We start from the raw sequence: 182,344 nt of genomic DNA, 5'->3' as shown, positions 1-182,344 counted from the left end.
GGGCTCAGGCCGGTCGGAAACCGGCTGTCGAGTGCAATGGCATAAGCCCGCCTGACTGCGAGAGTGACAGCTCGAGCAGAGACGAAAGTCGGCCATAGTGATCCGGTGGTCCCACGTGGACGGGCCATCGCTCAACGGATAAAAGGTACTCTAGGGATAACAGGCTGATCTCCCCCAAGAGTCCACATCGACGGGGAGGTTTGGCACCTCGATGTCGGCTCATCACATCCTGGGGCTGGAGCAGGTCCCAAGGGTTCGGCTGTTCGCCGATTAAAGTGGTACGTGAGCTGGGTTTAGAACGTCGTGAGACAGTTCGGTCCCTATCTGCCGTGGGTGTAAGAGACTTGAGAGGATTTGTCCCTAGTACGAGAGGACCGGGATGAACATACCTCTGGTGCACCGGTTGTCACGCCAGTGGCACAGCCGGGTAGCTAAGTATGGAATGGATAACCGCTGAAAGCATCTAAGCGGGAAACCAGCCTCAAAACTAGGTCTCACAGGGCCGTCCAAGACCAGGACGTCGATAGGTCAGGTGTAAAAGCGCGGTAACGCGTTCAGCTAACTGATCCTAATCGCCCATATCTCTCACACATAAAACACATGCACAGTAGTCAGTCACATTACTCTACACACCAACCGCACCCCTCTCACCCATACACATACGGGTAAGCGGGAAGACCTGGTGGCTATGGCGGAGGCTCTAAACCCGATCCCATCCCGAACTCGGCCGTCAATACCTCCAGCGCCTATGATACTGCCCCTCGACGGGTGGAAAAGTCGGTCGCCGCCAGGTCCCCTCGCTTACCCCTATCTAAAATGCTTCAACCCTCCATAGATCAATAATCTACGGAGGGTTTTCCTTTTGCAAAAAATTTAATTACCCTCAAAAACTTATACCTCTTAATACCCTTAATCATATCCACAGGATGCGTATGATGACTTTGTTGTTGAGTGACATTTTCTAAAAAGATGTTGTTACAAAAAAACTCTTTGTTTTAGCTGTCCTTAACTTATGTTTTTCTTAGGGGATATTGAGGATAGGGTTGCATGAGTTTCTTGATTACATCGCGGATGCGACAGTTTTGTATAGAAATTACGGTCATCATGGGGTTGATGTCGGTTTTTTTGGGATGGCTTTTGCCCACATTGATGCCGAATCTTTGTATGGTGACGATAGCTCACGCAGAAAACAGGATATCGGCCTCCTCTAAAGCGCATCTCCAACAGCTTGAAGAGAAAGCTCAGAAGGGTGATGCACGTGCGCAGGTAGATTTAGCGGGTTTTTATTTTCTTGGTGAAAAAGTTCCTCAAGATAAAGGAAAAGCTTTTGCCTTGTATGAGAAAGCGGCTCAACAAGGAAATGTTGGCGCTGAGGTTGCTGTAGGCTCCCTCTATGAGGAAGGGGTGGCAGTTCATCAAGACTATGAGCAAGCGCGTTTCTGGTATGAAAAAGCGGCGCAGCATGGGAATGCCGAAGCACAGCATGATCTAGCTAATGTATATGAAGAGGGATTGGGGGTTTCAAAGGATATAGAGAAAGCGCGTTCTCTCTATGAGGCTGCTGCCAAGCAAGGCTATGCGCCTTCCCAATATAATCTTGCTGTTATGTACATGAATACGGTGGTAGATGCACCAGATTATAAAAAGGCGTTTTTTTGGTATGAGCGGGCGGCTCGGCAAGGTTTTCCTGATGCTCAGTATATGTTGGGTGTGATGTATATTTCCGGTCATGGTGTGGCACCGGATAAGCGCGTTGCATCAGGGTGGTTCCATAAGGCCTGCGATAATGGACGGCAAAAAGCCTGTGCAGCTTATGCCGTTATCAATTTAGGTCATTAGTGGGAATGGAATGGTCCTTAATCTTGTAGAATGCAGGATCAAGGACCAATTTTATGATTAAAGCCCTGAAAAAAGAGGGGTTGATAGGTAACGTTCCGCGAAGGAGGGAGCGATCGCGACAATAGTTTTGTCACGATATGTTTCTTGTTTCGCAAGCGTCATCGCAGCATAAAGAGATGCCCCTGAAGAAATGCCGATGGGAAGCCCTTCTGCTCGGGCACAGAGGCGGGCTGTTGTGAGGGCATCATGTTCTGATACAGGGATAACGCCGTCAATTGCGTTCATATCCAGTGTATCAGGCTTAAAGCCTGGGCCGATGCCTTGAATACCGTGTGGGCCAGGCTCATCACCATTGAGGATGGCACTCTCGAGGGGTTCTAATCCAAATACTTTGAGAGATTTTTTGCGCTTTTTGAGAGCATGGGCAATGCCTGACGCTGTTCCGCCTGTTCCAAGTCCAGCAATGACAACGTCAACGGCACCCTGCGTATCGTCCCAAATTTCTTTAGCTGTCGTTTCTTCATGTATTTTTGGATTTGCTTGGTTGCTGAATTGGCTGGGCATCCAGGCATGTTTGGTAGATTTGCAAATGGCTTTAGCTTCCTCAATAGCCCCCCTCATTCCTTGGGCGGCAGGGGTAAGCTTCAAGGTTGCTCCCATTAGTGTGAGCATTTTTCGCCGTTCAAGGGAGGCACTTTCAGGCATGGTGACGATTAAATGATACCCCATAGAAGCGGCAGCGAAGGCTAAGGCAATACCTGTATTCCCTGAAGTTGGCTCTACGAGGGTAGAATGTTGAGGATGGATCAGGCCTTGTGCTTCTGCATCGCGCAGCATTGCGACACCAATGCGGTCTTTTACGGAACCAAGTGGGTTAAAAAATTCAAGTTTCAAAAGAACATGAGCAAGAAGTTTCTCCTGCTCAGTTAAATGAGGAAGGCCCACAAGAGGCGTGCCTCCTACTGTTTCCAGAAAAGAACGGTAAACATGCCCACGTGGTTGAGCAAACGCCGTTTTAGAAAGAGGAAAGGGAGCAGAAGAGAGTGAGTGATTTTCCATGATCATTCTACCTATCGAAAGAATTACCAGATTATACAGTGAAATAATTCTATTTTCACTTTTTTACGACAAAAGATCGTATAAAATGGCCAGAGGCTTTTTTGAATGAATGAGTGGTGTAATGTATCTAAAGAGTGACCGTGTGTTAACGGCCCTTTCTATCATGTTGGATGTTGCCTTTTATGCTGGGCGCTCGGGTGTTGTGAGTGGTGCTGATATCGCCAAACGGAGTGGATTACTTCGTCGGGGGATTGAGCCTGTTTTGCAAGCGTTATCGCGTGCTCAGCTTCTTGATAGTGTGCGTGGTCCTAAAGGTGGGTATCGTCTTGCCCGCTCACCGCGTGTGATCATTCTGCGTGATATTGCACTTGCCGTTGGGGGAGGGGATACGCTGCACGGGGGTGAGGTTGAAAATCCTTTATTTGGTCATGTGATCGCTCCTTTCTGGGAAGCCCTTAATGCGAAGGTAGAGTCGCATTTAAGTGAAGTGACATTGAGTGATCTTCTGGTTCAGGCCGAGAAGGCAGGGCTTCGGCGACCACATCAGGCACCATTATCGTTTGTGATTTAGGGATGATATAATACGATATTTTTTTGTTTTTTATAAAATCAACGTTATTATATGTTGATTTTTGTGCCTAATGGGCCATTTTCATAAGTGTGATGATGACGCCATTTTCTTACTTCCCTATTGTTTTGCGGTTGGATAATCGCTCTGTCCTGTTAGTTGGCGGAGGGCAGATTGCCGTAAACAAGATGCGTCTTCTTCTTGGGCGATGTCACCAAATTTATATTTGGGCGACTGACGTTCATGAGGAGATTCGGCGTTATGCTCAGGATGGGAAGGTCGTGGTGTATCAAAAGCCCATTGATATGACGGCGCTGCAAGAGATGCTGCCACAAATGGCGCTCGTTTTTGCGGCAACAGATGATGGAATTTTGAACCGTCAAATCTCTCAACTGGCTCAAGAGCATAATGTGCCGGTTTGTGCTGTGGATGATCAGGAAGTCTCTAGTTTTATCACGCCTGCTTTGGTGGATCGTTCTCCGGTTCAGGTTGCTATTTCTACAGGTGGTGCGTCCCCAGTATTGGCGCGACGTTTGCGAGAGCGGTTAGAGCGTGATTTGCCCGCGGGGTTGGGGCAAGCTGCACTCTTTATGCAAAAGCAGCGTGCGTGGCTAAAGGCGCAATTGCCCGTCGTGGATGATCGTCGTCGTGTGTGGGAAGATTTCGTGGATGGCTCTGGCTATGAAGCGGCTCTTGCGGGGGAGCATGACATGGCACAAGAGATCCTTCACCATTTAGTAACAGGCCATGAGCGGCAGGGGGAAGTGTGGCTTGTCGGAGCTGGGCCAGGCCATCCTGATTTGCTTACTCTAGCAGCACTACGTCTCATGCAAAATGCAGACAGCGTTCTCTATGATAATCTCGTTTCAGATGAAATTTTGGAGCGTGTCAGGCGAGATGCAGAGCGGGTTTATGTTGGGAAAAAGAAAAGCCATCATAGTTTGCCCCAGCGTGACATTGAGGCCGAAATGCTCCGACGTGCCCGTCGAGGGGAGCGCGTGTTGCGTCTGAAGGGAGGGGATCCCTTCATTTTTGGGCGTGGGGGGGAAGAAATGGAGGCTTTATTGCAGGCTGGCATTCCCGTGCGCGTGGTTCCCGGTGTGACAGCTGCGAGCGGATGTGGCGCCGCTGCTGGAATTCCACTGACTCATCGAGATTGTGCACAGAGTTGCGTGTTTGTTACAGGTCATGCACGAGCAGACGGGACATTGAATTTACATTGGCCTAGTTTAGCCCGAAAAGGGCAAACGGTTGTGGTCTATATGGGGTTGACTCTATTGAGTGAGCTTTGTGCACAATTGAAGATACATGGGCTGCCAGGTGATTGGCCCATGGCTGTTATTCAACGAGGGACCTATCCTGACCAACAGATTGTAGCAGGAACATTAGATGACGTGTCTGATCGTGTGCACGAAGTGCAGCTACAAAGCCCTGTGACGATTATTATCGGAGAGGTTGTTCGCCATCGGGGTGAAGGGCGTTTCCCGAATTTCAATGTTTTTTCAGCCAAGGAGGTGGCGTGATGAAGCGTCTGTCTCGTCCCGGACCGGGCGAAACATTACTACTAACGGCAACGCGCTTGTTAGATGGGCGGATTGTGTGGCGTGATGCGGCCGGGATATGGCAGGAGCATGTGGGAAAAGCAGCGCAAATGACACTGGAGGAGGCGGAGCCTGCTTTGGAAAAAGCCCAAGAGACGGCGGTATCTCAGGGAGTGATGGGTGTTTATGTCGTCTTGGCGCATGAAGGTCACCCTCCTCAACCTGTAACGATGAAAGAACATATTCGCGCTTTTGGTCCCAGTGTTCATCCTGAGTTTGCGTATTCATCTACTTCTTTGTCTCAGTCGGAGGCTTCCTCATGACGAAATCTGTTGGACATTATAATTACGAGCCAAAAGATAAAGCTTTTCTACAGGAGCGGATTGCTGAGTTTGAAGAGCAAGTAGAACGTCGTTTGAAGGGCACGTTGAGCGAGGAAGAGTTTAAACCTTTGCGCTTGATGAATGGTCTGTATTTGCAGGTACATGCCTACATGTTGCGTGTTGCTATTCCTTATGGGGTCTTGGACAGTCGCCAGTTAAGGAAGTTGGCGCATATTGCACGTCGCTATGACCGTGGTTATGGGCATTTTACGACGCGTCAGAATATCCAATTTAATTGGATTTCATTAGAAGATGCTCCGGCTATTCTGCGTGATTTGGCAGAAGCAGATATGCATGCGATCCAAACAAGTGGAAATTGTATCCGGAATGTTACGTCGGATGAATATGCTGGGGCTGCAAAAGATGAATTGATGGACCCGCGTGTGCATGCAGAGATTTTGCGGCAGTGGTCTACATTGCATCCGGAATTTACATTTCTCCCACGGAAATTCAAAATCGCTATTTCAGGAAGCCCTGAAGATCGTGTGGCTGCGCGTTTCCATGATATCGGTATTTTGGCACGACCAGGGGAAAATGGACCGCTTTTTCGTATCTTTGTAGGGGGTGGTTTGGGCCGAACGCCTGTTGTTGGGCAGGAACTCTTTGATGGTGTGCCAGAAGAAGAATTGCTCGCCACGCTTGAGGCTACTTTACGTGTCTATAATGCTTTTGGACGGCGTGATAATTTATACCGGTCCCGCATTAAAATTTTGGTACAAACCATTGGTGTTGATGCCTTTCGTGAGGCTGTAAAAGCTGAGCTTGAGAAAATGGATATTTCTCATTATCGGCTTACAAAGGAAAAAGTGGCGGCTATTCGGGCGCGCTTTGCAGCCCCAACGCTTGATGCCCCTGATGGTGGGACTGCGACATTAGCCGAACAGATGCAGCGTGATAGTGTTTTTGCTCGTTGGGTTAAGAGTAACATTCACGCTCATTTTGATGAGCGGTATTGTATCGCGACAGTTTCATTGAAATCGCCTGGCGAGATTCCTGGAGATGTGACGGATCGTCAGATGGATGGTTTGGCTGACTTAGCGGATCGCTATGCGTTTGGTGAAATTCGCATCACACATTTGCAAAATGTGGTGTTCGGACATGTCCGAAAAGATCAGCTTTATGACGTCTGGCAAGGATTAATGGCGCTTGGGTTAGGGGCAGCCAATATTGGTCTGGCAGGTGATATTGTAAGCTGTCCGGGGCTGGATTATTGCAGCTTGGCGAATGCGCGTTCTCTGCCGTTGGCCCAGAAGTTGGGATCACGCTTTGGAGATATGGAGCTGCAAGCTGAAATTGGTGCGATGAGCATTAATATTTCAGGGTGTATTAATGCGTGTGGGCATCATCATGCAGGACATATTGGCATCTTAGGTGTCGATAAACGTGGAAAAGAATTTTACCAAATATTGATTGGTGGGCAGGCTGGGGAAGAGGCGGCAATTGGCGCCATTTTAGGACCGGCTTTGACGGAAGATGAAACTGTAGAAGCCATTTCCCGGATGATTGATCACTATTTGTCCCATCGTGATATCGGTGAGAGCTTTCTACAGACGCTCCATCGTTTAGGGAAAGCACCGTTTAAGGAGGTGGCTTATGGCTCTGTTTAAGCTAAGGAAGTGTCATCCGCGAGAGGATGATCATTCTGTGATGTTACCGGAGTTAGAGACGCATCCTGAGGCGCAGGTGGTTCGTTTGCATCCAGATGATTCAATAGAGGCTTTGAAACCTTTTCTAGGAAATCTGTCCCTTATTATCTTAAATTTCCCTGTTTTCCGTGATGGGCGCGCTTTTACTCAGGCGCGTGCTTTGCGGGAATATGAACACTATCGGGGAGAAATTCGTGTTGAAGGGCATATTTTGCCTGATCAAGCGGAGTTTTTGAAACAATGCGGCGTTGATACGGTGGTGCTTCCAGAAGGAAGTGATGTTACGTTGTGGGAGGAACAGCTTAAGCGTTTCTCATTTTCCTATCAGGAGACGTTTTTTTCAAAAACTCCTTCTGTGGGAGCATAGCAATCTTCTTATTATTTATTCCTGCACATGAAAGAAGGGAGAGCCATAAGGCCCTCCCTTCTTTATTCTGACTGGAGATTGATGAAGAAAAATTCTTACAACCCCGGTGGAGGTGTTGGAACTTCTGGACCAGAAGCCTGACGAATGATTGCTGCTGCTTGACGGTGTAGGTCTTCCAGCTTGGTGCTATTATCGAGACCTTGTTGAAGCTGTTGTGGTGTAAGAATACCACGAATGGCGAGCGTGACATCAATCATTTTGCGCAGATGTTCCGCATCTTCTTGACTGATTTTCTTCTCTAATTTGGTGATCTTTCCACGATCAACAGGGCCAGGGGCTTGTAAGAGAGCCTTTAGTTGATGATGAGGATCATTTTGTGGATCCATTTGAGATGGATCGGGACGGTTGGCTTCTAGGATTGCATGAATTTTCGCTTTCTGTTCGTCAGAAAGAGAAACTCCTGGAAGGTCAATCATCAAGGGGTGATGAAAATACATATGGTGCGGTGCTGCAGGTGCTGGCACTGGTTGGGCGTGAGCCAAGCTAACCGTGGCAGCAAGTGATGCAGTGCCAAGCACGATAGCATGCATAAAATGTTTCATTCAGAATCTCCCATAGTGGAATATTTCTTATTTAACAGATCAATTCTATCCCGTGGATGACGGGAACATGATAAAAAAGTTATGTGGAATTAGATAAATTTATTTGCGATCATATTGTTTCTCTCAGAGATGCTCTTCATTGGAAAAGTGTTTTTTAATCTAATCGTGAAGAGGCGTATCCCTGAGAACAGAGACACTATTTAGTGCCTGACATAGTGCGTGTATTTTTAAGCGCTCATCATAAGTTGTGGTGTTTGTTCATGGTGAGCGGAGCTTTCATTTTTAATAAGATATGGCCCAGCTTTCGATACGTGTATGCTCAGCACTCGAGGAGAACAAGCGTTTCCCAGAGGCAGGAGTGCCGCTCCATTCGTCCAACGGCAATGAGACGTTTCTGTAACATCCCATCCTTGTAATGTTGTTTCTTGAAACGGGGTTTCAATCATTTGACATTCGTCATTCTGAAATAAGGCAAGAGCATCAATCAGTACGCCAAGATGTCGCCGGTCATCGACAAAGGGGCCGATGACGTCAGAGGGACGGGATGTTCGAGAGATAAGACGAACATTTTTTATGTTTTTGGGAATGTGAAAGAGAAAATGGTTATTTCGCACACGATATGGCTTAATGGGTGCGCCCGTGTTGGTGAGAAGGTGTAAATTAGGTTCGTCTGTTGTCGGAAGAGGAGAGATTCTCCCTTTTGAGCGTTGTGCAAGTTTATGCCAGATGGGCTCAACCACATTTCTTTGTGTTGCAAGAGGTGCGGCGGCGTCTTTGACCCATGTTTTAGAACCTATTTCCAGAATATTGCCGTGTTTGTTTATGCGATGTGTCGTATCGAGATACGTTTCGGTATAGGCGCCATTCGCGCAAATAATGGTGTGTTGTGCACATTCAATATGGTACGTTTTATAGTGAGATATGAGGCTATCTCTTACGATAGAATGGTGATTAACCAGCATACGGGCAGGAATGAAAACACCATTTAAAAAGAGGCAGTGTTCTCCAGTGACAGAAAGATCTTTGTAAGGAATATTTTCTGCCAGGGCATGTGCTTTAAAACGGACAGGCGTATCGTCTGGGTCGTATGCAGTTACATCTTTCTGACAAATAGATGTCACCTTCTGAGGCCGTCTCTGTCCGTGCGAGTAGGTCATAATGATATCGCCAGGAACGATATCTTCAATTCTCTTCAAACCTTCAGGGGTTCTGATTTCAGCGCCTGCCAGGAAGCAAACTGTATTTGATGGTATATCAGTATTCAGATTAGAGGTTGTGGGGGTGCCAGACATTTCAAACGTCGGAAGGAGAGCAATTGTTCCATTTGATGGGGTTGTACTGGGCAGAAGGCTCGTGGAATAATTGGTGGCTCCGTCTTGGAGATTCCTTATGAAAGTAGCTTCTTGATCAGGGTCGAGGCTAATGAGTGCATTGCCGTTTTGTAGCATCACAGAGCCTGGCACAATGTGATCGAAGGAAAATTCTAGAGCGGTCCTGTTACTAGAGGGGCCACTGGAAGCTTCATATGTTTGGTATCCTTGGTAGTCCAAAACGATTTGGAGACTCGCCACGGGAAACCCTGAAAAGGTAGTGACATGTGGGCTGGTATTGAAGGTAAGGGTAGCAATAATACTGGGATTATCGCTTGATAATATCGTTCCTTTTGCAATGGTATAGGAAATAACACCGGTTGTATCGTTGATGGCTTTGAATGCACTGAAATCTTCATATGTTGCAAGGACACTGCCGGTTGGTTGTGTCTCATCCGTATATTGGTTGACGACCGTATAGGTGGTGTCTTTGGACCAAGTGATTTCAGACATTTCATACCCTCTCTACATTATACCCCATTCAAACGCGGAAATATTTTTAACCGAACTTATTGTCATCAATTTCAAGATTGAAGGCAGGTAAAAGCTATGGAGATCATGCTTCTTATTGATGAAAAATGAAAGGTATAACCTATCATAGATATAGGAATAAAACATAAATAAATCTACATTAATTATAGATTAACCTTTGCTGTAGGGAGCGCTTTTGTAGACGTTCAGAATGTCACCCTGCCTTATTTTTCTCATTGAACATAATTTATTGAGTGAACGTTATGAAACCACGTGATCTTGGGTTGCTTGCTGCTTTAGATGTCTTGCTAACCGAGGGTAGCGTTAGCAGGGCTGCGGTTCGAATGAACCTGAGCGCGCCAGCTATGAGCCGGATACTTGGTCGTATACGTGTGTTAACTGGAGATCCGATTCTTGTTAGAGCGGGACGAGGGTTGGTGCCGACGCCACGTGCCCAAGTGATACGCGAGCAGCTTAGCGTTTTAATGGCTGAAGCGCAGGGTCTTCTGGCGTCAGCGACAGATTTTGATCCATTCTCTTTAGAACGTTCTTTCTCCATTCGAGCGACCGATGGATTTGTAACAAATTTTGGGGGATCGTTGCTTGAGCATCTGCGTAAGGCAGCACCTAGTGTTGTGCTTAAATTTATGCAGCAGGGGGATGAAGATGTCGCAGCTTTGCGACATGGGACGATTGACCTGGATATTTCAGCCATTGGAGAAAGTGGACCAGAAATCATGGTTCAAACACTTTTTGAAGATCATTTTGTGGGGGTGGTGAGAGCCGGGCATGCGATACTCAAAGATAAGATAACAATCGAACGTTTTTGTAATTACTCACATATTTCGGCATCACGTCGTGGACGGCTTTATGGCCCTCTTGATCATGCATTACACGATAGAGGTTATAAACGTCATGTAGCTGTGACGGTCACCGGGTTTACGGAGGCTGTTACGTTAGCGTCACAGACAGATTTGATCGCTATTGTGCCTGATAGGCTGACGGCAAAATCAAAGGGCAGCATGACAATATTTGCTCTTCCTGTGCAAACAACTCCTGTCGTTATTTCGCAGGCTTGGCATCCGCGTTTTCAGGCCGACCCGGGGCATCGTTGGCTACGTGGTCTGATACGAACGCATTGTATGTCGACGTAGTCATTGTGTTTTTTGCAATAATATACTTCCATTATTACACTTAAGGATATTCGCTGATTGATGCCATGATTGTGGGCATGACGTCGTGTAGCGGAGATCTTATTTTTTATGACGACTACTGTCTCGGTAATACCTGCTCAAGAAGCAACGCGGCGTTTGCTGCCATTTTCACTCATGTTGTTTCTTGGCTACCTGTCTATCGGTCTTCCTCTTGCTGTTTTGCCGTTACATGTTGGGAAAGACCTTTCTTTTTCGTCGACCATTGTTGGGTTGGTCATGGCGACGCAATTTATTGCGACACTGCTAACACGTCATGTTGCAGGACATATGGTGGATACGCGAGGAGCTAAGCCTGTTTTGATAATGGGAACGCTCATTAGTTCGGCTGCGGCGATGATCTATGGTTTATCTGTTTGGATACCATGCGGCCCCATTGGTGGACTTATTTTTCTCTTGTTAGGGCGTGCTGTTCTCGGATTAGGTGAAAGTTTACTGATCACGGGGATTTTAGCATGGTCTATCGGCGCAGTCGGTCCTCCACATGCTGGAAGAGCAATGGTTTGGGTTGGTATCGCCATGTTTAGTGCGATGGGTATTGGCGGACCAATTGGTACTGATATCATGCATGTAGGTGGGTTTGGGATTGTTGCCTTGGTCGCGGCAATCTTACCGTTGGCCGCATGTATGATGGCCTATGCCATGTCACCTATTCCGTTACATCCTGGTCGGCGTTTGAGCTTTTTTACTGTTGTAAAAGAGATCTGGCCATTTGGAGGGGCACTTGCACTGACGACTGTCGGTTTTGGAGCCATGTTTTCATTTCTTGGCCTTGATTATGCTGAACGAGGTTGGGAAGGTGCGTCTTATGGTTTAACGGCATTTGGTATTGCCTATGTTACCGCACGCATGGTCTTTGGGAGCTTGCCCGATCGTTTAGGTGGTCGACGCGTAGCGCGTGTGACGATTCCTCTTCAGGCTATTGGTTTGGTATTGTTATGGTTAGCGCAGAACTCTTGGGTTGCTTTATTAGGATGCTTCGCAATGGGGGGAGGTTATTCCCTAACGTTCCCAGCTTTAGGTGTTGAAGCCATCCGGCGGGTGCCTCCTCAAAATCGTGGTGGGGCCATGGGAGCTTACGTGGCGTTTTCGGACATTGGCCTTGGGATGACGGGCCCTCTTGCAGGAATTATTGCAGGGTATGTTGGATATCCCAGTGTCTTTTTACTCGGTGCCGTAGCGTCTATCGTGGCTTTTTTCTGCGTAACCAGTTTGAAGGGAGATGGATGATCCCCGATGATAATGAGAGTTGGGGCTTTGCCGGGTTTATCAACACTAGACGAGGAAAAAGACTTCCCCCACAGGGTAGCGCTTACTCAAAAATCTCAATTCTAAGGAAAGTGATGCCTCAATATAAAATTGTGGCGTCCCGTACGGGAGTCGAACCCGTGTTGCCGCCGTGAAAGGGCGATGTCCTAGGCCTCTAGACGAACGGGACGTGGAGGCGTCTGCTTTGTTGAGGGGGTTAATAGGGTAATGATGAAAATAGGTCAACAAGAAAACGCATCAAATATGAAAAAAGTTAAATTTTCTCGTTCTTGCCATGTCTCTACCCGTAAGTGACCTGCGACGTGGAGTAAGGGACGAGCACGGTCTTCTAGGAGCTGTGCAAAAGCCTTATCCCCAGCTCGGAAGACGAGCCCTTTAAGACGTGTGTACCCATCCTCTCCTTGAAGGATAACACGTAGCGTATTGCCATCACGCCCAATGCGGTCAGATTTAACACAACGGACGTGGCGGAGGGCGAGGAGAGGCTCATCATTGCCCGGGCCAAAAGGGGCCAGCATTGCGAGTTGTTGTGCAAGCTCTGGGGTTGCGCTGTTAATGGTTAGAACGCCATCCAAACGTAGATCATCTTGGGGGGGAAGCGTGAGGGCTTCGGAAAGCTGCTTGTCTAAGAAGGAATGAAAAGCATTAAGTTTCTCTTCGGCTACTGAAAATCCAGCGGCCATCGCGTGTCCACCGCCTGTGATGAGCAAATCAGCTTGACGTGCTGCGATGATGGCCGCCCCTAAATCCAGTCCTGTGACGGAGCGGGCTGAGCCTTTTACGACACCGTCTTGGAGCGCTCCAACGAGAGCGGGACGGTTAAATCGTTCTTTGAGCCGCCCGGCAACAATACCCACAACGCCGGGGTGCCAATCGTCACCATGGAGGAAAATAACAGCGTGGCCGTTTTGGATTTGAGCTTCAGCTTGTTGAATGGCTGCGTCTAAAATATGGCTTTCAACAGTCTGTCGTTGACGATTAACGCTATCAAGCTCTTCAGCAAGAGCACGAGCTTCCCCCTCTTGGGTGCTGAGGAGAAGTTGCAGCCCATGATCGGCTTTCCCAATGCGGCCACCAGCATTAATGCGTGGCCCTAAGGCAAAGCCGCAGCTCATGGCACTGCTGTTGTTTTTCACCCCTGCAACATGAGCTAAATGGGCTAGGCCAAGGCGTCGATGTTGGTTCATGACCTTGAGGCCCTGGGTCACGAAAGCACGGTTGACGTCACGAAGGGGCATGACATCGCAAATCGTCGCGAGGGCCGTGAGGTCAAGATAAGACTGGGGATCAAGGGGGGGATGATGTTCAAACCAGCCTTGCTGATTTAATTCTCGGCGTAACGCCACAACAGTTAGGAAGGTGATTGCCGTTGCACAGAGATGACCAAGGCCAGAGGGGCAGTCAAGACGGTTAGGGTTAACGACAAGCCCTTTGGGGAGGAGAGCTCCATCGGGTTTGTGATGATCGAGAACAATGCGATCAACACGCCCTTCAAAATGATCGAGAATATCGATCGCGGCGGTGCCACAATCGACGCAGATGAGAAGCGTAGCCCCCTGTGTTACAAGGTTTTCAAGGGCAGGGATATTAGGGCCATATCCTTCTTCAATGCGGTCTGGGATATGTGTGTAAACAGTGCATCCTAAATGGCGTAAGGCATCCGTGAGAAGGGCCGTCCCACATGCGCCATCGACATCATAGTCTCCTAAGATACCAATTGTTTCATGATGTGTTACAGCTTCAGCAAGACGTTGTGCTGTGCGGTCCATATCCATTAAGCAAGATGGATTAGGAAGAGCTGTTTTTAAGCGTGGTTTAAGAAAATTTTCGACGTGTTCGACTGTAATATCACGGCCTGCAAGGATGCGGGCAAGGAGCTCCGTAAGTTCAAATTTTTGTGAAAGAGCGAGTGCAAGACGATTATCATTGTCCGCTAAAGAAGGGTGACGCCACACCCAGCGTCGTTCTCCCGCACTGCGATGCACGTTGAGTACGGGCGGCAGGGAGGCAGAGCCATGTGGGTCATTAAGAAGCATCAAAGGACCTGATGAATTAAGGAGCAGTATCAAAGAGATGATAGGCGTCCATATAACGGACGGTACCGCTTTCTGAGCGCATCATCACAGAATGGGTACGAATATAGCCATTATCAAGGAATTCAACCCCTTTGAGCATGTCGCCAGAGGTTACACCGGTAGCACAAAAAAAGACCGGGCCATCCGCCATATCAGTTAGAGAAAGCTTACGCGTAGGGTCTTTTCCTTCACCCATCTGAGTGGTGCGTGTAATTTGACTTTCATTTTCAAAGAGAAGGCGTCCCTGCATTTGGCCTTGCAGGCAACGCACGGCAGCGGCGGCGAGAACGCCTTCTGGGGCGCCTCCACTGCCAGCGTAAAGGTCAACGCCGCTTTCTGGCAGACAGGCAGCGACAACAGCGGCCACATCGCCATCACTGAGGAGACGGACGCGTGCGCCTACCTCTAAGGCTTTGGCCACCATCTCGGCATGACGGTCACGGTCTAAAGCGCATAAGGTGAGGTCCGTAATATCACGTTTTTTTGCACGTGCGAGATTACGGAGATTATTCTGAATAGAGTCATCAATATCGACCACACCTTCTGGGAGGCCCGGTCCAACGGCAATTTTCTCCATATAAATATCGGGTGCATGGAGAAAATGGCCGCGTTCGGCCAGAGCGACAACGGTGATGGCGTTGGGGAGGCTTCGTGCACAGAGATTTGTGCCTTCTAGGGGGTCAACGGCGATATCCATCGGGTGGCCGCCTGTTCCCACGCGCTCCCCAATATACAGCATGGGAGCTTCATCCATTTCTCCTTCGCCAATCGTTACGATACCATCAATATTGACGGTATCGAAGGCCGCACGCATCGCTTGTACAGCTGCGCCATCGGCCTCATTTTTTTTGCCGCGGCCTGTCCAACGAGAAGAGGCGATGGCAGCAGCTTCTGTGACGCGAGCAAGTTCAAGCCCGAGATTGCGGCCTGTAACACGATAAGGCGAAGAAGAAGGGGGTTTGATCATGGCATATTCTCGATTTTTAACGCGAGAGGCGCTTCTTGCACGGCATCATGCTGCTTCAGCTGAGGGAGAACGCTGCGCAATGTGCTCGTGAGCGTGGGATGAGTAACGATTGTGATATAGCTTGTTCCTGTGGAATTGTGATGAGCGCTATGCTGTGTCTTGATTCCATGCTTGCCTATGAGTTCACTGATTTCTTTTGCAAGCCCTGCATGCTCTTTTACCGTGAGGCGGAGATAGAAAGGACTTTCGTCCTGGCCGATGGGCTGGCAGATGGCAGGCTTTTCTGGTGGTGGAGCTCCCCAAAGTGGGACATGATGCCCGCGGCCAAGGTCGATAAGGTCTGCGACAACAGCGGTGGCTGTTGGGCCTTCTCCAGCACCTTGACCAGAGATAGTGAGTGGGCCGCTAAAAGGGCCTTCTGTTGTGAGGGCGTTAAAGGCATTTCCCACTTGGGCGAGGCCTGATTTTAGAGGGACAAGGCAAGGCTGCACGGAGGCAGAGACTTCGTTATTTTGCCCACGGTGAGCAACGCCGAGTAATTTGATGCGGTAGCCAAGTTCTTTAGCAAAATGAAGATCTACGGTGGTAATGGCGCGAATGCCCTGAACGTCAAGGCTGTCAAATGCGATAGGCTGGAAAGCAAGACCCGTTAAAATAGCGAGTTTATGTGCGGTATCCCATCCATCAACATCTGTTGAAGGATCAGCCTCAGCATAGCCCATGTCCTGGGCTTCTTTCAGAACATCGGCGAAATCACGGCCGGTTTCTTCCATTTGGGTGAGGATGTAGTTGCATGTCCCATTCAGAATCCCACCCAATTGTGTCAGCGCGTCACCAGCAACTCCCTCGCGCACCATTTTTACAGCCGGGACACCTCCTGCAACAGCAGCCTCAAAATAGAGAGGCACCTTCTTCCGAGCACTAAGGCGGGCTAGATCGTTCCCGTGTAGGGCGATGAGTGCCTTATTGGCGGTAACGACAGCTTTACCATTTTCTAATGCTCGGGTGACAAGAGCATATGCAGGGTCGCCCGCTCCGCCCATGAGCTCAACAACGACGTCAACGTCAGGAGCATGGGCCAGAGCCAATGGGTCATCATACCAATGGAAGGCGGAGAGATCCTCTCCGCGGTCACGCTGGCGATTACGGGCACTGACGGCAACAACTTCTAAAGGTCGTCCTGTGCGGGTTGCGGTTAAGGCAGGGTGGGCGCGTAGCAAACGAATGACCCCGATCCCGACAGTGCCAAGTCCAGCGATACCTAAACGAAGAGGGCCTGTAGAAGAGCGCTTGAGAGGGGTGCTGTCAGTATTGGTCATGGTGGGGTGGGTCCTTACTGGTCAAAAGGTGAAGCAGATGGAACGACACCTGCGTTATGATGATTCAAGAATGCCTTGATGGAGCGAATGGCTTGGCGGAGGCGGTGCGTATTTTCTACTAACCCAATTCGAACAAAATTGTCGCCTTGCTCACCAAACCCGATCCCAGGAGCAACAGCAACTTTTGCCTCTTTGAGAAGCATCTTAGAGAATTCGACACTGCCTAGATGCGCAAATTTCTCTGGAATAGGGGCCCAAGCGAACATAGAACTTTCTGGGCTTGGGACATTCCATCCAGCGGCGTGGAGACCATTAATAAGCACATCTCTGCGGCCTTTATAGAGGGCACGCATCTCCTCAATATAGTCTTGAGGGCCATTAAGAGCTGCAACTGCGGCAACCTGAACCGGTGTAAAGGCGCCGTAATCAAGATATGATTTAATGCGTGTTAGTGCTTGGATAAGACGTTTATTTCCTGCAGCAAAACCGATTCTCCATCCAGCCATAGAGTAGGTTTTGGACATAGAGGTAAATTCAACCGCAATGTCTTTAGCTCCTGGTACTGCCAGGATGGATGGAGGAGGGGTCTCTCCGAAATAAATTTCGGCATAAGCGAGATCAGAAAGAATCCAGATATTTTCCCGTCGTGCGAAAGCGACGATATCTCGATAAAACGCTTCTGTAGCTTGCATAGCTGTTGGGTTGGAAGGGAAATTAATAATAAGTGCCGTGGGTTTAGGGACAGAGTGTTTGACGGCACGGTAGAGCGCTTCCAGCATGGCTTCACCGGGCTCTGCAGGGATAGACCGTACAGAGGCTCCGGCGATGATGAAGCCAAATTGGTGGATAGGGTAAGAAGGGTTCGGCACCAAGATAGTGTCACCTGGGCTGGTAATTGCAGAAGCGAGATTGGCGAGCCCTTCCTTTGAGCCCAGTGTCGCGATGATTTCCGTTTCTGGGTCAAGCTCCACACCAAAACGGCGCGCATAATAAGCGGCTTGAGCTTTTCTTAAGCCTGGGATCCCTCGGCTGACTGAATAACCATGAGCACGTGGGTTGCCCACAGTTTCGCGCAATTTATCAATAACATGTTGTGGGGGGGCGCTATCGGGGTTTCCCATCCCAAGGTCGACAATATCCTCACCGGCGGCGCGGGCGGCTGCCTTGGCCTTGTTGACTTCTGCGAAGACATAGGGCGGGAGGCGGCGGATCCGGTGGAATTCTTCGGTCATGGGATACTCGTTATGTAGCCAGGGGCTGAGTGAAAGATGAAAAAGTGATGCCATTCCAAAGAATGGTCGCCGTCCATGTTTCATCACCACAGCACTACAGACAAGGGACAGGACGTCAGAAAGAGAGGATTTTTTTCTTCAGCGTGATGAACTATTGGAAAAGCTTGTGCTGGGCCCCTGTGCACCAGGGGGGCAAACGCAGGCCCGCTTATTGTCGAGCGAGCCTGTGTTGTTCCTATGGAATGCGGTAGACCACTCGAACGCCATCGCCGATGGCATCGCCACGCAGTTGAATAACCTCTGCAGGAACACCTCTTTTTATAAGATTATTTGCTACAGCGCGTGCGCGCAATAATCCAAGGGTGATCTCGTTGCGTTGATCATCGGGTGTCAGCCCAGCAGAAGCGGATAGTGCCGTGCCAAAGCCCCGAATAATAACGATGTTGTTATGTCTGTTGTCAGCAAGACTTTGTAAGCGGTTGTCTTGATTTTCTGAGATTTGGTCGGTCTCAGGCAGAAAACGAATTAAAGTACCGCCTGGGTTGCTTATATCAAAATTCGGTGTGGCAGCGGTTGTTGTAGCAGGGACAGCAAAACCAGGAAATGCAATAGGAGTAGGTGGTTGGGCGCTAACGGATGGAAGGGTACTAGAGTTCGGGAGTGCGTGGCTAATAGGCTGGTAGGTGAGACTGGATGTTTTCCCCTGCTGAGGAGAGCTGTTTGACGGTGCAGCGTTATTAGGAGTGGTCAAGCTTGGTGCGGGGCGTCCGTGCCCGCCGCTCTGACTAATGAGCGTCGTGCTGTTTCCATTGCCAGGAGGTGGCGGTGGAGCAAAGGCTTTTGTTTTAAGAAGGGGGCCATTGGCGGCACTGGCGCGCTGCGCGTAGTTTCGTTCTGCTTCTAATTGACGCGTGAGATCAGCACGAGCTTCAGGTGTTGGAAACTCCGGTGTGGTGGTTGGAGTACGTCCCACATGTGGGAAGGGCTGATCAAAACCAGGAGTAGGTGGACGGAGACGATAGATTTCACCACCCTCAATCCCGTGGACCCAATCGGCCGTGGTATCCGTTGCTGAGCGATGCTGACATCCCGTGAGTAAAAGGAGACTTGCTACAAGGCCCAGCCCTGTGCGCACGCGGGAGAAAGAAGTGGTCGAGCGGCTCAGGACGGGGCGAAGGCGGTGGGATGTCATAGTCTCTTCATCTGACAAGCAAAGGTGTGAAAGATCAGCTTTCGGATTCTCTAAGTCCCTCATAATGAGAGAAAGAATGTAATTCCAGGGCATATTTTACCAGGAGGATAGCGGTTTTTCCTTTTCTTGGGCAATCACACAGGAAGTATTTCCTGATATTAAGGCGGTAATAGAGCGGTAGAAAGAGGTATCGTATCGTCCTGCGTGAGCGTTTTTGCTAATAAACGAAAATGTTTTATGACTTGGCATGAAAACAAAGCAGGAGCAGGATGGGAGGCATGATGACATATGACAAACGGAACCAACAGCTTTCCTCTCATGGAGCCTGCCAGGGAGGCGGTATGAACCAGAGAATCACGCCTATTGTGAGCGTTGCTCGTCCAGTGTTTGAAGAAGAGGAGCCGGCTTCGAAAGAGGATGGGAAGACTTCTCCAACACCGAATGAGCTGGAAACACGTCTCTTTGAGCAGCGTAAGGTGCTGATTTTTGGCGGAGTGGATGATCGGCTGGCCCGTGAGGTGACGGCACGTCTTCTTGCTCTTGCTGGGGCATCGGACAAGCCAATTGACATCTACGTCAATTCTCCTGGTGGTCATGTGGAGAGTGGCGATACGATTCATGATATGATTCGTTTTGTGGATGCTGTGGCTCCCGTGAATGTTATCGGTACAGGGTGGGTAGCCTCTGCTGGCGCGTTGATTTTTGCTGCTGGACGCCCTGAGCGCCGTCTATGTCTTCCTAATACCCGTTTCTTGTTGCACCAACCAATGGGAGGGGTGCGCGGTCCGGCAACGGATATTGATATTGAGGCTCGTGAGATTATCAAAATGCGCGAACGTCTGAATCGGCTTTTCGCGCGTGAAACAGGACAACCATACGAGAAAGTGGCCCGCGATACGGACCGCAATTATTGGATGTCAGCACAAGAAGCGATTGATTATGGCCTAGTGAGCCGTGTCATCACGTCGGCCGCTGATATTGGGTAGTTCTGGCTCCCACAAAACAAACGTGAAATAGGAGCACGCCGTGAGTGACGTGAATACGACAACCGCACCAGGTAAGAATAGGACGCTGGCAGATATTTATTCCCATCTGCCAGATAAGCCTTCGGAGCGTACTCTTGAGCAAGTGGATTATGAGTCCCGTCATTGGAGTAGCCCAGTTAAAGGCCCTCTAAAGCCTGGAAGTGAGGAGCATAAAAAGGCAACAGCCGATATGTTCCGTGAGACGTTTAATCCCTATAAGCCATCGGTTATTCCCTGGCCTGACCTTGATCCAGAGACGTTGCATCGTATCGTATCCTTACCCATTTGGGATATTGCCGTGCAAACCGAAGGTAAGGCACGATTGCGCATGGCTGCATATGCGGAAATGATTGACGATCCAGACGTGCGTGATGCTATCTCGCGCAACGCGTGGGAAGAAAATCGGCATAAAGAAGTGCTTTCTCGCATGGTAGAGCATTATGGCGTGCCGTTGGCCCCGGAGCCCGCCTATAAAGAGCCGCGCGATACGGAGTGGGCGTATCTGGTAACGGGTTTTTCAGAATGTTGGGATAGCTTTTTTGCTTTTGGTTTGTTCGCCTTGGCTGAAAAAGCAGGCCTTTTCCCTGCTGAATTAATTGAGACTTTCGAACCAGTGATGCAGGAGGAGTGTCGCCATATTCTTCTCTTCGCTAATTGGTTAGCGTGGCATCGTGCAACAATGCCGTTCTGGAAACGTCCATGGTTTGAGCTGCGTGTTGTTGGTGTTCTGTTCTTCCTTGTGTACGAGCGTATGAGTTTGGTCAGCAGCTTTGATGATAAAGGCGTTGAGCATACACAGGATAACAACTTTACTGTTACGGGTGCGCAGAGCATGACGGACAGGCAGGTAGACTTTGTGGAGCTGGTGGAGCTGTGCTTACGTGAAAATGAGCGTCGCTTCTCAGGGTATGATCCACGTTTGCAGCGCCCACAAATGGCACCTTTTGCGGCACGTTTGGCTCTTCGTGGAGTGAAGCTATGGCGTCGTCTCAGAGGGACAGCATATCACCATGATCATGATGGTGTTGCTCAGGCAGCAGAGTAACCTTTTTGGTTAGATTTTGGGTTGGCTTCTTTTGAGGGGAGGCCAACCCGCTTTATGATTTCACTGACATTCGGTCGCCGTGCTCAATCCAACGTCAAAAGACGTGTGGGATGATTCCTCTATTTAAATTATTATAGGACGGAAAAATTTTCTGGCCGTGGTCTCATGACAGAGTCTGTGAGACGGGTACTGAAAATTGCGTTCTCCGAGGTCGGGCTGCATCGTGTTGAAGCTAATATTCAACCCAATAACGTAAAATCAATCAAACTGATTAAACGGTTACATTTCCGTTATGAAGGGTTTTCGCCGCGTTATCTCTATGTGGATGGGCAGTGGCGCGATCATGAACGCTGGGCATTATTATGTGATGACGGATGTTCATAAAGGATAAGTCGACTTCTGATGTCATCATTAATTTATAAAAAACCCCACAGATTTACAGAAATGTGGGGTTTTGTGAGGCCGCGTTATTCTTCTTCCTCGAGCAGAGGCGTATTTTGTTCATCCGTTATCATACGGTCGGCAATAAGACCGGCTTCTGCGCGAATGCGTTTTTCGATTTCTTCTGCCATTTCGGGATGATCACGCAGATATTGTTTGGAATTCTCACGTCCTTGGCCAATACGCGTACTGTCGTAAGAAAACCATGCACCGGATTTTTCAACGATATTGGCTTTAACACCTAAATCAAGCAATTCGCCCGTTTTGCTGATGCCTTCGCCATACATGATGTCAAACTCAACTTGGCGGAAGGGAGGGGCCATTTTGTTTTTGACAACTTTAACACGTGTTTGGTTGCCTTTAACTTCATCTTTTTCTTTGATGGAGCCGATACGACGAATATCCATCCGAATAGAAGAGTAAAACTTTAGCGCATTACCACCTGTTGTGGTTTCTGGACTTCCAAACATCACGCCGATTTTCATACGGATTTGGTTGAGAAAGATAACCAGCGTTTTGGAGCGTGCGACAGAGCTTGTGAGTTTGCGGAGGGCCTGGCTCATGAGGCGTGCATGAAGACCAACATGACTGTCGCCCATGTCTCCTTCGAGCTCAGCGCGCGGTACGAGAGCGGCTACAGAGTCGATAACGAGGACGTCGATAGCACCAGAACGCACGAGCGTATCAGCAATTTCGAGTGCTTGTTCCCCGGCATCTGGTTGGCTGAGGAGAAGTTGATCAACATTCACACCGAGTTTTCGAGCGTAAATGGGGTCGAGCGCATGTTCGGCATCAATAAAAGCGACAGTTCCGCCCTTTTTTTGTGCTTCAGCGAGAGCATGTAAGGCTAATGTCGTTTTCCCAGAGCTTTCAGGGCCATAGATCTCGACAATGCGGCCGCGTGGTAACCCACCAATTCCGAGGCCGATATCGAGTCCGAGAGACCCTGTTGAGATCACTTCGGGTTGCTCTTGCGGGCGGTCTCCCATCCGCATAACAGCCCCTTTTCCGAACGAGCGTTCGATCTGGCTAAGAGCCCCTTCTAAGGCTTTACTTTTATCTGTGGCCTTGTCTGTGGCCATATCCATTATCCTTGTGAAAGAAGAGATCATGAAGGCTGCCTGTGCCAATGACGTACGGCAGCAGCCTTTTATTGTTTGGTAGGATAGACGGGGCTGTTTCCCTTGGCAAAGGGATTATAGCCCGTCGCATGTTAAGTCACTTTTACCGGGGGCTAATGTAGGCACTCATACCATTTCCGCGCGGGTCTGTATTGCCCTTGCAAGAGGAGGGGTCACCATCACACGTGATGCTGTTGAGGCGGCCACTTCCATGGTTGGGGACAGGGGTATTTCCATTTGTGATGTGTCGGAGAGCTTGAGCCACAGTTTCAGCGGCATCATTTTGACCGGAAGCAGCAAGAACAGCGCGCAGGCGACCACGTTGATCTTGCACAAGTGCACTTGTGAGAAGTGGACGCGGGTAGTGACGCGATGCGGCCCCGAGGACAACCCCCGTAGCTCCGGCAATGCGACCTGTGCCGAAGAGGTTATTTTCGCTTAAGACACACCCTACAGCCATACCATGTTGGTCACTCACAACGAAAGAGGTCGATGCGGGAAGAGGAGGAAGGCCAGACGGATCTGTTTTCCCGCTCATGATAAAGGATTGAGCCTGAGGAACTGTGCTCATCATTGAACGACGCCAGGCGCTTACAGCATTTTGGGCTGAAACACCACGACTATACGCTGCGGCGCTCCCAATTCCCCCATCGGCAGGAGGGGGAAGAAAGCTTAATTGATAGGGGCCTGAACTAAGGGTGAGTGTCTTACTTGTATAAGGTATGGACCTACGAAGATCGTTCTTGTTAAGGCCTCCACCCGCCTGATTGGCTTGATCGGTAAAGACTTGAGCAAGCGCACCATTATAGAGGTCTCCCACGCCGACGAGTTTCAGGCGTGACAGAAAAGAGGAGAGGCGGCTTTGGACAAGTTGGTCGCCAACATTCAGAGGGGTGTCGTCACTTTTTCCAAAGACCGTGCGTGCTGCGGGGTCGCTTAAGAGGCTGGAGCCAACAACATGTAAATCACTTGCTAGAGCTTGGCTGACCGTAGTCCCTTGTTGAGATAAGGCGATGGCAGGGTCAAGCGTATCGCCAAACTGTACGCTTCCATAGAGGGATTGTAGGAGGAAGAATCCCCGTGGCATCATCGGAACAGAAGCGGGGCGATTACCTGTTCCCGAGCCATCCACAGGGAGGAAAACAATTGCTTGGGCAGGAGCGTGAGGGCGTACAGCCAGACAGGCGCCACCTCCTCCGAGGGAGGCACGTGAGGGAAGGGTCACGCTTAGAGCAAAAGCTGTTGCTGTGGCCGCATCTGCCGCGTTTCCGCCACGAGCGAGGATATCGCGCCCTACAAGAGCCGCTTGGGGCTCATCAGCAACGACAGTGCCTCCGATAGGAGAGTTAACTGGTTGGGTGTGACCAAAGAGGTGATGATCAGCACTTTTGACCGAGCTGCATCCGGTTAAGGTGCTGCCGGTGGCAAGAAGCGTTCCTAAGAGCGACACTGCCCGGAACGTGGAGAGGTGTTTGCAAGGGGCAGGGCAAGGCAATGAAAGCCGGCTCTTATACTGTGCCACGGCGGCGTTTCTCCCGTTCCAAGTTAAAGGCAGTAATCGAGGTTATTTCTAACAGAAACATGATGTTTTGTCGTGAAAAGATCATAGCGTCAAATATTGTATCATGGGAGAGGGAAGGAAGATTTGACGTTCAGCTATGAAGCGGCTTTGTTGGGTATCTAAAGACCTGGTTTGTTGTAACGGAGTAAAGATGTGACGTTCCGAGTAAAGTCCTCCATTTTGATGGCTGTGGCGAGTTTTTCGTGCATGATGGGTGAGGTACAGGCCCAAGAGATATCGTTACATGTATTTAATGCTGAGCAACGCAAAGCCATCGTGGAGGTGGTACGTCAAGCTTTGAAGGATGATCCCACGATTTTGATTGATGCAATGCAGTCGTTGCGTCAAAAAAGTGCGGAGCATCAGCAAGCACAGAATCTGGCGAATGTGCGGGCAAATTGGTCGACGATTTCGACAGCGCCTCGTTATGCGGTGCGTGGCAATCCTCAAGGTGCGGTGACGATTGTAGAATTTCTTGATCCACGATGTGGGTATTGTCGTCGTATGGCACCGATCGTGGATGATTTTCTGAAACGCCATTCTGATGTGAGACTTGTTGAAAAAGTGGTGCCTGTATTGGGGGCGGCGAGTGTCGTGGATACACGCGCGATTTATGCGGCCGCTTTCCAGGGACATTACGATTCAATGCGTAGGGCATTGATGCAAGATGCAGCAAAGCCAGATGATGGACATTTGAAAGAGATAGCGCGTCAGCAGGGGATGGATGTTGGGCGTTTTATGAAGGATATGAGCAGCCCTGCTGTGGTTGAGATGATAAAGTCTAACCTTGTCCAAGCTCAGACGATTGGACTGGATGGGACGCCAACTTTTGTTTTCGGGCAAGCTGCGGTTGTGCCTGGCGCCATGGATGCAGACCAGATGGATCGCTTGTTAAAAGCGACGCAAGGGAAACATTAATGGAGCTTTTGTCAGCCATCCAAGCGGCCGACCGAGGTGATCGCGATCCTCTCATCATGGGGATTGTGAATGTGACTCCTGACTCGTTTTCAGATGGTGGGAAGTTTTTCACATCGGAGAACGCCATTAAGCAGGCTTCTCATTTGTATGATGGAGGGGCTGATTTGCTTGATTTAGGCGCGGAGTCAACGCGTCCTGGTTTTACGCCTGTTTCAGCAGAAGAAGAGTGGCGTCGTCTTGCCCCTGTTATTATGGCATTACGGAATAAAAATATTCCTTTATCGGTCGATACCATGAAGGCATCTGTTGCTCGGTCTGCATTGGCTGAGGGCGTGGCGGTTATCAACGATGTCTGGGGGTTGCAAGCTGATAAAGAGATGGCTGCGACCGTGGCGGATTCGGAATCATTGGTCGTGGTTATGCATAATCGCGATGATATTAATCCAACATTAGATCTTTGGGCAGATTGGCGCCGTTTCTTTGATCATTCTTTATCTTTGGCAGAGAAAGCGGGGATCCATCGTGAACGTATTGTGTTCGATCCAGGTGTTGGTTTTGGGAAAACACCTCAGCAGAGTCTTTGGGCTGTTCAAAACTTAGGTCGTTTGCGGAATTATTATCATCTCCCTGTGTTGTTGGGGCTTTCACGTAAATCTCTCTTCGGGTATTTTCTGGGGCGTGAGACGGGAGAGCGTCTCCCAGCTACATTAGCGGCCAATTTATATGGAGCGCGACAAGGAGCGGCCCTGTGGCGCGTGCATGATGTGCAAGCGCACCGAGATGTGCTGCGCGTTGAAGCGTTGATGAGAGAGACAAGGTGATTTCTGCCTCTTTGACACGGGTTCGAGTGCGTGACTTATGCTTGTTCGGTTACCATGGCGTTTTGCCAGAGGAAAATCGTCTTGGGCAGCGTTTTATTGTGTCTCTTGAGGTTGCTGCTGATTTAACGGCAGCTATGGAGGGCGATAATTATGAGCACGCTGTGTGCTACGGTCAATTGAGCGATGTTGCTCATGAGATTGTGACGGGCCCTGCTATTGCTCTGATTGAAACGGTTGCTGATCGTATCGCCAGGACAATTTTGGAGCGTTTTCCAAAGGTTGAGGAAGTGCGCGTTGAGGTTAGGAAGCCCTCTGTGCCGTTGCCTTATGCGGTGAGTGAGACAAGCGCTGAGGTAGTTGTAAAGCGTCAGCACCGAATTGGCTTTTCAGTGGGGTCTAATAGTGGAGAGCGTGAAGCCTGCCTGCATGCGGCGGTAAACGCCCTCGCGCGACATGAGGGGGTGGGGATCGAGCAGGTATCATCCCTCTATGATACGGCGCCATGGGGCGTAGAAGACCAGGCTTCTTTTATAAACTTATGCGCTGTTGGGAAAACTGTTTTAGCGCCTCAAGAGCTTTTGAATGTGTGCAAACATATTGAGTATGAGCTTGGACGGATACCGGGGCGTCGTTGGGGGGAACGGGCTGTTGATATAGACCTCCTTTTTTATGACGATTGTGAGATTGATAATTCAGTTTTAAAGCTGCCGCATCGTCATTTGTTTGAGCGTGCTTTTGTTTTGGAACCTCTTGCTGAGCTTGCCCCAGAGATGAAGATTTCTGGACGTCGCGTGGATGACGCGCTAGCACGTCTGCAACGAGCGCCGGGAGATGTTACGCGGCGTATGTCGTGAGAAGGAAAAAGGGGAGTTATGTCAGCCAACGAGCGTCGTGACATGCCGCGGCATCAGGAAGAAAAAGCGACCCCAGAGGGGCACGCTGGAGCGATTACACATCCACAGGATGCAGGTGAACGTATCGCGCGTAGTGTCAGGGACATTTTAGTAGCCGTTGGCGAAGACCCCAATCGGGAGGGGCTGCAGGACACACCCGAACGTGTTGCGAAGATGTATTTAGAGGTCTTCGCTGGTTTGTATGAAGACCCACGTGAACATCTACATAAACAATTTAGTGCAGACCATCACAATGGTGTGGTGTTGGTAAAAGATATTCGTTTTCAGTCTATGTGCGAACATCATTTATTACCGGTGATTGGGCGCGCTCATGTGGCGTATTTGCCGGATGGTGGCCGTTTGACAGGGTTGAGTAAGCTGGCGCGTCTGGTAGAGGGCTATGCACGGCGCCCACAGCTGCAAGAGCGCCTGACAGATCAAATTGTGCAGGGGATGGTGGATGCTTTAGCGCCTCGCGCTGTGCTTGTGGTTTTAGAGGCTGAGCATATGTGCATGACATTGCGCGGTGTGCGCACGCCCGGCTCCACGACAATCACGACAGGTGTTCACGGTTTGTGGGCAGAAGATTTTCAAGCGAGGCAAGAAATTCTTGGTCTGATGCGTGGAGCCTAGCCTTATGGGAAGGCTGGTCTTTTACTCATGGGAAAAGACGCGTTGTTGTCCAGTTCCCATGTGGCGTCTCGCGTTGGAAAAGAAGGCGATCATGCAGGCGAAAAGGTTTGTCCATCCAAAACTCTATTGAGCAAGGGTCAACACGATAACCGTTCCAATATGGAGGGCGTGGAACTGAGCCTGTACCGAACTGAGCAGCCTTCATAGTGACAATCTTCCACAGGGCTTTACGGCTTTCAACGGGGCGGGATTGTTGACTGGCCCAGGCCCCTATGCGGCTCTGGCGTGGGCGAGAAGCAAAATAGGCATCGGCATCCTCTGCAGGAAGCTTCGAAACAGTGCCGCGAATGCGAATTTGGCGTCGTAAAGATTTCCAGTGAAAGAGCAAGGCTGCTTTCATGTTTTCTTCTAGTTCGCGTCCCTTTGCGGACTCACTATTTGTGTAAAAAACAAAACCTTTTTCGCTGAAATCTTTCAGTAAGACCATGCGTATATCAGGCATATCATCATGGCCTGTCGTTGCTAACGCCATAGCATTGGGATCGTTAGGTTCTTTTTTGCTGGCAAGCTCCATCCATTCCTTGAAGAGGTGGAAAGGGTTATCGCCCGTGATGGCAGGTTGATCTTCATGGAAAGAGGGGTCGAGATCGGAAGTCATAAGCTTACCTTTGTTTATTTGGCCCTATGATCGCCTTGATATTGATGTAAGAAAGCACCTTAATCTCTTTTATAGAAGAGTTCGAATAAGAACGCTGTGTGTAATGAGCTGTGTATAGGCATAGAGAGGGGACGTTAAATGGTTGGGGCATGAAGTGTCAGGCTGTAATGAGCCATAGGAATAGTTGATTATGTGCTAAGTGGAGCGATCGTAGCCTAATCATGATGCGTATAAAAGATAAAAAGGCCATTGCCTTAGGCCGGAGACTGTGAGGTTTTATTGATATGACGCAAAATTATGCAACAGACCAAGTTTCGAAACTCACAGGTCATTTGGCATGGTTGCCTGCGCCTGTTTCTTCTACCATCATTATGGTTCTTGCAGCATGGATCGCTCAGCTTTTTAGTAAATTTATTATAAATACATTACCAAAATTACCGGTATTAAATCGTTTGAGGTGGATTAATGCTATTGTAAAACGTTTGCGATTTAATATACGTTCTTTTTTGATGATTATAGCAGCGCTTGCTGTTCTCCCTGGTACGAGTTTTTCTTACGATACAAAGCAATTTTTATTTCATTTATTTATTTGTTTGTTTATTATCAACACAGGATTCTCCATTATACTTATCTTTCAGGTTGTAACAGATAAGTATTTGTCACGGATTGATTCAAAAGAAAATGTTGATGATATCACGGCGCGTTCACATAAAACACAAATACGGATCTTGCGGCGTTTGTTAGAGATTTCTTTTGGTGTTTTGACGGTTGCCAGTGCGTTAATGACATTTGATGCGGTGCAAAAATTCGGGGTGTCGCTGTTTGCTTCAGCGGGAGCTGCCTCGTTGATTGTGGGTCTGTCTGCTCGTCCAGCGTTAACGAATTTAATATCAGGTATTCAGATTGCGATAACGCAGCCAATCCGTATGGAAGATATGATTATTCTCTATGGTGATTGGGCGTATGTGGAAGAAATCAACGCAACATATGTTGTGTTAAGAACATGGGATCGTCGTCGCTACATTGTTCCGATTTCATATTTTCTAGAAACACCCTTCCAGAACTGGACTCATAGCTCGCCTTCTCTTTTAGGGACGGTCTTTTTGAAGCTTGATTACCGTGCTCCTGTGAAAAAAATACGGGCCATGTTTATGGAAGAGATTGCTAAATGCCCAGATTGGGATCAGCAAAAGTCCTCCCTGAGCTTTCAGGTAACCGATAGTGGGGCTGATGGCATTGCTGTGCGTATCGTTGCTGGTGCTGCAAATTCTGATCGGATGTGGGATATGTGCTGCGATGTTCGGGAGCGTATGTTGGGGCGTATTCAAGAAGAAATACCCGAAGCTCTCCCAAGAGGACGCACAGCCTTGGTGGAAGATGCTCCGTCTAAAGGGATCCTTCCCAAAGATCTTTTCGGCCCGCAGGGAAAATCTCCTGACGGGGTGTAGGGTGATCTGCCTGTCAGGATATCGGGGAGATGAGTTTAAGGGGTGGACAAGTCGTTGATGGTATTGTCAGCGCGGTTCCACCAATGAGATGTAAGCGGGGCCTCTGAAGTGGGTAAATAGTGCTGGGGGTTTCCGCGTAATCTCACAGTATTTGTAGGGGTTTCCTTAATTTCGATCATAAGAGGTGAAAGGACGTCTCCTTGAACGTGTAAAAAGGCACTAAGCTTTGCAAGTAGGAGTGCTGCGAGCATTTCGGTTGTTGGGTCACCAGGAGTAACGATAATTCTTTTGAGTCGTTGAGGTTCATTATCGGCGAACCAGCGAAGTAAAGGGTCATGCTCGGAAAGTTGTAGGCAATGATCGACATGATCATCAATAAAGCGATGCCACCGTCCTTTTGCTTCGGCAAAGGGGAGGAGCATGTTGGCGTATCCGTCTAAACGTTGGTGCGGATTATTGGGGCCTGCTCCGAGCGTAACGGTTACATATTCATTGTGGCCATGAGGAATTGCACAACGCTCGCTCGCACCGGAAATAAGACGATGTCCCATGCTGTAACGACGCGTGAAAACTAATTCCGTTTGAGCCATATCTGTCATGATAAATGTTCCTGATAACGCTTCCAGCCTTCTGCGCGGAGCTGGCAGGCTGGACAAGAACCGCAGCCCGCACCCCATGCGTGAATGTGCTGGCGATCTCCATTGTAGCAAGAGTGGCTTTCGCGTTTTATAGTCTCAACGAGCTCTGTTCCGCCAATGTCATGGCAGAGCTGCCAGGTTTGTGCTTTATCAATCCACATAAGGGGCGTGTGCAGTACAAAGCGTTGCTCCATGCCCAAATTAAGAGCGACTTGCAGTGCTTTGATGGTGTCATCGCGGCAATCTGGATAACCTGAATAGTCGGTTTCGCATACGCCTGTAACGATATGTTTTATTCCGCGGCGGAAACTCAATGCCGCCGCAAAAGTCAAAAAAATGAGATTTCGCCCTGGTACAAACGTGTTGGGAAGACCGTTTTCATTAATGGTAATTTCGCCTTCTCGGGTGAGAGCTGTATCGGAAAGCGCCCCTAAGCTCGAAAGATCAATTGTATGATCATCACCTAAGCGTTTTTCCCAGAGGGGATTAAGGTTGGTGAGTTGTTGGCGTAGCGCGTCGCGGCACTCCAATTCTACGACGTGACGTTGGCCATAGTTAAAACCAACCGTTTCGACGTGATCGAAGCGTGCAAGCGCCCATGCGAGACATGATGCCGAATCCTGCCCACCGGAAAACAGGACCAAAGCACGGTTTTGAGTGGAGGCAGTGGACGCAAGAGACGCGTTCATGGGATTCCGATCAATTTATGAGTTTGGAGGCTTAGGCGCCATTGTGGATGAGATTGGCAATAATGAACGGCTTGCTGGGTATGTTTCAACTGTTCAGCATCGTCGAGTGGCTGCAACCAGAAATGAGTAAAGTCCATTGATGTGAAGAGAGAGGGGGGGAGCTTTTGTTGAGGATAAACAAGCTTAAGTTCATCTCCATGTGTTTGTACAATTTTCATACCTGGTTTGGGGCTCACGCAAATCCAGTCAATTCCAGGAGGCGCGGGAAGAGTGCCATTGGTTTCTACGGCAATTGTAAAACCAAGTGCTTTAACGGCTTTTATAAGGGACGAATCGAGTTGTAGGAGAGGCTCTCCTCCCGTGAACACAACATAACGGTGTTGATCGTGTTTTGTGGCTTGTTGCCAATGAGACTGCAATGCTGAAGCCAGATCTTCGGGGGTTGCAAATCGCCCTCCACCAGGGCCATTGGTCCCGATAAAGTCAGTATCACAAAATGTACAATGCGCTTGGGCACGGTCTTGTTCGCGCCCCGACCATAGATTGCATCCTGTGAAACGGCAGAAAATTGCTGCACGTCCACTTTGCGCGCCTTCCCCTTGGAGGGTGGCAAACATTTCCTTCACGGCATAAGACATAGCCAGACATGTCAACGAGAGCAGACAAGGATGCAAGGCTTTTTTGCAATTTATCAGCCAATGGCAGATAAAATACGTCTCCATGCTTCGATACAACGGAATATATGACCGTTGTATCAAAAGAGATTAGATCAATTTTTCAAGGGAGATCTTTTTAGCGTCACTTACCTTTGAGACAAAGGAAGTGGCGCGAGTGACGGGGCTCGAACCCGCGACCTCCGGCGTGACAGGCCGGCGCTCTAACCAACTGAGCTACACCCGCAGCTAATATTTCTTTCTGTTCCGATTGGAACCAAAAGACATCCCGTGTCTGGGATGAGCGGTTTTCTATCAGCGGATGATTATTCTGGCAAGAGAGATTATCAAAAAAAAACATTTTTCTTGTTGGAGAGGTGGAATGCTCGTGCTGTGACAGAAGAGTGTCCTGTCGAGGTTATTTGATTGAAATCAAAAAGGTGATTTTTGAGTATATAATTCTTTTTGTTATGTGATGACTGGAATTTTTCGAACAGAACACTATACTTGTTTTTGGAAGCGTCGGTATGTCAGATCGGTGATAGAAACCACGGTCTACCGTAAAAGCAGAGAGATACCCTAAATTGAGTAGGGATATTTCCTTGGTGAAGTATAGGATTCACTTTGGCTTGATATAGGAAAATTTGGTTTCTTATATATCGGATGATTTTGTATATCGGCGGCATACCATATTATGTGTGGATTTGACTGGAGATAATGACCATGAAGAAGGGCCTTTTGGGACTTTTCTCGTTGCCGCTGATGATGTCCTCAGCTTTGGCTGCTCCCATGATGGGGCACCCACCGTTGATGACGCAAGATTCTGGCGCACCGACTGTTGATAACCAAAATTCTAAGACCGTTGGTAAAGATGGTCCAGTCGTTCTAGAAGACTTTGCTCTTATCGAGAAATTGGCTCATTTTGACCGTGAGCGTATCCCCGAGCGCGTTGTGCATGCGCGTGGTGTTGGCGCTATGGGTTATTTCACAGCGACCAAGGATTTCAGCGATATCACAAAGGCGTCGCTGTTTAGCCAGGTTGGCAAGAAGACCCCGGTTACTGTTCGTTTCTCAACAGTTATGAAGTTCCGTGGCTCTCCGGAAGCTGCGCGTGACCCACGTGGTTTCGCAACGAAGTTCTACACAGATCAAGGTAACTGGGATCTTGTAGGGATTAACTTCCCGGTCTTCTTTATTCGTGATGCCATTAAGTTCCCAGACTTCGTGCATGCGAATAAGCCAGATCCTATGACCAATATTCAGGATCCAAACAACCAGTTCGACTTCTTCTCGAACTCTCCTGAGTCTGCTCATGTTCTAACTTATCTCTATTCTGATAAGTTTGGTATGCCAGTTGACTACCGTCATATGGATGGTCAGGGCGTGCATGCATTCCGTTTGGTGAACGCAAAGGGTGAAACTCACTTCGTGAAGTTCCATTGGCGTTCTCAGCAGGGCGTAAAGGGCATGACGCTGGAAGAGCAGCATGCAGCAGATCCAGATTACGCAACGCGTGACCTGTATAAGAACCTAGCGGAAGGTAACTTCCCTAAGTGGGATCTTTATGTTCAGGTGCTGACGCCTAAAGAGGCTGCAGACCTGCCATATGACGCTTTTGATGATACGAAGGAATGGATTGGTGTTCCTGAGCAGAAAATCGGAACAATGGTTCTGAACAAAGCTCCGGACAACTTCTTCCAGCAGGTTGAGCAGGCTGCATTTGCTCCAGGCGTGATGGTTCCAGGTATTGAACCTTCTCCAGACCGTATGTTGCAGGGTCGTCTCTTCTCCTACGCAGATACGCAGCGCTATCGTATTGGCGTGAACTATCAGGATCTGCCGATCAACCGTCCATTGGTTGATATCCATAATGATCATCAGGATGGTGTCATGAGCATCCGTCCACGTATGGGTCATGTTAACTGGCAGCCTACAAGCCGCTATAATGATCCAGGTGCAACAACGGATGAGACCAATCTTGGTCACGGTCAGATTCATGATGAGGCGCCAGCTGACAGCAAATATGCTCTGAGCCGTTATGAGGCTTCTGGGTTAGTGAGCAAGAAAGCTGTGAGCCCAACAGATAACTTTGCTCAGGTAGGTCAGCTCTATCGCAGCTATACGCCTTATGAGCGTAGCGAGTTGATTAAGAACCTGGCTTCTGACCTGGGTATGGTGAAGAGTCATGAAACACGCGTTCGCGAAGTATCTTACTTCTATAAAGCGGATGCAGATTACGGTTCTCGCTTGGCGAAGGCTGTGAATGTAAGTCTTGATGAAGTCAAGGCAGCTGCTGCTAAAGTGACAGTCAACTAACATTGAGTAAACTTCTTCTCCCCTGTGCATTGTAAATGCATTGGGGAGAGGACCCCTGGCATCTGATTGTTAGATGCCAGGACTCTCTGAGCTATATGAATTTTTTTGTCATTGATGAGTTCATGTGGCTTAGTGAGTTCTTATCGGGGGATACCGTTATGAAGCGTAGAGATGCCCTGTTTGGGGCTTTTGTTTTATTTGCTACCGGAATGATGTCGACAACGCCACTATGGGCGGCCGATCAATCTGATGAAGCTTCAAAAGCTTCTGCGCCGCATGAAATGCGTTTGTCACATGATAAGGTTGTTGAAATTTCATTTGCTGCTGCGCGGGCAGGACGTTCCGATGTGTTGGAAGGCCTGATTGCCCACGGTGTGGATCCCAACTTGCGTGACAGCAAGGGCGATACGCCGCTCATTCTGGCAACATATTACAATCATCTTGATACGGTAAATATGTTGATCAGCCATGGGGCAGAGCCTTGCGGGAAAGATAAAAAAGGGAATACGGCCCTGATGGGGGCGGCGTTTAAGGGAGAGAGTGAGATTGTAAGGCGTCTTTCCCAAGCAGGTTGCCCTGTCAACACACAGAACGATGTTCACCAAACAGCGTTGATGATGGCGTCTCTTTTTGGGCGTACAGATACCGTGAAAACATTGTTGGAGTTGGGAGCTGATCCAACATTGGAGGATTCCAGTGGGGCCACAGCCATTTCTTTAGCAGAGGCCCAAGGGAATTCAGCGATGGTTGATCTCCTGGAAGATGCGACAAAAAAATATAAGGCTTCTCATCATTGAAGGTAGTTATCGTTTAAGGGGTTGTTACGGCCCCTTGTACGAATACATGGCCGGTTGCGGCAGAAAGCCATATATGATGTGTCTGAAACCATTCTGCGCCGAGGAGCATGTCGGCTTGTTCGTGTAGAGTTGCTACTGTGAGCGTTGGAGCGGGCCAGCTTTCCGTCCCAATTTCGAGATGGTGGAAGCGATGCCAGCGATATTGGTGTTCGTTCCCTATGAGGCCTGTGATTTCTCCACCAGGGTCATGGGTGAGTTGCTCATCTGTAATCCCAAGCATATGGACAAATGTTCTACTGATAACATGAGAGCGTGATCCACTATCGATTAGAGCTTTCCCAGCATGTCCATCAAGGGAGAAGGGGACGATAAAGCGTCCATGGTGGCGTTGCGCAGGGAGATTAAGCCACAGGTGGCGCCATGCTGGGGGTTGTTGGCACATAAGGGAATGTATCTGCACGTCCCATAAGGTGAGGGTGTGTCGGGGAAGGTCAATATCAAGATCATACCCGCCAAGGAGATTCATCCCGATAATACCGAGCAATGGTGGGTTAATATTTGGGAATTTTGGTAATGTTCCCAGGGGGAAAGGAACATTGCTAAAATGGATTGGTCCAAGCTTTAACGTTTGAACAAGAGCAATAGGAACGAGGTGTGGATGCCCATCAGGGCCTGCAATGAGCGTGTTATGCCCCGGAATTGTGGCGAGTTTAAATTTCACAAGAGCTTCGGGCGTAAGGAGACTTCCCTCTGATCCTGTGTCGATCATAAGAGAAAGAGGGGCTCCCTCTAGGCGTGTTGGGATACTTAACGTATAGCCCGTTTCACGGAGTGGCAGTACAGCGGCCTTTTCCATATGGCAGGATGATGAGGCCCAGCTCAACGGGGTGATGAGCAACGGTATGATGCAAAAAAGCGTTGTGGCTAAAAGAGGGTTCATGATGAGGAGTGATTCTCTGTAGTGTCGGTGTGGCCAGAACGAGGGTGTGCTTTTCGCCAGACATTCATAAGATGTTGTTCATCGGCAAGTGTATAGACCTGGGTGGTTGAAAGGCTTGCATGACCTAAGAGCTCCTGAATAACACGAAGGTCAGCACCATTTTGCATGAGATGCGTTGCAAAAGAGTGACGTAGAGCATGAGGTGTTATTGATTCAGGGAGGCCTTGCAGACGTCGCCATTGCCGCATGGCCCGTTGGGCAACGCCCGGATTGAGGGGGCCGCCACGCACACCACAAAAAAGTGGGGCCTCTAAATGGGGCGCGGGATGGGTTTGAAGCCATTGTGTGAGAGATTTTTTAACAATGGATAGCAGGGGGACAATACGTTCCTTATTCCCTTTACCTCGGATGATGATGACGTCATCTTGCGCCTGTATGATGTCACGAACGGTGAGGCTGAGTGCTTCGCTGATGCGAAGGCCCGCACCGTAAAGCAATATAAAGAGTGCCTCATCACGATAAGCAAAGGTAAGCGATTGGTTTTGTTCGGCAATAGAATGGGGCGCTTGCTTTGCGTCGGGTTGCGCAAGAGGGCGGGGTAGGCGCGGCTTCAGGCGTGGGTTCCGCAAAAGAGACAGTGCTGTATTATCAATTTTATAATTACGGCGTAGGAACGTAAAAAAGGAACGAAGTGCTGAGATGCGGCGTGCTTGGGTGCGGGCTTGTCCTTCTCTGTTTGTAAGTTGGCGCTGATGTTGAGCACGGGCTTCCGCTTTCGCTGTTTCATGAGCTAACCATGCTCGGAAGTCAGCTAGAGTAAGTTTCTCAAGCCCGGACAAAGCAAGGTCGCCGCCTATATGGTGGGTAAAGAATCCAAGGGCTTGTGCAACGTCATGTTGATAGGCTGTCACGGTACGAGACGATGCACGCTTTTCATAGCGGAGCCAATCCAGCCATGTTTCAAGAGCGTCTTGCGCTGTTCTTACCGCTGTGGGTGTAGGGTTCATAGTATTTTCTGACCGAAAGAGTTACACAACCATATGGTCAAAGCGTCTGATACAGTGCCGCAGAAAGAAGAAAAAGACCAGGGCTTACGCGTGTCTGTTCTGGTTCCACGTCCTTTTGCGGGTCCTTTAGATTATCGGTCTGAAATACCTCTTCATCCCGGTACGCTTGTCCATGTGACGCTGGGGAAAAGAGAAATTGTAGGATGTGTTTGGGGGGAGGTGTCTCCGTCTCTTCCTTCGGGACTGCGTATTCCTCAGAAGAGGAGCGGATTACCGCTGCATCGATTACGTTATATTGATGGGATTGTACCGCATATTCCTCCTTTGCCGGAGAGTTTACGTCATTTTGTTGATTGGGTTGCTGCTTATAGTTTGAGTGCTCCTGGAATGGTGTTGGCGATTGCGTTGCGTGTGCCAGCTTCGGGAGGGATTAAGCCGATCATAGGTTGGGTTAAGCATCCAGATACAGTTGTCCCAGGGACCTTTCGTTTAACGCCGTCTCGGCAGGCTGTTTTAGAGAGTGCCTCTACAGAGGTGGCCTATACGACAGCAGAATTGAGCGAGCGTAGTGGTGTTAGTGCAGGGGTTGTTCGTGGATTAGTGCAAGCGGGGCTTTTGGAAGAATGTTCTGTTGCGAAGTCCGCTTTTTTACAATCGCCTCAGCCTGATTATGCGCCTCCACTTTTGTCAGACATACAAGCTAATGTTGCTGCTGCGTTAGTGCATTCGGTGGAGACGAAGTGTTTTGAGGTAACGCTTCTTGAAGGGGTAACGGGATCTGGGAAAACGGAGGTTTATTTTGAGGCGATTGCTGCATGTTTGAGGCAAGGGCAGCAGGTACTCGTTTTACTTCCAGAAATTGTTCTTACAGCGCAATGGACAACACGCTTTGCGGCGCGTTTTGGAGCAGAGCCCGCTGTTTGGCATTCTGATTTAGGTCAGAAAACGCGGCGTGAAACATGGTGTGCTGTTGAATCAGGCGAAGCACGTGTTGTGGTCGGTGCACGCTCAGCGCTTTTTTTGCCTTTTACGAATCTCGGTTTGGTCGTGGTCGATGAAGAGCATGAGAGCACGTATAAGCAGGAAGAAGGGGTGATGTATCATGGCCGAGATATGGCCATTGTGCGAGCTCGCCTTGTTGATGCTGCGGTTATTCTTGTTTCCGCGACGCCATCAATGGAAACGATGGCGAATGTTGAACAGGGGCGTTATCGGCATGAGCGTTTGGAATCACGACATGGTGGTGCGCAACTTCCTGCAACATCATTGATTGATATGCGTCATAATGGCCCTGAGCGTGGGCTGTTTTTGTCCCCTCTTCTATGTGAAGCTGTGGATAAAACCCTCGCAGAGGGTGAGCAGGCGATGTTGTTTTTAAATCGCCGAGGATATGCACCACTGACATTATGTCGCGCTTGTGGTCATCGGGTTCGCTGCCCCAATTGTTCTGCATGGATGGTAGAGCATCGTAAGCGCCATGTCTTTGCGTGCCATCATTGTGAACGTGTGGAGCCTTTGAAGTCCGCGTGTCCTGAATGTGGGGCAGAGCATAGTCTCGTCCCGATAGGTCCGGGAGTAGAGCGTATTGAAGAAGAGGCGCGGGCACGTTTTCCAGAAGCGCGTTTGTTAAGTATGGCTTCTGATACCTTGACCTCGCCTATAGCGATGGCGGAGGCAGTTCGGCAGATTTCTCAAGGAGATGTCAATTTAATCATTGGTACGCAAGTGGTTGCTAAGGGGTGGCATTTTCCTCAATTGACGCTTGTTGGTGTTGTTGATGCCGATCTTGGTTTGGGTGGAGGAGACCTGCGTGCGGCTGAGCGTACAATGCAATTATTGCATCAAGTGGCCGGGCGCGCAGGGCGTGGTGAGCGACCAGGACGTGTGATGTTGCAAACATATGTCAGTGAACATCCCGTCATGCAGGCATTATTAGACAATGATTTTCAAACATTCATGGAGCAAGAGGCGGAACAGCGTCGCCCCGGCTTCTGGCCACCTTACGGTCGTTTAGCAGCTGTGATTGTAAGTGCTCAACATGAGAGCCAGGCGGAACAATTTGCGCGTCACATCGCGCTGAAAGCCCCTCAACAAGAGGGAGTACAGGTTCTAGGCCCTGCTCCAGCGCCATTAGCGCTTTTGCGGGGGCGTTATCGTTTTCGCTTGCTTTTGCGGACGCGGCGCGGGATCGCGGTTCAACCTTTGCTGCGTCATTGGTTAGCGCAGGCCAAACCCACAAATGGCATTAAGGTGGACGTCGATATAGACCCTGTGTCTTTTATGTAAAGCTTAATCGCTTTTGCCGTGAGCGAGTTGCCGATAATGCGTTAATTGCTCGTCTTTATGCGGGAAACGAGGAGCGCATTTGATCGCTTCTTCAAAGGCATGAAGGGATAGATCGTTATGATGAAGTGCTTCTTGTGCCTTAGCAAGGAGCAGCCATGATGTTGGATCATCAGGGTCTGTTTGCAAACTTTCCCCAATGTCCTGGACGGCGCCGGTAGGATCATCACCTAAAAGACGAACTGCAGCACGTTGCCGCAAAAGCAGAGCGTTTCCAGATTCGAGACTCAAGGCTGATGAGAGCGTGTGATCAGCCTCTTGCAGGTTTCCCTTTTCTACCTGATCAAGCGCATCATTCAACATGAGGCGTGTACCGCTCTTAAGCGTATATTGGCGTAGGGTTTCAGCGTAATCCCAGCGACGTTGCGCTTCTTGATCATCCGGAGCAGTCTGAAGAGCCTGCTCCGCCTTTATAAGGCGTTCACGTGGAGAAAGTTTTGGTTGTGCCGCATTATGCTGTTGAGCAGGTGATGGTGCGGCACAAGCTCCTGGCACAGAAATAGAAATGGCCAGAAGAAACACTCTATTTAGAGAGAAAAAAGAACGTCTAGAGGCCTCTGCCGAGAGAGCAGAGGCCGAACGATCAATAATAGATCGTTGCAATGCGCGTGCATGCTGTCGCCGTTCATTCAGAAAGGAAAGGCACCGGCGCATTGGCTGACTTAGCCCTGACGCGCTTTCATGCGTGGGTTTTGTTTATTGATAACATAAACACGTCCACGACGACGTACAACGCGACAGTTCTTGTCACGAATTTTAGCAGACTTCAGGCTGTTACGGATCTTCATGACTCTTCGGGCTCCCGACAAAAACGGTGGGCCCGACGCTTTAAACACCGGACCCAGAACTGGTTGCTGGGCTGGTACGCCCGCTAAATTGGTGCCCGGATAACGTGTTTTCTTCCTATGAGTCAAGAAAACAACGTCAACTACCTCTTTTCTCTGATGTATTTCTCAGCGTATTCTGCCGTTCATGATGCGTTTTAAGCTTATTCTTCTTCGTTCTTGGGGCATATCACTGCTGGCTGTGGCTTTTTTTGTGGGTCATGCTTCGGCCGAAGAGGCAAGGACAGATGATGACGATCCGATGGTCAATGTCCAGGGAGTCGGTGTGAATCGAGTCTTAGCTGTGTTGCGCCACGTTCCAGATGCTGCGAGTGATTCTTGCTTGAACGCGGTGGGGGCTATGCATAAAGCTCAAAAACAGCTTGAAGGCATCGAAAATAATGAGGACGATCCTGATATCGCCCTCGTGCGCGACGTACTATCCTCCGATATGGAGGATGTCGTTACGATGTGCGGCGCTGATGCTCAAACCCTTTGCAGGGAGAAGGCCGGACAAGATGCCGGGTTGGCAAAACTATGTGCGGCTCTTCCCCATGATTCGTCAGATGACGCTCAGTGAGCAGATGTACTGAGATTTTCAACCCGCTCTATGCACCAAAGTGCAAAGGCTTGTACGAGAGCGACTTCCTTTAAACGTGCAAAGCGCCCAGAAGACCCACCATGGCCCGCTTCCATGTTAATACGGCATAGGAAAGGGCCACCCTTTGCTTCTTCGCGCAAACGGGCGATCCATTTGGCAGGCTCCCAGTATGTGACGCGTGGGTCTGAGAGGCCCCCCATGGCGAGAATTGGGGGGTATGTTACGGCGCGAATATTGTCATAGGGTGAGTAGCTTGCAATGAGGTCATAGGCCTCTGGGTCTGTGAGGGGATTACCCCATTCTGGCCATTCAGGTGGTGTGAGGGGGAGTGTTGTGTCCGACATCGTGTTGAGCATATCAACGAAAGGCACTTGCGCTGCGATCCCTGCAAAAAGCTCAGGTGCCATATTGGCAACAGCGCCCATCAGCAAGCCACCGGCAGAGCCGCCATGGGCCACGATGCGCCGTGGTGCGCTATATCCCTCTGCAATAAGGTGACGTGCTGAGGCAATATAGTCGGTAAAACTGTTGGTTTTGTTTTTACCACGTCCATCAAGGAACCAACTCCAGCCTTTTTCAGAGCCGCCTCGGATATGGGCGATGGCGTAGATCCAGCCGCGATCGACTAAGCTTAGCGCTGTTGTGGAAAAACTTGCTTCCATTGAAATCCCGTAAGACCCATAGCCATACAGAAGCATAGGGTTTGATCCATTAAGGGATGTTCCTTTACGCATGAGCACAGTAATGGGAATTTCCTGTCCATCAGGTGCTGTTGCAAAGAGGCGGCGTGTTTCATAGGCGCTGGGATTATGCCCAGAAGGGACGTCACGTACCTTGCGGAGTTTTTTCTCTCCCGTCTCCATATTGTAGTCATACCAGTGGGCTGGCGTCGTGGGGGATTGATAGACATAGCGCAGCACGGGGCGATCATATTCCAAAATGCCGAGCAGGCTTAGGTCATACGCGTCTTCATCCATGCTGATATGGTGTGCTTCTGCTCGGATGGAGGCTGCAGAGGCGGCGTGGCGTGGCAGAACGTAGAGATGCTCATTTCCGTTCTGGCGTTCACTCCATACAAGATAATCACGCCCAGCGCTGATATTAAGGATAAAATGGCCTTCTTGGTGGGGGAGGAAGCTACGCCAATGGTCACGTCCTGTTGCGGTATCGGGCGTTATCATGAGTTTGAAATCTGTAGCGCCATCGTGATTGGTGAGGATGATGAAGTGATCATTCCAGTGCGTCAGGCTGTAGCGTTCTCCGCGAACGAGAGGAGCGGCCACGACGGGCTGTGTTGTGGGTGCATGGGCTGGAATGAGAAGAGTCTCATTCGTATCATGGTCTCCGCGCTCAATGATAATCCACTGACGTGAGGCACTGACGCCGATGCTGATAAAGAAGCCGGGGTCGGTTTCATCAAAGACGAGCGTATCTTCTCCCCCGCGTAAAGGACGGCGGTAAATACGTGATGGACGCCCAAATTCATCGCGATAAACCCAGAAAAGCCATTGGCTATCCGGTGATAGGGTAAAGCTTCCTGTTGTGCTTTCTACGGGGGGAGCACAAAGCTTGCCTGTCTCAAGGTCTTTGACCTGAATGCGGTAGACCTCTGATCCTTGTACGTCTTCAGCATAGACATAAAATTTATGGTCATCGCTGTGAGCTGCTTGGGCTAGGCTGAAGTAGCTATGTTGTTTGGCAAGTTCGTTGACGTCTAAAATGATTTCTTCATCGCCACCGTCGCGTGGGCGACGCGTGTGTAGGGGATATTGCGCGTCTTTCTCGAATCGGAGGGCGTAAAGCCACGGCCCATCAGGAAGCGGAACGGATTCTTCAGCGGGGGGAATACGCCCAACCATCTCATCGAATAATGTTTTTTGTAGGGTTTCTGTATTTTTTAAGATGGCCTCAGCGTAGTGATTCTCGGCCTCTAAGTGGGTGCGGATATCCCCACGCAGCACAGAAGGGTCACGTAGAACACTCTGCCAATTATCGTCTTTCATCCAAGCATAATTATCTTGGCGAACACGACCAAGCTGCTCAAGAACGATAGGGTTACGGCGAGCCACGGGGGCTTTAGGGCGAGGGGAAATATGTTTTGTTGTCATTCCACCAATGTGGGGGTTTGTGGCTGGGCGTCAATGGAGAAGAGAAATGAGAGTAACGTGGTTTCTTCTCAGGGTGCCCCATAGAGAATGTCGCGTAATGTTTCCGTCATATCGGTCCTAAGGGGGATGGGGTACGTATCGATGGAAGCTATTGGAGTAACGCTTAAGGCTGTGATGAGCCATGCTCCTTCGACATTTTGTATCATGTCTGGCGCAAGCGTGTGTTCATAGCATAGGCCTTTCTCAAGGAGGCGAGCGCGTGAAACACCGGGCAAGGCGCCATCTTCAAGAGGGGGGGTAAGATAGGAACCTTTCCAATATGTGAGGAAAGTAGCCGAACTTGCTTCAGCAATTGTTCCTTTGTAGTTCAGCATGAGCGCATCGTCTGCCCCGCGTTCTTGCGCGTCCATGCGTGCGAGAATAGCCGGAAGAGCGTTGAGGGATTTAACGCGGCATAAAATGGAGCGTTCATCACGGCGATGCTGATGGCTCAGCGCAAGACGGATCGGTGTGGGATGAGATTGTGGGATAGGTGCGGTCGTGAGGAGTAAAGAGGGAGAGGGATGCGGCGGTAAGGAGAGCCCACGTGGGCCAGGGCCTCGGCTGAAACTCAGCCTCAGAGAGCCCTCTTGTAAATGGTTGGCTTCTAGAATGGCCTTAATGGCATCGTGCAATATATCAAAATCAGGAAGAGGCGACCGCAGAACCTGGCATCCGTGAGTGAAACGTTGATAATGACGCTCAAGGAGTGGGACGGTTCCTTGAGACACACGCATGGTTTCAAAAAGGCCATCGCCAAATAGAAAGCCGCGGTCTGTTGTGGGAAGACAGGGTTGGTTTTCCGGGTAAAGTGTTCCGTTAAACGAAATGAAGGCCGCTTGGTTCATGAAGGATTCAGCACTTCCAAGAGAGGAGCGGCCTTGAGGCACATTTCTTGATATTCACGTGCAGCGTCTGAAGGCCATGTGATGCCGCCTCCTGCACCAATGGAAAGAGTTGATGAGGTCGCACTGATACTGCGAATAATGACGGAACTATCAAGGCTTCCATCCCACCCTAATCGGAACAGCGTACCACAATAGGCACCACGGGCAGATATTTCGATTTCATCAATGATCTCTAAAGCGCGATGCTTTGGCGCTCCCGTTACTGAGCCTGGGGGAAGGGTCGCAGCTAAAAGGTCCAATGCGTCAAGGCCTGGCTTTAGTTGGCCTTGCACGCTTGAGACGAGATGATGAACATGTGCAAAGCGTTCCACGGTGCAAAGTTGAGGAACATGAACGGAGCCGAGTTGAGAGACACGCCCAATGTCATGACGCATTAAATCTGTGATCATGATGTTTTCGGCACGCTCTTTTTCATCGTGTGCAAGAGTTTTTTGTAAGGCGATATTGCGTTCTGCGTCCGTGGATACGCCGATCGTGCCTTTGATAGGGCGTGTTTCAATAAGGCCTTGTGATGAAAGGCTGAGAAAACGCTCAACGGAGGCACTGAGAAGACTAAAAGACGGTGTGTGAAACCATGCCCCAAAGGGCGCAGGGCATTGATGTCGGAGGCGTGTGTAGAGGGCATGCACATCAAGGTTTTCGGAGCGAGGTGCGTGCCAACGCATGGTTAAATTAGCCTGAAAAATATCGCCTTGCTGGATGTAATGTCGCACATCGCGAATAGCGGTATTCCATGCATGTTCATCAAAGTCTGGATGGCATGAGAGGGATGGAATGTTTGTTGATTGGGCTGCGCTGTCCGGAAGTTTGGGGGGTGGAGTGCCATCAGGGCTGATCCACCATAGGCGTTTGTCACGCCGGTCTATCATAAAAAAATTACGACATGCCAAAGCCGTGATGGGGGAAATTGGTGGGATATGACGGGAGCGGATGCCCTCGCAAGCAAGTCCGGCTTCATAACTTGCGACAGCGATGATTCCCCCCATAAAGGGGAGCTTTGCGTGTGAGGGAAGTGCAGGGGCGTTTTTTTGCCAGAAGTGACGGAGTTGAGACCAGTAAAGGGAGGGGTTATCCCCTCGGATGGTAAGTGCGTCCGTCGGGTGTGGGCAGAGCATGCTCCAGCGGTGACGATCCTGTTGAGGGTCCCCGCCGCTATCGAGGAACACACTATGGGGCTGTCCATGACACAGGGTGAATAAATATTCTGGTGGATGCCAGGAAAGTTCTACGCAGAAGGAATCAGAAGAAGCGTGCATGGGCGATGAATGAGAACGATCTTAATAATGACAGTATGGCACAGGATACTGCACTATCTGGCAGTCCCTGGAGTAAGATTAGCAGGTTTAGAGAAGGGAGGTAACGCTGTATTTTGGCAGGAAGCCTTCACTGGCACTTAAGAGTGGAATGAGCTACACTCATCTCTCTTTGTGACCCTTTAAGAAACTGGTGGACCTATTTTGAGCGAGCCGCACGACCTTCTGCCTTCTGACCGCCTTCCAGTGACGATTGAGGAGGAGATGCGCTCCTCCTATCTGGCTTATGCCATGTCCGTAATTGTGGCGCGTGCGCTGCCGGACGTACGTGATGGGCTAAAGCCAGTGCATCGGCGCATTCTTTACGCGATGCGTGAGAGCGGATTTACTGCTGATAAGCCGTATCGTAAGTCAGCCCGCGCGGTGGGTGACGTGATGGGTAAATATCACCCTCACGGTGACAGTTCGATTTATGATGCCATGGTGCGTATGGCGCAGCATTGGTCGATGCGTGTTAAGTTGATCGACGGCCAGGGGAACTTTGGGTCAGTTGACGGTGATAGCCCTGCAGCTATGCGTTATACTGAGGCGCGCTTAGCAAAATCGGCTTCTTTTCTTCTGGATGATATTGAGCGCGATACGGTCAATTTTCAGCCGAATTACGATGAAAGCGAGAGTGAGCCACAGGTTCTCCCAGCGGCGTTCCCGAATTTGCTGGTGAATGGAGCTTCGGGGATTGCGGTAGGGATGGCCACAAACATCCCGCCCCATAATCCTACCGAGATTATCGATGCTGTTTTGGCATTGATCGCTAATCCTACCATGACGTTGGAAGAGCTCATGGTTTGGGTGCCTGGGCCTGATTTCCCAACAGGCGGGATCATTATGGGCCGTAAGGGTATTCGCCAGGCTTATGAGACGGGGCGTGGGTCTATCCCTGTGAGGGCACGGGCGGAAATTGAAGAGGTCCGTAAAGATCGCTTTGCGATTGTGGTGACGGAAATTCCGTATCAGGTTAACAAAGCGACCTTACAAGAGAAGATTGCTGACCTCGTTCGGAATAAGGAGGTTGAAGGAATCTCTGATATCCGCGATGAGAGTGACCGCTCCGGCATGCGTGTGGTGATTGAGTTGAAACGCGATGCCACACCAGAAGTGGTGCTCAATCAGCTTTATCGTTTCACCCAGCTCCAGACGAGTTTTAGCGTCAACATGCTAGCATTGGATGAGGGGCGCCCTCGTACAATGGGACTGCGGGACGTTTTGGATGCGTTTATCCGCTTCCGTGAAGACGTTATCCTGCGTCGTGCACGTTTTGACCTCAACAAAGCGCGTGACCGTGGGCATCTTCTGGTTGGGCTTGTTTTGGCTGTTGCCAATATTGATGAGGTCATCGCGCTTATTCGCTCGGCACCTGATGCGGCGACGGCTCGAGAAGGGCTGATGGCGCGTGATTGGCCTGCAGCGGATGTCGAACCGCTTCTAGAGCTTATCCATGATGATGGAAATGAGATTGTTGATGGGCGCGTGCATCTTACAGAAGCCCAGGCACGTGGTATTTTGGAGCTACGTTTGCAGCGTTTGACAGGGTTGGAACGTGGCAAAATCCAGGCTGAACTGAATGATGTGAGCGTAAAAATTGCCGAACTGCTCGAAATCGTCGGGAGTCACGTTCGTCGCATGGAAGTGATGCGTGATGAATTGCAGGCAGCACGTGCTGTCATGCAAGATCCACGTGCAACCGAAATTTCTAATGCGCTGGGCGATCAGTCAGATGAAAGTTTGGTCGAGCCCGGGCAGATGGTGGTGACGATTACGCGCGATGGTTTCATTAAGCGTACATCATTAGAGCTGTTTCGGTCACAAAATCGTGGCGGACGTGGCCGTAAGGCCGCTGGGCGACGTGGTGATGACATCGTAATACGTAGCTTTAATGCGCATACCCATCAATGGGTATTGTTCTTCTCGTCAGGTGGCAAAGCGTACCGAATGAAGGTCTGGCATCTGCCAGAAGCGGCACCAACGGCTAAAGGGCGTGCATTGGTTAATCTTCTGCCAGAGTTGGGCGAAGATACCATTACGGCGGTGCTTCCATTACCGCAGGATGAGACGCTGTGGGAAGATCTTCACCTTGTTTTTGCGACAGCATCGGGGAATGTGCGGCGTAATCGTTTAAGTGATTTTCGCAATATTCGTTCTTCTGGGCTTATTGCAATGAAGCTGGATGATGGCGATTCACTGATAGGTGTTGCCACATGTCGTGAAGGACAAGATGTCTTCCTCGCTACACGACAGGCACGTGCTATTCGTTTCCAAATCACAGATGAGACGCTGCGTGTGTTTGCGGGACGGGGAAGCACGGGTGTGCGTGGTATTAAGCTGGCGACGGGCGATAAGGTGGTTTCGTTGAGCGTGCTGAACCACGTTGAAGCAAGTGTTGAAGAGCGTGCCTCTTATCTTAAAATGGCGAATGCGCGTCGTCGTGCTGCTGCGGCTCAAGATCAAGGTGATGAGCTTCAGGAAGAGAGTGCCGATATCGACGTCGATGATGAAGATGTTTCAGTCTATGATACGGCTTTGACAGAAGAGCGTTTTGTTGAACTGTCTGAGCAAGAAGAGATTCTCCTGACTGTAACGGATACAGGGTTCGGACGTCGTTCTTCAGCCTATGATTATCGTGTTTCCGGTCGTGGCGGGCAGGGGCTGAATAATATGACCTTCTCGAATGCACGGCGTGGACGCGAGGTCGTTGGTAGCATGGTCACATTGGAAGGAACTGATGTGATGATGGTGACGGATACTGGGCGTTTAATTCGTTTACCCGTTGAGCAAGTAAGGGTTATGTCCCGTCAAGCCGGGGGTGTTACACTTTTCCGCATGGAAGGTGATGAGCGTGTGATTAGTGTCTTTCCTGTGATGGAGGATGACAGTTCTGAGGAAGACGAAGGTACTGTCGATGATTTGGAAGGCGGTGAGGATGTCCAGCCAGCTGCCGATGAGTAAGTCGCGGATTGGGTTTTATCCTGGGACGTTTGATCCGATCACCTTCGGGCACCTTGATGTTATTGAGCGAGCCGCTGCGTTGTTTGATCATGTTATCATCGGGGTGGCTGTTAATGATGGCAAGCATCCTCTCCTTTCATTAGAGGAGAGGTTGGACAGTGTGCAGCATGAAGTGACGCGACTGCCACATAGGGGCCGTATCTCAGTGCGAGGTTTTGATAATCTTCTTGTGGATGCGGTTCATGCGGCTGGCGCTGGGACGGTTATTCGCGGTTTACGCTCTGCTGGTGATTTTGATTTTGAAACACAGTTGGCGGGTGCACTAAGGCGATTAGCCCCAGAGATAGAAACGGTTTTTTTATTGTCGTCTGAGGAGCATCGCACGACAGCAAGCCGGATTGTTAAAGAGATTGCCCGACTTGGTGGGGATATTTCTCCATTTGTTAGCCTAGATGTGGCTGCTCGTGTCCGGGCGAAATTGGCTCATCCATGATTGTGTGATGATGCCTTCAAATTTAAGGAAAGATAACATCATGGTAGAAAAAACAGGCCCAAAACTCGTTTTAGAACTGACGCACGGGAAGGTGGTTATTGCCCTTCGTCCCGATTTGGCCCCTAAGGCTGTGGAGCGTTTGAAGACGCTGGCAAAAGAAGGGTTTTACGATGGTGTGAAGTTCCACCGTGTGATTGAGGGCTTTATGGCCCAGGGTGGGGACCCAACCGGAACGGGAACGGGTGGAAGCAGCTATCCTGATTTGCCTGCAGAATTTACGCGTGAAGCTTCTTTTGAGCGTGGCACGCTTGGTATGGCTCGTACAATGCAGCCCCACACGGCGAACAGCCAGTTTTTCATTATGTTTGAAAAAGTTCCATCCTTGGATGGGCAATATACGATTGCCGGGCAAGTCATTGAAGGCATGGAGTATGTTGATAAGATCAAACGCGGTTCCGGTGCTTCAGGAATGGTGAAAGAGCCTGACCATATCGTAAAAGCCTATATTGAAGAATAATAGAGTAAATTTTCTGCCCTTTCTTTCGTAAGGAGGGCAGAAAATGGATGAAAGAGGAGTTTTTTCTGAGCGTTGGGTTGACGCCTCTTTATAGCTTATGTATCAACACTCCCGAAGTGAACCGGTAGCTCAGTTGGTAGAGCATTCGACTTTTAATCGAATGGTCCTGGGTTCGAGTCCCAGCCGGTTCACCACCATCCAGATACAAGAAAATATGTTCCCTTTATGTGCTGGCGTTCCAGTGTATTTTGGGGACGTTTCGGTCATGTAATAGTCTGGGAAGACTATTATTTTTTCATGTGACGTATAACCAGCCCCATAAATGAAAGCATGACTTTCCAGTCAAGTTTACTGCTGCCGTGGAGGCGAGGTCGAAAGACCATGGGTACTTCTGTAATCTTCAATGCGGCGCGATCGGAAAGAATAAGATCAAGTAAGATTTTGAACCCTTTGCGGGACAGTTTTTCTGCACGGTTATCAAAGTGTTGGCGTTGAATAACAAAGAAGCCACTCATAGGGTCGCTTAATGATATTCGTAGAATAATGCGAGCGAGCCATCGCCCTGCATTGGAGAGGAAACGCCGCCAGCTATTGGTGAGGCCCCCATTGCTGCCACCTTCAAGGTAGCGACTGGCTACAACAAGGTCATATCCATCTTGTGTGATGCTGGATATCATAGGGACAAGACAATGCTCATCATGCTGCAGATCCCCGTCCATGACAGCAATGAGCGGCGCAGAGGAACTCATAGCGCCTTCTATCACAGCACTAGAGAGGCCACGCCGTCCTATGCGTCTGATTCCACGGACACGAGGGTCAAAACGGGAAAGCTCTCTGACGGCCTCAATGGTGCCATCAGGAGAATTATCATCGACAAAAATAATTTCCCAATTTGAGAAGGACAAAGCCTTCTCTATTTTATAGAAAAAGAGAGGTACATTCTCTCTCTCATTATAGCATGGCACGACGATGCTGATGTCGGTCGTCATATGTTAAGAACACTTTTTCGCATAATCTGATATTATGTAATTCCCGATTTTATAAGTGTTAAACAGGGGGTGGTGTATGATCCTCTCTACGTGGCATGACGTTACCTTTTCATTAATCATTTTCCAAGTGGGAGAATCCCTGTAATTTTCTTTAAAGGAAGATAGGGTATCAGATAGAAAAAGAGAACTATCAGGAAAGCCACGTATCAGCATGATGCAGGGCAAGAAGAAAGGAGATTGAGTATAGTATGAAAAGAATGACAGTAGCTTTATGTTGTCTTCCAATATGTGATACTTACGAAATATCTTTTCACTAACAGTAGATATTTTTTCGTCGCCTAATGTGCCGAATAATGTGTTATCATTTCTTCCATTACTTAGTACAGAGTAGTCATTATTCATCTGATCGGCTATCATAATTCTGTAATCATTTTGAGCTTTTAAGCCATTACCATTGATGAAAGAAAGAGCGATTTGAGAAAATAATATATAAGCCGCAAAATAGGATAGGGAGGCATTGATCACAGGTTTTTTTAAGTTTTCGTTTACAAAGAAGCTAACACACATAGAGAGAATAGCGCCGAAGCTGATGAAAGTTCTTGAATTTAGAACAGGATGTAAAAGAATTATCTGAAGGCTTGGAATGGTTGCAATATTAAGAACGAAGATTAATAATCCAAAAAATAGGAATATAAATTTATTTTTTACATCACTATTTAAAGATAATTTTACGAATAGAATTATGCTAGTTAATATGACAAAAACCATGAAATAACCGAATATATCTTTCAAGAAATATGTATGAAAGATAGTTAGATATGAATGAAAATTGTTTTCTATGTTTTTTATAGAATGAATGATTTCGGAATGTTGAGATACATAAGCTGATTTTTTAACAAACAAAAGTGATTCTACTTGAAACAATAAAAGAGAAAATCCTAAAGAAGAAAGACGAAAAATAAAATTCTTGGATGAAGTTGTAACTTTTTTAGTCTTAAGAAGATTTCTCATAGATTCAAAAAGAGATATTGATAAATAAACACTTATCGTTGGTTGATACATATTAAGAACAAGAAAAATTATTATGGTAGAGTAAGTAAATAATTTTCTTTTATTTTCTTTTGATGGATCGCTGTAAAATGGAATGAGTGAGCTAGCTAATGCAAAACACATAAACATGCTATCAAAGTGGTATGATAAATTTTGTAGAAAAAAGGGCTGACAAAAAATAAACGAAAAGCAGATTACTGCGGGGAAGGTTTTATAATTCCATTGTAAGCTTAGAATGCTGACAGAAAGGGCAACAGATATTGCGCCTATAATTTGAGAAAGTGGGGCTATATCCCTCATGCCGAATGCGCTAGTGATAAAGACTGTCAAATATCCTAGAGGACGATGATCAGTCAGCCATGCATTACTTGTGCTAATCCATAGTGCGCGATACCAATCGTCGCCATAATATGTGTTTGCATGAATGATGGGAAAGACAAATATAAGAAAAATGGGTAGGAAAATAAGGAATCTGCTTAAAATATCTTTTTGATAATCGGATAAATTTTCTATAAATTTAGTATAGATCATTATGGTATCCTACCATTGGATTAGAAAGAAAATGGTGCGGTGCAGAGCAATTCAACTGTTAGGCCTAGAACCATATTGTGTAAAAAATTACTTTAGGAATGGAAAGGTGGTTTTTACTGGGAATGAAAAGAGCTTGGTTTTTAAGGGGGATTTTTATAGAATTTGATGTGTTTCTATCCTGTATATTGCCGATATCGCAGCGTCGTGGATATATGATTATATGGTGAAGTCTTATTGTAATGAAGCTTAATAAAGAGAAATGTGGTGATTTTTTAAGTTTGATCGTTCCTTTTTATAATGAAGGGGAAGGTGTTGATTATTTTTATGAGGTCATTGTTCCGATTATTGAGTCAATTCAGGCATCTCAATGGGAAATTATATGCGTCGATGATGGGAGTATCGACGATACGCTGTCACGGTTGGTGAAACTTTCGAAACAAGATCATCGTTTTAGAATATTAGAGTTTTCAAGAAATTTTGGGAAAGAAGCGGCTATAACAGCAGGATTAGACCATGCCCGAGGGGATGCTGTTGTCATTACAGATGCTGATTTCCAAGACCCTCCTGAAGTTATTATACAAATGGTAAAAAAATGGCGGTTGGGCACAGAGGTTGTTTTGGGTAGACGAGTTAATCGTTCGACAGATGCGGTGTTGAAACGGTTAACGGCGAATTTATTTTACAAGTTTTTTAATCGGATATCAGAGATTTCCTTGCCAGAAGGCGTGGGTGATTTTCGATTGATGGACCGGCGTGTTGTCGCCGCTATAAAAAAGCTTCCGGAAAAGCAGAGATTCATGAAAGGAATTTTTGCTTGGGTTGGTTTTCGAACAGAAACAATTGATTACTCGCGTGCCTCTCGTCTCAATGGAGCAAGTAAATTTTCGTTCTTCTCTTTATGGGATTTGGCCCTGGAAGGAATTACGAGCTTTTCTTTATTACCATTGCGATTATGGATCTATGTTGGAGGTATGGGTATTCTATTATCCTTACTGTTTATGATCTTTTTTACGGGATTGTACTTTTTGGATATTATAAAATATTATTCGAATTGTATATTAATAATATCAATATTCTTTGTAGGCAGTGTTCAGCTAGTAGGTATTGGAATTGTCGGTGAGTATGTGGGGAAAATTTATATGGAATCCAAAAGAAGACCTATCTATCTCATAAAAAATGAATATGAAGGCTAATAACGTGAGTGATATAACAGTAAAAAAATCATATTGGATAAGTTTTTTAAAATTCAGTGCTATTTTTCTTGTCTTCGCCTTTCCTATAATTTGGGGTCATGCCTTTTACGCAGACGATTTTGCGCACACGCTGCATGAGCCGAAAAGTTGGCTGCACGATCATAGACCATTTGCCTACTTGCTGGAGCTTGTGCTCGGCCCGTTGTCGGTTATTGATATCTCGCCTCTATTCCAAGTGTTGGGAATATTTGTTTTATGTGGATCTATTACATTTTTATATGAGACATGGAAAAATCAGATACATATCCCGCTGATTTCCCTATCATTTATAGTATGCCAGCCGTTTTTTATAGAAAATTTGTCCTATAGATATGACAGTTTTTTTATGTGCGTATCTATGTCTTTGGCATTGTGCCCATTTTTTATGGAGAGGATATATGGAAGAGGATCATTAAAGCTCTATCTAGCAGAGTATTTCTTTGTTTTCCTTTTTTTAAATACGTATCAACCAGCGATAAATTTCTATTTTTCAATATGTCTTTTTGAAGCGATTATTTTGTTGGTTAAGGGGACATATTTACGTTCAATTGCCATGCAATTGGGGAAAAGAGTTTTTATAGCGATATTATCCGTCGCGACATTTGTATGTGAAACACATCTGTTTTTTAAAAAAAGCCATGAATATGTAGCGGAGCACTCTGAGTTGATAAGGAATATATCCAAAATTCTGGAAAATATTCGTACAGTATTCCATTTGATAAGAGAATATTTTTCAAATTTTTATGGGGTTCTGACGTTATTAATTATATTGCTTGGTGTTGTCTCATGCTCTCTCATTTTCTCTAGAGAGAAAAAAGCATTTTTTAAAAAAACAATTGTATTACTTGGGTTATGTGCCGGTTTGTTGCTGACTTTCCCTGGGGTTCAGCTTCTATTAAATTTTCCAACATTCAATCCAAGAACATTTTTAAGTTTTGGTACCATACTGGCAGTAGGCTCTTTTCTTTCTATGGAGCGAGGGCTGCCCAAGGTATTTAGGTGTGTGAACATGGCTCTGGTGGGCTATGTCTTGATACAAAATATCTCTTTGTCGGCGTCATACGAGAATGCTTTGGCCGCACAAAATCATTATCGAGAATATATGGCCTCCCAAATGGTGGAAGATATTTCTCATTTAAGGTCTCAGTATAATGACAGTGTTGTCGGTCATGGGGGACAACAGCAATGGTTTTGGGGAACACTGGGAAGAGAGCCTGAAGCCCCGCTTTCTCATCGTATTTTAGTGGCAGAGCCCATCTTACGAGATATTGTCAATGAGACGCTTCAGTTTTCGTTATATGTCCCATCTCCATGGATAATGCATGATATACTTCTGGCGCAGGGGCTTCCGGAGGATGTCAATACATTTGTTGATCTCTTTGGAGATGAGGGGAAGAATTATCAGGGAACACCTCTCTGGAAAGGGATTATCCATGATGTGGATACCTGTCATGTAGATGAGGTGATCACGCATAATTTGTATAATACTTACAAAGTAGGTCATTACATTATTTCAGATTATCAAAAGCATTGTACAACTAGAAATATGTGATGAATCTTTTGAGGTTGGAGAAGGGGTGTCCGTTCAAACATTGGGAGGGCCAAGAAGGTTAGTTCTTTCTCTACGGTGATGAATTATAGGTATGGTGCGGCTTGTCAGGGTCAGAGAATGCGTCACTTTATAAAATAGTTTCCCGTAGAATCATTTGGGAAACATGGTGTCAGAATAGTTCATGCCTGACATTGTGGGTAATGTAACTGTCTTGGCCGTTAGGAAACAATTTCTTTGCATGACGAGAGTGCCTCCAGAGCATGTTTCCGTGCCGTGGGCAGGTCGATAATGGGATAAGGGTAGTGATCTCCGAGTGTGATTCCTGCTTCTTGTAGGTGAGATAGGGGAGCGGTCCAGGGTTCGAAAAGATATCGGTTAGATAAGTGGCGTAATTCTGGAATCCAATGGCGGATATAATCACCATGTGGGTCGAATTTTTTCGCTTGTGTTGTCGGATTAAAAATACGGAAAAAAGGCATTGTATCAATGCCTGTGCCGGCAACCCATTGCCAATTCATGGCATTGTTGGCGTTGTTCGCGTCTACTAAGGTGTCCCAAAACCAGGCTTCCCCCGCGCGCCAATGTGTTAGGAGGTGCCGAGTTAAAAATGAACCAGTAATCATCCGGGCGCGGTTATGCATCCATCCCGTATGCCAGAGTTCACGCATGCCTGCATCGACAATAGGGATCCCAGTGCGACTGTTCTGCCAGGCGCGCAGATACTCATGATTATTTTTCCATGGTAACATATCAAGATGAGGTTTGAGATTACGAGAGAGAATATCTGGGGAGTGATAGAGTGTATAATGAGCGAATTCACGCCAAGCGATTTCTCTGAGGAAACACACCGTGCTTCCACTGTGTTTTCCATGTTGTCGCACAGCGTGCCAGATAAAACGGGGCGAGAGTTGTCCAAATGCTAGGTAGGGCGAAATACGAGATGACCCATCAATACCCATTTGATCTCGTCTTGATTCATAATGGGCTAGGTTATGATGGATGAAATCATTTAATGTCTCATGCGCAGCCTCAAGAGTAGGCTCCCACGTGTCGTGCAAGCCAGAGGCCCAATTAGGCTGAGGTAGTAGAGTGTCTAAGGTAAGGTATGCATACGATAATGGGGAAGAATCCCAGGAGAAAAACTCTAATTTTGAGGGATGTGATAGGGGTGATAAAATATTTTGTGTTTTTAATGCGTTCCAAAAAGGTGTGAAAACACGATAAATCCCGTTGGTTTTATTTTTGATAGATGTTGGCTCTAGAAGAGTATTCCCCCAATATTGATGTAAATGAACATCGGAGGGTAGTGTGCGGGTGATGGCTTCAATAGAGCTACGCTCACACGGTGTTTGGCGTGCATGCGTAAAAATGGCGGCTGCGTTACTTTCCTTGGCTAATGTGGGAATAAGAAACTCGGCATTGCCTGTAAGAATAAGTAGAGAGCCACCGAGTTGTTGGAGTTTTACACTGAGTGACGTGAGAGCTCCATGCAGCCACCATTGGGAGGCTTTACCTTGGGCTCTTTGGGTAGCCGTTGGTTCTTCAAAAATAAAGACGCACAGAAGTGGATGGCCCGTTTGAGAGGCTTGTGTAAGCGCTGGATGATCATGTAGGCGAAGATCATCGTGAAACCATACGATAACGGGGCGATGCGGCATGAGGTTGATCCTTCACAATGCCTAGGCGAATGTGCCATTGGAGGAGGTAAGGATAGCGTTATATCCTGACATGGAGGATTTTATGGCAGAATCGAATCACAATAAGCTTTTTATAGGGACGCATCGTCTGCACCCTGATACGCAAATGATGAATTATGGGTATGATCCGGTTTTGTCAGAAGGGGCTGTAAAGCCACCGGTATTTCTGACGTCAACGTTTGTTTTCCCGACAGCAGAAGACGGGCGTGACTTTTTTGACTACGTGTCTGGGCGCAAAAAGCCCCCAGAGGGCAAAGGGCAGGGGCTCGTTTATTCTCGCTTTAACCATCCTAATAGTGAAATCGTAGAAGACCGTTTAGCTGTCTATGAGGGGGGGGAAAATGCGGCTCTTTTCTCGTCTGGTATGTCAGCGATTACGACTACGTTGCTCGCTTATGCGCGCCCGGGAAGTGTTATCCTCCATTCTCAGCCTCTTTATGGTGGAACAGAAACGCTCTTGAGCAAAACAATGGCCTCCCTTGGGATTGCTGCTGTCGGCTTCAAAGATGGCACGGATGAAGTCTCGGTCATGGCGGCGGCCGAAACGGCGATGAAAGCGGGGCGCGTTGCGATTATTTTAGCGGAAACCCCAGCTAATCCAACAAATGGGTTGGTTGATATTGCTTTGTTGCGCCGTGTTGCAGAGACGGTTGGTGCTGAACAAGGTGGGGAGCGGCCGATTGTTGTGTGCGATAACACATTGTTAGGCCCTGTCTATCAACATCCGTTGGAGCATGGTGCTGATCTTTCCGTGTATTCATTAACGAAATATGTTGGTGGGCATTCAGATCTTGTTGCCGGTGCTGTCATAGGGTCTCTTGAGAGAATGAAGAGCATTCGCCAGTTACGCGGTGCTATTGGAACACATCTTGACCCGCATAGTTGCTGGATGTTGGGGCGTTCTCTTGAAACTCTTGGTTTGCGTATGGAGCGGGCTGCAGCGAATGCCGAGCGCGTTGCGCATTACCTAAAGAACCACGCGAAAGTAACGGAAGTTCATTATCCTCCTTTTTTTGATGAGAACTCTCCACAAGGAAAGGTTTATCGTGCCCAGTGCAGCGGCGCAGGGTCAACATTCTCGTTCGATATTGATGGGGGGCAAGAAGCAGCCTTTAAATTTTTGAACGCGTTGCAGCTGATGAAGTTGGCGGTCAGTTTGGGCGGGACAGAATCTCTGGCAAGTCATCCTGCCAGCACCACACATTCTGGTGTGCCACTAGAAGTGCGGGACCGGATCGGCGTGACGGATGCGACTATTCGGTTGTCGATCGGTGTTGAACATATTGATGATTTGTTGGTGGATGTTGAACAAGCACTTGATGCTGCCTGAGTGTCATGTGTTGTGTCTAAAAAAGGGGGAAACGCCAAAAGCGTTTCCCCCTTTTTTATGGATAGTTTCTTAAAGATATTAGTGTTTAAGCCAACGCGCTAAAGCATTTCCGCAGATCTGTATGATAAAGACCATCACAATGAGAACGGCCACCACATCCATCATGACGGTTGTGTTGAAGCGCTGATATCCGTAGCGAATAGCCAAGTCCCCCAGCCCCCCAGCGCCAATAGTGCCTGCCATAGCGGATGCACCGACCATGGTAATGAGCGTAACCGTTAGGCTGCCGACTAGGCTAGGTAGTGCTTCAGGAATGAGGACTGAGCGGATAATGGTGAGACGGGTGCCTCCCATAGCTTTGACGGCATCAATTAGGCCTGAGTCCACTTCGCGTAGGGCAACCTCGGCAATACGGGCGAAGTAAGGAATCCCGGCAATAGAGAGGGGGACGATAGCAGCTTCGGTTCCTAAAGAAGTGCCTGCAATAAAGCGCGTAAGGGGAATAAGAATAACTAATAAAATAATGAAAGGAATAGCCCGGAGTGCATCGACAAGAATACCAACGATGCGGGCGGCAAATGGTAAATGATAAAGTCCTCCGGGGCCTGTTGTGATCATAAAAAGGGCTAAGGGCAGGCCGATCACGACAGAAATGGCGGTTGATGCAAAGACCATTTCAAGGGTTTGAAGCGTTGATTGGAGGATAATATTAAGGATGATGGGGGACATATCCCAGAACCTCCATGCTTTTCACCATATTTTTAATAAAAGTAACGGCTTCGTCACGGCGTTCGCCATGTAAACTGATGATCATGTCTCCCACAGGTTGGTCACCAATGGTTGTGACGCCTCCTTGTAAGAGGGTGGCTTCTAAATTGAAACGTTGTGCAAGCATGCCAAAGAAAGGCGGTAAGACGCCTTCACCACTGTGAACAACACGCATAACGATTGTTGCGTTGGGGCTATCGTGAGCGACGATCTGGCGTGCGAGATCTGCGGGGAGTTTGGGGCGAATATCGGCCAATAAAGGTTGAAGCGTTTTTTTCTGGCCGCCGTCGCTGAGAAAATCAACCATCGTTCCATCTTCGATCAAACGACCATGATCCAAAGCGAGAATACGTCGCGCAAAGCTACGTACTACTTCCATTTCATGGGTGATGATAACGATTGTGAGGCCAAGCTGACGGTTGATGTCCGTCAGCAAATTGAGAATAGAGGCGGTTGATTCAGGATCCAACGCTGAAGTGGCTTCATCGCAGAGGAGCAATGAGGGGTTGGCAGCCAAAGCACGAGCAATCCCAACACGTTGTTTTTGTCCACCAGAGAGTTGAGAGGGGTATTTTTTATCAAATCCTTGTAACCCGACAAGGTCGAGTAATTCCTCAACACGTTTTTTCTGTTTTGGCCGTGAGCAACCGGCAATTTGCAGAGGGAGCGCAATATTGCCGGCAACCGAACGAGAGTTCAGTAAGTTAAAATGCTGAAAGACCAACCCAATTCGCCGGCGGACTTTAACCAGATGTGATTCTGATTGTGTTGTAATATCTTCGCCATTGAGAAGAATTTGTCCATTGTCAGGGCGTTCTAAAGCACAAAGGCAGCGGAGCAAGGTTGATTTTCCTGCGCCAGACCGTCCAATAAGCCCCACTACTTCTCCTGTCTGGATGGCAAAGGAAATATCGTCGAGGGCCAGATGGCCGCGAAAACGATGACTGACATGGCGAACGTCGAGAATAGGGGATGTCATGGCCAAGCAGGGGTTACAGTGCCGTGGAACAGATCAAGAATGGCTTGCCTTACATTGGGTTGTTGGAAGGATTCAACTAAAGGCTTAACCCAAGGGGCTTGAGCATCTGATGTATTAACGGAGATGAAGTTGACGTAGGGGTTATGTTCTAACCCCTCAACACCAATGCGTTCTTTCACGAGGTCGATGCCTGCTTTACGTGCCCAATCTGTATTGACAACAGCCGCATCTAAGTCGGGCAAAGATCGTCCTACGACACCAGCATCAAGTTCTTTTACGCTGATATTGTGTGGATTTTCGGTAATATCCAACGCTGTAGGGAACAGCCCTGCGTCAGGCGAAACTTTGATGAGCCCTAATGTTTGAAGCATGCGCAGAGCACGTCCTTCATTGCTAGGATCATTAGGAATTCCGATAGTTGCGCCTTGGGGAAGTTCAGCAATGCTATGCCATTTGCGTGAATATAGGCCAATTGGTTGAAAATATGTATTGCCGACGGGGGTGATGGCATAACCGTGGGCTTTGATTTGCGCATCCATAAAGGGACGATGCTGGAACGCGTTAGCGTCAAGTTCGTGCTCTGTTAGGGCCTCATTAGGGGTATTATAATCAGAGAAGGTAATAATCTTCAGTGATAGCCCGTGTTGAGCAGCATTTTGGGATGCAAGGCGCCAGAGGTCTTCATCTTCGCCTGACATAATTCCGATTTTTAGTGTGCGAGCACTGTCAGCATAAGCAGAAGAGAAAAGAGCAGTGCCCGTCACGCTAGCTGAAAGTGCTAGGAACCGGCGACGATTAAGAGGAAGAGGCCGAGCCATGTGTTGGTACCATTTAACGGTTTAGGGTGGTCATATTTATATTCAACGTTTTGCTATCGTGCCACATTTATTTGAGAGTAGCATACGTTGTCAGTTGCGCCTTTGTGGGCACGCGTTGTGTAGAAGTTCTGGTAGCGGGTGAGCTATCAAGAAACAAGAAATTTTTTATTTCATAGATATAAAGATACCATTAACTCTTTGGTTGTTGAAAAATTTTGAAGGATCAATGTGAGAATCATATGTTTTCATGAGGGGATTTAAGGGAAAGGGTGGGCAATTTAAGGATAATTAAACTATATAAAAATGTTATTTATAATGAAAAAATATGTAATTAAATCAATCAATTAATTAAATATTTTGTTAGAGCATGAGATAAAAAATGATTTTTCATTATTTTTAACTTACATGATTCGTTGTTTTTCTGGTTATCCTTATAGAAGACGTTGTTTTTGGGGATGGTGCCCCGATCTTCATGGAGGCCGTGATCATGGCTGTTTCTCCTCTACTCGATCATTCTTCTGCTTTTCCACATGTAGCCAATGCGTTGCACGTAGAGCGTCTTTCACCCGCTATTGGGGCTGTCGTGGAAGGTGTTGATCTGTCTCAGCCTCTGACGCTTGGGTTACGAGATGATCTCAATGAGCTTCTCCTGCGGCATCAGGTTTTGTTTTTCCGTAAACAAAATGTCTCACCTGTGCAGCAACGTGATTTTGCACGTAATTTTGGTGAGTTGCACCGTCATCCTATTTTCCCGTTCGTACCAGACGTGCCTGAGGCTATTGTGTTGGATACGGCGAAAAATGATTTAAGAGACAATGCCCTTTGGCATACGGATGTGACATTTGAGCAAGAGCCTCCCAAGGCTGCTGTTCTTGCCGCTCGTCTTTTGCCAGAGACGGGTGGAGGCGACACGATTTGGGCGAGTGGGACAGCCGCGTATGACGCGCTTTCTGATGGGTTGAAGACGCGGATTGATTTGTTAACAGCTCAACATGATTTTACGAAGTCTTTTCCAACGTCTCGCTTTGGGCGCACGGAAGAAGAGCTGAGAAAATGGACCGAGACACGGAATGCACGTCCGCCCGTGACACATCCTGTGGTGCGTGTGCATCCAGAAACAGGGAAGAACGCTCTGTTTGTGAATGAAGGCTTTACCACGGAAATTAATGATGTTGATTCTGGTGAAAGCCAGGCATTGCTTTCATATCTTTTCCATCACGCGACGAAACCAGAGTTTTCTGTAAGATGGCGCTGGGAAGAAGGCGATATTGCCTTTTGGGATAACCGTATCACACAGCATTACGCTGTTGATGATTATCGTCCAGCAAGACGTGTCATGAATCGCGTAACAATTTTGGGTGATCGCCCATTTGGTCCATCTCAGGGCGGATAGAAAGAAGAAGATAGATATGGCGGTAGAACAGCAGTCGGGGAATCATCGCCTCATGGCGTTTCATGTGGCGATGATCTCTATTGGTGGGATCATCGGCGCAGGGCTTTTTGTTGGGACGTCGGCGACCATTGCGGCTTCTGGTCCTGCTGTTTTGTTATCCTACCTGGGCGCAGGAGTGATCGTTTGGCTCGTCATGCGTCTTTTAGGTGGGCTTGCCGTTGGTGCCCGTGGGCGCGGTTCTTTTATTAGCCATATTTATCGCCATATTGGCCCACGGTCTGCTTTTGTCACGGGGTGGGGCTATGCGTTTCTTTGGGCTGTCACAGCTGGAGCGCAAGCCGTTGCTGGTGGCTTGATTGTTCAAGATTTGTGCGGGCTTTCTCCTTTAGTAGGGGCGCTTCTTTTTGTTGTCGTGGCGTGGGGGATCAACCGCCTATCCTTGCGGCATTATGGCCAAGCAGAAGCGGGATTGTCTGTCTTAAAGCTCGTCTTCCTTGGCGGGTTTATTGCACTGGGCATTGGCTGGCTTGCGTATTCTGGCCATCCTGTAAATGAGGCAGTGCGTATGATGACGTCTCATGGAGGGTTTTTCGCTCGTGGTGGATGGGCTGTTCTAGGGGCCATCCCAATGATTGTGCAGACATTTACCGGTTGTGAGATTGCCGTTGTGGCCGCGACGGATAGTGATCGCCCTGTTCGTAATATTGTTAAAACAGTGCGCTGGCTTCCATTGCAGGTTCTCTTTTTCTATGCGGGTTCTGTGTTGGTTATTATCTCATTGATTCCGTGGAACGCTGTAAAAGTTGGGCATTCTCCTTTTTTGACGGTGATGCAGGTATTGCATGTACCTTTTGCGGAGTGGGCAGCTGTAGCGGTGACGCTCGTTGCTGTTTTGTCCTGTCTGAATTCTGCTGTGTATGTTGTATCACGCACGATGAAAGAGCTTGGTGAGCTTAATTTAGCGCCATCTATTTTAACCCAAGAGAGTCGTCGGCAAGTGCCGGTATGGTCTTTGCGTCTGACAACATTTTTAGAGTTGGTGATTATTGCCGCGGCTGTTGGCTCACCTGAGGCGGTATATCCGATTTTGTTAGGGTCATCGGGTGGGTTGATATTGTTTATCTATATGTTGGTAGCGATCGCTTATTGGCGTTCCCATGCTGTATCAAAGCGTGGAGGGATTAATAGCTGGATTGCTCTTGTTGTTAGCCTTCTCATTCCGGCATTGGGTGCTTTATTGCTGGTTATCCCAGGGTCATGGACTGACACGCTTTTATCGCTCGGGGCGGTGTTATTGCTGGCATTGATTGGTCAAGCGGTGATCATGGTGCGTCGCCCTTCACTTGTTGGAGGGGTCGCACGCAGTCGGCGCTAATATTTTTAAGGGTGTTTTAAGCGTTTTCGAGGCCATGTGATGCAGATGAGACTGGCCATGATAAGTGCGATTCCACTCCAGCCAGCGAGAGGAAGGCGCTCCCCGACGATAAGCACAGCTAATATAGCGGCTACGGTGGGTTCTAGTAGGGTGATGGTGGTGGCTGTGCTGGCAGGAACGCGTGCGAGGCCGTAACCAAAGCAGAGATAGCCTAAGAACATGGGGATGAGGATCATATAGCATCCTACAAACACATTATTCCAAGAGTAAAAGAGGCTTTTACCGGTTGTAAGGATAATGGGCAGGAGGAAGAGGCTGCCAACCCCAAAAATACTTCCCATTGCAGCCCGTGGCAAAATAGCATGATGCATGAGGTGACGTGCTGCCCATGAGTAAAAAGAATATGTAAAGCCAGCAATAAGCCCTATGAGGATTCCGACGAGCGGGGCTGGAGCTGTCGTGGCTGTGGGCTGGGAGTGGGTAAAGCTTTCAGCAAAACTGAGCAGAGCAATACCCAGAATACCGAGAGAGGTACTAATGCCCCAGCGCTTAGAGGGGCGGACCCCATCCATGACCATATCCACAATGGCCGCAAAGAGAGGCGCTGACCCCATTGAGATGACGGTTCCAACGGTAATACCGGCTAAACGCATAGAGCTATAGAAGGCCAAAGGGTAAACCATCACCGCGATTCCACCCAGGAGTGTGATCGGCCATTGCTTTTTGAGGGCAGGCAATGATTTTTTAAAAAATGGCGCGGCGCGGATTGCTTGTAAAAGGCCTCCACCTCCCATGGCGATGGCCCCCATCGTGATGGCAGATATTTGGGGGGCGAAGCTGGCGGCTACGCCCGTAGTCCCCCAAAGAATTGCGGCAAGAGTGATACTGATTAAGCCGAAAACGGTTTCTTTAGAGGATTCTGACATATGGGATGGTGCTCTGAGGCAAAAGGTTACGACTTAAGCAAACATGTTGTGAGTGTAGCGGTTTAGTGTGAGCGCGGTCGAGGATGAGGAGAGATGAAATCACGATGTTTCACGTGAGACAACTCATTAAGGGGGAAGGAGAAACAAACTTAGTCACGTTCGGTAACAGCACTTTTCCCTGGCCATGTGACGCAGAGGAGGCTCGCCATGATCGTGACAATTCCAAGCCATCCCGTTAGAGAGAGATGCTCTCCCAGGAGTGTGGTTGCTAAAATAGCGGCGATTGTTGGTTCAAGTAATGTGATTGTCGTTGCGATACTGGCCGGCAAGAAGCGGAGCCCATAGCCAAAAAGTGTAAAACCGCAAAACATAGGGATAACGGCGAGATAAAGGCTGACAGCAATATTATGCCATGGGTGGAGAAGAGCGCCCCCCGTTATGATAAGAAAAGGTGTAAGGAAGAGGGCTCCAACGCCGAAGATACTGCCCATAGCGGCTCGCGCGGGAATATGACGATGCATTAAGCGGTGAGCAGCCCATGAATAAAAGGCGTACGTAAACCCCATAATGAGAGCAAGAAAAATCCCGAGGAGTGGCGCAGGGGCGGTTTGATGAGCACCATGTGTTTCAGCAAAACTAAGCGCTGTGATTCCCGCAATACCGAGAAAGGCGCTTACACCCCATCTGATGCCTAATTTGGAGCGGTCCATTACCGTATCAATGACGGCTGAGAAAAGTGGGGCTGAGCCAAGGGCGACTACTGTACTGGCGGCAACACCGGCAAGATGCATTGATGTGTAAAAGGCGAGTGGATCAATAGCGACGGCGAGACCGCCGAGGAGCACATAGCCCCATAAAGGACGGAGATTGGAAAGGGATCGTTGAATAGAAGATACCGCACTTATGGCTTGTAAAAACCCTCCTCCTGCCATGGCCGCAGCACCCATCGTCATTGGTGCAACCTGTGATGCCATGTTGGCAGCGATGCCGATACTTCCCCAGATGATAGAAGCACAAATGACGGCCAATAAGCCAGACAGGTACTGTCGGGGGAGAGGAGTCATATAACGAACTCAGAAATAGATATGTGAGAAGAGTTTGTCTTTTTATCAATTCATACAGAATAGGGAAAGGTATGTTTTTTATAGAGGGTAAAGCCGTCCGTTTTGGACGGCTTTTTGAACGTAGAAGATGTAATTAAGGCTCAAGACGCTTCATAATAAAAGCAGCTGTTAAGTAAATGGCCATATAAACAAAAGGAATAAAGAAGATAATTCCTTCAAGGTCACCCATCATGACTGGTTCTCCTTGTTGAGAAGATTGTTACGTTGCTCTTGAGCGTCGAAAAGAGCGGCGCCTGATGCCGAAATGAGAATGATCATGACTGTGCCGATCACCCAAGCAAAGTACCATGGGCCTTGGTCGCCAACGAATACAGCGAAAAGAAGAGCTATGACGAGTGCAAGTGCGAGACCCGCTAGCTTTAGCAATGTGGATAGATAACGAGGCATAAGACGATCTCCCCTCTAATAGCTATCATGACTGTTGAGAACATCGCGGACACTGACCTTGCCGCGCATGACGTGATAGCACCACGCCGTATAGCAAATGATGATAGGCATGAAGATGGATGTCGCGACGAGCATGCAAATAAGCCCGTATTCACTTCCTGTCGCATTCCAAGTGCTGAGGCTTTGGTCAGGGCGTGTGGAGGATGGCATAAGGAAGGGGAACATTGCCGCACCAACTGTGGCGATAGTTCCGAACCAGGAGCCTGCTCCTAACCACCAAGCCAGGCCAGCACGGTCGAGGCGAAGGAGAACAGAGCTTGCAATCATGCAGAATACGCCAATTGCTGGGAGGATCCAGAGGACAGGATGGGCATGGAAATTATCCATCCAGGCACCTTCGCGCATGACGACACTTTGCCCATGAAGTGGGTTTGCCGGCATGTTATAATCAACAGGTGCTGTAAGTGCAAAGCCTTTGATAAACTGGATCCAGACGCCACCGATAACGAACAGAATTGCCGCGATTATTCCTCCAGGTGAGGCATAATTCTTGGCCCGGCTATAAAGTGGTTCTTCAGCGCGAAGCATTAGCATAGACCCTGCTTGTTGTACGCTGAGAGCAACACTCATAAGGCCACACAGAATAGCGAAAGGGTTTATGAGATAGCTCAGGAAGTTTTCATCTTGGATATATTGGCCTGTCCAGAGGAAGTGATACCCAACGCCTTCTAAGATATTCCCAATGGTTACGCCGTAGGCGAACATGGGGACGAAGCCAGAAATTAAAAAGGCAACATCCCAGCTTGAGCGCCAATATTTGTTGCTGACTTTAGAGCGAAACTCGAAAGCCGCAGGGCGTAAGATCATGCTGAAGAGAAGCAGGATCATCACGACATAAAAGACAGAGAAGGAGGTGCCGTAAAGGGAGGGGAACGCGGCAAAAATCGCGCCGCCTCCTAAAACGAACCATACCTGGTTTCCGTCCCAATGGGGGCCAATAATATTGAGCATGGTACGGCGTTCAGCATCATCACGTCCGATAAAACGGAGGAGCGTGCCGACCCCCATATCCATTCCCACCATGAGGCCAAGCCCTGTTAGGAGGACTCCTAAAAGGCCGGTCCAGATCAGCTTAAGAACGATATAAACGGTCATGATTAATGACCTCCCTGGACGATGTTTAGATTAGAAACAACGCTGTCTTGGGAGTTTTGCTCTTGAGGTTCATGCGTTTCGGGACCACGGCGTGCGAAACGGAACATGAGGTAAAACTCGGCGACAATCAGCACACTGTAGAGCAGAATAAATCCTGCGAGTGAGAAGGTCATGTAACTCACAGTGTGGCTGGAAGAGGAGAGGAACGTTGGAAGACGGTTAAAGACGGTCCATGGCTGACGTCCTGCTTCTGCCGTGATCCACCCAAATTCGGTTGCCATGACAGGAAGAGGGATCGACCAGACAGCAAGCTTCAAGATCCAACGATTACTTTCTAGCTTGTTGCGTAAGCTGAGAAGAGTTGTGAACGCGAAGAAGATGAAGAAATAGCCACCCAGAACAACCATGATACGGAAGGACCAAAAGGTAACGAAAACATTTGGCAGAATATCTGGTTGTGTTTGTTTGACGATGCGATCCAGCTCAGAGGCAGGGATCGTACTGACATCTTGGCCAGGGCTGTGACGCATGGCGAGAAAGCCGTAGCCCATATCGTCTTCGTGAGCACGAAAATCAGCAAGGTCTTGTTTGGAATGCGTTTCGCCATAGTGCTTTAACGCAGTAAGAGCGATGATTCCTGAACGAATATGAGGATCAGCTTGTTCTTCAAGCTCACGCATTCCCGTAATAGGTTGGTTAAAGCTATGGGTAATGAGAGGTGTTAGAACAAAAGGGATGCCGATTTCTAGGTGATTTTCCTGCTTTGCATCATCGGGGAGAGCAAAGGCAGCCCACGGAGCAAAGGGTGGTTTTGATGTGTGCCACAATCCTTCAATAGCGGCGATCTTTGTAGGCTGTTTTTGGTAATCCATCCGGCCGAGGACGTCACCAAGTGTGATTACCGCGACAGAAGAGATGAGACCGAACAAGGTAGCGATACGGAAAGAGCGGAGCGCCATTTCCCGGTGTTGACGGCGGAGTAGATAAAAGGCGCTGATTCCCATAATAAGCATGGAAGCAGCGACATAACCTGCGACGGACGTATGAACAAACTTCGCTTGTGCATCTTCACTGAAGACGAGGTGGACGAAGCTATCAAACTGCATCCGCATGGTATCAGGGTCGAAGTGGGTGCCTTCTGGGACGTTCATCCCTGCATTGGCGATCAGGATCCACAAAGCGGAAAGGTTTGATCCCGCAGCAACCAAGTAGGTGACGGCGAGATGGGAGGCACGGCTGAGGCGATCCCACCCGAAAACCAACAAACCAACGAATGTGGATTCCATGAAGAAAGCCATGAGGCCTTCAAGGGCTAAGGGAGTGCCAAAGAGGTCGCCGAAGAAGTGCGAATACATCGACCAGTTTGTGCCGAACTCAAATTCCATCGTAAGCCCGGTTGCGACGCCGAGGGCAAAGTTGATGGCAAAGAGATGGCCCCAAAACTTGGCCATCTTGCGGTAAATTTCACGGCCCGTGACGACATAAACGGTTTCGATAGCCGCAAGAAGAAAAGTAAGCCCCAGTGTGAGTGGGACAAACATAAAATGGTAAAGTGCTGTCATCGCAAATTGAAAGCGCGATAGATCAACAACATGTGGGTTGATGAGATCCACAGTAACCTCCTGTTTCTCAAACAGACGTGGACAGAAATACGTCAGAGCGATGGGGTGGAGATGCTCTCTGGGCGGAACAATGTGGTCCTGCTTCGTCCAGAGAGCATCTCCTCTGTCGAAAAGAATGGGCTAGTGCGGGGAAGCATCACCTCCTTTCTCTGTGAGATGTCCGCATTCCAAATGCAGGATACGGTGCATGAATGAGAGAGGTTCTGGCCGGTGTGTGATGCACAACACGCTTGCTTCTGGCAGAGCGGTTAGTAGACCCTCCATAAGGGCCACACCTGTGGTAGGGGGAAGACTTTCTGTAGGCTCATCCAGCACAAGAAGTGTTGGACGACGAAGTAGGATTTGCGCGGCAGAAAGGCGCCGTGCCTGTCCACCTGAAAGCCTCACTCCATGGTCGCCACAAAGTGTCTCTAATCCATTCGGCATAGCATTGATTTCTTCATCGAGCCCGACGGCAACAAGAGCTTGGTGTATTTGGGCGTCAGTCGCTGTTGGGCAAGCCATAAGGAGATTGCGCTTTATGCTTCCTTGGAAGAGGTGAGCCGTTTGGGTGAGCATCCCGATGTGCTCTGAGAGATCTTCTGTTGTGAAACGGGTAAGCGGTGTGCCACCAAACGTAATACGACCTTGATCAGGGTCGATTAGGCGTACAGCCAAGCGTGCGAGGGTCGATTTCCCTGCTCCAGACGAGCCCGTAACCGCGATACGTTCCCCTGGCTGCAGAGAAAAGGAGATATCTTTCAGGAGATTTTCCTCATGAAACCGCAAAGAAACTTGGTCAAAAGAGAGCTCCCTTGCTGAAGGGAGTGCCGTGGTGGTTTGTGGTGGCGGTGTGAGAACCGGAAGTGAGCAAAGTTCTTCTGAACGTAGAGCGGCTTGACGGAAGCGTTCTTGAGCGAGGCGTGCCTCCATAAGCGGGGCTATCATTTCAAAAGAAGCGAGTGCTCCCATGCCCAACATGGGGAGTTCTGGTCCATTGAGTTGTCCGGTTTCCAGCCCATGAGCTGCGCACGCGATAACACTTAGGACACAGACTATGGACAGAATGGGCAATATATTCCGAATGATATTGCAGCGTAATGCGTGGGCGAAGGTTTGGCGGTTTAGCTGCGTTTGGTGTGCTGTAATGCGTGCCAGTTGGCGTGGAGCAGCCCCACAGCATAAAAGATCAGCCATACCCTGGATGGTCTCTAATATATCGTTGTGGAGGACAGTGCTGCGTTGAGTATTTGCTTGTGCGAGGTGATCTGTGAGACGACCGATCATCCAGGGGAGCAGAAGGCCACCTATGAGGAGCCCTCCCGCTAAAGCACAGGCAGCACTTGGGCTAAAATAAGCCGTGATGCCCACAGAAACGGTGCTGCAGAATGTTGCTGATAATGTGGGGAGAAGCACATCAAGGGGGAATTGCCCAAGCTTCTCTGTATCATTGACAAAACGAGTGAGGACATCACCGCTGCGTGTGCGTGTCGCTAAGCTTTCCGAGCGAGGAATCAGGGTTTGGAAGCTATGGGTACGGAGTTGCCCTGTGACACGAAATGCCGCGTCATGCGTCACAAGCCTTTCAGCATAGCGGGCCACGATCCGGACAGTCGCGAAGAAACGTACGCCGACTGCGGGGAGGCCCATATTAAACATGTTTTGGGTGATGACTCCGCCAAGACCGGCAGCAGCAGCACCTGCCAAGAGCCACCCGGAGAGAAAGAGCAATCCGAAATTTGCTAATGTGGCAAGACATGAGAGGCACAGCCCGATCAGCAAAGGACCGCGGGCGTGATAGAGGAAAGGACGAATGGAGAAAGATGAAGGGGAACGCTGTGTCATGCGGCGCTCCTTTCCATGGGAGCCAAGCGCCCTTGAGAAAGATGAAGAATATGATGCGCTTGTTCTAACAGATCGTGACGATGCGTAATCGCCAGGCTGATTCGTCCTGTATGCACTGTACGGGCTAGGCATGAAGCCACGAGGCGTGCATTTTCTTCATCAAGATCTGAGGTAGGCTCATCAAAAAGGAGAATTTGTGGATGGCCAAGCAGAGCACGGGCTAGTGCTAAACGGCGGATTTGCCCTGCTGAGAAAGGGGCTCCATTTTCTCCTAAGATTGTTTGAAGGCTGTTTGGCAGTGCAGTGATGGTGTTCCACAATCCGACCTCCTCAAGGATTTGTTGCAGAAGTTCGTCGCTGGCGTCCGGAGCTCCTAACCGTAAGTTTGCAGAGATGCTATCGGCTAAGATAAATGGGCGTTGGGGAACCCAGCCGATGGGAGCGTCTTGTATCGTGTGTGTGCGGCCATTGGTCAGGCGAAGGGATAAGCTCCCTTGGCGAGGGGGCATCATCCCTAACAGAAGACGCAACAGGGTGCTTTTTCCGCTTCCGCTTGCTCCAGTAATAACTGTGAGCTCGTTTGGACGGAAGGTCGCAGAAACTCCTTTGAGGGTGTCCTCATCCTTTCCGTATCCCGCCCTAAGATCATTGATTTCTAAGGTAAAGATATTGGGGAGTGGAGAAGGGCGCGTTGTCGGTGGGAGATCACGGAGCGCGGGTAATTTTAGTAACGCGATAATGGGTTTAAAAGCACTCGTTGCGTTCTGCCGTGCATGGTAACTTGCTGAAAAATTACGCAATGGCATGAAGAATTCTGGAGCAAGCAAGAGCACAATAAAGGCATCTTGAAAGGCAAAGCTTGCATTGAGGAGCCGTGCGCCAAAAGCCACAGCGACAAGCGCAATAGAAAGACTAGAAAAGAATTCTAAGACCGCTGAAGTCAGAAAAGCCACGCGCATGACAGCCATTGTGCTTTGCCGATGTTGATGCGCCATATGTGCAACGAGTGTGACGCTGTCGCGGGAGCGGCCGAAAAGGCGGAGCGTTGTGATGCCTTGAAGCATGTCTAAAAAGGATGCGCCAAGGAGCAGGAGTTCCGTCCATTTACGGTCCATGATGCTCTGTGCACCATAGCCAACGAGCGCCATGAAAAGAGGGATTAGTGGCCCTGTGACGGCAAGGATAAGAAAGCTCCATATGTCGAGCTTTAAAACAACAGCCATGATGAGCAGTGGTGTGACAACCATGGCTGCAGCACGCGGCATATAGCGCGCAATATAGGGTTGAAGCGCGTCAATCCCTTCTGAAAGGGTTGTCGCAATATGGCCGCTATTTTGGTGTGAAAGCCCGACAGGCCCGACCTGGAAAAGATGTTCTATGACCTCAAGGCGCAGAGAGGCTGTTGCTTTTTGCCCAGCGAGATCACCACAGCTATCAGCGCCCGCTTGGCAGAGTGCGCGCAGCATGACGGCGAGTAGTAATAATAAAGCGAGTGTTTTCTCTTGATAAAGGGTGTGATGACGAAAGGCGATGTCCGTTACGATCGTGGCCAGAAGATACATCTGCCCAATTAGGAGGGTGGCCCCTATGCCGCCTAGAGTAACGGATAAGGCTAAGGGAAGAGAGGCCCGATTTGTCAGCCCTGACAATGTCGGACGTGGGTGTGCCCTGAGACACTCAGCCATGATGTGACCTCCCTTGCCAGAATGGCGCATCTCCCAAAGAAAGAGCTCTTAAGGAGAGTTACGTCACTTAACAAAATAACTTTACTAAAAGATGCAACCCTAATTTCATTGAAAAACTCCGAAAAAATGGAGTTATTGACATAAATCAAGGCAGAAAACAGGGAAAAATAGAATGAAGAAATTTTCTTTTTGTTGAAATTCGGGGCAGATATGTTGGGTAGTTAATAAAATTTTTTAAGTTAATCGAGTGGATTCGTTGATATGCCTTGGGTAGAAAGGAATAGTCGCAATGGAACAAAGGGGCGCAAATGCATGAGTCATCTGACAATGCGGTGATACAGCCGCTTCGTATTGGCGATAAAGCTCCTGATTTCCGGGCGCGTACGACTCAGGGAACCTTCACATTGGGCGAGTTAAAGGGGCGTTGGGTTATGTTGATGTCTCACCCAGCCTCGTTTACGCCGGTATGTACGAGTGAATTTATTGCGATGACGCGGGCCGAGCCAGATTTTCGCCAACGCAACTGTGTTTTACTCGGGCTATCTGTCGATAGTCTTCCATCTCATTTGGCATGGGTCGACATGGTTTATGAGCGTTTTGGGGTGGAAATTAACTTTCCCATCATTGAAGACCCGTCTCTGACGTTATCGCGTATTTACGGCATGCTTGATCCAACAGCTCACGATAGTGCGACAGCACGGGCTGTGAGGGTGATCGACCCTGAAGGAATCCTACGGGCGAGTTTAACCTATCCGGCAACAGTGGGCCGTTCTATCGCAGAGCTGCTGCGGTTACTTGATGCGCTTCAAGAAGTGGATCGCCATCATGTCCTTACGCCGGAAGGGTGGCAACCAGGTCAAGAGACATTGGCCCCTCCCGTGCAGACACAGCAGGCTATGCGTCAACGAGGGAAAACATGGTTTCTTCACCCGGTGGAGAGTTCTTCTCGAGAAAATAGATAGGTGTTGTAAGGCTTATGTTGTCGTATGGGGGAAAAGATTTATCGGATAGGCTTCCCGTTACTGAGGAGCAAGCTCGGCAGTTCGCTGAAGGAATACGTGTACTCGCTCAGCCCCAACGATTGGTGATTTTGTTCTTACTGTGCGAAAAACAGCGTATTGTCGCCGATATAGAGCGTCTTACGGGCATTGCACAGCCAATGTTAAGCCAATATTTAGCGCAGCTGCGTCGTTCACGCCTTGTTATTTCGCATCGGCAAGGACGCCAAACATTTTATGCATTAGCCCAAACCGCGGAAGCAGCGCAGACTGTTGCGATATTAAATATCATCACGCAAAAGAAACCAGACACATCATCCTCGGCTGCTTCCGAAGAGGTAGAAGAAGAACTTTTGGATGCACACGGCGCCATGTTCGCGCGTTTATTGTAAATTCATGACGCCATATCAAAAAGCTTGGGATGAGGCTTTTTCTACGATTAGCCTTTGAGAATGGAAGCTTGTTTTACCGCATCAAATTCAACAAGATCATAGCGTGCAACACCTGAGGTGACAAAAGGGTCTCGTGCGAGTAACTCGTTTAGTTCCTTTTCTTGGATTCCGTCTCGTACAACGAGCACACCACCATCACCACTTTTCTTAGGGCCTGAAGCGAGAAGTAAATCGCGTCGGAAAAGCGTATCAAGGAAAGAGCGATGTGCTTCGCGCTGTGCGGCAACTTGGTCACGTGGTGCTAGGTAAGAGACAATGGCGATGAACATGCATGCTCCGTTATGAGAAGAAGGGAAGAGAAGACCGATCACTTGAAGCTGCTCTTCGCTAAGATATCTGTCAAGAAATGCTTAGACTATAGCTACTTTCGAGGTGATCTCGTTAGAAGCTATAGTCTATCGATATTATTTATGGTTGAGGTGGTGTTGACGGTTTTTCTACGTCATTTGCTACGTGGAAAGGTGTGTCAGGTGGCGTTGTGATGTAGGAAGTTCCCGTATAGAAATTCACCTTGGCGCGGGCGAAGCGGTTGGCAACACGGCGGTTAAATTCACGCTTTACCTTCCATTTCATCATAGGGGCTGTTTGAATAGAGCCGACTAAGATAGCACCAGAAGCTGAGCTTTCATCCACGCCGAGATCTAAGAAGTCAGATTGGATCATTGGCCCGAAAACTTCATCCTCACGCATTTCGGCAACCACTTCGGACATAATGGCCGTAACGCGGGAAAAATCCTCAGACAGATCAAGCTGATGCTTAATAATAATCTTATTATAGCCGCGGGCTGTGTTGGTAATAGAGGTCACAGCGGAGAAGGGGATAATGTGGAGGTCGCCATACGTATCGCGAATGCGCACGGTGCGGATAGAAAGATTTTCTACTGTCCCGGAGGCTCCTCCTGCGGAGACCCAGTCTCCAACCTGAATGGCATCTTCAACCAACATGAAGAACCCTGTAATAAAGTCTTTAACGAGGCTTTGAGAGCCAAAAGCAATGGCAGCACCAAGGATACCAGCACCTGTGAGAAGAGGTGCAACGTTGATCCCCATTTGCGATAAGGTGGTTACTGTCACGATAATAATAATGAGGGTAAGCATAACCGTCCGAATAATAGGGAGGACGGTTCTCAGGCGTGTTGCTCGTGACGTGAAGCCATTTTTGTCAAAATAACTCAATTGTTGGGCAAGAAAAATATTAACCCCTTCCCAAATAAGAACACCGACAGAAATAGCGGCAAGGAGCAGGATCCCTGTCACAAAAATTCGGTTTCCTAATGGGTTTTCTAGGAAAAACTCATAGCTTGGGAGGCCCCAAATTTCTAAAAGTGTAATTCCTGTAAGGGTGATGAGTATTCCGGTTAAAATACGGCGGGCGAGGGGGTAGTAACGGTCAGCGCGCTCCTGAAGGTTGGGGAAACGCTCAAGCATTGATGGTCTGATGCGAAATAACGAGTTTTGCAATCCATAAGCGAGAATAGCGACAACGCGAAAACCTGCAATTGCACCGATAGTGTAGGTTGTTGTGAGCAAAATCCAGCGATAGCCACCTGGGCGATGCATAGCCCAGACGATCCACAATGAGATATCCAAAAAGAGCGCGGGTATCCACCATAGATGAATGACTGTAGCGAGAAAATTGCTGAGGTGAAGGTTCTTACTGTCTTGTGGTGGGGTTAAGAAATTGCTGACAAGAGTGCGTACGCGCCAGATGAAAATAGCAATTAAGATATGCTCAATAAGGACGAGGGCTCGAACAAGAGCTTCAGCGCCACGTGGTAGAAGAATGAAGTGGGCATCTCCTAAATTGGAAATGACAAAGATAATAGCAGGAAGACTAATAAGATACTTCCACCAACGAACAAGGAGGAGTGCTGTAGAGTCTGACGCGGGGAAAAGCCGCATAGCGGATGTATGAGGGGCAAGTATCGCTTCTACAAAGAGATACAAACAGCGTGTAATGACGTAGGCATAGCCGACGATAGAGAGAACCGTAGCATCGAGATCTCCCCATGGAAGAAGCCAGTAAGCAATAAGAGCAACAATATAGAATGTGCCAACGGCGACCAGTTTGAGGAACAAGAACCCAATATTATAGGGGATACGTGTTAGAAAGCGGACTGTTTCTGCTTGGCGTCGTTGGTCTGCCGCACGAAGAGCCTCTGTATTTTCTGCTTTCCCTGTGACGGCAGAAGGAGATTCAGGGGTAGACGAAGGGAGAGGTCGTTTGTCTATAGATTGAGCGCGTCTCAAGAGACGTTGTACAGTCGGGTTTAAGCCGAGACTGATGACTCTTTCCAAGATAAGCGAAATAAGGAGAACGCCAACGACTTTTGCAAGAGTGATGAGGATCGAATGGCGTTTTTGAGGTGAGGTAAGCTGGCTTTGTACCTCAGAGCTAATATAGCGAAAGTCTTCAAATAGATTAAGAAAATCGTTGAGCCCCTGTTCAGCTTGAAGACGTAGCAGGCTCACTCCACTGTGAAAATCAGGTAAAATCGCCTGATTCGGCGTGGAGGGGCCTGGCTGTGGCTGAGGCGCGTTGGTTGCGCTACGAGCGATTAGTGAGAGGGTCTGAGTAAAGCGGTCACGCTCTTGTGGGTTATTAAGTGTATCAAGAAGTTTTTGTGCTTCCGTTGGGGAAAGAGGAACTGAAGCGGAGGGAGAAGGAGCTGTCGCTGCGTTAGGGGTGCTGGCGTAGCTGATATTGGTTAGAATACCCCATCCAATAAATAAAAAAAGGCAGAGACTCCATAGCCGGGGTCGGTAAGAGCGGCGGAGGTGTTCCCGGTCTGGGTGTGACATAGGTTTTAGGTCGTCCGTTGGATTTTATAACAGGCACTAATGCAAAAATGGTTAGAAGAGCACTTAAAGAGATATTATGAAACTTTCCACTTATGAAAAGTTCTCCGTGTAGCGCCGGTAAAGCCTCTTCTTCGCAGGGTGTAGAATTAGGCAGATGAGCCATATCGACAAGTGGAAAAACACCCATGAGGGATAAAAATTTTCGTATTAGAATTCAGTGGCTTTCAAGATTTGTTAGAACGGGTATCATAGAGAAGGGCACACGGGTTAGAGTGCCACAAAATTGACCATGTTTACAATGCATAGAGTGACTGGCAGGTGGGTAAGGCAGTGGCCTTTGCTGCCGTCATTTTTGTTCGTCAAAGGATGCCATAATGATACGCGTTTTGCTTGCATTTTTTCTTCCTTGGGTCACGTTTTTCACGATCGGCCGACCGATCGCTGGTATCATCTGCCTCATTCTCCAAGTAACAGTTTTGGGTTGGGTGCCAGCAGCTCTGTGGGCTTTCTTAGCTTTGCGCTCTTATGATGAGGAACATGGTTAAGAAAGAAGATAGGTAATATTCTCATATAGCCGCATAGAGATTGGTTGGTTTCTTTAGAGAAATACTTCCTTAAAACAAAGGCTCCTTTCTATCCAGAAAGGAGCCTTTGTTTGTATGTGCGTGCTATTTTTTAAAAGGTGAGGATCTTGAAAAGATCCCCACCTATCGAGTGGATAGGACAGATTGCTCCGTCACAATTAGGAAGGTTTTGCTTCAGATTGTTGGTGGTTTGACGCTTCTGTCGCTCCCTTTACACCATCAATACGGTGAATGTTGAGAGTTTGCGTTGGGAAAGGAATATCGATTCCACACTCCTCGAAACGCTTTTTAACCCGACGATAGAATTGCCATTCCACAGGCCAACGTCCTGATGTCGTTGTGGGAAAGGTTCCCTTAATGGTGACAGAATAATCATTAAGGGATGCGACACCCCAGAGATTGAAGTCATCAATAATCAACGGTGCAAATTGCGGATCTTCTCGCATGCCCTTGGCGATATCGAGCATGACCCGAATGGCCTCATCTGTGTCTGTATCATAAGAGACATCAATTGCGATCATCGCACGCGAGAAGTCACGGTTATAGTTTGTTACTTGGTTGAGAGAGCTGAATGAGAAAATATTTATGGATCCATCGTTCGCGCGTATGTGCACTGAACGTAGGGATAGTTTTTCAACGGCACCGTAAGTACCATTAAGCGTTACAGAGTCACCCACCGTCAAAGCGTTCTCCATAAGCAGGAAAATGCCGCTGATGAAGTCTTGCACGAGCTTTTGTGAACCAAAACCCAAAGCGACACCGAAAATGGAGGCGCTTGCGAGGAGAGGTGCTGTGTTAATGCCCAGTTGGGAAAGTACTGTAAGACCGATGACAATAACGAGAATGATGAGAAGCAGAATGCGAAACATTGGCTGGAGCGTGCGGAGACGTGCCATCCGTGTTTTTTGTTCTGCGCTGTCTTGTTGTCCTAAGCGGCGAATTTGGTTCTCAATGGTGACATTAACAATCTCCCATGCCACGACACCAACGAGTAAGGCGATGACAATGGTGATAATGGATGAGAATAATTGTGCACCAAGTGTTTGGTGGCCAATGAGAGAATAAACAGGTGCCCCCCAGGCAATAGCGAGTGCTAATACGGTTAGGAAGAACATGATGATGCTTACAAGTCGGTAAGCAAGCGGGTAGTAACGAAGCACACGGTTCTGTGTATCTTTACTTAACTTCCACTCGCTTAAAGAGCGTGTGAGACGGCTCAACCCTCCATAGAAAATAATACTAATCACGCGCATAATGATGAGCGCGATACAGGTGCGGATGAACAAGCGTAGAATGCTTTCATACCCACCTTGGATATCAGCAGCCCACACGAGCCAAAGGGCAAGATCAAAGAAAAGCGCCGCAATCCACCATGTGCGAGCAACTAGCTGCATCAGTGATGTAATGCGTTTGTTATTACGACCTGCTTGTTTACATGCGTGCTCGATAATCCCACGAGATTGAAGAATCATGATGGCAATGGTTAGATGCACGGCAAGGGCAAGAAGTTTTTCCAGCCCAGAAGACACGCTGGTGGGCAGGGTGCAGTCATGCAATACGATAAGGGCTGTTGATCCCCACGCGATAATAAAGCCGATATGGCGTAGAGCCTTGTAGAAAAACTTGGCTGGATAGTCGTTTAGAATGGTGAGGCGAAACCACGGTTGATTGGGTGCGAGGAAAATTCGTAGTAGGATAATCCAAGCGCCCATGCCAACTCCAGAGAGCCAGGCAATCGTCCATATGGAGTGGAGTGTTTGTTCATCGGGCGATGGATCAAGGCTCTGAATGAGGAGAGCCATGAGCGGAAACATAAGGATGCTCAGGCAATCCAGAGCCGCATTCCCTAAGGCATAAGGAGCCCGCCGCAGACAGATAAGCAAGCGGGAGAGCGCACCTTGACGCCGAAGTTGCTCTTCAAGGCTAATGTCTTTTAGCGTTTGCTCTGCTGTGTTGGGAGGAGTGCCATCGTCATTTTGAGTGTCGTCTGTGGACGATGATGTTTGGCTTACTTTCTGCAGTCGTTGTGCTTCTTGATGTATTTGGCGCCGATTTGAATCCTCCGCAATTTTTGACAATTTTTCACGGGGAACTCTTAAAACAAAGCGCATTGCTTGGAATAAGACAGCACTGCCAACAATCATAATGACGACGCGTACAAGAATACGGAAGATTTCCGTTTGTAGGTCGTTATTGTGCCAAACTTTGTTGAGCCAGGGGCCAATGTCGCGAAATTGGATGATCCCTTGGCCAAGCACATGCAGCTTTTGGATTGTCTGATTACCAAAAGATGAGAGGCTATTAAGGAGCTGATCTGGGAGAGATGTTTGTTTGGTCGCGTTTTGAGCGGCGCTAAGATTCGTCAGTGTGGTGACGAATTGCTTACGCTTTGTATCGTCATTGAGAACACTTAAGAGTTGTTGAGCCTGTGCCGCGTCAATTTTGGGTTGGGAAGACGCAATGGTTGCGGGATTGTCGCTCGCAGCATGAGAGACTGCTGGTAGAAATCCAATTAAAAGAATCGGTAAGAGCAGTAAACGCATTATGGGGTGCCAGCAATCCCTGACGGAATGTGCCGGAGGGCTATGACGCCCAGAGCTAAAGGCTCTGTTAGGCATGAGCGTATGTCTCCAAGCTAATACAATAAGGACTGATTAGATCGCCGATTATTCTGTCAGAAAAATCGTGCTTTTATAAGGCACTTTATCAGTAAAGCATGGTTTATTAAAACAAATAAAAAACGCACGCCTTTTAGGGCGTGCGTTTTATTAATCTATCAATAATGAAAGTTTATTTGTTATTTACCTGAACTATGCAGATAAACGGCCCAGAGTTGAGCTAGGTCATTGACGGAGCCGCTACCGTTCATGCTGTTAAAGAGGGAGATAGCATCATTTTTGCGACCACCATCCATGAGGGCCATTCCCATTTCGAGTTTCGCGATATCAGGAAAACGAGGATTTTTAGTCAAACCGCTACGGATTAACTCGAGCCCTTGGTCAATTTGTCCGTTGAGAACAAGATTATATCCTGTCGTTAGAGACGGTGCAGCAGCTGAACTATTCTTGGCTTGCTGAACAGAGGCGGGGAGTTGGTTTTTAACGCTAGCAGCCTGTTGAGCTACAAAGGCATGAAAATGTGTCTGTGCTGCTGCATTGGGGCCTGTGCCGAGCAAATGACGGTGGTAGCCATCATCAAGCAAGTTTAAAGCAAGCTGAGGAAGCCCGATTTGAATGGCACGTTCTGCCATATCCTGGAAATCTGATGGATTGGTGAGTACGCCTGTTGCTAAGCGCAAGCGCTGCAGATTGAAGACGAGGCGAGGGGAAAGAGAGGCATCGCTTGCGAAATTATGGATAAGAATTTGCCAATATTGCGCACGAGGGTAATACTTGACGAGCTGGACATAGGTTTGGTTTTGGCCTGCAATATTGCGTAAATTGCCATAGGCTGCAGCAAGCATCTGTAACTGGTTCTCGGGTGGCGTCGTTCTAGCCTTTTGGTCTGCCGCGATAGCGTCTTGCGCCGCGGCCACCGTGCCATTCCAATCTTGTTGAAGATAATGACATTGAATAAGCAATGTCTGCATCTGCTGATTTGGGCCTACATCATGCAAGTAGCGTGCTGCGGCACGGGCAGAACTTGTGTAGTCACGTGCGCTATAGGCCATACTTGCTTCGGCCATGAGCATTTGTTTTCTGCTGGCTGCTGGTGTGCGAGGGCTATTGATGAGCACATCATATGCTTTTATAGCGGCCTGTGTATTGCCTGACTGTGCGGCAACCGCGGCACGCATTTGGGCAATGACATAAGTCTCATAGCTGGTTTTATGGCTCACAGCGTCGGCAGCGTCGACGGCTGTCATGGCTTGCCCAGCATGGTGTGCTGCAAGAGCTGCTTGTGCTTTTTGTAATTGATTCCCGACTTCTTGGCCTAGAACATCATCCGCCTGAGCAGCCGAAAAGAAGGAAATTTTATGCGCGTGGAGTGTGAATGAAGGATGTGAAGCGAAGGCTGCAAACCCAAAAACACTCGTCATGAGAATGGAACGTGATGTTTTTCCGAAGCGGAGAGACATGATTTATTGTCCTTCCATAAATTGGTCGAGGCCAACGATACCGAGCTTAGTAACACCGAGGCGTTGAGAAACAGCGAGTACATGAGCGACCGTTTTATAGTCGGTAAGACGATCAGGATGGATATGTATCTCTGGTTGGTTTTCCTCAGGCCCTGTGACTGCACCGCGTAAGCGTGCTTGTAAGTCATCATCTGTAGGAACAGGCGTGCCATTCCACGTAATGGAATTGTCATAGCTGATGGCGATGGTCACCATCGGTGGTGTGATCGTAGAAGGGGGCGGGTTCCCCTGGGGAAGATCGATGGACACGGAATGAGTTTGGAGAGGGATGGTAATAATAAGCATAATGAGCAACACAAGCATAACGTCAATCAACGGTGTTGTGTTGATATCAACTATACCTTCGTCTTCGTGGGTGCTCTCAGAGCCGACACTCATAGCCATAAGGTGATCTCCAGAAAACGCATGCTCGAAATGGGAGAATGCCCAAGCAGATGAGCATGTTCATGATGGGGAAAGGGCCGGGCTTATCCCTACTGGGTGGATGAAGCCCGGTTTAGATGTCTAATTACCGTGGGGTTGCTCTGTAATGAAGTCGATATGGACAATACCCGCTTCCTGACACGCTTCCACAATTTGACCGATCGCCATGTATTTAGCATGGCTATCACCTCGGATTTGAATCTGAGGTTGTGGTTTTTGGCGTGCGGCTTCTTCAAGGCGATTGAGCATATCTGCATGGCCATGCAAAGGCGTTGTGTTCCAATAAGCTTGGCCATCCGCTGTTACTGCGAGCACGATGTTTCCTGGCTTCGTGCGTGTCGGTTGATTGTGGTCAACCGGCAGCTTCACCTTCACTGTATGTGTTGCGACAGGGATCGTGATGAGAAAGATGATAAGCAGCACCAACATGACGTCGACGAGTGGCGTGGTGTTGATTGCCGACACCACCTCGCCGTCATCGCCACTTCCTCCGACGTTCATTGCCATAATCTTAGACCCGCTGATTGGTGGTTATCGTTGTTGGGACTGCGTCTTTTGATGAAGCACTAAAACCGACATCATGACGGTAACCACCAATGAGGACAGAATGAATGTCGGATCCAAAATTCCGGACACGATCCATTGCGCCTTTATTACGGCGTGTTAGGAGGTTGTAGCCCAACACAGCTGGAACAGCTGTAGCAAGACCGATAGCTGTCATGATGAGGGATTCACCCACAGGCCCAGCCACTTTATCAATAGAGGCTTGCCCAGCGATACCGATAGCTGTGAGGGCGTGGTAAATACCCCAAACAGTTCCGAAAAGGCCGATAAAGGGTGATGTGGATCCTACGGTTCCAAGAAATGCCAATCCCCCTTGGAGACGGGTGTGAATTGTTTCAATTGAACGTTGGATAGACATAGCCGTCCAGGAATGGAGGTCAATGGAATCCCGCATGGAGCCTTCATGATGCTGGGCAGCAGCAATACCGGTTTCAGCAATGTAACGGAAAGGGGAGTCCGCTTTTAGCGTTTTAGCGCCGTTCTGAACGGAATCTTGTGTCCAAAAATTACGACCTGCATCTCGTGCTGCTTTAAAGACACGTGCTTGCTCGATGAATTTTGTGACAAGGATAATCCAGGTGCCGATCGACATTAAAGCCATGATGATGAGCACGCTGCGCGCAATGATGTCCCCGTTTTTCCAGAGGGCTTTTAAACCATAGGGGTTTTCTTGGGATGCACTATCCTCAGCTTTATCGCTTACAGGTGTTGCACTGACGGGCGTGCCATTGGCTGGAGTGTCTGTTGTAGGAGCACCCGCAGGTTGTTGTGTGGCAGTTGCTGAAGTTCCAGCGGGTGGCTCAGCTGGAGTAGCTCCGGCTGGAGGTGCTGCTGGCGTAGCTCCAACGGGAGGAGCTGCAGGCGCGGTGGGAGCTTGTGTTGCCTGGTTTGGCTGTGTCGTGCTCTGCGCCAAAGCTGTAGAAGCTGAAAGGCTGCCCAGCGCTAGAGTGAGAGCCAGGGCCGTACCAGTCACAGCGCGCGCCTTGGGCGAAGCAGGGGTTACAGGAAGGCGGAACAGTCTGGTCATGAATCCCATATCCTCGTCAAAGTCAGGCACCCGCTGGGAGAGAGGGTGCACCGGAAAGAGAGCCTATCCAAAGTATCTTTCCAGGGGTTCGAATGGCCCTTCTACCCAGCGGATAGAAGGTAAAACGATTTAAGTTACGTTAACGATCACCCGCAGAAGGTGAAAGTAGAGAAGAGGAAAGTTATTACTCGTCTCCTCCTAAGGTGAAGTCCACATGCAACACATGGTTATGTTCCACAACAGGTTGCCCATTAACGACGGCAGGCTGATAACGCACTCCAGAATTCTCTAGGAAGTCCATGGCACTCTCAGCAAAGTCGTGCCCACCTTTGACTTTCAAAATCTTACAATGGGCAGGGTGTCCATTGGCAAGAATATCACACGAGGCTGTCACAGAGCCCTCACGGTTCTCTTCTTGAGCATCCTGTGGATAATCAGGGTGAACATTGTTTAGAGGTGTGGCCCCTGCGACATGGTCACCTTCTGCCGAAGAACGTGATGGAGCATTAGATGCTGCACTTGTTGACGCAGGTGCAGGGCTTGGCGCCGGAGCAGGGTTTGCCGTCGTTGCCGGAGGTTGGGCCTTCGGAGGTTTGTGATGCGTCACATGCTGCATAGGGGGCTTCGGCGGCGGTGGCACGTTGATCTTTGGTGGCGGAATATATGGCGGCGGCGGCTGCACCATTGTAGGTGGCGGCGGCGGCGGTGGTGGCGGTGGCGGTGGTGATTCCGTAATGACGCGCGTCTGAATAGGCGCGTGGGGAGGCTCAGACTTGCTAATTGGATGGCGCGTCAGGGCATAAACCACCACGCCGATGGCCAAGGTGGCCACGACAACCGCGACAATATAGTCAGTCGGTTTGCGCTGTTGGGCGGCGTAGCTCTTCATTTCGAAACCTTCTTACCCCTTGTTTCCTACTTCCGCCTCGGCGCCTGCCTAGACAGTTTGGCCGGGCAGCGTGGCGGGTCAGGTTGCGTGTTGTCTTGACCCAGAACCAGCTTTTGCAATGAAACCGTCGGGCCCCACTTTCATACCGATCTGTTGAGGTCTGGAAAAGGGGATAACACGAAACATTACATAAGGACTGGTTGTCACCGATGTAGATTGGGCCAATATCACCCCTGAGAGTCAAGCGCTGCAAGTGTAATAAAATGTCGATTTTTGACGGGGGATCATTCTATTTGCTCATTTTTTGTGAAGGGTGATGAACAAAAAGGCGCGGTTTGCTTACGTTTCGGACGCGTTTCGAGTTGATATAACGATTTTATTATATGTGTGTTTTTTATTTTTAAAATAACTTTATAGAACGTGATTTTTTATGAATAACGTTTTGGAAGGGGAGAAAAGGCAAAAAGCTTTTCTCCCTGTATATCGATGTTAGGCGATATTACTGACTAATAGCGCTCGCATGAGAGCGGGTTGCGCTGACACGTTGTGCCAGAGAGGCCGCCATAAACTCATCGAGGTCACCATCAAGAACGGCGTCTGGATTGGTCTTCTCCGTATTCGTTCGGAGATCTTTAACCAATTGATAAGGGGCAAGAACATAAGAGCGGATCTGGTGCCCCCACCCGATATCTGTTTTTGCGGCTTCATCTGCTGCTGCTGCGGTTTCGCGACGCTGTAGTTCAGCTTCGTAGAGGCGCGCTCTGAGCATTTCCATGGCTGTTGCACGGTTGCGATGTTGTGAGCGGTCTGTTTGGCACGCGACGACGATCCCCGTTGGGATATGAGTGATTCGGATCGCTGAGTCCGTTTTATTAACGTGCTGCCCACCTGCACCAGAGGCGCGGAATGTGTCAACGCGTAGGTCTGAATCAAGAATTTCTACCTCAATGGTATCATCTACGACTGGGTAGACCCAAACAGACGCAAAGGATGTCTGGCGTCGTGCTGCAGCATCGAAAGGCGAAATACGGACAAGGCGGTGTACGCCAGCTTCTGTTTTAAGCCAACCATAAGCGTTGGGACCGCTGACAAGAATCGTTGCAGATTTAATACCGGCTTGCTCGCCATCACTGTTTTCCATCAGCGTGACTTTATAGCCATGTTTTTCAGCCCAACGTGTATACATGCGCAGCAGCATGAGCGCCCAATCTTGAGCCTCTGTTCCTCCAGCGCCAGAATTGACCTCTAGATAGCAGTCATTGCTGTCAGCTTCGCCAGAGAGGAGGCTTTCGGTCTCACGTTTCTGAGCTTCTGCGGCGAGTCGACGAAGTGTTGCAATAGCGTCTTGAATAACGTCGCTATCGCCTTCCATTTCGGCGAGTTCGACTAATTCCAGAGTGTTGCGTGTATCTGTTTCGATTTGTTCCACACCCTCAATTTGCCCAGCAAGCAGTGTCCGTTCACGCATGAGCTTTTGGGCAGAATCGGGGTCATTCCACAAATTTGGGTCTTCAGCCTGATGGTTTAATTCGGCTAGACGCGTTTTGGAGACATCCCAGTCAAAGATGCCTCCTCAGCAGTGCGATGGACTGCTTAATTTGTTCGGAGAGGGCTTCGGTCTCAGCCGACATCAGTCTTTCTCCAATAGAGAGTTATGAAAAGAAGAGCGTCAGTATAGCCCCCCTACGCCAATATCACCACCTTGTGATGAGTTCTTTTGCTCTGGTTGTCCCTTGGGGGCTGCTTCAGAAGCGTTTGAGGAAGACGTGTTATTGCTTTGAGGGGTAGTGGAACCAGGCATATCATCTTCTGATTCAGGGACCATATCGGCGCCATTATCTGCTGCTGTAAGGGCTTTCGTGCCAGAACCAAAGCCGTGTAGAACCACGGATGCACCAGGGATTTGTCCTGCTTTAAAGGCATCAGTCGCTGGAATTCGACCTGTATTATACTCTGCCAATGTTACGCCATCGGGCTCGGGGAAATCGAGTTTTGGACGTGATGCTAGGGCAACTTTCATGATCTCGTTCCAAATTGGGCCCGCAATATTACCACCGGTTTCATTCTTCCCGAGTGATTGTGGGGTGTCGTAACCAATCCATACAACGGTAACGAGATCTGGGGAGAAGCCTGCAAACCAGGCGTCGTGGTAATCTTGGCTCGTCCCTGTTTTCCCGGCAATAGGGCGGTTGATACCAATGCCTGCGCGGAAACCTGTCCCATGAGCGATAACATCGCGCATCATTGTTTGCATCTGGAAGGTGCTTTGTGGGCTGGCCAAAACAGGGCGCGGGTCATGAAGGATGGGGACGTTATTCTCAACGGTCAGGCTTTTGGTTGGGTCTGCGGCGCGCCAAATCACTTGCCCTTCAGGGTCTTGAATATAATCAATGAGACTTGGGGTGACGACATGACCGCCATTAGCAATGGCCGCATAAGCCCCAGCTTCACGTAAAACAGTGGTTTCAATGGCCCCAAGAGCCGCAGGAAGATAGGGGGGCATTGTATCAACAATCCCAGAACGGGTGGCGATACTGCTGACAGCATCCATTCCTAAATGAGCTGCGACACGGATGGTGACGAGGTTTCGGCTTTCTCGCAGGGCGTCGTGGAGCGTTGTTGCGCCCCAATTGTCGTGTTCGTAATTTTGTGGATGCCAATTGCCAAAAGAAATTGGAGAATCTTGGAATGTTTCGGATGGAGAAATATCATGCTCCATCGCGGCGAGATAGACGAGTGGTTTAAAAGAAGAGCCAGGCTGGCGAAGAGCTTGAGTGGCGCGGTTGAACTGGCTCTGTCGAAAGGACCAGCCACCTACCAAAGCGAGTACACGCCCTGTATGAGCATCCAGCGTAACAGTAGCCCCTTCGACGTGAGGAATTTGCTGAAGAGATACTTCGCCTCCACTCTGGGGCTCGATCATGACCAAGTCTCCAGGTTTGAGAAGGCGCATGCGTCGGCTCCATGTGATATCGGTGGAGCGGATGGTTGCTTGGCGCGGTTCGTGTTTTTCAAGCCAGCCGACAGTACCGTTCGGGGATAAAACGCAGGCAAGACGCCATGTGGTGAGCATGCCAAGAGGGGCTGGGTGATGAGCGAGTGCAGTGGCCCAGTCGTCGATGCTGCTGAGATGGGCTATGACACCATGCCAGCCTTCATGAGACCGTGCGTACTGAATCAAGCCATTTTGCAAGATATGTGTGCTGACTTGCTGAAGATGTGGGTCAAGGCTTGTGTGAACGTCCAACCCTCCCTCAGCTGTTTGGGCCTCGCCATATTGGGAGGTTAGTTGACGCCGAACTTCTGCAGAAAACCATTCCGTTGCGGGTAATGGTCCCATGCGTTGGCGGCTTTGGGGCACTAAAGGTTCTTGCTTTGCGTCTTCGGCTTCTTGTCGGGTGATCGCCCCAATTTCGGTCATACGGTCGAGTACCCAATTGCGGCGCCACAGAGCGGCTTTTGGGTGTAAGAATGGATTATAGTTAGTGGGTGATTTAGGCATGCTACCCAGCATGGCCGCTTCCGCATTGTCGAGTTGATCAAGAGTTTTATTGAAAAAAGCTTGTGCTGCGGCTTCAACACCATAAGCACCGTCGCCGAGGTAAATACCGTTAAGATAGATTTCTAAAATGCGATCTTTTGAAAGACTCTCTTCTATGCGAAGGGCCAGTATTGCTTCACGTGCTTTACGTCCCAGACTCAATACATTGTTGTTGAGCAACATGACTTTGGCGACTTGTTGCGTAATCGTGGAGGCCCCTAATGGGCGTTTGCCATGTCGGGCAAAAAGATCAGTAAGGCCTGCGCGAGCAATGGCGAAATAGTCTATCCCACCATGATGGTAAAAACTTTGATCCTCTGCGGCAATAAAGGCGTTTCGGACGCGTTGTGGAATGGCGCTGATGGGAACGTAAATACGACGTTCATGGGAGAGTTCGGCCATCAGACGGTCATCTGATGTATAAAGTCGACTGACGACAGGGGGATGATAATGCTGAAGTGCATTAATATCAGGGAGGTTTGCGCTGAGGTGGCCGTAGAGCCCCCAGGCCGCTAGGACGCTTCCTCCTAAACCGATCGTGGTGGTGCCGAGCAATAGAGCGAAGGCGATGCGTACACGACGAAAGCGTGGTGTACGAGCGGGTGAAGAGCCATCAGGGCGGAGAGGAGAACGCGTCATACCATACTTATAACATGGGCGAGGAGGAGACGGAAAGCTGGTCTAACCACCAGAATATTAGGAAATTATGTGGAAATTTTGGCTCCTATTCGAGGAAAGAAGGCTGTGATACCCTGGCTGCGGTATAAAATGAAATTTCTTACAGGATGAATTAATGATGTCCCAACGCCCCTCCGGTCGTGCAGCTGATGAGCTCCGTCCTTTATCGATTGAGCCAGGTTTTTCTCATCATGCTGAAGGGTCCGTGTTGATTCGTGCTGGTGGAACAGAAGTTTTATGCACGGCGTCTGTTGAAACACGTGTGCCGCCTTTTTTACGTGGTCAAGGGCAAGGTTGGATTACCGCTGAATATGGTATGCTTCCGCGTGCAACGCATACGCGTGGGTTGAGAGAAGCTGCGAAAGGGAAACAATCAGGCCGGACGCAGGAAATTCAGCGTCTTATTGGGCGCTCTCTTCGTGCGTGCGTGGACTTAAAAGCCTTAGGGGAATGTTCTATCACATTGGATTGCGATGTCTTGAACGCCGATGGTGGAACACGTTGTGCTTCAATTACAGGGGCGTGGGTGGCTCTGGCACAGGCATTAAAAGGAATGAAAAAATCCTTCGCTTTGACCGGGCAGGTGGCAGCTGTTTCATGCGGCCTTACCCAGGCAGGTGCTGTGTTAGATCTGGATTATAATGAAGATAGTTCAGCTCAAGCGGATACAAACTTCGTTTTAACGGCTGACGGTGGGATTGTTGAAGTCCAGGGAACGGCAGAGGATAAGCCATTCCGTCCTGAAGAGTTTATGCAGCTCTTTGCGTTGGCCCAAAAAGGCACGCATGAATTGTTTGAACTACAGCGCAAAGCATTAGAAGGGTAATCATTAATGGGTAATGCAGAAACAACGCGCCGATTGTCTAAAGGCGAGGAGATTGTTCTTGCCAGTCATAATGCTGGTAAGTTGCGAGAGTTTTCATCGCTTTTGGCGCCAAGCGGTGTTGTTGTGCGTTCTGCTGCTGCATTGAACTTACCAGAACCTGAAGAAGATGCGGATAGTTTCGAAGGAAACGCCTTGATCAAGGCGCGTGCAGCGGCTGAAGCGACAGGGTTTCCTGCGCTTGCGGATGATTCGGGCTTTTGTGTCGCAGCATTGGGTGATCGTCCTGGGGTATATTCAGCCCGCTGGGCGGGGCCCGATCGTGATATGAAGAAGGCAATGGCACGTGTAGAACGTGAATTGGCTGAAACGGGCTCGCAAGACCGTTCCGCATCTTTTAAGGTTGTGCTGTGCTTAGCATGGCCGGATGGGGCCTATCGCTTTGTCTCTGGCGCATGCCAAGGACGGGTTCATTTTCCAGCTCGTGGGACGCACGGGCATGGATATGATCCTATCTTTATCCCTGAAGGGGAAAGCCGGACATTTGCGGAGATGACCGAGGCAGAAAAAAATCGCTTCAGCCATCGTGGGCAAGCCGCAGAACGCTTTTTGAAAGAGTGTGTGGAGCCTTAGGGATAATCGGCTTTCTCATGTGTCGCTATATCATCAGTTTATGATGGGTTTTCATACACCAGGGTGTAGCCGGTTTCTTTTCTTTTGATATGCCCGAAACCACGTTCACGAAGATGCATTCCAGCAATTAACAATTGTTCCGAATGGGCAAGGTCAAGCAATGTTGTGCGTGTCTTTGCTGCAAGAAGTGGGTCTAAGTCGAAAGCGATCGATACATCTGGACGTGGAATTTGGATTTCCGGGAAATGGACGATGTCGCCCCAAATCAACAGGTTCTGTCCCTTAGATTCAAGTCGATATCCAGTATGCCCCGCGGTATGTCCCAATAGAGGCATAGCTGTCAGGCCAGGGGATACGTCGCCACCCTTGAAGAGGCGTAATTGATCTCGATATTTCTCAAATACCTGACGAGCTATCAGGAAATTTCCTTGAGTTCGTTCATTTGCACGGCTTAGATTTCCGTCGTTTTGCCAGAACTCGATTTCTTGTTGGTGGATAACAAGTTCTGCATTTGAGAAGATGGGGTTTCCATGTTTATTTAAAAGTCCAGCCACATGATCCGGATGGGCATGTGTTAGCAAAATAGTATCGATTTCATGGGGATGAACACCAATTTTTGAGAGATTATCCTCCAACAGGCCTCCCCATTGTTTAAAACCACCAGCTCCAGCATCAATAAGAACTGTGTGCCCTCTTCCGCGTATTAGGTAGCAATTTATATGAATGGTAGAGCTCTCTTTTATTCCTGCTACCTTTTCCATTTCTGCGACATATTTGGGTTCGATATTTGAAAGAAGACTTAGGTCAGCGGTGATATTTCCGTCACTAATCGCCGTGACTGTGAACTCTCCAATGTGCAGGCAAGGGAATTGTAAATCTGACATCATTTTTATTTCCTAGTCTTCAATTAGTTCAGGGTAGCCCAAATAGGGAGCGCTATCTGTATTTGGGGATTTCCCTCCAATGTGATGGCATAATGTTTGTCTAAGGAAACGCCTAGATGGATGAAAGATCATTGGCCTTCTTACATGTTGCTAAAGAGCTTATCGGGTTGGATGGCGGAATCATGATTAGGTCAGTGTAATGAATGGGTGCCCGTCAATTCCTATATCGTTATTGAGTATTTATCATGATAAACGGGTCATTTCCGTTCATATAACGATATTAGATCATTCTTTGATGACCTAATGTCATTAAAGAGCAAGGTCTATTCGTGCGTCGTAAAATACCAAGTAATTCTGCACTCATGGCTTTTGAAGCAGCTGCGCGTCACGGAAGCTTTTCCCGTGCAGCGAGTGAATTATCCCTGACAGAGGGAGCCATTAGTCGTCAAATTGCTCGGCTTGAGTCTTTTCTAGAGACGACATTGTTCGAGCGTGTTGGTAATCGTGTGCGGCTTCTTCCAAACGGGGAGCGTTATGCGGCTCAGGTGCGAGAAATACTTGACCGTTTAGAACGTGATAGTCAATTGCTCATGAGACAACCGAGTGGCAGCGCAAGCCTTGATATTGCGACCTTGCCAACTTTTGCGACAAGATGGTTAATTCCTCGATTAAGAGGCTTTGAGGAGCGTCATCCAAATATCACTATACATCTTGCAGAGCGAATGGACCCTTTCGTGCTTACAGGGAGTGGTTTTGATGCGGCAATTCATTTTGATCATCCGGCGTGGGCAGGAATGCGGATTCATCATCTATTGAACGAGGTGTTGATCCCTGTTTGTCATCCAGCTCTTTTAGAGAGAAAAAAAACAAACATACTCGATGACTTACCGCGTCTTCATAGGTGGCAAAATCCGGATGCATGGCATCAATATGCACAGGACACTGGCCTTACATTGACAAATCCCGCAATCGGCGCCCGTTACGATCTGCATATCATGTTAATTGAAGCTGCGTTATCGGAGCTCGGCGTTGCGCTGGTGCCCCGTTTGTATGTCGAACGTGACTTATTGGATGGTCGTCTGATTGCCCCTTGGCCTGCGAGTAATGTACTTTCTAAGACATTCTGTCTCATTTTGCCTGAACCTCTTAGGTTAAGTCGTACGCCAATTCAAAATTTTGCACATTGGCTTATCCAAGAGGCCAAGTCGGCAGGCGGTCATAGCGTAAATATTTCTCAAACTTGAGGTTTGATGGTAGGGTATTTGTAAGTAATTTCATGTAGTTAAATACAAAAATAATATTAATTTTTGAATGATATCAACGTTGAAGGGGCCTTCAAAAATACAGCCCCTTCATTACGCTAACTTAATAGCAGCAAATAATTATTTGCCTTTTCCTTGGTTAGCAACAGCTGCTGCACGTGCAGCAATCTCTTCAGCGTTGCCAAGGTAGTAATGCTTCACAGGTTTGAAGTTCTCGTCGAATTCATAAACCAGTGGTGCACCTGTTGGAATGTTTACATCAATAATAGCCTCATCACTGATGTTATCGATGTATTTCACAAGTGCACGTAGTGAATTACCGTGAGCAGCGATAATAACCTTTTCGCCATTCTTTAGGCGTGGAAGAATAACGGTCTCCCAGTAAGGAATAACGCGCTCAATGGTAAGCGCAAGGCTCTCTGTTGTTGGCAATTGCTGTGGCGTTAGTTTTGCGTAACGTGGGTCTTTTCCAGGGAAACGCTCATCGTCCCGCTCAAGAGCTGGTGGGGTTACAGCGAAACCACGACGCCATTGCTTAACTTGATCTTCGCCGTATTTAGCAGCGGTTTCAGCTTTGTTGAGGCCCTGAAGTGCACCATAATGACGCTCATTAAGGCGCCATGACTTCTCCACTGGCAACCAAGGTTGGTTTACGGCATCAAGCACGTTCCACAATGTGTGGATAGCCCGCTTTAGAACGGATGTGTAAGCATAATCGAAAGAAAAACCTTCTTTCTTTAGCAGTTCACCAGCGGCTTTGGCTTCCTGGCGGCCCTTGTCTGACAGTTCAGCGTCATACCAACCAGTAAAGCGGTTTTCTTTGTTCCATTCACTTTCGCCGTGGCGAACCAGAACTAATTTTGTGATAGCCATGGCTAACCTCCTTACTTCCCGTTAGCGATTCCACAGAGAGTGTGGGATCGGGTTACGCTCTATCTGTCTTGGTGAGAAGAGCGCGTTGCCGCAGGCATGCTAATCCAAAATAATGCTTTGCGTAAGGTATGTCTGTTATGCGGCGCTTGCTGAAGTCTCAGGTGAGATTCAGGCCATGGGGACTAAGTTCCAAAGAGCAAAAGAAACGCTTGTGGTATGATAGAGTGCAATAACGATCATTGAGTTTCGGTTATTGTGAATATAAACTAAAATATGTCGTTTATTTTTCATTAAACAAAAAAATATAGTTATATATTATGTGGGAGGGGATGTGCGGGTTATTTTTGGATGCCGAGATGTATGCCAGGCCGTGCAGGTTGCGCTCTTGTTAGGGAGTGTCTCGGTGCGTGCTGAGGCTTCAGAGCAGCATAATCCTCCCGCTGTTGAAATATATCCACAAGCTGGTGTGATTGGTCAGCCACGTCGTGTGAGTGAGCAACAGAATAGATCGCGGAAGCGCCATCAGGGGGAATGGGGGCGCTTTAATATGGGAAATGGAGAATTCGCTGGGTTCGGTCCTGTTGGTGTGTATGGCGTGGCGCCTTGGGCGGAAGATTGGAGTGATCTTCGCGATACATCGCGGCGGCATGATCTCTTTGATCCATTAAAATTTATTGCCTTAAATAATCGGCGGACCATTTGGCTTTCTTTCTCAGGGGAAAGTCGTGTGCGTTATTGGTATGAAGCACAACCGCGTTTAGGGACGGTTGGCCATCAAGGGGCGGGACGGCTAACGACACGTAATCTGCTTGGGGCTGATTTGCATTTGGGGGAACATATTCGTTTATTTGGCCAGCTTAATAATGGCACGGCGGCGGGATGGCGTTATTATGGATATAATGCAACATGGCGTCGTCGCTTAGGGGCTGAGCAGTTTTTTGTTGAAGTAAAAGGAAAAATTGCAGGGGCTCATGCTGGAGTGATGGTTGGCCGTCAACAATTCCTCGATGCTCCTTCTTGGCTTATTTATAATGCTGAAACGCCCAATGTTCCACAAAGTTGGAATGGTATAAGAGGGTATGCTCTATGGAATTCATTTCGGCTTGATGCCTATAATTTTATAGGAACACAGATAACGCGTGACCACATTATGGGCGGTGGTTTTGATGATGGAACGCGCCTTTATGGCGTGGATGCTTCGACGGCTTTACCGGCATTTAAGTTGGGTCATGAAACGGTAAGGTCTTTTCTTGATTTGTTTTGGATGGGCTTTCGTTTTCAAGGGAAACAAGCGCAGGTTTTTTGCCTTGAGAAGGAGATTGCTGGGACGCAAACACGGCAGAATATAGGCTTTCGGTGGTATGGGAATGCGCCTGATTTCGAGTACGATTTTAGTGCAGACTATCAAACTGGACGTTTTTTCTCAGCAAAAGAGGGAGGCAATCGTCCAATCAGTGCCTATGCTGGGCGTGCCATCGTAGGATGGCGGCATTCTGTTTCGTCTTTGCATCCATTTTTGGGGGTGCAGGCCGAGATTTATTCTGGGACACGCTCGCAGCGTCAGCATGGTGATATTGAAGGATTTGTTGCTCCGTTTTCACCTCGCAATGGAACCTACGATGTGTCACGGACGTTTGCTCGATCTAACTTAATGAATATTGGTCCTACGATGAGCATTGCGCCAAGTTCTTATCTGACTTTTCATCTCTATGTTCCCTTCTTGTGGCGTCAACGGATGAGCGATGGCGTTTATAGTTCCTCGGGGCGTTATAATTTCTTAAGTGGTCGTTCGTTACGTCAAGCGGGGCGTTGGGTGGGGTGCTTAATACAAGCGAGTATGGCGGTGCAATTAACACAGCATTTGAATTACCGTGTTGATGGTGGGAGTATTGAAATGTCGAAGGGAATGCGCCGTGCTGGCGCCAAAAATGGAACTTTTATGCTCTCAACTCTGACGTTTCGATTCTAGAATCTCACCAGTGAGCAAGAAAATTATAAGTCATGCTATTTCTTTATGTTATAATATAACATAACAATCGTAGTTGTGAGATATAGCTATGGTGAATGGAGTTGATCTATGGGGCGTTCTGGTGTTTTGGTCCGTTGGTGGTACGGGTCATTATTCAGTGTGTGTCTTATAGGGAACGTGCCATTTTCTTGGGCTGATGATGTGGAGACAATCCGTGTAACAGCGTCACGGTTAGATCGAGCACGAGAAGCGTTGCAGCCTTCTATCGGAGCGACACAAACCCATTTTTCTCGTCAAGCGATTGAAGCGAATCCAGGTGGCGATAATGCCGGTTTGAACAGCGTCTTGTTACAAGCGCCGGGTGTGACACAGGATAGTTACGGGCAGCTCCATATTCGTGGAGATCACAATAATATACAATTCCGTCTTGATGGTGTTGCCTTACCGGAAGGGGTGAGTGTTTTTGGGCAGGCGCTTATGACACGTTTCGCTCATGATATGAGTTTAACGACGGGCGTTTTGCCAGCACAGTATGGGTTTCGTCAGGCAGGGGTCATTGATCTAAAAACAAAGAATGGTTTTGACGATCAAGGTGCGACGCTTTCTCTTTACGGAGGGGCGCGTGATTATTTGCAGCCATCTGTGCAATATGGCGGACATCGGGGAAAGTGGGATGGTTTTTTCACGGTAGATGCCGTGCATAATCGTGTCGGAATTGAGAATACAACATCGAAATTTACAGCGTTACATGATTTGTCGAATCAATATCACATATTAGGGCATCTGCGTTACACGCTTCGGCCTGAAACACGTTTTAGTCTCACAGCAGGTGTTTCTAATGCGTGGTATCAGCTCCCGAATAATCCAGGGCAGCAACGCCAGTTTGCAACGCCTTTCTTTAAAGAACAGGGGATTTCCCCGCAGGCGGCGAATGTTGATAGTAGTGCCCTTGATGAGCATCAACAGGAGCTAACAGATTTTGCTATTCTATCATGGCAAGAAAATCATACGCGTTTTAGTGCACAGACATCAGCGATTATACGCTACAGTTCACTGCGATACTCGCCTGATCTCGTCGGCGACTTAGTGTATAATGGGATTGCTCAACGCGCTTCACGGTCCGTTTTTTCATCTGGCGTACAAAATGATAGCAAATGGAAAATAGGGTGGGGCCATATTTTACGGGCAGGCTTCCAGGCTTATGGTGAGCGTAATACCACAAAAACAGACTCTCTTGTTTACCCCGTAACGGATGGCCTTATTGGTGATGTTCCAATGCGTGTTCATGATGGGTCAGGAAAAACCGGCGTCCTCTATGGTGCTTATGTGCAAGATGAATGGAGCCTCCTACCACATCTAACGCTTAACACAGGGTTACGTTTCGATGGGGTGCGGGAATATGTGAATGCCCATCAATTAAGCCCTCGTATCACGCTGGTATGGGAGCCATGGAGAGGAGGGCGTTTCCATGCAGGGTATGCCCGTTACTTTACGCCCCCGCCTTTTGAAACATTGGGGAATACGTCACTCGGGAAATTCGCAGATACGTCAGCGGCTCCGGAGAATTTTCAAAATGATAAAGTAAAAGCCGAGCGTGATCATTATTTTGATGCAGGCTTTATGCAAGAGATCAAACCCGGGTGGCATGTGGGATTTGATGCTTATCTTAAGCGTGCCAGAAATATGATCGATGAGGGTCAGTTCGGCGCGCCTGTTATTCTGACAGCGTATAATTATCGCCGCGGGAAAGTGCATGGCTATGAATTAACCACAGATTATACATCTGGACCGCTCACCTTGTATGGTAGTATGGCATGGTCACGTGCCATGGGCAAAGATATTACGTCAGCACAATGGAATTTTGATTCAGACGATCTAGCTTATATGCGCCATAACTGGGTGCATCTAGACCATGACCAACGTTGGACGGCCTCGGCAGGTGGGAATTATAGTTTTTTCTACAAAACAAATCATCCATTACAACTCTCAGCGAGTATGGTGTATGGAAGCGGTTTGAGAAAGGATAGATCACTCCCTAGTGGAAGTGATATTCCTAATGGGGCTTCTGTGCCTAACTACGTAACGTTCAATCTTAGTCTTGTGCAAACCCTCAAAGGAATTTCTTGGTTAGGCAATGGGCGTACACAATTTCGCGTGGACGTGATCAATTTGTTCGACAAGCGCTATATGTTGCGTGATGGAAGTGGCATCGGCGTAGGGGCCCCACAATATGGGCTGCGTCGCACAATTATGGGGGGAATATCCTACACACTTTAGAGGATTTTAAAATGGAGCGGCTGTTATGACGTCGCGCCATTATTTTATTGTGTGTTGAGAGTAATTTTGCTCAGCTACTAACCGAGAGTTGTAAGGGGAGGGGCTGAGATGTCTGTCACGTGGTCAGAAGATACGTATTATGGTTTCCCAATGAGTAAACATCCAATCAGTGGGGCCATGAATACGGGGAGTATTTATGCCCCCCAAAATGAAGAGTCTGGCTCAGGATATTCAGGATATATAGGCGTGCCGAATACCGCTGGTGTGGTGTCTATTATCGTCCCAAAAGGCACAGAGCTGAAAGAAAGTGGCGGCTCTATTACCGTAACAGTTCTTCTCAATGATGATTCCTATATTGCACAAACAGATTTTTATGAAGCGCCCTATCGTCGTAGTTTCCAAATGACTCTCAATTACTCTGGATATCAAGATTATTATCCAAAAGGTTCAAAAAATCCTGTTCCTGCGCTGTTTTTTACATACGGAAATATTTTAGATACCGGCATTATTATGGAGGATGGAAGCACAGGAACGTGGGATAAAGGGGAAGGTATTATTAATGAACCAAAGACTATTAAGGATTACTTTACAGCAGATGCTGGGAATAAGGGGCATTTCATTGCGTTAATGCCAACCTATGAGACGTCTCCCCCCACATCAGCAGGGTCAACAAATATTAATCCTGGTCTTCCGAGTGAGACGATATGTTTCTTAGCGGGTGCTGAGATTAAAATGTCTGAGGGTATCAAAATAATTGAGGAGGTTACTCCGGGTGACATGGTCGTCACGTATTACAGGGGGAAAGAAAATTTCCAAAAAGTGATTTCTGTCAGTAAGGCTCATGTCGCTGTTTTAACGGAGGATGATCAGCCTGTTTGTCTAAAAGCGCATTCTTTGGCCGATCATGTGCCCTATAAAGATCTTTTCCTCACAGGGGAGCATTGCCTCTATCTGGAAGGGGTTTTGATCCCTGCGCGTATGCTTGTTAATGGCCAATCTATTGTGAGAGATCATTCACTTTCTGGTTATGATATTTATCACATTGAATGTGAGGAACATGCGGTTATTTGTGCCAATGGTGCTTATACGGAGACGTATCTTGATACGTCACGTCGTGTTAGCCGCTATGGGAATATTATTGAAATAGGCCAGAAAAAATGGAGCAAGGATGCGGCTGCGTCACTTGTGACGCAAAGAGATGTTGTTGAGCCTATTTGGCAGGAGATTGCACAACGAGCAGGGGTGGGAGTTCCGTCGTATGAAGTGACATATGAGGCTGAGCTTTCTCTCCTGACGGAGCGGGGGACGCGTATCCGACCTTATCGCATGAGAAATGGTCATTACCTTTTTCATATTCCATCGCATATTGGTAATGTACGTCTCATGTCACGGACATCACGCCCTTCTGATCTCATCGGACCGTTTGTTGATGATCGACGTGATTTGGGAGTTCTCGTTGGCGATATCCAGCTCTTTCATGGGGATGTATCCAGTGCGATAGAAATCCCATATCAGGAAGATAAACTACCGGGATGGGATGTGATGGAGGTGTCTCACTGTCGCTGGACAAATGGCGTGGCGCTTCTTCCCCTTCCTCAGCTCGTAGAAGCTGGTGTTTTGAGTCTTCACATTCTACAAGCTGGCCCTTATCTTCCCGAACAATCTGGAGAGCGATCCGCCGCATGAATTGATCAGATGTTCTGTTGGCAGTTATTTTTAGAATTCATGGTGTATTAATAGGCAGGTATTAAGCTGTCTATTTGCGGAGTATATTGAGTTTTCAAGACAACATGAGTGCAGCTGCCACTGCGAATGAATTTTATACGCCTCCACCTGGTTCCATTATTAATGCTATATTTTATATTAGTTTCGATACGGGTGTAGTAAGTTATAAGAGTGTAAAAGTGCAGCTGTTTTTTAAGTTATTATCCTAGTGGAGGTCCCTCCGTCCTAGGGCAGCAGGGAGCGCTACTGCTTTGAATTTCACTCGTTATAAGATAATTCCCAATTCAGCAGTTATAATGCCTCACTTTGGTCCTAACTTTGGAAAAGAGCTAACAGGGCAATCGATAGACGAGCATTTACGTTGGTTTTGTAAGCGCCTGTTTCATCACGCAGTGCGGACATGTGAATAAAGGGCGTATGGTAAAGTTAAAGGAGAGTGAGGCTACAGCGTGAATGATCAGATCGTTCGTTCTGCTGCAGCCATTATTAGACAAGCTTGATGTCATTTATTCATGGAGCGTATCGAGGTTTCCAAAGCGCGTGAATTCACCTTCAAAGTAAAGCGAGATCGTGCCAGTAGGTCCGTGGCGCTGCTTTTCGAGGATCAAGTCTGCTTGATTATGGACGGTCATCATGCGCCGTTGCCAATCATCTAAAGCAGCTTGGTATTTCTCGGGATTATCAAAATTACCTTCTTTAGGTTGGCGCTGCTGAAGGTAATATTCATCGCGATACACAAACATCACGGCATCAGCATCTTGCTCAATAGATCCTGATTCACGAAGGTCAGAAAGCATGGGGCGCTTATCTTCGCGGGATTCAACCTGACGTGACAGCTGTGAAAGGGCAATAACAGGGACCGCGAGCTCTTTTGCGATGGCTTTAAGGCCTTGGGTAATCATCGAAATTTCAAGAACACGGCTATCAGGTCGTGTGCCAACGGCTGGCCGCATCAGCTGAAGGTAATCGACTACAACCAAGCTTAAGCCTTTTGTGCGGGCAAGACGCCGGCAGCGCGTTCTCATAGCTGAAAGAGAAAGGGCTGGCGTGTCATCAATATGAAGTGGGAGACGTTGAAGTTCTCGAGAGACACGCACAAAGCGATCAAATTCTTTTTGACTAATATCCCCGCGACGAATTTGCTCTCCTCTTACTTCGGCTTGCTCAGAGAGGATACGTGTCGCGAGTTGTTCTGACGACATTTCTAGTGAGAAAATCGCCACACTTCCCTTGGGTTGTGTGCCGTTATCGTCAGCTTCACGCATCAGGGCTTGGGCCGCAGAGAAAGCAATTTTTGTTGCTAGGGCTGTTTTTCCCATGGCGGGGCGCCCTGCAAGGATGATGAGATCGGAGGGGTGAAGACCACCTGTTTTTTTATCGAGGTCACGTAAGCCAGACGTTAAGCCGACAATCTCACCAGTGCGATGATAGGCTTGTTCTGCGGTGTTGATGGCGCTGGTAAGAGCGCGCTCGAAAGAGATGAAGCCGCCATCTTGGCCTTTGTCTGTCGCGAGGTGAAATAGTGCTTCTTCTGAAGCGGCAATTTGGTCTGAGCCGTCAAGCTCTGCACGTGCCCCATAAGCATTATTAACAATGGTTCCGCCGATATCGATCAGTTGGCGGCGGATCCAACAATCATGGATCACACGGCCATATTCACCCGCGTTAACAATACCCACCATGGCATTCAGTAATTTAGCTAGGTAGGAAGGCCCACCAGCGGCATCAAGAATGCCGGTATGTTCAAACTCTGCACGCATGGTGACAGGGTCGGCCAGCTGGCCGCGTTCGATACGGCGGGAAATGGCTTCATAAATTCTTCCGTTAATCGTGTCAGAAAAATGTGAAGGCTGTAAAAAATCAGAGACGTGCTCGTAGGCCTTATTATTGGTGAGGATAGCCCCTAACAAAGCTTGCTCAGCGGCGATATTGGCTGGAGGGCTACGTTGAAGGAGGCTTTCTAGGTCACCTGAAGAGGCGTTGGAGATGGCTAAATCACTCATGATGTGTGGGCTCAAATAGACGATGATGCAGCAAGGAGGATGTCGTGTGTCTGAGAAAAGGGGTCAAGGGTGCTTTTGTAATTCTAAGTGAGGGTTACGCCGTCACGAGCAAGAGCACAGCCGGCAAGGTATAAACTCCCACAAATAAGAACGCGGGCGGGTTTGTTATCTTGGTTATGATGTTGGGTGAGGCGGGTTAAGGCATCGTGCACGGTAGGCCCAATGATAGCATCCCCTCCTGCTTGGCGTGCGGCTTCCTGGATTTTTTCGACAGGCATTGCCAGATGCTGATCGGGCTCGGCAACAGCTTGTATGGTTTTGACGTAGGGGAGAAGAGGGCGGAGAAAGCCACTGGCATCTTTGCTGTCTTTCAACCCGACAACAATGTGAAGAGGGCGGTCTTTCCATTGGGCCATGGTATGGGCGAGCGCATCCCCAGCGCCAGGGTTATGGCCTCCATCTAAGATAAGTTCCCATCCTTGCGGTAAGAGAGACGCTAAACTGCCGTGAAGTCGCTGAAGGCGGGCGGGCCAGAAGGTATTGGCAATGCCATTATAGGCGGTGTCAGGTAAAGCAAGATCACTATGACGTAAGGCCGCAATGGCGAGGGCCGTATTTTGGACCTGATGTTTGCCCTTTAAGGCGGGTTCAGGGAGGGTGAGTGACCCTTGATCATCATGGTAATGTAAGTGACCATTCTTCACATCAGCCGTTATATCACGGTCTAGAAGAAAGAATGGTGCTTCATGTTGTTGGGCGACAGAGCTGATCGCCTGAAGGGCTTCTGGTTCCTGCGGTGCTACAATGACGGGGACATCTTGCTTGATAATGCCTGCTTTTTCACGCGCAATGGAGGCAATGTCATTTCCTAAGAAAGCTTGGTGATCAAGGCTAACGGAAGTGATGATGCATGCCCGAGGAGCGGTGATAACATTCGTGGCATCAAAGCGTCCGCCGAGCCCAACCTCTATAATGGCGAGGTCAGCAGGGATGCGAGAAAAAAGAAGGAGTCCTGCTGCGGTCAGCACTTCAAAAACTGTGATAGGCTCACCTTGGTTAAGACGCTCAATTTCTTCTAATGTCTCAATGAGTTGGTCTTCACTGACCAATGTTCCAGCAAGGCGGAAGCGCTCTGTTACATCCAGCAAATGAGGGCTGGTCATAACGTGAGTGCGCAGCCCCGCATGTTCTGCGATGGCCCGAAGGGATGCACATGTGCTGCCCTTCCCGTTTGTTCCGGCCACATGGATCACGGGTGGAAGATGTCGCTCAGGATGATTGAGCCGTGCTAATAACGCTTCAAGTCTCCCTAGAGAGAGATCAATAAGCTTTGGGTGTAGCTCTTGCAAACGCAAGAGAACGTCACGTGCACGACCTTTAAACTCGCTATGAGGTCGAGAATCCTGGCGATTCGTCATGGTGGCCGATTAATCCGTTGCTCTATGCGTCTGTTTTTGAAGGGGTGTCGTCCTGCTGTTGTGGGGTCAGCATGGCGATCAATCGCCCAAGAAGGGCGGGCAAATCTTTCCGGGCTGATATCGTATCAATCATACCGTGATCTTTAAGATACTCAGAACGTTGGAAACCTTCTGGGAGCTCTTCTCGAACGGTATCACGGATCACACGAGGCCCGGCAAAGGCGATCAACGCATTTGGTTCCGCTACATGGATATCACCGAGCATCGCAAAGGAAGCTGAGACTCCTCCTGTCGTGGGATTAGTAAAGACGACGATATAAGGAAGCCCTGCCTCACGGAGAACCTGAATACCAATCACGGTACGGGGCATCTGCATAAGGCTGATCACGCCTTCCTGCATACGCGCGCCACCGGATGCGGTGAAGATAATGAGAGGCGCTTTCTGTAAAACAGCGAGACGGCAGGCTGCAAGAAAGGCTTCCCCCAAGGCGCTTCCCATCGTGCCAGCAAAAAATTCGAATGCCATGACAGCGACAACAGCATCACGCCCACTAATCTTTCCATGCGCAACAACTAGGCTCTCATCAAGGCCAGCCTTGGTACGGCTTGCTTTAAGGCGATCTGTATAGCGCTTGGAATCTCGGAAATGAAGCGGGTCAACCGGTACTTTAGGGAGATCAATCGTGGTATATTGTCCCTCATCAAACGTCCATGCCAAGCGCTCCTTAGCGGTTGCGCGCATGTGATGACCACAATGGGGACAGACCTTCTTATTGCGCTCAAGTTCCTTGATCAGCAGCATCTGTGAGCAAGATTCACAATTGGTCCAGAGGTTGTCTGGCACCTCCCGCTGTAGCAAGCTCCTCAATTTGGGGCGAACATGATCGGTCAGCCAGCTCATGGTTTCTGTTTACTCTCCAGATGCGTTGCAGTCGAAGGATGCTTAACGGATTCAATGTCCTTAAGACAAGCGTGGAACAAACCTTGATCCGTGCCGGCGGGAGAATACCACCCCTGCCATGAGAATGCCATATACTGCTTTGGATGTGTTATTTTAGGGGGGAAGTCGACGGACGGTATAATGGTAACGGGCTGACTTCTTTGAGTGATTTCAGGCCGATATAGGATTTAACATGGGAGACCGTTTGGAGTGCGAGAAGTTTTGTTGTCACAAAGTCAGAAAGACTTTCGAGGGTTTCGGCAACAAGTTTGAGCATATAATCAGCGTCCCCGCTGACAGCATAGGCCTCCTGAATCATAGGGTTTGACTCGACAAGTTTTTGGAAGGCACCAAACGATTCCGTGCTGTGATCCTTAATGCTCACTTGCACAAAGGCCATAACATTAAGACCAACTGCAGGACCGTGGATGCGCACGGAATAGCCGCGAATGATCGATTCTTTCTCCAATGTGAGACGACGACGTGAGCATTGTGACGGTGAGAGCGCAACCACTTCACTGAGTTCACGGTTCGTCAGCCTGCCATTTTTTTGTAGAGCTGAGAGAATATGCCAATCAAAATGATCCATAATGGTCCCATTGATGCACAGATTGTGCGTTTTGTGGCGATATTTCTTTTTATATGCACACAATTTGCGCTGTTTATACGATAGAGTAACCTGAATGTAACGCTTCTTGATGCGCGGTTTGTGCGATGAAGGGCTTTTTTAGGTAGTATATTTTATGCAGATGACGATTGGTGATTTTTTGGCGCGTCGTTTAAGCGAGGTGGGGATTCGGCATCTCTTTGGTGTTCCTGGTGATTTTAATCTTTCCTTCCTGGAACAAATAGAAGCACGACAAGACATCACCTTCGTTGGAAACTGCAATGAATTAAATGCCTCTTACGCAGCAGATGGATATGCGCGGACCTCGGGTTTGTCAGCGGTGGTGACCACCTGGGGCGTGGGAGATATGAGTGCCATTGGGGGGCTAGCTGGCGCTTATGCCGAGCGAGTACCTGTCATACATATTACAGGCACTCCTCCAGTATATGCGGTGCAAGGGCGCGCTTTGTTGCACCATACGCTTGCTGATGGTGGTTACGGCAATATTGGGCGTTGTATGGCAGAGTTCACGGTGGCGCAGAGTCGCATTATGCCGGAGAATGCTGTGATAGAAATAGACCGTGTTCTACAGGCCTGTTGGCGGGAGCGTCGGCCTGTGCATATCCAGCTTCCCTCTGATATTACACATCTGTTGATTGATACGCCTGATGCGCCGCTTGTTCTTAAAGATATGGCGGGTGACTCCCGACAGGTTGAGGATGCAGCTGCGCGGATTGCTTCAGCTCTTGAGAAGGCAGAAGCTCCAGCATTGTTGATTGATGCGGATGCAGATCGCTTTGGTGTTGCGGCATTGTTGGAGGATTTAGTTAAAAAACGCGGCATTCCTTATGCATCGCTCCTGCCAGGAAAAGCGATCTTGAATGAGAGGTCTGCGTGGTATGTAGGAGGGTATGCAGGAGCGGCTAGCCCGCCAAACGTGCGCCAAGCGATAGAGGAGTCTGATTGCCTTATTGGGGTCGGAGTGCGTCTGACGGACACAAGCTCGGGGTTTTTCACCAGTAAGATTGATCCACTCCATTTTATCGACATGAGAGCTCATGATTTATCAATCGGGAAGAATCATATCCCTGCAGCTCCATTGAAAGCGGTATTGCAGGAGCTTGTGGGCAGATTAGAAGAAACGTCACGTCCAGAGCCACAGCAGCAGCCGGTGGAATCTCTTGAAACGCATACGGATGATACGTTGAGCCACGCAGCATTATGGCCGCGTATTGCATCGTTCTTTAAACCTCATGATGTGATTATTGGGGAGGCTGGAAGTAGTCATACCGCGCTTTCGGGGATGAGATTGCCGCCGCAGAGTAAGTATATTGCTCAGCCTGTATGGGGGGCGATTGGTTATACTTTGCCGGCTTTATTTGGTTCTCAGTTGGGGCAATTGTCGCGGCGTCATCTTTTATTTATTGGCGATGGATCGTTTCAGCTCACAGCGCAGGAGCTGTCTTCTATATTAAGGCATGACCTAAAACCGATTATCTTCTTGATCAATAATAGCGGCTATACGGTTGAGAGGATGATATTAGGGGAACATTCTTCGTATAATGATATCGCGGATTGGAATTATACGGAATTACCACGCATTTTTGACCCTAAAACGGATATTTTTACACGTGTTGTGAGCACGGTGAGTGCGTTGGAGAAAACGCTTGTTAAGCTAGAATCAATTGGAAAAGCAGCTTTTATTGAGCTCAAACTGCCGATGTTGGATGCTCCAGAGGCATTGAAGAAATTTGGGGCTGTTGTTGCGAATTATGATTATGGCGTGCATGGGCCGCGTAATGCGTCACAACGTTAAAACTGTTTGAGACTGCGCTGCTCTTTCTTTGGAGAGCGGCGTTCGGTCGAGTCTGCTCTGTAGTTGTTAAGTAAAGTGAAGAAAATGGTGTTCCAGCATATCGAAAGCGCCTCAGGTGATCCTATTTTGTCCTTAATGGAGGACTTTAAGGCAGACCCACGTCCTGAGAAGGTCAATTTGAGTATTGGCCTTTATTATGACGGGGCAGGGCACGTCCCCCAGCTTCAGACAGTCCAGGAAGCACGGCGTCGATTGGAAAGAGATATTACTCGGCCTGATCTCTATCTGCCTATGGAGGGGCATAAGGCTTACCGCCAGCAAGTTCAGAATTTGTTATTCGGTGTTGAGAGTGCTGTGCTGCGTGAGGGGCGCGTTGCCACTGTGCAAACCTTGGGTGGGTCAGGTGCGTTAAAGATTGGTGCTGATTTCTTGCGTCGCTACTATCCAGAGTCAGAATTATGGGTAAGTGATCCAACATGGGAGAATCATCTGTCCATCTTTGAAGGTGCTGGGATTACAACGCATGCTTATCCTTATTTTGACGCCAAAACAGGCGGGGTTAATCATGCGGGAATGATGGCAACCTTAGGTCGACTTCCTGCGAAGAGCATTGTGCTCTTGCATCCCTGTTGTCACAATCCAACCGGAGCTGATCTGACACCTGACCAATGGGATGATGTCATTGCTGTTTTAGCGGAACGTGATTTAGTTCCGTTTTTAGACAGTGCGTATCAAGGGTTAGGGGGTGGATTAGACGAGGATGTCTATGCAGTTCGGGCTATGGTTAAGGCTGGGCTGAGCTTTTTGGTCAGTCATTCTTTTTCCAAAATATTCTCTCTCTATGGTGACCGTATTGGGGCGTTGTCGGTTGTTTGTTCAAATCAAGATGAAGCTGAGCGGGTTTTAAGCCAGTTAAAGCGCACTATACGGCGGAATTATTCAAGCCCACCTGTACGTGGGGCTTATATTGTTGATACTGTGTTGAATGACCCCGAATTGCACATGCAATGGCGCGCTGAGGTGGAAGCCATGCGCGTGCGGATTGTCGCCATGCGTCAGAAATTGGCGGAGCGATTGAGTAATCGTCTCTCAGAGCATGATTTTAGCTATCTTCTCAATCAGCGGGGAATGTTTAGCTATACAGGGCTCAAGGTAGAGCAAGCCGATCGTCTACGGGAGGAGTTTGGCCTCTATATCTTGCGCAGTGGGCGGATGTGTATGGCTGGGCTTAATGATGGCAACATTGATGCGGTTGAGCGGGCGATGGCTGCTGTTTTGTCAGAACCGGTGGGTATTCCTGCGTAGTTATTGCCGCATTGTTGTGGGGTAGCCTTTCCAGGATATGAGCCATATTAATATGGCTCATATCCTGTGGTGCTGAAGAGGATTGTAGCATTCTCCGATAGGTCTCTAGTTGTTCGATTTTGCATGGGGATTAGAGCTTGGCGAAGGCCGTCTCGATTGGATTGAGTTGTGGATTATATAGAACGGAGAAATAATAACGTTATTCTAGCGCACTTTGAGCAGATCAATATGGCTAAAATCTTTTAGAAATCCCAAGGGTAATGATGGATTTGAAAATTATAATTGTATTAAGATTGAGTAAATATTGTGTTTTTTACAATAAAACCTATTGTTTGGTTCAATTAATGGTTAAACAAATAAATATTGTATAAAAAATGACAATAAACGATGAAAAAGATCATTTTGACATATGGCCATCAGTATTGGTCATGTTTTTTACTGCGTGTGTGCTTTTTCCACAGTGCATCGGGGATACGTTTTTTTTAGAATTTGTAATTTTTATACCAACAATAATTTTATCCATAGTTTTATTTTTATTTTTTTCATTATCGTTTCTCTGGAAAAGAATGTACCTAAAAGCAATCTCTTTTGTAATTCCTTTTTGTATTCCATTTCTATTGTTCTCACCATTGAATTTTCTGGCTACATGCGCGCATGCTGAGCTTTCCGTACATTTCGGGGTTGGTTTGGCGAGTAATCCTCTTCCCTCTAAACCAGATTCCGATGGTAGAGTTATGTACGACTGGACATTCGATTTTCCGGGTTATTCACGAAGTATTTTTCTAGTTTATGATCCAACAGATAAAGTATCTTTTCTTATTCCCAAGGAAGACTTTTCTATTACAGAGAAGATATCAGGTATAGATTTAGATGAATGCAGGCATTTATTTTATCATTATTATGAGTGTGTGCGTAATTATGCAGAACAATAATACATAATTTTTTATGTATTATTGTTTTTGCTTAAGAGAGAATTTTTGGCGCGGTTGTACCTTCGGGTAGACTGAAAATCGCTAGGCCTTCTGGTCCTCAGATGCTGTTAAATTTCGAATTGTCTTTCGATTAGGGCGCATTTTGGTGTCTTGCCCAGAAAATATTTTGCAACAGTGCCGTGATTGTCTTCTTCCCTCATGGGAGATTGGGAAAAGCTAAGATCTAATGTTCTAGGTCGGTCAGAATGGGGCATTCTGGTCGGTCTTGTCCTGCGCATTCGTCGACAAGCTTTTGCAGAGTGGTGATCATGGCCTCCATTTCTGTAATACGGTTTTGAAGGCCAGAGATGTGCTGATTGGCTATGTCGCGAACCTGGGCGTTTTCACGGTCATGATTTTGCCAAAGGCTTAGAAGGATCGCGATATGTTTTATAGAGAAACCTAAGTCGCGCGCACGGCGAATAAAACGCAGACGGTGGAGATCGTTTTCGGAGTAGTGACGGTAGCCTGCTTGGTTTCGGGCCACGGGCGGGATCAGGCCCGTTTGTTCGTAATAGCGGATCATTTTGATAGAAACGCCCGTTTCGCGTGATGCTTGACCAATATTCATAACGTATGCTTCTTCATGAGGCGGGAGCGTGAAAGTAGCGAAGGCGCAAGGCGTTTCCGAGCACAAAGACGCTGGAGAGAGCCATGGCGCCAGCAGCAAACATTGGTGACAGTAAGAGCCCCCAAAGGGGGTAAAGCATTCCAGCGGCAATAGGAATGAGCACGACATTATAAGCAAAAGCCCAAAAGAGATTTTGACGAATATTACGCAACGTCGCTTGTGAGAGGCTGATCGCCGTAGCGATCTGGTTGAGGTCGTCATGCATGAGAATGACATCGGCTGTTTCAAGCGCAATATCTGTTCCGCGCCCAACGGCGATTCCAATATCAGCTTGCGCTAACGCAGGAGCGTCATTAATGCCATCACCCACAAAAGTGAGGGTGCTATTCTGGTGTTGAAGCTTTTTGATAGCTTCCACTTTTCCCTGTGGCAAAACATTGGCGATAACATCATCAATGTCCAATTGACGAGCAATCATGCGCGCTGTTTCGTCATGGTCACCTGTAATCATCGCTGTTTTGATGCCGATATGATGCAGCGTTTTGATCGCAGCATGGCTTGTGGGTTTTATAGGGTCGCTGACAGCCAAAAGTGCAGCGAGTGTTCCATTAAGAGCCGCATAAAGAGGGGATTTTCCTTCTTGAGAAAGGGACGTAGCACGTGCCTCAACAGAAGAGAGATCAATCCCTAAGGAGTGCATATAGCGGGCTGATCCAACCTGTATGGAGGTATTATCAATCTGGGCGGTAACGCCCATTCCAGGAATGGCTTCAAACTGACTAATATCTGGGAGCACAAGGCTTTCTGCTTCGGCGGTATTGACGATGGCGCGGGCGATAGGATGTTCAGACCGTGCCTCCACGGCCGCTATAAAGCGGAGAAGGGTCGCTCGATCATAATCAGAGCATAAAAAGAGATCAGTGAGGGCAGGCGTGCCTTCTGTGAGGGTACCTGTTTTATCAAATGCGACAATATGTGTTTGCTCAAGTTGCTGAAGGGCATCGCCCTTACGGAATAAGATCCCCAATTCGGCACCTTTTCCTGTGCCGACCATAATGGCTGTGGGTGTGGCAAGCCCCATAGCGCATGGACATGCTGCGATGAGCACCGAAACGGCGTTAATGAGAGCAAAAGAGATTGTGTGGCCTAAGATAATCCAGGCTATGAACGTAAGAGTGGAGATCCCCATAATGGCTGGGACAAACCAAAGGGTGATCGTATTCACCAATGATTGAATAGGAAGTTTCGTATTCTGAGCTTGCTCGACCATCGTCACGATGTGGGCGAGCATAGTGTCATGCCCCACTGCTGTCGCGCGGAAGCGAAATGATCCGTTTTGGTTCGTCGTGCCCCCAATAACGATATCACCAGTTTTTTTAGGAACAGCTATTGCTTCTCCTGTTAACATTGCTTCATTGACGCGGCTTTCTCCTTCGTAGATCTGCCCATCAACAGGAATATTTTCACCGGGTCGGACTTCGATCAGATCCCCAGCAACAACGTCTTCAATCGGGAGGGTGATGAGGGTGTTGTCACGAAGAACATGAGCCGTCCTGGCTTGAAGATGCGTCAATTTACGTAAGGCTGCGGATGTGCGCCCCTTAGCGTATGCTTCCAAAAAACGGCCAAGAAGTACAAAGGTGATGATACCAGCGGCTGCCTCATAATAAAGGTTAAGAGTATTATGGGGGAGGATAGCAGGGAAAAAAGTTGCAACAGTCGAGTATCCATATGCTGCGAAGCTTCCGACGGCGACAAGCGAGTTCATTTCCGGTGCGCGGCGGAGAAGAGCGGGGACGCCTTTTTGAAAAAAACGTCGACCAGGGCCAATAAGCAGTAAAGTCGTGAGTCCAAATTGGATCAGCGCATCTCCTTGGAAGCCAAGAAGATGGCGGAGTGGGGAGACCATCTCGAAAATGGCGATTAACCCCCAGAGAATGGCTGCAATAATAAAATCTTTTTTGAGCTGAAGACGCTCACTATCATGATAGTTCTCGCGTGCCTCACGCGAAGAAGTCTTATTTTTTGAGGAAATATGTGCTGAAAAACCGCTTTTTGTGATGGCCTCTATCAGAGCGGAAGAAGGGGTTGTTCCGGTAACGGTTGCGCGTTCTGTTGCCAGATTAACGGTTGCTTGTGTCACACCGGGCGTGTGTTGAAGAACGCGTTCTATACGAGCAGAACACGAGGCACAACTCATACCGGAAATATCAAGATCAACGGTATTCTCAGGCACCTCAAACCCTATTTGCTTTATGGTTGAGACGAGTTGTTGAGGGTCTAGGGTGTCTGTGGCGTCAATATACGCCGTCTCTGTTGCGAGATTGACGCGTGCAGAAGCGACACCAGGGAGTTTGTTGAGAACACGCTCTATCCGACTGGAACATGAGGCACAGCTCATCCCACGGATGGGAAGTTGGATATGGGAAATAGAATCCGTCAACGTTGCTCTCCTTCACGTTCATGATAGAACGTTCTTGAGATAAGGTCTCCCATCATGGGAGGGTCAAGGCCTAATGCACAATGGAAGGTCTTGACCATTCCTTAGAAGATAAGAGCTGAGACGATTTCTTTCGTCAATAAAGAGGGTTACGAACGGACCGCTTGAGCCAGAGAGCGGATTTTTGCAAGGGCTGTGGGGATGCTCTTTTCTGTTGCCTTTCCGTCCTGGAATGTCGCGGCCATTTCTTTAATGATCGCTGAGGCGACGACAGCACCATCGGTGATCTTAGAGGCTGAACGGGCTTGTTCGGGTGTCGTGATTCCAAAACCGGCGACGACGGGAAGAGAGGTTGCGCGCCGTAAGCGTGTCATTGCTTGTGTTAATTGTTCTTCTGTCGCGCTGTTCGTGCCGGTAATACCTGTGATGGTCACATAATACACAAAACCTGTCGCATCTTTCAGAATATGTTTGAGGCGATCATCAGGCGTTGTGGGCGCGGTGAGCAGAATGAGGTCCAGGTGATGAGCGCGTATATGGGGGCGGATGATGTCCGCTTCTTCTGGAGGAAGATCGACAATAATGAGGCCGTCGACTCCCGCCTGCGCTGCGTCTTTGCAAAAACGCTCAACACCATAGCGATCAATCGGATTGAAATATCCCATGAGAACAATGGGCGTTGTTTTATGCGTATGGCGAAATTGTGTTATCATCTCGAGTACACCAGCCAGCGTAGCGCCCGCTTTGAGGCCTCGTTGGGCAGCGAGTTGAATGGTCGGACCGTCGGCCGATGGGTCAGAAAAGGGAATACCGACTTCAATAATATCAGCTCCGGCATCGACCATGCCGTTCAGTAAAGACAGCGATGTCTCACGATCGGGATCAAAGGCTTCAAGATACGGGATAAGAGCGCCGCGCTCTTCTTTTTTAAGGGCGTCAAAACAGGCTTTAATACGGCTCATGGTTAGAATTCCTTTATAGTTTGACGCCAAGATGGGCGGCGACGGTGGGGACGTCTTTGTCTCCACGTCCAGAAAGATTCACGATCAGGTTTTTGTCTTTGTTTAAAGTCGGCGCGAGATGGCAGGCATAAGCGACTGCGTGAGCACTTTCCAGGGCAGGAATAATCCCTTCTAAGCGTGTGAGCTGTTGAAAAGCGTCAAGGGCTTCTTGATCAGTTGCTTGCACATAGTGGACACGACCAATCTCATGAAGCCATGAATGCTCTGGCCCAATGCCAGGATAATCAAGGCCAGCGCTGATGGAATGGGCTTCTGTGATTTGTCCATCACTGTCTTGTAGGAGATAGGTGCGGTTGCCATGAAGGACGCCTGGAACACCTTGCGCGATCGAGGCAGCGGTTTTCCCGCTCTTCATCCCAAGGCCCCCCGCTTCAACGCCGTAAAGAGGGACGTCTAAATCATCAAGGAAGGGATGGAAAATTCCCATTGCGTTGGACCCTCCACCAATAGCGGCAATGATCCCGTCAGGCAAGCGCCCTGTTTGTTCTTGAATTTGAACGCGTGCTTCATCACCGATGACGGACTGGAAGTCACGCACCATAGCGGGATACGGGTGCGGGCCAGCGACGGTGCCAACGAGGAAATAGGTATTATCCACATGGGCGACCCAATCGCGCATGGCTTCATTCATGGCATCTTTTAAGGTGCCGGCTCCAGCCGTGACGGGGGTCACTTTGGCTCCTAAAAGATGCATGCGAAAGACATTGGGCTTTTGCCGTTCGACGTCGGTTGCCCCCATATAAATGACGCATTCCATCCCAAAGAGGGCACAGACTGTAGCGGTGGCAACACCATGCTGCCCAGCACCTGTCTCTGCGACAATGCGTGTTTTCCCCATGCGGCGGGCGAGGAGTATTTGTCCCATCACATTATTGAGTTTGTGTGATCCCGTATGGTTGAGTTCTTCTCGTTTAAGGTAAATCTGAGCGCCGCCCAGTGTCTTGCTAAGACGTTGAGCGTGCCAGAGTGGGCTGGGGCGGCCGACATAATCACGGAGATAGCGTTTAAGTTCTTTTTGGAAGGCAGGGTCATCTTTTGCTTTTTTATAAGCCTCATCAAGGTCAAGCATAAGAGGCATGAGCGTTTCAGCGACAAAACGGCCACCAAACTGTCCGAAGTGACCGGAGGCGTCTGGTCCGGAACGGAGTGAATTCGTTTTTTGATGTGGTGCAGTCATATGGAAGTTCCCGATAATAGTCGTCGTAAGAAAAAGGATTAGGATGGTGGTGTAAGCTCTGGTTCTTCACGTCCTGTAAGGGCTGCCTTTACCAAAGCTTCCTGTTGCGCCTTGTGGGTATTCGCGTTGCCTGTTGCGGGAGAAGCGGCGGCATCACGCCCTACATAGCGCAAGCGCGGCACAGGATGGCCTATATCACGCAGCGTGTATTCGATACGGCGATCAATAAAGCGCCATGCCCCACTATTACGCGGCTCTTCTTGGCACCAAATAATGTCGGTCGCGGTGAGATGGCGCGATAGAATGTCAGCCAATGCGTGATGGGGATAGGGGTAGAGTTGTTCCATACGGATCAACGCAATATTGTCCAACTTCTGAGCATCTCGTGCTGCAAGAAGGTCATAGTAAACTTTACCAGAACAGATGACGAGACGCTGGGCATTCTCCGGCGTGGTGTGGTCTTCCAGAACGGGTTGGAAACGCGTATGAGGCCCGAGCTCTTCTAGTTGAGAGACGGCGTGTTTGTGGCGTAGCAGCGATTTGGGGCTAAAGACAATAAGGGGTTTGCGGCATCGCCGGGCAATTTGGCGCCGTAAAGCATGGAAGAAGTTTGCAGGGGTTGTGGGCATACACACACGCAGATTATTTTCTGCACAAAGCTGAAGAAAACGCTCTGGTCGTGCGGAAGAATGTTCTGGCCCTGCGCCTTCATAACCATGTGGCAGAAGAAGTGTCAGACCAGAGGTTCGAAGCCATTTTGTCTCTCCCGCAGCGAGGAATTGATCAATAATGATTTGTCCACCGTTAGCGAAGTCACCAAACTGAGCCTCCCATAAGACCAGAGCCTCTGGGTTGCCGAGTGAGTAACCATATTCGAACCCTAGAACCCCATATTCAGAGAGGGGAGAGTTCCAAATATGGACAGGGGCTTGGCGACGAGAAATATGAGCAAGTGGCGTGTAAGTTTCACCCGTTTTTTGGTCCGTGAGCACAGCATGGCGCTGGCTGAAAGTGCCGCGCTCGCTATCTTGACCAGAAAGACGCACAGGATGGCCATCAAGAGCTAGTGTGCCGAAAGCGAGCGCCTCTGCGGTTGCCCAGTCGATAGGGCCATGGTCGTGCAGGGTTTTGTCTCGTGTTTTAAGCTGACGGGCGAGGCGTGGATGGACATGAAAGCTACGTGGTGTGGCTGTGAGTTTTTCTGCTACATCATGAAGGCGAGGGAGCGGCACGCCGGTCATAGGCTGAATACGTTGAGGTGTATCCTGCAGACGCGTAGGGTCTTGCGGGCTGTAATCGAGCCATTCGGTCGGGTCAGGACGGTACGTTTGAGCTTTGTCGAAGGCTTCTTGCAAAGAAGCCTGCGTTTCATCCCAGAGGCGTTGACTATCGTCTGTTGTTATTTGTCCTTGATGTTGAAGCTGTTCTGCATAGAGCTTACGCACTGTGGGATGGTTTTGGATTTTATGGACCATAGCAGGTTGGGTAAAACCTGGGTCATCTGTTTCATTATGGCCATGGCGGCGGTAGGCGATGATATCAATGACGATGTCTGTGCCAAATTCCTGACGCCAATCATGGGCAAGGGCCGCGCAGCGGGCTACGGCATTGGGATCATCCCCATTGACGTGCAGAATGGGGGCTTGCACGGTTTTGGCGACGTCACTGTTCCAGATTCCGGAATGAGATTCTTGTTGGCTGGTCGTAAAGCCAATTTGGTTGTTGACGATTAGATGGACGGTACCGCCTGTACGATAGCCCTTCAAACGAGAGAGTTGGAGGCTTTCATACACGACGCCTTGCCCTGCAAAAGCGGCATCCCCATGGACCAAAATACCAAGGAATTTATTGCGCTCTACGTCTTTTTCACGGTCTTGGTCTGCGCGAACGCGCCCCATCACAATGGGGTCTACAGCTTCAAGATGTGAGGGGTTGGGGAGCAGCGCCATGCGGAGGCGATGGGTCCCATGTTCCAAGGTGGTGGCCGTTCCTAGATGATATTTTACATCGCCTGAAACAGGGATGCCCTCAGGATGGAACGCTTTTCCGGCAAATTCACTAAAAATAGCTTCATAAGGTTTTTGAAGAATGTTCGCCATGACGTTCAATCGACCGCGATGGGGCATGCCAAGCGAGATAGAACGTACGTCGTCCTTTATGGCTTTATTAATGAGAGTTTGTAGGGCGATGTTAAGACTTTCGCTGCCTTCTAAGCCAAAACGGCGCATTCCTGTGAAACGCTGTTGACAAAAAGCCTCGAACCCTTCTGAACGCGTTAGAAGAGCGAGAATTTCAGCGGGGGTGATAGGAAGGGCAGTATTTTTGGGTGTCTCGAACCGATCGATCCACCATTGTCTCTGCTTATCATCAAGGAGGTGCATAAATTCAGCACCAATTGCACCACAATAGACCTGCCGAAGATGTGCGAGCAGAGAAGGGTCAGCATTCTGTGGGCATAACGCAGGAATGTCGCGTGGACGTTGTAACCCCAGCGGGTCTAGTTTGGCATGCAAATGCCCACAGAAGCGGAAGGCATTTTTCAGCCTTTCTGCTTTGAGCTCATCCGTGTTTTCAGGTGTGGCATGAACCGGGATGACTTCCCCTAATGTCGCGAACAACATGGCAAAGCTTGGATCCACAGAGGTAGGATCTTTTTGCCACAACGCATGAAGCTCGCTGAGATATGCGAGATTTTCGCCATTAATAACGTGGCGGGATTCATGCGTGTTGTTCGTCGTCATAAGGTCTTTCCCCGAAACAGAGCCCCCCGTTTTAACGCATCACCAACAGAAGACAAAGGGCGCGTATTAAAACGTGTAAAAGTAACTTGCTGCATGACTAGAAATGGCATTAGCGTGCAGGTCTATGAAGCCCATTATTCGTCTTAATTATGATGCTGTACGGCATGCACCAGTGGTTAATGAGCCATGTCCGCATCTTGTCGTGCCAAATTTTATTTCAGGAGAGTCTCTGCGTCACATTCTCTCATGGCGACCAGAGATTCGTTCAGGCGGGTCTTATCCGTTGGAAGCTTTGTCCTTGAGGCCTGAGCTGGCAAAAATGATGGCTGAGTTTCAGGGGCCAATGTTAAAGGAAATTGTCGCCGAGAAATTTGATCTTGATATTGGCAAGGCGCCAAGCATGGTCACGATGCGCGGTCAGACACGCGAGAAAGATGGGCGGATCCATCGTGATAGTGCGTCAAAACGGGTGACAATTTTGCTTTATTTGAACGACCCTGCTCAAGATTGGGGGACGCATGAAGGGTGTTTGCGCTTTTTAAATGGCCCTCATGATATAGAAGATTATGCGAGTGAAATTCCGCCGGTAGGGGGAACGTTGGTTGTGTTCCCCAATGGGCCCAATACATGGCATGGGCATCGGCAATATGTTGGACCGCGCTATACGGTGCAGTTAAATTATATGGCGGTAGGTCGGCGGACACGTCATGAATTACGTCGGCATAAGCTTTCAGCATGGTGGAAAAGCTTACCTTTTGTTGCTTAGGGGGAGGGGTAGGCTCTTCTCTGGTGCAGTGTTACGATATCCTGACAATCATGAAGCATGCCTCCTTGAGAGCGTGAAGCAGTGTAACAACATAGTTCAGTGATGACGGGTAGTGAAGAAGCCTGAAGAGAGGAATTTATGGGATATAAGGTTGCTGTTGTTGGTGCAACGGGGGCAGTGGGGAGGGAGCTTCTCCGTATTCTGGATGAACGTCAATTTCCAGTGGATGCGATTGCAGCTCTTGCTTCTGGCCGTTCTGTGGGGCGTGAGGTTTCTTTTGGTGATAAAAAAGTTCTGAAAATCCAGAACTTGGAAACCTTTGATTTTACGGGATGGGACCTGGCCCTGTTCTCGCCAGGGGCTGCGGTTTCGGCGGTATATGCTCCAAAGGCGGCAGCACAGGGGTGTATTGTGGTCGATAACACCTCGCAGTTCCGTATGGAGCCAGGGATTCCGTTGGTGGTGCCTGAAGTGAATGCGCAGGCTTTGCATAAAGCAAAACGGGGGATTATCGCCAATCCGAATTGTTCAACGGCGCAAATGATGGTGGCGTTGAAGCCATTGCATGATCTGTTTCATATTGAGCGTGTTGTGGTCTCGACGTATCAGGCGGTATCGGGTTCTGGAAAAGCCGGCATGGATGAGCTGTTTAACCAGACAAAAGGCAGCTTTGTGCATGATGCGCCAGAAATTACTCAATATACGAAGCAGATTGCTTTTAATGTTATCCCACATATTGACCGTTTCATGGAGGATGGCGCGACCAAAGAGGAATGGAAGATGGCTGTTGAGACGCGCAAGATTTTAGATCCCGATATCAAAGTATTGGCAACATGTGTGCGTGTGCCCGTCTTTATTGGTCATTCTGAGGCGATCAGTATTGAATGCTCCAAGCCTGTTGATTTGAAAAAAGCCCGTCATGCGTTGCGTAATGCTCCGGGTGTTATTCTGCGTGATGAGCGTGAAGATGGTGGTTATGTCACGCCAATTGAGTGCGTAGGGGAGGATGATACCTACGTGTCACGGTTGCGCATTGACCCAACGGTCGAGAATGGATTGGCTTTTTGGTGTGTGTCGGACAATTTGCGCAAAGGGGCAGCGCTCAATGCTGTGCAAATCGCAGAGAGTTTGGCGGAACAACATTTGCTCGGGCCAAATAGTCCGTTAGTGAAAGCGGCTCATATAGGGTAGTTATTTCCTCTTTGTAATTAAGAGGGGGATGCCTATATTTGAGGGACTATGGCTTATTTCACCTATACTCCCCCTCGTAATCCTGTCCCGCTTGAAGGGCGGGTAGGAATCTTGCTCGTTAATCTCGGAACGCCAGATAATACGGGTTATCTGGCAGTGCGCCGGTATCTCAAAGAGTTCTTGTCAGATCGGCGGGTTATTGAGGCACCTCCGATTATTTGGCAGCCCATTCTGCAGGCGGCTGTGTTAAGTCGTCGCCCTTTCGAGAGTGGTGCCAATTATGCACGTATTTGGGATAGACAGGAAAATGCATCGCCTCTGTTGGTTTATACGAGGCGTCAAGCTGAAAAGCTTGCGGAGCGCTTCCGAGCAGAAGGTGTGCCCGTAACGTATGGTATGCGTTATGGAAATCCTTCGATTAAATCGGCCGTTGAAGAATTGATGGATCGTGGATGTGACCGCATTGTCACCATTCCTCTTTATCCGCAATATTCGGCAACAACGACGGCAACGGCCAATGATCAGCTTTTCCGCACATTAATGCGTTTGCGGCGTCAGCCGTCAATTACCACGGTTCCCTCTTTTCCGGATCATCCGCTCTTCATTAAAGCGTTGGAAACATCCGTGCGTGAGACTTTGGCGGGGCTCTCTTTCAAGCCACAACGCCTTGTTGCCTCTTATCATGGGTTGCCAAAAAGCTGCGTAGAGCAGGGCGATAGCTATCAAGATGAATGCGCTCGTACAACACGTGCTTTGGTGAGAGCGCTTGGCTTGCGAAGTGAGCAAGTCCCAATGACATTCCAATCACGCTTTGGGCCGATGGAATGGTTGCAGCCTTATACAGCCCCTTTTGTGCAAGCACTGCCGTCACAGGGGATTACGCGGATCGCCGTTATCATGCCAGGTTTTATGGCTGATTGTATTGAGACATTAGATGAAATTGGTAACGAATTGCGTGAAGAATTTATGGAAGCGGGGGGAGAAGAATTCGCAATTGTTCCATGCTTGAATGATTCTAACGGTGCGATTGATCTTCTAGAAGATTTGGCCCGTCGCCATATGGCTGGGTTTCGCGCACGATAAAATAGGTCTTTTATAAGATCAACAAGGCCTCCCCCGATAAATTCAATATTGGGGGAGGCCTATAGAGGCTTATGCCTTATTGAGCAGCAGGTGTTGCTGCTGGTTGTGTTGCAGGCTGAGCAGGGATGCTGTTGCCTGGTGTTTTGTGTTCAGCATCATAAGCATCAGCTTTTTGAGCAGCTGTCAGCTTTAAATTTTTAACGCTTGGGTCATTCGCGTGCTCTTTATCCCACGCTGCAGCTTTGATGCGTAGCCCCTTACGGTATTTATGGCGTTGATACATACCCACAACGCAGCCCCCGACAGCGCCGATGACGCTATGGCCCTTGGCAACATGTCCTGCAACAGCGCCGGCAGCACCATACTTGATGCAGCCACCCGGTTCGGCCATGGCTGTTGCACCAGAGCTTACCAGCATTGCTGCGGCGAGAAGAGAACAAAATTTACGGTTCATAAGGTTTCCTTACCCAAGGCATTCCTAACGAGGTAGAACAATTCTTCTACCAAGAAACGGAATATTTAAAAAGGGAATGAGGAGCGTTTGAAAGACAAACAAGACAAGTTTGAGCTTTAGAGTAAAAAGCATGGTCGGAGTGAGAGGATTCGAACCTCCGGCCCCTGCGTCCCGAACACAGTGCTCTACCAAGCTGAGCTACACTCCGATCTGGTGAGACTTTCCTACTCTGGGAAATAGCATTGTGCAAGAGGTGAAGTGCTGCCTTCTGGTGTTCGTGCCCCCTATTCTCCATGACCATAGAAGATAGGGGGAGTGAGACTGTTAGAGAGCTTTCTCTAATGCTGGGAGTATGTCGAAAAGATCACCCACAATGCCATAATCGGCAACTTTGAAAATAGGCGCATCCGGATCAATGTTAATAGCCACAATGACGCGGCTATCTTTTATTCCCGCTAGATGCTGGAGTGCACCTGAGAGACCGACAGCGATGTAGAGCTCTGGGGCGACGACCTTACCTGTTTGTCCCACCTGCATTTCGTTAGGGGCAAAGCCGGCATCGACAGCTGCACGAGAGGCACCAATGGCAGCATTTAATTTGTCAGCAATTGGCTCCAAAAGCTTCTGGAAATTACCGGCATCTTTAACGCCCTTACCGCCGGAGATAATCACACGGGCGACTTCGAGTTCTGGGCGGTCAGAATGTGAGAATTCCACTTTGACGAAGTGGCTTTTATCATAACCACCTGGAGCTCCAAGTGTCTCTACAGGAGCGTTTCCACCTTCTGCGGCGACTGGGTCAAAGCTTGAGCCGCGAACGGTGAGGACTTTAATGCGATCAGAGGATTGAACCGTAGCGAGTGCGTTGCCTGCATAGATAGGACGCACAAACGTATCGTCATTTTTGATCTCGATCACATCAGTGAGAGGCTGGACGTCGAGAAGACCGGCAAGACGTGGCAGTATGTTTTTGCTGTTTGCTGAAACAGCGCTGACAATGTGAGTATAATTCTCAGCGAGTGTCGCAAGAAGAGCAGCGGCGGGTTCTGCAAGAAGATGAGGAAGGTTTGTTACGTGCAGAACTTTACGAACATTGGCGAGCTTAGCAGCATTTTCTGCATTGTCGCCAAAGAGGATCACATCAACATCGCCAAAGCGTGATGCTGCTGAGATCGCGGAGCGAGAAGCCTGGCGAACAGTTCCCTGTTCGGTCTCAATCAGAACAAGAGCTGTCATTAGAGTACCTTTGCTTCTGTCTTGAGTTTATGGACGAGCTCATCCACCGTTTCCACAATAACGCCTGCCTGACGTTCAGGTGGTTCAGAGACATTCACCACTTTTAGGCGAGGCGTCAGGTCAACACCGAGAGACTCAGCGTCCAGGGTTTCGAGGGGTTTTTTGCGTGCCTTCATGATATTGGGCAAGGACGCATAACGTGGCTCGTTAAGGCGCAAATCCGCTGTGATGACTGCTGGAAGTGAGACGTTAACAACCTCAATACCGCCATCGACCTCGCGTGAAACCTCTGCTTTGCCATCATGTATCTTGACCTGGCTCGCAAATGTTGCCTGTGGCCATCCCAACTTGGCAGCAAGAATTTGTCCCGTCGCGTTCATATCATCATCGATCGCTTGTTTCCCCATGCTGACTAGGCCTGGGTTTTCGCGCTCGACGATGACCTTAAGAAGGTTAGCAACGGCAAGAGGTTCCAGCGCTGCGTCTGTGCGGACAAGAATCGCTTGGTCGGCCCCCATAGCCATCGCTGTACGGAGCGTGTCCTGTGCGGCTTGTGGCCCGATGGAAACGACAACAACCGAACTTGCATGGCCTTTTTCGCGGAGGCGAATGGCTTCTTCAAGTGCGATCTCATCGAAAGGATTCATGGACATTTTCACGCCCTGAGTTTCGACACCACGACCATCAGCCGCAACACGCGGCTTGATGTTATAATCAACAACCCGTTTGACGGGGACAAGAACTTTCATCGTCATCTTTCGCTACTGTCGCCGCTGATAAGAATGACACGTAGGTTAATATACCTGCGTGAAAAAGTCATATTCTGGTCCTGTATAGCTGATTCTCATTACATACCGGAAGAATAGTTTGGACCACTTCCTCCCTCGGGAGGGCACCAACGAATATTTTGTTGGGGATCCTTGATATCGCAACTTTTACAATGCACACAATTTTGTGCATTAATACGCAAGTATTTTTCCCCATCTTCACGTGTATCGGCTTCGTAAACACCTGCGGGACAATAACGACTTTCTGGCGACGCATAGCGGGTCTCATTGACGTCATTCCAAATGGCGGGGTTACGCAGTTTCAGGTGGGTAGGCTGATTTTCATCATGGCTAATGCCACTGAGGAAAACAGAACTCGTGCGGTCGAACGTGATAATATCATCCGGCTTAGGGTAGGCGATTTTGGGAGCCTTATTCGCTGGTTTGAGTGTTGTATTATCCGCATGAGGGTGGCGTAATGTCCAAGGCGCATTGCCTCGAAAGATCATGCTATCAATCCCACTATAAAGCGCGCCGACATGCATCCCCCATTTGGAGAAAGCCGGGCGGATATTGCGGGCTGCATGCAGTTCAGACCACAGCCAGGATTGACGCAAAAGGTCCTGGTAACTTTGCGCTTCGGCACGATCATGCTCAAGGGCCGCCAGAACGGCGTCAGCGGCAATCATACCGGACTTCATGGCTGTATGCGTGCCTTTGATTTTGGGCATATTGAGGAACCCAGCACAATCTCCTGTTAACACGCCACCGGGGAAGCTAGGGCGTGGAAGAGATTGCAACCCACCTTCGGAAAGAGCACGGGCTCCGTAGCTGATGCGCCGTCCACCTTCGAAATGATGACGGAAAGCGGGATGTGTTTTGGTTCGTTGCATTTCCTCAAAAGGGGAAAGCCATGGATTGCTGTAATCCAGTGCTGTGACGAACCCATAAGAGACGAGATTCTCACCGAAATGATAGAGAAAAGCGCCGCCATAAGTGTGTGCATCGAGTGGCCAGCCAAAGCTATGTTGCACAAAGCCAGGGCGATGTTTTTCTTTAGGGATCTCCCACACTTCTTTAATGCCGAGGCCATAGGTTTGTGGGTCAATACCATCACGGAGATTATATTGGGCGATGACGTCAGCACTGAGAGAGCCGCGTGCCCCCTCGGCAAAGATGGTTTGACGCGCACTTAGGATCATTCCTGGCGTAAAGTCCGCTTTATGCTTACCTTCGCGGTCAATCCCCATATCGCCGGTTATAATCCCTGCAACACGTCCTTCTTGGATATGGAGTTGGGCAGCCGCAAAGCCGGGATAAATTTCTACGCCTAATGCTTCAGCTTGTTCTGCAAGCCAACGGCAGAAATCCCCAAGTGAAATAACATAATTACCGCGATTATCCATTTGCGGCATGAGCACATGCAATGCAGGAACGGAGATGGCGCGTTTTTCAGTAAGGTAAAGGAGCTTTTCTTCGGATACGGGGGTATTGAGAGGAGCGCCTCTTTCCTTCCAATCAGGAAAGAGTTCAGCGAGGGCTCGTGGCTCAATGACAGCGCCAGAAACAATATGGGCGCCGATTTCACTGCCTTTATCGAGCAGACATACAGAGAGCTCCGGGTTCTTCTGTCGGAGGTGAATAGCAGCGGAAAGTCCAGCTGGACCACCGCCTACGATCACAACATCGAAGGCCATTTCATCTCGTTCGATGGCGTTATCGTCGATTTTAGACTGTGTCATAGGTGTGGTCTCCTACGCATGAAAAACGTTGAGAGTGTTTGTCTGTGCGGTATGTCACCCACGACGGACAAAGGTCCAGTAAAAAGGTTGGCGTCCTTCTCTGAAGGCTTTCGCTTCATAGCGTGTTGCGGACCAATCAGAGGGGCGCTCGAGTGCTGGGGCCGGGGCATCAAAGAGGGATTGCTGTGTCATGACATCATTCACCCATTCTTGATAAACAGGGTGATCACTCGCGACACGCCAGAGGGCACCAGGTTTAAGAAGACGTGCCATCTGGCGGATATTGTCAGGGTGTATAAAACGGCGTTTTGCATGGCGCGCCTTTGGCCATGGATCGGGGAACATGAGATAGGCGCGGTCTAAACATTGGTCGGGTAGTTCACGCAACAGAATGCGCGCATCTTCTCCCCAAAGGCGTAGATTTTCTGGTGGTGGTGCGGTGGCTTCTTCTCCTTCCGGAATAATGCGGGAGAGCAGAGAGCATAGACCATTATCGAAGACTTCTGATGCGATATAGCCGACATCAGGGTGGTGTGCAGCTTGTTCAAAAGCATGTTCGCCATTGCCAAAACCAATTTCGAGAAAGATTTTTTTGACAGGTTTTGAAAAGCCGTTATGCGGGTTTTGGAAAGCGTTAAATGTGACCCGTGGTAACGCCTCATCAAGAAGGCGTTGCTGGCGTGGGCGAAGGGGGTGGCCACGCTGGCGACCATAAAGGCGTTCTGGCTGAGGTTTAAGATCGTCGAGCAACGTGTTGATCACACTATAGTTGAAGAGGACAAAACCCCTGTCTGTTGGTTGATAAGTTCATCAGACAGGGGGGGATTAAGGTGGAGAAAATGCTCTCCATCACGGGGGGTGATTAGCGATTTAGAGCGTTTTTCAGCGTGTCTGCAAGATCAGTATTTTCCCACGTGAAATTATCAAGAGCAGGGTCAGGGATACGGCCAAAGTGACCATAAGCTGATGTCTTGGTATAAATCGGACGATTTAGGCGCAGATGTTGACGGATACCACGCGGGGAAAGGTCCATAATCTCATTGAGGAGTGCGCCAAGACGCACTTCATCAACGTCCTTACCTGTTCCGTCCAGATCGACATAAATGGATAGCGGGCGAGACACGCCGATAGCGTAACTGAGTTGGATGGTGCAACGGTCCGCTAAGTCAGCCGCAACGATATTCTTAGCGAGATAACGGGCTGCATAAGCGGCTGAACGGTCAACTTTAGTGGGGTCTTTCCCAGAAAAAGCACCACCACCATGAGGGGCAGCGCCACCATAAGTATCAACAATGATCTTACGCCCGGTTAGCCCAGCATCACCGTCAGGCCCGCCGATAACGAAGTTACCTGTTGGGTTGACGTAAAACTCATGCTCTGGGCACATCCATCCTTCGGGAAGTACCTCGCGGACAGTTTCACGCACCATCTCGCGAATAGTATTTTGACGCATGTCTGCCATATGTTGTGTCGACACAACGACAGAGGTGGCCCCGATGGGCTTACCGTCGACATAACGCAGTGTGACTTGGCTTTTTGCATCTGGGAGAAGGCCGACACCACGCGCATCATTGGTTTTGCGGTAGTCGCGGATTCTTTCTAGAATGCTTTGAGCATAGAAAAGAGGAGCTGGCATTAATTCTTCAGTTTCGCGTGTTGCAAAACCGAACATGATGCCTTGATCGCCCGCACCCTCGTCTTTCTCGCCGTCGCTATCAACGCCAACAGCAATATCAGCAGACTGCGCGTGCAGGTAGGATGTAATGTCTGCTTTTTTCCAAGAGAAGCCTTCTTGGTCGTAACCGATATCTTTGATCGCCTCGCGGGCACGGTCGATCAGAGTCTTTTCAACAGATTCCGGTCCACGAACCTCACCAGCGAGGATGACACGATTGGTCGTCACCAAGGTCTCGCAGGCCACGCGGGCTTCTGGGTCAGCAGCCATATAAGCATCAAGAACCGTATCAGAAATACGGTCTGCTACTTTGTCCGGATGACCTTCAGAGACAGATTCAGAAGTGAAAAGAAAATCGCCGTGATTGCGCACTCAGGGACCTCACAGGGAATGAGTGGTGAAAAAAAAGCCACGACGCCCCTGTGTTGTAGGGAGAAGCCGCAGCATCAGGGTCTTCCCGCTTGGCGGAAATATTCTTCTGGGTCAAGAGGGAAGGCGAAGAAACCTTTCCCTCTTTTGACATCTATTGCATGAAAAGAGAGCTTATTTTCTTAAAACATCCTCCATTGTGTAGAGGGCTGGTGATTTGTTTTGTGCAAGCCAATGAGCGGCTTTTAGAGCGCCTCGTGCGAAGACGCGGCGGTCGAGAGCGCGATGCGAAAGGGTGATTTCTTCGTCTTGTGTGAAAAAGTGAAGATCATGCTCCCCGATCACTTGTCCCCCGCGTAATGAGGCAAAGCCAATGGCTCCATCAGGGCGCTTTCCGTTCTGATTTGCGCGCGCAACACTTTCGAAATCCACATGGCGGCCTTCGGCGACGGCACGGCCAATCGCTAAAGCAGTTCCAGAAGGGGCATCAAGCTTTTGGCGATGGTGAACTTCCAGAATTTCGGCATCGTAATCAGGGAGGGAAGCTCCAAGCTCACGGGCAAGAGAAAGAAGCATCGTGAGGGCGGGTGAAAAATTCGCGGCTTGAAGGACGGCAATATGTTGAGAAGCGTTTTCAATCGCCTTACGGGCCTCTTCGTTGAGGCCTGTTGTTCCTATCACCCACGCACAACCTGCCGCGGCAAAGGCGTGAGCATGAGTGGGGATGAGGCTAGCATGACTGACATCAATGATCACATCGCATTGTTTTGCAAGCTCTTCCGCACGGCTGACGATATGGCGAGAGGGGTCAGCCTTGCGTGATAAGCCTCCTACAAGGAGTGATCCTGCCTCTTCGGCGCAGAGGGAACCAAGTCGACCGGTGATTCCGGCAATACCAATACGAGGGGAAGTAAGCATAGTCATAGGCGAATCATGCGTGCTTCAGCGAAGAAGGCAAGCGATTCTTGGTTAAGACTTCATGGTGGGATGTTAATTTTGTGCTAGAATGTAAAAGAAAGTTATCAAGAGGTTTGGTAAATTGTGGCTCATAAATGTTACTAATTTAACGCACCAACTCCGAATAGAATTTGATTGATATATAAAAAAATATTTAATTAAAAAACAAGATATTTTATTTTTATAGCGTAATGCCAAGTATACTGTTTGTATATCGATAAGAAAATATGTCTTGTTAGTTGGGATTATAATGTTGAATTGTTTGTTAATTTTACAATTGGTCTTGGTTTGTGATTATACTCTAGAGGAGAAAAATTGTTAATTATATAACAATTATTATAGATGTTGTTTTGGATTTTAATTAGTCTGTAGTGCAGTTCTGGGACTCTATTTCCGGTATCGGTATAGAGGCTTACATTTGTAGTGGCATATAGCGTTGACTATTAAATAGGTATAATTTATCAGAGTTGCTCAATCTTTTTATAAGACTCTTGATAAGTAGTCTATCTAATTAGGGATGCTGGCATGCCTTCAGTTCTACCAGATTCAGGAACGTACCAGCTTAGTATTTTTAAACTTCAAGCGGGGTTTAAAGAAGCAGGGATTCCTGATGGTTACAAATATGTAGCAAATGATAAGCCTGACCAGTATGACAGTAAAACCGAGTATACGTTGGGATCGGGAGGAAATACTGTAAGCCCTGGTGTGATGGTTACATTTGGAGTTAATGCTCAAAAAAGACATACAATTTCTATAAAATATGGAAATGGCAGTGTAAAAAATTTTTCTGTTAGTCGAGAATATTCGTCTGACGATCCTTCAGTTATTATCGTGCAGGATAGTTCTCCTGTTACGGGGGTAGTTAATGGGAGGACCCGGACCGGCTCTGATCGTGACTGGTATATGATTGCTAACCCGACTGTTGACCCTAAGAAGTATATTGGTAAAACGATTGATCATTACTTTAATACGAGCGAGCCGAATACTCCGGATGTATATTATTTAGGAAACATTATGTTTTCTGAGGATAATATTCCAGGAGGAGGCCCCAATGGGAAAGATAAAGGGGGGTCCAATGAGAATAATAATACATTTAATCCCTGCTATCTCGCGGGAACTTTGATTCGTACTCCTAATGGGGATGTAAAAGTTGAGGATCTCAAAATTGGAGATGTTGTTTCCATATATAAGGATGGAAAACTTGAGGCGCATCCACTTCGGTGGGTTGGGAAGAGTCGCGTTTATGTCCGCCATGGTATAAATGACGGAAAGGCGGAATATCCGGTACGCATTCAACAAAATGCTTTAGCAGATAACGTTCCGTCGCAAGATCTTTTTGTGACTCCTGAGCATTGCATGTTTGTGGAAGGGGTTTTTATTCCAGCCCGAATGCTCGTTAATGGTTCCACTGTTGCTTATCAGAATGATGTAACAGAATATGATATTTACCATGTTGAAACCGAAAAGCATTCTGTTATTTGGGCTAATGATGCGTTGTCTGAGACTTATTTAGACACCGGATCAAGGCATGTATTTAGTGTGTTTGCGAGCATTAATGCGTCATCAGAGAATTTAGAGCAATATCGCAAAACGTGGGAAAAGGATGCCGCGGCACCGCTTGTGACGCGTAGGGATGTTGTTGAGCCAATTTGGAAAGATGTTGCTCAACGCGCGGGGTGTGTGTTGTCAGCTCATGAAACAACGGAAGAGCCTAATCTGCGTCTTATGATTGATACGGGCGAGGTTCTTCTCCCTTATCGTGTGAGTAACCAACATTATTTATTTCGTTTACCTGAACGGGTAGCGAATGTCCGTATTTTGTCACGGACTTCACGTCCATCCGAAGTTGTTGGGCCTTTTGTGGATGATCGGCGAAATCTTGGTGTGTTGATTGATGATCTTCGTCTATTCCAGGATGATGGGTGTTCGATCATAGAAACACCATTTCAAGAATCTTCATTGCAAGGATGGGATGTAATTGAGGCTTCGCATTGTCGGTGGACAAAAGGTGATGCGCTTCTCCCTGTTGGGAACACATCATCTATGCGTGTCTTAAGCATACATGTTCAGAAAGCAGGGCCTTATCGTATTGAAGATGAGGCTTCTGACTCTTCTTACTCTGAAGCTTCATTTTTAATGAGTGCTTAGTTTTATAGAAAACCACTTTCCTTTATTAAGGAGAGTGGTTTTTTACAAACGAATAGGCCAGGCTTATCCTTCTAGGAGGGAAGCCCCTATATAGTGGCCGTCTTCTCTTCCTGGGCAGGCAAAGAGAGCGCTTCCGATATGGGTTGTGAATTGATTCATCATATCGAACTTTGCCATGCGTTCGAATATTTTTGTAAAGGCCGTTCGAGGGTCCTGCTGGTAGCAGAGGAATAAAAGACCGGCATCAAATTCGTTTCCTTGGCGCCATGGTGGCCAGCGTTCAGCTGTGAAACTCAGTCCGTTATTATAGGCATAGGCTCTTCTTAAAAGCTGTGCTCCATCATTTTCCTCGGGGGCTGCGAGGCGAGCATGTGAGTTTTCAGCAGTTAAGAGATTTCCGTCTTTGTCTGTTTGCTTCAAGGTCAGGGGATCAAACTCGTGTACTCCGCCGATAGGAGCCCCTGATTTTTTTTGTCTTCCCATGGTTTCTTCCTGGAAAGATACTTTCATTTGGTCCCAATGTTCGAGGGCGATACGGATGATACGGGCAACAAGATAGCTGCCGCCTTCCATCCATGGGCAGGCTTTTGGGTCTGCCCAGATATATTTATCGGCGACCTTTGGGGAATGTGTATCAGGGTTGATAGTTCCGTCTTTGAAGCCCATCAAATTTCGAGGTGTTTGATTTTTGGAAAAATGGGGAAGAAAACCCGCTTGGCTCCATCGTGGTTCAGCGATGCCGTATGCGGCACGTGTTAAAGAACGTGCCGCGTGGAAGGCAGATTGGGGGTCATTGGCACAGCTTTGGACACATAAATCTCCTCCTGAGCGTGCTGCAATAAGTTGATCTCCATTGAAGCGTGGTAAATCTGCTAGAGCGGCAGGTCTACGTGAAAGAAGGTCGTAGCGATCTTTGCCTTCGTGGATAAAAAGACCCGGACCAAATCCAAATGTGAGCGTGAGGTTAGGGGAAGGTAGGCCGATAGTTTCTCCAGAATCTACTGGAGTAGGGGGAGTTTTTTCATTTATTAAAGATGCGGCCATGTCGCTCCAACGCTGCATAAGCGTTATGACGTCACGCCGGTTATCCGTTTTGAGGTCGAACGTTATAAAATAAAGAAAAGGCTGTTGAGGAGTCGTAATCCCCGGTTGATGGTGAAGAGTAGATTTTGCAAGAGCTGAAAGAGGCAAGCTCCCTAATGTTGCTGCTCCACATAATCCACGAATGAAATGACGGCGGTTTAGGGATATGGAATGTTTCTGGCTCATGGTGTGCTCAAATTTAAGGTATTCATATCATCTTCGACATAATAGAAGCCCTTATTATCGGGTGTCATGGCTAGGCCGAAGAGATCGCCGTTTCCTGGAGGTTGCTGAGCCTGATCATTATCAACCCATTGGGCGTAGATTTGTTTCTTCTGTGAGGGATCAATTTCAACGACCTGACCATTGCGGCCATTAGCGACCAGAAGATGATGACCAGGAACCCACATCATAGCTAAAGGCCAATTTAAAAGTTTCCCTTTCGTAATAAGTCGCCCGACAGCGTCATTTTGTCGTGTTACGGGTGTTGTGCGGTGTAAAGCATCGTCTACCGCTGTCACTTCATTATCGTAACCATCGGTTACGTAAAGGGTACCGTCATCATCTAAGGCAAGTCCTGTTGGACCGAAGAGATAGTTATCGCGGTCAGCGCGTGCCGAAAACCCTTTGGCGACGACTGTCTGATGATCTACGACAGGCGGACCATCATGGGGAATGCTAAGATCAAAGCGTACGACAGTCGCTTTTTGTAGAATAGGCGGATAGTGCGTTTTGGGATCCAAAACATTGGGACCTGGAAGGTCGAATCCGGACATGGAAACGAAAATGGAAGCTGTATCGCCATTATCGCGTGATGCAATATCGCCCCATGGGGAGCTGATGTCAGGTCCTTTCCATGTGGTAACCAGTTTTCCCGTGGCATCAAGGACCAGCATACATCCTTCGCCACGTGTCCGTGTTGACCCGTCTTTACTGGGGGCGCTTCCAACAACAACCCATCCTGATTTTAGGACGGTAAGGGCTGTTGTAAGGCCAATTCCACCTGGGCAAGCAGAGAGGTTGGGCGGTAAATTGGCAAAAACGGAGATGTTTTTTGTTTGGGGAGAGTAAGCAACAATGGTTGTCCCTGTCCCTTGAAGATTATTAATATTATTAAAGTTTGTTACTAGAACATCATTTTTATGGAGAATTCCCATATCACGGGGGACAACAACGATGGCGTAAGGGTTGAGGTCTCCATTGCCAGGACTGGTTGAAGCGAGTGTTCTATGGCGATGAATTGTTTCAAGAAATCCTTTTCCTTCGGCATGTGCTCCCGACACGAAAAGAGAAAAAACAAAAGCCAAACTTCCTAAGGATGTTAAAGAACGGGAAAACATATTTTCTACCTTACAGAGCAATATTTGTACGAAAACCGAGGATAAGTTCATCTCGAATGCGGCGGTTTGGATGAATTGGGTTGGGAATACCGCCACTTGGATTGAAGATGTATTGGAAGTCAGGTTGCCATTGCATCCATCCTGTGAATTGATATTGGTATGTTACTTCCACAAAGGTTTCTCCACCCTGAGCGGGGGAATATGTTCCCTGGTAGCGGTGAACGGCTTTATCATTTCGTGCGAGTGCACCACTGACATGTGTGTACCCCATTCCGATACCGAATGTATCATCTGTACGGTAAGGCAGAGGGTCTTTTAATGTCAGACCAAAATTCATGCTAAAATCAATCGGCACACGTTCTGCTTGGGGGACACCCATTGCGCGTCCGAAGATATTAAGAGTGCGGTTTACATCGCTCCGGCTGCGCCAGATCATTTGATCAATGACAGCGTAGAGGCTGAAGGCCCCCCTGTGATTTTTGGGGTTTCCATTACTGTCAGATGATGCGAGAGGTGTGTGTGTATTGTCATAATACTGGTCTGCAAATGGCTCAGAATCATACCATGCCCCTAAACGATAGATGTGCGATAATGGTTGGGGACCATCAGGTGAAACCATTTCTCCAAGGGCAGGGTAAACATATTGGAATTCTATGATGGCCATTACGCCCCTATTTAGGGGGAAGCTTGTGCCAGATCGGTTGCTTTTTTGTGGATCTTCCGACCATGAACGTGATGGGCTTCCGCTGTAAATACCGCCGAGAATATAGAGCGGTGTTGCAGCCCAATATTTTGCGCGTGCACCAAGTGTTGAGAGCGGGTATGCGGGACCACCACCAGGTAAATCTGCGGATGGAACCATAGGCCAGCCGAACATTGTATTGACGAAAGTCAAAGCATTATTGCTAATCATATATTCTTGATCGAGGCTTTGTTGGCCGATCTTAATATCGAGCTGTTGCTGATCAAAAAACTTCTGATCAAACCACAATTCCCACAGTCGCGTTGACCTATCGGCTTCGATGCCACTCGCTGTTTGGAAAACCTGGAGATTGTCAGCACTTAAGCTGCGGCCGTGAATTTGTTCCATGCTGACATTAAAGGTTCCACCATACCATCCAAAAGCCCGTTGTGTATTAACCTGTAAAATAGCTTGTGTTAGGCCGTTATAGGCTGCTCCTCGGTGTACGCCGCCAGTTAAATTTCCCATAACTTCTGACGTTTCTTGAATAGCGAGCGTAGCGCCATATTTTCCTAATTCGGAACGTAGCCCCCACATATTTCCGAGAAGGTTAGAGGTCCTTCGCCAATTTGATAAAAATCCGAATATACCAGAAGATGATTCATCCTCTGCATTCATGGCATTGCCTATATTGACGCGAGGAGGGACAGCATGAGCACGTTCAGAAAATACAAATATACTTGCTGAGAAAGCAAAACTATAGCATAGCCATGGCACTAAACGTTGCAAATTAGAAACATATTGTAACAAAGGTGGAGTCATAAAAATTATCTCCAGTTGAGATTAATTCTTATTATATGTGTAAATTTTTTTTAACAAGAAGCTCTTCATGTGGAAGATGGTAAATTAAATTTTAATTTTTTATGAATGTTTATGACTCACTTTTCCCAAGTGATTAAAATTACATTTTCGTTGTGGTGAGTAAAATATAAATAAAGCCCATATCAAATTGAGTAAAATGATATGGGCTTCATAGATTTTTTGTTTTTAATTTAGTCCCTAATCGCATCTTGTATTAGGGACTTATTTTTAACTTTCGAAAAACTCTTTTACACGAGCAAAGAAACCACTGCTTTCTGGGCTTGCTTTATGGTGGTCTTTTGCATCGCCTTCGAATTCTTCAAGAAGTTCGCGCTGGCGTTTTGTAAGATTTTTGGGGGTTTCTACGGCTACCTGGAGATACATATCTCCTTTAGCTTGAGAGTGCAGGACAGAAAACCCTTTGCCACGGAGACGGAAAGTTTCTCCTGTTTGTGTTCCAGCAGGGATCTTGACTTTGCTACGGCTTCCATCAACCACAGGCACTTCAATTTCTGTGCCGAGCGCTGCTTGTGTCATGCGGAGTGGAACACGGCAGTAGATATTAGCGCCATCACGTTGGAAAAGATCGTGCTCTTCAACGCTAACGAGAACGTAGAGGTCCCCAGGTTGGACACCTTCTCCACCGGCTTCACCTTTTCCAGCGAGGCGGATGCGCGTGCCATCTTCAATCCCAGCAGGAATATCAATTTTTACGGTGTCGCGTGCTGCTTCAGTGCCGCTTCCATGGCACTTCTTGCATGGGTTGCTAACAGTTTGTCCGCTACCATGACAGGTGGGGCATGGGCGTTCGACAAGGAAAAAGCCTTGCTGCGCGCGAACCATACCACGGCCATGACAGGTTGGGCATGTGGTACGTTTTGCGCCTGGGTCTGCTGAACCGCTACCATGACAGGAGGAGCAGGCTTTACGGGTATTGATTTCGACGTCTTTACTGACACCATTAAACGCTTCAATCAGGCCAATGGTCACTTGAACCTGAACATCTGAAGCGCTCTGCTGTTGTGGCCCACGGCGATTCCCACCCATTCCGAACATTTGTTCGAAAATATCGCCCAAACCACCAGCGTCGAAGCCACCAAAACCACCGCCGAAGCCTCCACCGCCTCCGCCCATTCCGCCATTTTCAAAGGCAGCGTGGCCGAAACGATCATAGGCAGCGCGTTTTTGCTCATCTTTCAGAACATCGTAGGCAGCACTGATATCTTTGAATTTTTGCTCAGCTTCTTCGTCCCCTGGGTTACGGTCAGGGTGATAGCGCATTGCTTGTTTGCGATAAGCACGTTTAATTTCGTCACCACTAGCGGTGCGAGAAACACTTAGAAGCTCGTAATAGTCAACTTGCGTGGCCATGTCGGTCCTCGTTTATTCGAGAGAGATCGGCAAGAGGGGCCCCCATGAAAAAAATGGCGCCTTATCCCTTTGGGGGGAGAGGCGCCCTCAGGGGATCGACCATACAGAGGGGGAGCCCCTCTGTATGGTGCGAACTCCGCCTGATTAGTTTTTCTTCTTCTTATCGTCGACGTCTTCGAACTCAGCGTCGACAACATCTTCGTCTTTCTTGCCAGACTGCTGGGCTTCTTCAGCGCCTTGGCCTTCTGTTCCCTGATACGCAGCCTGACCTACTTTCATAGCTGCCTGCGTCAGACGCTCACTTGCGCTCTTGATAGCGTCAGCATTGTCACCACCTAGAGCCTCGCGAGCTGCCTTGATGGCTTCTTCCGCTTCTGTCTTATCGGCAGCTGGGAGTTTATCACCAGCTTCAGAGATAGACTTCTCAGTCTGGTGAATCATACCCTCAGTGCTGTTGCGCAGCTCGATCAGTTCACGACGAGCCTTGTCAGCGGCAGCATTTTCTTCTGCCTCTTTAACCATACGCTCAACGTCAGCATCAGATAGACCACCAGAAGCCTGGATACGGATCTGTTGCTCTTTACCTGTGGCCTTGTCCTTAGCCGATACGTTGACAATACCGTTCGCATCGATATCGAAGGTCACTTCAATCTGAGGCACACCACGGGGAGCTGGAGCAATCCCTTGCAGGTCAAAGTTGCCGAGCAATTTATTGTCAGCAGCCATCTCACGCTCGCCCTGATAGACCTTAATGGTCACAGCAGGCTGGTTATCCTCAGCGGTTGAGAAGGTCTGGCTCTTCTTCGTTGGGATCGTCGTGTTACGATCGATCAAACGTGTGAAGACCCCACCCAGTGTCTCGATACCGAGAGAGAGTGGCGTAACGTCAAGGAGGAGAACGTCTTTAACGTCGCCCTGGAGCACAGCGCCTTGTACGGCTGCACCAATAGCCACCACTTCGTCTGGGTTTACGTTACGAGCAGGCTCTTTACCGAAGAACTCTTTAACACTCTCAATGACCTTCGGCATACGTGTCATGCCGCCGACCAGAATAACCTCATTGATTTCACTCGTTGAAAGACCTGCGTCTTTCAGAGCTTTTTCACAAGGGAGCAGGGAGCGTTTAATGAGATCTTCAACCAAGCTCTCTAATTTAGCACGGCTTAAACGCACGACAAGGTGCTTAGGACCAGAAGCATCGGCCGTGATAAAGGGCAGGTTAACTTCTGTCTCTTTAGCGGAAGAAAGCTCAATCTTAGCTTTTTCTGCTGCTTCCTTCAGGCGCTGTAAGGCCATCTTGTCGCCGCGTAGGTCAACGCCTTGATCACGTTTGAACTCGTCAGCCAAGAACTCAATAATTTTGTTATCGAAGTCTTCACCACCAAGGAACGTATCACCGTTCGTGGATTTTACTTCGATCACACCGTCAGAGATCTCTAGGATGGAGATATCGAATGTTCCACCACCGAGGTCATAAACGGCAACATGACCAGAGTTACCCTTTTCTAGCCCATAGGCCAGAGCAGCCGATGTTGGTTCGTTAATAATACGCTTAACATCCAAGCCGGCAATACGGCCTGCATCGCGCGTTGCTTGACGCTGCGCATCGTTAAAGTAGGCCGGAACCGTGATGACAGCTTCGGTAACTTTCTCGCCAAGATAAGCCTCAGCGGTTTCTTTCATTTTGCCAAGCACGAAAGCGGAAATCTGTGCAGGAGCATAATTCTCACCGCGAGCGCTTACCCATGCATCGCCATTATCACCACGCACGATCTCGTAAGGGACCATGCTCTTATCTTTTTCGACGGTAGGATCATCATAACGACGACCAATCAAACGCTTCACAGCATAAAGCGTGTTGGTTGGATTTGTTACAGCTTGGCGTTTTGCCGCCTGACCGACGAGACGCTCACCGCTATCGGTGAAGGCAACAACTGAAGGGGTTGTGCGTGCGCCTTCGCTATTCTCAATAACCCTTGTCTCATTTCCTTCGCGTACAGCGACGCAAGAGTTTGTTGTACCAAGGTCAATACCAATTACTTTACCCATAGATCTTTGTCCTTCTCAGCGGTCAAACCCGACCCTGCTATCAGGCACCAGGAACGACCCTATTTTGACGTTTCTCAGTTAGGGTGGTCTAGAAGTCCTTAAGAACCTCAAGAGCTTAACTGACGTCTTTCGATCTAAGAATTATGTGAAGGTCTTTCAAGGGAGAGCGTGGCGAAAATGTTTTTTCATTATTTCATAAAAATCGTTTTTCCAGGATATCATGTGCGCAACAAACCGTATATTCCCCTAACCATTGTCGGCTGTTGTCTGCCCATGATAGGGAGACAGTGTGATTTTCTTCGGAGTTTCTCCCCCTGTTCTGTCAGTCTTGCTCTTTCTTACGTTTTTCCTTCACGGCTCTTCCTCGTATGGGAAGATTAGTGTGGGGGCTATCGATGTTGATCATGTTGAACGGTTGCCTTGCTCTAGGGCCGAGGCAAATGCAGCATGATCAACTGGCCTATTCGCGTGCATTAGGAGAAACACAAAAACGGGAGATGTTGCTCAATATTGTGAGACTCCGCTATGCGGATCCACCGACTTTTTTGGATACGACACAGGTTATTGCAGGATATAGTTATTCTCGTAGCGTGAGCGGTGGTTATTATGGTTATCCGGCTTCTGCAGTGAGTAATTATCTCTTTGGGCAGGGGTCTCTTTCTATGGCAGAGAACCCGACGATTACGTATCAGCCTCTTACGGGGCAACAATATGCCGAGAATATTATTCGCCCGATTTCACCGACAGTCATTATGCCATTGAGTCTTGGGGGAATGCCGATTGATACGTTGCTGCGTTTGACGGCTCAATCCATAGATGGCTTGTCAAATGTGAGGGGGATTGGGGCAGGGCCTTTTGGTGGTGGGTCTGTGCGTTTTTACCTCCTCTTGCATGATTTGCGCCAACTTCAAAGTGCTGGGGTAATGACTGTGAGGATTACGACAGAAGAGCCAAGTTCAAACAGTAGCGGGGGGTCATCTCGGGCAAATAATAAAAAAAGCTCTACGGATGGGGACAATAATTCGAATATAGAACATGCATATCTTGTATTAACGCCTACATCAGATAGTAGTCTGCAAGCTATTCAAGGAGAGGTCCGCCGTTTATTACATCTTGACTCGACGGCGCAAGAAGCTGAGATTGTTTATGGACCTTATCCGAAGAAAATTGGTCAGATTGCCATTTTAACGCGTTCTATGCTGGCAATGTTAACACAGCTTTCTTATGAGATGGAGGTTCCGGAGGCAGATATTCGTGCGGGTCGTACGCCTCCTACTATCGGCCAAGTAGGTATTGAAAATCGTCCGGAAGTGCAAATTCATTCGGGACCTTCTGCGCCGAATCATAATTATGCTGCCGTGGATTATAAAGGGCGGTGGTATTGGATTGATGACTCGGACTTCCAAAGTAAAGAAGCCTTTACGATGGTGCAAGTATTGAGTGCATTAGCGGCAACGAGCCATGGTGCCGGTGCTGTTGTTACTATTCCGGCAGGATGAGAAAGAACACGCATGAATAATGGTAAGCCCGTAATTCTGCAGGTGCTTCCTGCTCTGAGTGTGGGAGGTGTAGAGCGAGGCGCGATCGACATGGCAGAGGCGGTCGTTCAAGCGGGTGGTCGTTGTCTGGTTGCGAGCGATGTGGGGGCAATGTTACCCCGTCTCCGTTATGTGGGGGGGGAGCATCGTTTGCTTTCACTGCCGAAAACATTTTCACCAATTGTTTTTTCTCAAAAGGTAAAAGAGTTACGCTCCATCTTACGTGATGAGGGTGTGGACTTAGTTCATGCGCGTTCACGCTATGCTGTATGGGTGGCTGTCATTGCATGTCGTAAGGAAAATGTTCCGCTTGTTACGACATGGCACGGCGTGCATGAGGCACGCCATTGGCTTAAGCGTTTTTATAACGCAGGGTTAACGAAGGGGCAGCGTGTTATTGCTGTTTCCTCACACATAGCGCAGCGTCTTCGTAACGAATATCGTGTAAAAAAAGAACAACTTGTTGTGATCCCAAGGGGAAGTGATCCGGAACTGTTTGACCCAAGTTCCGTCAATGGTGTGCGGGTGCAAGCGTTACTCGATCATTGGGATGTTCCTGATGATAGTAAAATCATTCTGATGCCAGGGAGGTTGACGCCTTGGAAGGGGCAGGCCATCCTTGTTCGCGCGTTAGGCCAGCTGATGCAGAAATGTATTGACCAGCCGTGGGTCTGTGTGTTTCTCGGGCCAGAGACAAATCCTAAATTTGCGCAGAGCCTTTATAGCGAGGCGCGTGCTCTTGGTATTGAGGAGCGGCTGCGCTTTGCTGGTATGTGTGATGATATGCCGGCCGCTTACGCTCTTTCAACAGTAGTGGTTGTTCCATCATTGAAGCCTGAACCCTTCGGGCGTGTCGCTATTGAAGCTCAGATGATGGGACGTCCTGTTATTGGTACGGCTCAAGGAGGTTTGGCTGAAAGTATCCTTCCTTATGAGACTGGTATGTTGGTGCCGTCTGATGATAGTGCCGCGCTCGTTGAAGCGATTGAAACACTGTTGAATACCTGTGAGAATAGGCGTGACAGGATGGGACAAAGCGCACGTAAACATGTCCTGGCTCATTATACGAAGGGACTCATGCAGGCTGCGACGCTGAATGTTTATGATGCGCTTTTAGGGACAAGATTAGAAGATCGTTTTGAAAAGGCACAGAGAGAAAAGGGTCTAGTCGATGGCGGTGGAACAGGAAGGCAAAACGCCGAAGAAGGAAACACAACAGAAAGAGGAACGTCTCGCGCGGGAGGCTCAGGCGCTGCGGGCGAACTTATTGCGTCGTAAACAGCAAAAACGGGGGCGTCCCGCAGATGCCGTGAATCCTTCCTCCTCTGATCGTGAGGCTCGTTCGTAATGCGTCGTTTTCGTGTGTCTTTACCCACCCCACAGGAATTGTCATTAGGCTTTATTACCATTTTATGGGGAGGCACGTATTACGTTCTTCATATTGCGATGCAGAGTAGTGGGCCGCTTTTTTTTGTGGGAGCACGTTTTGTCGCGGCGGCCCTTATTGTCTCGTTGCTGACAGGGTGGAAGAGCCTTCGTAAAATCACGGCATCAGAAATAAGGCATGGCTGCTTAATTGGGGCTGCTTTGGTGAGTGGCTTTGCTCTGCAAAGCTCGGGGTTGATGACAATATCAAGTAGCCGATCTGCTTTCTTAACTGCCCTTTATGTGCCTTTGGTGCCTATATTGCAGTGGATTATACTACGTAGAGCGCCCAGCTTTATGAGCTGGATCGGGATTGGCTGTGCCGTTGTTGGTTTGACGCTTATATCCAATCCTTTCCAAGGAAGTTTTTCTTTCGGGCGAGGGGATGCGTTGACCCTTGTCGCGACGGTTGCGATGGCTCTGGAAATTCTCTTTATTGGGATGTTTGCCGGGAATGCGGATAGTCGGCGCATTACAATTGTTCAGCTTGTTTTCGGTGCGATATTAGCCTTCGCAGCTATGCCATTATTTGGTGAGCATGTGCCTTCTTTCTCGTGGGGGTGGGCATCCTGTGCATTGGGGATGGGCCTACTGAGCGCTGTTGTGCAGCTTGTGATGAATTGGGCGCAGCGGTCTGTTTCCCCAACACGGGCGACAATGATTTATGCGACTGAGCCTGTATGGGGTGGTTTAGTAGGATACTTAGTGGGAGAGGCACTTCCCTCTACCACTCTACTTGGTGCTGCGTTCATTGTCGGTGGAGTGGTGTGCAGTGAAATACGTCCTAATTGGCCAAGATTGCGACGCACTTTCCGCGGTGCCGTGGCGCGTGGGAACCGTATCCCTGCGATGTCTGAATTTGTGATACGTGATTTCGATGAGGAAAAGAGCCGTCAGAAATCATCACAGGAGACGCGTTGATCTATGTTAGAAGGTCACGGGGTATTTGGTTATCTGAGTTTAGCGTAGATTTTATTTATCGAAAGCGTGTTGCACCGCCGCTCTGCTGCCGTTAAGCGGAGAAAATATTTGGCAGGAGGAGAAGAATATTATGCCGATCATGCCTGATCACTGGATTCGCCGAATGGCCCTGGAAAACGGCATGATCGAGCCGTTTGTGGAAGCTCAAAAACGTGAGGGAGTCATTTCATATGGTCTGTCTTCCTATGGGTATGATGCGCGTGTCGCTGATGAGTTCCATGTTTTCACTGATGTTGACAATGCTGTTGTGGACCCCAAAAATTTCTCTGCTGACAGCTTCGTGACCCGTCGAGGCAATATTACAATACCACCAAATAGTTTTGCCTTAGCGCATACCATTGAGAGGTTTCGGATCCCGCGTGATATTTTGGTCGTTTGTCTGGGAAAATCTACCTATGCGCGTTGCGGCATTATTGTGAATGTCACACCGCTTGAGCCGGAGTGGGAAGGCCAGGTAACAATAGAAATTAGTAATACGACCCCATTACCAGCACGTATTTATGCCAATGAAGGCATTTGTCAGTTTTTATTTTTCAAAGGTGAAAGTCCCTGTGAAGTAAGCTATGGCGATCGTGCAGGAAAATATATGAACCAATCTGGTGTTACTCCCCCGCGTTTGTGAGAGAAATTATGGATCATTTTATTATTCAAGGTGGCCATCAGCTTCATGGTGAAATTGCTATTAGTGGTGCCAAAAACTCTGGGCTGAAGCTCATGGTGGCTGCGCTGCTCACCGATGGGCCGCTTATTCTCTCGAATGTGCCTGATATCGCTGATATTCGTACAATGCGCTCTTTGCTAACTGGCCTTGGCCTTGATGTGCATGAGGTTGATGGGCCGCATCATCTGAGCCTTGGGGGGCGGGCGAATTCAGTTGAAGCACCTTATGATATTGTAGCGCAGATGCGTGCTTCAATTTTGGTTTTAGGTCCTTTATTAGCCCGTGCCGGTGAAGCTCGTGTTTCTCTTCCTGGTGGTTGTGCGATTGGTACCCGCCCTGTTGATCTGCATTTGAAGGGGTTTGAGGCTTTAGGTGCTGAAATTGATCTAGAAGGTGGGTATATTAACGCGAGGGCACCGGCAGGTGGGTTGCGGGGTGCACGGATTATGCTGCCTTTCCCGAGTGTTGGTGCGACCGAAAATATTTTGATGGCAGCGACCCTTGCAAAGGGGACGACAGAAATCGTTAATGCTGCGCGAGAGCCAGAAATTGCGGACCTTGTTGGGTGTCTGAACGCTATGGGCGCGAAGATTCATGGTGAGACATCTGGTACGATTGTTATTGAAGGGGTTGAGCGCCTTCATGGGGCGGAATATGCTGTGATGCCCGATCGTATTGAGTGCGGGACATATGCTTGTGCTGTTGGGATCACAGGCGGTGACCTTCTGCTAGAAGGTGGCCGGATGGGGGATCAAGAAGCAGTTATCCAGGCATTGCAAGAAGCTGGTGTGAGCGTGCAAGAGGATGCGCGTGGTCTGCGCGTTCAGTGTAATGGGCGTCTACAGGGGATTGACCTTACCACCGAGCCTTATCCTGGTTTCCCGACGGATATGCAGGCACAATTTATGGCGATGCTATCTGTTGCAGAGGGCGCTTCAATGATGACTGAAACGATTTTTGAAAATCGTTTTATGCATGTGCCTGAGCTGAACAGGATGGGGGCGCGGATTAATATCCAAGGGCGTTCTGCGATTATCAGAGGTGTGCCTCGCCTTTCAGGAGCTCCTGTTATGGCGACAGATTTGCGAGCTTCATTCTCACTCATTTTAGCGGCATTAGTGGCTGAAGGTGAGACGGAAGTCAGCCGTATTTATCATCTAGATCGTGGTTATGAAGGGGTGGATCGGAAGCTTTCTGCTTGTGGTGCAGCCATTCAACGGGTGCATAATACTCATTAGATAATACGCTCGGTGGCGCGATGGGCTCTTACGACGTAAAATGAAGTAAGAGCCCACGTACCACTCAATATAGTGGCTTAGAAATTGTTAAGCTGCTTAATTAGTGATGAGACATCAGGTGCGACGTGATAAAAATCATGCGCATGTTTTTCGGCAAAGCCTTGTTTGATAGCGGTATCGAGTGTTTCGATAAGAGATATCGCCCAGCGGTCAGTGTTGAGAATAATGATTGGTTTGTCGTGTAGACCAAGCTGACGGTTGACGAGAATTTCACTGAATTCATCGAATGTGCCGAAACCACCAGGCAGAATGATATAGGCATCTGCAAGGTCGAAGAGTTTTGCTTTACGGCTGGGCATATCCTCAGTGATTTCGAGGTCCGTTACGCCTTCATGTAAAAGCTCTCGGGCTTCCAAAAAGCTGGGGATAATGCCTTTAACGTTGCCACCTGCTTGAAGGGTTGCATCGGCAACGCTTCCCATAAGGCCTGCTTGTCCGCCACCGTAAATGAGGGTGATATTATTTTGTGCAAGTGCTGTGCCTAAGGAACGGGCGTCTTCTGTATAGCGTGCGGAGTAACCACTTCGAGAGCCACAAAATACGGAACAACTTTGAATGGTCATAATTTATTTATCTCCTAAAAAAAACGCTGAGGGGATAGCTCCCTCAGCGTATTATTCAACGGCCTATGAGCCGAGGTTAAGATGTTTTTTGGATACCACAACCGGGAATACGCGCTAAAACTGTCGTAAAGAAAATACCGCTTAAGCAAAGAACGCCAACGGTGCCGAACATCACATACCAGCCCAAGTGTCCTTGGATGAATCCCATGAGTGGACCGACGATAGCAATCGTTAAATCGGTAAAGACAGAGTAAGCAGCAATAAGAATACCACCAAATTCTGGGCCATCGGTTTTCACGGCCATCGTTCCCAAAGCGGGGAAGAGAAGGGAGAATCCTGCACCCGTTAAGGCCGCCCCTAAAAGGCCACCGAGCTCAGTATGCATAGTACAGAAAACAGCCATAGCGACGGCTTCTGTGATCAGAGAGATAAAGGCAACGGGGATACCACCGCGTTTATCAATTTGAGAAGCAAAGAGAATCCGCACTGCTACAAAAACAGCAGCGAACGTGCCGAACGCGATACCAATGCCCTGCCAATGTTGGGAGTTGTAGTAGATAGAGAGATAGCCGTTAACTGTGCCGAACCCGAAAGAACCCGCAGCTAGTCCTGCGCCATAAGGTAGAACCTTCCGAAGTGCTGTAAAAAAGGACATTGGAGCGCCCTTTTTAGGAAGGGGTTTGACGCCTTTATAGAACAGAAGAAGGATGAACCCACCAATACCTAATAACGTAGATAAAATTCCAACGGACATGAGGCCAATTGGGAAAAGATTCATGCCACTGAGCCATTTACCAACACTGACCCCAAGGGCGATCCCACCATAAGAGGTTACACCGTTCCACGATATCGCAACCGAGGCGTGCTCAGAGCCAACGCGGCGGATGTTCCATGTTGTGACAGAGGTCGCTGTCCAGCTTTCCGCCCAACCGATAAAAAGGCGACTTAGAATGGCGATCCCTAAGATGAGGGTAGCGGAAGCGCCTGTGACGCCAATGATACCTGGCATAGCTGATGCGACACATACCAGCAGGCCTGAAATCGTACACGCGATCAGACCGTAGGTAAGAATTTTTTTCGGCCCGAATTTATCGACCAGCTGTCCAGCGACCAAGCGTGTCAAGAATGTACCGAGATACTGAAGGGTAATAGTCATACCTGCGACAGCGGTGGAAAATCCCAGCGTGCTGTGGACGAACTGGGCTCCAATTACAGCATTTGGAAGGCCAATAACGAAATAAACAAGGAGGTTAAAGAAGACTACAGGCATCACGACCAGCGTCGGTGAGCCAGGAAGATTCTCCCCAGTTTCGACTGACATACTATTCCCCTTTGCAGTTTTCTGCGTCGCCTCCCTCCGTAGTAATCAAAAGAAGGCGATATTGTGTTTTCACCATAGGAGAGAAGATCTCATTCGTCACGCTCTGAACGGTCATGCTTTTTTTAGAGTTCGGTTATATCTGCTATGCAGGAATAGATGGGGGGTGAGTGATAATGCGTCTTCAGGACTCCATGCCCTTCAGTAAGTCAGGGGGAGCGTGTTTTGTGCAATCTCAGCCTAAGGAGTTTTATTCACATGGATGAAGAAACAATTCGTCAGGCCCAAAAAAAAGCGGGTTATCAGCTTTTGTCGAGCAAGGAAGTTTATAAAAATCCTTGGACAGCCGTCCGTGAGGATAGGATTATTCATCCGAGTGGACAGAAGGGACTTTATGGGATCGTAGAACGAGGCGTATTTGCCGTTATTTTACCGCAACATGAAGACGGAAAAATTTCTCTTGTAAGGCAATTTCGTTATCCCGTGGGTGAACGGTTATGGGAATTTCCTATGGGAATGTGGGAGACTCGTAGTGATGTAACCCCTGAGGAATTGGCGTTGGGAGAGCTTCGTGAAGAAACGGGGTTGCGCGCAGGTGAGCTCATTCATGCAGGGACAATGTATCAGGGGGCAGGGTATTCCACACAAAAAGGACATGTATTTTTAGCGCGCAACTTGGTGAGAGGTGAAGCAGAGCGGGAAGCCACAGAAGCGGATATGACCGTTCACGATGTCACCTTGGCTCAATTTGAATCGATGCTGGCCAATGGGGACATTACATGCATGGTGACAATCGCCGCATTTGCACAAATCCGAGCACGGGGGCTGATCTGAAACGAGTACAATTTTTGGTTTGCCTATTGAGGAACAGTGAATGGGTGAAGCCGTGTTGTTTCGCTCTTGTTTTGGCTATTGTTCCGTTAGTGTTGTGGCATCTACCTATTGTCCAACGGGTTATTCTCCATATTAGTGCGCTGTGTCATGAACCAGGGGCCCCAATATGGTTTTTGGTCTTTGCGATTCCATATTGTGCGGTTGGTTTGTCACGGCAAGTATTGTGTCTCATAGCTGGTGCTGGCTTTGGGGTTGTGGAAGGCTTGTGTTGGTGCAGCCTGGCGTATGAAGTGGGTGCGTTGCTGAGTTATGGTTTTGGACGTTTTCTCTCAGAAGATAATAAAATGGTGCATCTGGACAATCGAAGGGGCGTAAAAGCTTTTCTACAGTCCGCGCCTTTTCGGGCTGTCTTGGGGTTGCGTCTCATGCCTTTTGGATCTTCTTTGCTCGTGTCTGTTTTTTCCGGGGCTATTTATCTTCCGTGGAAGGCTTTTGCCTGCGCGACGGCCTTAGGAGGGCTCCCGCAGAATGTTGTTTTTGTGATGGCTGGAAGTGGTATTAATGTTGGCCATGAATATGAAGCTTTTCTTGCTGTCATGTTATTTACAACGTCTATTTTGTTGGGGATCTATCTATTAAGACGTTATCGCGCAAATGAACGAGAGATTCTGTTGAGTAGAGATCGTTCTGCCATGTGATGATGCGTTTTTATGGGTTATGGAGAATAAATATGCCGGCCTCAGGGCGTTTTTCATTCGATAGGGCCCTGGTAGGGAATGAATTGATCCCAGGGAGGCCATTGCCATTTTGGCTCCCTATTTTATTGGGGACATTGACAGCTGTTGGCCCGGTTTCGACAGATATCTATTTGCCGGCATTACCTGAGATGGAGCGTCAACTTGGAGCGGCACCAGGGTCCGGTAGTTTAACGATGGCCGCTTGGGTTGCTGGTTTGGCAGTGGGACAGCTTATTGTTGGCCCATTGACGGACCGTTTCGGAAGGCGTCTTCCCCTATTGATAGGGACGTTATGTTACGCGATCGCCGCAGCTGGTTGTGCGTTAGCGCCAACAATGTTTGTGATGTGTGCCTGTCGAGCAATTGCGGCTTTCATGGCAGCAGCAAGCTTGGTGGTTCCCAATGCGTGTGTGCGAGATTTAACGCAGGGGGATGCGTCAGCCAAGATGATGTCGCGCTTGATTATCATCCAGGGGGTTGTTCCTATATTAGCGCCGGCATTGGGTGGCTTTGCCCTGCAATTTATAAGTTGGCGTGATATTTTCTGGGCGACGTCATGTTATGGTCTTCTCGGTTTTTTTGTCGTCTTGCTCTTTTTGCCGGAGACGCTTTCTCCTCTTCATCGACGGGATTTTAAGCTCGGACCCGTTTTGGTTCGATATGTTCATACCTTTAAAGAACAACATTTCCGTTATAATGGCCTGATATGGATGATCCTGGGTTTTGTAACCTTCACCTATCTTACGGCAGCGCCATTTCTATTTGAGACAGTCTTTGGTCTTACACCCTTTCATTATGGAATGCTGTTTGGGATTTTTGCGGTTTGCATGATCGGGACATCGCAAATAAATGCTTTTTTTGTCGGGCGATATCGGAGCAAAACACTCCTGAAAATTGCGCTCTGTTTGGGGTTTTCTGGGAGTGTTGTTTTATGTTTATTAGCTATTTGGTCGGCCATTGATGTCCTGCCTTCTGGGCACCTAAAAGCTGTCTATCTATGGCCGATTATTGGTGCGCTTATGCTAACGTTGGGCCCGACCGGAGCCATGGGGCCCAATGCTGCAGCGGGTGCCTTACGGTATCAAGCCGACAATGCAGGATCTGCTGCGGCTTTGGCAGGGACGGGACAGTATGTCATGGGGATGTTTGCGAGTGCATTATTCTCATTCTTGCCGGTAGGTACCGCTGTGCCGATGGCCATTATGTTGTTATTGGCCATGATCACGATGTTGGGGCTCTCTTTCTGTGTAACGGAATAAGGTTTTCTTTAAGAGAGAAAGAAGGGCTTGAGCCCGTCATAGCTGTCGCCTACAGAATGGGACCTTTCTGCGTTTTGCATTTATTGTAAGAAGGCCCGTTCCTATGTCATATCATGATCCTGCTCCTCTGGATTTAAAGAGCTATATTCGTGAGGTGCCGGATTTTCCAAAGTCGGGAATCCTTTTCTACGATATTTCAACGTTAATTCGAAATGCTGAGGCCTGGCAGGTCGCAACGTCACGTCTCACGCAATCCGTGTTGAAGTTTCAGCCTGATCTCCTAGCGGGGATTGAAAGCCGTGGGTTTTTAACGGCGGCACCTCTGGCGATGCGGCTAGGTTGTGGCTTTACGATGCTGCGTAAGCCTGGAAAATTACCGGGGAAAACCATTGCTCACCAATATGGTCTCGAATATGGCCATGATGAACTCCATATCCAGGAAGATGCAGTCCGTCCTGGCCAGCGCGTCGTGGTGTTGGATGATCTTCTTGCGACAGGTGGGACCTTAGCGGCATCGGTAGATTTGTTACGGAAGGTAGGCGCTCATGTTGTTGGGGCTTCCGTTTTAATTGAGCTTACGGCTTTGGGTGGTCGCCGTAAGCTGGATGTCCCTGTGACATCTTTATTGACGTACGAGGGATAAATTTATGACGTCACCAAAAATCACCTTATCGACGGCTCAGCTATGGGAACGCCGTTATCGTAATCAGCCTTCTACATCTTTGCCTGATAATGAGATTTTACGTCTCCAGATGGCGCATCACAGTGTGCGGTCGTATCGGAGTGACCCAATTCCCGAGGGATTTCTGGAGATAGGAATTGCTGCGGCATCATCAGCCGCGACATCGTCTAATTTACAAACATGGTCAGTGGTGGCCGTCAAGGATCAAGAAAAGCGGAATCGACTAGCTGAATTAGCTGGTGGGCAAGTTTATATTGCTCAGGCTCCGGTTTTTCTTGCGTGGGTAGTGGATTTATCACGTTTGGAACGTGTTGCTCAGCGTGAGGGACATAGTGCGGAAGCCCTTGATTACGCTGAGAGCTTTTTGATGGGGACATTCGATACAGGGATTGCTGCGCAAAATGCTGTTGTTGCGTTTGAATCTCTTGGATTGGGTACTGTCTATATTGGTGGCCTTCGTAACCATCCAGAAGAAGTGGCGGCCTTATTGGAGTTGCCAGAACGCACTATCGCGGTTGTTGGGATGTGTGTTGGTTACCCAACCGACAATGCAGCTGGTGATATTAAACCCCGGTTAGCGCAAGATGTGGTGTTGCATCATGAACAGTATGAGCATCATCAGGAAGCCGAGCGGGTTGAAGCGTATAATCAGCGCGCGGATGCGTATCAGCAAGAGCAGGGGTTATCGTCACGCCGGTGGACAGAAACGGTTTCTATGCGTGTCGCGAAGGCCGCTAGTCTTGGTGGGCGGCATGTGATGCGGCATGTGCTCCAACGTTTAGGTTTCCCGCTCGATTAAGGACACTCGATGCCGTCACTTCCCGTTTCTGAGGTTCTTCCACGATTACATCAAACGCTTGACCAAGGGTCTAATGGTGTTTTGGTGGCTCCACCGGGAGCGGGGAAAACAACAACTGTTCCACTGGCGCTCTTGGAGCATCAACCCGCTTGGTTGAGAGAAAAGCGTCTCATCCTCGTGGAGCCTCGTCGCGTGGCCGTTCGTGCAGCCGCAGCACGAATGGCTTCTTTATTGGGAGAGAAGCCCGGTGAAACGGTGGGATACCGCACACGTGTTGATAGTGCTGTATCCGCTAAAACGCGTATTGAAGTAGTCACAGAAGGGCTATTGGTTCGACGGTTATTGAGCGACCCTTTGTTAGAGGGTGTTGGAGCTGTTCTATTTGATGAGGTGCATGAACGTTCCCTCGATGGTGATACGGCTCTAGGTTTTGCTTTGGATGTGCAACGTAATTTTCGTAATGATCTACGATTGCTCGTTATGTCTGCCACCTTGGAAGGGGACATTTTTACAAAGCGTCTTCAAGCCCCTTTGATCGAGAGCAAAGGGCGTCAGTATCCCGTTGAGATACGATATCGGCGTGATATTGCCCAGTTGCGTGATCTTCCAGAAGTGTGTGCACAGGCTATTCGAAGTCTTTGGGAAGAGGAAGAGGGGTCGATTCTGGCTTTTTTGCCAGGTGTTGGGGAAATCCGTCGGACACAAGCTGCTTTGGGAGAGCGTTTCCCTGTTTTTCCCCTCTATGGGGAGCAATCGGTAGAAGGGCAAAGTCTTGCATTGGATCCACGCTCGGGACGGCGGGTGGTATTGGCGACATCCATTGCTGAAACATCCGTGACGGTTCCTGGTGTGAAGATTGTCATTGATGGCGGGTGGAGGCGTTTGCCGCAACGCGACCCAAGTACAGGGATTTCAAAATTACAGAGCCGTCGTATTTCTCGGGCTACGGCGGAGCAACGGGCGGGGCGCGCTGGCCGAGAAGCCCCTGGCATTGCTGTGCGTCTCTGGTCTGAGATGACGCAGCGCAGTCTTATCGTGCAGGAAGTTCCAGCTATCCGTGAAGTGGACTTATGTGATTTTGCGTTGAGTGCGGCGGCGTGGCGAGAGGTTATGGGGACTTCTCCAGATGATCTTCCATTAATTGAGGCGCCGCCTTCAGGAACGTTTGCCGCGGGGCAAGAACTACTGAAACAACTAGGCGCTATTGATCAGGTGGGAGCCTTAACGTCTCTTGGTCGGCGTATGGTCGGTTTGGGAACCCATCCTCGGCTCGCGGCCATGTTATGTGCCGCACGGACCCCACAAGAAAGTGTTACGGCAGCCTGTTTGGCAGCATTACTTGAAGAGCGTGATCCTTTCCGTAGTGGGGGCGAAAAAGCCTCTGCCAATGTAGATATTCGCCAGCGTCTAATTCTGTTTGCTCAGGAAGATGCGCGTGTGCCGAGAGGGGTGACACGCCTTTTGAGGCAATCGGCAAAACGTTTTTTGCGGCGTGTTGGTGTTGCTGTGTCTGGAGAGTTGCTCCCAGAAATGGACTGTGTCGGTACCTTGATTGTTGCGGGTTTTCCGGATCGTGTGGCGCAATTAACAAATGGGGAGGGGCGATATCGTCTTGCGGGCGGGGGGAGCGCGCGCGTTCCTGTATCTGACCTACTAGCGCGTGAGAAGCTTTTGGCTTCGGCTGCGTTTCACGTAAAACGTGGGGCTGATATAACGCTGGCCGCTCCTGTGAATGTGGAAACATTTCCTCCTTCTGTTGCGGCACAATTGACGGAACAACGTGAAGGGAGTTTTGACGGTCATTCAGGTCGTGTCATTGTAAGGCAGCGTTTGCGCTTGGGAGCGTTAGTGTTGCGAGATCGCAATGAGCTGGCAACCCCAGAAGAGGCCATACCCGCCCTAAGAGCAAAGGTGCACTCTGATGTGCGACGTTATTTAGAGTGGTCAGATGCTGCCAATCAGTTCCAGGCACGAGTAGCGCTCGCGCGTGCGCATTATGCCCCCCATTTACCAGATCTTTCTGATGAAGCATTGGCTCAGTCTCTTGAATGGTTGGAACCTTGGCTTTCTGGGTTAGATCGTCTTGCACATCTTAAAGCGTTAGACGTCGTGGAGATGCTTCGCGCGTGTCTTGATTACCAAGATGTGCAGGAACTTAACCGTCAATTGCCTGCTTATGTGATGTTGAAGGCGGGCAAACAGGCCATTGATTATACGGGAACCATCCCTGCTGTATCAGCACGTGCACAAGCTTTTTATGGAACGGTATCCTTGCCTTTACTGGCAAATGGGAAGGTTCCTTTACATGCTGTTTTGCTTTCTCCAGCGGGTAGGCCGCAAGCTGTGACAGCAGATTTAGCGCGTTTTTGGCAGCATGGATGGCACGATATGCGGCGTGATATGCGTGGGCGTTATCCCCGACATGCATGGCCAGATGATCCTTCCCAAGTTGATCCTCCTTCTCGTAAGGAAAGATAAGGCGAGAGTGCTCACCTGGATTTTTGACAACTCACAAAAGTGAGATATGTCATAATTAAGAGGGCGTGTAAGTATTATGAGCACAATACAACGTTTTTCAGGGCAATTGGCTCTCATCACAGGAGCTTCTGGAGATATTGGTTTGGCTGTAGCCAAACGTCTGGCCAGCGAGGGGGCGGATCTCGTCCTTTTAGGTACGAATGGTGATAAGCTTGAAAAAGCAAAGCGTGATGTTGCTGTTTCAGAGCGTCATGTCAGTACAGTCATTTGTGATGTTTCTGATTATGACAATGTTGAAGCCGTAATTGCCCATATTGAGAAAAATATAGGGCCGATTAGTCTTCTATTTAATAATGCAGGATATCAGGGGGTATTTGCCCCTATCCATAAATACCCACCAGAAGATTTTAAGCGTGTTATAAAAATCAATCTACTTGGTGCCTTTTATCTTATTCGGGCTGTATCACCATATATGGTGCAGCGGAAATTTGGTCGTATTGTCAACACGACGAGTATGGCGGGGCTGCAAGGGCCACCCAATATGGGCGGTTATGGGGCATCCAAATTTGGTGTGGTGGGATTAACGCAGGTTTCTGCTCGAGATTTGGCGCCATATAATGTTCGTGTGAATGGGGTTGCGCCGGGCTTGATGGGGCCCGGATTTATGTGGGATCGTCAAGTAGAATTACAGTCTAAGGTTGGATCTCAATATTTTTCTTCTGATCCGGAAGAAGTTAAAAAGCAGATGATTGGCATTATTCCAATGCGTCGCTTAGGAGACATAGAAGAAATTCCAGGCGTGGTCTCATTCTTAATGAGTGAGGATGCAAGCTATATTACAGGGGTAACGTTACCCATTGCAGGCGGACGTTAATATTCTTTTTAATGAAAAATATTTATTGAAATTTGTTCAATATCATAGGGGAAATTAATGGAGATTAAAGGATATTCTCCAGGGGAGTTGCCTCATGACCGTTAGTATCATGGTGTGTGCCCTATCTCGTAAAAAATCCAATTAATAGGATGGGTTTGCTTATTGAGCGATAGGGCGTGTCTCAATAAGCATGTTTCCTCGTATTAAAGGATCGGGAGAAAATTTTTGAAGAATGTTTTCCTCTATTGGTTGAGAAAGAATATGAATCGTTAAATAGATCATGTAATGATCCAGGGAATTGCGTGAGGATGAGTACGTAACGTTCTTTTCTCTCTAGTGTCGTTGTACACAGCAAGTCATTTGGCTTTGATCGTTTATTATTGCTTTCTTTATCGTGGTAAGGGACGGGCTCGGGCTGTTGATGAATGGTTTTTAGGATTAAGCAACGGTATAGCATCTAGTGAGTCTTTATGGCGGCGAGAGTAAGATGAAGCTTGGTGTAAGACGATTGGTTTGGTCCGTATTAGTTCCAGCTGGAGCTGGAGGTATTGTTGCGGCAATCGTCTGCGGTGTTATTGTGTGGTGGTCTCGTCCAGGGGACTCAAATCCGTCCTCTATGGGACATGCACCACCATTTTCTTCTATTTTTCATCCGCCGCCTGTTCCTGTGTCACCACCTTTGGTGCGCCCAACTAAGGAAGATGTGAAGGTGGGGCCGCCGCCCGCTCTCCCTTCCCCTCCTACCCCTCCTATGACTGTTCCCATCGTATCTTCTGGTTTACCAAGCTTTGCACCATTGGTGCGGCAGGTGATTCCCGCTGTTGTGAATATTTCTATTTCACGAGATTCCGATGGGCGAAGTTCCTTGGGGAATACGACGGTTGTCGATCCATCAGGTGGTGGTGGCTCCACAGAGACGGAGAAGGGTCGAGCACGGCATAGACGTCGTTCGCGTGAAAAAGAAACAGAGGCGAAGCATAACCATCATACAATAAAGTTGCATCATGGGCAGGGGCGTCGTCGCGTTATTCGACCCGCAGATGATGATACGACAGGGGCAGGGTCTGGTTTTGTCGTAGATGCGTCGGGGATTATTGTAACGAATCGTCATGTCGTTGGTGGTGCGAGCCATGTTATGGTGTCGCTCTCAGATGGTCGGGTATTGCCAGCACGTATCTTAGGGGATGATCCGATGACGGATATTGCTGTCATCAAGGTTGAGAGCAATACACGTTTGCCGTGTGTGACGTGGGGGGATAGCCGCCAAGTTGAAATTGGGGATTGGGTTGTTGTTGCAGGCAATCCCTTTGGCTTTGGTTCTTCTGTGACGGCAGGGATTGTTTCGGCAGTAGGGCGTGATCTTGGGATCGGCGCGCTTGATGACTTTATGCAGCTTGATGCTCCGATAAATCCCGGGAATTCTGGTGGGCCTGCGTTTAATTTGCGTGGGCAGGTTGTGGCTGTGAATGCGGCTATTGCATCACCGAGTGATGGATCTGTCGGAATTGGTTTTGGTATTCCAGCAGAAATAGTAGCTCCAATTGTTGAGTCAATTGAGAAGACTGGGCATGTCGAGCACGGATGGTTAGGTGTGACGCTTAATGATGAATCATCGCCGATGTGGGTTGAAGATGTGGATCGTAATGGGGCGGCTTGGTACGGCGGGTTACGCAAAAAAGATGAAATTTTAGCGATGGGAAATGTGTCTGTTCATGATGCGCGGACAGTGTTGCGCAGCGTGGCGGCGGCCCATCCTGGTACTGTGTTTGTCTTTACAATCCGCCGGCATGGGGTAGTGGAGAAGCTCTCCGTTACGTTAGGAAAACGGCCTGCTTCGGCTTTTTAGGTAAATGCCGAAGCAGGTTTGTTATAATGAGGCTTAGCCTTCGCTCCGTATGAAAGAGGGCTAATCAAGGCTCCAAGATAACGCGAGCGGACACAGTGACGTGGATTTTTTGCTCTTCAGGAGTGCTTTGTGGTGGAGCTGCTGAGCGTGCCGAGGCCATGAGCATCATGCGTGGTGCAATGGGTTCTTCGGGGGGTGGGCCAAAACCAATTTGAACGCGCTCTATTCTAGCAAGTTTCATTCCAAGAGCTTGAGCATCGCTTTCTGCTTGGACACGGATCTTCTTCAAGGCATCCAGGCGTGCTTGGTCTTCTAATTTTTGACGCGTCTGTGGATCGATGGACCAGTCCATATCGTTCAGGCCGAGACCTTGAGATTGTAGCTGTTCCGCCAAAGCAAGGAGATGCGCACTGTCCGAACCCTGTAGCGTCAGAGATTGTTCCGCGCTCCAGCGCTGTGGGCCGCGCTGTGTGTATTCTTGTGAAAGGGTATAATTTCCTGCATGTAAACTGACATCTTTTTCACGTTCTGCCGTATCCATAGCGGTCTTAACCATTTGGTTTAGACGTTGCTGAGCCGTTACAGGAGAAGTGTTTTGCACGCGTGCTGAAAAGTGAATGGCGAGCTGATTAGGCATCGCCCCAGCTTCACCTTGTGTATTGAAAATCAATACTGTGCTGCGGGTGTGAGAGGCTGTTTCAGAAGACATAGGAGCGACGCTACTTTCTGCTGCATGACTTGCTGTTGCTAGCGGGAGACTCAGCAAACAAGCAACGGCAAGCGTAGGGGTATAATGAAGAACGCGAGCAGGGTGACGAATCATTGAAGTGATCCTTCATGTTTTTTGAGCAATAGTAGGGCACGCCGTAACCGTTCAATACCGGCACGGACGTGATGATGGCCGCAGAGAATCTCGCCTCTTTTCTGCAAAAGGCGTGCGTCTTCCATGACGCCTACAGGAATACTGTGAGGGAGACGAATTTTCTCGGATAAAGCCTGATCTAGTTGCTGGCAATAAGCATTACTATCGCTTGTGATCACAAGGTCTTTTGATGACATCGGTGTAGTCGGCACAGGGTGCGCACTATCGGCCCGTCCAATAGAAGGGAGATTTGCGAGAAGCACAAGGACGGTCAGGAAAAATATAGTGCGCATGGCGCTACTATGCACGATAAGACCTTTTCTAAATATGGGAGAAGAATGAATAATTTGTTAGATTAAGTTATGAGGAAGTAGCCGCTTCAATATGTTTCGGATCAGGAAGATCTTGAATTGGAAGACGAAGCGTCGCTTTGAGGCCTGGTTCGGCATTACTCAGTGAAAATTGTCCATGGTGAAGGCCGGCGATGGCTTGGACGAGAGAAAGACCTAGTCCAGAACCTGGGGTACTACGCGCTGTTTCTGCGCGGAAGAAGCGTTCATGAGCGCGCTGCATATCTTTTTCATCCATGCCTGGCCCTTGGTCTCTCACACTAATTTCAATGCCAGAAGGGTGGGTGCTGGTGCTTGGGATTGTTTGGGCGCTCAGGGTGATTTGGCTATGAGGTGGGGCGAATTTAATGGCATTATCAAGCAAGTTCGCTAATGCCTGCTGGAGCATATGTTCGTCACCAATGAGTGTAGGAAGAGGAGAGAGCTCTACATGAAGTGTAAGTTCTGCAAGTTCTGCTGAGGCTTCGTAGAGTTCTGCAATTCCTTCGAGAAGGGGGGTCAAAGCGACGGGGGCAAAAGCTGAACGACGCGAACCGGCTTCAATCTGAGCAATGCGAAGGAGAGCTTCGAAAATGCTCGTGATGTGGTCTAGGTCATCAACAGCGCGGTCGACCGCATCGCGGAGTTCTTCCGTTGATTGGGCATGAAGCGCTGCATCTTCAAGCTGTGTACGAGCCCGGGCAATTGGGGTGCGGAGGTCATGCGCAATTGCATTGGAGACTTGTTTGACGCCTTCCATCAGCCGGTTAATACGGTCCAGCATCGTATTAACCGTCTCTGCGACCAGATCGGTTTCACTGCCGTTTAGGGCAATACGGTGATTGAGGTCGCCGCTGGCGACAGCGGCTGTTGTGCGTGCAATAGAATGGACAACGCGCAGAAAAAGACGTCGCACAACAAGAGCACCGCCAATTGCGAGAAGGGAGACCATTAAGGCACACCAGATCAGTGTCTCTGTAATGATATGTCGTAGTAAGTGACGTCCACGGACATCATGACCAACAATAAGTTTGAAGCCGTCAGGCAGGTCATAAGCTTTTAATTTAGCTTGTGTGCTAAATGTATAGCGCCGGATAGAAAGCTCATAAAAATGATTGCTGCGTGTTATGGCAACGGGCCAGCCAGGAAGATTACCGGCAAAGCGTTGTCCATGCTTATCAATGAGAAGATATAAAGCATCATCATCGACATTTTGCTCTAAACGCTCTTCAATTGCGTCACTGAGAGCATTAGCACCCCCAAAGACCCAGCGGCGTGTCAGCTCTTGAGCATCACTGTCGATTTCGGTTTGGACATGGCGGTCAAGAAGGCTGGTGGTGCTCCACCAGGTGAAGGAGAGAAATAATCCCGCGGAGAGGAGGAAAATAGCACCATAAGCAATGGCGAAGTTGACACCCGCAGAGCGGACTGGCCAGGGGCGACGCGAAAGGAAGCGCCACCAAAAAGGAGCTGCGGGGCGGGTATCAGGGGACATCGACAAGGTTAATGATTATTTTGCGGATCACGCAAAATATACCCTGCGTTACGAACAGTATGAATCATGGCTGTTTCAAAGGGGCGATCAACTTTTTGCCGCAGGCGAGAGACGTGCACATCAATGACATTTGTCTGTGGGTCGAAGTGGTAGTCCCATACTTTTTCAAGCAACATAGTCCGGGTTACAACTTGCCCAGCGTGACGTACGAGAAATTCTAAGAGGCGGAACTCACGTGGTTGGAGGTCAATTTTTTGACCATCGCGTGTGACGTCGCGAGATAGTAAATCAAGTTCCAATGGGCCAACACTTAGCGTTGTTTTGGAACTGACCTCTGCTTGTCCACGGCGCCCTAAGGCTTCTACGCGTGCTAAAAGTTCGGAAAATGCGAATGGTTTTGTGACATAGTCATCGCCACCAGCTTTAAGTCCAGCGACACGTTCATCAACATCGGACAGCGCGGAAAGAATCAGAATTGGGGTACTCTTCTCCTGTCCACGTAACGTTTCGAGAATATGAAGCCCATCCACGCCGCCTGGGAGCATGCGATCGAGAATAATAACATCATAGGCCTCGCTTACCGCGAGAAAGAGCCCATCTTTGCCGTTATCAGCCTCATCGATAGTGTGCCCACTTTCTTTTAAGCCTTTAACCACGAAAGAGCGGACGGTAGGATCATCCTCAACCAGCAGGATACGCATGATGTTTCATTTCCCCTGTTTCTGGGCCAAAATCAAACCCGTTACGGATCAGAAGATAGCGACATGTGATCTGTCTGGAAAGGTAAAGAAGTGGATCTTGGTTTTGTACGCTCTGAGAGCGTGTTAGTCTCAGTCTCCATAAAGAAATTTTGATTAGAGGTAGAGTCTTATGGAATATCGTAAACTTGGCCGGACAGATCTTTCTGTGAGTGAAATCTGCCTTGGAACCATGACATTTGGTCAGCAAAATACGGAAGCTGAAGGGCATGCTCAGCTCGACATGGCTTTGGATCAGGGTGTCAATTTTATTGATACGGCGGAGCTCTACTCTATTCCGCCTAAAGCAGAAACATATGGGGCGACTGAAAAGATTATTGGAAGTTGGCTTAAGCAACGTGGTCAGCGTGACAAGGTTATTCTTGCAAGTAAAGTGGTCGGGCGGAGCACCAATTCTTGGTATCGGCCGGATGGGAAGGGTGCACGCCTCACGCCTGGGCAAATCCGCTATGCTGTTGAAGGTTCTCTACGGCGATTGGGGACTGATTATCTCGATTTGTATCAACTTCACTGGCCAGACCGTCAGGTTAATCTTTTTGGTGAGGGAGGCACCACGTTTCGTACGTTATCAGAGGCGGATGAGGTGCCCATTGAAGAGACACTTGGCGGCTTAGGGGAGTTGGTTAAAGAAGGGAAAATTCGTCACGTAGGTCTTTCTAATGAGACAGCGTGGGGAGTATCTCAATTTTTGGCAGCATCGCGGGAAAGGAAATTGCCGCGCATTGTTTCGATTCAGAATGCATATAACCTGCTCAACCGTACTTATGAGATTGGATTAGCGGAAATAGGGTTACGAGAAGATATTGGTCTCCTCGCTTATTCGCCGCTTGCCCAAGGGTATTTAACGGGGAAATATTTGGATGGTGCACGCCCGGCAGGCGCTCGTACGACATTGTTCAATCGTGGGCAACGATATGAGAAACCAGGGGTCGATCAAGCCATTCGGGCTTATATCAAGATCGCGCATGAAGCAGGGATTAATCCGACGCAATTTGCTTTAGCCTTCGTGACATCGCGTCCTTTTGTAACGTCCAATATCATTGGGGCGACAAGTACGCAGCAGCTACAGACGGCTTTGGATTCTGTAAATGTGAAGATGACAGCTGAGCTTGAGGAAAAGATTAACGCTGTTCATCAGTTGAATGCGAACCCTGCTCCATAATGTCGGAAAGACGTGTTGGTTCCTTCCAGCTCAGTGTACGTCGTCAAGGACAAGCTAATGTGCTGGAAGGACTACAGCAGCAGGGATGTTGTCGCATATTATTCCCGCATCAGTCGTTTTCTCGGCGTGTGGAGGGGTTGGACGTCGTTCTTATCAATACATCGGGGGGCCTTGTTTCTGGTGATGCGATTGATGGTCAGTTTGTGTGTCATTCTGGGGCTGTTTTAAGTGTTACGGCGCAAGGAGCAGAACGCGTTTATAAGCAAAGAGTGAAAGATAATCATGTCGATATAACGTTTCATGCCCGTGTGGATTCAGGGGCGTTGTTCGAATGGCTCCCATGTGAAACCATCTTCTATGATGGAGCGTCCTATAGACGTCAGATGCGTGTAGATCTTGCGTTGGATGGCGGATTTCTCTCTGGGGAGTGTCGTGTTTTTGGACGATTGGGGGCAGGAGAGCGTGTTGATACCTTGTTTTTGTACGATCGTGTGAGTGTGTATCGCGATAATGTTCCTGTCTTCATTGAACCGGTGCGTCTAGATTGTGGTCAAGGCGGTATGCAGCGTGTGTTTTCCCATCAGGCTGTCATGGCTGAGCAGCGTGTGATGTTGAGTATCCTATGGGTGCCACCGCAAAGCCAGGCGGAGAGACTTCAGGACATGTTAAAGGCTGCACGTGAGATAGTGATGTGTTATGACCGCGCTGTTGAAGCTGCCGTATCCAGTTGGAATGGCGTGCTGGTTGTGCGTGCTTATGGTGCGCGGCTTCATGTGGTGTGGCCCCTGTTACGTCAGCTGATGGGGATGCTGCGAAATGGTCGTAAGGAGCCCCTTTCTTGGCAAAAGTGATGTTTTGCTAGGTATTGTCCCAAGAGTGGGGTGTTGCCGGACATGCTTCTGGCGCTAAGAGGGGCGACGAAGCCTTCCGTCCCGAATTAGGAGACATATCATGGGAAAGAGCGTTGCCGAGTTTTTTGTCGAGGCCCTGAAGGCAGAAGGCGTTGAATACGTTTTTGGTTTGCCTGGTGAAGAAAATATCCGTTTTGTTGATGCGCTTAGAGGGTCTGGAATTCGTTTTATTCTGACACGGCATGAGCAGGGAGCGGCCTTTATGGCCGATATTTATGGCCGTGTGACCGGTAAAGCGGGTGTATGTATGGCAACGCTTGGGCCGGGTGCGATTAATTTGTTACAAGGTGTAGCAGACGCCCAAACAAACAGCTCTCCTCTTGTGGCCATGAGTGCGCAAGTTGGATTGAATCGTATTTACAAAGAGTCTCATCAGGTCATTGATTTGCAATCAATGTTCCGCCCTGCCACGAAATGGTCTGAGACTGTTTTAACACCAGCTTCTGTCCCGGAAATGGTGCGAAAAGCTTTTGCTTTGGCTCAGGATGAGCGGCCAGGCGCGACATATCTTGCGGTGCCTCAAGATATCGAAGAATTAGATTTACCAGAAAATCTTAAGCCATTGCGTGCGGGTAATATTGGCCAAGGGCGGCCTGACCCAGCGTATATTGAAGAGGCTGTTGCTGCGTTAAAGAAAGCAAAGCATCCTATCATCCTGGCTGGGCATGGGGTGGCTCGTACTGGGGCTTCTCAAGCATTGGTTGCGTTAGCGGAATCATTAAACATCCCTGTTGCAACAACGTTTATGGGGAAAGGGGTTATTGATGACCGCCATCCTTTAGCGCTGGGCGTTATTGGGTTTATGCGTCGTGATTACGAGAATTTTGCCTTTGATGAATCAGACTTGATTCTCTCTATTGGATATGAGTTGCAAGAGTTTGCTCCGTCTCGGATCAATCCAGATGGGGATAAGACGATCATTCATATGCATACGATTCCTGTTGAGACAGATTCTTGTTACACCATTGAAGTGGGTGTGATTGGTGATATTGCTCTTGGGATGGATGCGTTGCGTGAAGCCGCGGCTGGATTGTCCTTTTTAGCGCAGCCTGTGCCTAAAATTCGTGCTTTGCTTGAAGAGGAACGGCAAGCTGGTTCTCAGGACACAGCAATGCCCATTAAGCCGCAGCGTGTGGTCATGGGGATTCGTGAAGTCATGGGCGATGATGATATCGTTCTGGCAGATACGGGCGCTGTTAAAATGTGGATGGCGCGGCTTTATCCAACCTATAAGCCGTTGACATGTTTGATGTCGAATGGCCTTTCAACCATGGCTTTCTCATTACCTGGGGCTATCGGAGCACATTTGGCCTATCCTGACCGGCGTGTTTTGGCTGTCATGGGCGATGGGTCTTACCTGATGAATGATCAGGAAATTGAGACGGCTGTTCGTGAAAAAATTCCGTTGAAGATTTTGATCTGGGTTGATGATTCTTATGGCTTGATTAAGTGGAAGATGGATATGGAGCTTGGCCGTCATAGCGGTGTGGATTTCCAAAATCCTGATTTTGTTGCCCATGCAGAGAGTTATGGCGCAAAGGGATATTTGATTAAGTCAGAAGATGAGTTTGTTCCAACCCTCAAGAAGGCTTTGGAAGAAGACGGTGTTTCCGTCATTGCTTGCCCTGTTGATTATAGGGAGAATACGCGCTTGACGGATCGTCTTGGGCAATTGACCATGACCTTCTAAGAGGTTTTTGACAGGTAAGGAGGGGGAATATCCATGCGCCTGACTCCACGTGAGAAGGATAAGTTGCTGGTAGCGTTGGCCGCTATGGTCGCGCGTCAGCGTTTAGAGCGTGGGGTAAAGCTAAATATTCCCGAAGCGATTGCTCTCATATCGGATCATGTTCAAGAGGGCGCGCGAGATGGGCGTTCTGTGGCATCATTGATGGATTCAGGCGCCCGTATTTTGCATCGTGGTCAGGTGATGGAGGGGGTAGCAGACCTTATTCCCGAGGTGCAGGTAGAGGCAACGTTTCCTGATGGCACGAAGCTCGTAACGGTTCATCATCCCATCCGGTTTTCTCCTGAAAGCACACAAAATCAAGAGTCTCTCATTCCGGGAGAGCTACGCCCATGCGAAGGGCAGATCGATCTTAATGTGGGACTAGAACGCCGTCATTTACTCGTGGTGAATACGGGCGATCGAACAGTACAGGTAGGAAGTCATTATCACTTCGCTGAGGTCAATCCAGCTTTGAGTTTTGATCGCGATGTTGCGCTGGGTTATCGTTTGGATATTCCTTCGGGCGGGGCTGTGCGTTTTGAACCTGGGCAAGAACGAGATGTCACGTTGGTTCCCTATCAAGGGGCTGGGCAGATTATTGGTTTTCATGAAGGGGTTATCTTCTCTGAAGATGAGGGGGAGGTTTCGTGAGCCGTTCTTACGCGATGGATCGTTATGAGTATGCCCATACATTTGGCCCGACAACGGGGGATCGTCTGCGTTTAGCGGATACAGATTTGTGGATTGAGGTGGAGCGTGACCTTACCATTTATGGTGAGGAAGTGCGTTTTGGGGGTGGAAAGACGATCCGAGATGGTATGGGGCAATCCCAGCGAAGTCGCGCTGAAGGGGCGATGGATACTGTCATTACAAACGCTCTCATCATCGACCATTGGGGGATTATTAAGGCGGATATCGGCCTGCGTGATGGCCGTATTGCTGTTATCGGAAAAGCAGGGAACCCAGATGTACAGCCAGGAGTAGATGTTATTATCGGTCCTGGGACGGAAATTATTGCCGCAGAAGGGAAGATTGTTACAGCGGGAGGGATGGATAGTCATATCCACTACATTTGCCCACAGCAGGTAGAAGAGGCATTATGTTCTGGCGTTACGACTCTTCTTGGTGGAGGAACCGGGCCTTCAACGGGCACTGCTGCGACGACGTGCACACCAGGCCCCTGGCATATCGCGCGAATGTTACAAGCAGCGGAAGGGTTACCGGTTAACCTTGCCTTTGCGGGGAAAGGGAATGCTTCTCGTCCTGGTGCTTTAGAAGAAATGGTGCGTGCTGGGGCTGCGTGTTTAAAGCTTCACGAAGATTGGGGCAGTACACCTGCGGCTATTGATACATGTTTGTCTGTTGCGGATCAGATGGATGTACAGGTGATGATCCATACGGACACGCTCAATGAAGCGGGTTTTGTAGAAGAGACGATTAAAGCGTTCCGTGGGCGGACGATCCATGCGTATCATACTGAAGGGGCTGGCGGTGGGCATGCGCCCGATATCATTCGGGTTGCAGGGCTGCCGAATGTTCTCCCATCATCGACAAACCCAACACGTCCTTATACGGTCAATACCTTAGATGAGCATTTAGATATGCTCATGGTGTGCCATCATCTTGACCGTCGTGTGCCTGAGGATATTGCGTTTGCGGAAAGTCGTATCCGTGGGGAGACTATTGCGGCAGAAGATATTCTGCATGATATGGGCGCCATTTCTATGATTTCCTCCGACAGTCAAGCTATGGGGCGTGTGGGAGAGGTTATCCTTCGTACGTGGCAGACAGCGGATAAGATGAAGAAACAGCGTGGGACATTAGCGGGTGATGGCGCTGCTGATAATCAACGCGTTAAACGGTATATCGCGAAATATACGATTAACCCTGCCATTGCTCATGGTGTTTCACATGAAATAGGGTCTCTTGAAGTTGGAAAACTCGCAGACATAGTTTTATGGACGCCGGGTTTCTTTGGGGTGAAGCCTGATATGGTGGTTAAAGGCGGAACGATTGTTCACGCTATGATGGGGGACCCTAATGCGTCTATTCCCACCATTCAGCCCGTACAAGGGCGGTTTATGTTTGGGGCTTTTGGTGGGGCCTTGGCAAAGAGCTGCCTAACATTCGTCTCTCAAGCATCGCTCGAGCGTGATCTTGCTTCTGATTTGGGATTAAAGCGAGGTCTGAGTGCGGTGAAACACACGCGGGGAGAGATTGGGAAGGCGGATATGATCCACAATAATGCGCTCCCTGAGCTGGAAGTGGACCCAGAGACGTATGATGTACGGGCAGATGGGGAATTATTACGGTGTGAGCCGGCGCGTTCGCTTCCGATGGCACAACGTTATTTTCTGTTTTGAGGGGGAATAAAATGCGAGTTGTTGAGGTTGTTCTCGCGGGGAAGTGGGATGAAGCGCAGGCTGTGGATCAGTTCCGTGCAGATTATGAAGGGCGCTATCGGCGACGTATGGTTGTCTCTCTGCACTCTGGAAAAGAGGTACTGCTTGATTTACCTCAGGCACGGCATTTGCGGGCAGGGGATGGATTACGCTGTGACGATGGTCGCCTCATTTTAGTAGAGGCTGAGCCTGAAGATGTGGTGGAGATCACGGCTGCGGATTCCCTCAGTTTAATGCGCCTAGCTTGGCATTTGGGGAATCGCCATTGTCCAACCATGGTGGAAGTGGACCGTCTTTTGATCCGTCGCGATCCTGTATTGGAAGATATGCTGCGGGGATTGGGAGGTCATCTGCATCTATTGCAGGCTGGTTTTGATCCAGAGGGAGGGGCTTATGAGTCTCAGAATGGAGAGAGCGCCTCACATGGTGGACACCACCACCACACGGCGTGATGGTCACACATAACGCACTTCTGATTCGATTATTGGCATGGGTGTCTCCCGCTTTCCCTATTGGGAGTTACGCTTATAGCTATGGTTTAGAGTACGCGATTGCTCAGGGTGATGTGAAGGATCGTGAAACCTTATGCGATTGGATAGCGTCTCTTCTGGGCCATGGCAGTATTCAGCTTGAGCTTGTATCGGCACGCGCTGCATTTCGTGCCGATACGTATAAGGATCTCTGTGCGGTTGCTCAGATGGGATGTGCGATGGCCTCTTCTCGTGAACGTTTTGAAGAGACAGTTCAACAGGGAGAAGCTTTTTTACGTGCTGTTCGTGTATGGGGATTTGGGGCGGAATTACTAGAGGAACCACACCTTCGGTGGCCACTTGCTGTCGCGTATGGGGCCGTATTTCGCCAAGCTGGGATGGATGAAGAGATGCTCGTTCTGGCTTATGTGCAGGGCGTTGTGAACATATTGATCTCTGTTGCTGTGCGTCTTGTCCCATTAGGGCAAACGGATGGTTTGCGTGCTTTGGCAGCAATGGAAGTTTCTATGACAGAAGCTGTCCAGATGAGTGCGACTCATTCTTTAGAAGAGGCGGGAAGCTTTTCGCCGCGTGCTGATTTGGCAGCTATGCAGCATGAAACATTAGAAATGAGGTTATTTCGAACATGATGACGCATTCTCGGCCAGCCTTACGTGTTGGTATTGGTGGTCCTGTAGGGAGTGGTAAGACAGCATTGATGGATGCGCTGTGTAATTCTTTACGAAATCGTTATGATATAGCGGCAATTACCAACGATATTTATACGCGAGAGGACGCAGAATTTCTTATTCGTGCAGGCTCTCTGCCAGAAGGTCGAATTTTAGGGATTGAGACGGGAGGCTGTCCTCATACGGCTATCCGTGAAGATGCCAGTATTAATCTCGCAGGGGTTGATACGCTTCAAAAAAACTTCCCGGGCCTTGAGGTTATTCTGATTGAAAGTGGTGGCGATAATTTAGCGGCGACTTTTAGTCCAGAATTGGCTGATTTAACGATCTATGTGATTGATGTTGCGGCAGGCGATAAAATCCCTCGTAAGGGTGGACCAGGAATTACGAGAAGTGATCTTTTGGTGATCAATAAGACAGATTTGGCACCTCTTGTTGGGGCTGATTTAGGGGTTATGGACCGTGATAGCCGGAGAATGCGCGGGGAGAGGCCTTTTGTCTTTACGAATATTCGTGCACGCGAGGGGGTCGATGCTGTAGCGCAGTTTATTTGCGAGAAAGGTGGTTTGCTCTAAAGGTTAGAGAACTTTCTTCATGCGGATAAAGGGAACGTCCTTTTTGAAAAAAGGCGAACCTCCTGTGGTAAAATGAAGTTTCTCATAAAATTTGGTTGCACTCAGGCGCGCATCAAGCACGAGCCGTTTTCCCCCATGATGCCGGGCTTGATCGAGGAGATATTTGAGAAGGAGGGTGCCTAACCCTTTGCCTTGATAGTCTGGAAGGATAGCGAGTTTGCGTAATTGTATCTCGTGTGACGGTAGCAGGAAGAGAGATGCGCATCCCACTAATGTGTTTTGGCAGAAAATCCCGTAGTGAAAACCCTCCTCATCATGAGGAACACGGCATGCTTCTTGGGTGAGAGAAGGCCATAGCACCTTCTGGCGAAGAGGAAGACAGTCGTTTAGGGAAATAGGGGTGATGGTGGGATCTGATCTATTCATAGTGGACTGGTGTATAGGATCGGCGAATATCACTTTTTTATAAGGAAATGTGTGTCGCTATTATTTTAGGTTTTGTGCTGAACATCACGGACTAAGAATCCATCTTTGACGATTTCAGCTTTGAGTTCTGGATTATGGCGGAGGAGGCGTCTTAAGGCTGTGAAGGCATGGTAACGCCCATGGAGCGTAGCAGCCTGACGGTCTTTTAGAGCTTCTGGGGTAACGTGGATAGGGCATCCAGAACGGTGAGATAAATCTTGTAATGCTTCGTCTAAACGTTGAACGGGGAAATCATAGCGATTAATAGCCTGAGGCTGGCACGTCGCTTTAGCTGTTATTGTAAACCCTAACTGAGAGATGAGCAATGCAAGGGTAAATCGAGTAAATCTGAGTGTCATGACGACTCCATAACTGCGGGCTGAGCAGGAGTGTATTCTATAAAAAAAACCGCCTGGGAAGGCGGTTTTTTTTGACACCATAGTCAATAAAAGCACTTAAAGCGCTTTAAGACCTACAGCAGCTTCTCTGCCGTTACGTCCAGTTTCAATGGTGTAAGAAATCTTTTGGCCTTCATTGAGGCTCTGCATACCAGAACGCTGCAGTTCAGAAATGTGAACGAAGACATCCTGATCACTATTATCTGGTTGAATAAAACCAAAACCTTTGGTTGGGTTAAACCATTTTACGGTGCCTGTTTCCATAACGAGGCTCCTTTATATAACACGGCAGTCGCGAAAAAACGTTATTCGCTATCATCACCTCCAGAATGGAAACAGAACGTCACGTACTTTCTGCTCACTAGAGAGGCACTACCTTGCGTGCACTATGTTCCATCCAGTGAGGGAATGCAAGTTCTTTTTGAAAGAAAGTGACATATCTTATGTTTTTAAAGGGAATTAATGGCTCCAGGTTGTTTTCTTTAAAGCGAGCAAAAGCCCTCCCATGATTACAAGATAGAGCAGAACACAGCTTCCGATGATGGAACGTGTTTTCCGGTGAGAGTCATTGCTCCATTGTAAAAAGGCTGTCACGTCATGGGCCATCTGGGGAACAGTGGCTTTCGTACCATCCGGATAGATCAGCATATTGTCATGTAAAGGAGGTGGCATACGGAAGCGATGGTGATGGGTAAGGGCTGTTGGATTATAATATGCGTGAGCCGCTAAGGTCATGCCGGGAGGTGGGGCATGATAATCTTGTAATATCGCTTCAATATAGGGAGTTCCGCCTCGAATGGTACGAGCAATATGGGAGAGATCAGGCGGAAAATCTCCACCATTAGCGGCTTTCCCAACAGCAATGCTTGGATATGGAGACGCAATGGGAGACTCTAAGTTGGCCTGATGCTGTTTGCTCCATTCTTGTAAAGCTGGGAGAGAAGAGGTGAGAGCCGCCATATCTCCATAATGTGCTTGCTCCATACCGTGGCAGGCGCTGCAGACATGTTGGAAAACAAAGAGTCCCCTTTGCTCGGCTGTGTCGGCGATGGCGGGTGTTATCGTAAAGAGGCCACCCCAGAAGAAACCTACAATCAGGATCATTGATCTCATGAGTGGTCTCCCTTCGGAGAGAGGCGTTCATGTCGTGCGGTCAGAGGAAGGATAAGTAAAAAGACACTGAACCATACAATAAGGCTTAGTCGGCTGAGCCACAGCCATATCGTGCTTGGGGTATGTAACCCGGCGATGCCAAGTGTGAGAAAAGCCATGAAAGCAAGGGTCATACCCACTCTGATAGTAGGACGGTATGTGGCGTTATGTCTTGGAGATTGGTCAAGCCAAGGGAGAGCAAATAAAATAATAATGCTGGTTGCCGCAATAATCAGGCCACCAAGGCGAGAAGGGACGGCACGGAGCATGGCGTAGAAAGGGGCAAGATACCATTCTGGCGTAATATCGCTCGGGGTTTTAAGCGGGTCAGCGGGAATGAGATTACTTGTTTTCTCGAGCCAATCAGGCAAAAAAAAGATTAAAATAGCATAAATAATGAGCACGCCGCATACAGCAAGACCGTCTTTGATGCTGTAGTCAGAGTGGAAGGGGCGGGTTGTGGTGATGGGGGTAGGGCTGTCAGCTGTTGGGTTGCTGGAGCCAACACCATGTAGGCACAATACGTGAAGGCCGATGATTGCAAGAACAATAAAACCAAGCGTGAAATGCAGCACGAAAAGCCGATGAAGTGCAACGGTTCCGAGGTCATTCCCACCAAGAAGAAAGGTTACAAGTGGTTTCCCTAGGGCTGGGATGGCTTCGATAGCATGTGTGATAACCGTTGCCCCCCAATAAGACATTTGTCCCCAAGGAAGGACATAACCGGCAAAGGCCGTCGTCATAAAGAGGACCATAAGGAGGAGGCCACTGAGCCATACAAGCTCACGTGGTGCTTTATAGGAGCCGTACCACAAGCCGCGGCCTATATGGAGGTATAGAGCAGCAAAAAAGACCGTCGCCCCGCCCATATGGAGGGAACGAATGAGCCAGCCAGACGGAACGCGGCGTTCGATGGTTTCGATACTGCTAAAAGCTTGTTGAATATCAGGGGTATAATTGAGAGCGAGAAACAGGCCGCTGGCTCCCATAAGTAACACAATAGCGATTAAGCAGGCCCCTAATGTCCACCACCCATTCACAGGGGGCATGGGGAAGCGTGAGAAATGTTGATGTAAGGGACGTAAAAAAGGGAGTCGTTTATTGAGCCAATGAGAAAAGGGAGAGGGTGGAGGGGTCATTGAAGAGGCTTTCCTATCTCTCAGATTTGCTGGATGGTATTTATATCAAAATGAGGATCGGCTTTGCTCATACCGAGGCGTAATTTTGTTGAGGTTAGGAAGAATAAAGGAGGGACAGGTAAGTTATAGGGAGCTGGCATGTTCTGTAAAACACGTCCAGCACCGTCAAATTGTGACCCATGGCAAGGACAGAAAAAACCTCCCGAGCTTGGCAATCCCGGGATGTCATGCATCGTGGGAATACAGCCTAAATGGGTACAGACCGTAATAAAAACCCCGTATTCGGGATTTAAGGAGCGATAGAGATTGGCGGCATCAAGAGGTTGTTGCCGCGCTTTAGAGTAGGGGTCTCGCAATTGACGGAGGAGCTCGGCACTCTTCAGGGCTTCCTGCATTTGTGGCGTGCGCCGTTGAATAGAGACAGGCCAATGACGCCAGATGACGTTTTTTTGTGCCCCAGGAGTGAGATCACTTACATCAACATCAAGAAGGGCACTTTCTTCTTCCGCTTGTTGAATGGCTGTTTGTGTACCACGAAGACTATTAAGAAAAGGCACTGCCAGAGCACACGCTCCAGCGCCACCAAGGGCTGCCGTGCTGATTTCTAATACGTGGCGACGCGTCGTGGTAGGCGCATGACACTCCTGTGACGAAGATGGCGGATGAGATTGTGGTGTATCGTCCATAAAAATCTCTCAATGTCCACGGCGCTGTCGTAAAATTGAGCTTTAGTTTAGTATTTCATGAAGTGTACAACAATACCCATAACAATTTGCAAATTTTCATGCCCTCTTGTCGATTTTGGGAGATGACAGCACAACAGAACCTAAACGAAGGGGATGGTGGTTTTTACATTGATAAAGCTGTTACAATCTTATGTGACGTAACAGATTGGGATAATGAGGATACCCGGAATGTTGGCATTTATCGCCTGCAAGTTAAGGGTAAGAATCGCATGAGCATACAGCCAGTACCGGCGCATGATATTGCCATCCATTTGCGCAAAGCAGAAGAAATAGGCCAAGATTTACCCATTGCTATGTGTATTGGGAATGATCCGATCATTAATACGGTCGGTTCGATGCCTATTTTCTGTAACCAGTCCGAATACAAGATGGCAGGGGCGATTGCACAAGAGCCTTATCCCGTTGCTAAAGCTAGAAATGGGTTACAGGTCCTTTGGGGACTGAGATCATTTTTGAAGGAAAATTCTTTCGAGGGTTCGTGAAAGTGAAGGGCCTTTTGGCGAATGTACCGGCCATTATTCAGGCGTTCGCCGGATGCCAGTTCTAGAAATCACGAAAGTATCTCATCGTAAAAATCCTTTGTTTGAGCATCGTTACCAGGGCATGCCCTGGATCGAGATAGATTATCTCATGGGGGGACTATTTGTGCCCTTTGCATGTGCAGCTCAAGCAGGCTTTCCCTGAAATTCAGGCTGTGAATGCGCTTTATACGCATGTCTTGTTGTTATCGTATCGACGAAGCGTCGTTTTGGAGATTTGCTAAGGTTGTCATCGTCGTTTGATGAAACGGTAGAGCCATTTAATCTGAATCAGGTGATGTGGGCGATTTCGACAAAATTCAATCTAGAGTTTTTTTAGTTCAAATATCGGGTCTAGCTGTTTTGCCACTCGCTCCTGGTTCCAGTCTGGCAGGTATGACGCATAAGCTTTGTTATTGGATGCAACGACGCTGGTCATGGCGGAAACATACGGTCATTATGGGCAAGAATTAAAAGACCCCGTTGTAAATCTGCTAAGATAGGTATTCTGACTGCATCTCCGGTCAATGGAGTGTGGGAGGTCTATCAGTGTGAAACATGCATGTTTGCTTGGCGACGCACTGAGCCTGATTTTTTATTACGAATCCCAAGAGTTACGGCTCTGAGTTTAAGCTCAATCAAGCAGAGTTGGATGACACACCAATTATGTCAGAAATTCCTATCCCATTGCACGGACGTGACGGTGAGAAGAGTTTTGGCGAGGGATGATAGCTATTTTACGATCTTACCTTGCTTCTAGGTAAGATCGTAAAATAGGCTGTTTAACACAGCATAGATATTGTTTTTTGTGGGAATGGTAAGTTTCTAAGAGCTGAGTAGTTTCCCCTCGGTCGTACAGGGTATGAGAAAGCTTACCCCCAGTAAATCGCCGGGGGCGCCTGCTTAACGTCAGATATTATGCCCTGATTAAGGACAATATTTATCCATATAGGCGCTATGTATGAGAGGGAGAGTTACGGCGTCTGAGGCGTTGTAGAAAATAGCGCGAATAATGGGAGCTGCGTTGTTTGAGCCGCTCCATAGCAAGATATATGACAGGTGTTGTGTAGAATGTCAGTAATTGGCTGATGATCATGCCCCCGAGGATAGATACGCCCAGGGGATGGCGTAATTCACATCCATATCCGTTACCGATGATCAGTGGAATGGCCCCAAGCGCAGCAGCAAGTGTGGTCATCAAAATAGGTCGGAATCGAATGATGGACGCTTGGTAGATTGCGTCCCGTGGAGAAAGTTTTTGTTGGCGTTCGGCTTGAAGGGCGAAGTCAATCACAAGGATGGCGTTTTTCTTAACAATTCCCGTTAGGAGAATAATGCCGATAATAGCGATCAAGCTAAAGGAATCGCCGGCAACCCATAAACCGAGAACTGCACCGATTCCAGCAGAAGGAAGTGTTGAGAGAATGGTAATGGGATGGATGAGGCTTTCATACAGAATGCCCAGTGTGATGTACATCACAGCGACAGCGGCGCCGAAAGCAATCAGGGAGTTAACCATGAGTGAATTGGTTTCACCTGCTGTTCCTGTGAAATTGCCGCGAATTTGATCGGAGGCATGTTGAGCGACCAATCCTTGTGTAATGAGGGCTACAGCATCATCGTAGGTTGTTCCTGGGGAAAGATCGAAAGTGATGATTGAAGAGTAACTGCCATTTTGATGAGAAATTTTTAAGGGTAGCGGAGTATAGACCGTTTTCGTGACATTATCGAGAGGGATCATCGTTTCACGTGATGACGAGACGGCGGCTCCGTTCGAGGATGTTCCCGAAATTTTATTGGCTAACGCATTGGTGATGGATTGTGTCGCGATACTATTCTGGACGCTAATATGCCCTTCTCCACGGACACGAATAAGATTGGACGCGATTCCTCCTGCCGCGGTTCCAGCAGATGTTGAAATCCAAACATGATGGAGGAGACGTGGGTTTTCACGGAATTGCTCTCCAAGAACCATAACGACCCGGTGGTCTGTGAGTGGAAGGTGAATTGTTGAGACGATTGTTTGTCCATAAGAGTCATAAAGAGCATTTTGGACGAGCTGCGGTGTTATGCCATAGCGCGCTTCTAGATCACGTTGGACATTAACATTTGCGGAGAATGCTTGGTTTTCTGCATCGGAGGTGATGTTCGTAAGCTTTCCACTTTTGCGTAACATCGCCATTAACGATGGGACGACATGATAAAGAGGGCCACTTTCATCGCTACGAAGGACATAGCGATAATTTCCGGTTGCGGCCTTGCTTCCTCCCTGACTACTTCCCGTCAAGGATGTCAGGAAGACATCTGTCCCCGCTGTAGGAAGGATCGCCTTACGGAGACGTTCGAGAACAACAGGGATAGAGTCACGATGATTTTTATCTTTAAGGGTAATGAATGATTCTGAAGAACGGCTATCGTCACTGAATGATGATACAGATTCAACAGCGGGGTCGCGCTGTACGATAGATTCCACTTCTTGCATGCGTCTGTGTAGAGCATGGAAGGAGAGAGAGGGCTCCCCAGAAATAGTGGCACGCAAAATTGCTAAGTCCATATCTGGGATGGCTGATTTTGGCATAACAATGATGCCAAAAATAAGGACGATAAAGCTACCAGGAAGCGTGAGACCAACGAGAATGGGGTGGCGTAAACTCCAAGAAATTGTATGCCCGTAGAGCGTTGTTAACGCATTGAGGAAACTTTCTAGTTTTTGGGCAAGGTAATCGTACCATTTTATAGGATGTGGCTCTGATGTCTTATTGTGGGAAGAAACCTCTAAAAATTGAGCACAGAGCATCGGGGTTAAAGTGAGGGACAAGACCATGGAGAGGGCGATTGCGGCAATCATGGTCATGGAAAATTCATATAGAATGGAGCCCAGCGTTCCAGGAATGAATAGAATTGGTAAGAAAACGGCGATCAAAGATAAGCTAATTGAAATGACGGTGAAGACAATTTCACTAGTCCCATGAATGCTGGCTTCATGGCGTGGAAGACCTTCTTCCATATGGCGTGCAATATTTTCTAACACGACAATGGCATCATCAACGACAAATCCAACGGCGATCGTCAGGGCCATGAGAGAAAGCGTATCAAGAGAAAAGTGAAAGGCTTTCATAATGACTAAGGTGCCCGATAGGGCAACAGGAACGGTAATGGCTGGGATAAAGGTACTGACGAAGCGGCGAAAAAAGAGTGCGACAACCAGGACGATCAGTAAAATAGAGGTGATGAGCGTAATTTTTGCGTCTATCAGCGATGCGCGTATGCTGCGTGAGAGATCAACTCCTTCATGCACATCGACATTCCGTGGCAGCATATTTCGTAATGTAGAAAGGTGGGCATGAATGCCATTGACGATGTCTACTGTATTGGAGTGAGGTTGTGGCATTACCATAAGGGTAATAGCCGGTAGGGAGTTAAATGAGCTTGTTTGATAGACGTCTTGGACGTCATCTACGAGGGTAGCAATTTCGCGAAGGTAGATTGGGTTAAAATTGTTACGATAACCTACAATAAGATCACGATATTGACGGCTATTAATTGCTTGGTCATTTGTGCGGAGTTCAATGCGTTGATGATTGTATGTGATAAAGCCTTTTGGCGTATAAGCATTGGCAGAGGCGAGGGCAGAGCGAATGTCTTCAGGGTTAATGCCCCAGCGATAAAGGGGGTAAGGGTTGAGTTCTACACGGACAGCGGGAGTTGATGTACCGAAAATTTCCACACGTGCGACACCTGGAACTTCGGCAAGGAGGGGGCGTACGCGTATAGTTGCTATATCGTAAAGTTGTGACCGTGTAACATATTTTGATGTTAAGTGAAGGATATAGGCAGGATTTCCTCCTTCCATTTTAAAGGCTTCCGGATCGGAGTCGAGTGTTCCTCTAGGAAGGTCACCTCGTGCGGCACGTAGAGCTGCCTGCACATCTCGAAGAGCACCATCAATGTTACGCGATGGAGAAAACTCCATAACGATAGATGTTTGTCCGCTTTGTGTATCAGATTCAATCGTTTGAACGTCTGCAATAGCCGATAAGCGTCGTTCAAGCGGGGTTGCGACAGATGTCGCCATTTGTTGTGGGTCTGCCCCAGGTTGATTGGCGATAACCATAATAGAGGTAGCCGTGATATCCGGCATAGTAGAAACAGGTAAAAAGGGAAGCGCGACGCACCCACCTAAAAAAATAGCAATGGCGAGGAGGGTCGTAGCGACAGGACGATCAATAAACAACCGACAAAAGACCACTCTTAGCCCCCCACATGGGCAAAAGCCTTCGCTTGTGTCACTGGAGGGAACAAGAGGGTAAGGCTACGCCATATAGCAACATGTTAGGGAAGAGGCGGCGAAACCAGTTGAGGTGGCTAACAATGCCATGCCTCTCCCAATATGGTGCTCACTTTGAATGATCACTTAGCGAAATTCAAGGTGTTACAGGCGGGGCGACAGGAACATTGCCATAGCCTGGAACATACGTAACGCGTGCTTCTGCTGTGTAACCCACATTAGGTTGATAATGCGTGTAGCCAGGAACGGGGTAAGGATAAGCCGGCACAGTTTGCGGTGGCGGTGGTGGTGGTGCATTCACAATAGTAATGTTTGTTTCAGGCGGCGGTGGTGGTGCATAGGATGGTGCCGCATAGCCATAGTTGTAGTTATTCGGCGGCGCGTAATAGGTAGGAGGGTTATAATATCCAGGAGAGTTGTAGCCTCCAGAAAAACCGTTAAAGAGACTATTCATACCAAAGTCAGCAACGCCATAGCCGATCCCACTTCCCATACCGAAGCCTAAACCGCGGCCAAAGGACGATCCAAAACCATGATGATGATGTGCTTGAGCTTCCGACAAAGGAGCACTGAGCAGTAGGCCAGAAACCAACAGCATGAGTGGTTTCCGGTGAGATGAAAAAAGGTGAAGCATAATGTCCTCCACTCGGTGGTGTTACGTGTCTTACATATAGGGAGCTGGTATAAAGAAAAGGAGTGAAATTGTTGTCATAAAACGGAAAGGTTTTACGATAAGAATAAAAACCATATAGAAGAATGATGAAATTTTACTCTGTAAGTATTTTGTATTTAAAAAGATAATTTAACTATTCATCTGAAATATTTTCAAATATTGCATTTGTAACTCGTTGAATTTCTTGTGGAGAAAGACAGGCTAAAAATCCTTGAGCTCCAGCATTGATCCAAATTTCACTATGAGAGAGCGCACTGTGATCAATCACGACAGGGAATGTTTGACGTGATCCAAATGGTGTTGTTCCTCCAGAGACAAAGCCAGTGCGTTCATGTGCTTCGGACGGCTGCATCATTTTGGCATTGCGGCCGTTGAGGGACGCAGCAAGGGCTTTAAAATTTACACGTTTATTGACAGGGATTACGGCGAACACAGGCTGTTTCCGATCTATCTTAGCCGCCAATGTTTTAAACACAGCATCCGGGTGTGCGCCAATAGCGTGAGCGGCTTGCTCTCCAATATGTCCTTTTTGAGGGGCATAGTCGTAATGGCATGTGGTGAATGTGGCATTATGTTGCTGAAGAAAAAGAGTTGCGGATGTTTGTGTCGTCATAATGTTTTGGCCTCCATGAAGAGGGGAAGAATTTTCATTCTACGGAAGTGGAGATGGATAAAAAAGGACTAAATTAGTGAATATGTGTTTTATGAAAAATGATTTGCTTGTGTAATTAAATGGAATCGTTTTTCTTCCATGGAATATGGACATGCTTAAAGCGTGGTCATAACTTTGCGATAAGGATAAGCTTGTATGAGATTTTCTCGCCAGATTGTGAGCGCCTTAGGGGTGGCATCACTTGGTTTATTCCCCTCATTGTTAAGCCAAGCTGTCGCGCGGGATAATCCTCTTTTTACTGCGAGCACGTTACCTTATCAGGCGCCGCGTTTTGATGTGATTCGTGATGATGATTATCAGCCTGCATTTGAACGCGGCATGGCGGAACATCTGCAAGAAGTGCAAAAAATTGCAAACAATCCTGCACCGCCGAGTTTTACTAATACGATTGAAGCTCTTGAGAAAAGTGGGCGCCTTTTGGATCGTGTTCAGAATACTTTTTCTGGTGTTTATTCTGCTAATAGTAATGACCATCTTGACCAAGTGCAAAGTCACGAAGCTCCCCTTCTGGCTCAGCATCAAGATGAGATTATGCTTAATGCGCGTTTATTTAACCGGATTAAGACATTGTATGATCAGCGCGAAAAACTTGATCTGACGACTGAACAACGTCAGGTGTTAGATATTTATTACCAACAATTTGTTCACGCAGGAGCATTGTTGGGCGAAAAAGACAAAACAACGTTACGAGAACTTAATAGTCGACTTGCGACATTAGAGTCTGTCTTTCAACAAAAGCTCGTGGCCGCTGCCCGTGATGGTGCGCTCTTGGTCGGAAAGAAAGAGCAGCTCGATGGACTCGATAAAAGTGCTCTTGAAGCAGCGCAGAAAGCGGCTGAGGCACGACACAAACCTGGTCAGTGGCTATTAAGTTTGCAGAATACCGTCCAGCAACCAGAATTAGCCCTTTTGATGAATCGTGAGACACGACAAAAATTGTTCGAGCAAAGCTGGATGCGGGCAGAACGCGGGGATAATAACGATACACGGGCAACCATTGCTGAGTTGGCTCAGTTACGTGCCAAAAAGGCTGCGTTGTTTGGTTACCCAAATTATGCGGCTTATACGCTTTATGATCAAATGGCGAAGACACCTGAAGCTGCTGAACATTTCATGCAACAGCTTGTCCCTGCTTTGGCGAAAGAGCAAAAGCGAGAGGTCACGACCCTTCAAGAAACCATCACACGGGATGGAGAGCATTTTGCGTTGCAGCCTTGGGATTGGGAGAAATATGCGGCTCAGGTAAAGCGTGAGCGTTATGCGTTGAATCAGGATGAAGTGAAGCCGTATTTTGAGCTTAAAACAGTTCTTACAGATGGTGTTTTTTTCGCGGCTCATCAGCTTTATGGGATAAGCTTTAAACAGCGTCATGATATCCCAACCTATCATCCCGATGTGTTGGTATATGAAGTGTTTGACCAAGATAACTCCCCATTAGGCTTAATGTATTTTGATTATTTCAAGCGTGATGCCAAGTCGGGTGGTGCTTGGATGTCAAATTTTGTAGGGCAGTCGCATTTATTAGGGACAAAACCCGTTATTTATAATGTGGCCAATTTTGCAAAAGCGCCTCCTGGGCAACCTCAGCTGATTACGATGGACGATGTGACGACGATGTTCCATGAGTTTGGTCATGCGCTTCATGGTCTTTTTGCTAATCAGGTTTATCCGACCGTATCGGGCACAAGCGTTGCACGAGATTTTGTTGAGTTTCCGTCTCAATTCAATGAAAATTGGGCACTTGATCCACAAGTTTTAGGGCATTACGCGCGGCATTATAAAACGGGTGCGCCCATTCCCGCGGCATTAGTAGCAAAAATACGTAAAGCGGCTCTTTTTAATCAGGGTTATGCTTTGGGAGAAATTGTTACCGCTGCGGAGCTAGATCTCCGTTGGCACGGCCTAGCGGCATCAGCACCACGGCAGGATGTTGATCATTTTGAAACAGAATCTCTGAAGACGATGGGGTTGGATGTGGCCCATATCCCGCCACGTTATCGTTCTAGCATTTTTCTGCATATTTGGGCGAATGGCTATGCGGCAGGCTATTACGCATATCTTTGGACGGAAATGTTGGACCAAGATGCGTTTTCTTGGTTTCAGCAGCATGGTGGTTTGACACGAAAGAATGGTCAGTTTTTTCGTGATATGATTCTGTCGCGTGGGCATACGCAGGATTATGGAACGATGTTCCGTGCTTTTTATGGCAAAGATCCTGATATTGAGCCAATGTTACGGCACCGTGGATTAGCCAATGGTCAGGAATAGGTAGTCGAAATTTGTGGCAGTTCCCATGTCGTTGTCATGTGTAGGGGCCAGCGACATGGGTAAGGAAATGGAGAAGAGTTTATGTCTCAATTAGTTGTCATTGCAGAGTTTGAAACGACATCAGAGACTTTCCAGCCTTTTTTGGATGTTTGTCGATACGATGCAGAACGTTCTGTACAGGATGAGGAGGGGTGTTTGGATTTCGTAGTGTTAACTCCAACGACGGAACCAAATGTGATTGTTCTGTATGAAGTTTATACAGGGGAGAAGGCGTTTGAGGCACACTGTCAGGCTCCTCATTTCGCAATATTTTCACAGGCATTAGAAAAATTATCTATCAAAACACGTCACGTACGCCAGCATAGCCATCAGAGTTAATCGGGGTCAGCATTCAGGGACGTTGACAGCTAGACCGCCAAGGGATGTTTCTTTGTAACGGTGGTTCATGTCTCGTCCTGTTTCCGCCATGGTGCGGATGACATGGTCGAGCGATACGTAATGTGTGCCATTGCCGTGCATAGCCAGAGATGTGGCATTAATGGCTTTTACCGCGCCGAAAGCGTTTCGCTCAATGCAGGGGATTTGTACAAGCCCAGCAATAGGGTCGCATGTCATCCCGAGATGATGTTCCATGGCGATTTCGGCTGCATTTTCGATATGTTCTGCTCCACCGCCTAGGGCCGCCGTGAGACCAGCGGCGGCCATGGATGAAGCAACGCCTACTTCTCCTTGGCATCCTACTTCGGCGCCAGAAATGGAAGCATTCAATTTAAAAAGGCCGCCAATTGCGGCGGCGGTTAACAAGAAGCGGTGGCGTGTTTCACGTGAGTCTTCGGGGCAGAAATCACGCAAATATCGGAGGACGGCAGGGATCACGCCAGCGGCACCGTTGGTGGGTGCTGTAATAACGCGCCCCCCCGCGGCATTTTCTTCGTTCACAGCAATAGCAAACAGACTAATCCAGCTCATAATTCTGTGGGGCGAAGGTTGGTTATTCCCACGGTCATTTTGAAGTTTTTGATAAAGATCATGCGCACGTCTTTTGACGTGTAAGCGCCCTGGTAAAGGAGATGTTTGGACAAGTCCCATATCAACACAGTTCATCATAATATCGAAAATATGGTCGAGATAATCTTCGACTTCGTTGCGCGGGCGTAGAGCGCATTCGTTGGCCATAATAATGTCTGTAATGCTCATGCGTGTTTTTTTGACATGTTCTAACAGCTCATAACTGCTGCGGAATTCGTATGGGCCATCTGGAAGCGTGTAGGACGAGGTAAGGGCGGTTTCTTCTGGTGTGATGAAACCGCCACCGACCGAGCAAAAACGCTCTTTGAGGAGGGGCTGTCCAGTTTCATCAAAAGCTTCGAATTGCAGAGTATTGGGATGAATAGGAGGGACTATGCCTGTTTCGAGGATCAGATCCGTTTGCGGGTTGAATGGGATAGGGCCCTGTGGAAGCGAAAGAGTTTTTTGTGTCTGGGTTGTTTCAAGAATAGAATTTGCAAATGCGGGATCGACTGTTTCCGGTTTTTCTCCAACCAAACCAAGGAGAACAGCGCGATTTGTTCCATGACCTTCAGCCGTAAGCGCCAAGGACCCGTAAAGTGTGACGATGATACGACCAATAGGTTGATCGTTGGGAAGCTGCTCAACAAAACGATAAGCTGCACGCATGGGGCCAACTGTATGAGAAGAAGAGGGACCAATACCGATTTTAAAAAGATCAAATAGGCTAATCATGATATCAGGCTCCCCAGTGACTCGCTTCATTGTCCTTTATGGATTGAAAAACTTCGTTTTTTAAGGGGAGAAAAAATTATTTTTATATCGTATCAATCTTGATTGTTTCCTCAAATTTGCTATGGATATCGTACACAATATCGTGATAACAATTGTATATTAACTTTTAATACTCCATATCACAAAGCTGGTTACGTTGTACAAAGGACGAACAAGTTATGTCATTTATCCCATCACGCATGAAAATGGCTTTTCTGGCGGCTGCGGGTGCAGGTCTTTTGGCATCCGGTGTCGCTGTTGCGAGTGAACAGCCTGCGACTCCATCGGGGACAATTACCTTCCAAACGCATTCTGCTGATCTAGGTGTTGGTTATACATGGGGTGAGGGGAAGTTGGTCTATCAGGGCCATACATATCGCTTCAAAGTAAGAGGCCCCAACGTCATTGCCTTGGGGTATTCGTCATTGAAAGCAAAAGGGAAAGTTTATAACCTTAAGCATCTTCATGATTTTGATGGTGCCTATGGCTCGCTGGATGGTGAAGCTACAATGGCCGAAGGTGTTGGCGGTGCGCTGTTGAAGAATAGTAACGGAGTGCGCTTGAAAGTGACGGCCAATGCTTCTGGTGCACGTCTTGCCGCAGGGCTTCAGGGTTTGAACTTCACATTGAAAAATTAATACGTAAATTATTCATTCGTGATGTTTGTGTTGGGCTGCAACTCTTGACGGGTTGCAGCCCAATATGTTTTTGGGCACTAAATTTTAAATGAAATGTTTCTTTTTCATCCAGGCTTCCGCGAGAGACGGCCATGTGGTGGTTAATGTGTGAGGCCGTCCAAGGCCGAAGCCATGTCCTCCCGTTGGAAAGAAATGCGTTTCGATCATGCCATGCTGTGCCGTGTAATGTTGCGAAAAGAGACGTGATGGTTGAGGATTTGCGATAGGGTCATCTTCTGCCTGTGCTAAGAAAAGCGGCAGCGGCTGAGATGTAAAAGCGTTAGGGAATGACCATTTTTCACGCTGAGCGTGTGTGGGATGCTGGCCAATCAGGGAGATACGCGTTCTTGTATGGTCAAAAGGTGGTTCTAGCGTGACGATGGGGTAAAGCAGCATCGCCATGTCTAATTGAGCATAATGTACAGGTGATGATCGAGATTGTTGTGATCGTAGCCAGTCAGGATTCGCTTTAAGGGCTTGCATCCCCAGAAGGTGCCCTCCCGCTGAAAATCCTAAAGCGCCGATATGTGATGGCGTGAAGTTGAGATCGGTTGTGCGGGAGCGGATGAGCCGTATGGCTTGTTGGGCATCTTCAAAAGGTGCGGCGGGGCCCGTCAGCCATTCTTCACGTGGAAGGCGATAGATCAGAATAGCTGCTGTTATTCCGCGTGATGTAAGCCAGCGTGCAGCTGGGATGGCTTCATGTTGGAGATTGATACGTTGATACCCACCCCCTGCGGCGATCAGCACGACCGTACCGTTGGGAGACATTGGATGATGAATCTGTAAAAAAGGAGTGCTGACATTAGAGACGGCACCATGTCGCGAGATTTTGAGTGGGCCAGTAGGGCCCCCTCCGCCTGGAGGAAGCCCAGGCCATAGCGGATAAAAGCTTGGTTTTTGTGGTGTGGCCTTACTTTCTGTCCAATGGCTTATCAGGGGAAGTAATGCAGCCTTTGAGAAGCCTTTTGCGATAAAATGTCGTCGTGAGAGGGAGGAGCGTGTTGTCATAGGAAAGTGCGTAAAACGCCTGTTGCTGCGATCCCTAAAAGCATTGTTGGGATTAGAGAGAGGCGTGTTGCGGCAAGAGCGGTGATTCCGAGACCAATGATATTAGCGGGCTCCCCAGAAGCGAGTACGGGAGCAATGATCGATACGAGGACACATCCTGGAAGGATTTCCATCAGCGCTGTTGCGCGCGGGGATAAGGTGCGGCCACGTAAAAGCAGAAAACCCCCGATACGTGTGAGATATGTCATAAGCGCCATGAGGAGGATTGCTATGAGCGCTTGAAGGTGAAGTGTCATTTTTTATGGATCATTATCCAAGCGTTTATTCCACCGGTGATTGTACCTACGAGGACATACCAAGCACCAGGAAGAAAATGATAGGTTAGGCTTGCAGCAATCAGGCTGGATATCCAGGGAAGTGCTGTCCTTCTGCCCATCCACATACCACGAAGAAGGACAAGAAAAACGGCAGGAATGGCCATATCAACACCATAACGAATAAGGTTATGGACGATAGAGCCTGTGAAACCTCCTACAAAAGTGGTGATAACCCAGCAGGAATAGAGACACATTGTGACGCCGCTATAGAAGCCAATACTGAGTGTTTTTGAGGGATTTTTCTGTGTATCGGCAAGGCTGAGTGCCCAGACTTCGTCACACATGAAGAAAAGTAATGAAAAAATTTGCCAGCGGGGTCTATTTTGTAAATAGGATGTGAGGGTCGTCCCCATAAGGATATGACGACTGTTAATGAGAAAGGTTGTGCTGGCTAGAAGTAGGATATTAGGGGGGAGTGTCCAGAGGTCAACCGCAGCAAATTCAGAGCCCCCTGCAAAATTGAGCCCTGTTAAAAGGGGGATTTCTAGGTGAGTGAGGCCTTGTTGTATGGCGCGACTTCCCAAAAGAAGCCCAAAAGGAATGAAGGCTAGTGTAAGGGGTAATGCCGTTCGAACCCCTCTCAGGAACTCGTAAGCATGTGAAGGCGATATGGAGGGCGAGTTATGCTGCGTCATTGAATGGGGATTAACCACGATACACTATTTATGGATTGGAAACTATTTACACAGAATGGGAGGAGAAACAGAGTAATTTTTCTTCGATTATTTTTTGTTGGAGGGTGACTATAGTGATGTTGCTTGGCATGATTTTATGTATGGCTCATGAGTAGATTTGTCTCTATAGAGATTTGTATACGCAACGGACCATTGCATATGTATTGGTGTTATTAAATTTTTAAAAAAGAGATCTGATAGATAATTTTTGTTATATCCATGCAAATAAATAGTCCCATTATCAATATAAATGTTCTTAAAAAAGATACTTTTATATATGGGAATATTATTACCATTGGCATTTTTATTGTAGGATGTATCGAGGAAGATAGGCCATTGGGTGTGGTATAGGCAAACCGTGTCGTAATGGATGCGCTCGACGATACCACCTCGTGTTGAATCACTTTTAATGCGCAGCCCCCATTTTGCTCCATTAATAATGATATTTTTGACGAGGATATCGTGCACTCCTCCCATGGTCTCACTTCCAATAGAAAGACCATGCCCCCAATATAAGGAACTATTTAAAATAGAAATATGATGGCTTGCTCCATGAGGCCCTGCTTTGATAGCAATATGATCATCTCCTGTTCTAATGATGCTATGGATTATGGTAATATCGTGTGAAGAAGATGGATCTATTCCATCCGTATTGCGTGCATCAGGGGGCGTATCAATGGTGATTCCCCAAAGTGTTACATCTTTACTTTGAGTGATCATGACATGAAAATTAGGAGAGTTTTTGAGGGTAATATATCCCATTGTGAAATTTTGAACGTGATCAAGCGCAATTAATCGTGGAGCGTTTTGTTTCTGATTCATACGTTGTGCGATGCGAGCAAGTTGCCACCAGGATCGTGTGGTTCCTAAAATAGGTTGACCTCCCTGGCCCTCGATGGTTCCTCTCCCGAGTAAACCACCATCTTTTGTGTGATCAAATAAGAGGAAAGGATGACACGCATTTCCCTTATCATTGATTTTTCCGCACTCTCCCGTTCCCCGGTCGTAAGCGGTTGGATCTGTCGTGGCGACGAGTGTCGCTCCTTGAGCGATCCATAAATAGACGTTTGATGTAATGGTTAATGGAGAACTAACGAAACGTCCTCTTGTCAAACGAACCGCGGAACCAGAAGGGCAATCATTGAGTAAGGATTGTAACCGATTGATATCGGCTGGAACGAGGTCTGCACATATGTGACGTGGCCACTGAGGAGGTTGAACGTCACGACGATCTTGCGCAGAAGCATGGAAGGTGACGGTGCTACAGATAAAGGGAATAAGGACAAGAAGGTATTTTGAAATGATCATTTCTTGCTACGTCTTATTTTTGGCTAGTCGGGAGAGCTTGAAAAGCTTTTAGGAAAAATCGTTCCTAAAATGGGTCGTCATTCTAATAAAATATTCAATGGAACAAAAATATATAAGGAGGATGATCACCACATGGGTGACCGTGATTATAGAATTTATTTCTTAGGCAGGCATAACGGGCGAATGGATAAAATACTCTATGTATCTAACATGCCATCTAGCTTAGATACCCCGGAATATACCCAGAATTAAACCAGATTCAAACAGACTTAGCCCGATCAAATAGATACTGGGAAGCGTAAAAATGGAGGTTAATAGCCACTTTATCGACAAAAACAGAGCCATTCAGATGAGCGCATGGTGTCCCGTACGGGATTCGAACCCGTGTTGCCGCCGTGAGAGGGCGGTGTCCTAGGCCTCTAGACGAACGGGACTTGAGGCGTGAGCCCCATCTAGAGGAGTTTGCGTGGAAGCACAAGTAAAATCTTGTACAACCACGTAATTTTCCACTTTATTTCTGTGCTGGTGCCAAAATGGGCCCCAATGGAGCACCGCCTAGCATATGGACGTGGAAGTGGAAGACTTCCTGCCCGCTATCATGACCAATGTTGCTGATAAGGCGGAAGCCTGTGGGAAGAAGGGATTGCTCTGCCGCTATTGTATCGACCAATTTCCAGAAATCGATGATTTCTTCATTCGTAGCGCGTGATGTGAAATCATGGAAATCCGTATATTCTCCGCGTGGAATCACGAGGACATGCACCGGCGCTGCGTGAGAAATATCATAGAATGCGAAAGAATGTTTACTATCGCAAACGCGCTCAGCAGGAATCTCTCCGCGTAAGATACGAGCAAAGACATTATTGGGATCGTAGGGTTTCTTGTTCATGAGGTGATTTCCTCTCAAGGCTCTGTTTTGGGACGAGAAGCTTTTTCTTCAATCCCACTCGTA

Annotated in this window: 159 protein-coding genes, 5 tRNA genes, 2 rRNA genes and 1 pseudogene (1 of these 167 only partly in view); 74 read left to right on the top strand and 93 right to left on the bottom strand. The window is 48.5% G+C overall.

All coding sequences use genetic code 11. The features are described 5' to 3' along the window. From GS501_RS08595 to GS501_RS08585, 3 genes are all read left to right on the top strand, one after another. Positions 1-592: ribosomal RNA gene (locus GS501_RS08595) — 23S ribosomal RNA — on the top strand; the annotation flags it as partial. A gap of 86 nt (positions 593-678) precedes the next feature. Next, positions 679-793, top strand: a 5S ribosomal RNA gene (gene rrf / locus GS501_RS08590). A gap of 254 nt (positions 794-1,047) precedes the next feature. Further along, a complete protein-coding gene (locus tag GS501_RS08585; RefSeq protein WP_160831433.1) occupies positions 1,048-1,839 on the top strand; it encodes a tetratricopeptide repeat protein in 792 nt (263 codons plus the stop codon). 57 nt (positions 1,840-1,896) lie between these two features. Here GS501_RS08585 and cysK read toward each other — a convergent pair whose 3' ends face one another. Beyond that, positions 1,897-2,898, bottom strand: coding sequence for a cysteine synthase A (gene cysK, locus GS501_RS08580; protein ID WP_370517976.1), 1,002 nt, complete (start codon positions 2,896-2,898; stop codon positions 1,897-1,899). 121 nt (positions 2,899-3,019) lie between these two features. Between cysK and GS501_RS08575 the strand changes: the two genes are divergently transcribed. From GS501_RS08575 to GS501_RS08555, 5 genes are all read left to right on the top strand, one after another. Next, positions 3,020-3,469: an Rrf2 family transcriptional regulator gene (locus GS501_RS08575; protein WP_160831431.1), complete on the top strand. Its 450-nt coding sequence runs from the start codon at positions 3,020-3,022 to the stop codon at positions 3,467-3,469. A 92-nt stretch (positions 3,470-3,561) separates the two neighbouring features. Continuing rightward, positions 3,562-4,989, top strand: coding sequence for a siroheme synthase CysG (gene cysG / locus GS501_RS08570; protein WP_160831430.1), 1,428 nt, complete (start codon positions 3,562-3,564; stop codon positions 4,987-4,989). Then, complete coding sequence (locus tag GS501_RS08565) at positions 4,989-5,330, top strand: DUF2849 domain-containing protein (protein WP_160831429.1); 342 nt, start codon at positions 4,989-4,991, stop codon at positions 5,328-5,330. The genes cysG and GS501_RS08565 overlap by 1 nt, the downstream gene beginning before the upstream one ends. After that, complete coding sequence (locus GS501_RS08560; RefSeq protein ID WP_160831428.1) at positions 5,327-6,997, top strand: nitrite/sulfite reductase; 1,671 nt, start codon at positions 5,327-5,329, stop codon at positions 6,995-6,997. Before GS501_RS08565 ends, GS501_RS08560 begins: the two co-directional genes overlap by 4 nt. Beyond that, positions 6,984-7,403 carry a DUF934 domain-containing protein gene (locus tag GS501_RS08555; protein ID WP_160831427.1) on the top strand — a complete coding sequence of 140 codons (420 nt, stop codon included), beginning with the start codon at positions 6,984-6,986 and terminating at the stop codon, positions 7,401-7,403. The genes GS501_RS08560 and GS501_RS08555 overlap by 14 nt, the downstream gene beginning before the upstream one ends. 95 nt (positions 7,404-7,498) lie before the next feature. Here GS501_RS08555 and GS501_RS08550 read toward each other — a convergent pair whose 3' ends face one another. Both GS501_RS08550 and GS501_RS08545 read right to left on the bottom strand, forming a co-directional pair. Continuing rightward, the gene (locus tag GS501_RS08550; RefSeq protein WP_160831426.1) at positions 7,499-8,005 is read right to left on the bottom strand and encodes a Spy/CpxP family protein refolding chaperone; all 507 of its coding nucleotides are present in this window, start codon (positions 8,003-8,005) and stop codon (positions 7,499-7,501) included. Positions 8,006-8,232: 227 nt separating this feature from the next. Continuing rightward, a complete protein-coding gene (locus GS501_RS08545) occupies positions 8,233-9,828 on the bottom strand; it encodes a Hint domain-containing protein (RefSeq protein ID WP_160831425.1) in 1,596 nt (531 codons plus the stop codon). Positions 9,829-10,109: 281 nt separating this feature from the next. On the opposite strand from GS501_RS08545, the gene GS501_RS08540 reads away from it, so the two are divergent. Both GS501_RS08540 and GS501_RS08535 read left to right on the top strand, forming a co-directional pair. After that, positions 10,110-11,000: a LysR family transcriptional regulator gene (locus GS501_RS08540; protein ID WP_160831424.1), complete on the top strand. Its 891-nt coding sequence runs from the start codon at positions 10,110-10,112 to the stop codon at positions 10,998-11,000. Positions 11,001-11,108: 108 nt separating this feature from the next. After that, on the top strand, positions 11,109-12,287 hold the full coding sequence (locus GS501_RS08535) for an MFS transporter (RefSeq protein ID WP_160831423.1): 1,179 nt from the start codon (positions 11,109-11,111) through the stop codon (positions 12,285-12,287). 132 nt (positions 12,288-12,419) lie between these two features. On the opposite strand, the gene GS501_RS08530 is transcribed toward GS501_RS08535, so the two are convergent. The 6 genes from GS501_RS08530 to GS501_RS08505 all read right to left on the bottom strand — a co-directional run bounded on the left by GS501_RS08530 (position 12,420) and on the right by GS501_RS08505 (position 19,111). Further along, positions 12,420-12,495 (bottom strand) — tRNA-Glu (locus GS501_RS08530). Positions 12,496-12,547: 52 nt separating this feature from the next. Continuing rightward, complete coding sequence (gene recJ / locus GS501_RS08525) at positions 12,548-14,362, bottom strand: single-stranded-DNA-specific exonuclease RecJ (protein WP_160831422.1); 1,815 nt, start codon at positions 14,360-14,362, stop codon at positions 12,548-12,550. Positions 14,363-14,378: 16 nt separating this feature from the next. After that, positions 14,379-15,368, bottom strand: coding sequence for a class II fructose-bisphosphatase (gene glpX, locus GS501_RS08520; protein WP_160831421.1), 990 nt, complete (start codon positions 15,366-15,368; stop codon positions 14,379-14,381). Then, positions 15,365-16,687 carry a homoserine dehydrogenase gene (locus tag GS501_RS08515; RefSeq protein WP_160831420.1) on the bottom strand — a complete coding sequence of 441 codons (1,323 nt, stop codon included), beginning with the start codon at positions 16,685-16,687 and terminating at the stop codon, positions 15,365-15,367. Before GS501_RS08515 ends, glpX begins: the two co-directional genes overlap by 4 nt. Before the next feature lie 14 nt (positions 16,688-16,701). Further along, positions 16,702-17,919, bottom strand: a complete 1,218-nt coding sequence (locus GS501_RS08510; RefSeq protein WP_160831419.1) for an LL-diaminopimelate aminotransferase — start codon at positions 17,917-17,919, stop codon at positions 16,702-16,704. Between the two features lie 235 nt (positions 17,920-18,154). After that, positions 18,155-19,111, bottom strand: a complete 957-nt coding sequence (locus tag GS501_RS08505) for an OmpA family protein (RefSeq protein WP_160831418.1) — start codon at positions 19,109-19,111, stop codon at positions 18,155-18,157. A gap of 341 nt (positions 19,112-19,452) precedes the next feature. Between GS501_RS08505 and GS501_RS08500 the strand changes: the two genes are divergently transcribed. The 3 genes and pseudogenes from GS501_RS08500 to GS501_RS08490 all read left to right on the top strand — a co-directional run. Further along, complete coding sequence (locus GS501_RS08500) at positions 19,453-20,097, top strand: ATP-dependent Clp protease proteolytic subunit (RefSeq protein WP_237442499.1); 645 nt, start codon at positions 19,453-19,455, stop codon at positions 20,095-20,097. Positions 20,098-20,137: 40 nt separating this feature from the next. After that, positions 20,138-21,181 carry a ferritin-like domain-containing protein gene (locus tag GS501_RS08495; RefSeq protein WP_370517975.1) on the top strand — a complete coding sequence of 348 codons (1,044 nt, stop codon included), beginning with the start codon at positions 20,138-20,140 and terminating at the stop codon, positions 21,179-21,181. Positions 21,182-21,322: 141 nt separating this feature from the next. Then, positions 21,323-21,565 (top strand): annotated as a pseudogene (locus GS501_RS08490) (GNAT family N-acetyltransferase); the annotation flags it as partial. 83 nt (positions 21,566-21,648) lie between these two features. Here the strand turns inward: GS501_RS08490 and recA are convergent. Together recA and GS501_RS08480 are read right to left on the bottom strand one after the other, a co-directional pair. Continuing rightward, positions 21,649-22,710 (bottom strand): recombinase RecA, encoded by a 1,062-nt coding sequence (gene recA / locus GS501_RS08485; protein ID WP_202405358.1) that lies wholly within the window; start codon positions 22,708-22,710, stop codon positions 21,649-21,651. Positions 22,711-22,846: 136 nt separating this feature from the next. Beyond that, on the bottom strand, positions 22,847-24,265 hold the full coding sequence (locus GS501_RS08480; RefSeq protein WP_370517974.1) for a gamma-glutamyltransferase: 1,419 nt from the start codon (positions 24,263-24,265) through the stop codon (positions 22,847-22,849). 192 nt (positions 24,266-24,457) lie between these two features. On the opposite strand from GS501_RS08480, the gene GS501_RS08475 reads away from it, so the two are divergent. The 4 genes from GS501_RS08475 to folE are packed head-to-tail and all read left to right on the top strand — an operon-like array spanning position 24,458 to position 27,569. Beyond that, entirely contained in the window at positions 24,458-25,222 is a 765-nt protein-coding gene (locus GS501_RS08475; protein WP_370517973.1) for a DsbA family protein, read from the top strand. Next, a complete protein-coding gene (gene folP, locus GS501_RS08470; protein ID WP_160831414.1) occupies positions 25,222-26,043 on the top strand; it encodes a dihydropteroate synthase in 822 nt (273 codons plus the stop codon). Before GS501_RS08475 ends, folP begins: the two co-directional genes overlap by 1 nt. Then, positions 26,040-26,897 carry a 2-amino-4-hydroxy-6-hydroxymethyldihydropteridine diphosphokinase gene (gene folK / locus GS501_RS08465; protein ID WP_160831413.1) on the top strand — a complete coding sequence of 286 codons (858 nt, stop codon included), beginning with the start codon at positions 26,040-26,042 and terminating at the stop codon, positions 26,895-26,897. The genes folP and folK overlap by 4 nt, the downstream gene beginning before the upstream one ends. Positions 26,898-26,939: 42 nt before the next feature. Further along, entirely contained in the window at positions 26,940-27,569 is a 630-nt protein-coding gene (gene folE, locus GS501_RS08460; RefSeq protein WP_160831470.1) for a GTP cyclohydrolase I FolE, read from the top strand. A gap of 25 nt (positions 27,570-27,594) precedes the next feature. Here folE and pdxH read toward each other — a convergent pair whose 3' ends face one another. Continuing rightward, positions 27,595-28,227: a pyridoxamine 5'-phosphate oxidase gene (pdxH, locus tag GS501_RS08455; RefSeq protein ID WP_160831412.1), complete on the bottom strand. Its 633-nt coding sequence runs from the start codon at positions 28,225-28,227 to the stop codon at positions 27,595-27,597. A 284-nt stretch (positions 28,228-28,511) separates the two neighbouring features. Here pdxH and GS501_RS08450 point away from each other — a divergent pair, with 284 nt between their 5' ends. Beyond that, entirely contained in the window at positions 28,512-29,675 is a 1,164-nt protein-coding gene (locus tag GS501_RS08450; RefSeq protein ID WP_160831411.1) for a mechanosensitive ion channel family protein, read from the top strand. 35 nt (positions 29,676-29,710) lie between these two features. Here the strand turns inward: GS501_RS08450 and GS501_RS08445 are convergent, their stop codons facing one another. The 4 genes from GS501_RS08445 to GS501_RS08430 all read right to left on the bottom strand — a co-directional run bounded on the left by GS501_RS08445 (position 29,711) and on the right by GS501_RS08430 (position 31,902). After that, positions 29,711-30,274 carry a 6-carboxytetrahydropterin synthase gene (locus tag GS501_RS08445; protein ID WP_160831410.1) on the bottom strand — a complete coding sequence of 188 codons (564 nt, stop codon included), beginning with the start codon at positions 30,272-30,274 and terminating at the stop codon, positions 29,711-29,713. Then, a complete protein-coding gene (gene queC / locus GS501_RS08440) occupies positions 30,271-31,002 on the bottom strand; it encodes a 7-cyano-7-deazaguanine synthase QueC (RefSeq protein ID WP_160831409.1) in 732 nt (243 codons plus the stop codon). The genes GS501_RS08445 and queC overlap by 4 nt, the downstream gene beginning before the upstream one ends. After that, on the bottom strand, positions 30,999-31,640 hold the full coding sequence (gene queE, locus GS501_RS08435) for a 7-carboxy-7-deazaguanine synthase (RefSeq protein WP_160831408.1): 642 nt from the start codon (positions 31,638-31,640) through the stop codon (positions 30,999-31,001). Before queE ends, queC begins: the two co-directional genes overlap by 4 nt. A gap of 185 nt (positions 31,641-31,825) precedes the next feature. Beyond that, positions 31,826-31,902, bottom strand: a tRNA-Asp gene (locus GS501_RS08430). Between the two features lie 476 nt (positions 31,903-32,378). Between GS501_RS08430 and GS501_RS08425 the strand changes: the two genes are divergently transcribed. Next, on the top strand, positions 32,379-33,971 hold the full coding sequence (locus GS501_RS08425) for a catalase (protein WP_160831407.1): 1,593 nt from the start codon (positions 32,379-32,381) through the stop codon (positions 33,969-33,971). A 158-nt stretch (positions 33,972-34,129) separates the two neighbouring features. Continuing rightward, positions 34,130-34,768: an ankyrin repeat domain-containing protein gene (locus GS501_RS08420; RefSeq protein WP_160831406.1), complete on the top strand. Its 639-nt coding sequence runs from the start codon at positions 34,130-34,132 to the stop codon at positions 34,766-34,768. 13 nt (positions 34,769-34,781) lie between these two features. Here the strand turns inward: GS501_RS08420 and GS501_RS08415 are convergent, their stop codons facing one another. Next, positions 34,782-35,708, bottom strand: coding sequence for a retroviral-like aspartic protease family protein (locus GS501_RS08415; RefSeq protein WP_160831405.1), 927 nt, complete (start codon positions 35,706-35,708; stop codon positions 34,782-34,784). Then, positions 35,705-36,715, bottom strand: coding sequence for a tyrosine recombinase XerC (locus tag GS501_RS08410; protein ID WP_160831404.1), 1,011 nt, complete (start codon positions 36,713-36,715; stop codon positions 35,705-35,707). The genes GS501_RS08415 and GS501_RS08410 overlap by 4 nt, the downstream gene beginning before the upstream one ends. 33 nt (positions 36,716-36,748) lie before the next feature. On the opposite strand from GS501_RS08410, the gene GS501_RS08405 reads away from it, so the two are divergent. After that, positions 36,749-39,001 (top strand): primosomal protein N', encoded by a 2,253-nt coding sequence (locus GS501_RS08405; protein WP_160831403.1) that lies wholly within the window; start codon positions 36,749-36,751, stop codon positions 38,999-39,001. Between the two features lie 3 nt (positions 39,002-39,004). On the opposite strand, the gene GS501_RS08400 is transcribed toward GS501_RS08405, so the two are convergent. Then, the gene (locus GS501_RS08400; RefSeq protein ID WP_160831402.1) at positions 39,005-39,712 is read right to left on the bottom strand and encodes a hypothetical protein; all 708 of its coding nucleotides are present in this window, start codon (positions 39,710-39,712) and stop codon (positions 39,005-39,007) included. Positions 39,713-39,720: 8 nt separating this feature from the next. Continuing rightward, a complete protein-coding gene (gene ykgO, locus GS501_RS08395) occupies positions 39,721-39,846 on the bottom strand; it encodes a type B 50S ribosomal protein L36 (RefSeq protein ID WP_099026480.1) in 126 nt (41 codons plus the stop codon). 184 nt (positions 39,847-40,030) lie between these two features. On the opposite strand from ykgO, the gene GS501_RS08390 reads away from it, so the two are divergent. Further along, entirely contained in the window at positions 40,031-40,462 is a 432-nt protein-coding gene (locus GS501_RS08390) for a hypothetical protein (RefSeq protein ID WP_237442482.1), read from the top strand. Here the strand turns inward: GS501_RS08390 and GS501_RS08385 are convergent. The 3 genes from GS501_RS08385 to GS501_RS08375 all read right to left on the bottom strand — a co-directional run bounded on the left by GS501_RS08385 (position 40,456) and on the right by GS501_RS08375 (position 44,794). After that, a complete protein-coding gene (locus GS501_RS08385) occupies positions 40,456-42,591 on the bottom strand; it encodes a S9 family peptidase (protein WP_160831401.1) in 2,136 nt (711 codons plus the stop codon). The genes GS501_RS08390 and GS501_RS08385 overlap by 7 nt on opposite strands. Before the next feature lie 68 nt (positions 42,592-42,659). After that, positions 42,660-43,520 carry an aminotransferase class IV gene (locus GS501_RS08380; protein WP_160831400.1) on the bottom strand — a complete coding sequence of 287 codons (861 nt, stop codon included), beginning with the start codon at positions 43,518-43,520 and terminating at the stop codon, positions 42,660-42,662. After that, positions 43,475-44,794 (bottom strand): anthranilate synthase component I family protein, encoded by a 1,320-nt coding sequence (locus GS501_RS08375; protein ID WP_160831399.1) that lies wholly within the window; start codon positions 44,792-44,794, stop codon positions 43,475-43,477. Before GS501_RS08375 ends, GS501_RS08380 begins: the two co-directional genes overlap by 46 nt. A 261-nt stretch (positions 44,795-45,055) precedes the next feature. Here GS501_RS08375 and gyrA point away from each other — a divergent pair, with 261 nt between their 5' ends. From gyrA to GS501_RS08355, 4 genes are all read left to right on the top strand, one after another. Further along, positions 45,056-47,794: a DNA gyrase subunit A gene (gene gyrA, locus GS501_RS08370; RefSeq protein WP_237442496.1), complete on the top strand. Its 2,739-nt coding sequence runs from the start codon at positions 45,056-45,058 to the stop codon at positions 47,792-47,794. After that, positions 47,769-48,287, top strand: a complete 519-nt coding sequence (coaD, locus tag GS501_RS08365) for a pantetheine-phosphate adenylyltransferase (protein WP_370517972.1) — start codon at positions 47,769-47,771, stop codon at positions 48,285-48,287. Before gyrA ends, coaD begins: the two co-directional genes overlap by 26 nt. 40 nt (positions 48,288-48,327) lie before the next feature. After that, positions 48,328-48,804 (top strand): peptidylprolyl isomerase, encoded by a 477-nt coding sequence (locus GS501_RS08360; RefSeq protein WP_160831397.1) that lies wholly within the window; start codon positions 48,328-48,330, stop codon positions 48,802-48,804. Positions 48,805-48,922: 118 nt separating this feature from the next. Further along, positions 48,923-48,998, top strand: a tRNA-Lys gene (locus tag GS501_RS08355). 93 nt (positions 48,999-49,091) lie between these two features. Here the strand turns inward: GS501_RS08355 and GS501_RS08350 are convergent. Both GS501_RS08350 and GS501_RS08345 read right to left on the bottom strand, forming a co-directional pair. Further along, positions 49,092-49,793 carry a polyprenol monophosphomannose synthase gene (locus GS501_RS08350; RefSeq protein WP_160831396.1) on the bottom strand — a complete coding sequence of 234 codons (702 nt, stop codon included), beginning with the start codon at positions 49,791-49,793 and terminating at the stop codon, positions 49,092-49,094. A gap of 3 nt (positions 49,794-49,796) precedes the next feature. Then, positions 49,797-51,374: a glucosyltransferase domain-containing protein gene (locus GS501_RS08345; protein ID WP_160831395.1), complete on the bottom strand. Its 1,578-nt coding sequence runs from the start codon at positions 51,372-51,374 to the stop codon at positions 49,797-49,799. Between the two features lie 239 nt (positions 51,375-51,613). Between GS501_RS08345 and GS501_RS08340 the strand changes: the two genes are divergently transcribed. Both GS501_RS08340 and GS501_RS08335 read left to right on the top strand, forming a co-directional pair. Continuing rightward, a complete protein-coding gene (locus tag GS501_RS08340) occupies positions 51,614-52,567 on the top strand; it encodes a glycosyltransferase family 2 protein (RefSeq protein ID WP_160831394.1) in 954 nt (317 codons plus the stop codon). Positions 52,568-52,571: 4 nt separating this feature from the next. Beyond that, positions 52,572-54,158: a glucosyltransferase domain-containing protein gene (locus GS501_RS08335; protein ID WP_370517971.1), complete on the top strand. Its 1,587-nt coding sequence runs from the start codon at positions 52,572-52,574 to the stop codon at positions 54,156-54,158. A 218-nt stretch (positions 54,159-54,376) separates the two neighbouring features. On the opposite strand, the gene GS501_RS08330 is transcribed toward GS501_RS08335, so the two are convergent. Next, positions 54,377-55,816: a deoxyribodipyrimidine photo-lyase gene (locus GS501_RS08330; RefSeq protein WP_160831392.1), complete on the bottom strand. Its 1,440-nt coding sequence runs from the start codon at positions 55,814-55,816 to the stop codon at positions 54,377-54,379. An 82-nt stretch (positions 55,817-55,898) separates the two neighbouring features. Here GS501_RS08330 and GS501_RS08325 point away from each other — a divergent pair, with 82 nt between their 5' ends. Next, complete coding sequence (locus tag GS501_RS08325) at positions 55,899-57,185, top strand: cystathionine gamma-synthase family protein (RefSeq protein ID WP_160831391.1); 1,287 nt, start codon at positions 55,899-55,901, stop codon at positions 57,183-57,185. A 78-nt stretch (positions 57,186-57,263) separates the two neighbouring features. On the opposite strand, the gene GS501_RS08320 is transcribed toward GS501_RS08325, so the two are convergent. The 3 genes from GS501_RS08320 to GS501_RS08310 are packed head-to-tail and all read right to left on the bottom strand — an operon-like array spanning position 57,264 to position 59,750. Continuing rightward, positions 57,264-57,914: a methionine ABC transporter permease gene (locus tag GS501_RS08320; protein WP_160831390.1), complete on the bottom strand. Its 651-nt coding sequence runs from the start codon at positions 57,912-57,914 to the stop codon at positions 57,264-57,266. Next, on the bottom strand, positions 57,895-58,932 hold the full coding sequence (locus tag GS501_RS08315; protein WP_160831389.1) for a methionine ABC transporter ATP-binding protein: 1,038 nt from the start codon (positions 58,930-58,932) through the stop codon (positions 57,895-57,897). Before GS501_RS08315 ends, GS501_RS08320 begins: the two co-directional genes overlap by 20 nt. After that, entirely contained in the window at positions 58,929-59,750 is an 822-nt protein-coding gene (locus tag GS501_RS08310) for a MetQ/NlpA family ABC transporter substrate-binding protein (RefSeq protein ID WP_160831388.1), read from the bottom strand. Before GS501_RS08310 ends, GS501_RS08315 begins: the two co-directional genes overlap by 4 nt. Before the next feature lie 487 nt (positions 59,751-60,237). Between GS501_RS08310 and tauD the strand changes: the two genes are divergently transcribed. Both tauD and GS501_RS08300 read left to right on the top strand, forming a co-directional pair. Then, on the top strand, positions 60,238-61,143 hold the full coding sequence (tauD, locus tag GS501_RS08305) for a taurine dioxygenase (protein WP_237442481.1): 906 nt from the start codon (positions 60,238-60,240) through the stop codon (positions 61,141-61,143). A 16-nt stretch (positions 61,144-61,159) separates the two neighbouring features. Then, entirely contained in the window at positions 61,160-62,518 is a 1,359-nt protein-coding gene (locus GS501_RS08300; RefSeq protein WP_160831386.1) for an amino acid permease, read from the top strand. 5 nt (positions 62,519-62,523) lie between these two features. Here the strand turns inward: GS501_RS08300 and GS501_RS08295 are convergent, their stop codons facing one another. The 7 genes from GS501_RS08295 to cydD form a co-directional block, all read right to left on the bottom strand. After that, entirely contained in the window at positions 62,524-63,444 is a 921-nt protein-coding gene (locus tag GS501_RS08295; protein WP_160831385.1) for a DMT family transporter, read from the bottom strand. Positions 63,445-63,593: 149 nt separating this feature from the next. Then, entirely contained in the window at positions 63,594-64,508 is a 915-nt protein-coding gene (locus tag GS501_RS08290) for a DMT family transporter (protein ID WP_160831384.1), read from the bottom strand. Between the two features lie 228 nt (positions 64,509-64,736). Then, positions 64,737-64,955, bottom strand: coding sequence for a hypothetical protein (locus GS501_RS08285; protein ID WP_160831383.1), 219 nt, complete (start codon positions 64,953-64,955; stop codon positions 64,737-64,739). A 15-nt stretch (positions 64,956-64,970) separates the two neighbouring features. Continuing rightward, positions 64,971-66,110, bottom strand: coding sequence for a cytochrome d ubiquinol oxidase subunit II (gene cydB, locus GS501_RS08280; RefSeq protein WP_160831382.1), 1,140 nt, complete (start codon positions 66,108-66,110; stop codon positions 64,971-64,973). Between the two features lie 2 nt (positions 66,111-66,112). Beyond that, a complete protein-coding gene (locus GS501_RS08275) occupies positions 66,113-67,723 on the bottom strand; it encodes a cytochrome ubiquinol oxidase subunit I (RefSeq protein ID WP_160831381.1) in 1,611 nt (536 codons plus the stop codon). 129 nt (positions 67,724-67,852) lie between these two features. Then, complete coding sequence (gene cydC / locus GS501_RS08270) at positions 67,853-69,556, bottom strand: thiol reductant ABC exporter subunit CydC (protein WP_160831380.1); 1,704 nt, start codon at positions 69,554-69,556, stop codon at positions 67,853-67,855. Then, entirely contained in the window at positions 69,553-71,241 is a 1,689-nt protein-coding gene (cydD, locus tag GS501_RS08265) for a thiol reductant ABC exporter subunit CydD (RefSeq protein ID WP_160831379.1), read from the bottom strand. The genes cydC and cydD overlap by 4 nt, the downstream gene beginning before the upstream one ends. Positions 71,242-71,549: 308 nt before the next feature. Here cydD and GS501_RS08260 point away from each other — a divergent pair, with 308 nt between their 5' ends. Both GS501_RS08260 and GS501_RS08255 read left to right on the top strand, forming a co-directional pair. Further along, on the top strand, positions 71,550-72,203 hold the full coding sequence (locus GS501_RS08260) for a peroxiredoxin (RefSeq protein WP_160831378.1): 654 nt from the start codon (positions 71,550-71,552) through the stop codon (positions 72,201-72,203). Between the two features lie 14 nt (positions 72,204-72,217). Further along, the gene (locus GS501_RS08255; RefSeq protein ID WP_160831377.1) at positions 72,218-72,631 is read left to right on the top strand and encodes a helix-turn-helix transcriptional regulator; all 414 of its coding nucleotides are present in this window, start codon (positions 72,218-72,220) and stop codon (positions 72,629-72,631) included. 47 nt (positions 72,632-72,678) lie between these two features. Here GS501_RS08255 and GS501_RS08250 read toward each other — a convergent pair whose 3' ends face one another. Together GS501_RS08250 and GS501_RS08245 are read right to left on the bottom strand one after the other, a co-directional pair. After that, positions 72,679-72,960, bottom strand: coding sequence for a YciI family protein (locus GS501_RS08250; RefSeq protein ID WP_160831376.1), 282 nt, complete (start codon positions 72,958-72,960; stop codon positions 72,679-72,681). Between the two features lie 139 nt (positions 72,961-73,099). After that, complete coding sequence (locus GS501_RS08245) at positions 73,100-75,493, bottom strand: mechanosensitive ion channel family protein (protein WP_160831375.1); 2,394 nt, start codon at positions 75,491-75,493, stop codon at positions 73,100-73,102. 377 nt (positions 75,494-75,870) lie between these two features. Between GS501_RS08245 and GS501_RS08240 the strand changes: the two genes are divergently transcribed. Then, entirely contained in the window at positions 75,871-76,038 is a 168-nt protein-coding gene (locus GS501_RS08240) for a YqaE/Pmp3 family membrane protein (RefSeq protein ID WP_160831467.1), read from the top strand. Positions 76,039-76,235: 197 nt separating this feature from the next. Here the strand turns inward: GS501_RS08240 and GS501_RS08235 are convergent, their stop codons facing one another. From GS501_RS08235 to GS501_RS08200, 8 genes are all read right to left on the bottom strand, one after another. After that, positions 76,236-78,695 (bottom strand): mechanosensitive ion channel domain-containing protein, encoded by a 2,460-nt coding sequence (locus GS501_RS08235; protein WP_160831374.1) that lies wholly within the window; start codon positions 78,693-78,695, stop codon positions 76,236-76,238. Positions 78,696-78,874: 179 nt separating this feature from the next. Continuing rightward, positions 78,875-80,155, bottom strand: coding sequence for a hypothetical protein (locus tag GS501_RS08230; RefSeq protein WP_160831373.1), 1,281 nt, complete (start codon positions 80,153-80,155; stop codon positions 78,875-78,877). A gap of 3 nt (positions 80,156-80,158) precedes the next feature. Then, on the bottom strand, positions 80,159-80,599 hold the full coding sequence (locus tag GS501_RS08225) for a biopolymer transporter ExbD (protein ID WP_160831372.1): 441 nt from the start codon (positions 80,597-80,599) through the stop codon (positions 80,159-80,161). Positions 80,600-80,719: 120 nt separating this feature from the next. Then, positions 80,720-81,145 carry a biopolymer transporter ExbD gene (locus tag GS501_RS08220; protein ID WP_160831371.1) on the bottom strand — a complete coding sequence of 142 codons (426 nt, stop codon included), beginning with the start codon at positions 81,143-81,145 and terminating at the stop codon, positions 80,720-80,722. Between the two features lie 4 nt (positions 81,146-81,149). Beyond that, positions 81,150-82,229 (bottom strand): MotA/TolQ/ExbB proton channel family protein, encoded by a 1,080-nt coding sequence (locus GS501_RS08215; RefSeq protein WP_160831370.1) that lies wholly within the window; start codon positions 82,227-82,229, stop codon positions 81,150-81,152. Positions 82,230-82,413: 184 nt separating this feature from the next. Next, a complete protein-coding gene (locus tag GS501_RS10085) occupies positions 82,414-83,118 on the bottom strand; it encodes an energy transducer TonB (RefSeq protein ID WP_160831369.1) in 705 nt (234 codons plus the stop codon). A 499-nt stretch (positions 83,119-83,617) separates the two neighbouring features. Then, positions 83,618-84,749, bottom strand: a protein-coding gene (gene prfB, locus GS501_RS08205) for a peptide chain release factor 2 (protein WP_160831368.1) whose coding sequence is annotated in 2 segments (ribosomal slippage) — positions 83,618-84,679 and positions 84,681-84,749 — 1,131 coding nt in all. Because the reading frame shifts where the segments join, the coding sequence is not laid out codon by codon here. Between the two features lie 38 nt (positions 84,750-84,787). After that, positions 84,788-87,298 (bottom strand): penicillin-binding protein 1A, encoded by a 2,511-nt coding sequence (locus GS501_RS08200; RefSeq protein WP_160831367.1) that lies wholly within the window; start codon positions 87,296-87,298, stop codon positions 84,788-84,790. A gap of 157 nt (positions 87,299-87,455) precedes the next feature. Here GS501_RS08200 and rph point away from each other — a divergent pair, with 157 nt between their 5' ends. Beyond that, positions 87,456-88,163 carry a ribonuclease PH gene (gene rph / locus GS501_RS08195; RefSeq protein ID WP_160831466.1) on the top strand — a complete coding sequence of 236 codons (708 nt, stop codon included), beginning with the start codon at positions 87,456-87,458 and terminating at the stop codon, positions 88,161-88,163. A gap of 6 nt (positions 88,164-88,169) precedes the next feature. Beyond that, a complete protein-coding gene (gene rdgB, locus GS501_RS08190) occupies positions 88,170-88,793 on the top strand; it encodes an RdgB/HAM1 family non-canonical purine NTP pyrophosphatase (RefSeq protein ID WP_160831366.1) in 624 nt (207 codons plus the stop codon). 38 nt (positions 88,794-88,831) lie between these two features. Here the strand turns inward: rdgB and GS501_RS08185 are convergent, their stop codons facing one another. Beyond that, complete coding sequence (locus tag GS501_RS08185; protein ID WP_237442480.1) at positions 88,832-89,680, bottom strand: MBL fold metallo-hydrolase; 849 nt, start codon at positions 89,678-89,680, stop codon at positions 88,832-88,834. A 326-nt stretch (positions 89,681-90,006) separates the two neighbouring features. Here GS501_RS08185 and GS501_RS08180 point away from each other — a divergent pair, with 326 nt between their 5' ends. Beyond that, positions 90,007-90,921 carry a LysR substrate-binding domain-containing protein gene (locus tag GS501_RS08180; RefSeq protein WP_160831365.1) on the top strand — a complete coding sequence of 305 codons (915 nt, stop codon included), beginning with the start codon at positions 90,007-90,009 and terminating at the stop codon, positions 90,919-90,921. 138 nt (positions 90,922-91,059) lie between these two features. Here GS501_RS08180 and gpmA read toward each other — a convergent pair whose 3' ends face one another. Further along, entirely contained in the window at positions 91,060-91,812 is a 753-nt protein-coding gene (gpmA, locus tag GS501_RS08175; RefSeq protein WP_160831364.1) for a 2,3-diphosphoglycerate-dependent phosphoglycerate mutase, read from the bottom strand. A 331-nt stretch (positions 91,813-92,143) separates the two neighbouring features. On the opposite strand from gpmA, the gene GS501_RS08170 reads away from it, so the two are divergent. From GS501_RS08170 to GS501_RS08160, 3 genes are all read left to right on the top strand, one after another. Further along, entirely contained in the window at positions 92,144-93,781 is a 1,638-nt protein-coding gene (locus GS501_RS08170) for an alginate export family protein (protein WP_160831363.1), read from the top strand. Positions 93,782-93,889: 108 nt separating this feature from the next. Next, complete coding sequence (locus GS501_RS08165; protein ID WP_160831362.1) at positions 93,890-96,058, top strand: TonB-dependent receptor; 2,169 nt, start codon at positions 93,890-93,892, stop codon at positions 96,056-96,058. 108 nt (positions 96,059-96,166) lie between these two features. Then, positions 96,167-97,744: a Hint domain-containing protein gene (locus GS501_RS08160; RefSeq protein WP_160831361.1), complete on the top strand. Its 1,578-nt coding sequence runs from the start codon at positions 96,167-96,169 to the stop codon at positions 97,742-97,744. A gap of 545 nt (positions 97,745-98,289) precedes the next feature. Here the strand turns inward: GS501_RS08160 and GS501_RS08155 are convergent. From GS501_RS08155 to GS501_RS08140, 4 genes are all read right to left on the bottom strand, one after another. Next, the gene (locus tag GS501_RS08155; protein ID WP_160831360.1) at positions 98,290-99,786 is read right to left on the bottom strand and encodes a replicative DNA helicase; all 1,497 of its coding nucleotides are present in this window, start codon (positions 99,784-99,786) and stop codon (positions 98,290-98,292) included. Between the two features lie 83 nt (positions 99,787-99,869). After that, complete coding sequence (locus tag GS501_RS08150; protein WP_160831359.1) at positions 99,870-101,204, bottom strand: folylpolyglutamate synthase/dihydrofolate synthase family protein; 1,335 nt, start codon at positions 101,202-101,204, stop codon at positions 99,870-99,872. A 22-nt stretch (positions 101,205-101,226) separates the two neighbouring features. After that, complete coding sequence (gene accD, locus GS501_RS08145; RefSeq protein WP_160831358.1) at positions 101,227-102,105, bottom strand: acetyl-CoA carboxylase, carboxyltransferase subunit beta; 879 nt, start codon at positions 102,103-102,105, stop codon at positions 101,227-101,229. A 148-nt stretch (positions 102,106-102,253) separates the two neighbouring features. Then, on the bottom strand, positions 102,254-102,733 hold the full coding sequence (locus GS501_RS08140) for an Lrp/AsnC family transcriptional regulator (protein WP_160831357.1): 480 nt from the start codon (positions 102,731-102,733) through the stop codon (positions 102,254-102,256). 154 nt (positions 102,734-102,887) lie between these two features. Between GS501_RS08140 and GS501_RS08135 the strand changes: the two genes are divergently transcribed. The 3 genes from GS501_RS08135 (at position 102,888) to GS501_RS08125 (ending at position 106,804) form a co-directional block, all read left to right on the top strand. Beyond that, positions 102,888-104,567: an alpha-keto acid decarboxylase family protein gene (locus tag GS501_RS08135; RefSeq protein WP_160831356.1), complete on the top strand. Its 1,680-nt coding sequence runs from the start codon at positions 102,888-102,890 to the stop codon at positions 104,565-104,567. Between the two features lie 84 nt (positions 104,568-104,651). Then, positions 104,652-105,872 carry an amino acid aminotransferase gene (locus tag GS501_RS08130; RefSeq protein ID WP_202405372.1) on the top strand — a complete coding sequence of 407 codons (1,221 nt, stop codon included), beginning with the start codon at positions 104,652-104,654 and terminating at the stop codon, positions 105,870-105,872. Positions 105,873-106,246: 374 nt separating this feature from the next. Further along, positions 106,247-106,804, top strand: a complete 558-nt coding sequence (locus GS501_RS08125) for a hypothetical protein (protein WP_160831355.1) — start codon at positions 106,247-106,249, stop codon at positions 106,802-106,804. A gap of 223 nt (positions 106,805-107,027) precedes the next feature. On the opposite strand, the gene cueR is transcribed toward GS501_RS08125, so the two are convergent. The 5 genes from cueR to GS501_RS08100 form a co-directional block, all read right to left on the bottom strand. Then, the gene (cueR, locus tag GS501_RS08120) at positions 107,028-107,414 is read right to left on the bottom strand and encodes a Cu(I)-responsive transcriptional regulator (RefSeq protein WP_160831354.1); all 387 of its coding nucleotides are present in this window, start codon (positions 107,412-107,414) and stop codon (positions 107,028-107,030) included. 13 nt (positions 107,415-107,427) lie between these two features. Then, entirely contained in the window at positions 107,428-109,815 is a 2,388-nt protein-coding gene (locus GS501_RS08115) for a heavy metal translocating P-type ATPase (RefSeq protein WP_160831463.1), read from the bottom strand. Between the two features lie 188 nt (positions 109,816-110,003). Beyond that, the gene (gene trpA, locus GS501_RS08110; RefSeq protein ID WP_160831353.1) at positions 110,004-110,816 is read right to left on the bottom strand and encodes a tryptophan synthase subunit alpha; all 813 of its coding nucleotides are present in this window, start codon (positions 110,814-110,816) and stop codon (positions 110,004-110,006) included. Positions 110,817-110,829: 13 nt separating this feature from the next. Further along, the gene (gene trpB, locus GS501_RS08105) at positions 110,830-112,053 is read right to left on the bottom strand and encodes a tryptophan synthase subunit beta (protein ID WP_160831352.1); all 1,224 of its coding nucleotides are present in this window, start codon (positions 112,051-112,053) and stop codon (positions 110,830-110,832) included. A 38-nt stretch (positions 112,054-112,091) separates the two neighbouring features. Further along, the gene (locus tag GS501_RS08100; RefSeq protein WP_160831351.1) at positions 112,092-114,794 is read right to left on the bottom strand and encodes a 2-oxoglutarate dehydrogenase E1 component; all 2,703 of its coding nucleotides are present in this window, start codon (positions 114,792-114,794) and stop codon (positions 112,092-112,094) included. Between the two features lie 124 nt (positions 114,795-114,918). On the opposite strand from GS501_RS08100, the gene GS501_RS08095 reads away from it, so the two are divergent. From GS501_RS08095 to hemH, 3 genes are all read left to right on the top strand, one after another. Then, positions 114,919-115,560: a 2OG-Fe(II) oxygenase gene (locus tag GS501_RS08095; RefSeq protein ID WP_160831350.1), complete on the top strand. Its 642-nt coding sequence runs from the start codon at positions 114,919-114,921 to the stop codon at positions 115,558-115,560. Between the two features lie 138 nt (positions 115,561-115,698). Continuing rightward, positions 115,699-116,751 carry an aspartate-semialdehyde dehydrogenase gene (locus GS501_RS08090; protein ID WP_160831349.1) on the top strand — a complete coding sequence of 351 codons (1,053 nt, stop codon included), beginning with the start codon at positions 115,699-115,701 and terminating at the stop codon, positions 116,749-116,751. Between the two features lie 48 nt (positions 116,752-116,799). Further along, positions 116,800-117,834, top strand: a complete 1,035-nt coding sequence (gene hemH / locus GS501_RS08085; protein ID WP_160831348.1) for a ferrochelatase — start codon at positions 116,800-116,802, stop codon at positions 117,832-117,834. 76 nt (positions 117,835-117,910) lie between these two features. Here hemH and GS501_RS08080 read toward each other — a convergent pair whose 3' ends face one another. The 8 genes from GS501_RS08080 to dapB form a co-directional block, all read right to left on the bottom strand. Further along, the gene (locus tag GS501_RS08080; RefSeq protein ID WP_160831347.1) at positions 117,911-118,288 is read right to left on the bottom strand and encodes a hypothetical protein; all 378 of its coding nucleotides are present in this window, start codon (positions 118,286-118,288) and stop codon (positions 117,911-117,913) included. A 131-nt stretch (positions 118,289-118,419) separates the two neighbouring features. Next, a tRNA-Pro gene (locus GS501_RS08075) sits at positions 118,420-118,496 on the bottom strand. 116 nt (positions 118,497-118,612) lie between these two features. Next, positions 118,613-119,524: an electron transfer flavoprotein subunit alpha/FixB family protein gene (locus tag GS501_RS08070; protein ID WP_160831346.1), complete on the bottom strand. Its 912-nt coding sequence runs from the start codon at positions 119,522-119,524 to the stop codon at positions 118,613-118,615. After that, on the bottom strand, positions 119,524-120,273 hold the full coding sequence (locus tag GS501_RS08065) for an electron transfer flavoprotein subunit beta/FixA family protein (RefSeq protein WP_160831345.1): 750 nt from the start codon (positions 120,271-120,273) through the stop codon (positions 119,524-119,526). The genes GS501_RS08070 and GS501_RS08065 overlap by 1 nt, the downstream gene beginning before the upstream one ends. Positions 120,274-120,371: 98 nt before the next feature. Next, entirely contained in the window at positions 120,372-122,033 is a 1,662-nt protein-coding gene (locus GS501_RS08060) for an electron transfer flavoprotein-ubiquinone oxidoreductase (protein ID WP_237442479.1), read from the bottom strand. A gap of 54 nt (positions 122,034-122,087) precedes the next feature. Further along, complete coding sequence (locus tag GS501_RS08055) at positions 122,088-122,795, bottom strand: tRNA (guanosine(46)-N(7))-methyltransferase TrmB (RefSeq protein WP_370517970.1); 708 nt, start codon at positions 122,793-122,795, stop codon at positions 122,088-122,090. Between the two features lie 100 nt (positions 122,796-122,895). Next, positions 122,896-124,080, bottom strand: a complete 1,185-nt coding sequence (gene metK / locus GS501_RS08050) for a methionine adenosyltransferase (protein ID WP_160831344.1) — start codon at positions 124,078-124,080, stop codon at positions 122,896-122,898. A 171-nt stretch (positions 124,081-124,251) separates the two neighbouring features. Next, entirely contained in the window at positions 124,252-124,995 is a 744-nt protein-coding gene (gene dapB / locus GS501_RS08045) for a 4-hydroxy-tetrahydrodipicolinate reductase (RefSeq protein ID WP_160831460.1), read from the bottom strand. A gap of 564 nt (positions 124,996-125,559) precedes the next feature. On the opposite strand from dapB, the gene GS501_RS08040 reads away from it, so the two are divergent. Next, positions 125,560-127,182: a Hint domain-containing protein gene (locus tag GS501_RS08040; RefSeq protein WP_160831343.1), complete on the top strand. Its 1,623-nt coding sequence runs from the start codon at positions 125,560-125,562 to the stop codon at positions 127,180-127,182. Between the two features lie 63 nt (positions 127,183-127,245). On the opposite strand, the gene GS501_RS08035 is transcribed toward GS501_RS08040, so the two are convergent. From GS501_RS08035 to dnaK, 5 genes are all read right to left on the bottom strand, one after another. Next, the gene (locus GS501_RS08035; RefSeq protein WP_160831342.1) at positions 127,246-128,451 is read right to left on the bottom strand and encodes a Dyp-type peroxidase; all 1,206 of its coding nucleotides are present in this window, start codon (positions 128,449-128,451) and stop codon (positions 127,246-127,248) included. Continuing rightward, positions 128,448-129,605, bottom strand: coding sequence for a hypothetical protein (locus GS501_RS08030; protein WP_160831341.1), 1,158 nt, complete (start codon positions 129,603-129,605; stop codon positions 128,448-128,450). The genes GS501_RS08035 and GS501_RS08030 overlap by 4 nt, the downstream gene beginning before the upstream one ends. A 10-nt stretch (positions 129,606-129,615) precedes the next feature. Then, positions 129,616-131,109, bottom strand: a complete 1,494-nt coding sequence (locus GS501_RS08025; protein WP_160831340.1) for a carbohydrate porin — start codon at positions 131,107-131,109, stop codon at positions 129,616-129,618. A gap of 267 nt (positions 131,110-131,376) precedes the next feature. Further along, positions 131,377-132,519, bottom strand: coding sequence for a molecular chaperone DnaJ (dnaJ, locus tag GS501_RS08020; protein WP_160831339.1), 1,143 nt, complete (start codon positions 132,517-132,519; stop codon positions 131,377-131,379). 144 nt (positions 132,520-132,663) lie between these two features. After that, complete coding sequence (gene dnaK, locus GS501_RS08015; protein ID WP_160831338.1) at positions 132,664-134,568, bottom strand: molecular chaperone DnaK; 1,905 nt, start codon at positions 134,566-134,568, stop codon at positions 132,664-132,666. A 404-nt stretch (positions 134,569-134,972) separates the two neighbouring features. On the opposite strand from dnaK, the gene GS501_RS08010 reads away from it, so the two are divergent. From GS501_RS08010 to murA, 5 genes are all read left to right on the top strand, one after another. Beyond that, positions 134,973-136,067 carry a hypothetical protein gene (locus GS501_RS08010; RefSeq protein WP_237442478.1) on the top strand — a complete coding sequence of 365 codons (1,095 nt, stop codon included), beginning with the start codon at positions 134,973-134,975 and terminating at the stop codon, positions 136,065-136,067. A gap of 12 nt (positions 136,068-136,079) precedes the next feature. Further along, positions 136,080-137,384 carry a glycosyltransferase family 4 protein gene (locus tag GS501_RS08005; protein WP_160831337.1) on the top strand — a complete coding sequence of 435 codons (1,305 nt, stop codon included), beginning with the start codon at positions 136,080-136,082 and terminating at the stop codon, positions 137,382-137,384. A 69-nt stretch (positions 137,385-137,453) separates the two neighbouring features. Then, positions 137,454-138,452, top strand: coding sequence for a DMT family transporter (locus GS501_RS08000; RefSeq protein ID WP_160831336.1), 999 nt, complete (start codon positions 137,454-137,456; stop codon positions 138,450-138,452). Positions 138,453-138,582: 130 nt separating this feature from the next. Then, positions 138,583-139,134 (top strand): dCTP deaminase, encoded by a 552-nt coding sequence (dcd, locus tag GS501_RS07995; RefSeq protein ID WP_160831335.1) that lies wholly within the window; start codon positions 138,583-138,585, stop codon positions 139,132-139,134. 8 nt (positions 139,135-139,142) lie between these two features. Then, positions 139,143-140,411 carry a UDP-N-acetylglucosamine 1-carboxyvinyltransferase gene (gene murA / locus GS501_RS07990; RefSeq protein WP_160831334.1) on the top strand — a complete coding sequence of 423 codons (1,269 nt, stop codon included), beginning with the start codon at positions 139,143-139,145 and terminating at the stop codon, positions 140,409-140,411. A 77-nt stretch (positions 140,412-140,488) separates the two neighbouring features. On the opposite strand, the gene GS501_RS07985 is transcribed toward murA, so the two are convergent. Both GS501_RS07985 and GS501_RS07980 read right to left on the bottom strand, forming a co-directional pair. Then, positions 140,489-141,034, bottom strand: a complete 546-nt coding sequence (locus tag GS501_RS07985; RefSeq protein ID WP_160831333.1) for a TIGR00730 family Rossman fold protein — start codon at positions 141,032-141,034, stop codon at positions 140,489-140,491. 76 nt (positions 141,035-141,110) lie between these two features. Then, complete coding sequence (locus tag GS501_RS07980; RefSeq protein WP_160831332.1) at positions 141,111-142,355, bottom strand: MFS transporter; 1,245 nt, start codon at positions 142,353-142,355, stop codon at positions 141,111-141,113. 255 nt (positions 142,356-142,610) lie between these two features. Here GS501_RS07980 and GS501_RS07975 point away from each other — a divergent pair, with 255 nt between their 5' ends. From GS501_RS07975 to GS501_RS07940, 8 genes are all read left to right on the top strand, one after another. Beyond that, on the top strand, positions 142,611-143,186 hold the full coding sequence (locus GS501_RS07975) for an NUDIX hydrolase (protein WP_160831331.1): 576 nt from the start codon (positions 142,611-142,613) through the stop codon (positions 143,184-143,186). Between the two features lie 44 nt (positions 143,187-143,230). Next, positions 143,231-143,884 (top strand): VTT domain-containing protein, encoded by a 654-nt coding sequence (locus GS501_RS07970; RefSeq protein ID WP_160831330.1) that lies wholly within the window; start codon positions 143,231-143,233, stop codon positions 143,882-143,884. A 32-nt stretch (positions 143,885-143,916) separates the two neighbouring features. Then, complete coding sequence (locus GS501_RS07965; RefSeq protein WP_160831329.1) at positions 143,917-145,182, top strand: multidrug effflux MFS transporter; 1,266 nt, start codon at positions 143,917-143,919, stop codon at positions 145,180-145,182. A 103-nt stretch (positions 145,183-145,285) separates the two neighbouring features. Further along, positions 145,286-145,825 (top strand): adenine phosphoribosyltransferase, encoded by a 540-nt coding sequence (locus GS501_RS07960; protein ID WP_160831328.1) that lies wholly within the window; start codon positions 145,286-145,288, stop codon positions 145,823-145,825. A gap of 4 nt (positions 145,826-145,829) precedes the next feature. Continuing rightward, positions 145,830-146,663, top strand: coding sequence for an NADPH-dependent oxidoreductase (locus GS501_RS07955; RefSeq protein WP_160831327.1), 834 nt, complete (start codon positions 145,830-145,832; stop codon positions 146,661-146,663). Positions 146,664-146,672: 9 nt separating this feature from the next. After that, positions 146,673-149,141 (top strand): ATP-dependent helicase HrpB, encoded by a 2,469-nt coding sequence (hrpB, locus tag GS501_RS07950; RefSeq protein WP_160831326.1) that lies wholly within the window; start codon positions 146,673-146,675, stop codon positions 149,139-149,141. Positions 149,142-149,217: 76 nt separating this feature from the next. After that, a complete protein-coding gene (locus GS501_RS07945; RefSeq protein WP_160831325.1) occupies positions 149,218-150,015 on the top strand; it encodes an SDR family NAD(P)-dependent oxidoreductase in 798 nt (265 codons plus the stop codon). 487 nt (positions 150,016-150,502) lie between these two features. Further along, positions 150,503-151,861, top strand: a complete 1,359-nt coding sequence (locus tag GS501_RS07940) for a S1C family serine protease (RefSeq protein WP_237442476.1) — start codon at positions 150,503-150,505, stop codon at positions 151,859-151,861. 64 nt (positions 151,862-151,925) lie between these two features. Here GS501_RS07940 and GS501_RS07935 read toward each other — a convergent pair whose 3' ends face one another. The 4 genes from GS501_RS07935 to GS501_RS07920 form a co-directional block, all read right to left on the bottom strand. Continuing rightward, positions 151,926-152,684, bottom strand: a complete 759-nt coding sequence (locus GS501_RS07935) for an SIMPL domain-containing protein (RefSeq protein WP_160831324.1) — start codon at positions 152,682-152,684, stop codon at positions 151,926-151,928. Then, the gene (locus GS501_RS07930) at positions 152,681-153,016 is read right to left on the bottom strand and encodes a hypothetical protein (protein WP_160831323.1); all 336 of its coding nucleotides are present in this window, start codon (positions 153,014-153,016) and stop codon (positions 152,681-152,683) included. The genes GS501_RS07935 and GS501_RS07930 overlap by 4 nt, the downstream gene beginning before the upstream one ends. Before the next feature lie 67 nt (positions 153,017-153,083). Further along, a complete protein-coding gene (locus GS501_RS07925) occupies positions 153,084-154,547 on the bottom strand; it encodes an ATP-binding protein (protein WP_160831322.1) in 1,464 nt (487 codons plus the stop codon). A gap of 8 nt (positions 154,548-154,555) precedes the next feature. Next, positions 154,556-155,248 (bottom strand): response regulator transcription factor, encoded by a 693-nt coding sequence (locus GS501_RS07920; protein WP_160831321.1) that lies wholly within the window; start codon positions 155,246-155,248, stop codon positions 154,556-154,558. A 169-nt stretch (positions 155,249-155,417) separates the two neighbouring features. Here GS501_RS07920 and GS501_RS07915 point away from each other — a divergent pair, with 169 nt between their 5' ends. From GS501_RS07915 to ureG, 8 genes are all read left to right on the top strand, one after another. Further along, complete coding sequence (locus GS501_RS07915) at positions 155,418-156,467, top strand: aldo/keto reductase (RefSeq protein ID WP_160831320.1); 1,050 nt, start codon at positions 155,418-155,420, stop codon at positions 156,465-156,467. Further along, on the top strand, positions 156,467-157,318 hold the full coding sequence (locus GS501_RS07910) for an urease accessory protein UreD (protein ID WP_160831319.1): 852 nt from the start codon (positions 156,467-156,469) through the stop codon (positions 157,316-157,318). Before GS501_RS07915 ends, GS501_RS07910 begins: the two co-directional genes overlap by 1 nt. Before the next feature lie 100 nt (positions 157,319-157,418). After that, positions 157,419-159,068: an acetolactate synthase large subunit gene (locus GS501_RS07905; RefSeq protein WP_160831318.1), complete on the top strand. Its 1,650-nt coding sequence runs from the start codon at positions 157,419-157,421 to the stop codon at positions 159,066-159,068. A 33-nt stretch (positions 159,069-159,101) separates the two neighbouring features. Further along, positions 159,102-159,758 (top strand): urease subunit gamma, encoded by a 657-nt coding sequence (locus GS501_RS07900; RefSeq protein ID WP_160831317.1) that lies wholly within the window; start codon positions 159,102-159,104, stop codon positions 159,756-159,758. Between the two features lie 14 nt (positions 159,759-159,772). After that, a complete protein-coding gene (ureC, locus tag GS501_RS07895; RefSeq protein WP_160831457.1) occupies positions 159,773-161,470 on the top strand; it encodes an urease subunit alpha in 1,698 nt (565 codons plus the stop codon). Between the two features lie 11 nt (positions 161,471-161,481). Then, on the top strand, positions 161,482-161,961 hold the full coding sequence (locus tag GS501_RS07890) for an urease accessory protein UreE (protein WP_160831316.1): 480 nt from the start codon (positions 161,482-161,484) through the stop codon (positions 161,959-161,961). Then, on the top strand, positions 161,961-162,629 hold the full coding sequence (locus GS501_RS07885) for an urease accessory protein UreF (RefSeq protein WP_160831315.1): 669 nt from the start codon (positions 161,961-161,963) through the stop codon (positions 162,627-162,629). The genes GS501_RS07890 and GS501_RS07885 overlap by 1 nt, the downstream gene beginning before the upstream one ends. Beyond that, positions 162,626-163,243 carry an urease accessory protein UreG gene (ureG, locus tag GS501_RS07880; RefSeq protein ID WP_160831314.1) on the top strand — a complete coding sequence of 206 codons (618 nt, stop codon included), beginning with the start codon at positions 162,626-162,628 and terminating at the stop codon, positions 163,241-163,243. The genes GS501_RS07885 and ureG overlap by 4 nt, the downstream gene beginning before the upstream one ends. A 3-nt stretch (positions 163,244-163,246) precedes the next feature. Here the strand turns inward: ureG and GS501_RS07875 are convergent, their stop codons facing one another. The 6 genes from GS501_RS07875 to petA all read right to left on the bottom strand — a co-directional run bounded on the left by GS501_RS07875 (position 163,247) and on the right by petA (position 167,083). Continuing rightward, the gene (locus GS501_RS07875; RefSeq protein ID WP_160831313.1) at positions 163,247-163,669 is read right to left on the bottom strand and encodes a GNAT family N-acetyltransferase; all 423 of its coding nucleotides are present in this window, start codon (positions 163,667-163,669) and stop codon (positions 163,247-163,249) included. A gap of 65 nt (positions 163,670-163,734) precedes the next feature. Continuing rightward, positions 163,735-164,067 (bottom strand): hypothetical protein, encoded by a 333-nt coding sequence (locus GS501_RS09890; protein WP_202405355.1) that lies wholly within the window; start codon positions 164,065-164,067, stop codon positions 163,735-163,737. 96 nt (positions 164,068-164,163) lie between these two features. Beyond that, positions 164,164-164,370: a cold-shock protein gene (locus GS501_RS07870; RefSeq protein ID WP_160831312.1), complete on the bottom strand. Its 207-nt coding sequence runs from the start codon at positions 164,368-164,370 to the stop codon at positions 164,164-164,166. Positions 164,371-164,565: 195 nt separating this feature from the next. Next, on the bottom strand, positions 164,566-165,219 hold the full coding sequence (locus GS501_RS07865) for a cytochrome c1 (RefSeq protein WP_160831311.1): 654 nt from the start codon (positions 165,217-165,219) through the stop codon (positions 164,566-164,568). After that, positions 165,216-166,397: a cytochrome b N-terminal domain-containing protein gene (locus GS501_RS07860; protein WP_160831310.1), complete on the bottom strand. Its 1,182-nt coding sequence runs from the start codon at positions 166,395-166,397 to the stop codon at positions 165,216-165,218. The genes GS501_RS07865 and GS501_RS07860 overlap by 4 nt, the downstream gene beginning before the upstream one ends. A gap of 20 nt (positions 166,398-166,417) precedes the next feature. Next, positions 166,418-167,083, bottom strand: coding sequence for a ubiquinol-cytochrome c reductase iron-sulfur subunit (petA, locus tag GS501_RS07855; protein ID WP_160831309.1), 666 nt, complete (start codon positions 167,081-167,083; stop codon positions 166,418-166,420). Positions 167,084-167,205: 122 nt separating this feature from the next. Between petA and GS501_RS09885 the strand changes: the two genes are divergently transcribed. The 3 genes from GS501_RS09885 (at position 167,206) to GS501_RS10145 (ending at position 168,421) form a co-directional block, all read left to right on the top strand. Next, entirely contained in the window at positions 167,206-167,625 is a 420-nt protein-coding gene (locus GS501_RS09885; protein WP_237442475.1) for a UbiD family decarboxylase domain-containing protein, read from the top strand. Further along, positions 167,606-167,827 carry a UbiD family decarboxylase domain-containing protein gene (locus tag GS501_RS10150; protein WP_370517978.1) on the top strand — a complete coding sequence of 74 codons (222 nt, stop codon included), beginning with the start codon at positions 167,606-167,608 and terminating at the stop codon, positions 167,825-167,827. The genes GS501_RS09885 and GS501_RS10150 overlap by 20 nt, the downstream gene beginning before the upstream one ends. 237 nt (positions 167,828-168,064) lie before the next feature. Further along, positions 168,065-168,421, top strand: a complete 357-nt coding sequence (locus tag GS501_RS10145) for a non-oxidative hydroxyarylic acid decarboxylases subunit D (protein ID WP_370517977.1) — start codon at positions 168,065-168,067, stop codon at positions 168,419-168,421. A gap of 195 nt (positions 168,422-168,616) precedes the next feature. On the opposite strand, the gene GS501_RS07845 is transcribed toward GS501_RS10145, so the two are convergent. From GS501_RS07845 to GS501_RS07835, 3 genes are all read right to left on the bottom strand, one after another. Further along, complete coding sequence (locus tag GS501_RS07845) at positions 168,617-171,910, bottom strand: efflux RND transporter permease subunit (protein WP_160831308.1); 3,294 nt, start codon at positions 171,908-171,910, stop codon at positions 168,617-168,619. Positions 171,911-172,085: 175 nt separating this feature from the next. Beyond that, positions 172,086-172,583 carry a DUF5320 domain-containing protein gene (locus GS501_RS07840; RefSeq protein WP_160831307.1) on the bottom strand — a complete coding sequence of 166 codons (498 nt, stop codon included), beginning with the start codon at positions 172,581-172,583 and terminating at the stop codon, positions 172,086-172,088. 172 nt (positions 172,584-172,755) lie between these two features. Continuing rightward, entirely contained in the window at positions 172,756-173,235 is a 480-nt protein-coding gene (locus GS501_RS07835; protein ID WP_160831306.1) for an aminoacyl-tRNA deacylase, read from the bottom strand. 195 nt (positions 173,236-173,430) lie between these two features. Here GS501_RS07835 and GS501_RS07830 point away from each other — a divergent pair, with 195 nt between their 5' ends. After that, positions 173,431-175,563 (top strand): M3 family metallopeptidase, encoded by a 2,133-nt coding sequence (locus GS501_RS07830; RefSeq protein WP_160831305.1) that lies wholly within the window; start codon positions 173,431-173,433, stop codon positions 175,561-175,563. Between the two features lie 81 nt (positions 175,564-175,644). Continuing rightward, entirely contained in the window at positions 175,645-175,941 is a 297-nt protein-coding gene (locus GS501_RS07825; RefSeq protein WP_160831304.1) for a putative quinol monooxygenase, read from the top strand. A 6-nt stretch (positions 175,942-175,947) separates the two neighbouring features. On the opposite strand, the gene GS501_RS07820 is transcribed toward GS501_RS07825, so the two are convergent. Continuing rightward, positions 175,948-177,306: an L-serine ammonia-lyase gene (locus tag GS501_RS07820; protein ID WP_160831303.1), complete on the bottom strand. Its 1,359-nt coding sequence runs from the start codon at positions 177,304-177,306 to the stop codon at positions 175,948-175,950. 218 nt (positions 177,307-177,524) lie between these two features. Between GS501_RS07820 and GS501_RS07815 the strand changes: the two genes are divergently transcribed. Then, positions 177,525-177,983, top strand: coding sequence for an EipA family protein (locus GS501_RS07815; protein ID WP_202405353.1), 459 nt, complete (start codon positions 177,525-177,527; stop codon positions 177,981-177,983). 84 nt (positions 177,984-178,067) lie between these two features. Here the strand turns inward: GS501_RS07815 and GS501_RS07810 are convergent, their stop codons facing one another. From GS501_RS07810 to GS501_RS07780, 7 genes are all read right to left on the bottom strand, one after another. Beyond that, positions 178,068-179,033, bottom strand: coding sequence for an alpha/beta hydrolase (locus GS501_RS07810; RefSeq protein WP_160831302.1), 966 nt, complete (start codon positions 179,031-179,033; stop codon positions 178,068-178,070). Next, on the bottom strand, positions 179,030-179,329 hold the full coding sequence (locus GS501_RS07805) for an AzlD family protein (protein ID WP_160831301.1): 300 nt from the start codon (positions 179,327-179,329) through the stop codon (positions 179,030-179,032). Before GS501_RS07805 ends, GS501_RS07810 begins: the two co-directional genes overlap by 4 nt. Further along, entirely contained in the window at positions 179,326-180,045 is a 720-nt protein-coding gene (locus GS501_RS07800; RefSeq protein ID WP_160831300.1) for an AzlC family ABC transporter permease, read from the bottom strand. Before GS501_RS07800 ends, GS501_RS07805 begins: the two co-directional genes overlap by 4 nt. Before the next feature lie 108 nt (positions 180,046-180,153). Further along, entirely contained in the window at positions 180,154-181,392 is a 1,239-nt protein-coding gene (locus GS501_RS07795) for a glycoside hydrolase family 28 protein (RefSeq protein ID WP_160831299.1), read from the bottom strand. 358 nt (positions 181,393-181,750) lie between these two features. After that, positions 181,751-181,826, bottom strand: a tRNA-Glu gene (locus GS501_RS07790). 77 nt (positions 181,827-181,903) lie between these two features. Continuing rightward, positions 181,904-182,281, bottom strand: a complete 378-nt coding sequence (locus tag GS501_RS07785; protein WP_160831298.1) for an HIT domain-containing protein — start codon at positions 182,279-182,281, stop codon at positions 181,904-181,906. A gap of 14 nt (positions 182,282-182,295) precedes the next feature. Continuing rightward, positions 182,296-182,344: the final stretch of a phosphoribosyl-ATP diphosphatase gene (locus tag GS501_RS07780; RefSeq protein ID WP_202405352.1), read on the bottom strand. 296 nt of this gene lie beyond the right edge of the window; only the last 49 of its 345 coding nucleotides appear in the window; the start codon falls outside the window, past its right edge; it ends in the stop codon at positions 182,296-182,298.

This window comes from Saccharibacter sp. 17.LH.SD (genome assembly GCF_009834805.1).
Lineage (GTDB): Bacteria > Pseudomonadota > Alphaproteobacteria > Acetobacterales > Acetobacteraceae > Saccharibacter.
The sequence above is the reverse complement of the archived record's forward strand: the minus strand, read 5'-3'. Positions and strand labels throughout refer to the sequence as shown.

Coding starts and splice junctions, on each gene's coding strand:
- GS501_RS08585 (WP_160831433.1), top strand. CDS start 1,048: ATGAGTTTCTTGATTACATCGCGGATGCGACAGTTTTGTATAGAAATT.
- cysK (WP_370517976.1), bottom strand. CDS start 2,898: ATGGAAAATCACTCACTCTCTTCTGCTCCCTTTCCTCTTTCTAAAACG.
- GS501_RS08575 (WP_160831431.1), top strand. CDS start 3,020: ATGTATCTAAAGAGTGACCGTGTGTTAACGGCCCTTTCTATCATGTTG.
- cysG (WP_160831430.1), top strand. CDS start 3,562: ATGATGACGCCATTTTCTTACTTCCCTATTGTTTTGCGGTTGGATAAT.
- GS501_RS08565 (WP_160831429.1), top strand. CDS start 4,989: ATGAAGCGTCTGTCTCGTCCCGGACCGGGCGAAACATTACTACTAACG.
- GS501_RS08560 (WP_160831428.1), top strand. CDS start 5,327: ATGACGAAATCTGTTGGACATTATAATTACGAGCCAAAAGATAAAGCT.
- GS501_RS08555 (WP_160831427.1), top strand. CDS start 6,984: ATGGCTCTGTTTAAGCTAAGGAAGTGTCATCCGCGAGAGGATGATCAT.
- GS501_RS08550 (WP_160831426.1), bottom strand. CDS start 8,005: ATGAAACATTTTATGCATGCTATCGTGCTTGGCACTGCATCACTTGCT.
- GS501_RS08545 (WP_160831425.1), bottom strand. CDS start 9,828: ATGTCTGAAATCACTTGGTCCAAAGACACCACCTATACGGTCGTCAAC.
- GS501_RS08540 (WP_160831424.1), top strand. CDS start 10,110: ATGAAACCACGTGATCTTGGGTTGCTTGCTGCTTTAGATGTCTTGCTA.
- GS501_RS08535 (WP_160831423.1), top strand. CDS start 11,109: ATGACGACTACTGTCTCGGTAATACCTGCTCAAGAAGCAACGCGGCGT.
- recJ (WP_160831422.1), bottom strand. CDS start 14,362: ATGCTTCTTAATGACCCACATGGCTCTGCCTCCCTGCCGCCCGTACTC.
- glpX (WP_160831421.1), bottom strand. CDS start 15,368: ATGATCAAACCCCCTTCTTCTTCGCCTTATCGTGTTACAGGCCGCAAT.
- GS501_RS08515 (WP_160831420.1), bottom strand. CDS start 16,687: ATGACCAATACTGACAGCACCCCTCTCAAGCGCTCTTCTACAGGCCCT.
- GS501_RS08510 (WP_160831419.1), bottom strand. CDS start 17,919: ATGACCGAAGAATTCCACCGGATCCGCCGCCTCCCGCCCTATGTCTTC.
- GS501_RS08505 (WP_160831418.1), bottom strand. CDS start 19,111: ATGACATCCCACCGCCTTCGCCCCGTCCTGAGCCGCTCGACCACTTCT.
- GS501_RS08500 (WP_237442499.1), top strand. CDS start 19,453: ATGAACCAGAGAATCACGCCTATTGTGAGCGTTGCTCGTCCAGTGTTT.
- recA (WP_202405358.1), bottom strand. CDS start 22,710: ATGGATATGGCCACAGACAAGGCCACAGATAAAAGTAAAGCCTTAGAA.
- folP (WP_160831414.1), top strand. CDS start 25,222: ATGGAGCTTTTGTCAGCCATCCAAGCGGCCGACCGAGGTGATCGCGAT.
- folE (WP_160831470.1), top strand. CDS start 26,940: ATGCCGCGGCATCAGGAAGAAAAAGCGACCCCAGAGGGGCACGCTGGA.
- pdxH (WP_160831412.1), bottom strand. CDS start 28,227: ATGACTTCCGATCTCGACCCCTCTTTCCATGAAGATCAACCTGCCATC.
- GS501_RS08450 (WP_160831411.1), top strand. CDS start 28,512: ATGACGCAAAATTATGCAACAGACCAAGTTTCGAAACTCACAGGTCAT.
- GS501_RS08445 (WP_160831410.1), bottom strand. CDS start 30,274: ATGACAGATATGGCTCAAACGGAATTAGTTTTCACGCGTCGTTACAGC.
- queC (WP_160831409.1), bottom strand. CDS start 31,002: ATGAACGCGTCTCTTGCGTCCACTGCCTCCACTCAAAACCGTGCTTTG.
- queE (WP_160831408.1), bottom strand. CDS start 31,640: ATGTCTTATGCCGTGAAGGAAATGTTTGCCACCCTCCAAGGGGAAGGC.
- GS501_RS08425 (WP_160831407.1), top strand. CDS start 32,379: ATGAAGAAGGGCCTTTTGGGACTTTTCTCGTTGCCGCTGATGATGTCC.
- GS501_RS08420 (WP_160831406.1), top strand. CDS start 34,130: ATGAAGCGTAGAGATGCCCTGTTTGGGGCTTTTGTTTTATTTGCTACC.
- GS501_RS08415 (WP_160831405.1), bottom strand. CDS start 35,708: ATGAACCCTCTTTTAGCCACAACGCTTTTTTGCATCATACCGTTGCTC.
- GS501_RS08410 (WP_160831404.1), bottom strand. CDS start 36,715: ATGAACCCTACACCCACAGCGGTAAGAACAGCGCAAGACGCTCTTGAA.
- GS501_RS08405 (WP_160831403.1), top strand. CDS start 36,749: ATGGTCAAAGCGTCTGATACAGTGCCGCAGAAAGAAGAAAAAGACCAG.
- GS501_RS08400 (WP_160831402.1), bottom strand. CDS start 39,712: ATGCGCCGGTGCCTTTCCTTTCTGAATGAACGGCGACAGCATGCACGC.
- ykgO (WP_099026480.1), bottom strand. CDS start 39,846: ATGAAGATCCGTAACAGCCTGAAGTCTGCTAAAATTCGTGACAAGAAC.
- GS501_RS08390 (WP_237442482.1), top strand. CDS start 40,031: ATGATGCGTTTTAAGCTTATTCTTCTTCGTTCTTGGGGCATATCACTG.
- GS501_RS08385 (WP_160831401.1), bottom strand. CDS start 42,591: ATGACAACAAAACATATTTCCCCTCGCCCTAAAGCCCCCGTGGCTCGC.
- GS501_RS08375 (WP_160831399.1), bottom strand. CDS start 44,794: ATGCACGCTTCTTCTGATTCCTTCTGCGTAGAACTTTCCTGGCATCCA.
- gyrA (WP_237442496.1), top strand. CDS start 45,056: ATGCGCTCCTCCTATCTGGCTTATGCCATGTCCGTAATTGTGGCGCGT.
- coaD (WP_370517972.1), top strand. CDS start 47,769: ATGTCCAGCCAGCTGCCGATGAGTAAGTCGCGGATTGGGTTTTATCCT.
- GS501_RS08360 (WP_160831397.1), top strand. CDS start 48,328: ATGGTAGAAAAAACAGGCCCAAAACTCGTTTTAGAACTGACGCACGGG.
- GS501_RS08350 (WP_160831396.1), bottom strand. CDS start 49,793: ATGACGACCGACATCAGCATCGTCGTGCCATGCTATAATGAGAGAGAG.
- GS501_RS08345 (WP_160831395.1), bottom strand. CDS start 51,374: ATGATCTATACTAAATTTATAGAAAATTTATCCGATTATCAAAAAGAT.
- GS501_RS08340 (WP_160831394.1), top strand. CDS start 51,614: ATGAAGCTTAATAAAGAGAAATGTGGTGATTTTTTAAGTTTGATCGTT.
- GS501_RS08330 (WP_160831392.1), bottom strand. CDS start 55,816: ATGCCGCATCGCCCCGTTATCGTATGGTTTCACGATGATCTTCGCCTA.
- GS501_RS08325 (WP_160831391.1), top strand. CDS start 55,899: ATGGCAGAATCGAATCACAATAAGCTTTTTATAGGGACGCATCGTCTG.
- GS501_RS08320 (WP_160831390.1), bottom strand. CDS start 57,914: ATGTCCCCCATCATCCTTAATATTATCCTCCAATCAACGCTTCAAACC.
- GS501_RS08315 (WP_160831389.1), bottom strand. CDS start 58,932: ATGACATCCCCTATTCTCGACGTTCGCCATGTCAGTCATCGTTTTCGC.
- GS501_RS08310 (WP_160831388.1), bottom strand. CDS start 59,750: ATGGCTCGGCCTCTTCCTCTTAATCGTCGCCGGTTCCTAGCACTTTCA.
- tauD (WP_237442481.1), top strand. CDS start 60,238: ATGGCTGTTTCTCCTCTACTCGATCATTCTTCTGCTTTTCCACATGTA.
- GS501_RS08300 (WP_160831386.1), top strand. CDS start 61,160: ATGGCGGTAGAACAGCAGTCGGGGAATCATCGCCTCATGGCGTTTCAT.
- GS501_RS08295 (WP_160831385.1), bottom strand. CDS start 63,444: ATGTCAGAATCCTCTAAAGAAACCGTTTTCGGCTTAATCAGTATCACT.
- GS501_RS08290 (WP_160831384.1), bottom strand. CDS start 64,508: ATGACTCCTCTCCCCCGACAGTACCTGTCTGGCTTATTGGCCGTCATT.
- GS501_RS08285 (WP_160831383.1), bottom strand. CDS start 64,955: ATGCCTCGTTATCTATCCACATTGCTAAAGCTAGCGGGTCTCGCACTT.
- cydB (WP_160831382.1), bottom strand. CDS start 66,110: ATGACCGTTTATATCGTTCTTAAGCTGATCTGGACCGGCCTTTTAGGA.
- cydC (WP_160831380.1), bottom strand. CDS start 69,556: ATGACACAGCGTTCCCCTTCATCTTTCTCCATTCGTCCTTTCCTCTAT.
- cydD (WP_160831379.1), bottom strand. CDS start 71,241: ATGGCTGAGTGTCTCAGGGCACACCCACGTCCGACATTGTCAGGGCTG.
- GS501_RS08260 (WP_160831378.1), top strand. CDS start 71,550: ATGCATGAGTCATCTGACAATGCGGTGATACAGCCGCTTCGTATTGGC.
- GS501_RS08255 (WP_160831377.1), top strand. CDS start 72,218: ATGTTGTCGTATGGGGGAAAAGATTTATCGGATAGGCTTCCCGTTACT.
- GS501_RS08250 (WP_160831376.1), bottom strand. CDS start 72,960: ATGTTCATCGCCATTGTCTCTTACCTAGCACCACGTGACCAAGTTGCC.
- GS501_RS08245 (WP_160831375.1), bottom strand. CDS start 75,493: ATGTCACACCCAGACCGGGAACACCTCCGCCGCTCTTACCGACCCCGG.
- GS501_RS08235 (WP_160831374.1), bottom strand. CDS start 78,695: ATGCCTAACAGAGCCTTTAGCTCTGGGCGTCATAGCCCTCCGGCACAT.
- GS501_RS08230 (WP_160831373.1), bottom strand. CDS start 80,155: ATGTCTCTCCGCTTCGGAAAAACATCACGTTCCATTCTCATGACGAGT.
- GS501_RS08225 (WP_160831372.1), bottom strand. CDS start 80,599: ATGGCTATGAGTGTCGGCTCTGAGAGCACCCACGAAGACGAAGGTATA.
- GS501_RS08220 (WP_160831371.1), bottom strand. CDS start 81,145: ATGGCAATGAACGTCGGAGGAAGTGGCGATGACGGCGAGGTGGTGTCG.
- GS501_RS08215 (WP_160831370.1), bottom strand. CDS start 82,229: ATGACCAGACTGTTCCGCCTTCCTGTAACCCCTGCTTCGCCCAAGGCG.
- GS501_RS10085 (WP_160831369.1), bottom strand. CDS start 83,118: ATGAAGAGCTACGCCGCCCAACAGCGCAAACCGACTGACTATATTGTC.
- GS501_RS08200 (WP_160831367.1), bottom strand. CDS start 87,298: ATGACGCGTTCTCCTCTCCGCCCTGATGGCTCTTCACCCGCTCGTACA.
- rph (WP_160831466.1), top strand. CDS start 87,456: ATGTCCCAACGCCCCTCCGGTCGTGCAGCTGATGAGCTCCGTCCTTTA.
- rdgB (WP_160831366.1), top strand. CDS start 88,170: ATGGGTAATGCAGAAACAACGCGCCGATTGTCTAAAGGCGAGGAGATT.
- GS501_RS08185 (WP_237442480.1), bottom strand. CDS start 89,680: ATGATGTCAGATTTACAATTCCCTTGCCTGCACATTGGAGAGTTCACA.
- gpmA (WP_160831364.1), bottom strand. CDS start 91,812: ATGGCTATCACAAAATTAGTTCTGGTTCGCCACGGCGAAAGTGAATGG.
- GS501_RS08165 (WP_160831362.1), top strand. CDS start 93,890: ATGGGGCGTTCTGGTGTTTTGGTCCGTTGGTGGTACGGGTCATTATTC.
- GS501_RS08160 (WP_160831361.1), top strand. CDS start 96,167: ATGTCTGTCACGTGGTCAGAAGATACGTATTATGGTTTCCCAATGAGT.
- GS501_RS08155 (WP_160831360.1), bottom strand. CDS start 99,786: ATGAGTGATTTAGCCATCTCCAACGCCTCTTCAGGTGACCTAGAAAGC.
- GS501_RS08150 (WP_160831359.1), bottom strand. CDS start 101,204: ATGACGAATCGCCAGGATTCTCGACCTCATAGCGAGTTTAAAGGTCGT.
- accD (WP_160831358.1), bottom strand. CDS start 102,105: ATGAGCTGGCTGACCGATCATGTTCGCCCCAAATTGAGGAGCTTGCTA.
- GS501_RS08140 (WP_160831357.1), bottom strand. CDS start 102,733: ATGGATCATTTTGATTGGCATATTCTCTCAGCTCTACAAAAAAATGGC.
- GS501_RS08135 (WP_160831356.1), top strand. CDS start 102,888: ATGCAGATGACGATTGGTGATTTTTTGGCGCGTCGTTTAAGCGAGGTG.
- GS501_RS08130 (WP_202405372.1), top strand. CDS start 104,652: ATGGTGTTCCAGCATATCGAAAGCGCCTCAGGTGATCCTATTTTGTCC.
- GS501_RS08125 (WP_160831355.1), top strand. CDS start 106,247: ATGACAATAAACGATGAAAAAGATCATTTTGACATATGGCCATCAGTA.
- cueR (WP_160831354.1), bottom strand. CDS start 107,414: ATGAATATTGGTCAAGCATCACGCGAAACGGGCGTTTCTATCAAAATG.
- GS501_RS08115 (WP_160831463.1), bottom strand. CDS start 109,815: ATGAGCTGTGCCTCATGTTCCAGTCGGATAGAGCGTGTTCTCAACAAA.
- trpA (WP_160831353.1), bottom strand. CDS start 110,816: ATGAGCCGTATTAAAGCCTGTTTTGACGCCCTTAAAAAAGAAGAGCGC.
- trpB (WP_160831352.1), bottom strand. CDS start 112,053: ATGACTGCACCACATCAAAAAACGAATTCACTCCGTTCCGGACCAGAC.
- GS501_RS08100 (WP_160831351.1), bottom strand. CDS start 114,794: ATGACGACGAACAACACGCATGAATCCCGCCACGTTATTAATGGCGAA.
- GS501_RS08095 (WP_160831350.1), top strand. CDS start 114,919: ATGAAGCCCATTATTCGTCTTAATTATGATGCTGTACGGCATGCACCA.
- GS501_RS08090 (WP_160831349.1), top strand. CDS start 115,699: ATGGGATATAAGGTTGCTGTTGTTGGTGCAACGGGGGCAGTGGGGAGG.
- hemH (WP_160831348.1), top strand. CDS start 116,800: ATGGCTTATTTCACCTATACTCCCCCTCGTAATCCTGTCCCGCTTGAA.
- GS501_RS08080 (WP_160831347.1), bottom strand. CDS start 118,288: ATGAACCGTAAATTTTGTTCTCTTCTCGCCGCAGCAATGCTGGTAAGC.
- GS501_RS08070 (WP_160831346.1), bottom strand. CDS start 119,524: ATGACAGCTCTTGTTCTGATTGAGACCGAACAGGGAACTGTTCGCCAG.
- GS501_RS08065 (WP_160831345.1), bottom strand. CDS start 120,273: ATGAAAGTTCTTGTCCCCGTCAAACGGGTTGTTGATTATAACATCAAG.
- GS501_RS08060 (WP_237442479.1), bottom strand. CDS start 122,033: ATGACACAGTCTAAAATCGACGATAACGCCATCGAACGAGATGAAATG.
- dapB (WP_160831460.1), bottom strand. CDS start 124,995: ATGCTTACTTCCCCTCGTATTGGTATTGCCGGAATCACCGGTCGACTT.
- GS501_RS08040 (WP_160831343.1), top strand. CDS start 125,560: ATGCCTTCAGTTCTACCAGATTCAGGAACGTACCAGCTTAGTATTTTT.
- GS501_RS08035 (WP_160831342.1), bottom strand. CDS start 128,451: ATGAGCCAGAAACATTCCATATCCCTAAACCGCCGTCATTTCATTCGT.
- GS501_RS08030 (WP_160831341.1), bottom strand. CDS start 129,605: ATGTTTTCCCGTTCTTTAACATCCTTAGGAAGTTTGGCTTTTGTTTTT.
- GS501_RS08025 (WP_160831340.1), bottom strand. CDS start 131,109: ATGACTCCACCTTTGTTACAATATGTTTCTAATTTGCAACGTTTAGTG.
- dnaJ (WP_160831339.1), bottom strand. CDS start 132,519: ATGGCCACGCAAGTTGACTATTACGAGCTTCTAAGTGTTTCTCGCACC.
- dnaK (WP_160831338.1), bottom strand. CDS start 134,568: ATGGGTAAAGTAATTGGTATTGACCTTGGTACAACAAACTCTTGCGTC.
- GS501_RS08010 (WP_237442478.1), top strand. CDS start 134,973: ATGTTGAACGGTTGCCTTGCTCTAGGGCCGAGGCAAATGCAGCATGAT.
- GS501_RS08005 (WP_160831337.1), top strand. CDS start 136,080: ATGAATAATGGTAAGCCCGTAATTCTGCAGGTGCTTCCTGCTCTGAGT.
- GS501_RS08000 (WP_160831336.1), top strand. CDS start 137,454: ATGCGTCGTTTTCGTGTGTCTTTACCCACCCCACAGGAATTGTCATTA.
- dcd (WP_160831335.1), top strand. CDS start 138,583: ATGCCGATCATGCCTGATCACTGGATTCGCCGAATGGCCCTGGAAAAC.
- murA (WP_160831334.1), top strand. CDS start 139,143: ATGGATCATTTTATTATTCAAGGTGGCCATCAGCTTCATGGTGAAATT.
- GS501_RS07985 (WP_160831333.1), bottom strand. CDS start 141,034: ATGACCATTCAAAGTTGTTCCGTATTTTGTGGCTCTCGAAGTGGTTAC.
- GS501_RS07980 (WP_160831332.1), bottom strand. CDS start 142,355: ATGTCAGTCGAAACTGGGGAGAATCTTCCTGGCTCACCGACGCTGGTC.
- GS501_RS07975 (WP_160831331.1), top strand. CDS start 142,611: ATGGATGAAGAAACAATTCGTCAGGCCCAAAAAAAAGCGGGTTATCAG.
- GS501_RS07965 (WP_160831329.1), top strand. CDS start 143,917: ATGCCGGCCTCAGGGCGTTTTTCATTCGATAGGGCCCTGGTAGGGAAT.
- GS501_RS07960 (WP_160831328.1), top strand. CDS start 145,286: ATGTCATATCATGATCCTGCTCCTCTGGATTTAAAGAGCTATATTCGT.
- GS501_RS07955 (WP_160831327.1), top strand. CDS start 145,830: ATGACGTCACCAAAAATCACCTTATCGACGGCTCAGCTATGGGAACGC.
- hrpB (WP_160831326.1), top strand. CDS start 146,673: ATGCCGTCACTTCCCGTTTCTGAGGTTCTTCCACGATTACATCAAACG.
- GS501_RS07945 (WP_160831325.1), top strand. CDS start 149,218: ATGAGCACAATACAACGTTTTTCAGGGCAATTGGCTCTCATCACAGGA.
- GS501_RS07940 (WP_237442476.1), top strand. CDS start 150,503: ATGAAGCTTGGTGTAAGACGATTGGTTTGGTCCGTATTAGTTCCAGCT.
- GS501_RS07935 (WP_160831324.1), bottom strand. CDS start 152,684: ATGATTCGTCACCCTGCTCGCGTTCTTCATTATACCCCTACGCTTGCC.
- GS501_RS07930 (WP_160831323.1), bottom strand. CDS start 153,016: ATGCGCACTATATTTTTCCTGACCGTCCTTGTGCTTCTCGCAAATCTC.
- GS501_RS07925 (WP_160831322.1), bottom strand. CDS start 154,547: ATGTCCCCTGATACCCGCCCCGCAGCTCCTTTTTGGTGGCGCTTCCTT.
- GS501_RS07920 (WP_160831321.1), bottom strand. CDS start 155,248: ATGCGTATCCTGCTGGTTGAGGATGATCCTACCGTCCGCTCTTTCGTG.
- GS501_RS07915 (WP_160831320.1), top strand. CDS start 155,418: ATGGAATATCGTAAACTTGGCCGGACAGATCTTTCTGTGAGTGAAATC.
- GS501_RS07910 (WP_160831319.1), top strand. CDS start 156,467: ATGTCGGAAAGACGTGTTGGTTCCTTCCAGCTCAGTGTACGTCGTCAA.
- GS501_RS07905 (WP_160831318.1), top strand. CDS start 157,419: ATGGGAAAGAGCGTTGCCGAGTTTTTTGTCGAGGCCCTGAAGGCAGAA.
- GS501_RS07900 (WP_160831317.1), top strand. CDS start 159,102: ATGCGCCTGACTCCACGTGAGAAGGATAAGTTGCTGGTAGCGTTGGCC.
- ureC (WP_160831457.1), top strand. CDS start 159,773: ATGGATCGTTATGAGTATGCCCATACATTTGGCCCGACAACGGGGGAT.
- GS501_RS07890 (WP_160831316.1), top strand. CDS start 161,482: ATGCGAGTTGTTGAGGTTGTTCTCGCGGGGAAGTGGGATGAAGCGCAG.
- GS501_RS07885 (WP_160831315.1), top strand. CDS start 161,961: ATGGTCACACATAACGCACTTCTGATTCGATTATTGGCATGGGTGTCT.
- ureG (WP_160831314.1), top strand. CDS start 162,626: ATGATGACGCATTCTCGGCCAGCCTTACGTGTTGGTATTGGTGGTCCT.
- GS501_RS07875 (WP_160831313.1), bottom strand. CDS start 163,669: ATGAATAGATCAGATCCCACCATCACCCCTATTTCCCTAAACGACTGT.
- GS501_RS09890 (WP_202405355.1), bottom strand. CDS start 164,067: ATGACACTCAGATTTACTCGATTTACCCTTGCATTGCTCATCTCTCAG.
- GS501_RS07870 (WP_160831312.1), bottom strand. CDS start 164,370: ATGGAAACAGGCACCGTAAAATGGTTTAACCCAACCAAAGGTTTTGGT.
- GS501_RS07865 (WP_160831311.1), bottom strand. CDS start 165,219: ATGAGATCAATGATCCTGATTGTAGGTTTCTTCTGGGGTGGCCTCTTT.
- GS501_RS07860 (WP_160831310.1), bottom strand. CDS start 166,397: ATGACCCCTCCACCCTCTCCCTTTTCTCATTGGCTCAATAAACGACTC.
- petA (WP_160831309.1), bottom strand. CDS start 167,083: ATGGACGATACACCACAATCTCATCCGCCATCTTCGTCACAGGAGTGT.
- GS501_RS09885 (WP_237442475.1), top strand. CDS start 167,206: ATGACAGCACAACAGAACCTAAACGAAGGGGATGGTGGTTTTTACATT.
- GS501_RS07840 (WP_160831307.1), bottom strand. CDS start 172,583: ATGCTTCACCTTTTTTCATCTCACCGGAAACCACTCATGCTGTTGGTT.
- GS501_RS07835 (WP_160831306.1), bottom strand. CDS start 173,235: ATGACGACACAAACATCCGCAACTCTTTTTCTTCAGCAACATAATGCC.
- GS501_RS07830 (WP_160831305.1), top strand. CDS start 173,431: ATGAGATTTTCTCGCCAGATTGTGAGCGCCTTAGGGGTGGCATCACTT.
- GS501_RS07825 (WP_160831304.1), top strand. CDS start 175,645: ATGTCTCAATTAGTTGTCATTGCAGAGTTTGAAACGACATCAGAGACT.
- GS501_RS07820 (WP_160831303.1), bottom strand. CDS start 177,306: ATGATTAGCCTATTTGATCTTTTTAAAATCGGTATTGGTCCCTCTTCT.
- GS501_RS07815 (WP_202405353.1), top strand. CDS start 177,525: ATGTCATTTATCCCATCACGCATGAAAATGGCTTTTCTGGCGGCTGCG.
- GS501_RS07810 (WP_160831302.1), bottom strand. CDS start 179,033: ATGACAACACGCTCCTCCCTCTCACGACGACATTTTATCGCAAAAGGC.
- GS501_RS07805 (WP_160831301.1), bottom strand. CDS start 179,329: ATGACACTTCACCTTCAAGCGCTCATAGCAATCCTCCTCATGGCGCTT.
- GS501_RS07800 (WP_160831300.1), bottom strand. CDS start 180,045: ATGACGCAGCATAACTCGCCCTCCATATCGCCTTCACATGCTTACGAG.
- GS501_RS07795 (WP_160831299.1), bottom strand. CDS start 181,392: ATGATCATTTCAAAATACCTTCTTGTCCTTATTCCCTTTATCTGTAGC.
- GS501_RS07785 (WP_160831298.1), bottom strand. CDS start 182,281: ATGAACAAGAAACCCTACGATCCCAATAATGTCTTTGCTCGTATCTTA.